We start from the raw sequence: 230686 nt of genomic DNA, 5'->3' as shown, positions 1-230686 counted from the left end.
AGAAGGACGGAGCGGAGAAGATGCAGATGACGATGTGCGGCGGCCGCCCATGCCCACCTTCGATAGTGTCGAAGATGCCGGACGGGACGATGCGGCTGATCTACGGAACGAGACCGACGGAGTAGCCGAAGAGCGCCAGCAGCTATTTGCTGACCTCAACCGCACCACCGACCCCGATCGACGTGCCGCCATCCTCCGGCGGCTGAAGGAACTCCCCACCGCTAACCGCAAGCGCCCGGAAATGAAGGGCGCGATCTCTCAGGCCGAAATGGCCGAGCGTGCACGGGCCGGCGAAACTGCCCAAGCCGTCGAGTCCGTGACGGGCTCGCGTCCGGTTGCTCCGCCTCTGCCACGGCGCTAACCGTAGAGCGGGGGGAGAGTCAAACATGTCTCCGCTTTAGCTGCGTCAAGTATACTGGTGCCAAGGCAGGCCTATGCCGACGACTAACCTGGGTGGCCTGACTTTCAGTCGGCGCTCGGCACCTATAGGAGCCGCTATCCGCGCGAGACCCGATTTGTCTTCTCGGCCTCGTCGGAGGGATCGCCTTCAGTGTCCTAGGTGACTTGCGAACCATCCATCGCAGCTGCCTTCCGCCGCTTGGCGGCAACGCGGAGGATGTTCACGATCCGCTCGGTGAGCTGCTCCTTCGTGAGGACGGGCAGCGGGTCGTTCTCGGGGGCGTCGGTGTCGTAACGCACGATTACGTCGAGGGCGGCCTTGAAATGCCTTGAATTCGAGTCCGTCGCTGCTTCCTCGAGCGCCTCGTGCACCTTGGGGTTTTGCCTGAGCTGGGAGACGAACACTCTGAATGCCGTCGTCGGGCGACCACTGCGGCCCTTCTTCCCGCCAGTGTTTCCTGGATGCGCGCCAAGAGGCAACCGGACTCCTGATCGAGGCGACGGCTCTGCGAGCTGCCTGGATGTAGCGGTTTTTTTAGCGGTTTTTCCCCGATTTCCACTCATGCGCGATCCCTCGCGAAACTTTCAGAACGTGCCTTTGGCTCGACTCCATCCGTGCAGGCGACCGACCACTCGGAAACAAAAATCCCGCCCAGGTAGACCAGTTGTAGGTCACATGGACGGGGCTCGCTTCTCCCGGACAGAGCTATGTCGTCGCATTCCTCAGGCCTGGGCGACGTAAGCGCCGGAGCCGAGTAAGCTGTTCGCTACTATTAGCGCAACAGCACTCAGCTAGTCTACGCTGAAACTCTCCGAACGTCCAACCTTTTTCCGGTTCCTTGCCCGACACGCTGCCACTTCGCGGCGGGCTTTCTTGCGGGCCTCGGGGGGAAGCGCGTTGTAGAACGACTTCTCCCCAAACTCTCTGGATCTACTGGCTCTAAGCCAATCTTGGTCCGTGATGAGCATCGGGTTCGCCCGCGCGGCGCCTTCTCTCCCCTTCCGTGCGCTTGGCCCCCGGCCGACTGGAGCCAGCGCCGCCCCTCGAAAGAGCCGCATTTCGGCTCGCAGAATGGCGAGTTCGCGACCGAAGCCTGCTTTCACGAAGCGCTCCCGACTGTTCACGGCCGCAGCGTCATTCGCAAGAAGGTTAGCGCAGAGCGGTTCCCATCGGACGATCGCGTCCCAAACCCGTAAGCTCGCGAGTCGTGCCCTGGTCGCCGGGGCTCCTAGCAGCTTCGCCTTCCGTTCGAATTCCGTCACCTCCCGTCGCTCCATTGTCGTCAAGGACAATCTGAACTGATGCCGCGGTGGCTGGGTTGTGTAGCGCTTGATTTCGCCCGCGATGTAGTCCACATAACCATCGAGGAGCTTTCGGGCAGTTGGGGAGAGGAGCGCCGCCTCCAACTTCGCCCATTCTTCTGGGAGTAGTCGTTTCCTCAGGCGCTCGGCAAAAATCCAGGACAGCGATTTTGCCTCGCCGCGGACGAGCCGACGCAGCGTGGTCAGTGACAGTCCGAAGTCCTTCGCTGCGCGATCGAGTTCCGCGCATAGCGATCTCCCGCAGAAGTCGTCGATGACGGCAAGAAATGGCCTGCCCGTCGCGCGCGCCTCCGCTCGCGCCTCCGCTTCGCGTGCCTTGGTCCTCTTCTGCCACCATACCGCCTGCAGGCGCCGTTTCTGCGGGCGGCGAGGGTTCCATTCGACGCAGTAAGGGCGCTGCTCGAGCGCTTTGCACAGGATGCGTTGAACGGCTAGCGGATCGTGAACGCGGAACGCCGTGTCAAGCCAGGTGAGTTCGCGAGTTCGAGCTGGCCGCGCCGCTGAGCCGCCCTTGTGCACAGCGTGGCCCTGGCCCTTCAGCCCTTTGGTTGCCGCCTTCTTAAGTACCCGAGCCGCGCCCTTGTGCACAGCGCGCGCCTTCTCGCGCTCATATAACTCCAGCGGGTCATCCGTCGTGCTAGTTCGTCGGCCGATGTATCCCATTTACATGTTTGCCAAGGCCTGCTGTTTTTGGATGCCGGGGCGGCAAGTAAGCGCCGCAACTTATCGTTCGCGAACGTAAAAAGAAAGAGACCCCTACTTGAAGGAGCGGGCGATGGCGACGAGCAGCGAGAAGGTGATCCCCCTGACGCAGGCGGCCCAGCGATTGGCTGTCCGCTACGGCGCGGCCTGGGATGCTGTGCTACGTGGCGAGTTGGAGGGAGAGCAACGCGACGGGCGGTGGTTCGTGACCGCCGAGAGCGTCAGCCGCCTAGAGCGCCGGCGCAAGAAGGTGGAGGGATCACCGCGGCCAGCGTAGGACGCGGGAGCGGATAAAGCAAAACCGCCACCGAGATCGGCAGCGGTTCACATACCACAGTCGGGCCCTGACCGGCCCGACAACAAGAGTGCTCGCATGGAAGAATTTACACGCAGGACAGACGATTTGCCAGCCAGAGAGGCTCAGCCGGTAACGAGCTGGGCCGGCTTTCGCACGACTGACGGAAGCAAGCTGATCTTCTCTCCACCCGGCCTGCGAACGCGTAAGCGTCCGTGCGTCACGATCGGGCGTTTCCGACGCGGGCGCGGCGACATCGCGATCCACTTCCGGATCTACCACGAGCAGGCGCCTGGAGTGCTCGCCATTTCGCGAGACGGCATCAGCTTGAGCTTGGCCGAACTAGACATCATCGAAGAGCGGGTCGCCCGGATTGTCGGCGCAGATACGACGGAGGCGAGATGAATCCCCGCGTATCGCTATACCTCTCCGCGTCAGAGAACGAACCGCGTGAGCAATCCATAACTCTGGCGCGTGAGTCCCATCGGCTCGGTGACGCCGATCGCGCAATGATCGTACACCTCGTCCGACGGCTCGAGTTGCCCGTGGTCCCGCTGTTACAGACGTGGGCCGAACTCGACGCAGCGAGGGCCGCCTGATGCCGCGAAAGATCCCGACATGGGCCGCGGAGGGCGCGGTAATCTGGAAGGAGCAGGTTCGTCGCATCGCGCTCGACCACTTCGTGAAGGCGATGAAGCCGATGGTGGAGCAGTACGGCTGGCCGAGAGCCAGGGCGGCCATGCTGACCTACTGCGAGCTCAACGCGAACCGGGTCCGCAAGATCGAGTTCTTGGCCGCTGACGCGGTGCGCTGGATAGGGCTGTCGTCCATGCCGGTGACGGCCGGCACGTCAGGGGCGCTGCGAGAAGCGATGACCGAACTGGACAAGGCCGCAGCGCAGAGGTCCGCATGACGGCGCCCGTGAAGCCCGGAACGCCGGAGGCGATCGCGCAGGTTGAACGGGTCACCATGAGCGCCCGCGATGAAACAGACCGCGCCAAGCACTTCCGTCCGCTTAGTGAAGAAGATGTGTTCGAGATCACCAAGGGGTCCGGATCATCCAGTCCGAGAGTCGGTCCGGTCGGCCGGCTCGGTCCTCGCGCGCGGCCCGCGCCGTTCATGTTGGGCGAGTTGTACGCGATGCCAGAGCTGTTAATCCCGCCAAGGGCGATCATTCCGTGGCTCGCCTACGATGCCAGCACGACGCTGATAAGCGCGAGGGAAAAGACAGGCAAAAGCACACTCTTGGGACAGGCAATCGCGGCCGGGTCCAGCGGCACGGAGTTTCTCGGCCAAGTGCTGGACCCGTTCCGGACGCTGTGGTATGCGATCGACGAACCGGTGAGCGACACGGTGAGGCGGTTTCAGAGATACGGCGCAGACCCGGGCGCGGTGACGGTGCAGCCCGAGCGTCCAACCGCGGAGGAAATGCGAGCGGAGATCGAAGCGGCCCGTGCTGACGTTTGCGTGGTTGACACGCTTTCCCGCCTCTGGCGCGGACGCATCGACTCAGCGAACAACAACGACGCGGTTGCCGATTTCCTCTGGCCGTACATCGAGGCCGTTCGAGAAACGGGCGCTGCCCTGATCCTTCAATACCACACGACCAAGGCCGGTCGTGAGTACCGCGGCGGCATCGAGCTAGGCGCTTGCGTTGACCTGCCTATCACGCTTCGCCGGCAGGGGCAGAAGCAGCCAACAGATACCGACGACGGGTTCGATGCCGACTATGACGACGACTCACGCGATGACGGGAGAAGGCTGCTGATCGGGCGGGGCCGCAACGTCGATGTGAAGTTGAGGCTCGCGTTCGACGGCGACCGGTACGCGCTTGGAGATAGCCCCATGCCGCTCCGCTCGCGCATCCTTGCCGAGCTGGAGCATGAAGCGGCGTCCGCGACCGCCCTGGCTGAATTACTGACAACCCGAAAGGATCGGGTGCTCGCGGAACTCCGCGATCTCCGCGCCCAAGGACTGGTACAGGCGCGCGGCGCCGGTTCCCGCCAACTCTACGAGCTGACGCGGAAACAGGGAGCGACCGACACCGCGAGAGCAGAGAAATGATGCTGGAACCGCTGGGAACGGGGGCGGAACCGCTCGGGAACCGATACAGCGAAGGGACCGCATCTACCGGTTCCCAGGATTGTGCGGGTGTCACATTCGCGGGAACCGAAAGGATGCAGGCGCCGTGACCGCCATACGCGACGTGATCGAGCGGTGGGAGAAGAAGCGGGGCGAGTTCGCACGAGTCCCACGCTCTTTAGTCGTGGGGTCGATGCCGAGATTCACCTATGGCGCGCACGCGGGGCGCGCGTGCGTGGTGCCGCGCGTGGTGCCAAACGGCACCGATCCGGGGGCACTATGACGCTGAGAGATGCAATCTCCGCGCTCGTAGTTGCTGCCCCGCCAACAGCCACGGTGCCGGTCGAGTGGCTAGCTGGACTCCTAGCAGCGGATGACGGCGGCAGCGAGGCGCACAGCGCCGACACGGCTACTCCCGGCGTCGATCTCACGGTGGGCCAGCTCGCCGCACGATTCGGGAAGGGGTCGTCGACCGTTCGCACATGGCTCGCTCGGGGCGAGTTGCCCGGCGCGTACAAGCTGCACGGCACTGAGTGGCGCATCCCGCCCGCCGCGATCGAGGCCATGCAGGACCGGCAGCGGGAACAGTACATCGCACCAAGGGCACGCACTACCGCCCAGGTGGCCGATCTAGGCGCATGGCGAAAGCATTCAGCGGGGGCGCGTTAGCCCGTGTGCATGACATTGGCTTGCGCGAGAACAGCTTGACAGTCATTGCCGCCGACCGCCCCCCGCGAACTGGAGCCTTCGCATGGGCTACTTCCTGCGCGTCGCTTTCGTCCGCACCACGAGGAAGCCTGGATCGACACCTAGGGCAGCGGCTAACCTCTCTAGTACGTCGAATGCCACACGGCGCGTCTTTCTCGCTTCGATCTCTGAGATAGTGGCTTGCCGCACCCCTGCCAGCCGGGCCAGCTCGCTTTGACTCAAAGACTTGGCTTCGCGCAGCTCTTGAATGCGGAGAGTTACGGGCGTCATGGCCCTAATTATACGCCTAAACGGGCGTCTTTGCCAATCCTACCCCCTGCCTACTTGCCGTCGCTATACGCCAGCCGTATAGTTAGACGCACCCTTAGCAGTGACGCACTACGGCACACACGGCCAACCAAGGCGTAAACGGAGGAACGATGCCAAAGCGCAAGAAAGCAAAGTCGCGCATCTACTGGCGCGAGCGGGGCGGAGAGCGGCGGGCATACGCGGATTTCCGGGACATGGGCGGGAAGCGGGAACCACTGGTGCCGCCCGGTGAGAAGCGAGCCACGACTGACAGCGTGATAGCCGAAGCGCTAGTCGCACGCCGCCTAGGCGAGCTGACGAGCGGGAAGCGTGACGGGATCTTCGGAAGGAGGCCAGCGGTCCCGCTCGCAGAGTACGTCGCGCATCACCTGGTCCGTAAAGCGAAGTCGGGCAAGTATTCGGTGACGTGGCTCGCAGACACCGAGCGGATGCTACGGCTCGCCGTCGAGTATTTCGGCGCGGATCGCGACTTGGCGTCAATTGAAGTGCTGGACGTCCAGAAGTGGGCCGCTGCACTCTCTGAGCGGTCCAACGGCCGCTGCGCGGGCCGATGCGGCGGGCGCTGCAAGGAGGGTTGCGGCACACTCGGGGGCGGGGCCGTGCGGCACCACCTGAGCGTGCTGTCGAACGTTTTCTCACACGCTCAGTCAGAAGGCCGGCTCCCGGTCGGCTACAACCCGTGCGCCCTGATGCGCGACAAACCGCACGGCGAGCCCGCGGAAGCGGAATGGCTCGAAGTCCATGAGGCCGCGTTGCTCCTGGAGTCGGCTCGCACGTTCGAGCCAAAGCTCCCGACTCTCTCCATGACGTTTATCTACCCGCTGGTAGCGACGTATCTGCTTACGGGCGGGCGGGAAAGCGAAGTGCTAGGGATGGAAGTCGGCGACGTGAACTTCGATCGCAAGACGGTGACGTTCCGACCGAACGAATGGCGGCGTCTCAAGACAAAGAAGTCGCACCGCACCATCCCGCTCTGGCCGCAGCTCGAAGCGATACTCCGTGACTATCTCAAATCATCGGCCCGTGTCGGCGGGTTGCTGTTCCCTTCCCCAAAGCTCGGCAGCGACGGCCGGCCCGCAATGCTTACAGACTTCCGCAAGGTGCTGGACGCTGTAGCGGAGCGGGCGGGATGGAAGCGTGGGGAGATCCGGTCCAAGAGATTCCGTCACACGTATTGCAGCGCCCGGCTCCAGACGATCGACAATGGCGCGCCCGTGTCGCACTTCACGGTAGCCAAGGAAATGGGCCACAGCAGCGTCACCCTCATTGACGAAGTCTACGGGCACATGGGCGACGTGAGGCACCGCACTGAGGCCGTGGAGTACCGCGTCGAGCAACACGGCGAGAAGCTAGCGCCGAAACTCGAATTGCTACGCAGTGCGTAGCTTTTGACACCACCAGTGACACCGACCTAATGCCTACGGTGTCAGAAGAAAGCCCCGTCAACCGTGTAAGTGGTGACGGGGCTTTCGCTTGATCGGAGTAGCAGCGGGGAGACTCGAACTCCCGACCTCACGATTATGAGTCGTGCGCTCTAGCCAGCTGAGCTACGCTGCCGTGATCGAGACCGGCGGTACAAAAACGGCCGGCCCTTTCGGACCGGCCGCTGGTTGTCGCATAGCGGGGGCGGGATTTGAACCCGCGACCTTCGGGTTATGAGCCCGACGAGCTACCAGGCTGCTCCACCCCGCGATAGATATGAAAGATGGCCTGATCGAGCATCAAGGTCAAGCTACGGTGAGTAGCTAATTGGTTGCAGCGAACGCGGCCTTCAGGGCCGATTTGCCGGGCAATACAGGTATGGGTGACAGGTGAAAGGTCGTTGGTGCTTGGTTAACGACTGGTTGCCGGTGCCCGGTGTTAGGATCCGCGCCGCCACCCATAACCGTTAACTCAAGGCCAGTTGTTAACCCATTAACTACAACCAACAACCGTCTACCCGATCCTGTAGTTCATCGCACCGCCACGCTATCCGGCTCCGCGAAGCGATACAGTAGCTCCTTGTCCCCGCGCACCATCCCGAACTCCTCCCGCGCGATCCGCTCCTGTACCGCCGGATCCGTCTCGATCGCCTCGAGCGTCTTCCCCAGCGAATCCACCAGCCGCCGCAGAGAATCCACCTCGGCCTGCATCCGCCGCTTGGCTACGAATTGCCGCACGATATCCGCGGTGCTGTACTCCCCACCCTGAATCGCGAAGTACAGCGCGCCCCCCAGAAACAGCAGCAGCGCTACCCGCGCCCACGGCGGCTTACGCATCACGCGATGCCCAGGGAGCTGTTAGCCAAAAGCCAATAGCCAATAGCTAATAGCTCAAAGTCCGTACACCGCTCCGCCCGGATACTCCGCCAGCGGCCCGAGCTGCTCCTCGATCCGCAGCAGCTGGTTGTACTTGGCGACGCGATCTGTCCTGCTTGCCGAGCCCGTCTTGATCTGCCCCGCGCCCGTCGCAACCGCGAGGTCGGCGATGAACGTGTCCTCGGTCTCGCCCGACCGGTGCGAGATGACCGACTGGTAGCCGTTGCCGCGCGCCAGCTCGATCGCTTCCAACGTCTCCGTGAGCGTGCCGATCTGATTCAGCTTGATGAGAATCGCGTTCGCGACGTCGCCCTCGATTCCCCGCGCGAGCCGCTCCGTGCTCGTGACGAACAGGTCATCGCCCACGAGCTGGCAGCGGTCGCCGAGTGCCGCCGTGAGTTTGGCCCAGCCGTCCCAATCGTCCTCGGCGAGCCCGTCCTCGATCGAGACGATAGGGTACTTGTCGAGCCAGCCAGCATACAGCTCGATCATCCCGTCCGCGTCGTAGCTCCCGCCACCGCTCTTCTTGAAGGTGTAGCTCCCGGCTTTGTGGAACTCCGATGCCGCCGGGTCGAGCGCGATCGCGATCTCGGTGCCGGGCGAGTAACCGGCCTTCTCGATCGCTTCGACGACGACGCGGAGCGCGTCCTCGTCGTTCTCCAGATTGGGCGCGAAACCGCCCTCGTCGCCGACCCCCGTGGACAGCTTCCGCTTTACAAGCACTTTCTTCAGCGAGTGGAATACTTCCGCACCCATGCGCAGCGCGTCGGCGAACGTGTCGGCGCCGATCGGCACGATCATGAACTCCTGCAGGTCCACGGTGTTCGTCGCGTGCGCGCCGCCGTTCAGGATGTTCATCATCGGCACCGGCAGCGTGCGCGCCATCGGGCCGCCGAGATATCGGTACAACGGCAGCCCCGTATCCTCCGCGGCCGCGCGCGCGACCGCGAGCGACACCGCGAGGATCGCGTTCGCCCCGAGCTTGCCCTTGTTGGGCGTGCCGTCGAGCTCGATCATCAGCCGGTCGATCGCGATCTGATCGGCCGCGGCGATGCCATTGAGCGCCGGCGCGATCCGCTCCACGATGCTCTGCACCGCCTGCTGCACTCCCTTCCCGCCGTATCTCTCGTCGTCGCCGTCGCGCAGCTCCAGCGCCTCGTGCTCGCCGGTGGAAGCGCCGCTCGGCACCGCCGCGCGCCCGAACGCGCCGCTGGCGAGCGTGACGTCGGCTTCGACGGTGGGGTTGCCGCGGCTGTCCAGGATCTCGCGGGCGCGTATGTCGACGATGGTAGGCATTGAACAGAAGTGACTGGTGATTGGTGGCTAGTGACTGGTAACTGATAACTGCAGTACGCTGCTAGCTGCTAGCTGCTAGCTGCCAGCTGCTAGCTCGCCTTCGACTCCGTATCGCTCCCGCAGCACCTCCGCCATCCGCGAGCGCACCAGCTCTACCAGCTCGCCGCGGTCATCGTAGGTGTAGCCGGTCGTCGGGATCGGCTCGAGGAAAGTTACTTCGATTGTCCCAGGAGTGATCTTCCAGCTCCCGCGGCGCATGCGCTCGATCGTGCCGTAGATGACCATCGGCACTACGGGGACGCCCGCGGTGATCGCGAGGACGAACGGCCCCTTCTTGAACGGGCGCAACGCGTACTCTTCGCCACGGGTGCCTTCCGCGAACATGACAACGGGGTTCCCCGCCCTGATCTTCGCCGCGGCCCGCTCGAGGGATTCGAACGCCGCCTTCCTGTTCTCCCGCTCGATCTCGATCATCCCGATCCAACGAATGGCCTGCCCGAACACGGGGACGCGGAGCAGCTCCGCCTTCGCTACGTACTTGCCGCGGGGGAGCACGGCCGCGGCCGCGAGCACGTCGAACCAGCTCACGTGGTTTCCCACGAAGATCCGGGGCGATTCGCCGGTGATGAATTCCGTGCCGCTCGCCCGCACGCCCACGCCGGCGACCCATAGCAGTGTCTTCGCCCACCAGCGCGGGATGCCGTCGTACACCGAGCCCGCGCGATCGGGGATGCGCAGCAGCTTGGCGATGACGAGCAGCAGCGTGAGCGCGGGCGTCGCGATCAGCGCCGCGATCGCGACGAGTATCAGTCTCACTGCGCCGTAAAGTGATCGTAGCCCGCGGGCGGTGCAACGCGGCGGCCGGCCGCGGTCAATACCACGTCCGCCTCGTCACCGCGTGTCTCGCCGATCTCCGTCAGCTCCAGGCCGAACTCCTTCCGGAACGCGGCGGCATCGAGCGGAGCGGGAGACGTCACCAACAGCTCGTACTCTTCCCCGCTCGCGAGCGCGTCGTCGGAGCTGATTCCGGCGAGCGCGGGAACGCTCTCGGCGCGCAGGTGCAGCGTGACGCCGCTGGCGACGGCGAGATGCCGCGCGTCCGCGATGAGCCCGTCCGATATGTCGATCGCCGCGCGCGCCCCCCGCTCCGCGAGCCAGCGTGCTTCGCGGAGCCGCGGCACGGGGTGCGCAAAGCGCCGGCGGTGCGCGGGGTCCGGGCTTCGCCCCTCCCGCAGCTCGCGCAGCGCGCCCAACGGTCCACCCAGGCGTCCGGTGACGTACACGCGGTCGCCCGCCTTCGCGCCGCTGCGCAGCAGCGGAGCAATCGCGGTGCCCAGGACGGTCAGCGTCAGCGAGAGCTTCCCGCCCCGCGTCACGTCGCCGCCGAGGACCAGAGTGTCGGCGGATGCGACGCACTCCCCGATTCCGTCGGCGAGCTCGTCCACCAGGGGCACGTCGGTCTCGGGGAGCGTCAGCGCGAGAAAGACACCCTCCGGCTTCGCCGCCATCGCGGCGAGATCGCTCAGCGCCGCGGCCGTGGCCCGGTAGCCGATCTCCGCGTGGGTGAGCCACTCCCTGCGAAAGTGCACGTCCTCGACACTCGTGTCCGTGCTCACCACGAGCTGGCCACTCGGCGGCAGCTGCACGATCGCGGCATCGTCTCCGATGCTTCTGGCCAAGTCGCCCCAGCGCTGGAGCATGCGGCGCACGATGTCGAACTCGCCGCCCGGGCCGAGCGGGATGTGCCCGCGATTGTCCTCGCGCCTGGTCATCGTATCGCCGGCAGCTCGGCCAGCACGCCGGGCGCGAGCGTCTCCTTCACCGGCTGCCACGCATCGGGCAGCTTACGCAGCACGTCGTCCAGCGTCGTCCCCCGCGCGTTCCGCTCCCCGGTGGCGAGCTCGGCGGCCCGGCCATGGATCCACGCCGCGACGCTGGCGCTGGCGAACGGATCGCCCGTCTGCGCCAGCAGCGTGCCGATCATCCCCGCGAGCACGTCGCCGCTTCCGCCCGTAGCCAGCGCCGGCGTGCCCGCCGCGCTCACGCGGATCTCTCCGTCCGGCGCGGCGATAACGGTCGGCGTCCCCTTGAGCAGCACCACGGAGCCGAAAAACCGCGCCGCCTCGAGCGCGACCTCGAAGCGCGCGGCATCGATGTCGCCGGCGTCGCGCTCTAGCAGCCGGCCCAGCTCGGCGGGATGCGGCGTGAGAACCGAAGGGCGGCCGTCCAGCAGCTCCACCAGCGAGCTCGCGTCGCGCGCGAAGATGTTGAGCCCGTCGGCGTCGACCACGAGCAGCTTCGCCTGCCCCCTGAAGACGTGCTCCGCGAAGCGCGCCGCGCGCGCGGTCTTGCCGAGGCCGGGCCCGATCACGACCGCGTCCGCCCAGGCCGTGTTCGAGTCGTCGAACTCCGCGTCCGGCTGCCACTCCGTGACGAGCGCGGCCGGCGCCGCGCCGTGCACCGCCGACACGCTCCCCTCGGCGACGCACAGGCGCAGCAGCCCGACTCCGCTGCGGAACGCCGCCTGCGCCGCGAGCAGGACCGCCCCCGCCATGCCCTCGCTCCCGCCGACGATCGCGACCTTCCGGCGCGTGCCCTTGTGTGCGCGCGCCGGAATCGGCGGAATCTGCGGATACACGTCGCCCGCGCCGAGCAGCTCGGGGAGCTGCGTCTCCGCGTCCGGCGGGAGCAGCCCGATGTCGAGCACAACGATCCGGCCGCAGCTCGCGCGCGAGATGAGCTGCCCGCGCTTGGCGGTGCCGAACGTCAGCGTCGCATCGGCGACGACCGCTCCCGCGTGCGCGCCGGTCGTCGCGTTGAGCCCGCTCGGCAGGTCGAGGCTGATCACGTACGCGCCGGCGGCGCGGGCTTTTGCCATCGCCTTCACCGCGGCTCCGATCGCGCCGGCCGGCGCGCCGGAAGATCCGGTGCCGAGCAGCGCGTCCACTATAGCCGCGTCGTCGCCCGGTTCTTGCGCGCGGGCGAGCGCGGGCAACGCCGCGGCCTTCGCCGCCTTCGCGTCATCCGTGCGCGCTTCCGCGATCTCGACGGCGGCCACCGGAATGCCGCGCCGCGCAAGGTCTTCCGCTACGACCCAGCCGTCGCCGCCGTTGTTGCCGCCGCCGGCGAGCACCCGCACTCCCGCGCTCGCGCGCTCGCCGAGCAGGCGCACGATCTCCGCGGAAGCCGCCATGCCCGCGCGCCGCATCAGCTCATGCGACGGCGTGCCCGCGGCTATAGTCGCGGCGTCCAGCGCCGCCGCTTCCGCCGCGCTGGTCACGAGCACCGTCATGTTAATCGTCGTCCGGCGGCCGACGCCGCCGCGACCGCGGCGAAAAAGCTATGCCGGGCTGGCGCAGCCCCAGGGGTAGTCGCGCTCGAAAGCGCCGGCGAAATCGTACACGCCGATGAAGTCACCCGGGTTATCCGTCTGAGATTTGAGGAGCAGACCTTCGCTTACGAGCGTGAACACTACTGCGCCGATGTCACTGGTGCTGCGCAGACCCCAGCCTTCAAGCACGAGCCGCGCCATCACGCCGAACCGCCTGAGAGCGAGATCACGGCAGGCGTGCGCCAGCTCGACGCCCGTAATATGGCGACGCTCGGGCAGGCGGGACTGACAGAACTCCAGGCCGGCCAGCACGAAGAGGTACGCGCCCTCCTCGAACCGCGGCTCCCGAAGCCTGATCCTGTCCATGATCCCGTCCCGAAACGCCAGCTCTACCAATGCGATCTCCTAGTCTGCCTGCGACACAAATGATGCGGGATAGAGCGGAAACCCGCCAGTCAATTCCCGCACTTCCGCCCGTACCTTTTTGCACACTGAATCGTCGTCCGGCGCGGCCAGCACTCGCTCGATGAGCCCGGCGATGCGCTCCATCTCCGGCTCCTTCATGCCGCGCGTCGTCACGGCCGGAGTGCCGATGCGGATCCCGCTCGTCACGAACGGCGACTGCGTCTCGCGCGGCACCGTGTTCTTGTTCACCGTGATACCCGCCTTGTCCAGCGATTGCTCCGCGACCTTGCCGGTGAGGTTCCGGTTGCGCAGGTCCACGAGCAGAAGATGGTTGTCGGTGCCGCCGGAGACGATGTCGTAGCCGCGCTGCATCAGCGCGCTCGCCAGCGCCTGGGCGTTGGCGATCACCTGCGCGCAGTAGACCTTGAACGACGGGTCGAGCGCTTCCTTGAAGGCGACGGCCTTCGCGGCGATGACGTGCTCCAGCGGCCCGCCCTGCGTCCCGGGGAAGATCGCCTTGTCCACCACCTTGGCGTGCTCCGCCTTGCACAGGATCAGCCCGCCGCGCGGACCGCGCAGCGTCTTGTGCGTCGTGCTCGTGACCGCGTCGGCATGGGGGATCGGCGACGGATGCAGTCCCGTCGCGACCAGACCGGCGATGTGCGCCATGTCCACCACGAACTTCGCGCCGATCTCGCGCGCGACCTCGGCGAACGCGGGGAAGTCGATAATCCGCGCGTACGCGCTCGCGCCGGCGATGATCATCTGCGGTCGCTCCGCCCGCGCGATCTCGCGCATGCGATCATAGTCGATCCGGCCGTCCTCAGGCTTCACGCCGTAATGGACGGCGTGATACAGCAGACCCGAGAAGTTCACGGGCGAGCCGTGCGTGAGATGACCGCCCTGCGACAAGTCCAGTCCCAGCACCTTGTCGCCCGGCTTGAGAAAGGCGAGATACACCGCGGCGTTCGCCTGCGCGCCGGAATGCGGCTGCACGTTGGCGTGCTCGGCCGCGAACAGCTGCTTGACCCTGTCGATCGCGATCTGCTCGACCTTGTCCACCACCTCGCAGCCGCCGTAGTAGCGCTTGGACGGCAGACCTTCGGCGTACTTGTTCGTGAGCGGCGTGCCCATGGCTTCGAGCACAGCCTCCGAGACGAAATTCTCGCTCGCGATCAGCTCGAGCCCGTACCGCTGGCGGTCGGTCTCCTCGACGATGAGCCGCGCGATGTCGGGATCGTACGCCCGCAGCGCGGCGAGCCGCGAGCCGCCGGCGGCGGCGTTTCGCTCGGTCATTTGGATGCCGCCTCCGGCGGCGGCTCGATTTTATCGACGCGCCGCTGATGGCGGCCGCCCTCGAACCCCGTCTCCAGCCACACCTTCAATGCCGCGGCCGCGTCGTCCGCCGACATGAACCTTGACGGCAGCACGAGCACGTTCGAGTCGTTGTGCCTCCGCGACAGCTCCGCGATCGCCGGCTCCCAGGCGAGCGCCGCGCGCACACCGGAGTGCCGGTTGGCCGCGATGTCCATTCCGATGCCGCTGCCGCACAGGAGCACGCCCCTGCGCGCCTCGCCGCTGGATACCAGCTTCGCGACGGCGTGCGCGAACTCGGGATAATCGCTCGCCTGCTCCGACCGCGCGCCGAGATCGACCGGCTCGTACCCGAGGGCTTCCAGCTCCCGCTTCAGCTGCTCCTTCATGGCGAATCCCGCGTGGTCGGCGGCGATGGGAATCCGCTCCCTTCCGCCGGCGCCGTCGGGGACTGCGGGCCCGGCCGTCACGAGCCGTTTCCGTTGCGCGGCGGCCACTCGCCCCAGGACGCGCGCACTTCCCTCGGGTCTCCGAGACGGCGCTCCGCGACGCGGTCGGCGGCGCGATAGGTGGGGATTCCCTCGGCCTTCGCGAGCTCGAACACTCCGAGCACCGTGTCGAAGATCTCGTCCGCCTTCTTGAACGAGCGCTCGAGGTCCCAGCCGGCGAGCTCGCTGTAGACGTTGATCACCCCGCCCGCGTTCGCCACGTAATCGGGCGCGTACAGAATGTCGCGCGCCTCGAGCGCGTCACCGTGCCGCTCTTCCAGCAGCTGGTTGTTCGCGGCGCCCGCGACGATCTCGACCTGCAGCAGCGGGATCGTCTCGTCGTTGATGATTCCGCCGAGCGCGCACGGCGCGAATATCTGCGCCTTCGCCGAATAGATGTCGTCGGGCGCGACGGCCGTCGCGCCGGTATCGGCCACGACCTGGCGAACCTTCTCGGGATCGATGTCGGTGACGATCAGCTTGGCGCCGGCGGCGTGCAGCTCCTTCGCGACATTGCGGCCTACGTGACCGCAGCCCTGCACCGACACGGTGCAGCCGTGCAGGTCGGTCGATCCCCAGCGGTACTTGGCCGCGGCCTCGATCGCGCGAAAGACGCCGTGCGCCGTCACGGGCGACGGGTCGCCCGACTTGGACGCGAGCCCGGCGACGTGCTTGGTCTCCATGTGGACGTAATCCATGTCGGACGGGCTCGTGCCGACGTCCTCGGCGGTGATGTACCTGCCGCCGAGCGTGTCAACGAAGCGGCCGTGCGCGCGGAAGATGGCTTCGCGGTTGGTCGTCTTGTTGTCGCCGAGAATGACGGACTTGCCCCCGCCGAGGTTCAGCCCCGCCACCGCGCTCTTGTACGTCATGCCGCGGGCGAGCCGCAGCGCGTCGATGATCGCCTCGTCTTCGGTGTCGTAGTTCCAGAACCTCGTGCCACCGAGCGCCGGGCCGAGTCGCGTGTCGTGGATCGCGATGATCCCGCAGTAGCCGGACGCTATATCGCTGCAGATGGCCACCTGTTCGTGGCCCATTTCGCGGATCGTCTTGAAGAGTTCCATTTAGAAGAAGTGACTAGTGACTAGTGGCTAGTGGCTAGTGGCTAGTGACTAGTGATTAGTGATTAGTGATTAGTGATTAGTGATTAGTGAACCACAAAAAACCAATGCTTCTCCTCTGTTCCGCCGTTACCAGTCACTAGTCACTAGTCACTAGTCACGATTTCCATGTTTACAGGGACCCCAACAGCTCCCGTGCGATCACCACCCGTTGAATCTCGGAAGTCCCTTCATAAATCTCGGTCACTTTCGCGTCCCTGAACAGTCGCTCGACCGGATAATCTTTCACGTACCCGTAACCGCCGAAAATCTGGATGGCCTGGGTCGTGACCCACATGGCGGTCTCGCTCGCGAACAGCTTGCTCATCGCGCCGAAGTGCTTGATCGGCTCGCCGCGGTCCTTCGCGTCGGCGGTCGCGTAGAGTAGGCTTCGTCCGGCGTCGACCCGCATGGCCATGTCGGCCAGCTTGAACTGTATCGCCTGAAACTCGCTGATGTGGTGGCCGAATTGCTTCCGCTCGGCCGCGTACGCCAGCGAGAGGTCCAGCGCTGCCCGCGCGATTCCCAGCGCCTGCGCCGCGATCCCGAGCCGGCCGTTGTCCAGCGACTGGAGCGCGTAGATGAAGCCGTGCGACGGATCGCCCAGAACGTGCGAGTCGGGAACCCGCATGTCGCTGAACGACAGCTGCACCGTGGGCGACGCGCGCAGGCCGAGCTTGTTCTCCTTCTTCCCGACGCCGAACCCGGGAAGATCCGGTGTCACGACGAAGGCGCCGATCCCGCGGGCGCCGCGCCGCATCTCGGCGGAGTCCGTCCGCGCCATCGCGACTATCACCCCCGCATGGTTGCCGGCCGTGACCCAGCTCTTGGTGCCGTTGAGGATCCAGCCGTCCCCGTCGCGGACTGCCTGGGTGGTGAGCGAGGCCGCGTCCGAGCCGGCCTCCGCCTCGGAGAGAGCGAATGCGCCGAGCAGCTCACCCCGCGCCATCGGCGGCAGAAACCGCTGCTTCTGCTCGTCCGTGCCGAAGCGCAGGATCATCTGCGTCGGTAGCGAGTTGTGCACGCTCATGAGCACCGCCGTCGACGCGTCCGCCGCGGCGATCTCCTCGAGCGCCATGAGGTAGGTCTTCGTGTCGAGCCCGAGACCGTCGTACTCCTCGGGCAGGAGCATTCCGAGCAGACCCAGCGCGCCGAGCTTTCCCACCAGGGACTCGTCGAAGATCGCATCCCGATCCCACTGCTCTGCGTGCGGCGCAATCTCGGCGGCGGCGAACTCCCGCGCGACGTTCTGGATCTCGCGCTGCTCTTCCGTCAGCGGGTGCAGCGCGGCGTGCATCAAGGCGCGGCTCTCACGAATACGTGTGGAAGCCGCGGCCCGTTTTCCTGCCCAGCCATCCGGCGGCTACGTATTTCCGCAGCAGCGGACAGGGCCGGTACTTCGGATCGCCGAGCCCGTCGTGCAGCACCTCGAGGATCGCGAGGCAGGTGTCGAGCCCGATGAGGTCCGCCAGCGCTAGCGGCCCGAGCGGGTGATTCATGCCGAGGGTCATCACCTGGTCGATCGCGTCGGCGGTACCGACCCCTTCCATGAGGCAGTAAACCGCTTCGTTGATCATCGGCAGCAGCACGCGATTCGAGACGAAGCCCGGGAAGTCGTTCACTTCGACCGGAGTCTTGCCGACGCGCTTGCTGAGCTCGATCACGCTGGCCGTGGTTTCGTCGGAGGTCGCGAGGCCGCGAATGACCTCGACCAGCTTCATCACCGGCACGGGATTCATGAAGTGCATGCCGATGACTTTCTCCGGGCGGTTCGTGCGGCGCGCGATCTCGGTGATCGAGATGGAGCTGGTGTTGGAGGCCAGGATCGCGTCGGGCGCGGCCTCGGTGTCGAGTCCCTGAAAGATCTTGTACTTGAGATCGGCGTTCTCCGTCGCGGCCTCGATCACCAGTCCCGCGTCGCCGACGGCACCCGTGTCCGTCTCCGCCTTGATCCGGCCGAGGATCTCCGCCGGCGCTTCCGCCGGGATCGTCCCCTTCTTTACCTGCCGGTCGAGATTCTTCGCGATCGTGTCGCGCGCCTTCTGCAGCGCCTCCGCCGACACGTCCACGAGCGTGACGTCGAATCCGGACTGCGCGAACACGTGCGCGATGCCGTTGCCCATCTGTCCGGCGCCGATGATGGCGATTTTTTCACTCATACTGAAAACCGGTGACTGTAAATTGTTACTAGTGACTAGTGACTAGTGACTAGTAACTGCTCTTGCTTCTGCAGTTTGCACGCAGCACGCAGCGTTGTAGTCAAGCTCCACGAGATCTCGTCGCGCTCCATGACAAGTAAATCAATCCGATACTGAGCCCCAGACCAGCGGCAAGCCCTCCCTCGGGTCCCCAGCTCCCTCCCGTCAACCAGTCCGGCCCGGTCTCGACCACCCTGTAATCCGGCGAGCCGACCACCGGTACTCCGCTGACCGGCATGTGCAGCACGGCCGCGATGAACCAGTTCCAAGCGAAATGCGCGAGCGTCGCCGCGTACAAGCTGCCGGTCACCAGCACGATCGCGCCGAGGAAGAAGCCGGCGAGCACGACCACGCTCAGGGACTGCCAGTTGGCGCCGGGATTTGCCACGTGCACCAGGCCGAACCCGATGCTGGTCGCGGCCAGCGCGATCTTCCATCCGGCGGCCTCGCGCAGCAATGCGAAAATGTAGCCGCGTGCAAACAGTTCTTCAGCGAAAGCGCTCGGTAGGAGCACGGCGGTGGCGAGCAGCGCCGCGCTCCACCATGCGCCGTCGGGAGCGTCCGCTACCGTGAGCTGACCCATGGCCAGGAGAGCTCCGGCAGGAAGCGCCGCGGCGAGCGCGCCGAGCGCGAGACCGGAGACCAGCTTCGGCGGCCGCGCGGCGTCGCGCCCCAGCCAGACGTAGCTCCAATCCTTCCGGTCGATCTTCCGCAGCATGAGGACGTGCGCCGCGAGAAATCCCAGCGGGTACACGAGCGGATGCACCACCAGCCGGATCCCGACCGACGCCGCCGCCGAGTGCAGCATGGCGACGATCACGGTCGCCGCGAACAACGCGACGATGCTGAGGGCTACGAAAAGGGTCCCGCGCCAGATGGCGCGGAGGCGGTCGTCCCGGGTGAAGAAGATTTCGCGTCGCAACGACGCGCTAGTCGGCCCGCTCTACCGAAAGCGCGACGGCGTTGCCGCCCCCAAGACACAGAGTCGCGAGGCCGGTTCTGGCGCCGCGGTCCTGCATCGCGTACAGCAGCGTCGTGAGAATGCGCGCGCCGCTCGCTCCGATGGGATGGCCGAGCGCGATCGCGCCGCCGTGCACGTTCACTCTGTCCCACGCCCAGTTGAGCCCCTGCCCGTTGGCGAGCGCCTGGGCCGCGAACGCTTCGTTGGCTTCGACGAGATCGTAATCGCCGATCGAGGTGCCCGCCTTCAGCATGAGCTTCTCCACCGCGACGATCGGTGCGAAGAAGAGATCCTTCGGCTCGCCCCCGCCCGTTGCGTACCCGGTGATCCGTCCGAGAATCGTCAGCTCCCGGTCGCGGGCGTACTGCTCGGAGGTCACTACCAGCGCGGACGCGCCGTCGTTGAGCGTGGACGCGTTCCCCGCCGTCACGCTCAACTGCTTTTTCCCTTCCTCGCCGGGAAAGGCCGGCCGCAGCTTGCCGAGCGCCTCACGAGTAGTCTCTTTGCGCGGCCCCTCGTCCGCGCTCACGATCGTCGGTCCTTTCCGGCCGGGTACTTCGACGGGGACGATCTCCTCCTCGAACTTTCCGCCCTCCATCGCCGCGAGCGCCTTCTGATGCGACCGCAGCGCGAAGTCGTCCTGCTGCTCGCGCGTGATGCCGGCCTTGCGCGCGGTGTACTCCGCATGTCCGCCCATGTGCACGTCGCAGACCGAGCACCAGAGGCCGTCCTTGATTGCGCCGTCGGCGATCGTCTGGTCGCCCAGCTTGATGCCCTGCCGCATTCCGTACAGGTAGTGTGGCGCGTTGGACATCGACTCCTGCCCGCCGGCTACGACGACCTGCTGGTCGCCGGCGCGAATGGACTGCGCGGCGAGCATGACCGCCTTGAGTCCCGAGCCGCACACCTTATTGATGGTCGTCGCCGCCACGGTTCCCGGCAGTCCCGCTTTGAGCGCCGCCTGTCGCGCGGGGGCCTGGCCGACCCCGCCCTGCACGACGTGCCCCATCAGCACTTCCTCGACGTCCTCGACGGCAATGCCGGCGCGTTTGACCGCCTCGCGGATGGCAATGGCGCCGAGCTCCGGTGCTGAGAGCGAAGAAAGCCCTCCGAGGTAGCGGCCGATGGGGGTCCGTACCGCGGAGACGATTACCGGCTGGCGAGTGAGGTCAGGCATGGTTGAAAACTATAACCGGTGACTAGTGACTAGTGACTAGTGACTGGTAACTACAGCCATCGAGGGCGCAGCACGCAGCACGCAGCGCCGTTGCAGTTACCGGTCACTAGTCACCAGTCACCAGTCACCAGTCACCAGTCACCAGTCACCAGTCACCAGTCACTGCTCCAACCCCAGCCCCTTCAGGATGAACGCATACCTGAACGCAACCTCCCTCAGCGCGTCGTAGCGTCCCGACGATCCGCCGTGGCCGGCGCCCATGTTCGTCTTGAGCAGCAGCAGGGTCTGGCCGGTCTTGGTCGCCCGGAGCTTCGCCACCCACTTGGCCGGCTCCCAGAAAGCCACCCGGGGATCGTTGAGCCCGGTCGTGACGAGCATCATCGGGTACGCCTTGGCCTCGACGTTGTCGTACGGCGAGTAGCTGCGCATGTACTCGTAGTGCTCGCGGATGGCCGGGTTGCCCCACTGCTCCCACTCCTGCGCCGTGAGCGGGATGGAGGCGTCGAGCATGGTGTTGATAACGTCCACGAACGGCACGTCCGCGACCACGACCTTGAACAGTTCGGGGCGCATGTTGACCACGGCGCCCATCAGCAGGCCGCCCGCGCTCCCGCCGCGGATCGCCAGCCGGTCGGTCGACGTGTAGCGCTCGCGCACGAGATGCTCCGCGGCCGCGATGAAGTCCGTGAACGTATTCATCTTGTTCAGCATCTTGCCTTCGTCGTACCAGGCGCGGCCCATCTCCTGTCCGCCGCGGATGTGAGCGAGCGCGTACACCACGCCGCGGTCGATCAAGCTCAGGTTGTTCGAGGAGAACGTCGGCTCGGTGCTCGAGCCGTACGAGCCGTACGAGTACAGCAGCATCGGCCGCATGCCGTCACGGACGAACGGCTTGCGATACACGAGCGAGACGGGGACCATCTTGCCGTCGGCCGCCCGTGCCCATGTGCGCTCGGTGCCGTACTGCGCCGGATCGTAGCCGCCCAGGACTTCCGTGCGCTTCTTCAGGTCGAGGGCGCGCGTGTTCATGTCGTAATCGAACACGCTCGACGGCGTGATCAGCGATTGATACGTGAAGCGCAGCACGTTCGTGTCGAACTCCGGGTTTCCGGAGGGACTGTAGGTGTAGACCGGCTCGGGAAACGTGATGTAATGGTCGGAATTCGACCCGAGATCGCGAATCCGGATCTTCCTCAGCCCGCTGGAGCGCTCGTACAGCACGAGATGGTTGCTGAAGGCGTCGATCCCGTCGATCAGCACCGTGTCGCTGTGGGCGATGTACTCGCGCCAGTTCGCGGCCGAGGGATCGGACGCCGGCGCCGTCACCACCTTGAAGTTGGTCGCGCCGTCGTTGGTCGTGATGAAGAACCGACCCTTGTGGTGGACGGGCGAATACTCGATGTCGGGCCGCCTGCGCTCGATGACGCTGAACGGCTGCAGGGGTGTGCGCGCCGGAACGTACCAGTACTCGGAGCTGGTGAAGCTCTCCGCGGCGATCATGACGTACTCGTCGTCCTTCGTCCGGAACACGCCCACGTTGAACAGCACGTTCGGCTCGTGGAAGATCACCGAGTCGCTGGCCGTGGGCGTGCCGACGATGTGCCGCAGGACCTTGTCGGACCGGTGGGCCGAGTCGGTCTTCGTGTAAAACAGCGTCTTGTTGTCCGCGGCCCAGGTGAGCGAGAAGTGCACGTCGGGGATCCGGTCGGGCAGCACTTCGCCCGTGCTCAGGTCCTTCACCAGCAGCGTGAAATGCTCGGATCCCGTTGTATCCACGGTGAAGGCGAGAAACCGGTGATCCGGACTGACCGTCGTCACGCCGAGCCTGAGGTACGTCTTTCCCTCGGCCAGCACGTTCTGATCGAGGTAGATCTCCTCGGGCGCCTCCAGGCTGCCGCGCTTGCGCGCGTAAATCGAATACTGCTTGCCCTCAACCGTCCGCGTGTAATAGAAGTACGGTCCGCGCCTCACCGGCACCGACAAATCGGTCTGCTTGATCCTGCCGAGCATTTCCTGATAGATGCGCTCCTGCAGGTCGCGGGTCCCGGCCATCATCGTGTCGGTGTACGCGTTCTCCGCCTGGAGATACGCGATGACTTCCGGATTCTCCCCGCGTCGCAGCCAGAAGTAGTTGTCGGTGACGACGTTGCCATGCAGTGTGTCGACTTTCGGCACGACGGCGGCAACGGGGGGAGATTGCGCGGAAGCGGTTGTGGCGCCGAGGCCAATGGCGAGGAGCCAGCGGAGGGAGCGGAAGAACGGCATAGTGAACAGCTCCTGGTGACTAGTGACTGGTGACTAGTGATTCGTGGTTAGTGGTTACAGAGATCACTCAACTTCCTAGATCCATCTAGGACGCAGCACGCAGCACGCAGCACGCAGCACGCAGCGCCTTTTGCAGTTCCTAGTCACTAGTCACTAGTCACTAGTCACCAGTCACCGCTCCATCCACCGCCACCGCCCGTGTCTCGATCTCATGCCTCAACCGGTCCACCAGGTCCGACAGGCGGATGACCTCCTGCTTTTTCCCCGCTCCCCGCGCCCGCAGCGCCACCGTCTGCCCTTCCGCCTCCCGCCTCCCGACGACCGCCATGTACGGCACCTTCATCATCTCGGCCTCGCGGATACGGTAGTTCAGCGTCTCGGACCGCGCGTCCGGCTCCGCCCTGATCTTCCGCGCGCGCAACTGGTCCACGACCGTCTGCGCATAGCCGGCGAGCTCTTCCGCGACCGGCAGCACGCGGATCTGCTCCGGCGCGAGCCAGAGCGGGAACGCGCCGGCATAATGCTCGATCAGCCCCCCGACGAACCGCTCCATCGATCCCACCAGAACACGATGCAGCATCACCGGCCGGTGCGTCGTGTTGTCGGCGCCGGTGAACTCGAGCTGGAACCGCTCGGGCAGGTTGAAGTCGAGCTGCACCGTCGGGCCCTGCCACTTCCGCCCGATCGCGTCGATCAGCTTGAAGTCGAGCTTCGGCCCGTAGAACGCGCCGCCGCCCTCGTCGATCGTGTACTCCAGCCCGCGCGACTCGAGGACGTCGGCCAGCATCGCCTGCGCCTGCTCCCACACGGCTTCCTCGCCCAGAGCCTTCTCGGACGGGCGGGTCGCCAGTTCTATGGTATAGGGATAGCCGAACGCGGCGAGCATCTCCTCCACCAGGTCGATCAGCCGGGAGATCTCGTCCGGCACCTGCTCCGGCGTGCAGAACACGTGCGCGTCGTCCTGCGTGAATCCCCGCACGCGCAGCATCCCGTGCAGCACGCCGCTTCGCTCGTACCGGTACACGGTGCCGAACTCGCCGTAGCGGATCGGCAGGTCGCGGTACGACCGCGGCCGCGACTGATAAATGCAGATGTGGCCCGGGCAGTTCATCGGCTTCAGCCGGTACGCGCCCCCCTCGACGTCCATCGCGCCGAACATGTTCTCCTTGAAGTTCTCGAGATGGCCCGAGATCTCGAAGATCTTCTCGCTGAGAATGTGCGGCGTGTAAACGAGGTCGTAGCCGTGTCGGATGATGAGGTCGCGCTCGAAGTTCTCGATCTCGTTTCTTATCACCGACCCGCGCGGGTGCCAGAGGATCAGTCCCGGGCCGATGCGCTGATCCGTGGAGTACAGATCGAGCTGCTGCGCCAGCACGCGGTGGTCGCGCCGCTTGGCTTCCTCCAGCCGGTGGAGATGCTCCTCGAGATCCTTCTGGCTGAAGAACGCGGTCGCGTAGATCCGCTGCAGCATCTGCCGCTTCTCGTCGCCGCGCCAGTACGCGCCGGCGGTGTGCAGCAGCTTGAAGTGCTTGAGGTACGACGTGTCGGGCACGTGCGGCCCGCGGCACAGATCGACGAACGGCCCGTCGGTGTACGTCGAGATGACCTCGTCGTCGCGCAGCTCCTCGAGGCGCTCGAGCTTGAGCGGATCGTCGGAAAATCTCTCGCGCGCCTCGCTCTTGGACAGCTCCTCGCGCACGAACGGATATTTCTCGGCGGCGACCTTGCGCATCTCCACCTCGAACGCGTCCAGGTCCTCTGGCGTGAACGGCTCGGCGACCTCGAAGTCGTAATAGAAGCCGTCCTCGATGGCGGGACCGAAGCCGATCTTCGCGCCCGGTCGCAGTCTGCGGACCGCGGTCGCCAGGACGTGTGCGCCGGAATGCCGCAGCACGCCGAGCGCCTGGGGGTCGCGCTCGGTCAGAACGCGGAACGATCCGCTCGCCCGGATCGGCGTCGCCAGGTCCTGCACGGCGCCGTCGATCTCCACCGCGATCGCGTCTTTCAGCAGGCGCGGGCCGATGGATGCGACTACGTCACGCGCCGCCGTCCCCGCGGGAACCGCGCGTTCTTTACCGTCCGGGAGCGTGAGAGTTACTGTATTCAAGTGGCCTTGTTCTTGCTTTTCCATCGTGAGACAGATTGCACTTTCTGAAGGCGTAAGCTAAGACTCACCAACACCTTCCGCTACAGGATCAGATCATGGCTCCGTTCCGTTACCACGACGAAGATTCCACGTCGCAGGGAATGCTGTATTTACTCGCCGGAGCGGTCGCGGGTTTCGCGGCCGGTGTGGTGGTCTCCCAGCGCTCGGGCGCGCTGCGCGAGCTTCCCGGAAAAATTCGCGACCTCTTCGCCGGTGACGAAGCGGAAGGGCTCCTCGGAGACGAGGAGTTCGAGGGGGACGAGGACGACGAGTTCGATCTGCAGGACCGATCGGACCGGTCCGACTTCGCCGAGACGGGAGTGGGCATCGCCTCGGCCAGCGACGACTACGACGATCTCGACGTCGACGGCTCGATGGAGCTGGAAGAGCGCGTGCTCGAAGCGTTCAGCAACGATCCCATACTGCAGGAGCGTCCGATCGACATCGGCGCGATCAGCGAGGGGATCATCGAGCTGACGGGGTGGGTGAACGCCGATTCCGAAGTCACGCACGCGGTCACTCTCGCGCGCGGAGTGCCCGGGGTGGATACGGTCGTGAATCGCGTCGCGATCCGGCCGGAAGAAGACCTGCGCGATGCCACCGCGCAGAAGTACGAGAACGGCGATCCCACGCTCACCGAGGCGCATTGGGAGGGCCAGAGCGTCGGAACCGGGAGGCGGCGCCAGGGCAACTCCTCGGAATTCGACCGCCACGCCGACCCGCGGCCGGCGCTGGAGGACCGCTGGAACAGCGAGTCGGCCGCGCTGGACGAAGCGGTCGACGACATCGCCGGGTTTGCCGAAGCCAGGAAGCCGCCCGTAAAGCGCGGCAAGAAAGGGAATAGAGCCGGCGGGTCCGCTGTTGCTCCGACCGGCGTTCCGAAAGCGGATCACGTGACCGAGCCAACGAAGGGGAACGGCCGGGCGGACTAGGTTAAAACGGAGAGCGTTGTGCGTTTACAGTTTTTCCGTTCTGCGTAGGGACGTGACTGCGGCGGGCCGTCCGTAAACGTCCCAACGCAAGACGCTGAGACGGGCAACGCACCACGCTCCAGCCGATGCCTCGCGCGAAGCTTGGAAGTAACTTGAGGAATGCCGGCTCCCCTTCCCCCGACATACGACCCTGCCTCTACCGAGCGCGATCTTTACGCGCGCTGGGAAAAAGCGGGGATTTTCACCGCCGACGCCGATAGATCCAATCGCATGGGCGGAGACCGGCAGCCGTTCACGATCGTCATCCCGCCGCCGAACGTCACCGCCGTGCTCCACATGGGCCACGGACTCGACGACACGGTGCAGGACGTGATCGTCCGCTGGCGCAGGATGGCCGGCGACGAGACGCTCTGGGTCCCCGGCACCGACCACGCCGGCATCGCCACCCAAAACGTGGTCGAACGCGAACTTGCCAAAGAAGGCAAGACCCGCTTCGACCTCGGCCGCGAAGCGTTCGTCCAGCGCACCGAGCAGTTCGTCGAAAAAACCGGCGGCACCATCCTCCAGCAGCTCCGCGCCATCGGCGCGTCCTGCGACTGGAGCCGGACCGCTTACACGCTCTCCCCCGAGCTGTCGGTCGCCGTGCGCGAAGTGTTCGTCACGCTGCACGAGCGCGGCCTCATCTACCGCGGCCACCGCGTCATCCACTGGTGCCCGCGCTGCCTCACGTCGCTCAGCGACGAGGAGGCGGAGCACGCCGACGAGGAAGGCACCCTGCACTACGTGCGCTACGCTCTCACCGATTCCTCACCCGGCAACTCCGAGTACGTCACCGTCGCGACGACGCGCCCCGAGACCATCCTCGGCGACGTCGCCGTCGCGGTGCACCCCGAGGACGAGCGCTACGCCGCGATGATCGGCAAGAGCGTGCTCAATCCCCTGCTGGGCACCCCGATCCCCGTGATCGCCGATCCGATGGTGGATCCGGAGTTCGGGACCGGCGCGCTCAAGATCACGCCGGCGCACGATCACAACGATTTCGAGATCGGGCTGCGCCAGGGACTGCCGATGCCGTCGGTGATCCTCCCCGACGGCACGATGGGGGAGGACCAGAACGCGGCGGGACGAGTCCCCGAAGCGCTGCGCGGGGTCGATCGCGTCGCCGCGCGCAAGCGGTCGGTCGAGCTGCTGCGCGACTCCGGCGCGCTGGTGAAGACGCAGAAGCACACGTACGCGATCCGGCACTGCTATCGCTGCGACACCGTCGTGGAGCCGCGGCTGTCGGATCAGTGGTTCGTGCGCATGCGTCCGCTCGCCGAGCCCGCGCTCGCGGCGGTGCACCAGCGCCGGCTCAGGATCCTGCCCGAGCGGTGGGAAGCCGTGTACGTGAACTGGCTCGAGGGCATCCGCGACTGGAACATCTCGCGCCAGCTCTGGTGGGGACACCGCATCCCTGTGTGGTACTGCGCGCGCTGCCCCGATCCGATCGTGAGCCGCACGACTCCGGCAAAGTGTCCCACGTGCGGCGGCCCGGTCACGCAGGACGAGGACGTGCTCGACACGTGGTTCTCGTCCTGGCTCTGGCCCTTCTCCACTCTCGGCTGGCCCGACAAGGACGCGAAAGACCTGCGCGCGTTCTATCCGACGGACGTGCTCGTCTCCGCGCCCGACATCCTGTTCTTCTGGATCGCGCGAATGGTAATGGCCGGCTACGAATTCATGGGTGATTCCCCTTTCCACACGATCTACCTGCACGGGCTCGCGCGCGACACGCAGCACCGCAAGATGTCCAAGTCGCTGAACAACGGCATCGATCCGCTCGACGTGGTGAACCGATTCGGCGCGGACGCGCTGCGCTACACGGTCGTGTCCGGGCTCGGCATGGGCGCCGACATCATCATGGATCCGTCCGACCTCGAGAAGACTTTTGGCGTCGGGCGCAACTTCGCCACCAAGCTCTGGAACATCGGGCGCTTCCTCCTGAGCAACATCGGCGACGAGACGGTTGCTCCGCTCTCGAGCATTGCCGAGTCCCGGCTGACGCTCGCGGACCGCTGGATACTGGGCCGGCTCGACCTCGCGATCGACGAGTGCGACGCCGCGCTGGGTCCGCCGCGTCCAAGCGGCGCGGCGTGGCCGGAAGACCAGCTGCGCGCCGGCCTGCGTCTGAGCGAGTACGCGGAGATCGCGCGACGCTTCGTGTGGAACGAGCTCGCGGATTGGTACGTGGAGACGACCAAGTCGAGACTAGCCGAGAAGGGCGAGGATCGCGACGTCGCCCGCGCCGTTCTGATGCATGTCTTCGACGACGCGTTGCGCCTGCTCCATCCGATCGTTCCGTTTATCACCGAAGCGCTGTGGCAGCGGCTTCCGGGAATCGAGTCGCGCGCCTCCGCGTTTCTCGCGTCGTCACGCTGGCCGCGCAGCGGAGGCCACCCGCCCGTGGAGGACTTCGAGCGCGTGCGCGAAGCCGTCGTCGCGCTGCGCCAGATCCGCGCGGACTACAACATCGCGCCCGCGCGAACCATCGCCGCGACGATCGTGGCGCGGGAGGACGGCAGAGTGTACGAGAGCGAGGCCGGCCTGATCGGCCGGTTGACGCACGCCGAGATATCGGTGACGAGCGCCGCGCCGGAGGGCGCGGCGGCGCACGTCGTGCTCGGCGGCGGCGCCGAGCTGGTCGCGCCGCTCGCGGGAATCGTCGACGTCGAGAAGGAGTGCCGCAAGCTGAAGGGCGAGCTGCAGCAGCTCGACAGGCAGCTGGCACAGCTCGTCGCGCGCCTGGCGAGCGAGAGCTTCACGGCGCGCGCGCCCGCGCACGTCGTGGAGGGAGAGCGCGCGAAAGAAAAGGAGTGGGTGGCGCGGCGCGAGATGCTCGCGCGCAAGGTCGAGGCGCTGTGCGTCTGATCCGGTCGTGGGTCGTCGCCGCGGCCGCGCTCGGGTGCGCGTCGCCGGGCATGCCGCCGGGCGGCCCGCCGGATGTGGAGGCGCCGCAGCTCGTCGGGATCGCGCCGGACAGCGGCCGCGTCAGCGTCACTCCGCGCGACGTGATCTTCCGCTTCGACGAAGTCGTCAGCGAGACACCTCCGGGCGCGACGACGCTCGCGAACCTGTTCGTCATCTCGCCGCAGCACGGCACACCGGTGGTGTCCTGGCAGCGCGAGGAGATCGCGGTGCGGCCGCGCCGTGGGTGGAGGCCCAACACCGTGTACAGCGTGACGATGCTTCCGGGTCTCGCCGACCTGCGCGGCAACGTGCGGCGCGAAGGTGCCGCCACTCTTTTCGCCACCGGCCCGGTGATTCCCGCTACCGCGATCAGCGGCGTGCTGTTCGATTGGGCCGCGGGAACTCCCGTCCGAGCCGGGCTGGTCCAGGCGATCACGGCCGACAGCACCATCTACATCGCGTACTCGGACAGCGCGGGCGCGTTCACGCTGCCGCATCTCCCGGCCGGCGCGTACGAGGTAAAGGGTGTCGTGGACGGCAACCGCAACCGGGCGCTGGATCCGCGCGAGCCGTGGGACACGGTCACGGTGGCGCTGACCGACACCGCGCGCGTGGAGCTGCACGCGTTCGTGCACGACTCGATCGGGCCGCGAATCGAGCAGGTGAACGCGCCTGATTCCGTCACGCTGCGCGTGACGTTCGACGTGCCCGTCGACGCGCGCATTCCGCTGGACCCCGCGTGGATCCGCGTGCTCGGACCCGACTCGGTCCCGCTGCCGGTGACGAGCGTCGCGCTGCCGGAGACCGCGCCGCTCGATACGGCCATGGCGCCGGCGCCCGGGCGGCCGTCGGCGATGACGCGAGCCCGTCCGTACAGGCAGGTCATCGTGACCCTGCCCGTTCCGCTGCAGCCGGGCGCGACCTACACCGTCGTCGCGAACGGCTTCCCCGGCCTGCTCGGCCGCGTGGCGTCGTCCAGCCGCGCGATAACGATTCCCCAACCGGCGCCGGCGCCGCCGGCCACTCCGCCCTAACGAGCGATGCCAGGAACCACGCGCGAAGCTCGCGAGCCGGACCGGCTCGACGACCGGCGGGATCTCCCCGGAGTCGGCGCCCTGCTCGAATCCGTCGAGCTGGCCCCGTTGCTCGCGCGCGCGCCGCGCGCCACCGTGACCAACGCCGTGCGCGCGGCGATCGAGAGCGTGCGGTCCGGATCGCGGCCGGCGCCGGCGAGCGCGGCGGCGTGGGGCGACCTCGTCGAAGCGCGTCTCGCGGACATCACGCGCCCATCGCTGCGGCCGGTGATCAACGCCACCGGCGTGGTGCTGCACACGAATCTCGGACGCGCGCCGCTGGCGCCGGCCGCGATCCGCGCGATGCGGGAGATCGCCGGGGGCTTCTCCAACCTGGAGTACGATCTCGAGACCGGCGAGCGCGGCTCGCGCTACACCCACTGCGTGCAGCTGCTGCGCGAGATCACCGGCTGCGAGGACGCGCTCGTCGTCAACAACTGCGCGGCGGCGCTGGTGCTGGCGGTGGATACGTTCGCGCGCGACCGGGACGTGATCATCTCGCGCGGCGAGCTGGTCGAGATCGGCGGGAGCTTCAGGATCCCCGACATTATGCGCCGCGGCGGCGCGCGACTCGTGGAGGTCGGCACCACGAACCGCACCCACCTCGCGGATTACGAGGAGGCGATCACCGGCGATACCGGCGCGATCATCAAGGTCCACCGCAGCAACTTCTCCATCTCCGGCTTCACCGCGGAGGTGCCGGTCGAGCAGCTGGCCGCCCTGGGGCGCGACAGAGGCGTGCCGGTCGTGCACGACCTCGGCAGCGGCCTCCTGCTCCACCTCGACGAGCACGGGCTGAAAGGAGAGCCGACGGCATCCGACGCGCTGCGCGCCGGCGCCGATGTCGTGACGCTGAGCGGAGACAAGCTGCTCGGCGGACCGCAGGCCGGCATCATGCTCGGCAAAGCAGACGTGATCGAGCGGCTGCGCACCAACCCGCTCGCGCGCGCGCTGCGCGTGGACAAGCTCACCATCTCGGCGCTCGGCGCGACGCTCGCGCTGTATCGCGATCCGGCGGTCGCGCTGCGCGAGATCCCGGTGCTGGCAATGCTGTCCGCCGCGCCGGCGGTGCTGGAGGAGCGCGCCCGCGCGATCGCGGAGAAGCTCCGCGCCCGCGGCGTGGGCTGCGACGTCGCGCCGTCCGAGGCTTCCGTCGGCGGCGGCGCTTTCCCCGAAGCCGTGCTTCAGTCGTTCGCGGTCGCGCTGCGGGGCGACGCGACGATTCTGGAGAAAGCTCTGCGCGGGGCGGAGCCGCCCGTGATCGGACGCGTGCGCAACGAGCGGCTGCTGCTCGACATGCGCTCGGTGCTTTCGCATGACGACGAAGCGTTGGCGGCCACGGTGATCGGCGCGCTGGCATAGTGGAGCGTCCAGCCATCGTCTTCCTCGATCGCGATGGAACCATCATCGAGGACATGCATTTCATCTCGCGGCCCGACGACGTGCGGGTTCTGCCCGGCGCCGCCGAAGCGATCGCTCGGCTCAACCGCGGCGGCATTCCGGTCGTCGTAGTGACCAACCAGTCCGGAATCGGACGCGGCTACTTCGGCCCGGAGGAGTACGAGAAGGTCAACGAGCACATCGCCGCCGAGCTGGCGAAGGCCGACGCGCGGATCGACGCCGTGTATCACTGCCCGCACGCGCCCAACGGGGACGACCCCTGTCCGTGCCGCAAGCCCGGCACCGCGCTGTTCGCCGAGGCGCTCGTGCGGTTCGGCATCCCAGGCAGCCGCGCGGCGTTCATCGGCGACAAGGTGCGCGACGTCAGCCCCGCCCTCCCCTTCGGCGGGACCGGCTACCTGCTCGTCACGCCGGTGACCACCGCGGAAGACGTCGAGTGGGCCGAGCGCGAGGCGCAGACAGTGGCGTCGCTCGCGGAGGCGGTGGACCGCATGCTCGGGGTTACTGATGCCGCCGCAGGGCGATAGAATCGCCTGATGCGATCGCGCGTGGCGGTGCTCGCTTCCGGCCGTGGCTCCAATCTCGAGGCGATCCTCACGCACTGTGAGCGGCTCGGCGAGCTGAGCGCGTGCGAGGTGGCGCTGGTCGCATCGAACAGGAAGGACGCGCCGGCGCTCGAGCGGGCGCGCGCGCGCGGCATCCCCGCCGAGGTCATCACCGATCCAACCCACGGAAAGGCACTACTCGAAATGCTCGACACCAACTCCATAGATCTCGTCGCGCTCGCCGGCTATCTCAAGCTGCTGCCCGCCGAGGTTACGCGGCTGTACAAGGATCGGATCGTCAACGTGCACCCCGCTCCCCTGCCGCGCTTCGGCGGCGCGGGGATGTACGGGCTCAGGGTGCACGACGCCGTGATCGCCGCCGGGCTCAAGGAGACCGAAGTCACCGTGCATTTTGTGGATGAGGAGTACGACAGCGGCGACGTGATCGCGCGCTGGCCCGTTCCCGTATACGAGGGCGACACCGCCGAATTGCTCGCCGAGCGCGTGCTCAAGGTGGAGCACGTACTCTTCCCGCGGGTGCTCGACATGGTCGCGTGTCTTTCGCCGGCCAGGCTCGCGGCGGGGCGGCAGTAATGCCGCGCGCGCTGCTGTCGGTCTCCGACAAGAGCGGGCTGCTCGAGTTCGCGGGCGGGCTGAGCGAGCTGGGCTGGGAGCTGATCTCCACCGGCGGAACGTCCAAGGCGCTGCGAGCCGCGGGATTGACCGTCCGCGACGTGGCGGACGTCACCGGCTTTCCGGAGATGCTCGACGGGCGCGTGAAGACGCTGCACCCGGCCGTACACGGCGGCCTGCTGGCGCGGCGCGATCTCGCCGAGCACATGCAGGCGATCGAGGGAGCGAGCATCACGCCGATCGATCTCGTCGCGGTGAACCTCTATCCGTTCGCCGAGACCATTCGCCGGGAGGGCGTGACCCCAGAGGAGTCCATCGAGCAGATCGACATCGGCGGGCCGTCCATGCTCCGCTCGGCGGCGAAGAACTTCGCCGCGGTGACCGTGATCGTGGATCCCGCGGACTACGAGCGCGTGCTGGCCGGGCTCAGGGACAGGCACGACGATCCCGAGCTGCGGCGCGACCTGGCGGAGAAGGTTTTCGCGCACACCGCGGCGTACGACGCCGCGATCGCGACATGGTTCGCCGGCAACCGGGGTGAGCTCTTCCCCGACCGGCTGCTCACCGCGCTCGAGCGCAAGCAGACGCTGCGGTACGGCGAGAACCCCGGCCAGCTCGCCGCGTTCTACGTCGAGCCGGTCGCCGAGGGACTCTCCGCGCTCGTGCAGAAAGGCGGGAAGGAGCTGTCGTTCAACAATCTGCTGGACCTCGAGGGCGCGCTGTTCGCCACCGACGCCTTCGGGGACGCCGTGTGCTGCGCGATCGTGAAGCACACCACTCCCTGCGGGCTCGCGACGGGGACGAGCGCGCTCGATGCGTACACGAAGGCGCTCGCCTGCGATCCCGTCTCGGCGTTCGGCTCGGCGATCTCGTTCACCGTCGAGGTGGACGACGAAGCCGCGAACGCCGTTGCGAGTCTGTTCGTGGAGTGCGTCGTCGCGCCGTCTTTCACGCCCGGCGCGCTCGAGACGCTGGGCCGGAAGAAGAACCTGCGCGTGCTCGAGGGAAGAGCGCGCTGGGACCGCCATGCGCTCGACTACAAGCGCGTCCGCGGCGGGATGCTGGTGCAGCAGCGCGCCGAGGGCGTCGGCGACGAGAACCAGTGGAACGTGGTGACGTCGCGCTCGCCGGACGAGGAGGAGCGGCGCAACATGCTGTTCGCCTGGCGCGCGGTGGGGTCGGTCAAGTCCAACGCGATCGTGCTCGCGCGCGACGGCGCGACGATCGGCATCGGCGCCGGGCAGATGTCGCGGGTGGACGCGGCGTTCATGGCCGTGCACAAGGCCAAGACCGTCGGCCACGAGACCGCCGGCGCGGTGCTGGGGTCGGACGCGTTCTTCCCCTTCCGTGACGGAATCGATCAGGCCGCCGAGGCGGGGGTAAAGGCGATCATCCAGCCGGGCGGGTCGGTTCGGGACGAGGAAGTGATCGCCGCGGCGAACGAACATGGGATCGCCATGGTATTTACCGGGCAGCGCCAGTTCCGCCATTGAGGCCCGCGCGGCTACCTTTGGTCCTTCCTCGGTTGTGTCCCGCGATCTGAGCACATCCTTCACACGAGCAGCATGACGGCTTCCGCCGCGCAGCTGGACTACAGACCGTCGTACAAGGCAGCGGCCATCGCGAGCACGCTGGTCTTCCTGCTGTACCTCGTCACGCTCTCGCCCTCTACGGCGATGTGGGACACCAGCGAGTACATCGCCGCCGCGTACATCCTCGGCATCCCGCACCCGCCCGGCAACCCGCTGTTCGTCCTCATCGGCCGCGTCTTCGCGATCATGCCGATCGCCCCCAACGTGGCGATGCGGATCAATATCTTCGCCGCGCTGTGCAGCGCCGTCTCCGCCGGAATGTGGTTCCTGGTAACGGAGCGGGTGCTCGTGAGCTGGCTCCCGCGCAGATGGCAGCGCATCGCCGGCGGCTCGCTCGCCGCGCTCATCGGCGCCACGGCGTTCACGGTCTGGTCGCAGTCGGTCGTCAACGAAAAGGTCTATACGCTCTCGCTCGTCGGCATGGCGATTTCCGCCTGGCTCATCGTCCGCTGGTGCGACGACCCGGACGGGCCCAAGGCCGACAAGCTGCTCATCCTCATCGCGTATATCAGCGGGCTCGGCTACGCCAACCACATGGCGGGCTTCCTCGTGCTCCCGCCGCTCGCGATCGCCGTGCTCATCCGCCGGCCGCAGACGATCCTCCGCTGGCGCCTCATCCTCGCCGGCGTCGCGGCGATCCTGCTGGGCATGACGCCGTACGCCACGCAGCCGATCCGCGCGGCGTTCTTCCCCGCGATCAACGAAGGCGAGCCCACGGCCTGCGAGTCGAAGATGGCCGCCGCATGCACCTTCGACAAAGTCACGTACCAGCGGTTCAAGTACAACTTCGACCGCGAGCAGTACGGCAAGCCCTCGCTCACCGAGCGGCAGGCGCCGTTCAGCGCCCAGGTCGGAATGTGGTGGCTGTACTTCAAGTGGCAGTGGGTGCGCGACCACATGGGAGAACGCCCCGGAATCCAGACGCTGTTCGCCACGATCTTCCTCCTGCTCGGCGGGCTCGGCGGATATGTCCATTGGCGCCGCGACCGCAACTCCTTCTGGTTCTTCGGCCCGCTCGTCTTCACGGTGACGTTCGGCCTGATCTACTACATGAACTTCAAGTACGGCTTCTCGCAGGCGCCGGAGCTCGGCGACGCGGTGCCGCGTGAAGTCCGTGACCGCGACTACTTCTACCTCTGGAGCTTCTCCACCTGGAGCGTGTGGGCCGCGCTCGGGCTGGTGTACGTGTGGGAGACGCTCGCCGCGCTCGCCGGCGCCGACGACGTCCGGCTCGGCAATGAGACCGTCACCGTCCCGAAGCAGCGGAGCTGGCTGGCGGCATCTCCCGTGCTCGCGCTCGCGCTCATACCGCTGCTCGCCAACTGGAGCTCCGCATCGCGCGCGGGACAGACCGACACGCGCGACTTCGCGGCCGACCTGCTCAACTCCGTGGAGCCGTACGGCATTCTCGTCACCGCCGGCGACAACGACACCTTCCCGCTGTGGTACGCGCAGGAAGTGGAGGGCATCCGCCGCGACGTGCTGGTGGCCAACACTTCCCTGCTCAACACCGAGTGGTACACGCGGCAGATGATCCGCCGCCCGACGTTCGAGTACGACGTCGCGCGCGGCCCTGAGATCTATCGTGGCAGGGCGTGGCCCAAGCCGCAGGATCCCCCGGTAAAGATGACGTTCAAGGAATCGGACGCGGTTCCGCTCGCCCTCGAGCTCCGCGAACCGCAGATCTTCCGCAAGGAAGGCACGGGCATCGTCGCGCGCGTCGAGCCGCGCAACATCGGCTACGGCGTGATGGGGCTCGCGCGCGCGGACATCTTCGTGCTGTATCTGATCCGCGACTCGTACCCGCAGCGCCCCTTCTACTTCAGCCGCACCACCGGGAACTACGCCGAAGAGCTGGGACTCGGCCGCATGGTCGTCGGCACGGGGCTGGCGCGCAAGCTCGTGCTGGCCGAGCCGGCGCCGTCGGACAGCCTGCTGTGGATCCCGGGCGAGGGCTGGTTCGATCTGCCGACGTCGCTCGCGATGTGGGACAGCTACGCCGCGCCGGACGAGATGATCGAGCGCGGCCACTGGATCGACAAGTCGTCGGTCAACATTCCGTACCTGTACGTGCGGGCCGGCTTCATCCTCGCACAGGCGTTGATCGAGGCGGGCAGAGGCGCCGACGCGACGCGCGTGTACTCGGAGGTCGTCGCCATCGCGCGGGCGTCGCATCTCGAGGACGCGATCCCGAGCACGCCGCCACCGCAGCTCCCGGAGCCGATTCGAGGCGACACGGGCCCGACGCCATAACGACGTGCGCGGGGCTTGCCCACGGGTCTATCTTTCAAAGTGGAGGGATAGTCCTAATTGGTAAGGCACCGGTCTTGAAAACCGGCGCGCGCAAGCGCTTGGGGGTTCGAGTCCCCCTCCCTCCGCTGATCAGTTACTAGTCACTAGTCACTAGTCACTGTTTTTTCTTCCTCGTTCCGTACTCTCCAGCGACGAGATCGTCCACGCCGCCCTGCCCCGGACGATCCACCTCCGACGCCACGATGTCCTTCGCGGAGAAGTGCTGCAGCAGCAGCGGTCCGGCGAACGTCGTCACCATGACCATCAGCGTGAGGGCGCTGAACAGCGCGACGTCGATCGCCCCTGTCGCGAGCCCCATCTGCGCGAAGATGAGCCCGACTTCGCCGCGCGGGACCATCGCCGACCCGATCAGCGCCTTGTTCCCATTGAACCACCAGGGCGCGTAGCCCGCGGCCATCTTGCCGGCGATTCCGACGACGATCAGCGCTCCGCCGATCGCGAGCGTGCCGGGATCGAGGAACGACCTGATGTCCACCGCCGCGCCGACGGCCGCGAAGAACACCGGCACGAAGAAGTGACCGATCTCGGTGGTGGCGCGCTCGATCGTTCTGCGCTGCGGCGTCGGGTTGAGCACCAGTCCCGCGGCGAACGCGCCGATGATCATGGCCGATCCGGCGTGCTCGGCGAGCCAGGCCATGATGAAGGCGAAGGCGAGGCCGAACAGCCCGAGAGTGCCGGCGATCTCGATCCGCGCGATCCAGCCGAAGAGGGTCGGCACGAGCGTACGCCCGACCACGATCGCCGCCGCGATGAAGCCGAACGCGAGCGCGGCGGTCTTGAGCACCGGCAGCGGCGCCGGAGCGACTCCCGCGGCGAGGCCCGTGACGATGGACAAAATAATGAGTCCGATCACGTCGTCGATTACGGCGGCGCCCAGCACGATTCGCCCTTCCGGGCGGTCGAGCTGGCCGAGATCCGCGAGCACGCGCGCGGAGATGCCGATCGAGGTCGCCGTGAGCGCCGCTCCGCAGACGACGGCCGGTAGGGTCTCCAGACCGAGCAGGAGCGCCGCGACGTAGCCGCCGGCAAAGGGAAGCACGATTCCCACTACTCCGACGCCCGCCGCCGTGCCTCCGACCCGCACGAGCGAGCCGAGCTCCGTGTGCAACCCGATCTCGAAAAGCAGGATCAGCACGCCCAGCTCCGCGAGAGCGAACACCACGGGACCCTGCGGATCTATGACCCCCAGCACCGACCCGCCGAGTATCACGCCCGCGATCAGCTCGCCGAGGACCGCGGGCTGTCCGACCCGCTGCGCCAGCGCGCCCAGGAGCTTGGTCGCGATGATTATCGCGATCAGAGTCGCGAGAATGTTTACGAACGCATGATCTTCAGCCATGTCTTAGGTTATGTAAGCGGGCGCAGCCGTCTTGACAACACTCAACGGACAGGGCACGGTTCGTTCCGTCGTACGGGTGCAAGCGCCAATTTTCCGTTCTTACTAGTCACTAGTCACTAGTCACCAGTCACTTTTACTGACTATGTCGCACGCAGCCGTTCCGCTGACGCGCCGCGCATTCGGCCAGACGTTGCGCCCCGATGCTTGGTGGGTCCAGCCACTGCTGATCTTCCTGGCCCTGAGCGGCTTTATCGTGTATGCCACCTGGGCCGCGCTGCAGAACGCGCACTACGAGTTCGGACCGTACCTGTCGCCGTTCTATTCGCCGGTTCTGTTCGGTGATTCACCGCACTCGGTGTTCGGACCCAAGCCTTCAGCGTGGCCGGGCTGGCTTCCCTTCTCTCCCGCGCTGCTGATCCTCCCGTTCCCCGCGCTGTTCAGATTCACCTGCTACTACTACCGGGGCGCGTACTACAAGGCTTTCTGGGCCGATCCGCCGAGCTGCTCTGTCGGCGAGCCCCGCTCGAATTACCGCGGAGAGAACTCGTTTCCGCTGATCCTCCAGAACGTCCACCGCTACTTCATGTACATCGCGCTGGTGTTCATCGTGATCCTCGGGTACGACGCGGTGAAGGCGATGTGGTTCACGGACGCGGCGACGGGCGCGAAGGAGTTCGGCATCGGCGTCGGAACGCTGGTGCTCGTCATCAACGTCGTCCTGCTCGCCGGTTACACGCTCGGCTGCCATTCGCTCCGGCACGTGGTCGGCGGCTACGTGGACCGGCTCTCCGGCGCGCCGGTTCGGCGCCTCAGCTACCAGTGCGTGAGCTGTCTCAACCGGGGCCACATGCGGTGGGCGTGGCCGAGCCTGTTCTGGGTGGCGTTCGCGGACGTGTACGTGCGGCTGTGCTCGATGGGCGTCTGGACCGACTTCCGGCTCATCTGATGGCAGAGCACGAGACGCACTCATACGACGTGATCGTGGTCGGCGCCGGCGGCGCTGGCCTGCGCGCGGCGATCGAAGCCGCTGACAGGGGCGCGAAGGTCGGCGTCATCTGCAAGTCGCTGCTCGGCAAGGCGCACACGGTGATGGCCGAGGGCGGGCTGGCGGCCGCGCTCGCGAACGTGGACGACCGGGACAACTGGCGCGTGCACTTCGCCGACACCATGCGCGGCGGGCAGTACCTCAACAACTGGCGCATGGCGGAGCTGCATGCGCGCGAGGCGCCGGACCGCGCCCGGGAGCTGGAGGCGTGGGGCGCCGTGTTCGACAGGACGGAGGACGGCCGCATCCTCCAGCGCAACTTCGGTGGGCACCGCTATCCCCGGCTCGCGCACGTCGGCGACCGTACCGGGCTCGAGATGATCCGAACTCTGCAGGACCATCTCATCCATCAGGCGGTCGACGTGCACATGGAGTGCACCGTCCTGGAGCTGCTCAAGGACGGCGGCCGCATCGCCGGCGCGGTCGCGTACGAGCGTGAGCGCGGGCGGTTCAAGGTGTTCCAGGCGCCGGCGGTCGTGCTCGCGACGGGCGGGATCGGGCGCGCGTTCAGCATCACGAGCAACTCGTGGGAATACACCGGCGACGGGCATTCCCTGGCGTACGAGGTGGGCGCCGCGCTCCAGGACATGGAGTTCGTCCAGTTCCACCCGACGGGAATGGTGTGGCCGCCCAGCGTGCGCGGCATCCTCGTGACCGAGGGCGTGCGCGGCGATGGCGGCGTGCTGCGCAACAAGGACGGCAAGCGGTTCATGTTCGACGACATCCCGGAGAACTACCGCTCGCAGACCGCGGACACCGAAGAAGAAGCCTGGCGCTACATCCAGGGCGACAAGAACGCCCGCAGGCCACCCGAGCTGCTGACGCGCGACCACGTGGCGCGCTGCATCATGCGCGAGGTCCGCGCCGGACGCGGCAGCCCGCACGGCGGAGTCTTCCTCGACATCGCCTGGGTGAAGGAGAAGATCCCGAACTCCAAGGACTACATCCGGAAGAAGCTTCCGAGCATGTACCACCAGTTCAAGCAGCTCGCGAACATCGACATCACCGAGACGCCGATGGAGGTGGGGCCGACCACGCACTACATGATGGGCGGAATCCGCGTCGACGGTGACTCGCAGATGTCCACTGTGCCCGGACTGTTCGCCGCCGGCGAGTGCGCGGCGGGGCTGCACGGCGCGAACCGTCTCGGGGGAAACTCGCTGTCGGACCTGGTGGTGTTCGGCAAGCGCGCGGGCGAGTACGCCGCGGCTTTCGCCCGCGACAACAGCGGAGTCAAGGTCGACGACGCCCAGGTCGAGCGCGCGACCACCAACGCGCTGCGGCCGCTGGACGGCGCCGGAACCGGCGGCGGCGCCGATGGACCGTACCAGATCCAGCACGAGCTGCAGGAGTTCATGCAGGAGCTGGTCGGCATCGTGCGGCGCGAGGACGAGATCAAGTCGGCGCTCGACCGGATCGCCGTGCTGAAGGGGAGAGCGCCGGGCATCACCGTTCCGGGGAATCGAGAGTACAACCCGGGCTGGCACACCGCGCTGGACCTGCGGAATCTGCTGTCCGTCGCTGAGGCGATCGCGCGCGCGGCGCTCGAGCGCAAGGAGAGCCGCGGCGGTCACTTCCGCGACGATTATCCGGACAAGGACCCGGAGTTCGCCAAGTTCAACATCCTGCTGCGCAAGGGCGGAGACGGCTCCATGCAGGTGAGCCGCGAGCTGATTCCGCCGCTCCCTCCGGAGCTCGCGCAGATCATCGAAGAGATGAAGTAGAGGACGAATGACACAAGTCACCTTCAGCATCTGGCGGGGCGACAGCGGCGGCGGCGCGCTCGTGGACTACGAGACCGAGGTCTCCGAGGGGATGGTCGTGCTCGACGCCGTGCACCAGATCCAGGCGGAGAAGGCCAACGATCTCGCCGTTCGCTGGAACTGCAAGGCGGGCAAGTGCGGCTCCTGCTCGGCGGAAGTGAACGGCATGCCGAAGCTGATGTGCATGACGCGGATCGACGAGCTCGATCTGTCGAAGCCCGTCACGATCGAGCCCATGCGCGCCTTTCCCGCGCTGCGCGACCTCGTGACCGACGTGTCCTGGAATTTTCGCGTCAAGAAGAAGATCAAGCAGTTCACGCCGCGTCCGCCCGACGCGCCCGACGGGAGCTGGCGGATGCAGCAGAGCGACGTGGACCGCGTGCAGGAGTTCCGGAAGTGCATCGAGTGCTTCCTTTGCCAGGACGTGTGCCACGTTCTCCGCGACCACCACAAGCACGAGGAGTTCATCGGCCCGCGGTTCCTGGTGTACGCGGCCGCGCTGGAGATGCACCCGCTCGACGTGGCGGACCGGGTGGACGAGCTCAAGCAGGCGCACGGGATCGGCTACTGCAACATCACCAAGTGCTGCACGACGGTTTGCCCGGAGCACATCACCATCACCGACAACGCGATCATCCCGCTGAAGGAGCGGGTCGTGGACCGGCATTACGATCCGGTCACCAAGCTCGTAGGGCTGTTCCGGCGAAAGCCGGACAGGAAACGGGCGGACATTCCGGCTGAGGATCCGGTGTTGCGTGGACCCGGACGGGCGGCCGAACCGTCGGACGAATCGAGGTAGGGCAGGAAAAAGGGGAGTGTCGTGCGTTACCCGTTTTCGCGTTGTTCCGTAGGCGCGTGAAACGGAACCGCGGTCCCGCCGTCACGTCCCAACGGACAAACGGTATGACGGTCAACGCACAGCGCTCCCCTTTTTCCCCCGCCAAATCCACCTTCGCATGTTGAGGTAGGCCTCCGGATCGACTATCTTTAAAGATTGGGAGAGATGGCCGAGAGGCTGAAGGCACCGGTTTGCTAAACCGGCATACGGGGTCAACCTGTATCGAGGGTTCGAATCCCTCTCTCTCCGTTCTTTCTCGGGTCCGCGAGCGCGGGCCTTTTTCCGTTGAAGCAGAACGCGCGCCTCAGTCGTCATGCTTTCGTCACTACCACTCATGGAGGTCGATATGACAGGATCGCAGGCACCCAATCGCCGGGAGTTCGTCGGCCGGCTCGCAACCACCGCCGTCGCCGTCGGGATCGGCGCCGTCGCGGCCCCGGCCGTGCTCGACGCGGAAGAGATCAAGGCGATGCGCACTGCCACCGGGCCCGGACCGTCGGTGAAGCCGGACAACAGCTGGCTCCAGGGGATCAAGGGGAACCACGCGCAGATCTTCGACATGCCCGCGCCCAACGGCGGCTTCCCGCTGCTGCACGTCCGCAATTACATGCAGACGTACCAGTCCGCGTTCGAGATGGCCTACCCGCACGTGCTCGCGATCGTCGGAATGTACGGCTTCACGACTCCGATGGCGTTCAACGACGCGATGTGGGCGAAATACCGCTTCGGCGCGGCGACGGGCGTCAACGACCGCGTGACGAAAGCCGCCGCCACGAGAAACGTGTTCGTCTCGGCCCCCGAGGGCGAGTTCCTCGGCGCGGAAGCGCGGTTCGACATTCCGGGCGACTCGAGCATGATCGCGCTGCAGGCGCTCGGCACCCGCTTCATTGTCTGCAACAACGCGTTCAACTTCTGGGTCGGACGGCTCGCCGAAGCTACGAACCGGCCCGCCGCCGAGATCCGCTCCGAGCTCGAGGCGAACATGGTGCCGCGGATCACGATCGTGCCCGCGATGGTAATCGCGATGAACCAGGCGCAGGCCGAAGGCGCCAGCTACATGTACCTCGCGTGAGGAAATAATCTCCGACCACCCCAACCCCCGCCTCCGCTTCGCGCCGTCCCCTACCGGCTACCTCCACGTGGGGGGCGCGCGAACCGCGCTGTTCAACTGGCTGTGGGCGCGGAAGCACGGCGGCAAGATGTTGCTGCGCATCGAGGACACCGACAAGGCGCGCAGCACCGCGGAAAGCACCCGCGCGATCTTCGAGGGCCTCGGCTGGCTCGGACTCGACTGGGACGGCGAGGTCGTGCACCAGGGCGCGAACCTCACCCGGCACCAGGACGACGTGCGCCGGCTGCTCGACGGCGGCGCCGCGTACCGCTGCTTCTGCACGCCCGCGGAGCTGGACGCGCGCCGCAAGGAAGCGGATGCCCGCAAGGAGAGCTTCAAGTACGACCGCCGCTGCGATCGCCTCGGCGCGGACGAAGTGAGCGCGCGGGTGGCCGGCGGCGAGCAGTTCGTCGTGCGCTTCCGCGTGCCGGACGGGACGACTGAATGGGACGACGTCGTCCACGGCACGATCGCCTTCCCCAACAAGGACGTGGACGACTTCGTGGTGCTGCGCTCCGACGAGACGCCGATCTACAACCTCGCCGTAGTGTCCGACGACGTGGCGATGGGCATCACGCTCGTCATGCGCGGCGACGACCACATCTCCAACACGCCGAAGCAGATCATGCTGTACCGCGCGCTGGCCGAGCCCGTCCCGCGGTTCGCGCACCTGCCGATGATCCACGGGATGGACGGCAAGAAGCTGAGCAAGCGCCACGGCGCGACGGCGGTGGGCGACTACCAGCACCTCGGCATCGTGCCCGAAGCGATGGTGAACTTTCTCGCGCTGCTCGGCTGGTCGCCGGGCGGCGACCGCGAAATCATGACGCTCGACGAGATGGTCGAGCTGTTCTCCGCGGACGGCCTCCAGAAAAAGGCCGCGGTGTTCGACACGCAGAAGCTGGAGTGGATGAACGGCCAGTATCTGTCGTCGCTGCCGCTGGAAAAGCTGGAGCCGCGCGTGACGCCGGCCCTCGTCGCCGCAGGTCTCGGCACCGCCGATCAGCTCCGCGGAGATCGGTACCTGGCGCTGCTGGAGCTGCTGCGCGTTCGCGCCCGAACCATCCACGACATCGTGCGTCAGGCCGCGCCGTACCTCTCCGACACGATTGCGTACGATCCCGACGCTGTCGCGAAATCATGGAAGGATCCCGGCGAAGCGGCCGCGCTCCTGCAAGCCGCGTACGACAAGCTGAGCGCAACCCCGGAATGGATCGCCGGGAGTCTCGAAGCGGCGCTTCGCGCGCTCGCGGACGAGCGCGGCACGACGGCCGGAAAGATATTCCAGCCCATGCGCCTGGCCCTGACAGGAATGAGCGTGAGCCCAGGCATTTTCGACGTGTTGCTCATGCTCGGCCGGGAAAAGTCCCTGGGACGGATGCGATCCGCGATAGCGCGCCTTGCGCCAAATGGTTGACCGGCGCCATCGCCATGCGCAGATTATCGGCAGTTTGCCGGCTCCGATGAGGCACGCTCGTCGCTGATGCCGCCACCGCAGGGAGACTTCATGTCCGAACCGTTGACCAGTCTCGAGACTTCCGTCTACCAGTATCTGCTGGACTTCACGGCGGAAAACACGTACCAGCCGAGCATCCGCGACATCGGAGCGCGGTTCAAGATCAAGTCCACCAAGACGGTCTCGGACCTGCTGCAATCGCTGACACGAAAGGGATACATCGAGCGCGATCCGGCGCGCTCGCGCGGCGTGCGCCTGCTTGGCTTCGCCGGCGCGGTCAACACGCAGCCCGTGCCGTTCTACGGCAAGATCAATTCGACCGAGCCGGCGCTCACGCCGGAGAATCGCGAGGGGTTCATCACGGTGGACCGCCGCTTTCTGCCGAGCAACGACACCTTCATGCTGCGGGCAAAAGGCGAAGCGATGGTCGGCCGCGGCATCAACGACGGCGATTACCTGCTCGTCAGCCCGTCGGGGAAGCCAGCGGAGCGCGACATCGTGGCGGTGCGGATGGGAAATAACGCGACGATCCGCACCTACACGCGGAAGAACGGATCAGTGGTGCTGCAGCCCGCGAACATCTCCGAGAAGGACATCGTGCTGGAGCCGGGCGCCGATTTTCACGCGCTCGGAATCGTGTGCGGTGTGTTCCGGCCGTTCTGCGACAATCCGCCGATGCCGAGGGCAACGCTCACGTCGTAACGATCAGTTCTTTTCGGGTTCGTCTCGAGCGGGGGCCTCTGGCTCCCGCTCTTTTTGTTGCGCGCGCTCGCGCTCTTTCCGCAGCCGCAGGTTGCGCACGGCGGTCTTGAACTCGTTCTCATTGACCGCGCGCTGCGCGTGGAAGGCGATGTCGCGCTGCATGTAGTTGAGCTGCCGCTCGCGCGCCATCGTTATGGGGTTCGCCTGCGCGTTGATGGGAAGCAGCGCGAGGATGGGCGTGGGGATGGACACCGGCCCGAGCCGAATGAACTCCTGATCGATCCCCCACTTCCGGCCGTTGCGCTCGACGGTCCAGTCCGTCGGGTCGCGCCGCGGTCCGAGCGCCACCACGGAGTCCGTGATCCGCCCGACGTCGGCCCGGATCGCGTCACCGATCACCTCGGCGGTGGTGCGCGGCGCGCTGAGGATCCTGCCGGGCGCGGTCCACACCTCCCGTCCGGTGTACGACGGTCGCACGCCGCGGGTCGGACCGCCGCCGCCCACGAGCGGTCCCGTCCCCGTCACGCGCGCGCCGGAGTCAGCAACTGGAGCGGCGGGAATGCCATCAGGGGCCACGTTCGGCGCTACGAGCGCCGGGGCCGGCACGGCCGCAGCCGGGCTGCCGTCACCGCCTCTCCGGCCCGCCACGGCGGGCCCGGTGCCGCGCGGAAGCGACAGAAATCCGATTCGCTCGGCCACGACCGGCGCGCGCTTTTCCCGCGTGAACAGCGTGCTCAAGCGCGTCGGCACGTGCAGCGACTGCACGATCGCTGCTCCCACCACGACGTGCACGGTGAGAGAAACGAGAACGGCAGGCGAGAACCGGCGCTTCACGCCGCTACGGCTCCGTAGCTCGCCAGCACGCGGCCGGCACGCGCCGCCGCTTCGCGAATTCTGGCCGGCGAAGTAATGAACGACACGCGAAAGAAGCCCTCCCCTCCCGGTCCGAACGCCGAGCCCGGAAGCACCACGACCCCCTCCTCTTCCATGAGCTTGGTCGCGAACTCGGCGCTCGGGATGCTCGACGGCAGCGGCAGCCAGAGATACATGGACGCCTTGGGGCTGACGCAGGGAAAGCCGGCCCCGGCGAAGCTCTCGACCGCCGCGTCGCGCCGCTCCTGGAACACCGCTGCGTTGCGCGGCGCCCAATCCTCCCAGTTGTCGAGCGCCGTTGCCGCCGCGGCCTGAATTCCCAGAAATACCCCTGTGTCGATGAACGACTTCACTTTGGCGAGCGGCCAGACGATCTCCGGATTGCCGCACGCCCAGCCGCAGCGCCATCCGGTCATGTTGTACGTCTTCGACATCGAGTGGAACTCGATCGCGACTTCCCGCGCGCCCTCGATCTCGAAGATGCTCGGCGGCACGTAGCCGTCGAACGCGAGCTCGGAGTAGGCATTGTCATACACCAGCAGGATGTCGAGTTCCTTGCAGCGGTCGACGATCCCCTTCAGGTAGGTTGGTGGCGCGATGGCACCCGTAGGGTTGCCCGGATAATTCAGGTACAGGATCTTCGCCCGCTCGAGGACGTCGGCGGGAACCTCGTCGAGATCCACCAGAAAGTCGTTGTCCGGGCGGAGCGCGTACCTGTACGCCTCGCCTTCCGCCAGGAGAGTTCCGCCGAGGTATGCGAGGTAGCCCGGCTCCGGCATGATCGACACGTCGCCCCGCTCGAGATACGCGAGCGCGAGATGCGCGATTCCTTCCTTCGATCCGATCAGCGGCACGACCTCCGTCATGGGATCGAACTTCTGGCCGAAGCGGCGCTGCATGAAGCGCACGATCGCCTCGCGGTACTCCATGAGCCCAAGGGCGAAGCCATAGCGGCTGATCTCCGGCCGCTCGACTTCTCGCTGAATCCGCTTCACGGCGACTTCGGGCGGGGCGAGGTCCGCGTCGCCGGCCCCGAGGTCGATCACGTCCACGCCCTGCGCGATGAGCTCGCGCTTGCGCGCCGGGATCTTGCCGAGCGGGTACTCCGGCAGGGCGAGCACGCGCTTCGTGTACGGCGGCATCAGCGGCTCTCCGCCACGGGATTGCTCACGCGGCTCACTCCCTCGATCTCGACTTCCACGACGTCGCCCGGCGAGAGCCGGCCCACGCCGGACGGCGTGCCGGTCGCGATCAGGTCGCCCGGCTCGAGCGTCATGATGTTGGAGATGTACGACAGCAGCATCGGGATCGAGAACACCATCTGCGAGCTGGAGCCGCGCTGTCGCTCCTCGCCGTTGACGCGCGTCACCACGGTGAGGTTGCCCAGATCGGGAATGCCGTTCGACTCGGACCCGATCGGGCAGAACGAATCGAAGCCCTTCGCGCGCGTCCACTGGCCGTCGGTCTTCTGCAGATCGCGCGCGGTCACGTCGTTGACCGCGGCGATCCCCCGGATCGCGCTCCGCGCTTCGGCCTCGCTCGCGCGCGTCAGCCGCTTGCCTACGACGACTCCGATCTCGCCCTCGAACTCGACCTGCTGCGAAGCCGATGGAAGCCGGATGGGATCGCCGTCGGCAATGACGGCGGACGGAGGCTTGAGGAAGATCAGCGGAGCCGTCGGGACCTCGTTGCCGAGCTCCTTGGCATGCTCGACGTAGTTCCGGCCGACGCAGACGATTTTGCCGGGAAGAACAGTTTTCGACATGAGGGCAAATCTAGCGTCTGCTGGATGGTCCGAGCGAGCCGGATGGTCCGAGCGAGCCGGATGGTCCGAGCGAGAATCAGGCGGAATCCAGGCCGTGAGCTTCGAGCATTCAGCTGTCAGCCGTCAGGCAACTCGATTTGGACGGGCAAGGGATTTTGCCGGCGAAATGCAACGACACGTCCGAATGTCAGTTGCCTGATAGCTGACAGCTAATCGCTCACTGCTCACGGCCTGGATTCCGTCTGGAATATTCATGGAGCTCGTTCGTGGCCCAATCTGTACGCAAGGTTCCGTGACGCCCCCATCGCGATCAACCCGGCCACGATCTCCCGCGGCGTCTTTCCCTCGTCCCGCAGCGCATCCGCGTGCTTTCGCAGCTCGTCCTCGTCTACCTGCTCTTCCGCCTTTGGGCCGAGGACGATGACGACCTCTCCCCTTGGTCCCTCATCTCCGTAGTGCTCCGCCAACCCGGCGACCGTCCCCCGCCTGAACTCCTCGAACTTCTTCGTCAGCTCCCGCGCCACCGCGCACGTCCGCTCGCCCATCCCCGCCTCGACCAGGTTCCGCAGTGTCGCCCCGACTCGACCCGGCGCCTCGTACAGCACGCACGTGTGCGGCGTCGCGGCGATCTCGGCGATGGCCTCGGCGCGCGCGCGTCCGCGCCGCTCCAGAAATCCGAAGAAAGTGAATCGCTCGGCGCCGAGACCGGCGCCCGCCAGCGCCGCCAGCAGCGCTGATGCGCCGGGGACCGGCACGACATCGAAACCCGCTTCGATCGCATCGGCCACGAGCCGCGCGCCGGGATCCGACAGCAGCGGCGTGCCCGCGTCCGAGATGAGCGCTACGTCCTGGCCCGCGGCCAGCCGCTCGAGAATCTTCGGGGTGGCCCGCGCCTCATTGTGCTCGTGGTACGCGCTGGTGGGTGTCGCTACTTCGTAATGGTCAAGCAGCCGGCGGGAGTGGCGCGTGTCCTCCGCCAGGATGACGGCGACGGACCGGAGGACCTCGACGGCGCGAAAGGAGATGTCGCCGAGGTTTCCGATCGGCGTGCTGACGAGATAGAGCCGACCCGCTATGCGGCGTGCTCCTTGAACTTCATCTCCAGCTGCTGCTTCGGCACGGCGCCGATCACCTGATCCACGACCTTGCCGTTCTTGAAGAACAGGAGCGTCGGGATGGATCTGACCTGAAACCGGCTCGCGGTCCGGACGTTGGTGTCGACGTCGAGCTTGGCGACCTTGGCCTTGCCCGCATATTCCTCCGCCAGCTGCTCCAGCACCGGCGCGATCATGCGGCACGGCGCGCACCAGGTCGCCCAGAAGTCGACCACGGTGAGGCCCGTGTCCTGCTCCACTACACTCTCGAAATCGGCGTCCGTGACTGTGACCGCGTGCGACATTATCTATTCCTCCGTGGCGCGGGTCTGCGCCTGTTGTGCACAATTAGCGAAGATCATGCCTACAGTGCGGTAATCTAATGACCCATCCAACAGGCCAGGCTACGCGAATCGCGCACGTGGGGATCGCGCTCAGCGCGATCGACGCGCAGCTCCCGTTCTACCGGGACGTGCTCGGACTCGAGAGTGTCCCGGTCAGCGACTCGGACGGCGCGCGGATCGAGGCGTTCGACGCGGGCGGATCGCTCGTGGAGCTGCTGGAGTCGAGCGACGAGGCCTCGCCGATTGGCCGCTTCGTCGCCAGGCGCGGCCCCGGGATCCATCATATCTGCTTCGCCGTCCCGGACCTGGAGGCGATGCTGGAGAAATGCAGGGCGAAGGGGGTGGAGCTGGTGGATCAGGTCCCGCGCATCGGCGCCGAAGGCAAGCGGATCGCCTTTCTCCACCCGCGATCCACCGGCGGCATTCTGGTCGAGCTCACCGAGGGCTGACTACGACGCCGCCCGCCTCAGGACGTCAATCCGAGCCCGCAAAAGTCCCGCACGGCCGCGAGGTCGACGTTCTCGACGTACCATCTTCCGCGCGGGCCCTGCACGGTGTGCAGGCTGGGCTGCCGTTTCTGGTTTCCGCGGGTGATCTCCACGCGGACCACGCGGCGTCCCGCCTCGCCCGGAACCTCGCCAAGCACCCGGTAGCTGTCGTGCTGCAGGTAGCACTGCAGGATGATGGCGCGCTTCTCCAGCTCCGTCCGTTCGATCGTCTCGCGGGCCGGACCCCGCGACGTTCCCCAGGTGGCGCCGATGGCCTGTAGGTCTTCGGTCCGCACCGCCTCGAGAAACGCGTCGACCGCCAGCCGCGGCGCCAGTGCGCCGAGCCCGTCGTTCGTCGAAGGCGCGGGACCCGGGTTCGCGATGGGCGCCGTCGCGCACGCGGCCAGGGAGAGAAGCACAGCTGTCAACAAGATCGGTTTGCGCACGTACGGCTCCATGCTGCGGGGAAAGCGAACCTAACCGCCGGGAAAAATGCCAGCAACCCGCCAACGGCTGTACATCAACGTCGATCACGTCGCGACTCTGCGTCAGGCGCGTCGCGGGAGCGAGCCCGATCCGCTCGAGGCCGCGCGCGTGTGCGAGGCCGCAGGAGCGGACGGAATCACGGCCCATCTGCGGGAGGACCGGCGTCACGTACAAGACTCAGACGTGCGGGGACTGCGAAAGGTCATTAAAACATACTTCAATCTCGAGCTGGCCTGCGTGCCCGAGATGCTCGCCATGGCGCTCGTGACGAAGCCGGAGCAGGTGACTCTCGTACCCGAGCGGCGCGAGGAAGTTACGACCGAGGGGGGACTGGACCTGGCCCACGAACCGGGGCGCATTCGCGCGGCGATCGAGGAGCTGCGCTCCGCCGGCATCCGCGCTTCGCTGTTCGTCGATCCGACCATGGACAGCGTCGAGCGGTCGCGCGATCTCGGGTGCGACGCCGTGGAGCTGCACACCGGGCGGTACTCGCACACGCCGGAGGAGCGCGCGCGACTGGACGAGCTGCGCCATGCGGCGGAGCGCGCCGCCGCGCTCGGAATCGCGGTCCACGCGGGGCACGGCCTGTCCATCGCCAACGTTCGTCCGGTCAGCGCGATCGCCGAGATCGAGGAGCTGAACATCGGCCACTCCATCGTCAGTCGAGCGCTGTTCGTCGGCCTCGGGGCCGCCGTCGCGGAGATAAAGGAGGCCATGAGCTCCGCCCGGATGTTTGACGTCGCACCTCCGCCGCCATAGAGTTGACGCCGATGGCAACTTCAGCCTCCAACGTGCCCGCGCGGCTGCTCGAGTTCTTCGTGGCCGAAGCCGTCGGCTACGCCGACGCCCTGCGCGAGATCATGTGGCTGCCGGCGGCCGAGCGCGATACTGGCAAGATGCTGAGCGCCGCCCGCGGCATTCGCGGGGCGGCCATCATGGTGCGGCTCAGCGACCTCGCCGTCGTCGCGCACCGGATGGAGCGGATCGCGCGGGCGATTCACACGCGTCGCATCCAGTGGACCGAGCCGCTGTCGTACTCTCTGCAGGCGGTGCTGTATGAGCTGCCTGAGCTCATCTCCTCCGCCGGCTCGTGGGGTCCCGGCGAGAGCGAGCGGGCGGCCGCGATCGCGGACGCGCTCCACGCTTTCACGCCGGCGGAAGAAAAGAAGAGCGGCCCCATGGTCGTGCCGATTGCGCGGCTGTTTCACGACGATCCCGGGCCGCACGTCATCCATGTCGCGGTCACGCCGCAGACGCAGTTCGAGCAGCAGCTGCGCGAGCCGCCGCCGGAGAAAGCGGACGGAGGGACCGCGCGAGCCGAGCGTCCGCGACGCGAGCCGGCCGCTCCCCCGAGCGCCGCACCCGCCTCTTTCCAGCCCGGCACAAGCGAGCAACCGGAGCCGCGGGCTCCGGCTCGAACCCCCACGCCGCCGCAGCCGCGGCCTCTCGCCGATGACGAGCGCGCGACGCCGCGCGGGCGGGATCTTCAGTCTCTTATCTCGCAGGGATTGGCGGGCCTCGAGGGGATGGAGCTGGACAGTGCGGCGGCGGCAACGGCGGCAGCCGGTGGACTCGTCCCCATCGAGTCACTGCTGTACACGGGACGCGCGGCACTGGCGCGGGCGCGCGAGATCCGCGCCGCGCAGGCAGCCGCCGCGCGCGAGCCGACTCCGGAAGAGCTCGACGAGCTCATGGATCTGATGGAACTAGCCGCGTCGGCCTGAACTTCATGAAGTCCGGTTGGCGCAGCCTCGCAGGCTTCCTCCTGAGTGGTGCGCTGCTGCTGTGGGTCCTGCGCGACGTCTCGCCCGCCACCGTGTGGGCCGAGCTGTCCCGCTCCAACCCGTGGCTCTTCTTCTGGGCGACGTTCGCCGCGACAATCATCTTTCCGATCCGCGCGCTCCGGTGGCGCGTGATTCTCGAGCCCGTGGCGCCCGGCACTCCGTTCGGCCCGCTCTGGCGCGCCACGGCCATCGGCATGATGATCAACAACGTGCTCCCCGCGCGCGCCGGAGAGCTGGCGCGCGCGTTCGCGCTGACCCGCGAGGTGCCGCGCGTCCCGTTCTCGACCTCGGTCGCCTCGCTGGTCGTGGACCGATTGTTCGACGCGGTCGTCCTGCTCGCGCTCGGGCTCGTAGCGGTCATGGATCCCGCGTTTCCCGCCAACGCGAAGATCGCAGGGCAGCCGCTCGCCGACTGGGCGCTCGGGGGGATCGCCCTGACCGGGGCGATGCTGGCGATCGTCTACCTGCTGGTGTTCTTCCCGCGCGCGCTCATCGTGACGTTCGTGATCTTTTCCCGCCGGATCTCGCCGAAGCTCGAGGAGCGCGGCCGGGTCGCGCTGCAGCGCTTCAGCGACGGGCTCAGCGTAATGCGCAGCCCGCGCAGGTTCTTCCTGGTGTTCCTCTGGACTCTGGTGCACTGGCTGATCAACGGGCTCGCAACCTGGCTCGGGTTTCTGGCAGTCGGCATAGATCTCCCGTTCTCCGCCGCTCTGTTCGTGCAGACCGTCACCGGATTCGGCGTGGCGCTGCCGTCGGCGCCCGGGTTCTTCGGGGTGTTCGAGGCGATCGCCGTGCTCACGCTCGCGGTGTACGGAGTGTCCGCCGCGCTCGCGACCAGCTGGGCGATCGGCTTCCACATCCTCACGTTCATTCCCATCACGCTGATGGGCGCGTACTACTTCGTTCACCTCGGCATGCACTTCCGCGATCTCAAAGCGGCGCCCGAGACGCGTTGAGCGCCGTTCGGGTCGCAGCGCAGGCGAAGATCAATCTTCGCCTCAAGGTCCTGGGTCTCCGGGATACCGGCTACCACTCGATCGAGACGGTATTCCAGCGACTGGAGCTGGCCGACAGGATCACCGTGTCGGTGTCCGACGGCGGCGGCGTCGAGCTCGACGTCCATGGCGACGAGTCGCTGGTGATGGCGAGCGGGCCCGCCGAGCAGAACCTCGCGCTGCTCGCGGCGAAGTCGTACATGCGGCGGGCCGACTGGCACCCCCACGTCGACATTCGTGTCGAGAAGGTGATTCCGGTCGGCGCGGGTCTCGGTGGCGGCAGCGCCGACGCCGCCGCCGTGCTGCGCGCCCTCGACGCCCTCGCGCCGGCACGGCTGCCGCCCGCGGAGCTGCTGGCGCTGGCCGCGACGATCGGCTCGGACGTTCCGTTCCTCGCGAGCGACCATGTCATCGCGGTGGGTTGGGGCCGCGGCGAGCGGCTGATGTCGCTCCCCCCTCTCCCGGCACGCCCCGTCATGCTGGCGATTCCTCCCGTGCACGTCTCCACGCGGGAGGCGTACGGCTGGCTCGACCGCTCGCGCGGCGCTGCGCCTCCGCCGCCGACGCTCTCCGGCGACGCGTTCGCGTCGTGGGAGAGCGCGGCCGCGTACGCCGAGAACGACTTTTCCGAAGCGGTCGCCGAGCGGCACCCCGTCATCCGCGTGATCCGGGAGTCCCTGCTCGCCCGCGGCGCGCGGCTCGCGCTGCTCACGGGCTCGGGCTCCGCCGTTTTCGGGATCTTCGACCGGGACGACCAGGCGCGCTCCAGCGAGACAGTCACGGAATGGCGGGAGATCCGGACGGAGACCCTCACTCACGTTGTACCGCCGGAGCCGATGGACTAGCTTTAGCGACCCACTGCCCCCTCGTCCAACGGCAGGACATCGGCCTTTGGAGCCGAGAATGGTGGTTCGAATCCACCGGGGGCAACTCGCCGCCAATCGGGCCGGTCCGATTGACTAAACTCTCTGGCACACCGTATCTTACAGGGCTGTGACAATGGACGGATTGGCCGTACCTAGTCACGGCTTCAAGCTCATGAGCGGCTCTGCCAATCGTGCGCTGGCCGAAGAGATGGCGTCGCAGCTCGGGCTGGAGCTGTGCAAGGTCACGCTGAGCCGCTTTGCCGATGGCGAGCTGTTCGTGCGGATCGACGAGAACGTGCGGGGCAACGACGTTTTCATCGTTCAGCCGACGAACCCTCCCGCGGACAACCTGATGGAGCTTCTGCTGCTGATCGACGCGGCGAAGCGCGCATCGGCGGCGCGGGTGACCTGCGTGATGCCGTACTACGGCTACTCGCGGCAGGATCGCAAGGACCAGCCGCGGGTGGCGATCGGCGCGAAGCTCGTGGCGAACATGATCATGACGGCCGGTGCGGACAGGCTGCTGGGGGTCGACTTCCACCAGCACCAGCTGCAGGGGTTCTTCGACGTTCCGGTGGACCATCTGTACGCGGCGCCGGTGTTCGTCTCGCACTTCAAGCGGAAGAATCTGCACGACGTGGTGGTGGTGGCGCCGGACGTAGGCTCGGCGAAGATGGCGCGCGGTTTCGCGAAGCGGCTGGACGGGACGTTGGCGATCATCGACAAGCGCCGCCCCCGGGCGAACGTGTCGGAGGTCGTGAACGTCGTCGGCGAAGTGGAAGGGCGCGATTGTATTCTGGCGGACGACATGATCGACACCGCGGGCACGGTCTCGGAGGCCGCGCGCGCGTTGAAGGAGCTGGGAGCGGGTGACGTGTACGTCTGTGCGACGCACGCGCTTCTGTCGGGACCGGCGAAGGAGCGGCTCAGCGGCGCTCCGATCAAGGAAGTGGTGGTCACGGACACGATCGCCATCCGGGAAGAGTCGAAGTTCGACACGCTGACAGTGCTGTCCGTGGGCGAGCTGTTGTCCAAGGCGGTGAGGTTCATTCATTCCGAGCAATCGGTGAGCTCGTTGTTCGACTGATAACTGGGCTGTTGGCTATTGGCTGTTGGCTGTTGGTAACCCCTTCGTTACCCCGCCTTTCCGCCGTGACCAAGAGCCAATAGCCAATAGCTAACAGCTTTTTTTAGAGGTTTTATCATGGCAACCGCACAACTCCACGCAACTCCGCGAACCGGCTCCGGCAAAGGTCCCGCGCGCTCGCTCCGCTCGGCGGGACGGATTCCCGGCGTGGTTTACGGCCACGCGCGCGAGCCGCAGGCGCTCACGCTGGACACGCGCGAGTTCGAGAAGCTGCTCTCGCACATCGCCGCCGAGAGCACCGTCATCGAGCTGTCGCTCGACGGCCAGACGACCAAGACGCTGATCCGCGAGATCCAGCGGCATCCCTTCAAGCGCCAGATCCTGCACGTGGATTTCCAGGAGCTGGTCGCCGGCGAGAAGGTGCAGGTCAACATCCCCATCGTCCTGCTGGGCGTGCCCGAAGGCGTGCGCGCATCCGGCGGCGTCATGGATCAGACGCTGCGCGAGCTGTCGATCCGCGTGGACCCGTCGTCCATCCCCGATCGCATCGACGTGGACGTCACCGGGGTGCAGATCGGTCACTCGATTCACGTCAGCGAGCTGCAGGTTCCCGAGGGCGTCGAGGTTCTCAACGACGCCGAGGCGCCTGTCTGCGTCGTCGCCGCGCCGCGCGCCGTGGTCGAGGAGACGGTCGTTGCCGCCGAGCCGGTCGAGGGCGAGGCCGAGGGCGAGCCGGAAGTGATCGGCCGCGGCAAGGAAGCAGAGGAAGAGACGGAAGAGGAGAAGTGACATTGGTGACTGGTGACTAGTGACTAGTGACTGGTGAACTGCCATCGAGCCCGAACCTCCTGGCCGTTCGCAGTTACTAGTCACTAGTCACGAGTCACTAGTCACCCGTTAGCCCGTGAAAGTCATCCTCGGCCTCGGCAACCCTGGACGCGAGTACGAGGCCACCCGGCACAACGTCGGCTGGTGGGTAGTGGACCACTGCGCCGACGTCTGGCGGTTCGACCGGTGGAAGCGGGACGGGGACTCGTACCTGTCCTCGGGGATGATCGGCCGGACGCACGTCCGGCTCGTGAAGCCGCGGACGTACATGAACCTGAGCGGAATCGCGCTGCGGCCGTACGCCCGCAAGGCCGGCTGGGACCATTCGAAGGACCTCCTCGCCGTCGTCGACGAAGTGGCGCTGCAGGTGGGACGCTACCGGCTGCGCGCGCACGGCAGCGCGGGCGGACATAACGGGTTGAAGAGCGTGGAGGAAGCGCTGGGCAGCCGCGAGTATGCGCGGCTGCGGATCGGTGTGGGGCCGTCTCCCGAGCGGGCCGGCATTTACCGCGATCTGGCCAGCTTCGTGCTCGCGCCGTTCGCGCGGGACGAAGGTGATATGATTGTCGAGTTGTTGCCGCGGCTCACCGACGCCGTGGAGCTGTGGGTCAGGGAGGGCGTCGACGTGGCGATGAACGTTCACAACAGGGAAAAGAAATCATGAACGAAGCGGTAATCGGGTCGAACGGGTTGGTGAACCTCGCCAACTCGGCGTGGTGGATCGGGCTGATCGGACTGGCCGCGGCCATGCTGGTCTATCGGTCGATCATCCGCCACTCGCCCGGCTCGGAGGTCATGCAGGAGATCTCCGAGCGGATCCACGAAGGGGCGATGGCGTTTCTCAGGCGCGAGTACACCGTGCTGCTCCCCTTCCTCCTGGTCGTCGCGGGACTGCTCGCGTGGGCGATCGGACCCCGGACCGCGATGGCGTACCTCGGCGGCGGCTTCTCCTCGGTGCTGGCCGGTCTGGCGGGCATGCAGGCGGCGACGCGCGCCAACGTCCGCACCAGCGAAGCCGCGCGCGAGGCAGGCCAGGCGTCGGCGCTGCAGATCGCCTTCAACGGCGGCGCGGTCATGGGTCTCAGCGTCGCGTCGCTCGGCATCCTGGGAATCGGCGCGGTGTTCGCCCTGCTGTGGGCGGACGCCAGCGGCAGCGACCCGCGGGCCTTCTCGGAGGTGATCTCCGGATTCGCCATGGGCGCCAGCTCGATCGCGCTGTTCGCGCGCGTCGGCGGCGGCATCTACACGAAGGCGGCCGACGTCGGCGCCGATCTCGTGGGCAAAGTGGAAGCGGGAATCCCCGAGGACGATCCGCGCAACCCCGCGACGATCGCGGACAACGTCGGCGACAACGTGGGCGACGTCGCCGGCATGGGCGCCGACATCTTCGAGAGCTACGTCGGCTCCATCATCGCGACGATCTCCATCGCCGTGTCGTCGGCCGCGATCGCCGGAGGGAACATCCTGCCCGCGATGGTGCTGCCGCTCGCGTACGTGATCTCCGGACTGGCGGCGTCGCTCGTCGGCGTGTTCATGGTGCGCCTCCTGGCGCGCGGAAATCCCGCGACCGCGCTGCGCACCGTGACGATCGTCTCCGCGGTGCTGTTTCTCGTCTTCGCCTACATCATCACGCTCAACATCCCGTTCACCAATGTCGCGGCTGACGGCGCCACCTTTGGAGCGCTCGGCCCCTTCTGGGCGATCGTGGCGGGAACGGTCGCCGGCCTCGCCATCGGGCTGGCGACCGAGTACTACACCGCTTCGCGCCCGGTCGGCGTCATCGCCGCGGCGTCGCAGCGCGGGCCGGCCACGAACATCATCGCCGGACTGGCGATCGGAATGCGCAGCGTCGTAATCCCCGTGCTGCTCATCTGCGGCGCGACCTACGTCGCGTTCACTGTGGCAGGCCTGTACGGCGTGGCGATCTCGGCCGTCGGGATGCTCGCGACGGTCGGCATCACCATGTCCGTGGACGCGTACGGCCCGATCGCGGATAACGCCGGCGGAATCACGCAGATGGCCCACCTCGGACCCGAGGTCCGCAAGATCACCGACGGGCTCGACGCGCTCGGCAACACCACGGCGGCGATCGGCAAGGGCTTCGCGATCGGGAGCGCCGCGATCACCGCGCTGGCGCTGTTCAGCGCCTACGCGTCGGCAGTGGGGCTCGCGGACACCGGCGTGAACCTGCTCAACCCGATGGTAGTGATCGGCCTGTTCATCGGCGGAGCGGTTCCCTTCTTCATCGGCGCTTCGACGATGACCGCGGTGGGACGCGCGGCGGAGAAGATGGTGGAAGAAGTTCGCCGCCAGTTTCACGAGATCCCCGGCCTCTTGGAGGGAACGGGCAAGCCCGACTCCGCGCGCTGCGTGGACATCTCGACGAAGGGCGCGCTCAAGGAGATGATCGTGCCCGGGGTCGTGTCCATCAGTCTTCCGGTCGTGGTCGGGAAGTTCATGGGAATCGAGGCGCTGGCCGGGTTCCTCGCCGGGGCGACGGTGACGGGCGTGATGCTGGCGCTGTTCATGGCCAACGCCGGCGGCGCGTGGGACAACGCCAAAAAGTCGATCGAGGGCGGTCTCTACGGCGGCAAGGGCTCCGACGCGCACATGGCCGCGGTCGTGGGCGACACGGTCGGCGACCCGTTCAAGGATACGTCGGGCCCGTCCATGAACATTCTCATCAAGCTGATGTCGATCGTGAGTTTGGTGCTGGCGCCGTGGTTTATTGCGTAGGAGCTATTGGCGGTTGGCTATTGGCCATTAGCTAACCACTCCTGCTTTACTGACTGACCGACTCTTCTTCAGGGATTTCTGTAGAGCCGAAATCCCGCGGCGAAGGCCTTGAAGCTCAGTGGCGAGTTGCTCGTGCACCTCGGGTGCGAGGTACCCAAGGTCCCGAGCGAGCAGCAGGTGATAGTCCGACTCGCTGGCCGACGCCGCTGCTATCTGAAGGAAATGGCCGAAGCCAGGATCTGAGCTTCGCATCGCTCCCTCCGCGATATTCGCGGGGATCGAGCAGCACGAGCGGCGTAACTGGGCCGTTAACCCGAACCGTTCCGCAGTTGGAAAGTGCTTGGTGGCTGAGTAGACCCCCAACACAAGCGCATGGGCGGCCTGCCAAACGCGGAGCTTTCGGTAGTCTTGCATGCGCCCACGTTTTCGAGCGATCGACGAATCCGCGTCATCGTTTGATTGCACTAATATTCGAGTTCTCGCGACGACCGCTGTTGGTCGTTAGCCAATAGCCAATAGCCAACAGCCAATAGCTCCCAGTGCTTCGTCTCGGCATCGTCGGTCTCCCCAACGTCGGCAAGTCGACGCTTTTCAATGCGCTGACGTCCGCTGCGGCCGACGCCGCGAACTATCCCTTCTGCACCGTCGAGCCGAACGTCGGGATGGTCGAAGTTCCTGATCCCCGCCTCTATCAGCTCGCCGAGATAGTACAGCCGAAACGAACCGTCCCCGCCGTAGTGCAGTTCGTCGACATCGCGGGACTCGTGAAGGGCGCGGCTGAAGGCGAAGGGCTCGGCAACAAGTTCCTCGCCAACATCCGCGAGACCGACGCGATCGTGCACGTCGTGCGCTGCTTCGAGGACGAGGACGTCACGCACGTGATGGGCTCGGTGGATCCCGTGCGCGACCGCGAGGTCATCGAGTTCGAGCTGGCGCTCGCCGACCTCGGCACGGTCGAGAAGCGGCTCGACCGCACGGCGCGCGCGGCGAAGTCCGGCGAGAAGGAGGCGGTGGCCGAGCTGCCGGTGCTGAAGCGCGCGTTCGAGTTCCTGAAGGATGGGCGCGGACTCTGGGAAGCGAGCCTGTCCGCGGAAGAGCGCGCCGTGCTGGCGCCGCTCACGCTGCTCACCGCCAAGCCGGTGCTGTACGCAGCCAACGTCACCGACCACGAGCTCTCTGGCGACGAGGGACCGCACCTCGAGGCCCTCCGCGAAGCGATCAGCAAGAGCGGCGAGCACGCGCAGGTGGTTCCCTTCTCCGCGCGCATCGAGGCCGAGCTGGCGCAGCTCGCGCCGGAGGACCGCGACGAGTTTCTCCACTCGCTCGGGCTCCATTCCGCCGGACTCGACCGGCTCATCCAGGCGAGCTACGAGCTGCTCGGCCTCCAGACGTACTTCACGGCCGGCGAGCAGGAAGTGCGCGCCTGGACCATCCATCGCGGGGACACGGCGCCTGAAGCAGCGGGCGTGATCCATACCGACTTCCAGCGCGGCTTCATCCGGGCCGAGACCGTGGGCCTGGACGACTTCCTCGCCAGCGGCGGGCTCAAGGAGGCGCGCGACAAGGGGCTCGTGCGCTCCGAGGGCAAGGAATACGTTGTACAGGATGGCGACGTGATGCTTTTCCGCTTCAACGTGTAACTTAGACATCTCCAGCCGAGCCGCGCGATGACCACGACAGCCCAGCCAGTGCAAGCCGACGCTCTGATCCAGATGGAAGACAAGTGGGGCGCGCACAACTACCACCCGCTCGACATCGTGATCGAGCGCGGCGAGGGCGCATGGGTGTACGACGTCGACGGAAAGAAGTATCTCGACTGCCTGAGCGCGTACTCCGCGGTGAACCAGGGTCACTGCCACCCGCGCATCCTCGAGACGATGCTGGAGCAGGCGCGCAAAGTGACGCTGACGTCGCGCGCGTTCCGCAACGACCAGCTCCCGCTCTTCTGCAAGGAGCTGGCTGAGTTCTGCGGGATGGAAGCGGTGCTGCCGATGAACACGGGCGCAGAGGCCGTCGAGACCGCGATCAAGACCGCGCGGCGCTGGGGCTATCGCACCAAGAAGATCCCGACGGACAAGGCCGAGATCATCGTGTGCGAGAACAACTTCCACGGGCGTACGACCACGATCGTCGGATTCTCGTCGGAGGAGGCGTATCGCGACGGGTTCGGGCCGTTCACGCCCGGCTTCGTGCCGATCCCGTTCGGCGACATCGCCGCGCTGGAGCAGGCGATCACGCCGAACACCTGCGCGTTTCTCGTCGAGCCGATCCAGGCCGAGGCCGGGATTCTGATTCCGCCGGCGGGCTATCTCAAGGCGGCGGCGGAGCTGTGCAGGAAGAACAACGTCCTGTTGTTGCTCGACGAGATTCAGACCGGCCTCGGCCGCACGGGTCGCAAGTTCGCGTCGGATCACGACGGCGTTCGCCCCGACGTCTACATCCTCGGCAAGGCGCTCTCGGGCGGGTTCTATCCCGTGTCCGCGGTGGTGTCGAGTCGCGAGCTGCTCGCCGTATTCGATCCCGGCAGCCACGGCAGCACGTTCGGCGGCAATCCGCTCGCGTGCGCCATCGCGCGCACGGCGTTGTGGGTGCTCGGCGACGAGCAGCTCGCGCAGCGCTCGGACGAGCTCGGCACGTGGTTCCTCGGCGAGATCGCGAAGATCGAGCACCCGGAGATCCGCGAGGTGCGCGGGCGCGGGCTGCTGATCGGCATCGAGCTCACCGTTCCCGCGCGCAAATACTGCGAAGCGCTCAAGGACCTCGGCATGCTGTGCAAGGAGACGCACGACAAGGTGATCCGCATCGCGCCGCCGCTGGTCGTGGAGCGGGACGATCTGGCGTGGGCGGTGGAGAGGCTGCGCGAGGTGTTCAGGGCCTGACCTCGATGGCGGACTATCAGCAGTAGTAGGATCCGCCGCGCTTCAGGGCGGCGCGGCCCGCAACATTAAGAAATCTTCACGAGCACTCCGGGCGTCGGGCGGCGAAATTAACGGATGAACATTCCATGCGTTCGCGGTGGCTGGAGCCGCAGCTGGCTCGCCGCTGGATTGATAGCCGCGCTATTGCCCGGCTTTTCGTCCGCCCGCATCCACGCACAGGACGCAGCCGTCCAACAGCCCGTCCGCGTCTTTCTCGACTGCCAGCACGAGTGCGACATGGAGTTCACCCGCACGGAGATCCCCTGGGTGGATCACGTGCGTGACCGCGCCGACGCCGACGTGCACGTCCTCGTCATTACGCGCTCCACCGCCGCCAACGCCCGCGAGTTCACGCTGACGTTCATCGGCCTCAAGGAATTCGCGAACTTATCCGACACGCTCGTCACCGTCTCGCCGGAGTCCGACTCGCAGGACCGGCGCCGCCGCGTCGTCACCGAAGCGCTCAAGCGCGGGCTGGTGCGCTACGTCGCGCGCCGTCCGGGAAGCGAGCGGCTGACGATCACCTACACCGCCCCCGCGGCGGCTGCCGGCGCCGGTGCCGCGCCGGCCCGGGACAAGTGGAACCTGTGGGTCTTCCGCACGCGCGCGAACAGCTACTTGAATGGCGAGGAAAGCTCCCGCTCGATAAACGTGAACGGATCCGTGTCCGCGAATCGCATCTCCGAGGCATGGAAGGCGAACCTTTCCCTCGACGGTAATTACGGCCAGAACAATTTCACCTTTCAGGACGGCTCGAAGTTCAACAGCTATTCCCACGGCTATGGCATCCGCGAGCTGATCGTGAAGAGTCTCGGCCCGCACTGGTCGGCGGGGCAGCGCTCATCGATAACGGCGTCTACGTACCAGAACACCGACCTCGCGTTCCGCTTCGCGCCGGCGGTAGAGTACAACATCTATCCCTACTCGGAATCCACCCGGCGGCAGCTCCGCCTGCAGTACGCCATAGGCGCGACGCACTACCGGTACGAGGACTCGACGATCTTCGACAAGATCCAGGAGACCCGCGGCGATCACTCAGTGCTCGCGTCGCTCGACACGCGCCAGCCGTGGGGCTCGGTCAGCATATCGCTGGAGGGCCGGGCGCTACTCGACGATCCCAAGAAGAACCGGCTGCAGTTCAACCCCGAGTTCGACGTGCGGCTGTTCCGCGGGCTGAGCCTCAATCTGTTCGGCTACATATCGCTGCTGCGCGACCAGCTGTATCTCGCGAAGGGTGGCGCGACGGACGAGGAAGTCCTCCTCCGCCGGCGGCAGCTCGCCACGTCGTACCAGTACTTCCTCGGCGCGGGGCTGTCGTACACTTTTGGCTCGATCTACAACAACGTGGTCAACCCGAGATTCGGGAACTCCGCCGGTAATTAGGCGATTTTCCCGGGAGGAGCGACGTGGCCAAGCGGATGAAAGCGTATCTCCCGAAGTGGATCCTATGGATCATCGTCCCGATGCTCCTGGTTATGTGGGGCTTCGTTACGTACTCGGCGTTCGGCACGGCGTCAGGGCGGGAGGAGCTCGGGGTGATCGGCTGGCTGCTCATGACGCTCGTGTTCGCGCTGGTCGGGACGATACTCGGGCTGATGGCCTCCGGTAAGCTGCCGGCGTACATAGTCGAGCTCGAGGACGACGACGAGCCGCCGAAGCGGTGACCGCGTACGGTCCGTGACCGACGGCCGTGCCTTCCTCGATCCGGTCGCGTAGACGGATGCGGACCGTCGCGCTTCTCGCGTCCCTCGTCATCGCGTGCGGGCGCGCGCGCACGGAGACGCCCGGGACGTCCGCCGACTCCGCGTTTGCCGCGCTTCAGGAGCGCGGCGCGACGGCCATGGGCGTGGACCAGTACACGTCGTCCCACGTCTTCGAGTCGCTGCCCGACGGCGGCCGAATCGTGCTGCAGCGCGATTCCGTCGATTCCGCCGGGACCGCGACGATTCGCGCGCACATGCGGGACATCGCGCGGCGCTTCTCCGCCGGCGATTTCTCGATCCCCGGAATGGTGCACGCAATGGAAGTTCCCGGCACCGCGATGCTGGCCGCGCGGCGCGCGAGCATCCGATACATGGCCGATACGCTGCCGCGCGGCGCGCAGGTCCGGATCCTCACGACCGATTCCGCGGCGCTGTCAGCGGTGCACTCGTTCCTCGAGTTCCAGCGCCGCGATCATCGAGCTGGAGAACACGCGCATTCGCGCGAGCTCTAGCGCATGTTAGCATCGACGTCCGCGCCGACGCCGCAGGCAAGACTCCGGCTGCCGCACCCGCTGGTCCTCCTGCTGTTCGCCGTCGGTGTCGCGGCGATCCTAACGTGGATCCTGCCGGCGGGGACGTACGAGCGACGCACCGACCCGGCGACGGGACGCGAAGTCGTCGTTGCCGGAACGTACGCTCCGACCGCGGCCGCGCCCGTGGGAATCGGGGACGCCGTGCTCGCGGTGCCACGCGGGATCGTCGCCGGGGCGGACATAATCGTCGTGATCCTCTTCGTCGGCGGCGCATTCGTTCTGCTCGACGCGACCGGGGCGCTGGGCCGGCTGGTCGGCTCGCTCGTGGGCCGCACCCGGCGACCGCGAACCGTCGTGATCGCCGTCAGTCTGGCCTTCGCGATTCTGGGCGCGCTCGAGAACATGCACGAGGAGATCATCGCCCTGATTCCGGTATTGGTCGTGTTGAGCCAGGGGCTGGGATTCGGCGCGATCACCGCCCTCGGGATGAGCGTGGGCGCGGCGGTGGTCGGCTCGGCATTCGGGCCGACGAATCCGTTCCAGACGGGAATCGCGCTCCGCTTCGCCGAGCTTCCGCCGCTCTCGCTGCCCGTACTGCGGTTCAGCCTCTTTGCCGCGGCCGTGGCGGTGTGGATCGGGTGGACGCTGGCGATGGCGGCGCGCGACGAGGTCAGCCCTGAAGTGACCGTCGCACCAACCGAACGCGCCACGATCCGCGACATCGTTCTGCTGGCGATCGTGATCGTGCCCTTCATCGCGTACGTGGTAGGTGTGGTGAGATACGACTGGGGATTCAACGAGCTGTCGGCGCTGTTTCTCGTGGCCGGCTTCGCCGTGGGACTCGTCGCCGGAATGAGCCTCTCCTCGACCGCGGCCGCCTTTCTCAAAGGGATGGAAGCGATGGTCGGGGCGGCACTGTTCGTGGGCGTGGCGCGGGCAATCAGCCTCGTGTTCACGGATGGGCGCGTGATCGACACGATCGTGCACGGGCTCGCGACACCGCTCGCCCACCTTCCAGGGCTGGCCGCGGCGCTGATGATGATTCCCGTGCAGGCGATTCTGCACGTCCCCGTCCCGTCGGTGAGCGGGCAGGCGGTTCTCACGATGCCGATCATGGCGCCGCTCTCCGACCTGCTCGGGATCAGCCGTGACGCGGCAGTGATCGCCTATCAGACCGGCGCGGGTCTGACGGACATGATCACCCCGACCAACGGTGCCCTGCTCGCGATGTTGCTCGGCGCCAGAGTCAGCTACGGGCGCTGGATCAGATTCGCCCTGCCCGGGGCGCTGCTGGTCGCCATCGTGGGCATGGTGGGGATCGCCCTGGCGGGATGAATCACATAACCTCTTGTCTCATCCCGGGGGCGGCCCCGTCCGTAGCGAGTGAACCACCGCGGCGAGGAACGCGGAAGCGCTGACCGGCCCCCGCCCCCACCGAGCGTCGAGATCGGCCAGCGGCTTCGCCGCGATTATCTCGGGGAGCGTACGGCCGTCCGTCACGAGCGGCTGCACGCGGTCGCGCACGGATTCCAGCATCTCCACGTAGTTCCGCAGGTCGCGGCCGCGCAGCGCCGGGCCGCGGGCCGGAATCACCACGTCCTCGTCCTTGAAATTTTCGGCGAACCATTGCGTCACGCCGAGCAGGCCGAGGAAGCTGCCGCCGCTGGTCGTGTCGATGGCCGGATAGCCATCGGCGGCAAACATGTTCGCCAGCATCAACACCTTGCTGGAATGGAAGTGAACGCTCGCGTCGGAATCCGAGATTCCCGGAGCCTGCGCCACGGCATGCGTCGCCACGCCCGGGATGTAGATCTGGATGACCTGGGAATACCCGACCGATGCGGGCTGCACTGTCCCCGTGTCCTTTCCGATCGCCTGCACCATGCGCGTCCGCAGCTTCTCGTGAGCGATGGTCACCGCCCCGCGCCCGCCCCAACCGCCGTCGCCGTACCGCGGGGCGCTGTCCGCCGCGAGCGCGATCACGTAAAGCCGGCGGTCGCCGCGCGAACCCATCTCCCGCAATGCGGCCCGCACCAGGGTCGGCGACTGAACTCCGGCGACCACTACCGACGCGGGCCCATTGTACATCACCAGGTTTCCTTCCGGCGCGGACAGAAGGTAAGTGTGCTCCGCGAGCACGCTGCGCTGCACGCGCGGGTCCGGGGCTGGCTCTCGAGCGCAGCTGCTCGGGGCAAGCAGCAAAGCCACACTGGCGCTCGCCGCCCGGGCGATTCGTACTCGCGTCGATGTCGTGTTCATGAAGCTCCAATGTCGGGAGCCGGAGCCGCCCGCGCCATAGGCCCTTGCGGCGCTACACGCTGCGCTGCAGCGTGTCGGGCGCAATGACGCCCGCCACCCTTCCCTCCGCCGATCGTTCTCGATGACGGCCACTCTCACCCGCGGGCGGGTGGGGCTCGCGGGGGGACCGCTGCTCTTCGCTGTCATGCTTCTGCTGGCGCCGCCCGAGGGCATGTCGCTCCTCGCCTGGCGCACAGCGGCCGTGGGCGCGCTCATGGCGACATGGTGGATCACCGAGGCGATCCCGATCCCCGCGACGGCGCTGCTGCCGATCGTGCTCTTCCCCCTGCTCGGCATCGCGACGGTCGCGGCGACAACGGCGCCGTACGCGAATCCCGTGATCTACCTCTTTCTTGGCGGCTTCCTGATCGCGATGGCGCTCGAGAGTTGCGGGCTGCACAAGCGCATGGCGTTGGGGGTGCTCGGCGTAGTCGGTACGAAGCCGGCCAATCTGATTCTCGGCTTCATGGTCGCCACCGCCTTCATCAGCATGTGGGTGAGCAATACGGCAACCGTCGTCATGATGCTGCCGATGGCCACGTCGGTCATGGCGCTCGCGCGTGACGGTGACCATGCGGCGGGCGACACGCGAATCAGCGCGTTCGGCGTGGCGCTGCTGCTCGGAATCGCGTACTCGGCCAGCATCGGCGGGCTCGGCACACTCATCGGCACGCCGCCAAACGCGCTGCTCGCTGGCTTCATGTCGGAGACGTACGGCGTTCGCATCGGCTTCGTGGAGTGGATGTTCCTCGGCGTGCCGATCGTGCTGCTGGCACTTCCCGTCGCGTGGCTGCTGCTCACCAAGTGGCTGCATCCCGTCGGCTCCGACCCGGTCGCGGGCGGAGCCGCGATGCTGCGCGAGGAGCGGCACGCGCTCGGCGTGATGACGCGGGCCGAATGGACAGTCGGGACGATAACCGCGCTGACCGCGGCGGCGTGGGTGACCCGTCCGATCATCGAGCGGTGGGTGCCCGCGATAACGGATACCGGAATCGCCATAACCGGAGCCCTGCTGATGTTCATCGTGCCGCTGTCATGGCGCTCGCCCCGCGTCGCGCTGACATGGAAGCAGGCCGAGCGCCTCCCGTGGTCGGTGCTCATCCTGTTCGGCGGCGGACTCTCGCTCGCGGCCGCGATCCAGCAGACCGGCCTCGCGGGCTGGATCGGTGGAGAGCTGGGAGCATTGGCCGGATGGCCGCTGCTGCTGGTGATCCTGGTGGTGACCGCGGTCGTGATCTTTCTGACCGAGCTGACGAGCAACACCGCGACCGCCGCGGCATTCCTTCCAGTCGTAGCTTCGCTGGCGGTCGGCATAGGAGCGGACCCCTTGATGCTCGCGATTCCGACCGCGCTCGCCGCGAGCTGCGCGTTCATGCTGCCGGTCGCCACGCCGCCGAACGCGATCGTCTATGGCACCGGCGCGCTCACGGTCCCACAGATGGCGAGAGCCGGGGTGTGGCTGAACATCTTCTTTATCGTCCTGCTTCCGCTGGTCGTTTACGTCCTCGCGGGGAGGATCTTCACTTAGTTCATGATTCCGGTCACGTTCACTTCGGATTGCGGACTGAGGACTGTGCGGCAGGACTGACCCGCTCGAGCTTCTGCGCCGCTTGACGATCGCGCCCGAGCCAGCCATCGTTTCGGTGGCGGCGATCCGCGCCCAACCTCTTGAGACTCCGCCCCAGCAGGAGTCGAATGCGAGGCAAAGGGGGGCACACTCCCGGATCAGTGTCGTCATTCTTTTGCGTCCACCATGGCGCGCTGCTGGGGAGTGGCCCGTGGTGTACCCAAAGGAGACATGACGATGCCTGCCAACAAGGATCTCAAGCGCCTCGTTCGCGCCCGCATGCGGAAGACTGGCGAAGCCTACACCACCGCGCGCGCGCAAATCACCCAAACGCCCCGGGCCAGGACCGCGCGCGCCGCCGGCGCCGCGCGTACCGCTGCCGTGCCGCCCAAGTCGAAGGACTTCGCCGCGCTCGCCGGTATGAGCGACGGCGGGATCGTAGCGGTCTGGTTCACGGCCAAGGGAAAGTCGAAGAGCTCGGTCGCGGTGCAGCACGCCAAGCTGTCCGACAAGGAGACCGCTGAGCGCATGAAGGCGTATTGGTCGGAGCGGCTGGAAGCACTGGGCGAGGTCCTGGCCGGCGCATGAGGGCTGCGACGCCGGGCGCGGCAACGAGTCGCGCCCGGCGGCGCGGGGCGCGGCGCGGCGCCGCGGATGTGATCGTCCTCGCTCTCATCCTGGCGGCCGCCGCGGGCGCAGCATGGCTTCTGCGCGATCCCGCGCCGACGATCCTGGACCGGCGCGGCTCACTCGTCGCTGCATACGAAGACACGCTCGAGCTCGCCGACTCGCACTACGTGCAGGTCGTCCGGCTCAGGAGCAGCAGCGGCCTGACGGTCAGCATGACCACCAAGCGGCATGTGGCGGATTCCGGCGCGAGGCTGCCACTGGCGCTTCTGCTAGGCGGGCGCAACACGGGGCAGGACGCCGTGCGGCTGCTGGAGAACACGCGCGGCGTCATGGCGGTGGCGCTGTCGTACCCGTACGCCGGGGACCCGAAGCCCAAGGGAGCGGGCGTGATCCGCGCGATCCCGCAGGTACGGCAGGCGTTCTTCGACACGCCCGCTGCGCTGATGCTCGCGCTCGACGATTTGCTCGCGCGGCCCGACGTGGACAGTAGCCAGGTCGAAGCGATCGGCGTGAGCTTGGGCGTGCCGTTCGTCATCATCGCGAGCGCGCTGGACTCGCGCGTGACCCGCGTGTGGGCGCTGCACGGATCCGGCGGCACGTTCACGCCGCTGGTGTACAGCCTGCGGGAGATCATCCCGTCGGCGCCGGCGCGCTTCCTCGCGGCAAGCATCGGAACGCTCGCGATGTCAGGACCGCGCATCACGCCCGAGCGATGGGTTGGGCGTATCAGCCCGCGTCCCTTCATCATGATCAACGCCGCGGACGATGAGCGGTTGCCGAAGGAAGCGGTTCTTTCGCTGTTTCGCGCCGCGAGGGAGCCGAAGGAGCTTATGTGGCTCCCCGGGGCTCACGTGGCGTCGGACGCGGACGTGGTCCGCCCGCTGGTGGACATGGTCATGGCGCGGATCACGGCACGGCGTGAGGGCCAATTCCGGTGACGTTCACTTGGGATTGAGGATCGAGTAGCCTTACGGTTTGTCTCTTGGCAGTTCACGCAAGAACGCGAGCAGCGCTTGATTGAACCGGTCGGGCTCGTCGAAATGAACGCCGTGCCCGCCACCGGGCACCAACACCCTCCTTGCGTTCGGCAGCCACCGCACGAGCGAATCAGTCACCTGCAACCAGCGGGGCGCTTCTCTTTCGCCGCTTATGTACAGGATCGGCATCCGCCATTGCCTCACTGCGTCGAGCGCCGCTGGCGAAAAGCGCCCGGATAGAGGGTGATCTTCGAGCAGATCGCGTCCTGAATATTGGCGTACGATGCTGTTCAGTCTCGCGGCCGTGGCCGCCGTCCGGTTCGGTCCGGGCTGAAACTGCGGCAAGGAGGTGACGAATTTCATCAAGGAGTCGACACCGTGCTCCCGCGCGATTGCCCTGCGAGGATCTTGCGCAAACGGACCTGCGGGAAGCGCCGGAAAGCCGCTGGGCGGCGGACCGCCGTACAGCACCAGTCCGTCCACTCGCCCCGGAAATGCCGCGGCGAAACGGTATGCCACGTCTGCGCCAGCGGAGTGCCCGACGAGCACGGCCGACCGGATTCCCAACGTATCGAGCAGAAGCGCGAGATCCCCGGGGTCCGCTGAAATGTCGGCGAAGCCGGTGGATCTTCCGAATCCGCGCCGATCATACGCGACCACTCGAAATTCCGGGGACAGCGCTCTGATCTGATCGTCCCATTCGCGTAGATGCAGCGCCCACCCGTGAATGAGTACCACGGCATGACCGTGCCCGGACGACAAATAGTTGATTCGGGCGTCACCGGCGTCGATCTCACCCGTCTGCGCGGAGACAGGCGTCGAGAGCACGATGCCGAACGCCAGTCCAACCACCGCAACTCGAATCATTGTGACCTCCCGGCTCCCGGAGCCGTGAATAGGCGCTCGTCCAGCCCGGCGCCGCGAACGATGGCTGCGAAGCGTCCGCTGCTTCGCACGAAGTCGAAGCGCGGCTCGTTGAGCGAAAAATAAGTTGGCCAGATCTCGCCGCGCCGGGTCGCCTCTTCCATAGCGGCCAGCATGCGCGTGCTGTCCCGCAGCCCGGCGTATACCCCAATCGCGTTAATCACGGTGTGTTCGGGCGCCGGTCCGGTCTCGAACGCTCGCAGCCACGCGAGCGCCCGGTCGGCCTCACCCAACTCGGCCAGCGCGGCCGCCGCGACGGGTCGCCACGCGGGTACGCCTCTCCAGAGCCGCTCCGCGTACACGCGGGAGGAGTCGCGCTGTCCCTGCAACCGGAATGCTTCAGCCATCATGACGAGTGCCGGTGGGTTGACAGGCTCGAACTCCAGCGCGCGGCGCAGCTCGATCATGCCGGCGCTGCGCCTGCCGCTCAGAAAGAGAAGATGACCGACCCAGGCTGACGCCACCGCGGAATACGGGTCGATCGCGCGCGCCCTCTCGAAGGCAGGCAGCGCGTCGCTGAGTCGTCCCGTGTACCAACGGAAGCGGCCGTACTGAATGTGCGTGTCCGGATCAGCGGGCCCCGCCGCGACGGCCCGGCGATACTCCCGCTCCGCCTCGGCCCAGCGGTACGAATGCTGATAAGCCATGGCCAGAGCGGTATGTGCCTCCGCGAGCGAGCTGTCGAGCGCCAGCGCCCGGCGAGCCACGCGCATCGCGCGGACCCCGAGTGCGCGCGCGTCCACCGGCTCGAAATACGGCAACAGCTCCAGCGCGAGCGCGAGCGCCGCGTGCGCCGCGGCGAAGTTGCTGTCGAGCGCGATCGACCGCTCGAAGTGCTCCGCCGCTTGCCGTGTGCCTGCCCCTCGTCGCCTCAGCAGGTAGCGGCCGCGGAGGTATGCGTCGTACGCCTGAGCGGAGGAGGTGCCGCGAGCCGGTACCGCGGCGGCCACGGCTTCGGGGGCAAGACGGAGGCGCCGACGCAACGCGTCCACGACGGCGTTGGCTACGTCGTTCTGCACGGCGAACGCATCGGCGCCGGCCCGGTCATAAGTCTCGCTCCAGGTCTCGCTGTTGTCCGCTGCATTGGTGAGCTGTACGGACACACGGATCCGGTCCCGTACCGGCCGTACCGATCCCTGCAGCACATAATTCGCCGACAGCGCGCGTCCCATCTCCCGCGCGTCGAGATCACGCCGCCCCTTGTAACGGTAGCCAAGACTGCGCGAAGCGATGCGGATTCCCGGCACCTTGCCGAGCGCCGTCGCCAGCTCGTCGGCCATCCCGTCGCCGAGATATTCGTGCGCCGGGTCGCCGCTGAGATTCAGGAACGGCACGACTGCCACGGACAGCGCGGCAGATTCGGCGCGCATGCTCTGTATGCGGGCGCTCACCACGAACGCCGTAGCGCCGAGCGCGACCAGCAGCAACAACCCGGAAACGGCGAGGCGCTGTCTGCGTGTGCGCGCGTGCCAGAATCGCTCGACTGGCGTCGCGTGCGTCGCCACCGTGTTCAGCGCCGTGAGGATCTCGTGCGCCGACTGGGGCCGCGCGGCCGGATCCTTCTCGAGACAGCTCATTACGAGTCGCGCGAGCGCGCGGGGACACTCCGGATGCTTCTCCGTGACTGGCGCAGGCTGCTCGGTAAGGTGCGCCGTGAATAGCGCCTGTATCGAGCGTCCGGCGAAAGGCGGCTCTCCGGCTATGAGCTCGTAGGCGACGCAGCCAAAAGAATACAGATCCGCCCTGTGATCCACCTGCGGGTCACCCGCGATCTGCTCCGGAGCCATGTAGGCCGGCGTGCCGACGGCTACCCCCGACTGTGTCACGGTGCCCGTTCCGCCAGTCGCAGGGCCGGCGGGCTCCCCGCGCGCATTCGCCAGCGCCTTGGCGATTCCGAAATCGGTCACCACCGCCGCACCGCCGGAGAGCAGCACGTTCTCCGGCTTGATGTCCCGATGTACGACGCCACGGTCGTGCGCGTATGCCAGCGCGCGGGCCAGGTCGCGCAGGATTCCGAGAGTCTCCACGAGTGACGGCCCGCCCTCCAGCGCGAGCCGCTCGCGGAGCGACGACCCTTCCACATACGGCATCGTGTAGTGCGGCACACCACCCGCTTCGCCGGCGGAGAGGACGGGAACGATATTCGCCTGCTGGAGCGAGGCCGCGAGCCTGATCTCGCGGCTGAAGCGCTTGACGGAGAGCCCCTCCGCGAGCTCGCCGGACAGCACCTTGATAACTACGCGGCGCCCGAGGCCGTGATCCGTAGCCACGAAGACGCGCGCCATGTTACCGCCACCGAGCTCGCGCTCGATGGTGTACTGGCCGCGAAAACTGGATTCGAGTTGCGCGCGGAGATCAGCCGGCATGCGGTAGCCCGCACTTTGAGAGGCAGTCGAATATAAGGCGCCTATCAGCCACTGTTCCACGCCTCGGCCGCGTCGCGGATGAAAGGAGCTGATCTGGCTGCCGGGAGCCCACGTGACTTGTCAGAGGAATCCAAGATGTGAGATACCAGAAGTCAGATGGCCAGATTGTCAGCACAGCATCACATCTGGCTTCTGGCATTCTGTCCTCTGGCCTCTCACATCTTGGATTCCCCTGCTACATCCTCGTAGCCAATTGCCCAACCTCCGCCGCCACGGCGCCTAACCCCGTTGTAATACACGCCCCTACCGTCTACCTTTCAGACTCATTCCGCCGCACTCGCGGCCAAAAACTCACCCTTCCCCCGCTCCGGCAAGCAGCGGGGGACGGATCCACGACCGAAGGGAGGTTTGCCGACATGCCCCGCGCATACGAGGCGGTGTACATCTTCGACTCCACGCTCGAAGATGCCGCCATCAATGAGAAGCTCGAGCGCTTCCATTCACTGCTGCACATCGAAGGCGACATCGCCGTCGACCACTGGGGTCGCCGCCAACTCGCCTACCCCATCGGCCATAAGGAGAACGGCTACTATGCGATCGCCCGCTTCGAGGCCGATCCCACCGTTCTGCCCGAATACGAGCGCGCGCTCAAGCTCGACGACGGGCTCGTTCGCCACCTGATCAGCCTGCACGAGCACGAGGTCGGCGCGCCCGCGCTGACGCAGGAAGAGCTGGCCGCCGCCGCGCTCCGCCGCGACGACGATGACGACGACGAGGATTGATCCATGAGACGACCACAGAAATCCTGCCCGTTCTGCGAGACCCGCGTCCGCTTCGTCGACTACAAGGACGACCGCACGCTCGGCCGCTTCATCACGGACCACGGCAAGATTTTGCCGAGCCGGCTGAGCGGAACCTGTGCCCGGCACCAGCGCCAGCTCGCGACGGCGATCAAGCGGGCCCGCTTCCTCTCGCTGATTCCTTATACGAGGGGTCACACCGCCTGAGATGACGGCCGCACCAGCACCGGAGCCCCCGAAGCAGCGCTGGCGCGGACTCATCTTCGCGCTGATCGGCTTCATCGTCGTCAGCATCGTGCCGGTGCTGGGCTTTTACGCGCCGGTGAAGGCATGGCACGTCATGCTGACGACGATCATCGCGGCCTGCGCCGTGGTAGGCTGGATTCGCGGCGCGCCCGCGATGACGGCCGTGGTGTGGCTCGCCGCCGCGCTCTGGCTGCTGTTCCGTCCCGGTGTCGACGGCGACGCGTACTACTGGCTCGAGCGCGGCTGGATCCTGCTCGTTGCGGGCATCTTCGGCCTGGCCGCCGTCCTCGGGCCGGATCGTCCGTTCTTCGGCCGCGCGCTCCTCACCGTGGTGGCGGGCTTCGTCATCGCGCTGGCCGTGCTCGGCGCGCGCGCGGGCTCGTTCGAGCGGCTCCAGGCGATCGTCTCGGGCGAGTTCGTCACCCGCAATCAGGCGACGCTCGAAGCGTTCGACGCCGGCGCGGACGAGATCGTCGGCGCGGCTGCGAGCTCGGAACGCGTGGCGCAGAACCTCGAGCGCACCAAGGAGCGGCTGCGCATCGCGCCCCAGATCTCGGGGGTGCTCGCGCCGGCGCTGCTCGCGCTCCAGACGCTGGCCGCGCTCGCCCTCGGCTGGGCAGTGTTCCAGCGGCTGAGCCGCGTGCGAATAGGCCCGCCGCTCGCCCCGCTGCGCAACTTTCGCTTCAACGATCAGCTGGTCTGGGGGCTGGCCGTGGGGCTGACCATCCTCCTGCTGCCGGCGTTCGCGGAAGCGCAGGCGGTCGGGCTGAATCTCGTCGTATTTTTCGCGATGCTCTATTTCGTCCGCGGCCTCGGCGTGCTGGCCTGGGTCACCAAGGGCGGCGTGTTCGTCGTGCTGGCCGTTCTCTTCTCGCTCTTCCCGCCGGCGCTTGGAGCGCTCGGACTTAGTGACACCTGGCTGGATTGGAGAAGCCGAGCCAAGGCTGCCTGACACTTTAATGGTGACTAGTGACGAGTGACTAGTGACTAGTAACTACGAACCACAAACTGCCTAACCCATCGTTTCCGTCTTTTCCACCTGTCACCAGTCACTAGTCACAAGTCACTAGTCACCAATAAAGTCACCAGCAACCAACTCGACCAATGGAAGTCATTCTCAGACAGGCCGTCGACAACCTCGGCCACACCGGCGACATCGTGAACGTGTCCGCGGGCTTCGCCCGGAACTACCTCCTGCCCCGCGGCTTCGCCTACGAGGCGACCGCCGGCAACAAGAAGCGGATGGAGCAGGAGCGCGAGCGGCTAGAGGCCGCCGAGGCATCGCGGCGGGAAGCCTCCGAAGAGCTGGCCAGGAAGCTGGAGCCGGTCTCGCTGACCTTTTCCGCGCGAGTCGGCGAGGAAGGCAAGCTGTTCGGCTCGGTCACCACGGCCGACATCGCCCACCAGCTCGAGGGCCAGGGTTTCAAGATCGAGAAGCGCCAGATCGAGCTGCACGAGCCCATCAAGGCGCTCGGCGTCTACCGGGTTCCGATCCGCGTCCATGCCGACGTGCGCGCGGAGATAAAGGTCTGGGTCATCAAGCAGTAAGCGCGGCCGGAAAGTGGCGTGGCAAATGCAGAATGTGAGCTGACCGGGAACATTCGGGCTGGTCGGGCAATACCTTAGCTGGCGGGAACCGTCCCGCAGAGAACCCTCGCACCATTTGAATGGCGTCAACCGACCCTAACGGCGTAGCAGCAGCGCAACGAGCGGCAGCGCTCTGCCTCGACATGAAAGCGAACGATGTGGTGGTGCTGGACCTGAGAAAAGTGACCGACATGACGGACTGCTTCGTCATAGCCAGTGGGACGTCGGATACGCACGTCCGCTCGGTCGGCGAGCACGTCATCGCGGAGCTGAAGAAGGAAGGCATCCGGCTACATCACGTCGAAGGGTTGGAGCAAGGCCGCTGGGTTCTGCTCGATTACGTCGATTTCGTGGTCCATCTCTTTCACCCAACGCTGCGCTCCTTCTACCAGCTGGAACGGCTCTGGAGCGACGCCGAAGCGATCGAGATCAGTCCCGAGGGGGCACTGCAATGAGACTGAGACTTACTCTCGCGCTCGCGACCGTCGCGCTGGCCGCCGCGGCCACGTCCCTTCCCGCGCAGCAGTACTTCGGGCAGAACCAGGTGCAGTACCGCCATTTCCGCTGGCGCGTGCTCGAGACGGAGCACTTCACGATCCATTTCTACCCCGAGGAAGAGACCGCGATCACCGACGCGGCCAGGATGGCCGAGCGGGCGTACGAGCGGTTGTCGCGGGTGCTCGGCCACCAGTTCCGCGAGAAGAAGCCGATCATCCTCTTTGCGTCGCGCTCCGACTTCGGCCAGAACAACGTCACCGGCGACCTGGGCGAGGGAGTGGGCGGAGTCACGGAGGCGGGCCGCCATCGCCTGCTCCTGCCGTTCACGGGCGACTACCGCAGCTTCGAGCACGTCCTGGCGCACGAGCTGACCCACTCGTTCCAGTACGACATCTTTGCGCGCGGCAAGGCCGGCCAGGGCATCGAGCGGCTCCAGCGGGCGGATCCCCCGCTCTGGTTCATGGAAGGAATGGCCGAGTACCTGTCGATCGGCCCGGAGCACCCGCTGACGTCGGCGTGGATCCGCGACGCCGTCGTCAACGGTACGCTGCCGACGATCGCGCAGATGACCGAGCGCCCGGACAAGTACTTCCCGTACCGCTTCGGTGAGGCGGTCTGGCAGTACATCGGCCAGCGCTTCGGCGACGAAGCCGTCGGCGAGCTGCTGCAGGCGATCACCACCATCGGCGTCGAGCGCGCGTTCCGGCGCGAGCTCGGAATCTCCACGGAGCAGCTCAGCGACGAATGGCGCGAGGCGATGCAGACCAAGTATCTGCCCACGGTCGCCACGCTCAACCGGCCGAGCGCCTTCGCCACCCCGCTGCTCACCCCGCGGAACACGCGCGGCGAGATCTTCCTCGCGCCGGCGCTCTCGCCCGACGGCAAGTACATCGCGTTTCTCGCCAACGGCGACCCGAAGCGCGGCGACTACTTCATCGATCTGTGGCTCGGTGACGGCGTCACCGGCAAGCGCATCAAGAAGCTGGTGCAGAGCACGACCAACCCGAACTTCGAGGAGCTGCGGCTGCTCTACTCGCAGAGCAGCTTCTCCAACGACGGCACCCGGCTGGCCTTCACCGGCCAGCGCCAGGGCAAGGACGTGCTGTACATCATTGACGTGCGCAATCAGCGCACGTTGAAGCGGATAGATCTGCCGATCGACGGCGCGATGAGCCCGTCCTGGTCGCCCGACGACCGCCGGCTCGTGTTCAGCGGCGCGCGCGGCGGGATCACCGACCTGTACATGGTGGACGTGGACGGCAAGAACTTCCGCCAGCTCACCAACGACAAGTACGGCGATCTGCAGCCGTCGTGGTCGCCCGACGGTACGCGCGTCGTGTTCGCGTCGGAGCGCGGCGTCCTGGATCTCGACATCCTGCGCCTTGGCGGGTGGCGGATGAGCATGCTGGACCTCGCTTCTGGCGAGGTGACGCTCCTCCCCGGACAGGCGGGACACAACCTGAACCCGCAGTGGTCGCCCGACGGCCAGTCCATCGCCTTCATATCGGACCGTACCGGAATTCCGAACGTCTTTCTGTACGAGGTGGGCAGCGCGACGCACTACCAGCTCACCAACGTCGTCTCGGGCGTCAACGCCATCACCGAGTACAGCCCCGCGATCTCCTGGGCGCGGCAGGCGGACCGGCTGGCGATGGTGTACTACGAGAACGGCGATTACAGCGTGTGGACGGTCACGAATCCGCGCTCGCTGCGCGGCGAGCCGTTCCGCGCCGTGGCGCACGCTCCGGCCGCCGCGACTCCGGTGACGCCGGTCCCGGTCGTCGAGGAGCCCGCGCGTCCGGATCAGAGCTCGGTGTATCGCGCTCCTGAGGGATCGCGGGCATCGGCGCGGCTCAGCGCCGCCGAGATCGAGGCCGAGGACAGGCCGGCCAGCATCAGCGAGCTGATCGCGCAGCCCGAAGCCGCGCTGCCCGACATCACGCGCTTCAAGGAATACAAGTACCGGCCCGCGTTCCGCGCCGACTACATAGCGCAAACCGACATCGGCTACACGCCGAACTACATGGGCTCGAGCGGGTTCGCCGGCGGGACGACGATCATCTTCAGCGACCTGCTCGGGAACCACCAGATCGCGGCGTCGGCGAACGTGAACGGCCGGCTCCAGGACGCGAGCGCGTTCCTCGCGTACACCAACATGAGCCGCCGGCTGCAGTACGCGACCGGAGGTTTCCTCCAGCCGCTGATCCTGCCGGTCGACAACGGAACCCTGTACGAGAACCCGGAGACGGGCGGCTTCACAGTTCAGCAGCTTTTTGCCCGGTACGTGCAGAAAAACGTCTTCGCCGCCTCGATGTATCCGCTGAACCGGTTCACGCGGTTCGAGCTGGGGGCGCAGTTCAACAGCATCTCCCGCGAGATCTTCGTCTTCCAGTACGACATCTTCCCGGGCGGCTTCGTGGGCTCGCCGCTCCTCGAGACCGTGGACAAGGCGCCGAGCCTCAACTACTTCTCGCCGAACGTCGCCTTCGTCACGGACAACGCGTTCTTCGGTTATACGGGACCGTTGACCGGCAAGCGCATGCGCCTCGAGCTGACGCCGAGTTTCGGTTCCGTGCAGCGGATGGACTACCTGGCAGACGCCCGCGGCTACCTCCCGATCATTCCCAACACGCTGACGTTCGCGACCCGGCTGCTGGGTGCGGTGGCGACGGGACGGGACGAAGATCTTTTCCCGAAATACATCGGGCGGCCGGACTTCGTGCGGGGATACGACCGGGCGAACTTCTACGGCGGCCTGGCGGAGTGCAACGAGTTCCTGGGCACCGGCGTGGCCGGACGCGCGAGCAGCGCCTGCAGCACGGCGGAGCTGGTCGGCAGCCGCGTGGTGGTAGCCAATGCTGAGTTCCGCTTCCCGCTGATCCGGCGGTTCGACATCGGATCCAGCTTCGGGCTCCCGCCGCTCGACGCGGTCGTGTTCTACGACGCCGGCCTGGCGTGGACCAAGGGGCAGCAGGTGTCGCTCAGCAAGCCGGACGACTACGACTACACGCTCCACCGCGTGCCGATGACGAGCTGGGGCGCCGGGCTTCGAATGAACCTGTTCGGGCTCGCGGTGCTGCGCTTCGACTACGCGATTCCGCTCACGTTGCCCGAGAGGAAGGGCAACTGGACGTTCTCGCTGGGGCCAAGCTTTTAGGCAGCGGTTAGCTATTGGCTATCGGCTGTTGGCAATGTTTGTTTCGCTGTCGGCTCATGGATCAAGCCACCAGCTAACAGCCAACAGCCAATAGCACTTTGAGAAGCCACACATCGGTCCTGGCCGTCGCGCTCCTCGTGGCGGCATGCGGCGACCGCGAGCCCCGCCCCGCGACCGAGCGCTCCAACGGGACGATGCGCGGTCCCGACCCGATCGTGCTCCGAATCCCCCGCACCGGCGGCGCCGCGCGCGGGTACGTCTATCCCGCGCTCGATTCCGTCGTGTGGCGCGGGCCGTCGGTAAGCGCGATCGACCGAACCCTCGCGTTCGATCCGGAAGCCGGGCTGCTCTCCTTCGTGACGACGAGCGGAAATCCCGCGCGGCTCGACCTCCGGCTCTCGCGCGTGTCCATCGCGTCGCGCGGCAAGCTCACGTCCATCTCTTCCGCGGACGGCAGCGCGATCTACGCCGTAGACGGCGCGCGCGTCCGCCGGTTCACTCCCGCCGGCGACTGGGATTTCACCCCTCCCGCTGCGCCGCGATCCGTGATCCCGCAGCCGGACGGCTCGCTCATCGTCACGGCGCGCGAGGGCGGGCGCACCACGGTATGGCGGATGCGCGCCCCCGACCCGACGTTGCTCGACACCGCGTACCTTCCGGCCGCCGGGACCGCCGTGCGCAACCAGATCGGCGACCGCGTTTACTTCATGACCGACACCGCGCTCATCGGCATGGCCGGCCGCGACCTCTCCGTCGCGCGCAGCGTCCGCTTTCGCTCGCCGGTGATCGCCGTCGCGCTTACGCCGAGCGGCGACCGCATCTACGTGGCCAACCGTGACGCGGAAGTGGTGAGCGTCATCGACAGGTACAACGGGAGACTGACCGAAACCATCGAGCTGCCCGCGCAGCCCCGCGAGCTGCGCATGGATCCGCTCGGGCGCTACCTCTTGGTCCGGCCCGCGTCCGGCGACTCGGCGTGGATGATCGCCGTCGGCACCAACAGGCTCATCGGCAGTGTCGAGACCGAGTGGAAGAGCGATCTTCCCACTGTCGCTCCCGACGGTGCCGTGGTGACGCTGCGAGGCGCCGACGTCGAGATCATCGAGCCCGAATCGCTGCAGTCCGTGCGGACGATCAAGGGCGGCGGTCGGGATTTCTGGTATTTCACATCCTGGAACGGCTTCCGCGCGCGCCCCGCCGGGCTCGACCGGCCGGTGGAGTTCACTCAGCCCGAGACGCTGCGCTTCGACTCGATCGGGCCCGCGGCGCCGGTGGATTCCGCCCCGGCGCCGCAGGCCCCGCGGCCAGCGCCGCAGCCTCCCCCGCCGGCACCCGTGGGCTACACGGTGTCGTTCGCCGCGATGCTCTCCGAGGACGCGGCCATCGCCGCGGCGCGCGAGATATCCTTGCGCAGCTCGTCCGTCAGAGTGGTCGCCACGCAGACCGCGGGCACGCGCGTGTACCGCGTCATCGCCGGGCCGTTCGCCCTGCGCGCGGAAGCCGAGCGCGTGGGCCGCGAGTCGGGCCGCCCCTACTGGGTTTACGAAGGGGAGCCTTGAGCGCGTTGCGCGGCCGGCGTTCCGGCCGGAGCTGGGAGGAGGCGGGAAGCGCGTTCGCCTCCGTGGTGGACGGCTTCCACGCCGTGGTCGTCTGCGGCGAGACCGATGAAGTCGCCGCCGAGGTCGCGCTCGGGCTGGCGCGTACGGCAGCCGAGCGTCGCAAGGTCACCATCGCCGACCTGAGCGGCGACGTCCGTCCGATCCACGCGCTGCTGGGAGACTGGAACCTCGACGGGGTGACGGAAGCGATCCTGTACGGCGTGTCGTTCGCTCGCCTCGAGCACCAGGTCGCCGGATCGTCCAGGCTGTTCGTCCTCCCCAGCGGTACTGACGACGTGCGCCAGGATGGCGTGTACGAGAGCACGCGCTGGCTGGCTCTCGCGCGCGAATTCCGCAAGCACGGCTCGCTGCTGCTGATCGTGGCGTCGGCCGCCGCCCCCGGGCTGCGGCGGCTGGTCGAGAGCGTCGACGGCGCGGTAGTCGTCGGCAAGGCGCTGGTGAATCCGCCGCCGCAATTCCTCGTCCTCAAGCGGATCCCCTCGCCGGACAGCCCACCGCTGCCGAAGCGGCCGCGTCCCACGCGCGAGATCCCCATGGAGGACGAACGGCTGCTGCCGGCGGGGCTGTCGCCCCGCGCGTATGCGTCGGCCGGCCTGGCAGCGCTGGTGCTCGTGCTGGCCGTGACGACGTTCCTCATCACGCAAAGAGCGCCCAGCTCGGAGAACGCCGCGCCGCGCGTGAGCGCGCCCATCGCCGTCCCGGCGCCGCCGGCACCCGACAGCGTGCTCGTGGGCAACCCCCGCGACTCCGCCGTGGCAGCGGCGTACGCGGTGGAATTTCTCGCGGCAAACACCCTCGAAGGTGCTAACTTTGAGCTGCGCGAGAAGCTGAAAGCAGTCCCGGCCGGAACGATCTCGCCGGTGCCCGTGGGGCCCGATCGAATCACCTGGTATCGTGTCGTCGGAGGCGCATACCCTGAAATCCGGAGCGCTGATTCGCTGCTCGTCGCTGTTCGCCGGTCGCGGGTGGTCGCCGAGTCCGCGGGGTTCGTGGTGCGCGTGCCGTTCGCGCTCCTCGTGGACAGCGTGGCTACCGCCGGGGGCGTCCCGGGCGCGCTGCAGAAATATCTGGCCCGCGGACTGCCGGTCTACGCGTTGCTGCAGCCGGAGGGAACCGCGCTCGTGTACGCGGGGGCGTTCGCCGCGCCGGCGGACGCGGCGGTGTTGCAGGACTCGCTGAGCTCGGCGGGGATTCGATCGCTGCTGGTATACCGGAAAGGGAGAACTCTTTAGTGCGGCTGACCAAGCTCGAGTTGCATGGATTCAAGTCGTTCGCCGACCTGACGGAGTTCAGCTTCGAGCCGGGCGTGACCGCGATCGTCGGTCCGAACGGATGCGGCAAGTCCAACGTGTCCGACGCGGTGCGCTGGGTGCTCGGCGAGCAGCGCGCGCGAGCGCTGCGCGGCGCCAAGATGGAAGAGGTGATCTTCCAGGGGTCGTCCGCGCGCCGGCCGGTCAACATCGCCGAAGTCTCGCTCCACTTCGAGAACGACGACGGCGGGCTCGACGTCCCGTTCCGCGAAGTCGTCGTGACGCGGCGGCTGAGCCGCTCGGGCGAGAGCGAGTACTTCCTCAACCGCTCGGCGTGCCGCCTCCGCGACATTCACGACATGATGCGCGGCACCGGACTCGGCGCGGACGCCGGCGTGGTGATCGAAGCGCGCATGATCGACGCGCTCCTGTCCGACAAGCCCGACGAGCGCCGCGAGCTGTTCGAGGAAGCCGCGGGCGTCAGCCTGTACCGCGACCGCAAGCGCACTGCTGAGCGGCGCCTCGAGGAGACCACGGTCGATCTCTCGCGGCTCGACGACCTGCTGAGCGAAGTGCAGTCGCAGGTGCGGTCGCTGGCGCGGCAGCGAAAGAAAGCCGAGCGCGCGGAGGAGATCTCGAAGCGGCGATTCACGGTCGAGATCGCGCTGGCCGCGCGCGAGATGGCGTCGTGGCACGGAGAGTTCGCCGACCTCGGCGCCAAAGTCGCCGGGCTGCGCGAGGCCGCGCCGCTGGCGGAAGCGGAGGTCACTCGCGCCGAAGCCGCGCGCGACGCCGCGCACGGCCTGCGCGCGGCGACCGAAGCTCAGCGCGCCGAGCTGACGCGGCTGGCCACCGAGCAGCGCGACGCGCTCGACTCGCTGCGGCGCGAGATCATGGTCGCGGAAGAGCGGCAGCGGCATGCGCTCATGCGGCGGGAGAAGGCGGAGCAGGAGCACCGCGAGGGCGGCGCGGTCGCGGAGCGCGTAGCGGCCGAGCGCGCGCGGTCGGCGGAAGAGCGCGCGCAGCTGGAGTACGAGCTGACCGAAGCGATCGACGCGGTGCAGAAGGAAGTCGGTGCCGAGGAAGAAGTCCGCGGCGCGCTTGCCGCCGCGCGCGCGTCGCTCGAGGCCGCCGAGCGGAAGGCTCGCGATCTGTCTGAGCATCTGCACCGCCTTACGCTGGACCGCGACGCGGCCGAGCGGGAGCTGGGCGAGCTGGAGCAGCGGCTCGTGGCGCTGTCGCAGGAAGAGCAACAACTGCGCGAGACCGCGGGCGGGCTGGAGCGCGAGATGAATTCCGCGCGCGACGGCCTCGAGATAGCGCGCACGGAGCTCGCCGCGGCCGAAGCCACCGCCGCCGAAGCGGAGGCGTCCGTGCGTATTGCGCGCGACTCCGAGGCGCTCGCGCGCGCGGAGATGCTGAGCGTGGGCGAAGAGCAGACTGCGATGGAAGCGCGGATGCACGCGCTGGAGGCGCTCGAGAGCGAGCGCGTCGGGCTCGCGCCCGCCGCCGCGCGTCTGCTGGAGGAGCGCGAGCAGTTCGGCGCCGGCGCGATTCTCGGACCGCTCAGCGATTTCATCACCGCGGGCACGGCCGCCGCCGGACTCGTCGAGAGGTTCCTCGGCGCGGGCGTGCACGCGGTGCTCGTGCGCGACGCGGGCGTCGCCGACGCCGTGCGCGAGTGGCACCTGCGCGCCAACCCCGGCCCCCTGCTCCTCTTGCCCGTTGACCGCGCGCCGGATGTCGCGTCGTCGCAGGAAGCGGACGAGCTGCTGCGCAGCGTCACTCCGGCCGCGCCGGCGGATCGCTGGGTGCGGGCTCTGCTCGGCGGCACGAGACCGATCGGCGAAGGAACCGCGTTCGTGGATGCGCGCGGCGCGGTGTGGCTGCCGGGCGCGCTCGCGGGCCCGGGACCATTGCGACGCAAAGCCGAGCTTGGCGAGCTGGCCGACCGGCTCACGGAGGCGCGCGCGCGGCACGCGGAATCGTCGGCGCGGTCACGCGCGGCGCGGCACTCGCTAGCGGCGTCAGAGGCCGTGCTCGAGACCGCGAACGCCGCCGTCGCCACCGCTACGCGGGACACCCGGCAGGCCGAGGACCGGTTCTCCGAGCTGCACCGGCAGCACCAGCGCACCGCGCGGGAGCTGGCGGAAGCCGCGGCCGCGCGCGCGCGAATCGACGAGCGCCGGAGCGAGTTGGGCAAGCGCATGACGGGCGTGGACACGCAGCTCCAGGCGCAGCGCGAGCACACCAGCGAGCGCGACACCGAGATCGCGGCCGCGCGCGAGCTGCTCGTCGACGCGGAGCGCAAGCAGGAAGCGGCGCGCGACCGTCGCACCGAAGCCCAGGTGGCGAAGGCGCAGGCCGAAGCGCGATTGCAGGTCGCGCAGGACCGCGAGCGGCATCTCGATGAAAAGCTGGCCTCCGCGTCCACGCGCGTGGAGTCGCTGGTGAGCGAGCTGTCCACGCTGTCGCAGTCCGACGCGCACCTCGGCGAGCAGCTCGCCAAGTCGCGGCTGGATCTCGAGGCGCTCGACGCCACGTACAAGGACGTCGAGGCCCGGATGGCCGCGGCCGAGCTGGGGGTGAAGACCGCCGACGAAGACCTTACCCGCGCGGAGCACGAGCTGGACGCGATTCGCCGCCGCGCGCACGCCACGCGGGAGGAGCTGCACACCGGGGAGCTGCGGCACAGCGAGCTGTCGGGGAAGCAGACGAACATCCGCGAGCGGCTCGAGATCGAGTGGCGGAAGCCGCTCGAAGAGCTGCTGGCGTCCGCGGAGCCGCTGGAGCTGTCGGACGACGAGCTGCGCGCCGAGGCGGCCGCGCTGCGCGAGCAGGCCGACGCGCTCGGGCCCGTGAACCCGCTGGCCATCGAGGAGCACGACGAGGAATCGAAGCGACTCGAGTTCCTCACGGCGCAGCGCGCCGATCTCGCGTCGGCCAAGGCGTCGCTGCATCAGGCGATCCGCGAGATCGACGTGACCGCGCGCGATCTGTTCCTGACGACGTTCGTCGCCGTGCGGGAGAACTTCAAGCGGATCTTCGTCACGCTGTTCGGCGGCGGCGAGTGCGATCTGCGGCTGGAGAATCCCGACACGCCGCTCGAGGGCGACATCGAGATCCACGCGTCGCCGCGCGGCAAGCGGACCCAGCGGATTCACCTGCTCTCGAGCGGTGAGCGCGCGTTGGTGGCGCTGTCGCTGCTGTTCGGGATCTTCCTCAACAAGCCCAGCCCGTTCTGCCTGCTGGACGAGGTGGACGCGCCGCTGGACGACCAGAACATCGGCCGGTTCGTGCGAATGCTGAACGAGTTCAAGAAGAAGACCCAGTTCATCGTTATCACGCACAACCCGCGGACCACTACCGAAGCGGCGGACGCGGTGTATGGTGTGACGATGCAGGAGCCGGGGGTTTCGAGTCTCGTGAGCGTCCGGCTGACCGGCGACAAGGCGGCTGAGGCCGAGGCGCGTGACGAAAGCGCTGCTTCGTTGGTCGCTTAACGGCGCTTTGTGCTGCGTACTGCGGCCTGCGCCCTAACTACATAAAGCGAACGGCATAGAATGCTGGTTGTGATGAAGCACGGCGCTACGAGCGCCGAGATAGACAGGGTCGTCGAGATCATCGAGGAGATGGGATACTCGGCGCGCCCGATGCCGGGCGCGCAGCGGACCGCGGTGGGAATCGTCGGCAACGACGGGCGGATCAATTCGTCGCGGCTGGAGGCGCTCGCGGGCGTCGCGCAGGTCATTCACGTCACCCAGCCGTACAAGCAGGTGTCGCGCGAGTGGCGGCCGGAGAACACCATCGTGACGATCGCGCCCGGCGTCTCGTTCGGCGGTGATACGGCGCCGGTCGTGGCGGGGCCGTGCTCGGTCGAAGGCGAGCGGCAGATCATCGCCGCGGCGCGCGCGGTGCGCGACGCCGGCGCGAGCGCGTTGCGCGGGGGCGCGTACAAGCCGCGCAGCTCGCCGTACTCGTTCCAGGGGCTCGGCAAGCAGGGTCTCGAGCTGCTCGCCGTGGCGAAGCGGGAGACCGGGCTGGCGATCGTGACGGAGGCGATGGACGACGAGGGCGCGCACCTGGTGGCCGAGGTCGCCGACTGCATTCAGATCGGCGCGCGGAACATGCAGAACTATTCCCTGCTCAAGACCGTGGGGCGGATCGGCAAGCCGGTGCTGCTCAAGCGCGGCATGGCGGCGACCATCCACGACCTGCTGCTGAGCGCGGAGTACATCCTGGCCGAAGGAAACACGCAGGTGATCCTGTGCGAGCGCGGCGTTCGCACCTTCGACACGGCGACGCGCAACATGCTCGATCTCACCGCCATACCGACCGTGCATCAACTGTCGCACCTGCCGATCGTGGCAGACCCGAGCCACGGCACCGGGCGGCGCGACATGGTCGGGCCCATGGCGCGGGCCGCGCTCGCCGCGGGCGCGGACGGCTTGTTGCTCGAGGTGCATCCGGAGCCCGAGCGGGCGCTCTCGGACGGAGCGCAGTCGCTGTATCCCGAGCAGTTCTCCGCGCTGATGGAAGAGCTGCGCGGAGTGGCGGCCGCCATCGGCCGCGAGATAACCCAGCCCGCCGGAACGGTACGCGTCTAGCAGGGTACCTCTCGTCATGCTCAAATCGATCGCTTTTTCCGTCGCCCTCGGTGCCGCCGCGGCCTCCGGCCTGCCAGCTCAATCGCTTGGCGATCTAGTGGATCGCGCGGCCGCGGAGCACGCCAAAATGCGCACCGCGAAGGTGCAATTCACCCAGGTCATCACCAACCCGCTGACCGGGAACCGGATCAACGCGCGCGGCCAGGTGCTGCGGAAGGCGCCGGATCTACTGGCGATCACCTTCACCGATCCAGCGGGCGACAAGATCATCGCCGACGGAAGCGCGGTGTGGGTGTACCTGCCGAGCACGACTCCCGGACAGGTGATGAAGATGAGGCCCGGTGGAAGCGAGGCCGAGCGGCTCGATCCCGCGTCGCAGCTGCTGCGGTCGCCGAGGTCGCGGTTCAATATCGCGGACGGCGGGACGGCGACGGTCGGCGGGCGGGCGACGATAGTGGTGCTGCTGACGCCGAAGGGCCGCGAGACTTTCACGAAGGCGAAGGTTTGGATAGATACGCGGAATTCGCTCGTGAGGAGATTCGAGGTGACGGAGCCGAGCGGGTTGGTGCGGAACGTGACGCTGACTTCGATTCAGGCGAATGTTGCGGTGCCGGCGTCGGCGTTCCGGTTCACGCCGCCGAGAGGGGTGAGGGTGATAGATCAGGGACAGCTCGGGCGACAGTAGGCAACCCCACGAGCGCGGCTCACTGGAATCCGGGCTGTGAGCTCGAAGCAGTCAGAAGTCAGCTGTCAGACAACTGCTTCTGAGACAGATCCCGTAACACTTTCTTGCGAAGACCGACCAGCATTCGCCGTACTTCGATCGCATCTTCTGCCAGCGATCTCCAGTTGCGGTCCGAGACGAGCCCAAAATCCCGCGCAAGCTGAAGTTGGTACTCCACCTCCCCTGTTGACTTGATACTGATGTCTAGCAAGATCTGTCCAAATCTCAGTTGTCTGACCGCTGAGAGCTGACTGCTCACGGCTCACGGCCCGGATTCTGCCAGCCCCCGGTTCGGAGCCTAAAGGCGGACGATGCCGGCTCCTACCTTGATACTGTCCTTCCCGGAACCAGCGCCCTCTCGATCTGAGCCAAAGCGACTGGATCCGTCCCCCTCTCCTTCGCCATCCTCAAAGCCGCCAAAGACAACCGCCGGTAAACTCCGAGCGCGCGATCATCCCCCGCCAGCGCCTCGAGATGCTTCCGCACCATCACTGCGTCCCCCCGGACCACCGGCCCCGTCAGCGCCTCCTCCGGCGACTTCCCCGCCGCATTCGCCAGTGCCCCTGTCATCAGCGAGTGCACCGCCGACTCCGCGCTCTTCGACCCGACCCCGATGCTCTCCATCAGCTCCGCCGCAATCGCCGCGAGCACGATCGGAAAGTTCGCCGAAAATACCGCGGCCGCGTGGTAGGTCGGCTTGCCGCCAGCGGGAATGTCGATCGTGCGCGCGCCCACGTGCCCGGCGAGCCGCCGCGACGTGGACCGCGCATCCGAGTGCCCGTCGATTCCCACCCACGCTCCGCGCAGCAGCTCGGGCGCGCGGTCGGGATCGAGAAATGGCACGAGCGGATGGAACGTCCCGCCGTACAGCCCGCGGTCGTCGATCACTTCGAAGCCGGCCGGCTCCGCCGTCCCGCTGGTATGCAGGATCACCGTCCCGCTCGTGAGCGCCTCCGACGAGCTGTACACCGCTCCACCGAGCACCTGGTCCAGCGCGGCCTCGATCTGATCGTCGCGCACCGCGAGGATCACGGTGTTCGCGCGCGCGATGTCCGCGGGCAGCGCTCCGTGCGACGTCGCGCCCGCCGCGGCGCGCTTGCCGTGCACGCCCACGATCTCGACGCCGGCGCTGCGAAAAGCGCGGGCGAGTCCCTGTCCGACCCGGCCCGCGCCGACGATGAATACCCGTTCGCTCATTCCCGCAGCGCTTGCTTCTCTGCGTCCGCGCCCATCGCCTCCACCCGCTGCACCAGGTCGCGCGCGTCGCGCGCGCCGTTGATCGCGCTCAGCGCGGCCATGATCACCGCGTCGTCCGCCGCGCGCCGGTGAAACTCGGCTTCGGGTCCGAGCACGTACCGCGCTATCTCGTAGCCGAGCACGCGGCTGACGTACTGCGCGGCGTCGTCGTAGATGACCTTCGGCACGTCGATGCCCCGCTGCCGCATCCGGTTCCACAGGTCATCGAGCATCGGCTGCGTGACCACGAAGCCCGGAGCGATTCCGTTGCCCGCGCGCTTCGCTCCCAGTGCGTAATCGGTGATGGCGTCCCTGAACCGGCGCACGTTCGGTCCGAGCTGGCGCAACAGCTCGGCCGCCTGCGGCGCTTCGGCGGTGTCGCCCGCCAGCGCATCGGGGACGATCCCGCCGCCGCCGAGGATCGTCCGCCCACCCATGCTTCTGAAGCGGGTGCGCTTCTTCTCGGACTCTTCGAGCAGCGGCGAGGCGCGCTCGGACGGTTGCGCGATCGTGCGGCCGAGCGGCGTGTACCACCTCGCGGTCGTCAGCTTGACGGCGCCGGTGTGCTCGGCGGCCATCGGAAAGACCGTCTGCGCGCTGCCCTTCCCGTACGTCGGCTGGCCGATGATCGCGGCGCGGTCGAGATCCTGCAGCGCACCCGCGACGATCTCCGACGCGCTCGCGCTGCGCCGATCCACGAGTACCACCAGCGGAAGCTGCGGCCACGACTGCGCCGCGCTGTCCACGAAGTCGCGGTTCGCGTCCGGCGTGCGCCCGCGGATCCGCACGATCGGATCGCCCTGGTCGAGGAAGAGATCGGCGACCTTGACGCCCTGGTGCAGTAACCCGCCCGGGTTCACGCGCAGATCGAGGATGAGCGTCTTCATCCCCGCGCCCATCAGCTCGCGGACCGCGCGCTCGACCTCGTCGGCAGTGGAATCGGTGAAGATCTTGAGATCTATGTAGCCGACGCCCGGCGCCACCATCGCGGAGCGGCGCACAGCGTTCTGGTGCACACGGCCGCGGGTGAAGCGGAGCATCAGCGGCTGCTCGAAGTTCACGCGGTCAACAACCACGGACACCGGGCTCCCTTCCGGCCCGCGCAGCGCGCGCGACGCCTCCTCGGACGTCCAGTTGAACGTGGACTTGCCGTTGATCTCCAGGATCCGGTCGCCGGTCTGCAAGCCCGCGCGCTCGGCGGGGCTCCCCGGCAGCGGAGCGATGACGATGATCCAGCCGTCGCGAATGTCCACCTGCATCCCGACGCCGACGTAGTTCCCGCTCGTGGACTCCGACAGCCGCAAGGCGCGCTCGCTCGAGAGGAAGCGCGAGTACGGATCGCCGAGCTCGTACAGCAGGCCGTCCACCGACATCCTGTAGAGCTGCTCCTCGCCGATGGAATCCACGTAGTCGCGCGCGATATGCGCCTTGACGTTGTCGTACAGGCGCGCGGCTTCGTACGCCGTGGGCGGGCCGCCGCGCGCGCCGCGATGCACGAGCGCGCCGCCGGCGACGATCGCGATCAGGAATACGACCGCGACGAGGCCGGTGCGATACGCCTGATCGCCGCGAAGCCGCCTAAGAAAGTCCACTGTGCTCCGGTTGCCGTAACATCCAGAATCTGTCGGGAAGATTGTCCGCCAGCGCGTCGGCGACGCGAGCGGCCACCTCCTCCGCGCTGCCGCGGGCGTCCACGCTCACGATCCGGCCGCACTCCGGGTGCTCCGCCGACCACTCGTCGGTCGCGAACGTCGCGAAAGCCCGGCCGATCCGCTCGTGAAATTCAGCGTCGAGCTGCTCCATCCGGTCACTACTCCCGCGACCGCTCGCGCGTTCCAATCCGCTCCGTACGGGATAGTCCAGGATGACCGTGAGATCGGGCACCAGACCGCCGGTCGCGAGCTTGTTGGCCCCGCGCACATCCTCTTCGGGCAATCCGCGTCCCGCGATCTGATACGCGTAAGTCGAGAGGAAGAACCGGTCGAGCACGACGATTTTCCCGGCCGCGACCGCCGGCGCAATCTCGCGCTCGCACAGCTCCGCGCGCGAAGCCATGAACAACAGCGCCTCTGTGGCCGGCGAAATCACGTTACCCGGGCGGAGCAGTATCTCACGGATCCGGTCGCCGACGGCGGTGCCCCCGGGCTCGCGGAACGAGACGGCTGCGATGCCGGCGTCCTGGAGGCGGCGCAGCAGCAAATCCACCTGCGTGGACTTACCGACTCCCTCCGCGCCTTCGAAGACGACGAGCGCGCCGGCGGACACCGATCAACCGAGCGTGATGATGGGACTGGCGGCGCCCTTCTTCATGCCGTCGAGAATCCAGCCGTTCACTTGCGCCATCAGCTTGTCGAAGTTCTCCTGGGCCACGATCGCGCTCTGATACACGGGATTCACCTGGATGCGGCCGAGTAGGTCGTCGAGCTGCTGCTCCATCTCGGGCGTGGGCTGCTCGCCGCGCTCCATCATCCGCTGCGCGTCGGTGCGGATCTTCTCCATCTCCTTGAGCAGCGCGACGGCGGTGGCGTCACCGTTGAGCGCCTCGCCGGAGCGCTTCACCAGCTTGTATTCCTCGGTCTGGCCGATCTGCCGGCCGAGATCTTTTGCTTTTTCCTCGAGCATCACGTCTCCAGAACGAAATTCGTCAGCTATCGCAGCCGCGCGACGAGCACACGGTCGCGGCCGGTGAGGTCGGAGTGAACGGCTATGTCCGTATAGCGGCCCTCCGCGTGGACCAGCGCTTCCGCGGCCCGCGCGCGCGTCGAATCGGTCTCCAGCACCAGCCATCCACCCTGCGCCAGCACCCGATGCGCTCCCTCAATGATAGTCGCGGTCGCGGCCATTCCGTCCTCCCCTGACAGCAGCGCTAGCGGCGGCTCCCAGCCGCGCACGTTGGCAGGAAGAGCGCGCATCTCCCCCGCGGCGATGTACGGCGGGTTGGAGATCAGGAGCCGCGCGCCTACCCCCAGCACGGGCGCCAAAAACGAGCCCAGCCTGAGCTCGACGGGCGTCCGCAGAGTCGGCCTCAATCGCGCGAGGTTGGCCGCGGCGGCCTCGATGGCGTCCGCCGAGACGTCGGTCGCTATCACGCGGTCGAACGACCCCTCCAGCGCCAGCGAAAGCGCGATCGCCCCGCTGCCCGTGCCGATATCGACGGCGATCCCGCCACCAGCACCGGCAAGACGCAACGCCCAATCCACGACGACCTCGGTCTCCGGCCGCGGAATCAGCACTCTCTCGTCGACCTGAAGCTCGAGATGCCGGAAATGCGCCGTTCCTTCAGCGTATTGAAGTGGCCGCTCGCTATTGGCTGTTGGCTGTTGGCTATTGGCTTGAAGCCCCTTGCTGCTAGCTGCTAGCTGCTGGCTGCCAGCCGTCATCCCAGTCTCTCCTCCACCTCGGCCTCCACCAGCGCTTCCACTAGCGGCTCGATCCCGCCGTTCAGCACGCGATCCAGCTCGTGCAGCGTGAAGTTGATCCGGTGGTCGGTCACGCGGTTCTGCGGGAAGTTGTACGTGCGGATCTTGGCCGAGCGGTCGCCGGTCCCAACCTGCGTCTTCCGCATCTTCGATCGCTCGGCTTCCTGCTCCGACACGCGCAGATCGAGCAGCCGCGCGCGCAGCACTTCCATCCCCTTGAGCTTGTTCTGGAGCTGCGACTTCTGGTCCTGCTGGCTGACGACGATACCCGTCGGGATGTGCGTGATGCGCACCGCGGAGTCCGTGGTGTTTACCGACTGCCCGCCCGGACCCGACGAGCGAAACACGTCTATCCGCAGGTCTTTCTCCTCGATCTTCACGTCCACTTCAGCGGCTTCGGGGAGTACGGCGACTGTTGCAGCCGACGTGTGGATTCGCCCCTGGCTCTCGGTCACGGGGACGCGCTGCACGCGGTGCACGCCGGACTCCCAGCGCATCACGCCGAACGCGCCGTTCCCGACGATCTTGAAGATCGCTTCCTTCACGCCGTCGTGCGTGCCCGCGGAGTGCGACAGCATCTCGATCTTCCATCCGCGCCCTTCGGCGAAGCGCGTGTACATGCGGAAGAGATCGCCGGCGAAGATCGCCGCCTCATCGCCGCCGGTGCCGGCGCGGATCTCGACGATCGCGGGGCGGTCGTCGAGCGGATCGGGCGGGATGAGCACGGGCTTGAGCTTGCGCTCGAGATCCTCGAGCTGTTCTTCGAGCTTGCGCACTTCCGCGCGCGCCTCGGCGGCCATCTCGGGGTCGTCAACGGAAACGAGCTCGCGCGCCTGCTCGAGCTCGTTCGTAAGCTTGTCGATTCGACCGCCCAGCTCGACTACGGCGCCGAGCCGCTGGTGTTCCCTGCCGAGTGAAGCGAACCGCTGCGGGTCCCTGGTCGTCTTTGGATCGGACAGCTCCCGTTCGACCTCGGCCGCGCGCTGTAGCGCTTCCGCGAGCCGATCGCGGAGACTCAGGCTTCCTTCTTCCGGTACTTCTGGCGGAAGCGCTCGACGCGGCCTGCGGTATCGATGAGCTTCTGCTTGCCGGTGAAGAACGGATGGCACTGCGCGCAGATGTCGGTGTGGATCTCCGCCTGCGTGGAGCGTGTCTCGAACGTATTCCCGCACGCGCACTTCACGTGAGCGGTGGCGTAAACGGGATGGATGTCGGCCTTCATGTGAACCTCTTCAGCGGAGGCCGCAGTCTTGGACGCGCGGCCAGCCCGGGACGGTGATGTTTCTGGGACAGCTTATAAATATAAGCCAAATCCTTGCCCCAAAACAAGTTGCCTGCCGTCCTCGCCGTTGTCTGACGACTTGACCGCGGCCGAGTGATGATCACAGTTTCAGCAGCACGCGCAGGATCTGCTCTACCCGCTCAACGCGCGGAGAGGTGAGGTCTCCGAGATAGGCGATAAGCCTTTCTTTGGAAATCGCGCGAACGTCCTCGACCTTGACGTAACTGTCGAGCGTCAGCCCGGCTTCGCCTTTCGGGACGAAAACATGGGAAGGAATTTTTTTGTTCCGGCTGGTGACTGGAATGACGATCACCATATCGGCTGGACCGTGATTGAACCGGTCTTCCGAGATTATCACCGCCGGGCGTGGCCCGTCCTGCTCCCGCCCTCGCGCCGGCCGAAGGTCCACTTGCCAAACCTCGCCGCGACTCGGGTCCCTGTGCGGCAGGGTGGCTTTGGCCACTAGTAGATCCCGTCGCCTACCGCCGAATCCCAGGTCCTCCGCTCGTCGAGCTCGTGCTGCCATTCCTTCGGGTTCGCCTTGAGACGAGCATAGGCAGCATTTATCTCATCGAGCATCCGCTGGCGCTCATAAGCATCCAGAGCTTCGTGGATGATCTCCTGGTGCTGCTTTCCGGTTTTTTCCGCCAACCCCTGTAAGAGCTGGTGGTCCGACTCACGAATCCGCGTAGTGGGCATCCTGTCTCCCTGTTACGAAACAGTCTACCAATTGGTAGACCATCTTGTCAACAGAAGGGGGCCCTGAATCGCTAGTCAGGCATCAACAGCTGTGAAGCCTCTTTACGGCGCCACCACCCCCGGCGTCCGCGTAGTCCTTTGGAAGTCGTTCGCGCTCGTGCGCGTGGATTGCAGCACGTGACGGCCATCAGGCAAGGTCCTGAGAACCCGTCGGCTGAAGGAGACTAGGTGCGCGTCCGGTTCCTCAACCATGAAGAACCCGTACTTGCGATCCATCGAAGCGTGCACCAGCTCCGGACAAACCGTCCTCGGAGGCTGCTGCAGCGAATACCACGTCGAAAGGGTCGAGAACACGTCGAGCATACGTTCACGAGGCAGACGCACATGCTCGGTAGCGTTGGGCGGAATGTTGGTTCTTACGAAAGAAGCAGGGTCGGTCGGCAACGCAACTGCAGCAACCCAACCCTGTTGTGCCCTAATCCTTCAACTTTCTCGTGAGATACGTATACTCGAGCGCGACCCGCTTCGCCGACTCCCGCAGGTTCGCCGCCGCCGAGTGCCCACCGTCGGTGTTCTCGTAGAACAGCACCGGATATCCAAGCTCTTCCAGCCGCGCGACTGCCTTTCGCGCATGCCCGGGATGCACCCGATCGTCCTTGGTCGAGGTATGTATGAACGGCTCGGGGTACCGCTGTCCCGCGCGCAGCGCCTGGTACGGCGAGTACCCCTCGATCCACGCGCGTTGCTCCGGGATGTCCGGGTTGCCGTATTCCGCAATCCACGACGCGCCCGCGAGCAGCTTGTGGTAGCGCAGCATGTCGAACAGCGGAACTTGGATGACCACTGCGTTGAACAGCTCGGGGTGCTGCGTCATCGCGACGCCCACGAACAGTCCGCCCTGCGACCCGCCCATGATGCCCAGCCTGCGCGGCGACGTGATACGGCGCGCGATCAGGTCCTGCGCGACCGCGGCGAAATCCTCGTGCGCCCGCTGCCGGTTGACACCGATCGCAGCCTGGTGCCACGCGGGACCGAACTCGCCGCCGCCGCGGGTGTTGGCCCTCACGTACACGCCGCCGTCCTCCAGCCACAGCTTCCCGACCGTTCCCGAATACCCCGGCAACAGGCTCGACTGGAATCCCCCGTAACCGTACAGGAGAGTCGGGTTGTTGCCGTCGAGCGCCATGTCCTTCGGGTGCGAAACGAAGTACGGGATCCTGGTCCCGTCCGCCGACGTCGCCTCGTACTGCGTGACGGTGTGCCGCGAAGCATCGAACCGCGGCGTGATCGCCTTCACCTTCTCCACGCGCCCGGTGGCCGCGTCCGCGAGCCAGAGACTGTTCGGCTCCAGATAATTGGAAGTGCTGAAGAAGATCTCGTCCGTGAGGCTGGACGAGGATCCGATCCCTACCGACGCGTTCTCCGGCAGCGCCAGCCGCCGGCGCGTCCAGCCGTCCGGACCGCGATCGTACACGTACGCCGCGCCCTTCACGTTCTCGTACAGCGCGACGATGAGCTTGTTGCGCGTGCTCGACACGCCCTCAATGGATTCGCGCGGGCCGGGGCGAAGGATCAGGTGCGGCTTCGCGTTCGCCGGATCGGCCTTCAGCTCCGCGAGATCGTACGCGAACAGGTCGCCGAGCTTCATTCCGTTCCAATCCACGTCGGTCGTCATGACGAGCTGGCCGTCCACCAGCGCGTTGATGCCGCCCTTGGCCGGGAACGGCAGCTTCACCGGCGGACCCGAGTCCCGCAGCAGCCACTGCTCCCGCTCCCAGAACGTGAGCCCGCGACTCGCCAGCAGCGCCTGCACGCGGCCGTCCGAATCGCGCAGCGCGTACGCGCTGGCGGACACGTCGTCGGCAGTACCGCGGAACACTTCCGGCGCGTCTTCGATCCGTTGCCCGCGGCTGAGCCGCCGCACGATGAACGGATAGCCCGACTTGGTGAGCGTGCCGGGCCCGAGGTCGCGCGAAATAAAGATCGCGTTCGCGTCTATCCAGGACGCGCCGCCCTTGGACTCGGGCAGCACGAACCCGCCGGCCACGAACGACTTGGTCTGCGTGTCGAACTCACGAATCTCGACCGCGTCCTTGCCGCCGTTCGACAGCGAGATGAGACAGAACCTGTGCTCCGGCGGGAGACAGTTCGCGCCGCGATACACCCAGTTGGCGCTCTCGCTTGCCGACAGCGCGTCCACGTCGAGCACTGTCTCCCACTCGGGATTCTCCGAGCGATAAGATTCCAGCGTCGTCCGCCGCAAAATCCCGCGCACGTGACTGGAGTCCTGCCAGAAGTTGTAGATCGTACGGCCGCGGAATCCAGGCGACGCGATCCGGTCGGTCGCTTCGAGGATTCGCAGCGCGTCGTCGTAGAACCGCTGATACCTCGAATCACCCTGGAGCACCGCCAGCGAGCGCGCGCTGCGCTCCCTGACCCATGCAAGCGCCCGCTCGCCCTCCACCTCCTCCAACCAGAGATGCGGATCCTCGGTGTGTACGACAACCTCGGCCCGAGCGACACCGACCTGCGCTTCGGCGAGCTGCACCGACGCACCGAGAAGAAGAATCGCGAGTAACCCGCAACGTGAATTCAGCCGCATATGCCCAACCTCGTTTGAGTCCGTAATGCAACGCGGTCTGGCGCCGGCACACGCGCCAACGCCAGACCGTTTACCGATAACCAATCAGTTAACCACAACCAACACCTACCACCGTTCACCCATCCCTGTTGTTTGGTGACCGAAAACCAGAAACCCAGGTCAGCTTCTCGCGAGCCGCCTGACCTCAGCCGCCATCGCCCGCACCCGGGCCGCATCGCTCGATCTCCGCGTGTCACGATCCAGCGCCGACGCCAGCCGGTTGAGCGCACTGCGCCGCGCGCCCGCGCTCATCCCTTCCGCCCGGCTCAGGTCCGCCGCCACCGCCGCTGCCCGCGCGCTCGCCAGCCCGTTGTTCCGCCCGAGCTGATCCAGATACGACCGCACCACCGCAAAGCTCGCCGGCCACTGGATCTTCTCCTGCAGCTGCGGATTGAACCGGCGCACCCGCACCGACTTCGCCGCATCTATCTCGTTCTGCGACAGGAACTCGCTCGGCTTGAGCGCGAAGATGTCGAGCCCGCGGCCGATCTCCGAGCCCACGATCATGCCGTTGTACCAGTACGCGGACCAGAAGCCCGCCAACGCCAGCGTTTCGCGATCGATCGGCCCGCGATCGAAGAACGCGATCTCGAACGGACGCGCGGGATCGGTGAAGTCGAACACCGAGATTCCACCCTGATACCACGCCTGCACCATGATGTCGCGGCCCGGCACGGGAATGAGCGAGCCGTTGTGGGCGACGCAATTTTCCTGCGCGGTCTGCGGGGCGGGCAGCTTGTAGTAACCGGCGAGGCTGAGCCTGCCGCCGATCAGATTGAACAGCGCGTTGGCGCCCCACTCCTTCCGGTCAGCCGCCTGGCAGCGCGGCGCTCCACCACCGCCCCACTCGTCCGTGAAGATCACCTTGCGACCGTCGTTGCTGAACGTGGCCGAGTGCCAGTAGGCGAAGTTCGGATCGACCACTTCGTGCGTCCGCCTGGGATTGGCCGGATCGCGGATGTCGAGGATGATGCCGTTACCCGAGCACGCGCCGGCGGCGAGACCGATCGCCGGATACACCGTGATGTCGTGGCACATGTTCGTCTGCTCCGTGGCCTGCGTTCCCTCGCCATGCCTGCCGCCGGGCCACAGGCCCGCGATCCGGCCGGTCGCCGGGTCCGCGAAGATGCGCGGCATGTTCACGATCCGCGCCTCCTGCGGCGCGTTCAATGGCACGCGAATGATCTCGATCCGGAACAGCGCCGTGGCCGTGTCGTCCGGGGAGCGGACGCAGCCGGCCAGCTCCGATGCCGGACGCACGCCGCCGGTGCCCTGCACGTACACGTAGACGACGCCGGCGTCTTTCGGATCCGGCACGAGGGTGTGCGTGTGCGAGCCGCGGCACGTCTGCACCGTCGCCACCTGCTTCGGCTCGGCCAGGTTCGTGATGTCGAAGATGCGCACCCCGCGGAACCGCTCGTTGCTCACCGTGTCGCGCACGCCCTGCGTGCCGCAGTCGAGCCGGCCGCGCGTCTCTTCCACCGAGACGAACATCAGGTTGTTGTACACGGAGACGTCAGCCTGCCCGCCCGGGCAAACAATACCGGCCGCCAGCGTCGGCGTGGCTGGATTCGAGATGTCCCAGATCTGAATGCCGCTGTAGTTCCCCAGGAACACGCGATTGCCGTCGAAGGCCAGATCGGTGTTGGCGAAGCCGAAGTCGTTCGGGTTCGACGGGTTGAAGAAGCGCGCCGGACGAGTCGTGAAGGAGACGCGCTCGAGGTTGCGAATCGCCTCGTCCGCGGGGACCCAGTGGCCGCCGGCGAGGCCGACGCGCGGGTCGGCCGCCTGGGCAGCGGCATCGCCCGCGACGGCGAATACGGAAGCCGCGAGCAGCAGCGCCCGCAGTGCGAGAGAGATGGATCGCGCGAATATCGGGGACATCGTGGAGCTCATGTCGGATCTCGTTTTGGAGTGATCGGAATGGTCCTTAAAGCTGAGCAACGGTACCGCCTGCGGCTACCGGGGCGGACGTGGTCCCATCGCGCGCAACATGGACTGCATCCGGGCTATCTCGGCCCGCTGATCGGCGTCTATGTCGGAGACCAGGGCGAACAGCTCGGAGTCCTGCGCCGCTCCCTGACTCCCGAGCAGCTCGGACACCATGGCCAGAGCGCCCTCGTGATGCTTGATCATCAGCTCCAGAAACAGGCGCTCGAACTCGCTACCGGTCGCGGCGCGAAGGCGCGCCATCTCGGCATCCGTGAGCATCCCCGGCATCGCCATGGGCATCATGTGATCGCCCGGCGGCGGCGGCGGCGGCAGCGGCTTCCCCCGCCGCTCCAGCCAGCGCCGCATGAGCGCGATCTCGTCCTTCTGCGAGACGTCGATTCGCTCGGCGAGCAATCCCAGCCCCGGGCTCGCGTTCCTGCCCGGCACGAGACTCGTCATCTCCAGCGCCTGCGCGTGATGCATCGTCATGTGGTGCATGAAGCGCGTGTCCGGGTCCATCTGGTGCATCATGGCGGTGTCCATCACCATCCCCGGCGTATGCTGATGCTCGGGGGCTGCGGTAACGGCTGCGGGAGACTGCGCCACGTCGGCCTGCGTCGTTGCCTGGCAGGCCGCGGCGAGAATGAAGCAAGCAGGCGCCATGGCGCGCGTTACGCGAATTATCCGGCGATTCATGGTCATTGATTCCTCGTTCTTACCCTGCGTGACGGCGCATGTTCACGTCTGCGCCTTTACCGCCGCGACGAAAGCGTCCACCGCCGGCGGTCCTGACCCTACTCCCTCGTCGTGCTTGAAGTACACGTACGCGTCGGTCCACGGCTGGCCGGCGACGCATTTCACCCACTCCGCCAGAGCCGCCGCGCCATAGTCGAACCGGTGCAGCCGCAAGTACCCCCACGACGCGGTGGGCACTATGGGACACTTGAACTCTTCCTGCTCGGCAACGCACATGGCGACGTCACGCGCGCGCAGCGCGTCGTACACGTCCTCCTCGAACCAGCTGTCGTGGCGGAACTCGATCACGAACTTCCTCTCCGCGGGAAGCAGATCGAGGAAACCGCGCAGCCGGTCGAAGTCCTTCTTCATGTTCGGCGGCAGCTGAAAGAGGATGGGGCCGAGATGGTCCTCCAGCACCGCCGTGTTCTTCAGGAGGAAGCCGAGCAGGTCCGCCGCGAATTCGGGCTTGAGCCGCGCGTGGTGCGTGATCCGCTGGCTGGCCTTGATCGCGAAGGTGAAGCCGTCCGGCACCTGCGCCGCCCAGTCCAGCAGCACGTTCTCGCGCGGCATCCGGTAAAACGTGTTGTTGATCTCTACGGTCGGAAACCTGGTCGCGTAGAACGCGAGCATTCCGTCCGGCTTGATGTCGGCCGGGTAGAACGAGCCCTTCCACTCCTTGAACGAGTAGCCGCTGGTTCCGGCGATGATCTTCACAAGAGGAATCTGACACCCTCAATAGCGCCGCGCGACCGTCACGTGATACACGGGCTGGAGCCGCTCGAGGGTGACCATGATCTTCCCCTCCCCCTGCATTTCCAGCAGGACGTTGCCGAGGATCGCCATCAGCTCCCGCGACCGGCGCGCGGCGACCGTTTCGGCCAGCGTCCCAGCCACCCAGACGAGGTGCGGCTCGAGCCAGAGCGCTTCCGGGAGCGAAGGTGTGACAAGGGGCTCGGCCGGGGGCGCGAACGCGCTGTAGGCCACGTCGAAAGTTGTCCCGTACTGGTGCGTGCTCTCGCCCGCGGCCGCGTTCACGTTGCCGGCCCGCAGCACCGCCTGATCCTCCGCGCTGCGCAGTGCCGAGGTCACCTCGAGCCGGTACGCGGGCAGTCCCCTCCGCGCGAGCGCTTGCTGAAAGCGCTGCGCGATCTCGCGCAGCGCGGCCGCCCCATCGGGCGTGAGATAGGGAGACGAGTGGTCGAGCTTCCGCACCATCCAGTGGTCCGTGCTGTCCGCGAGTCGAGCCATGCGCCCGTCGGCGACCATGCGCTCAACCGCCTGACGCGGTGTGTTCGCGGGAATGCCGAGCCGCCTGGCCGCGACGAGCTGCGCGTCGTTGTCGAAGCGGCGGAGGGCCGACTCCTGCTGCGGCCGGAGCAGCGGCAGTGGTTGGAAGATCGCGTCGATCGAATCCGCCCTCGCCTGGATCCGCGTGAGCTCCCTCGTGAACGCGCTCTCCGCCGCATTGCCCTCGCGTTGCGCCGCGGCGCGCTCTTCGGGGCCGCCCTCTACCGGGGCCGCGTCGCCTTCCCGTCCGCTGCAAGCAGCGAACAGGAAGGCAACGACGAGCCATCTACTCCCCGACTGCAAACCCTTCCGGGTCACAGCCGAGCTGCCCTAGATGTCCCAGGGCCTGAGTGCCACCACCATTCGATCACTGCGCAGGTCACGATCGACGTCCACGATCTCCGCTACCGGATAGCGACCTGAGTTGACCAGCAGCACCCGCGGCCCGGCCGGGTCCACGCGCCAGGTCCCCACCAGCGGATCCACCAGGCCCAGCGTGATGGCGTGCAGCGCCAGGCGATCGACCGTGCGCTGGCCAAGCACCGCCTCGAGCGCCGCGCGGGTCAGCGTCGCCGACGTCGGCTCGCGCGCGAACACGACGTCGTTCACGTCGAGGTTCCGTCCCCAGCGGACGTTGTTGATGCTGTTGTCCACGCCGATGCCGAAGCCCTTGTCGATGCACCACTGGCGGCCCCAGTTCGGGTGACCTTCGCCCGACCTGCAGAAGCTAGGCGAGCCTTCGCCGATGCGGTCGTCGATCGGCTTGACTTTCCACCCGCCGAGGTTGCGCGCCCGGTCGTCGTCCAGCGCGACGAGGACGTCGCCGTTCCGGTTGCGCACGAGCATGTTTCGGCCCGAAGACGCGATGACGAATGCGTTATCGCTGACGTTGCGCGCGAACGCGTGCGCCAGCGCGCCGGCCGCGACTCTCTCCGCCCAGCGATCGCTCGCTATGCGGCGACGCAGATCGGGCCGGATGTCGCTGGTGGTCCACGTTCTCTTGAAGCGCGCGTTACTGCTCGCCCGCTCGATTGCTCTCGGGCTCGGATTCGGCGCGGCGTCGCTGCGTCCGCGATTCCCCTGCGCTTCATTGCGCGGCTGCTGCGGCCTGGCCTTGTCGGCGCCGCGCGCGGTCGCCGGCTGCTCGGCACGTCCCTGATTTCCTTTGGCCTTGTCGGCGGCCTGTCCCTGCCCCCGTCCCTGCGCGTCGGCGACCGTGACGATCGCGCACAGCGCGAGCGGCAGCATCGAGAATCGAATCAGCTTTTGGTGATACATCGTCAGCTCCCAGATGAGGGGCGGCAGCCCCGTTATTGGGGAGCTAACTGAGCAAGGAACCGGCCATCCCGACCCCGGAAACCCGGCCGTCAGACGGAACTTTTCAGGTGCCGGCCGCTCTCCGCCGCTCGGCCCGCGTCCGGGCCAATCCAAGCGCCAGAACCGCGATCACGACGGCCGCGCTCAACCAGCTGAGCCAATCCCCGAGCCGGCTGTAGAGCGTCGTAACCCCGGCACGCTCGACCGTGTGCGTCCAGGCCCCTTCCACCTGGAGCGGCGTGGCTCCGTGCACCCGGCCCAGTGGATCGATATAGGCCGAGATGCCGGTGTTGGCCGAGCGGGCGATGGGGAGCCGGTTCTCGATCGCGCGGATCGGGAGATGCGCGAAGTGCTGGTACGGCGCCGTGCTGCGCCCGAACCACGCGTCGTTCGTCACGTTGACCAGCAGCGAGACGCCGTCCGTGAGGTACTTGCGCGAGAGCTGCGGGAAGATGGACTCGTAGCAGATGAGCACGCCGACGGTCCCGAACGGCAGCGTGAAGGGGACGGGGTCCACGCCGCGGCCGAACGAGCCAAAATAGTTGAAGCGCGCGAACCAGGCCGGATTCACGAACGGTACGCGCTCCACGATCGGCACGAGAAACGCTTTTCGATACGGCGGTTGGCGGGAGAGATTTCCCAGCCCGTCGGTCAGCGCCGCCGCGTTGTAATACTCGAAGCCGTGCGGCCCCGGCATCGTCGAGTCCAGAAAGCCGAACAGAATCGGCACGCCACTGGTACCAACCGTCGCGCGCAGCGAATCGGCCCAGTGCGGGTTGCGCCAGAGAAAGTCCGGCACCGCGGTCTCCGGCCAGACGACGAGGTCGGTGCGCGTGCGGGCCAGCTCCTCGCGCGTGATGCGCCCTGCGATCCCCAGGTACTTGTCCTTGTCTTCCGCGCGGAGCTTGTCCTCCTCCGGGATGTTGGGCTGAACGACGGTTACGCGCGCGAGCGGTGTCAGCTCGATGGTGCGCATTCGCCAGACGCCGTAGCCGATAACCGCCAGCGCGAGCACGAGCGCGATCGCGGCGCGCTGCGCGATCGGACGCACGCGCTCCGCGGCCGGCAGGGTACGCGCCGCGTGCCAGGCGTCCACGATCAAGCCGTTCGTCGCCGCGATCCAGAAGCTGAGGCCGCGCACCCCACTCAGGTCCGCCGCCTGCGCGAGCACCGGCCACCCGGACAGCGAGAGCCCGAGCGGCAGCCACGGGAACGAGAGGTCGCTCAGATAGTTGAGCACGAGCTCGAACGAGACCCAGGTCAGCGGGAGCAGCAGCGCCATCGGCCAGCCGGTGTGCCGGCGCGCGGTGAACAGCACCGCGACCGTGAGCGCGCCGAACGGCGCCAGCCAGACGAGGGCCGCCGCGTATCCCAGGAACGCGAGATTGGTGAACAGCGACAGCGCGACGGCGATCCAGTAGATGTTGCAGCCGTAGCCGAGCAGCGTGAACCAGAGCCCGGCGCGCGCCGCCTCCCGGCCGGTGCCGTCGCGGTCGGCCAGCCGGGCGACGTGCACGCCCAACGGAACGAGACAAACGAACGCGGGGAGCAGCAGCTCGAACGGCGGGAACGCGATCGCGAATAGCCCCGCGGAAACGGCGACTGCGATCGCTTCGCTCCGCGTGGGAACCCAGGCGCGCAGCTTCACAGCCGAATCAATGGTGGCGGCGGGGCGCGGCGGAGCCGAGGGTCAAAATCTGATCTCCGCTCCCTCGCCGGCTGAGCGGTAGATCGCCTCGATGATCCTGTGGAGCTTGAGCTGATCGGTGGGCGGTTCGTACTCGGCCGCGCCGGTCAACAGCGCGACGAAATGCGCCAGCTCCGCGCGGTATGACTGGAGAAACACGCTCTCACGGGCGGCCGCGCCCGTCGGCGACACGTCGGTCGGCTTGCCGTTCAGGTCCTTCACGACGCGCAGCGGCGCGAGGCGCGCGCTGCCGCGGTTGCCGAGGACCTCGAACCACCAGCGCTCGTCCTGGCCGATGTAGCACCAGTTGATGTCGAACGTGAAGTCGACCTTCGCCGCGCACTCGAGATGCACGAGCATTGAATCCTCGACGCCGCCAGGCGAGGACTGCCGGTCCGAGTACGCGGTTACCCGCACGGGCTCGGGGAATCCAGCCAGCCACATGGCGAGGTCGAGCAGCGGGAAGCCGTGCTCGAAGAACGCGCCCCCGCCCGCCTCCGCGCGCCGGAAGCGCCACCCTTCGCGCGACGTGCGGAACCGGTATTCACCGGCGCGCATGCCGGTCACGCGCCCCAGCTCGCCGCCGTACAGGAAGCGGCTCAGCTGCTGCACGTCGTTGCGGAACCGGTGGTTGTTGCCGACGACCACCTTCCGGCCCGTTCGCTCCGCCGCCTCGAGGATTCGCTCGACCCCGAGCGCGTTCATCGCCAGCGGGCGCTCGCACAGCACGTCCACCTTCGCCCTGAGCGCGCTCAAAACGTGCGGCTCGTGCAGGTGGTTGGGAGTCGCGATGATCACAGCGTCCAGCTCGTCCAGCTCGAGCATGTCCTGGAGATCGGTGAACACGTGCGGCACGTCGAACCGCTCGGCGAGCGCGCCCGCCTTCGGGCCGTCGTTGTCGCACAGCGCCACGAGCTGGCCGCCGCGCAGCTTCGACAGCGCGGGCAGGTGCGCAAGCTGCGCTATGGCGCCCGCGCCAACGAGACCGAGGCGAATGGGTTGAGTCATGCGGGGAGCTTTTGGCTCTTGGCTGTTGGCTCTTGGCTAACAGCCCCCTTGGTTCCCGCCGCTCCGCAGTGGCCAATAGCCAACAGCCAATAGCCAATAGCCATCAGTACAATGCCTCCAGTCTCGTCCCCGGATAATAAGTCTGCAGAATGCTCTCCCAGCTCTGGCCGGCGCGCGCACGGCCGATGGCGCCCCACTGGCACATGCCTACGCCGTGGCCGTTGCCCCGCCCCGTGAAGGTCACGCGGATGAGATCGCCGTTCGCGGCCCGAACCGACTGAGCGGAAAAATAGGTACTGGGCAGAATCTCGCCATCCGCCGGTCGAACGACAAAGCGCGCGCTGTTGCCCCGCAGGTAGTGCGAGCCGCGGTCGGTGCGGATCCGCAGCGCCTCGAGGCGGCCCGACCGCGTGCGCCCGGCTTCGTCTATCGCTATCGCGCGGCCGGGACCGCCGCGCAGCCCCGCGATGTACTCGCGCAGGTACTTCTCCAGCGAAGCGTTCACCTGCGCGGCCTCGATGGTGCGCGTCCACTCCTTGCGCGGATAGATGTCGCAGTAATGGCTGTCGCTTCCGGGGATCCTGTCGCTCACCGCCCGCAGGTACGGGCGATCCCCACCCGGGAATAGCTCTCCCCCGGCCGCCGTGCTTCCGCCGCAGCTGGCGAAGTACGGAGCATCGACGGGCTGGCGACCGTAGTGCAGGACGAGCCCGCGCGTGTACGCGATCGCGCTGTCGGTCAGCGCCGTCTCCGCGTCCGCGCCGCCGTACACCTGGTTGGTGACCGTGCCGACGAGATCAAAGGGACGCGCGGCGGAGGTCCGGATGCGCGTGTGCGCATAGCTGCGCGCTACGACGGCCTGCGCTTTGATCGCCGCCAGCTCGGACCGCGCGCGGCGCCCGATCTCCAGGGGCACAACGCCGCGTAGATAGCTCTCCAACCCCAGCCGGTTGACAACCAGCAGCGCCGTTCCCGCGGGCGCGATGACGATCTCGCCCCGGTAGCGCCTGCGATTGAGCAGCAGGAACGCGGTGGGATCCACGGGACGGAGGACTACGCCACCGCTGCGCGCCGGCATGGAGAAGCCGCTCTGCGATGCGCCGCGCACGCGGCCGCCGGCGGGCTCGAAGCGCCAGCTGTCCCGCGCCGAGGGACGATACAGGAGGGTTCGCCCGTCCGCCGCATACACGCGCCATGCGCCCGTCGCGCCGATCGTCGCGGTGGGCGCGGACAGAGACAGCGCGACTCGAATCGGGGGACCATCTTGCTCCGCCTGCGCGCGCCGGTCCGGATCCGGCAGCGCCGTCGCCCCGCAGGCGACGAGCGCGGCCAGCGCGCCGATCGCGGCGCGCGCTCTAGCCACGCGCCTCGCGCATCGCTTCGTGCAGCCGCTGGATCGTCCAGCTCACGTCGGCTTCGGTGTGCGCGGCCGACATGAACGCCGCCTCGAACGCGGACGGCGCGAGATAGACCCCGCGCGCGAGCGCCGCGTGGAAGAATCGGGCGTACATCGCCGTATCGCACCGCTTGGCATCGTCGAAGTCGTACACCGGACCCGGCGAAAAGAAGAAGCCCCACATGGATCCGGCCTGGCTCGACGTGAAGCTCACGCCAAGCCGGGTCGCGCTTTGCCGGAGCCCGTCGAGCAGCATCGTGGTGCGCGCCTCGATCTGCCGGTGCACTTCGGGCGTCAGCGCGCGCAGGGTCGCGAGGCCGGCGGCCATCGCGAGCGGATTGCCCGACAGCGTGCCCGCCTGGTAGACCGGGCCGGCCGGCGCGACGCGCTCCATGATGTCGCGCCGCCCGCCGTACGCCGCGACCGGAAGCCCGCCGCCGATCACTTTCCCGAGCGCGGTGAGATCGGGGCGAACGTCGTACAACGCGGCCGCTCCGCCCGGAGCGACGCGGAACCCCGTCATCACCTCGTCGAATACGAGCAGCGCGCCGGTCTCGTCCGCTATTTCCCGAAGCGCCTGGAGAAAACCCGGCTTCGGCAGGATCATTCCCGCATTGCCCACTACGGGCTCGACTATGATCGCCGCGATCGGCTCCACGGAGTCGCGCGCGAGCGCGCGGACGGCGTCGGCGTCGTTGAACGGCGCGACGAGGGTCAGCGCGGCGAGCCGCTCCGGGACGCCCGGCGAGTTCGGCAGTCCGAGCGTCGCGACGCCGGAGCCCGCCCGCACGAGAAACGAGTCCGCGTGGCCGTGGTAGCAGCCGTCGAACTTGACGAACGCGCTTCGCCCGGTGTATGCGCGAGCGAGCCGCACCGCCGACATCATCGCTTCCGTTCCGCTCGACACGAACCGCAGCATCTCGACGTGCGGCATTCGCGCGGTCACCAGCTCGCCCAGCTCGACCTCCAGCTCGGTCGGCGCGCCGAAGCTCGTTCCGCGGCTCGCCGCCCCGGCGATCGCCGCGACGACGTTCGGGTGCGCGTGCCCGAGCACCAGCGGCCCCCACGACAGCACGTAATCCACGTACTCGTTGCCGTCCACGTCTGTGATGCGCGCGCCCTTCCCGCTCGCCATCACCACCGGCGTGCCGCCGACGCCGCCGAACGCCCGCACGGGCGAGTTGACGCCGCCGGGGAAGATCGCGCGGCCGCGGTCCATCAGCGCGGTCGAGCGGTCGCTACCGGCCAAAGCTGTGCGCTCCTGCCGGAGCGAGCGGGAGCGAACGGCTCGGCTGCACGGTGCGAGCCGGGGCGGAAGTGTCGGGCAGCTCCCGAACAGCCGTAGCGAGATAATCGAAATCGTCGCGCACCTCGGTGATCGCGACCTCCACGAACGATCCAGCGCGCTGCACCGAATCGATCCAGGTCACTCCGTCGATGTCGTCGGCCTGCCATTGCAGCCGCGCACGCGACGTGCCGGTCGCGTGATCCGGCAGATCCACCAGCGCGACGGCGCGTCTCCCGACCCGATCCTCGTTCTGCTCCGCGCTGATCGCGCGCTGCAGCTCCGTGAGGCGCTCTAGCCGCTCGCGCTTCAACGCCTCCGGTACGTCGTCGGGCAGCTCGGCGGCGCGCGTGCCTTCCTGCGCGGAGTACGTGAACGCGCCGACTCTGTTGAAGCGGACGTCCTCCAGGAAATCCAGCAGGTGCTCGAAGTCCGCGTCCGTCTCGCCGGGAAATCCGACGATGCACGTCGTGCGGATGGCCACGTCCGGGATGGCGTCGCGGAAGCGCGCGACCTTTTCGCGGATCGTCCGGTCCCGCTCCGGCCGGCGCATGCGGGCGAGCACGGCGTCGGACGCGTGCTGTATCGGCGTGTCGAGATAGCGCACGATGCGCGGCTCGCGCGCGATCACGTCCAGCAAGGGCGGCGTGATCCCCGCGGAGTACAGGTACAACATTCTGATCCAGGGAATCGTGGTCTCGCGCGCGAGCGCTTCCAGCAGAAGAGCGAGATTGGCCCCGTCGCGGAGGTCACGGCCGTAGTGCGCCAGGTCCTGCGCCACGAGGTTGATCTCGCGCGCGCCGGCCAGCTCCAGCAGCTGCGCTTCGCGCACGACTTCATCCAGGGGAAACGAGCGATGCCGTCCGCGCATCAGCGGGATGGCGCAGAACGCGCAGCCGTGGTCGCACCCTTCGCTCACCTTGAGGTAGCGCACGTGCGGCAGGTCGCCCATGTACTGCCGCACTCCGGGATGCGCCAGCATCTCGCCGCCGAGCACGCCGCGCGCAACCAGCTCCGGAACCAGCCGGTCGGAGTCGGAAGTGCCGAGGAAGAGATCGACCTCGGGCAGCTCCGACTCCAGCTCCGCGCGGTGCCGCTCGATCATGCAGCCGATCGCCACGAGCGCGCGGCACGCGCCGCCGGTCTTGTATCGCGCGGCGTCCACGATCGCGTCGATCGACTCGGCCTTGGCCGCGTCGATGAAGCCGCACGTATTGACAACGATGAGCTCGGCTTCGTCCAGGCTATCCGCCTGCACCGCGCCGTAGGCTCCGAGTCTCGCCAGATACCGCTCGCTGTCCACCGTGTTCTTGTCGCACCCGAGGGTGACGACGCCGACTTTCATCTGTAATTCCCGAACTTCAGCTCCACCCCGAAGTCTTTCTGCCGGAGCATCGCCATCGCCGCCTGCAGATCGTCGCGCGACGGGGACGTGACACGGACCGTGTCGCCCTGGATGCTGGCCTGCACTTTCTTGAGCTTCGCCTCCTTCACCGCGGCCGCGACCTTCTTGGCGGTGTCGCCGTCGAGCGCGGTCTTGAGCTTGACGTCACGCGTGACCGTGTCCCCGCCGGCGGTCCTGTTCTCACCGAGATCGAGGTTCTTGACCGAGATCCCGCGGCGGATGAGCCGCGTCTGCAGCACGTCCACCAGCGCCGTCATCTTGAAGTCGTCGTCGGCGACGAGCGTGATGAGAGCGTCGGTTTTCTTGAAGTCGATCGACGCCTTGGAGTCCTTGAAGTCGTACCGCTGCGCGATTTCCTTCTGCGCCTGGTTGACGGCGTTGTCCACTTCCTGAAGGTCGACGCCGGTGGTGACGTCAAAAGAGTTTTGTTGGGCCATAGTCATCAAAGTTATTCAGATGTCCGGCTCCTGGAATATTCCAAGGGGAATCCCGTCAGCCTTCACTCGGGAGATCCAGCGCAGTTGTAAGCCAGACACTCGCACCGACCAATAGTCCAGCCATAAGGTACGCCACGCCGGCGCCAAGCCGGTCCATCGCCAACCCCACCGCTATCGGAAACGCGACCCGCGACACTCCGCCGAAGCTCGCCTGCACGCCGAGGTACAGGCCGCGCTCCCGCCTGCGGATCGCGCGCGTGAGCAGCGACGTCACGCACGGAAACGTGAACGCGGTCCCGAGCGGCATCAGCGTGAGCGACACGAACAGCACCGGATACGTGAACGTCACCCATAGCAGCGCCAGTCCCGTCGCCAGGAGCGCGAGGCCGAGCCTGCACAGGCGGATTTCGCCGAGACGCTCCACCATCGGCCCGAGGATTGTCGAGCGGATGACGAGCCCCATTCCGCCCAGGTACATGAACAAGTACCCGATGGTCGTCTCGGTCACCGCGAGCCGGTCGGCGAGCAGCAGAGGGAGCACCGGCACCGTTCCGTAGAACGCGCCGATCGCGATCGCGTAGATCCAGATGAGCCGCGACGCGGGCTCGAGCGGACTGCGGAGGACGCGCGTGATCGCGCCGCCGCTGGTTGCCGGGTGCGTTGCCGGGTGTGTGTCGGAATCGGTCAGCGACTCGCGCGCTTCGCCGAGGTACTTCCAGGCGAAGATCGCGACCGCCACGCACAGTCCCGCGGCGGCGAGCCCGGGCGCGCTGCGACCGTAGAAGCGCACGAGCAACGAGCCGAGCGCGGGCCCGACTACCGCGCCGAGGCTGGTGGCGGCCGATAGCCAGCCCAAAGCCTTCGCGCGATCGTGCGGCTCGCTCGCGTCGGCGACGTAGGCCTGCACGACGCCGATCGTCCCGCCGCCGAAACCCTGCACGAGCCGCGACAGCAGCAGCAACAGGAGCGATCCCGCGTACGCGAAGATGACGTACGCGACCGCGGAGACGAGCAGCCCGGTGAGAATCGCGGGCCGCCGGCCGCGGATGTCCGACAACCTGCCCCAGAACGGCGCGCTCAGCAGCTGCGCGATGGAGAATGCGGAGACCAGCAGGCCCACCATCAGCGCGTCCGCGCCGAATTCCGTGGCGTAGAACGGGAGGAGGGGGAGGACCATCACCAGGCCGACCATGTCCACAAAAGCTGTGAACATGAGCACGACTAGCTTCCGCATCGTTACGGTGGGTCCAGGAATTTGGATGGGGAATCCAGGCCGTGAGCTTTGAGCATTCAGCTCTTAGCCGTCAGCAACTGCGATTCGGACGTGCAGCGGATTTTGCCGGCCAAATCCATGGAACGTCCGATATGTCGGTTACTGACCGCTGACGGCCAACGGCTCAGAGCTAACTGCCTGGATTCCGCCGGGCCGCTCTCGGAGCCGGTCACGCGGCCTAGCCTAGAAACGACTCCAGCGCCCGCTTCCTCGAAGCATGCCGCAGCCGCGACAGCGCCTTCTCCTTGATCTGCCTTACCCGCTCACGAGTGATCCCGAGCACCGCCCCTATCTCCTCCAGTGTCATCGGCTCGGACTCCCCCAAGCCAAAGTACAGCCGGAGGATCTTCGCCTCGCGCTCCTTGAGCTGCGACAGCGACTCCTGCACCGCGTCGGTCAGCGCCTTCTCCAGCGTTTGCTCGTCGGGTGTGGGGTTGAGCGTGTCGGGAAGGTAGTCGAGCAGCTTGTTGTCCTCGCCCGGCGTCATCGGCGCGTCGAGCGAGAGGTGCGTCTGCGAGATCGACATCGTCTTGGCGACTTCCTCCTCGGTGATGTCCATCCCTTCGGCGATCTCCTCGTGCGTCGGCTCGCGGCCGAGCTCCTGCAGCAGGGAGCTGGCACGCTTGCCGATGCGGTGCAGCGTGCCGGCGCGGTTCAGCGGGACGCGCACGATGCGCGACTGCTCGGCCAGTGCCTGCAGGATCGCCTGGCGGATCCACCACACCGCGTACGAGATGAACTTGATCCCCTTCGTCTCGTCGAACTTGTGCGCCGCGCGGATGAGGCCGAGGTTGCCTTCGTTGATCAGGTCGGGGAGCGACACGCCCTGGTTCTGGTACTTCTTCGCGACCGAGACGACGAAGCGGAGGTTCGAGCGCACGAGCGTGTCGAGGGCCTCCTGATCGGTCTTGCGGATCCGCTTGGCGAGCTCCACCTCCTGCTCGCGCGTGATGAGCGGATACACGCTGATGTCGCGGAGGTACTGGTCCAGCGACCCTTCGTCGGACGAGGGCTTGCGGTGCGGCCGCATCGCGCTCATGCGGTGTGGCGGTGAGTGGCCGGCGTGCGGACTGGAGTCGGCATCGCCACGCCCCTCAGTGTACGCGTGAGCCTACCCGTGCCCAGCGCACGCGGGAGCCGTTCTGCTCGCGCGCCGGACTTTCCGAGTCGTAGCTGTAATACACGAACACCGGCTGGCCGCGCACCAGCGTGTCCGGGACGAATCCCCAGTAGCGGCTGTCCTGCGAGTTGTCGCGATTGTCGCCGAGCACGAAGTAGTTCTTCGACTTGACGACGAGCGGACCCCAGTCGTCGCGCGTCGCCGCGTAGTCGCGCGAGGCTCCGCCCACCAGATGCGCGAGCTGCCACTCGAACTCGTGCCGCGCCGCGCGGACGCGGCGGTGCGTGTGCACCGCGTACGGCTCGTGCACGTACGACCCGTTGCGGTACAGCCGCCCGTCCCGCATCGCGAGGGTGTCGCCGGGCGTGCCGACGACGCGCTTGACGAAGCTCTGCCGCGGGTCCTGCGGCGCCTGGAAGATGATCACGTCGCCGCGCTCGGGCTCGCGGAAGCCGGGGATCCGCGCGTTGACGAACGGCAGCTCCGCGCCGTAGACGAGCTTGTTCACGATGAGGAAGTCGCCCGCGAACAGCGTCCCCTCCATGCTCCCGCTGGCGATCTTGTACGCCTCCACCAGGGTGGAGCGCAGCACGAGGAACAGCGCCATCGCGATGACGACCGACTTCAGCCACTCGCGGAAGAACCGGGCGCGCGGGCGCGAAGAGCGGTGATTCAGACTGCGGAGCGCGTCGTTCCGGCGGCGGTCGTCGATTACTGGTTGCATCTCGCTTGAATTAATCGGAACTGGGAAATAGAAGCAAGCGCTGGGAGCTGTTGGCTATTGGCTATTGGCTATTGGCTATTGGCTATTGGCTACTGATAACTACTAACTACCCCATGGACTTGCAGTTCCCGTTCTCCGCAACAGGCTAAGAGCCAACAGCCAATAGCCAATAGCTGTTGGTCAGGTCGGACTCCCCGCATAGTTGTCGATCTGCGCGCGCTGCAGCGTGCCCGAAAAGTCCACGTAGCCCACCTTCGTCTCCGAATAGAACTCGTACACTTCCCAGCCGCCCTCGCGGTGCCCGTTGCCGGTCTGCTTTACCCCGCCGAACGGCAGATGTGCCTCGGCCCCGATCGTCGGCGCGTTCACGTAGGTGATGCCGTTGTCCAGCTCGTTCAGCGCGCGGAACGCCACGTTGACGCTGTTAGTGTACACCGACGAAGACAGCCCGTACTTCACCCCGTTGTTCACCGTGAACGCCTCGTCCACCGTGCGCACGCGGATCACGGACAGCACCGGGCCGAAGATCTCCTCCTGCGCGATCCGGTGCTCGGGCTCCACGCGGGCGAAGATGGTAGGCTGGAAGAACCAGCCGTCGCCCGCGTCCTCGGCGCGCCGCCCGCCGCAGAGCATGTCGGCGCCGTCCTCCACGCCGACGTCCACGTACCGCTCGACCTTCTCGCGCGCCGCTTCGTTGATCAGCGGGCCGACGTCGGTCCCTTCCCTGCGGCCGTCGCCCAGCTTGAGCGAGCGGGCGCGGGCGAGGAGCATCCCCACGAACTCGTCGTGGATCCCGCTCTGCAGGATCAGCCGGCTGGTCGCGGTGCACCGCTGCCCCGTCGTGCCGAACGCGCCCCACAGCGCGCCCTCGAGCGCGAGGTCGAGGTTGGCGTCGTCCAGCACGATCTGCGCGTTCTTCCCGCCCATCTCCAGCGACAGGCGCTTGTGCATCCGGCCGCACGTCTCGCCGACGATGCGCCCGGTCTCGGTCGAGCCGGTGAACGAGATCAGCGGGATCTCCGGATGCTCGACGATCGCCGCGCCCGCGGTCTCGCCCATGCCGTGCACCAACTGGATGGCCTCGGGCGGCAGTCCCGCCTCCAGCATGATCTCCACCAGCAGGGTGCCGGTGTGCGGGACGTCTTCCGCGGGCTTGAAGATGCACGCGTTCCCGCACACCAGCGCGGGGAACATCTTCCACGTCGGGATCGCGAGCGGGAAGTTGAACGGGCAGATGATCCCGGCCACGCCGATCGGGCGGCGGAAGCTCATCGCCCACTTGTTGCGCAGCTCGCTCGGCACGGTGTGCCCGAACAGCCGGCGCCCTTCGCTCGAGGCGTAGTACGCGGTGTCGATCCCTTCCTGCACGTCGCCGCGCGTCTCGACCAGCGGCTTCCCCATCTCGCGCGTCATCGCGTCGGCGATCTCTTCCTTGCGCGACGTCATGCTGTCGCCCACGCGCTTGAGCACGTCCCCGCGCGCCGGCGCCGGCCACCTGCGCCAGGCGTCGAAGCCGCGCCTTGCGCTCTCCACCGCGCGCGCGACTTCCGCGCGCCCGGAGAGCGGAAACTCGCCTATGACGTCGGCCGGGTCGGCAGGGTTGCGGTTCTCGAAATACTCGCCGCCGTCGGGAGCCGACCAGCGGCCCGCTATGAAGTTGTTGAACTGTTTCATGTGAGTCTTCGCCGTGTGAGTTCTAGCCTTCTTCGCGCGAGAGCCCGTAACGCTCGATCTTCTTGTACAGGTTCGACCGTGGCATGTCGATCACGCGCGCGGTCTCCGACACGTTCCAGTCGAACTGGCGCAGCTTCGAGAGCAGGTACGCGCGCTCCGCCGCGTCCCTGAACGACTCGAACGTGTCCGCCTGGAGCAGTGCGCTGCCGCTCTTGTCATCGGCGGTCGTGCGTGAGGTGACGAGCCTGTCCACGTCCGCGCCCGTGATCGCCGGGCCCGGCGCCAGGATCAAAAGACGCTCCACCGTGTTGCGCAGCTCGCGCACGTTCCCCGGCCAGTCCAGCGCCTTGAGCTTGGCTACCGCTTCCTCGGTGAACTCGCGCGCCGGCGCGTTCTCCCGCATGGCGATGCCCGCAACGAAGTACCGGATGAGCAGCGGAATGTCTTCCTTGCGCTCGCGCAGGGGCGGGACGTGAATCGGGACGACGTTGACTCGGTAGTACAGGTCCTCGCGGAACCGCCCTGCCGAGATCTCCGCTTCGACGTTCTTGTTCGTCGCGGCGATCACGCGAACGTCGACGGAGATCGGCTTGGACCCGCCGATGCGCGTCAGCACGCCGTCCTGCAGCACGCGCAGCACCTTCGCCTGCGCCGCGAGGCTCATGTCGCCGATCTCGTCGAGGAAGAGCGTACCGCGGTTCGCCTGCTCGAACTTGCCGGTCCGGTCGGTGAGCGCTCCGGTGAAGGAGCCTTTGACGTGGCCGAACAGCTCGCTCTCGATCAGCTCGCTCGGAATCGCCGCGCAGTTGACCTCGACGAACGGGGCCGAAGCGCGCGGCGAGCGCTTGTGCAGTGCACGCGCGACCAGCTCCTTCCCCGTCCCGTTCTCGCCGGTGATCAGGACCCGCGCGGGCGTCGGCGCAACCTTCTCGATCTTCTCGAGCAGCGCGCGGATCGCGGCCGATTCGCCGACGATCTCGTAGCTGGAGCCGATCGCCTCCTTCAGGCGGGTGTTCTCCTCCTTCAGTTCGAGGTGCGCCAGCGCGTTCCGCAGCGTGACGAGAATCCGGTCCGTGTCGAGCGGCTTCTCCATGATGTCGTACGCGCCGAGCTGCGTCGCCTCGACGGCGGTCTGGATGGTGGCGTGCCCGCTGATCATCACGATCGGAACGGTGTCGTCCTGCGCCCGCATCCGCTTGAGCGCCTCGAGTCCGTCGACCCCGGCCATCTTCACGTCGAGAAACACGAGATGCGGCCTCCACTGCGTGAACGCGGTCAGCCCGTCGGTGGCATTCGACTCCGCGCGCACCTTGTAGCCATCGTACTCGAGCAGCTGGCCGAGCGCCGCGCGAATTCCCTGCTCGTCGTCCACGATCAGAACTCTGCGCGCGGCCGGCCCGTCCGCCGCGCCCCGGGATTCGCCATCCCGCGCGCGCGCGGCGCTCACTGCGACTGTCTGTACAGCGTCACGACTCCGCCCCCGACGCGCACGTCCGCGACGCCGGGCGGCAGCGGCACCGAGATGGCGCTGGGCGCCATCGGGCCGCGGTCCTCGGTCTTGTCGATCTGGCGGACGATGCGCGGGATGATCCCGGACGGGGCGCGAAAGCTGCCGAACCGCAGCTCCCGGACGATGAACTGCCCTTCGCCGGTTGCGAGCACGTTCATCGTTCCGCTGAGCAGGAGCGTGTCTCGGTCGCTGAGAATCCGCGCCAGCGGCCCGAGGATCTTCGCTCCGCCGATGTCGGCGAGCGACACGAGCCCGCGCACGGCGAGGCGATCGCCTATCACCGCGGCCTCCAGATCCTCCGCGCTCTTCGGGAGTCCGTTGGCCATCTCGAGGAAGATGTACGACGCCACCTGCCCGGCCGAGAGCGCGGCGTAGGCCTGGCCCGCGCCGAGCGCGTCGACGGCGGCCCTGCCCTGCGCGCCGAGCGCGGGACTGAGCGGCTCCCAGACGACTGCCCGGACGCCGGGCGCGGCGGCCTCGTCGTCGGGCCCGCGCGCCCACCAGAAGTACGCGGCCGCGAGGGCGACGGCGAGGATCACTAGGCAGCCAAGCTTGCGAACGCAGCCGAGCATGTCGGTTTCCTGGTGCAGGGAGAGAAGCCGTGTGAAAGATATTCCCCCGTCCGGCCGTGCGGCGCCTAGACGCGTGGGGGCTCAGTCACGCCATGTGGGTTTTGCCTCGGACTGAGGACTCAGGACTTTGCGGCCTCAGTCCGCAATCGCAGGTGAAGGTCTAGCCAGTCAGCTGCCGAGTTGCGGGCGCGCGGTACCGCAGGGCCTCGGCGACGTGCGGCGCCTGGACGGCCGCGTCGCCGTCGAGGTCGGCGATCGTCCGCGCGACCTTGATGACGCGATGATAGCCGCGCGCGGAGAGCGGGAGTCTCTCGGACGCCGTTTCCAGCAGCGCGCGGGCGTCCGGCGAGATCTTCGTGTTTGCACTCATCCATCGACCCGGCACGTGCGCGTTGGCGCGATCGCCGAAAATCTTCCCGTATCTCCGCCGCTGTCTGGCGTGCGCCGCCGCGACCCGGTGGCGCATCGCGGCGGACGATTCTCCCGCCCCGCCGTTCCCCAGCTCGCGCACCGGCACGGCGCCCACGGTGACGTGCATGTCCACCCGGTCCAGCAACGGTCCGGACAGCCGCGACCTATAGCGCGCGACGTCAGCCGGCGTACAGGTGCACGCGCCCGCGGGATCTCCCGCGTGCCCGCACGGGCAGGGGTTCATCGCCCCAACGAGCGTGAACCGCGCCGGGTAGCTTACCGAGCTCGACGCCCGGGCGATGACGACGCGCGCGTCCTCCAGCGGCTGGCGCAGCGACTCCAGCACGTGCCGCGGAAACTCCAGCAGCTCGTCCAGGAACAGCACGCCGTGGTGCGCGAGACTCACTTCGCCCGGCCGCGGCGAGCTGCCGCCGCCTATCAACCCGGCGCCGGAGATGGAGTGGTGCGGCGCCCTGAACGGCCGCTGTGGAGTCACCGCCGCCTCAGCGCTGAGCGCGCCGGCGACTGAATGGATCGCGACCACCTCGAGCGCTTCCTCTTCGGTTAGCTCCGGCAAAACCGTGGGCAGCCGGCGCGCCAGCATCGTCTTTCCGGTGCCCGGCGGTCCCACCATCAGCACGTTGTGCCTCCCCGCCGCGGCGACCTCGAGCGCGCGCTTGGCCGATTCCTGCCCGACCACGTCGCTGAAGTCGCACACGTCACGCGGCGCCACGTTCGCCACCGGCCGCTCGGGCGCGACGAGCTCACCGGCGCGCAGCTCGCTCACCAGCCGTCCCAGCGTAGCCGGCGCCGCGAGCGCGAGCCTGCTGACTCGCGCCGCCTCGGCGACGTTCGCCGGAGGAAGCACGAGCGTACACTTGGGTGCGCACCGCGCGACGTACCGCGCGATCGGCAGCGCGCCGCGCACCGGCCTCACCGATGCGTCCAGACCCAGCTCGCCCACGACGACGACGTTCTCCACCGCCGCGGCGGGCAGCTGGCCCGTGGCAACGAGAATTCCCATCGCGATCGGCAGGTCGAACGCGGTGCCTTCCTTGCGACGATCGGCCGGCGCGAGATTGACAGTGATCCGCTTGTGCGGTACGACGAAGCCCGAGTTAACGAGCGCCGCCGCCACGCGCTCGCGGCTTTCCTTCACTCCGCCCACCGCGAGCCCCACGATCGTCCACACCGGCAGCCCCTGCGCGGCGTCCACCTCGACGGTCACACCGTACGCGTCGATCCCCTGCACCGCCGCAGACTGCACCGAAGCAAGCATCGCGTGAGCGTAGCGCACACCCGTCGTGCAGTGCGAACCAAAACGCGTGAGCTCGCACCAAACCAACGCGGATGTTCGCGCTGTTCGCTCGGGAGTGCACTAGGAGCTTGCTGGATGCCGCGGGCCCAGCCGGGTCGGCCCAAGGCGGCGTCTTAGCTCGCACCAACGGAGTCCAGCCTCCCGGCCGTCCCCTCGCGAGCGTAGCCGCCGAGGCCGACACCGGCCGGGCCCGCGGCATCCGGCACGGCACAAAAAAACGGGGCGCCCAAGGTTCTGGACGCCCCGCTGTGCTTCCTGGTGCTTGCTGCTTACGGCGTGCGAATCCTGCCGTCGCCACCAACGGTGACGATCCGGAAGTCATCGCGACGGTTGAGCTGGTGACACGCGTCCGTCATCGGGGTCTCGCTGCAAACCGGGCGCTCTTCGCCATAGCTGACGAGGTCGAACCGGCCGGCATCGATCCCACGATCTGCCAGATACTGTCTCGCGGAAGCCGCACGGCGCTGTCCGAGAGCCAGGTTGTACTCATCCGAGCCGCGGTTGTCCGCGTTGCCTTCGATCCGGATGCGCATGCCTGGATTGGCCTGCAGCCACGGGATCTTGCGGTCAAGCGTTGCCGCTGCATCCGGCCTGATGTCCGACTTGTCGAAGTCGAAGTAGATCGGAGCAGTGATCGCGCTCGTATCGATCGCCACAGGTGCGCGGCAATTCGGATCCGTCGCGAGGATGGTGTTGTCGTACACGCAGCGCGCAGGCGGCGGCGGCGGCGGCGGCGGAGCCGGCGCGCGGCAGTTCGGATCCGACTGCAGAATGCTGCTGTTCCACGGGCAGACCGCCGGCGGAGGAGCCGGCTCGGCGCGCGAGGCGCCACCGAGCAGCAGGCTCAGACCGGCACGCGCCGCATAGTTCAGCGACGCTTCCGGCTCCGAGTTGGGCATGTAGTCCACCACACCGTCGATACGCAGCGCTACGCGCGGCGCAAAGCCGATGCGGACACCAGCGATTCCCGACGCGCCGTAGTTGTACGTCGCAGGACGGGGATTGGAATCTTCGCCGGCACCGTAGTTGGTGCGCACAACACCGCCACCGACGAGGAACGAGCTGTTCGATCCGAGGAAGCCGGCGAACGGGAAGTTGTAGTTCAGGCGCAGCGCGAACGTCGAATAGTCGATCTCATCCGACGTGGGCGGATCGCCAGGCGTGGTAATCGTGTTGTCCAGCGGCGACCACTGGCCGTCACCTTCGATCTGCCAGTTCGGCGTCAGGAAGACACCCGCGCGCCCGCCGTAGCCGAGGCCGTCGTCCGGACGGTTGTTCCCGCTGTAACCGGCGTTGTCATCCATGAACGAGTACTGCACGAACCCGCCGAGCTCGAGCGTGCCCGGCAGCGGCTGCGGCGTGTCGTCCCACCATACGACGGGACCCGACGCCGTCGGGTTCATCCCCATCCACTGGCTGGCCGGGTCGGGCCAGAAATCCAGACCGGCCTGGAAGCGGAAGTTCATCGTCGCGTCGGGCTCGGACGTCGGCATGTAGTCGACGAGAGCCTGCAGACGCAGCGCGGTGAACCCGCCGAAGGCAGCCGTGAAGCCGAGCGCGCCTTCCGCTCCGTAGTTGTAGGAGTAGCCCGTGTTGCCCGTACGGTAGCTGCTCAGAACCGCGCCACCGCCGACCTGGAAGCCGGCGTTGATGCCGGGCATCGCGGAGAACGGGAACGCGAACATGAGGCGCGCCGAGATCGGGCCGTATTTGGCATCACGGTCAGGTCCGGGCCCAACGTAGTCGGGCGCGGTGTACGAGCCCTCAGCCTCGAGGAAGATGTTCGGGCTGATGAACGCTCCGACTCTGCCGCCATAACCGAACGCGTCTTCGAAGCCCACGTTGTCGTCGAAGAGCGTGTATTGTCCGAAGCCGCCAAGAATCAACGTGCCGGGCTGTTGTGCTACAGCCGGGGCAGCGAGAAGCAGGGCGGCCATCGAACAGATGATCCAACTCCTTCTTAACATGCGCACATCCTCTTTCAAAAGGGTGGTAAAAAAAGAACCCAACCGTGCTACGCTCCGACCAGCGGCAGGCAGGATATGTGCCGATCAAACTCTACCATCATCGACTAAATACCTATCCGGCTATGCCTTACGCCCTGCAAACTTACTTCGGACCGCAAAAAAAACCAGACTCCAGCCACAACACGTAAACATCTGTCGCGCTTACATTTGCATTGCGTGGTGCACCTTGGGCATACAGGGTTGCAGCCGTGCAATTTCAGCGCCACAGTCACGGGCGTACAACGGCTTTCCCACCGCCTCGGCAAAGATCGCCGTGACTCACCGCTGAATCGGTGCCGCCAGCAGCACGATCGTCACCGTCGTGCCCGCCGCCGCCGCGCTCTCGACGTCGATTGACCCACCCCATGCCTCCACCAGCCGGCGGCTGATCGCCAGCCCCAGCCCGCTCCCCGTCGTTCGCGTCGAGAAGTGCGGCTCGAATACGCGTGGGAGAGCCGAAGCCGCGATCCCCGAGCCGTCGTCCTCGACCGATATCGTCACCCGCGCCTCGTCCCGCGTGACCTCGACCGACACGTTGCGCGCGCCCGCGTGGCGCGCGTTCTCCAGCACGTTGAGCAGCACCTCGCGCAGCTCCGCGCGGCGCGCCATGGCGGTGGTCTCCGCCTCCGCGCCGGCCACGCTCCACTGCACGTCCGGTCCGGCTATCCGCTCGAGCTCGATCACGTCGTGCAGTATCTCGGACACGTCCACGATCTCCGCCGGCGGCAGCTCGGGTTGCGCGGTGCCGTACCTGCTGAACGCGCGCGCGATGTTGTCCAGTCGGTCGATCTCCTCGAGCATGCGGCGCATGTTGGCATCGAACACCTTGTCGAAATCCACGCGCGGGTCGTGCCGCGCGCGCTGGAGATGCTGCACACCGAGGCGCATCGGCGTGAGCGGGTTCTTGATCTCGTGCGCGACCTGCCGCGCCATCTCGCCCCACGCCAGCACCCGCTCCGCGCGCGCCAGCTCCCTGCGGCTGGCGTCGAGATCGTCCGCCATTCTGCGGACGGCGGTGAACGCCTGGGAGAATTCCGTCGGCGGCTTCACCGGAAGCGGCAGCTGATCCTCGCCGCGGGCGATCGCGCGGACGGAGCGCCGGAGCGCATCGATCGGCGCCGCGAACTGCCGGGCGGCGATTCCGCTCAGCCAAAGAGCCGCGATGGCGCCGAGCGCGGTCGAGAACAGCAGCAGCACGCCGAGGTCGTTGCGCCTCCGCGCCAGCGCCTCGTCGTCGCCGCGCGCGGGCGCCGCGATCACGAACCGCTCGCCGGAGAACCCGACCGACGCGCGGTAGCCGAACAGCACGCCGACTCCGCCGATGCTCATGTCACCGCTCGCGGAGATCTCGTCGCCGAGGTCGAGCGTTCGGTACACGCTCGGGTGCAACGCCCGGCCCACGGGCGACAGCGCCCAGTACAGCGAGTCGTTCGTCTCGGACAGCTCGCCGGCGCGATACAGAAACAAAGGCAGGCCGAACCGCGCGCCGACGAGCTCGATGTTCCGCTCCGCCCCGGCGGCGATGACCGCGTTGAGGGTCTCGCGCACCAGCAGCTGCCGCGTCTGCCTGAAATCGCTCCGCAGGCGGCGGTACGACCAGAACGAGAACGCCACCGCCGGGGCCAGGAAGAAGACGAACAGCGCGAGTATGAGCCGCGCCCGGTAGCTGCGCCCCCAGTGGCGGATCCGCACGCTCGCCCTCGTCGCCGCGCCGCCTTCGGCGCTCAGCGCGAGAATCCAGACCACCCACGCGATCAGCCCGTTCAGCAGCAACACCAGCACCAGCCGCTGCAGGAGCGCCCACGGCGACCGCGTGTCCACCTCGAGGTGCACGCGCGCGGGCCCGGCCACTGTCTGGATCACGTCGTCGGCGTGCAGCTCGTCGTCGATCCGTCTCCAGGCAACTCCGTCCGTCTCGGCCGACGATCCCGGCGCGGGACGATCCGCGAGATACATCACGTACGGCGCGCGCTCGGGGACCGCCGGCGGGAGGCCAAGCAGCGGGCCGTATGGATCCGGCGCGATGAGCCGCGTGCGCGGCAGCACGGCGACGGACGTCGCCCCGCTGTCGTGCGGCAGCACCAGCAGCTCCTGCGCGCCGGCTCCCGACAATACGCGCCGCCGTAACGGCTGGCCGGTGGCGATCGCCTCGATGACCGCGGCCGCGATCGCGGCTGTGTCCTGCGCCACGCGCGCGGCGTCGAAGCTGGCGAGCGGAGCACCCCCGGCGCTCCACGAGCGGAGCGAGAGCGGGTAGCCGGCGATCGCCAGCTCGCTCTCGACGTACCGCTGGAGCAGGTCGGCCCTGGAGACGGGTGGCCGCCCGACCGCCAGCTGCTCGCGCAGGCGCTCGAGGAGCGCGGCGGCGTACTCGTCACCCGCCTTCAGCGAGGCGACGTCGGTCTCCGCCAGCGTCATGCGCTGTTGCGTGGTCGTCCGCCACACGATTCCCGCGGACAGGACCCCGGCAATTACCGCCGCCGCGACCGTGGTGTACGCGCGCAGCTTCCGCCGGCGCGGCCACATCCCCGACGCGAGCCACGCCGCCAGCTCGAGAAAAGCGAAGCACACCAGGAAGAGCGGAACCTGCCACATCAACCAGAGCGTCACCGAGCTGCCGCGGGGCGGCTGGCCTATGCCCTCCGCCAGGACCACGACCGAGTAGATCCCGAGCGCCGCTGCGGCGGCCGCCGCGAGCGCGGCGAGCGCGGGCCGCCCGAGTCTGACTCTCGCCCGCACCAGCGTGTACACGCCCAGGAGCAGCAGCAGCGCCGTGAACGTCAGCGCCGCCGCGCTCGCGGTCCAGCGGCCGCCCGCGGCGGAGTAGTAGTACGACGGATTGAACCAGCGCGCCACGTTCGAGAACGAGTTGAGCGGCACGATCGCGACGCACGCGGCGCACACGGCGAGAGCCATCGCCCGGTGCGCGACCTTGCGACTCCGCCCCGCGATCCAGAGCAGCGCCAGCAACACGAGAGCGAGCAGCGCCGCTATCCGGGTGCGCGCGAGCGACGTGGCCGCGAGCCGGATCTCGCCCGGTGAGAGCGCGGCCGCCCGCACGCCGACCAGCGCGCGTCCGGCCGAGTCCCGCAGCAGCGCTTCCCCGCGGGCCGCCGAATCGCCGAACAGGTAGGTGAAGCCCGCGATCGGGTGCCGCGCGACCACCTGCTCGTCCAGCGCCGTCGACAGCCTGTCGCCGGGCGGCTCGGCGTGCAGCACGAACGACGCGACGGCCAACCGGTCGCCGCGCGCCGCCGTCGCGTTGATCGTCGTATAGAACCGGTCCGACGTCACGCTGAGCGGCGCGGTGACGTCCTCCGCCGCGATCCTGAGCCGGCCGCTCCAGGCGAGCCGTCTTCCGCCCTGGAAAAGCATCACGCCCCAGGCGGGATCGCCGGTCCGGCGCGCGGGCACCGCGTCGAAAGCGTCCTCCTGGGAGCGCGGCGCGTCGAGCGCCGCGGCGGCCGCAGCCTGGACGCGCGTGATCTCGCGCACCAGCGTTTCGCGCAGATCGGCGACCGCCCGCTGCTGAATCGCGGCCGCCGACGCAAAGTGTTCGCCCTCGCCGGCGGAAAACGCTAACTTGGGCCCTGTCGGAAACCTGCTCCAAGCGGCCAGGGCAAGCCCCCCGACGCCCAGCACCACCAGCCAGAGCCGCGTGCGCGGGCCGTTCGCCGCGGGGCGGGCTCGAACTCCGGAGCTACCTGTGTCGTCCGTGCCCATTCAGACGTTCCACACCGCAGTGCATTCGGTGGGCGGCCCCAAGCCGCTCCGCATCAAGGAGATGCTGCCGTCGCAGATTGCCGCCGTCCTGCGCGAGGATCCCCGCCTCATCATTCCGATCGGGACGTGCGAGCAGCACGGCGCCCACCTCCCGATCGGCGTCGCCACCCTGATCATCGAGCACCTCTGCGACGACCTGTCATCGGAATACGGAGTCCTGCGGGCTCCAACGGTCGAGTACGGGGTAAACGTAGATACTGAGAGAGGGCTCGCCGGCAACGGCTCGCTCCGGCGCAAGACGCTGCATCGGATGCTCAACGATCTGCTCGATTCGTGGGAGGCCTCCGGCGTGCGTGAGTTCATCCTGCTGACCGCTCACGGGCACGACCCGCACCAGGAAGCGCTCGCCACGGTGGTGACCGCCGAAGCGCGCGTAAGGGTCGTGGACGCGTTCGGGGTCAACGTCTCCGATCTCCTCGAGGGACAGATCGAGCCGATGCACGGCGATGAAGTGGACACGTCGATTCTCCTGTATCTGGCGCCCGAGCTCGTAAACATGAATCTCGTGCGCGACAATATGATGGACCGCGAGCGGCTGCGACGTTACCGGCGCGGCAACCTGAAGCTGCCGGCGGGCAGCGGGGCCTCGATCGGCCGGCCCTCCCTGGCCACCGCCGAGAAGGGCCGGCTGCTGTACGAGCGGATCCGCGCGCGAATCAGCGACAGGATATTCCTCGCGCCGTCGCTTGAGAGCTGAGCGTAAACGCCTTGCCGGCGCGCGGCGACGAAACTTCATGCGATTACGTTCGTAGGTACGACAACTTCACTCACGCCCCATCCATGCGATTGACGCTACTGCTCGCGCTCCAGCTCGTCGCCGTACCCCTGCTTGCGCAGGGCCCGAGCCTATCCGACTCCGTCGACCGGGGCCTGACGCTGTCCGAGGCGCTCACGCTGGCCACGCGCTTCAATCCGACGCTCAGGCAGGTAAGCAACGACATTCGGAGCGCGAACGCGGCGGTCCGCGCCGCGTACGGCGCGTTCCTGCCGTCGGCGGACGCGTCGCTCAGCTCGGAGTTCCAGCAGGGCGGCCGCCAGATATTCAGCGGCGCCAGCCTCGGCGCCAGCTCCGACGCCATGCAGTCGTCCTATCGCATCGGGGTGAACTACCGGCTCAGCGCGGCGACGTTCATCAATCCTTCCCTGCAGAAGGCCAGCCGCGAGGGCGTCGAAGCCGACATCACCGGCGTCGAATCCGTCGTGCGCTCCAACGTCACGCAGCAGTACCTGAACGTGCTCGCGGCTAAGGCGCGCGCGGACCTGCAGGACACGCTGCTGATCGCGGCCGAGGCGGAGGTGGTTCTCGCCAGGGCGCGGGAGATCGTGGGAGCGGGCACGGAGCTCGACGTGCGCCGCGCCGAAGTCGCGCGCGGCGAGATCCAGGTGCAACAGCTGCGCGAGCGGAACCAGGTGGACATCGAGGAGCTGCGACTCTTCCAGGAGATGGGCGTGGAGCCGCGCACCGACGTGGTGCTGACCACGACGTTCGCGGTCGAGCCGTTCGAGCGTCCGCTCGGCGAGCTGCTCGCCCTGGCCCGGGAGCAAAATCCCGTGTTGCTGGCTACCCGGCAGCGCGAGCGCGTGGCCGAGCTCGGCGTCAGGCGGCAGCGCGGGGAATACATGCCGACGCTGACGATGAGCACGGGTCTGGCCGGATACACCTTCGAGTACACCAACCCCAACTTCCTCGTGCAGCAGGCGCAGGGGCAGATCACGGGGCAGCAGGCGGCGTGCGTGGAACGCGAGCAGCGGTTCGCCGCGGCCGGCCTTTCCCACCAGCTCGCCGGCTGCTCGTCGATCACGTTCACGCCGGCGCAGGCGGCGGCGCTCAGACAGCAGAACAACCAGTTCCCGTTCGGCTTCAACAGCAGCCCGCGCTCGATCTCGGCCACCTTGTCGCTGCCGCTGTTCGACGGCTTCGCGCGCGCCCTCCGCCGGCAGGAAGCGGTGGCGGCGAGCGACGACGCGCGCCACGCGGTACGTGCCCGCGAGCTGGCCGTGACGACCGACGTCACCGCCGCGTACCTCACGCTGCAGACTGCGCTGCGCACCGTGACGCTGCAGGAGCGCAACGCCGCGATGGCGCGGGACGAGATGAAGCTGTCGCGGGACCGTTATCGCCTCGGCATGGCGGGCTTCATCGATCTCACGCAGGCGCGCGATGCGTTCGAGCGCGCCGAGAGCGCGCGCATCACCGCGATCTACGATTATCACAAAGCCTTCGCCGCGCTGGAAAGCGCGGTCGGCCGGCCTCTTCGCTGACGGAGCGATAAATGTCCAAAAGGAAAAAATGGTCGATCCTCGCCGGAGCCGGTGTCCTGGTGGTCGCGATCGGTGGCATTGCGGCCGTCAAGGGTGGTGACAAGGCCACCGAAGTCCGCATCGAGCCCGTCGAGCGCCGCGATCTCGTGGCCTCGGTGACGGCGAGCGGGCAGGTGCAGCCGCGCAAGAAAGTGGACGTGAGCGCCGACATCACCGGCCGCATCGTGCGGCTGGCTGTGCGCGAAGGAGACCGTGTCACCAAGGGTCAGTTCCTTCTCGAGATCGATCCTTCCAACTACATCGCGGAAAGCGAGCGCTCGGCGGCGGCCGTGGCCAGCAGTCAGGCCAACCTGCGGCAGGCGCGCACCAGCCTGGCGCAAGCCCGGCGCAACTACGAGCGGATGGCCGAGCTCAAGCGCGCCAACCCGACGCTCATCTCCGAGGAGCAGGTGGAGCAGCTGCGGACGCAGGTGGAGGTCTCCGAGGCCTCGGCGCAGGCTTCGTCGCACGCGGTGGCGCAGGCCGCGGCCGCGCTCCGCGACGCGCGCAGCCGGCTCGCCAAGACAACCATCGTCGCGCCGATGACAGGCCAGGTCACCCGGCTGGTGGTCGAAGAAGGAGAGACTGCGATCCAGGGCACGCTGAGCAGGGACGCGGCGACGCTGCTGACGATCGCGGATATGAGCGTGCTCGAGGTGAAGGTGAAGGTGGACGAGACCGACGTGTCCACGATCTCCATCGGCGACTCGGCGGTGATCCAGATCGACGCGTTCGTGGACACGACGTTCCGCGGGCGGGTGGTCGAGATCTCGAACAGCTCGCTGCGCGCGCCGGGCGGCGCCACCGCCGCCTCCGCCGACCAGGCGATCGACTACGAGGTCACCGTCGAGCTGCTGAACGCTCCGCCGACGACGCGGCCCGATTTCTCGGCCACCGCAAAGATCATCACTGAGACCAGGATCAAGGCGCTCTCGATTCCGATCATCGCGCTCACCGTGCGCGAGGACACCACCGACCGCACCGCGGACACGGTGACGACGCTCGGCCGGCCCCAGCCCAAGGTGCAGGTCGGGAAGCGCGACGTGGAAGGCGTGTTCGTCGTTGGCTCCGACAACAAGGTGACGTTCCGCGCCGTGCGGGTCGGCATCGCCGGCGAGCGGTACTTCGAGGTGCTGTCGGGGCTGCGCGAGAACGAGAAGATCGTGGGCGGCACGTACCAGGCGATCCGCGATCTGAAGGATGGCCGCACGGTCAAGGAAGAAGAGAAGAAGGACGAGAAGAAGGCGTGATGCCGGGAATCACCGACGTGCCATCGGCGGGCGAGCCAGGCCTCAGCACCACCGCCGAGCGGAAGATCGTCACCGCCAGCGCGGGAGAGGCGCCCGGGAAGGACTGGGTGATCGTCGCGCGCGGGCTCACGCGCGAGTACGACATGGGCGGCGAGGTCGTGCGCGCGCTGCGCGGCGTGGACATCGCGATTCGCCGCAACGAGTACGTCGCGATCATGGGGCCGTCCGGCTCCGGCAAGTCCACCCTCATGAACCTCATCGGCTGCCTCGACACGCCGACGGCGGGCGAGTACTGGCTGAATGGCATGCTCGTGTCCGACATGAACGACGACGAGCTGGCGCGGATCCGGAACCGCGAGATCGGCTTCGTCTTCCAGACGTTCAACCTGCTTCCGCGCGCGAGCGCGCTGCACAACGTGGAGCTGCCACTGGTGTACGGCGGCGTCCCCGCCGCGGAGCGCAGGAAGCGCGCGGAAGAGGCGCTCGACAGCGTGGGATTGTCCGACCGGATGCACCACCGGCCCAACGAGCTGTCCGGCGGGCAGCGGCAGCGCGTGGCGATCGCGCGCGCGCTCGTCAACCGCCCGTCCATCCTCCTGGCCGACGAGCCAACGGGAAACCTGGATTCGACGACGTCGGCCGAGATCATGAACGTGTTCGAGCAGCTGGCCGAGTCGGGCCAGATCGTGATCATGGTGACGCACGAGGCCGAGATCGCCGCGCACGCGAAGCGCGTGGTAGTGCTGCGCGACGGGATGGTGGAGAGCGACGACCGCCGCGAGAAGTTCGCGGCGCGAATCAGCGGGTAGCTACGTGCGGCTGCTCGACGCCGTCCGGCTCGCGTTTCAGACTCTCCGCGTGCAGAAGCTGAAGAGCTTCTTCACGCTGGCGGGCGTCACGATCGGAGTCATGTTCCTGATCGCCGTCGTCTCGATCGTCGAGGGGATGGGCAGCTACATGGAGAATGACTTCGTCGCGAAGCTGATCGGCACCAACACCTTTCAGCTGCGCCGCTTCCCTTCCATCAGCGACGCGAGCGCATCGGAGTGGCGCGAGTGGGTGCGCCGGCCGCGGATAACCTTCGACGACGCGAAGGAGGTGGCCGCCGCGCTCCCTCCCGGCGCGATGTGGTCGGTCGAGAGCTCGGACAATATCGCGATCGAGTCCCGGTTCTCGCGCCCGCGCGAGCTGGAAGCGTCGGCCGTGGACGGCGACTACTTCCGCATCCGGAACATGGAGGTCGCGCAGGGACGTCTCATCAGCCCGCAGGAGCTGGCGATGGGCACCCGCGTGGTGGTGATCGGGCAGGAGATAGCGACGCGCTTTTTCCCCCGCCTCAACCCCGTCGGCCGGACTCTCAAGGTCGGCGGCACGAGCTACGAGGTGATCGGCGTCGCGGCCAAGCAGGGATCCATTTTCGGAATCTCGCTGGACCGGTTCGTGATCGCGCCGGCCACCAGTCCGCTGCAGCGCCTGGTGAACCCGCACGGTCTGATCGACGGCATGAAGGTAAAGATGCCGACGACCGAGGGGATGTTCGACGTGCGTGAAACCGTGCGCCAGGTCATGCGGGCCAGGCACAAGCTCCGCCCGTCGCAGCCGGACAACTTCGTCATGGAGACGTCGGAGTCGGCGCTCGAGTTCTGGAAGAAGATCGAGGGCAATCTCGTCATCGCCGGCGTCATCCTGCCGGCGATCGCGCTAATCGTGGGCGCGCTGGTGATCATGAACATCATGCTCGTGGCCGTGAGCGAGCGCACGCGCGAGATCGGCATCCGCAAGGCGATCGGCGCGAAGTACCGCGACATCCTGGCTCAATTCCTCGTGGAGGCCACCACGCTCAGCATCATCGGCGCGGCGATCGGCGTGGCGCTGGGCATCATCCTGTCGCAGGCGATCGCCGCGCTGTCGCCCCTGCCCGCGTCCGTCGCGCCGTGGTCGATCGTCACGGGAATTCTCGTCGGCGCCGGCGTGGGAGTCGTCGCGGGCGTGTACCCCGCGAGTCGCGCGGCGCGGCTGGATCCGATAGTCGCGCTGAGGGCCGAGTAGATGCGATTCTCGTCCGCGCTGTTCAACATCGTCGAAGGCGTCGGCATCGCGTTCGACGCGATCCGCTCCAACAAGGTGCGCGCGGCGCTGACGATGATGGGCGTGGCAGTCGGCGTGTTCGTCGTCGTCGCGCTGTCGGCTGCGGTGCACGGCATCAACCAGAGCGTGGCCCGCGACCTCGAGTCCGCCGGCCCGACCAGCTTCATGATCTTCCGCCGTCCCGTGAGCCTCGGCAACATCTGCGACGGAACCGACGACACCTGCCCGTGGCGGCGCAATCCGCCGCTCACGCTGGCGGAAGCGCGCGGGATCGGAGAGCTGCCCTCGATCGCCGCAGTGACGTCGCATATCAGCGACTGGGGAAGCTACCGGTATAAGGACAAGGCGCTCAACGCCGGCCGCGACGCGTTCTCGCACGGCTGGATCGAGGTGGACGGCGGTGACGTCGTCGCGGGCCGCGACTTCACTTACGCCGAGGCGCTGACCGGCGCGCGCGTGATCGTGGTCAACAAGGAGCTGGCGAAACGGCTGCTCGGTGAATCCGATCCCATCGGCAAGCAGATCCTGGTGGCCGGCATTCCGTTCACGATCATCGGCGTGCATCACAACGTCGGCAGCTTTCTCGGCAAGCCCAACTCGTCGGCCTCGGGCAGCGACCCGCGGGGCATCGTGCCGCTCGAGTCGGCGCGGCGCCATCTGGACAGCTCGCCGCGCCGGCTCGACCTCACCGTCAAGCCCGTGGCTGGTGTCACGCAGGCCGAAGCGATCGACGACGTGACGGCATATCTGCGCGGCAATCGCGGGCTCCGGCCGGCCGAGCCGAGCGATTTCGCGATCGTGACGTCGGAGCAGTTGATGGAGATCTATAACGGCTTCTTCGGCGTGTTCTTCGTGATCATGCTCGCGCTGTCCGCGGTGGGGCTGCTCGTCGGCGGAGTCGGCGTGATCGCGATCATGATGATCAGCGTCACCGAGCGCACCCGCGAGATCGGCGTTCGCAAGGCGCTCGGCGCCACCCGGCTCACGATCCTGTGGCAGTTCCTGGTGGAAGCGGCGACGCTGACGAGCATAGGAGCGGGGATCGGTCTGTTCGCGGGGACGTTCTCCGCGATGCTCGTGAGCGAGCTGACGCCGATCCCGGCGCAGACGCCGCCCGGTGCGATCGTGGCGGCGCTGGCGGTCAGCGCGTTGACGGGGATGGTGTTCGGCCTGTGGCCAGCGATGAAAGCGTCCCGCCTCGACCCCGTCGAAGCGCTCCGCTTCGAGTAGGGGTCACCGCGTCGCGAAAACTTCCAGCGTTGTCGTGAAAGTCATGCCGAGGGGAATGCTGAAAGTGAAGACGGTCCCCTCGCCCTGGACGCTGGTGACGTCGATGCGGCCGCCGTGCGCTTCCACGATTCCCTTCGCTATCGTGAGGCCGAGCCCGCTGCCGAGGGAGGCCGTTTTCTTCGCCTGCCAGTAGCGGTCGAACACCCGCGGCACGTCGGCCGGCGGAATGCCGGGGCCCGTATCCACCACATCGAACGCGACGGCGTCGCCTACGTGCCGCGCGCGAATCAGCACCCGGCCACCCTCGGGCGTGAACTTGATCGCGTTGCCGCCGAGATTCGAGAACACCTGAAAGAGGCGGTCGCGGTCCGCGTGCAGTACCGGCAGCCCGGGCGGCGCCTCCGTGGTCAGCTCGATCTGCTTCGCCGCGGCGAGCGGCCGGAGCGTCTCGACGACCTCGTCGACGAGCGGTGCGATCTCCTGGGCGGAGCGGTGAACGTGCAGCTTCCCCGCCTCGATCGCGCTGACGTCCAGCAGATCGTGGATCAGCCGGTGCATCCGGGCCGCCTCGCGCTTGACCGCACTGAGCTGCCGCCGCTCCATCGCGTGGGGCTCGTCGTCCGGCACGATGTCCTCCAGGAGGAAGCTCACGGCCATCTGGATGGTGCTGAGCGGATTTTTCAGGTCGTGCGAGACGAGGGCGATCATCTTCTCGCGATCGCGTCCCATCTCCTCCGCCGCGCGGTACAGCACCGCGTGGTCGACGGCCAGCGCCGCCCTGCGGCCGATCTCGGCGGCGAACATTACGTCGCTATCCGTGTACCGGCGGCCGGATTCCGCCGTCGCGACGAAAATCAGCAGGCCGAGAACGTGGCCGCGCGCCACGAGCGGCACCCCGAGATAGGCGGTCGGCGCCAGCTCGCGCAGCAGCGCGAGGTGCGTCTCGTCGACCGCGAGAATCCGGAGAAAGCTCTCATCCACGGTGTTGACCAGCTGGGTCTCGCCGCTGAGAATGGCCGTGGCACCGGGATGATCCATCCCGCCGATATTCGGCGAATACGTCCGCAACTTCGCCGCGAGCAGCGCCTTGTCCGGGTTGCGATGCGCGGACGAGCCCCACACCACCACACCGCGGTCGTCCAGCAGCCCGATGGCGCAATAGTCGGCAACGGTCGGAACGGACAGCTCGACCACGCTCGTCAGAGTCTCTTCGTAGTCGAGCGAGGCTTCCATGAGCGCGCCGGCTTCCGCCAGAAACTCCCAGCGGCTGCCTAGAATCGCGTGGCGCCTGCGCTCCGCCGTCTCGCCGAGCCGCGCGAACCGCGCGCGCCAGCTGTTGGTCTCAGCCATGCTGCAAACTAGACGCGGAGGCAGACACCCGGCAATTGTAGCGTTCAAGCGCGAATTGCGGACCGAGGCCGCAAAGTCGTCAATCCGCGGTCGGAGTCGCGCAACACGCTTGTGTCTCTCCGCGGGAGCCGATTTGTTTGGCGCATGAGCACCCAGAATCAGGATCGACTGACAGGCGGCTGAGTGCGTCCCGTCCTTCGCGCTCTCGCGCTGGCAATTTTTGTCTCGCCGCCGGCGGCACTCGCGCAAGACAGCACGGCGGCGCCGCGCGACTCGGCGCGTACGACCGTTCTGCCGGCTGTCGAGATAGCGGTGACGCGCGACCCGCGGGCCGCGATTCTCACCGCTCCGTACGCGGTCTCCGTGAGCCGTCGCAACGCGCTCGACGCGCGCGGGCAAATGCAGGACGTGCTCGCCGGGATACCGGGGCTGTTCGTCGCCAACCGCAACAACCCGACGCAGGATCCCAGGATCGTGATCCGCGGCGTCGGCGCGCGCACGGCGTTCGGTGTGCGGGGCGTGCGCGTCCTGCACGACGGCATTCCGCTGACGGTGGCCGACGGGCAGACTCCGCTCGACTATCTCGACACCGAGTCCGTCGGCAGGATCGAAGTCATCCGCGGCAGCGCGTCGTCGCTGTACGGCAACGCGTCGGGCGGAGTGGTCGCGTTCTCTTCGCCCCCCCTCGACAGTTTGGGCGTCGAGGGCGAGGCGCTGGCGGGATCGTACGGAATGCGCCGCTCGGGCGCGCGCGTCACGGGCGGCAGCGCGATGTTGCAGTACTCGGCCGGTGTGAGCCACGCTTCCGAAGCCGGCTTTCGCGAGCACGCGCGCCAGCGGGTGACGCGCGGCAGCGCGCGAATGCGGCGCGCCTTCGGCGGATCCAGCGTCAGTGCGCAGCTGCTCGCGTTCGACATGCCATTGGCGGAAAATCCGGGCGCCCTCACCGCCGCGCAGCTGGCGATCGACCGGCGGATGGCGGAGCCGCTCGCGGTCACGCGCGAAGCGGGCAAGCAGGTTCGCCAGGTGCAGGCCGGCGTCACGTACGGCCGCGATCTGGCCGGCGGCGATCTGTCGGCCGTGGTCTTCGCCGGCCGGCGCGATCTGGACAACCCGCTCACCTTCGCCGAGATCGAGCTCGACAGGAAGAGCGGCGGGCTGCTGCTGCGGGCGTCGCGGCGCGGTGCGCGATCGTCGCGCTTCACCGTCGGGCTCGACGTGCAGAGCCAGCACGACGACCGGCGCGAGTTCGAGAACTGCCGCGACGCCGCCGCGTCGTCGGCCCGCTGTCCGATCGTGCCGGCGGAGCAGGGCGCCTTGCGGCGATCGCAGCGGGAGCTGGTGTCGAGCGTCGGTCCGTACGTCAGCGGCGAGATCGTGCTCGCGCGATCGTATCGCGTCTCCGCCGGCGTCCGCGCGGACGCGATAACGTTCGATGTGCGTGATCGGCTGGTCACGCCCACGGATCCCGACGAATCCGGCAGTCGAACAATGCGCGCGTTCAGTCCGCACGCCGGCGTTCTCGTGCCGATCGGGCCGCGCGCCTCGATTTACGCGAACGTTGCTTCGGCGTTCGAGACTCCGACCGCGACGGAGCTGGGAAACAAGCCCGACGGGTCAGCCGGAATCAACACCACGCTGGAGCCCCAGCGATCGCGCACGCTGGAGGCGGGAGCGAAAGGGAGATTCGCGGGCTTGGCGTACGACCTCGCGGGGTTCAGCACCGCGGTGCGCGACGAGCTGGTCCCGTTCGAGATCGCGGGCGGCGCGGGCCGGAGATTCTTCAGAAACGCGGGCCGCACGCGCAGGCGCGGCGCCGAGCTGTCGCTCGCGACGCAAGCGGGGCCCTTTGAGCTCCGGTCGGCCGCGACATATTCCGACTTCGAGTTCGTGGAGTTCGAGACCGCTGCCGCGAATTTCGCCGGCAAGACGATTCCCGGAGTTCCCGCGCGATTCGCCGAGATGTCCGCCACCTGGACCGGTCTGCCCGTGGAGATCGCCCTGTCTGGGAGATTCGCGTCGTCCATCTTCGTGGACGATGCGAACACGGCGCGCGCGCCGGGCTACGAGATTCTCAACCTCCGCGCTCGCGGATCCATCGCGGCCGGCCGCGCGTCGCTGGCCCCCGGCCTGGGCATCGACAACCTGTTTGGACGGGAGTACGTGGGCGCCGTCAGCGTCAACGCCGCCGGCGGCAGGTACTTCGAGCCCGCGCCCCGGCGCACCGTCATCGCTTCGTTGGCGGTCCTCTTTTAAGGTATCCGGCAAACGCGTGGCGGCTCGCAGCAAAAAAAATCGAAAAAAAACCGGGGCGGATGTCGATTCGGGCCCGACTCGTTCGATGCACTGGTAGAGCCGGCTGATCGGGCGAACGTCCGCGGATGCGGCTCCAACCTGAAAATGAGTGGTTGTAGGTCGTGCGCGGCGGGAATGGCTGAAGCCCGACGCCGGTGGTGCCGTTGCTGGTCGGGTACGGGATGGGGTCCGGCCTAGGCCGCGTCTTAGCGAGCCGCAGGCTCGCGTAGCGGCCGAGCCGGACCCCACCCCGTACCCGACCCCGAAGGACATATTGTGCAGCAATGAGCTTCGCCGACATCGTCCTCACGGCGCTCGGGCAGATACGAGCCAACAAGCTGCGCTCGTTCTTCACCACGCTCGGGATAATCGTGTCGGTCACGTTCCTCGTCGCCGTCATCGCGATCATCCAGGGGATGAACGCGTACGTGACGGAGAACATCTCCAACGCGCTCATCGGCCAGAACTCGTTCCAGGTGCGCCGCACCCCGATCCAGGTCGGACTGTTCGATGACGAGCAGATGCGGCGGCTGCAGCGGCGGCCGCGCATCACCGAGGCCGACGCCGCTGCCGTAGCGGCCGCGCTACCCGAAGCCGCCGCCGTCAGCCGGCAGTCCGGCTGGCCGACGCCCATCAGCGACGTCATCTGGCGGAATCGCAAGATCGGGGACGTGACGGTCTTCGGCGTCACCGCGCCTTACCAGATCGTGCAGGATTACCGCTTCGCCGGCGGCCGGCCGCTCAGCGATCTCGACGTCAGGGACAAGCGCCGCGTGGCGGTGATCGGGGCCGACGTCGCGGAGAAGCTGTTCGAGAGCGTGAGCGCGGTCGGGCAGGAGATCCGCGTGCAGAACCAGCGCTTCGAGGTAGTCGGCGTCGTCGCGAAAAAGGGCCGCGTGCTCGGCCAGTCGTTTGACGGATTCGTGCTCCTGCCGCTGCCCGTGTTCGAGATGATATACGGCCGCCGGCTGACGACGACGATATCGGTAAAGATGCCGACGCCCGACCTGGTTCGGCCGGGAATGCGGCGGGCGGAAGCGGCGATGCGGGTCGCGCACCGGCTGCGGCCGGGGACCGGGAACGACTTCAACGTCGAGACCACGGACGCGCTCGTCTCCTTCTGGCAGAACCTGACGCGCGTGCTGTTCGCTGTGGTGCCGGCGCTGGTCACCATCGGCGTGGTGGTCGGCGGCATCGTCATCATGAACATCATGCTCGTGGCGGTGAACGAGCGCACGCGCGAGATCGGCATCCGGAAATCTTCCGGCGCGCGCGCGCGCGACATTCGGCGGCAGTTTCTGGCCGAGTCGATCATGCTGTCGACGCTCGGCGGCGCGGGCGGGATCTTCACCGGCTGGGTGCTGGCGGCGACGATCAGCGCGCTCTCTCCCCTGCCGGCGCGCGTAACGCTCTGGTCCATCATCGCGTCGCTCTCGCTGGGCGCCGGCGTCGGAATAATCTTCGGCGTTTATCCCGCGGCCAGGGCGGCCAAGCTCGACCCGATCGCCGCCCTGCGCGCCGAATGACGCAGCCGCGGAAGGAGCCGGTCCAGGGCTGGTTCGCCGATCTGGTGGTGGACAACGTCGCGATCGCGTTCGATACGCTGCGCGCCAACAAGCTGCGGTCGAGCCTCACGATCCTCGGCGTCGTCATCGGAGTGGGCACCGTGATGGCGATGGCCACGATCGTCAAAGGGATCGGCGACCAGATCGTGCGCACCATCGAGATCGCCGGGCCGTCCACCTTCTACGTGGTCAAGGTCTTCTCGCAGACGCCGGTCAACCCCGACCGGCTGCCGGCGTGGATCCGGATCCGGCCGGACCTCTCCGAGCGCGAGGCCACGCGCATCAAGCAGATACCGGGCGTGCAGTACGCGTCGATCTGGGGGCAGGCTTTCGGCCGGATCGAGTATCAGGGAGTGCGCACGCAGCCGGGCGTGATCACCGGCGCGGACGACGGGTTCACCGAGATCCAGGGGGGCGAGCTGACGGCGGGCCGCTGGTTCGCGCGCAGCGAGCTCACGCGCGGCTCGGCCGTGGTGGTGCTGCACGAGGATTACGCGGCGAAGGTCTTCGGCCAGATCGATCCGCTCGGACGAACGGTGCGGCTGAGCAGCCGGCCGGCGGAAGTGATCGGCATCTACCATCCGCCGGGCAACATCTTCGCCCCGCCCGGCTCGGAGAACGTGGCGATCATCCCCTTCCGGATGCTCGATCGCCAGTTCACCTACGACAAGACCAACGCGCTGTTCATCCCGGTGAAGCCACGCGACGACGCCGACGTCGCGATCGTGCAGGAAGAGGTGATAGTGACGATGCGCGAGCTGCGCGCGCTGCGGCCGGGCACGCCGAACTCGTTCGACGTCATCACACAGGAGCAGGTGCTCGACGTCTTCAATAAGCTCACCGGCGCGTTCTTTCTCGTGATGATCGTGCTGTCGAGCGTCGCGCTGCTGGTCGGCGGTATCGGAGTGATGGCGATCATGATGGTCTCCGTGACCAACCGCACGCGCGAGATCGGAGTGCGCAAGGCCATCGGCGCGACGCGGCGCGAGATCATGCTGCAGTTCCTGATCGAGGCGGCCACGCTCACGGGCGTCGGCGGCGCGATAGGGATCCTCATGGGACTGGGACTCGCGCAGCTGGTGACGGCGATACTCAAGGTCGAGTCGAACGTGCCGCTCGGGATTACCATGATCGCGGTGGCGGTATCGGTCGGAATCGGAATCGTATTTGGCCTGCTGCCCGCGCGCCGGGCGGCGCGGCTGGACCCGATCGAGGCGCTGCGCTACGAGTGAGTTGTGGTGGCTACGAAAATGCTGAAAGGGAATCCAGGCCGTGAGCAACGAGCCATGAGCACTGAGCCGTCAGGCAACTGCGATTCGGACGTAACGTCCCATATCGCCGTTGCTGAAAGCTCAACGCTAACAGCTCGCTGCTCACGGCCTGGATTCCCCTTCAGCATTCCGGTAGCCAGATTCCCCCCGTGACTCCCGTCGACATTCTCGCAATTGCCGCCCACAGGGACGATGTCGAGCTTTCCTGCGCCGGCGCCCTCATCAAGGCCCGATCCTTCGGCCGCACCACCGCGGTGATCGACCTCACCGCGGGCGAGCTCGGCACCCGCGGCTCCGCCGAGACGCGCGCGCGCGAAGCCGACAAGGCCGCGGAAGTCATGGCGCTGTCGGCGCGCGAGAACCTTGGCCTCCCCGACGCGGGGGTCGTGAACACTCCCGAGACGCGCACGCGGCTCGCGGTGCTCATCCGCCGGTTCCGGCCGACGATCGTGATCGCGCCCGCCCTCGGCGGCCGGCACCCGGATCACCACGTCAGCGCGCAGCTCATCCGCGACGCGTGCTTCGTCGCCGGGCTCGCCAAAGTCGAGCCGGGCACGCCCGTGCATCGTCCGCGCAAGGTCGTCCATGCCGTCACGCACCGGGAAGATTTTTCGAAGCCGACCTTCGTCGTGGACATAACGGAAGAATTCGAGCGGAAGCTCGACGCGATCCGCTGCTACTCCTCCCAGTTCGAAGGCGTGACGCAGGCGGGCGAGGTGTATCCCAACGGCGATCCCCTGCTCGACGTCGTGCGGCATCACGCGGCCCATTACGGGTCCATGATCCGCTGCCGGTACGGCGAAGCGTATTACACCACGGAGACCATGCGCGCCGACGACATCGGCGCGCTCGAAGTGCCGACGTTTTGAGCGAGCCGCACTTCATCGCCGCCCTGGAAGCGCACGGTCCGATCCCACCGCAGGTGCAGAGGTACCTCGACCAGCCGACGCTGCAGGATCTGCTGGGAGCCTGATCGAGCACGAAGGCACCGACGTGAAGCAGCTGTACGTGGGGCCGGGCCCGACCACGCTGTTCTTTCTCGCCGAGGCTTTCCTCGAGTACGAGCAGGGGTTCGCCGAGTGGCGGTTCAAGCACGTACAGCTGGTCGAGCGGGTGATCGGGCCGGGAACGGGCGGCACCGGCGGAACCCTGGGCGCGCGCTATCTCGCGAAGACCGTGAGCCAGCGGTTCTTCCCGAAGCTGTGGGAAGCGCGCGGTGAGATGTTCGTTAGCGGATAAGAAAGGAGCGCCCGCCGAAGCGGGTCCGCAGGGGTGGGAATCGCCCAAATATGGTAAGTTTTACCGATGTCCGTGAACGGCCTCGAGCCCATTTACCTCGACCACGCCGCCACCACTCCCGTCCGCGAGGAGGTCCGCGAAGCGATGGGCCCCTTCCTCGGCGCGAGCTTCGGCAACCCGTCGAGCACGCACCGCTGGGGCCGCGAGGCGCGCGCCGCGCTCGACGAGGCGCGCGAGCGCGTGGCCCGCACGCTCGGCGCCAGGACCGACGAGATCTGCTTCACCTCCGGCGGGACCGAGGCCGATAACATGGCCGTGCTCGGCATCTGGCGCGCGATGCGGAAGAAGAGTCGGCCCGCGTGCGTCAGCACGCCGATCGAGCACAAGGCCGTGCTCGGCGCCGTCCACCAGGTCGAGGCAGAGGGCGGCGACGTGCGGATGCTCGAAGTCTCAGGCGACGGACGCGTTCAGACGGAATCCGCGCACGACAAACTGCGCGACGACGTCGGCGTGTGCTCGGTGATATGGGTGAACAACGAGACCGGCGTGATCCAGCCGGTTCCCGAGATCGCCGCGCTGGCGAAAGCGGCCGGCGCGATCTTTCACACCGACGCGGTGCAGGCGTTCGGCAAGGTGGACATCGACGCGTCGAAGCAGCAGTTCGACGTGCTCTCCATCTCCGGCCACAAGATCTGCGCGCCCAAGGGAATCGGCGCGCTTTTCATTCGCCGTGGCACTCCGCTCGAACCGATCATGCACGGCGGCACGCAGGACCGCGGGCGGCGTCCCGGCACGGAGAACGTCGCCGCTGCCGTCGGGCTCGCCTGCGCGGCGGAGCTGGTCGTGGCGGAGCGCGATCAGGAAGACGCGCGGCTGCGCAAGCTGCGGGACGAGCTCGAGCGCGCGATCGTCGCGCGAGTGCCCGACGCCGTCGTTCACGGCCGCGGCGCGGCGCGCGCGCCGCACATTCTCAGCATCTCGGTGCCTGGGACCGACAGCGAGTCGCTGTTGATGGCGCTCGATCTGAACGGCGTCGCCGCGTCAGGCGGCTCGGCGTGTCAGAGCGGCAGCGTGTCGGGCTCGCACGTGCTCAAGGCGATGGGTGTGCGTCCCGAGCTGGCCTCCGCCGCGATCCGGATGAGTCTCGGCTGTCTCACCACGGACGATTGCGTGCGGCGGGTCGCGGAAGTGTTCCCCGCCCTCGTTGCCAAGGCGCGCTCAATGGCGGATTCCGCCGCGAGCTAGCGCACCCGGCGGCGTATCAGGATCGCGCCGTGCTCGTGGCCGGTCCCGAACCGCTGCGTCGCGTTCATCGAGTCAAGCCGCTCGATCGACTCGACGTCGTCGGTGGACATCGACCGAAGTATTTCATGCGTTCCCTGCCGCACGTTGTCGACGTACACGATTATCACCGGCTCGATCCCGACGGTTACGGGCGTCCCGCCGAGCGGGTCGGCCGCGGCGCGGGTCCGGAGCGTGGCCGAGCCCCGGGTGGAAAGCCAGTTCGACCGTCGCGATCTGATCAGGTCGTATACGCTGCCCACGGGCCGCGCGCGGATCTCTTCCGAAGTCAGCTGATTGCGGTCCGACTTGCGACTGTCCTGCGCTTCCGCGGTTGCCTGAAGGCCCGCGAGCGCAAGGAAAACCGCGACGACGGTGCGAGTGAACGAGTGCATGAGTGTGCCTCCGACCCTGAAATGATATGTTCTTCAAGATGGAGGAGAGCGATGCCGAACTGCAAGCTGGATTGACGTAATGCCGGGTATGCCCGACCGCGGGCTACGGTGGGCCGAGGTTTCCACCAATCGACCACGATGGAATCGAGGACGCGTTCGAGGGGAAGGCGTCGGCCATTCTCTATTTCTACAAGGGTGAATGGCTCACGCTGACCGGGGCGAACTAGACATTGTGGCGGGATTTGTGCAGCAGCCTAACCTGATTGGCGATCGGTCGATCTGACTCCCCCAACGACGGAGACGCATCATGACGGACGTGAACATTCAACAGCAGCCTGACAGTGGCGGCGGCGCGACATGGGCGTGGGTGATCGTAGTGGTGCTGCTGATCGGCGTCATCGCCTGGTTCCTGTTCGCGCGGGGTGGTGACGACGCTGATCTCAACATCGAGGTCACGACACCTGCTCCGGCAACGGCTCCCGCAACGACAGCGCCCGCGCCGAACCCGTAAGACAGCAGACTGTGCGCGGCGCCGGCGACAAACGCCGGTGCCGCGTTTTTGCGGGCATGGCCGGACGGCTCTCGCGTACGCTCGTTCGGGACGGCCGGACGCGATAGATTTCAGCATGTCCCCCACGCGTCCGATCCCGGGAACGAGAGTCCTCTGCGCCATGTCCGGCGGAGTGGACTCCTCCGTGGCCGCGGCCATGCTCGTCGAGCAGGGCTACGACGTAGTCGGCGCGACGATGAAGCTGTTCTGCCACGGCACGGACGTGCCCGACCGTCCGTGCTGCTCGCTCGATTCGGTGAACGACGCGCGGCGCGTGTGCGAGCGGCTCGGGATCCCGCACTACGTGATCAATCTCGAGGATCAGTTCGGGTCCGACGTCATCGACAACTTCGTGGACGAGTACTCGCGCGGGCGTACGCCCATCCCGTGCGTGCGGTGCAACACGTTCACCAAGTTCCGCGATCTCGTGAAGAAGGCCGACGCGATCGACGCGCGGTACGTCGCCACGGGCCATTATGCGCGGATGGTTAACGGCGAGCTGCACCGCGGCGTGGACGAGAACAAGGACCAGACCTACTTCCTGTGGGGGATCGACCGCGCCGTGCTGTCGCGGATGCTGCTGCCCGTCGGAGAGATGACCAAGGCCGAGACGCGCGCGCTGGCGCACGAGCTCGGGCTCGAGGTGGTCGCGGACAAGCCGGAGAGCCAGGAGATCTGCTTCGTGCCGGACGGCGACTACATGAAGATCCTGCGCGAGCGGCTGCCCGTGGACGCGCCGGCGCTGTCGAAGGGTCCGATCGTGACGAGCGACGGCCGCGTGATCGGCGAGCACGACGGATACGCGCGGTACACGATCGGCCAGCGGCGGGGTTTGCCGGGCGGGTTCGCGGAGCCGATCTACGTCGTCGCGATCCGGCCGCGCGATCGAGCGGTTGTGGTAGGCCCGCGTGAGGAGCTGCTCGGTCGCGGCGTGATCGCGCGCGAGGTGAACTGGCTCACGGACCCGCCGGCAGTTGGTACGAGCGTGCAGGTGCGCGTGCGCCACCGGGCTTCGCTGGCGGCGGGTGAACTATTGCGCGTGGATGGCGACGAGATCGAGATCGCGCTGGATGAGCCGGTGGCGGCCATCACCGCCGGCCAGAGCCTGGCTGTGTACGACGACGCCGGTAGGCTCCTCGGCGGGGGATTCATTGAAGGCGTGCCTCACTCGACTCGCGCTCTTCGGACGATCGCTGCATGATTCAGGGCCGATTGGCCTGACCTCAACCAACAGTCGCAATGAACCGCGCCGCGCTTCTCGCCTTCGCCGTGCTGGCCTGCTCCTCCACCGATGACACGGTGACGGACGCCACCAAACAGCGGCCGCTTCCGCACGACCCGCACTCCTACGCGCAGCCCGACAGCGCTCGCGTCACGCACGTGTCGCTCGATCTGACACCCGACTTCACCGCCAAGCGTCTTCGCGGCACGGCTCGCCTCGCCGTCGTTCGCACCGGCAACGCGGACAGCGTGATCCTGGACATGCGCGACCTCACCATCAAGCGAGTGGCGACCGCCGGCGGCGACTCCCTCGGCTTCAGCATCGGCGCCTCCAAGGAATTCCTCGGCGCTCCGCTCGCCGTCGCCCTCCCCGCACGCGACACATCCGCGCAGGCGCGGGCCGACACGATCGTCATCGAGTACGAGACCGCGCCCACGGCCGCGGCGGTGCAGTGGCTGTCGCCGGAGCAGACCGCGGGCAAGAAGCTTCCGTTCCTCTTCACCCAGGGTCAGGCGATCCTCACCCGCACGTGGGTGCCCACGCAGGACAGCCCCGGCATCCGCCAGACGTACGACGCCACGATCCACGTGCCTACCGGGATGCGCGCGGTCATGAGCGCCGAGAACATCGGCGCCGCCAGCGAGACCGACTCCGCCGGACTTTCCGTCTACCGCTTCCACCTGAAGCAACCGGTCCCGCCGTACCTGTTCGCGCTCGCGGTGGGCGACATCGCGTTCCGCGCGATCGGGACCAACACGGGCGTGTACGCGGAGCCGTCCGTCGTCGAGCAGGCGGCGTCGGAATTCTCCGAGGTGGACGCGATGGTCGCCGCCGCCGAGAAGCTGTACGGCCCGTATCGCTGGGGCCGGTACGACATTCTGGTGCTGCCGCCCTCCTTCCCCTTCGGCGGAATGGAGAACCCGATGCTCACGTTCGCGACGCCGACCATCCTTGCCGGCGACCGCTCGCTCGTGAGCCTCGTCGCGCACGAGCTGGCACACTCATGGTCCGGCAACCTCGTCACCAACGCGACGTGGGACGACTTCTGGATCAACGAAGGGTTCACTTCATATATAGAAGCGCGCATCATGGAAGAGCTGCGCGGCCGGCCGTACGCCGACATGCTGCGCGTGCTCGGCAGGCAGGATCTCGAGAACGCGATGGCCGATCTCGACAGCGCCGACACGCGGCTGCACCTGGATCTCGCGGGCCGCGACCCCGACGAGGGATTCAGCGACGTCGCGTACGAGAAGGGCTCGACGTTTCTCCAAACCATCGAGTCGGTGGTCGGCCGCCAGCGGCTCGATCAATGGCTGCGCGGCTACTTCGACCGCAACGCGTTCCAGCCGATGACGTCCGAGTGGCTCGTCGAGGATCTGCGAAGGAACCTGCTGACTCCCGGTGAAGCCGCGCGCGTCGACCTCGAAGCCTGGATCAATCGTCCCGGCATTCCCGCGAGCGCGGTGGCGGTCAGATCGGACGCTCTCGCCGCGGTGGACAGCCAGGTGGCGCGCTGGAATGGCGGCGCGGCCGCGTCCGCGCTGCAGACGGCGCAGTGGTCCACGCACGAGTGGCTGCACTTCCTGCGCGCGCTCCCCGACACCATCCCGACCGCCCGCCTCGCCGAGCTCGACGCGCGGTTCCGCCTGTCGTCCAGCGGCAACGCGGAGATACTCGGCCAGTGGCTGCTGCTCGCGATCAAGAACCGGTATGAGCCCGCGTTCCCCGCGCTCGCGCGCTTCCTGACTTCACAGGGAAGGCGGAAATTCCTGACGCCGCTGTACACCGAGATGATGAAGACGCCGTGGGGCGCGACGATGGCGCGCGACATCTATCGCCGTGCGCGGCCGACGTACCACGCGGTGTCGACCGGGACTATCGACAGGATCGTGCTCGCTCCGCGACCCTGACCTGGCGGAGAGTCACCGGTATCATCTCCTTCCAACCGCCGCGCGGGCGTCCAAGACACGAATCCACCGTGTGCGGCATCCTTCTCGAAACCACCTCGAGGAGGAAGGATGATTCCAGCGCATCGTTCGTGGCCGTTGCTTGCGGCATTCGTCGCCATCGCGGCCTGCGGAGGCGGAGGGAGCGGGGAACCGACCAGCCCGACCAGCCCCAACAATCCAGGCGCCCCCGCTTCGACCGCTTCCGTGGCGATGAGCACCACGTCCGATATCTATGGCGAGAGCAACACGTTCTCGCCGACGTCCGTGACGATCGCCCGGAGCGGCACGGTCACCTGGACCAACACGACCGGCACCGCTCACAACGTCAGCTTTGCCGGGAGCGGCGCGCCGGCGAACATCGCCAACCACAGCTCGGGCTCTACCGCGCGAACGTTCGCCAACGCGGGCACCTTCAGCTATCAGTGCACGAATCATTCGGGGATGACCGGTTCCGTCACCGTCCAGTGACCCCGTTCATTGGTCGAGGGTGATCAACGGAAGGAGCGGCCTCAGCGAGCGGGGGCACTGCCGAAAGCGCAGCGCCTGACCGCCGGCGGAACCCAAAACAACAGGTGGTAACGCCAGCGCAAAGAGCCTTAACCCCACCGAGTCCTACCCTCGGCGTCTTGACACGCGCAACAGCGACCCGCATTATCTGCCCGTCGCATCACGCCCCTCCCAAAGGCGTGATGCGATCGCGTTTGCGGTCCCACCACATCCCTGGAGAACCCATGGGCACTCGCACGTTGTTGCGAACGAGCCTGGCAGCAATGCTCTTGCTGCTGGTAGTCCCGACGTTTCTCGCTGCACAGGAACGGCAGATATCGGGTCGCGTGACCCGCTCCGGCTCGATCGATCCCGTCCCGGACGTTCAGATCTCGGTGCTCAACGTCGCCGAAGGCCGGACGACGCGCACCAACGCCGACGGACGTTACTCGATTACCGCGCCGGCGGGCGACGTGCGGCTGCAGGTCCGCGCCATCGGTTACACGCGCCGGGAGATTCTGGTACCGGCCGGCACGTCCACGCTCGACATCGTGCTCGTCCAGGACTTCTTCCGACTCAGCGAAGTGGTCGTCACCGGACAGGCGACGACTGTCGAGCGGCGGAGCGCGACGACCGCGATCGCGTACGTCAGCGGCGAAGAGCTCTCCCGGGTGACCGCGCCGACGTTCGAGAACGCGCTCACTGGTAAAGTCAGCGGAGTCAACCTCCAGTCGAATTCCGGCGCCCCCGGCGGCGGAATCCAGATGCAGATCCGCGGCAACAACACCATCCTCGGCGCGTACGACCCGCTGTACGTGATTGACGGCGTCATCTACTCGAACGCGCGGATCGCCAGCGGACGAGGCGTCGTCACTAACGCGGCTTTCGCGACGGCCGAAGACGACGCGGTCAACCGCGTCGCCGACATCAACCCGTCCGATATCGCCAGCATCGAGATCCTGAAAGGCGCGGCCGCGTCTTCCATTTACGGATCCAAGGCCGCGAACGGCGTGGTCATCATCACGACCCGACGCGGGCAGCAGGGACGCCCGCGCGTCCGTCTCACTCAGCGGCTCGGCCAGTTCACGCCGCTCAAGACGCTCGAGAGCCGCCGGTTCACGCAGGCGGAGGCGGTCGATAAGTACGGCACGAGCGTGGCCCAGTGGTTCACTCCCGATCCGAACCCGTACTTCAACCACTACGACAAGGTGTTCACGGGCCGCGAGGTTTCCTGGGAGACCGCCGCTGACGTCAGCGGAGGAACGGAGAACACCCGCTACCTGGTGGGAGCCACGTTCAAGCGCGACGGCGGCATCGAGCCCAACACGGGCTTCCGACGCCAGGGATTGCGCGTAAACCTCGACCAGATCGTGAATTCGCGGTTCGACGTCAAGCTGTCGACTGTGTTCAACCGCGCCGAGCACGACCGCGGCTGGAACAACAACTGTAACAACTACGCGTGTCACGGCTACGCTTTTCCGTACACGCCCAGCTTCGTCGACCTTTCGCGTCGCGACGCGAACGGGAACTTCGTAACCCCCGATTGGGGAATCCAGTCGAACACCATTCAGCTCGCCAACCTCGCGGTCAACCACGAGGAGACCAACCGGTTCACCGGCGGCGCGACGCTGAACTACAACGCGATCGCCGGCGACCGGCAGTCGCTTCGCTTCGTCCTCGGTGGCGGGCTCGACGCGTTCCAGCAGAGCAACGACGTCTGGACGCCCAACGAGCTGTTCTCGGAGATACCGCAGTCGCTGCCCGGTGAGGCGATCGAGCAGGCAGGCCGGAGCCAGTCCTTCAACTGGAACGCCAACCTGATCCACGCGCTAAGCCCCGGCGGGTTCTGGTCCGCGACGACGTCGGCCGGTATTCAGTACGAGGACCGCCAGCTCAACACGAGCAGAATCAGATCGCAGGACCTCGTGCCCGGCCAGCGAAACGTCGGCCAGGGAACGATCACGACCGGAACGGAGAACCTGAGCCAGGAGAGGACCTTCGCCTGGTACGCGCAGGAAGAGCTGCGCATGTTCGCTGACCGGCTGCTCGTTCAGGGCGGACTCCGCGCCGAGAAGAGCAGCGTGAACGGCGATATCGACAAGTACTTCATCTTTCCCAAGCTGTCGGCTTCCTTCCGGTTCCTGAACCTGCTGGGAATGGGCAGCGAGGTCAAGCCGCGCTTCGCCTACGGCGAGACGGGCAACCAGCCGCTGTTCGGCCAGAAGTTCACTCTGCTGGGAACGCCGCTGCTCGGCGGGCAGCAGGGATTCACGATTGCCGGTGCATCCGGCTTCCCGGGAGTCGAGCCGGAGCGCGTCAAGGAGATCGAGCTCGGGCTCGATGGGTTCGCGATGAACGGAAGGCTCACATGGGAGCTCACGACATTCAACCGGAACACCACCAACCTCCTGCTGCTGCGTGTGCCCGCGCCGTCCACCGGCTTCACCAGCCGCGTGTTCAACGGCGGCAAGATCAAGAACACGGGAGTCGAGATCGGGCTCGGGTTCACGCCGATCCAGCGGGAGAACATGCAGTGGGTTTCCCGCGGCACGTTCACGAAGTACGACAGTGAAGTTCTCGACCTCGCGGGGCTGCCGCCCTTCCGCCCGAACCTCTCCGGCTTCGGCGGACTCGGCGTCACGTTCATCCGAGTCGGCGACCCGCTGACGCAGCTGATCGGCCGGGCCTTCAACCCGGACGGCACGCGCACGACGGCGACGGACATCACGATAGGAAACACCGCGCCGGACTTCCGCATGGGCTTCGTCAACGACTTCTCGTTCGGCCGCTGGAGCCTCAACGCAGTGCTCGACTACCAGAAGGGCGGCGACATCATCAACCTCACGCAGTTCCTGTACGACGACGCGGGCACTCCCGCGGATTTCGGAAGTGAGGCGCACGCCGAGCGCATGAACGGCTACAACAACGGCGTGATCGTCCCGTACATCGAGGACGCGACGTTCGTGAAGCTGCGCGAGCTGAGCCTCGGGGTCGACATTCCGCCTTCGATGTTCCGCGGGATGAGATGGGGCGTGGACGACGCGCGCGTCAGTCTCACGGGTCGCAACCTGTTCACCTGGTCGGACTACAGCGGGCTCGATCCGGAGGTCGCAAACCTCGGATCCGCGGCGATCCGCAACAATCTCGACGTCGCGCCATACCCGCCCAGCCGGGCCATTTTCCTCAACATCACCTTGGGGTTCTGATGACTTCCATACTTCGACGGATACAGGGCGCGCGCGTGGGTATGCGCGCCCGCAGCGCAGGCGTCGTGCTGGTGGGAGCCATCTCGCTCGCCTCCTGCCGTGACTTCAACGTACAGGACACGAACGCGCCCACGCAGGACGCGTTGACCGCGGCGCCGACGCGCGCGGTGCTGGCGCGGAACGCGACCGGCGTTCAGATCCAGGCCTTCAACGACCTCCCCACGGAGCTCGAGTTCTATTCGATCTACGGACGCGAGGGCTACAATCTCCTGGGCAACGACCCCCGCGAGACGGGCGAGCAGATCCGCGGCCCGCAGGACGCGGGCGGCCGATCAGGCGGCGCCTGGCTCGGCAAGTACCAGGCGATCCGAACGATCAACACGTACCTCGCGGCTCTCGCCAATTCGACCGGTCTGAGCGCCGCCGAGCTGAGCGCCTCATCCGGCTTCGCCAAGACGTATAAGGCGTACCACCTCTTCCGGCTGGCCGTGCGCAGCGGCGCCACGGGGATTCCGATCGACGTGGACCGGGCCATCTCGGACGATCCCGCACCGTTCGTCCCGTTCGCCGACGCGATGGCGGCAGCCACCACGCTGCTGAATGAGGCCGCGGCGGAGCTCCAGGCCAGCGGAGCTGCATTCCCGTTCACCTTCGTGCCCGGTTACACCGGGTTCACGACGCCCGCCACGTTCCTGCAGTTCAACCGTGCGCTGGCGGCGGACGTACTCGTTCATCGGGCGACGTTCAACAGCTGCTCGGCATGCTGGGCCGAGGCCAACACCGCGATCGGAGCATCGTTCGTGACGACGGCCGGGCTCCCGGGCTCGCTCGCGAACGGAGTGTACTTCGGTTACACCGGCTCGGCGGGAGAACTGTCCAACCCCGTCACGGCCGCGCTCAGCTCGAACACGTACTGGATCCATCCATCCGTCGTGACCGGAGCGCAGCTCCGTAGCGACGGCCCGCCCGACCTGCGCCTCACCACGAAGACGATGGACGCGGGGCGGTCGCGCACGTTGAACGAGCTGACCGGCACACACAAGCCGGTCATGTACAACAGCACGTCGGATCCAGCGGCGGCCAACACCGGCGCCGACATTCCCTGGATCACCAACGAGGAGCTGCTGCTGCTCCGCGCTGAGATCCGGTGGAACACCGCCAACAAGCTCGGCGCAATCGACGACATAAACCTCGTCCGGCAGCACGCCGGCGGGTTGCCAGCGTCGAGCCTCACCATCGTCAGTAGCGATGCGGCGTTCGTGACGGAGCTGCTCTACAACCGGCTGTACTCGCTGCTGTGGCAGCAGGGCACGCGCTGGATCGACGCCCGACGGTACGGCCGAACGGCCACGTTGCCGCTGGACAGGGCGGGCGACGTCATCCATCCGAACATGTTGGTCCCGGCATCGGAGTGCGATGCGCGCGGACTGTCGGTTCCGTGCGCGCCGTAGCTAGCGAGCTTCGGAAATGACAAAGGCCGGCAAGACGAAAGTCTTGCCGGCCTTTTTTTCTGGAAACAACCGCGTCAGCCCACCCGGCGATTCGCGGCGAGCCGGTACTGCGCCGGAGTCACCCCGAAGCGCCGCTTGAAAAGATTCGTGAAATGACTCTGGTCGTAGAACCCGGCGCGCAGCGCAACCGAGGACAGCGGCTCTTCGCTCTCCAGCAGGTCGCGCACGGCGCGCTCGATCCGCAGCTGCCGGATGCGCTCCCCTACCGTGATCCGGAAAGCCGACCGGTAGCTTCTCGCTAGCGTCGCCGGTGCCACACCGACTGCCCGTGCCACTCCGCTGAGCGCGATCTTGGACGGGTAGAGCTCGCGAATCATCTCGTCCGCCTCGTGCAGCCAGCGCGGCATGTCCGCCGGGCTCACGGGCATGGGTTCCCGCGCGAGCGTCGCGAGTAGCTCGAGCAGCAGCCCCTCGATCGCGATCGCCGCGGACTCGTCGCCGGCATCGAGCTCGGCGAGCAGCCGGTTGACGATGCTGCCGGCGTGCGCGCCGGATACGTGAATGCGCTCGTCGAGCAGCTGGTGAATGGGACGGGAGTCAACGAAGCGGCGGCGGTCCACGTCGATTCGAAGCCCGTGCGTTTCGCTCGCGCCGAACCGGTTCCAGTGGGTCTCGCCGGCGGGCGTCACCTTGAGCGAGTCCGACAGGCAGTCCACCGCCTGCCCGCCCACGTATTCCGTGAAGCGGCCGCGCAGCACGTAACACAACGTGGGGTCGTCGTGCATGTGCCTGGGCAGCTCCGTCCCCTGCGGATGGACGCCCCGGTACAGCGAGAAGCCGGGCACGCTCATCATCCGCGAGCGGTAGCGCGCAGCGCGATCCAGGTCCGAGCCGTTGGTGCTCACGTCTGCAACATCGCAGCATCGCTCGTGCCCGCGCAACAGCCGAATTGGCCGAGGGTCACGCGCGTCCAACGTCCGGCGTGTCCTACAAGACCGCCGCGGGCCTGCGGCGGTATTCTGCTCCGGTAAACCACACAGGAGGAACATCCATGATGTCAGCACTTCGTCCGTGGTCGTTGAGAGCAATGGTCTTCAGCGCGGTTCTTGCGTGCGGCGGTGGAGGGGGCGGCGACATAACTCCCCCACCCCCTCCACCTCCTCCACCACCGCCACCGCCGTCCGGATCGACGTTTACCATGGGCGCGGCTTCCTTCGCCCCGGCCAGCGTGACGATCGCGGTCAACGGCACGGTCACATGGAACAACACCAGTGGGATCACGCACAACGTCACCTTCGCGGCGACTACGGGCGCGCCGGCCAACATCGGCGATCACAGCTCCGGAAGCAACCAGCGCACGTTCGGCACGGCCGGCACGTTCAACTTCAGCTGCACGCTGCACGGGGGAATGAACGGATCAGTCGTAGTCCAATGACGGAAATCCACTCAGGCGGACGCCGCGCAGCGCGCGGCGTCCGCGTCGCCGCGCTGGCACTGCTGGCCGCGGCGCCGGCGTCGCTCGCCGGCCAGCGACTCATTGATTACACCCCCAATACGCGCCCGGCCTGGACCCTGGACAGGTGGCAGCCGGCCCTGATCCTGTCGCACCGCTTCGAGCTGGTCGAAGGGGGCGACGAGCTGATCAGCATTCCGACGATGACCTTCGGCACCGCGCTCGGCAGCCGGCTCGCGCTCGGGCTCGACTACACGTCGAACAGCGAGGTGAGCGCCGAAAGCATCGGCGGCAACGAGACGCAATGGTGGGCAGCGTATCGCGGGCCGTCGGGCAACCGCGGCGCGATCAGCGCTCTATTCGCCTACAATACCGCGGCCAACAGCTTCGACGGCGCGATCACCACGCGGGCGCGCGCGGGGTTCGTCTCGCTCGTGGGCGAGGCGCGCGCGTTCTCCGACGCGTTCGGTACCGGCGACGGCGGATTCGCCGGCGCCGCCGGCGCCGTCTTCCATCTCACCGAATATCTCGCGCTCGCCGGCGACGTCGGCCGCGCTTTCACTCCGGACACGATGGGAACCGTGTGGAGCGGCGCGATCGCGTTCGCGTTTCCCGGCACCCGCCACCACTTCTCGTTCCACGCCACGAACGGAGGAGCGGTGACCCTCCAGGGAACGTCGCGGAAGAAGGCGTACGGACCGGAGCCGGTCCGGTACGGCTTCGCCTTCGTCGCGCCCCTCGGCACCGCTTCCCAGTGGTCGCGGATATTCCGCAGAAGCGCGCCCACACCCCAGCCGGCCGCGGAGCTGGCCGAAGGTGCGACAGTGCGGGTGAACATCAAGGACCTCGCGTTCTCGCCGGCTACGCTGCGCATCAAGGTCGGGCAGACGGTCGAATGGGTGAACGGCGATCCGCTGGCGCACACGGTGACCGCGGACGACAAGAGCTGGGGGAGCGGGTTCGTCAATCAGGGCGGGAGGTTCACGTACCGGTTCACCCAGGCTGGGTCGTTTCCCTACCATTGCGAGCCGCACCCGCAGATGAAAGCAACCGTTGTCGTCGAGCCCTGATAAAAACGGGTCCGGGCAACAGGTTCTTGGTTCCAGGTGTCCGGTTAACTAATTGGTGGACGGTTCACGGTTAGCGGTTGAAGGTTTGAGGTTCATGCGTGCCGCGTGGGGGGAAAGGAGGACTTTGTTTCTCAAGGCGAAGAGCATGCGCCGCGCGCTGCCGATTTGCTGCGAGAGATCTTCCCAGGCCGGCGCGCTCAACACGCCATAGTCCTTGGCGAGCTCGCACTCAGCTTCAAGCTCAAAAGTGGACTTGATGCCGATGCCAAGGAAGCGCGCAAATTCCCGCTGGGACCCCGCGCCGCAACCTTCGGCGATGTTGAACACGATCGATTCCGCAGCCCGCACCGTCTGCGACTGAAGCGACCCGTATCCGGTCGAAGGAAAACTTTTCGTAGCTGCGCGCACCACGAGTGCAAGCTCGTGGGCGTGTTTCCAGACGCGCAGCTTACGGTGATCCTGCATTCCGAAAAGTCTCGGAACGCACCGCTCCGTATCTAACCAATCAATCCTGCACACAACCGGAGCATTCCGACCGACACCATGAACCCTTGACCGGGTCACCTTGCAACCGGTCAGTTAACCGAAAACCCAGAACCAGAAACCTGTTGCCCGAACCCTGCTTTTCGGAATCTCGCGCTAGTACTTCAACCCTCCCGCCGCCGCGAAATCCTCCATCGCCTTCTTCTGCTCCGCTGACAGCTCCTCCGGCACCGACACGCTCACCTCGACCATCAGATCCCCGCGCGCGGTGTCCTTCTGCACTCCCAGTCCCCGCACCCGGAACCGCTTGCCGGCCGGCGTGCCGGCGGGGATCCGCAGACTCACCTTCTTTCCGTCGATCGACTTCACGTTGATCTTCGAGCCCAGCGTCGCCTGCGCGATGTTGATCGGCACCTTGGCCACGAGATCGAGCCCTTCGCGCGTGTAGAACCTGTCGGGCTTCACCTTGAACACGATGACGAGGTCGCCGGCCGGACCGCCGTTCCGTCCGCGCCCGCCCTGCCCTTTCATCCGGATCTTCGAGCCGGTGTCGGTTCCCGGCGGAACGGTGATGAGCACCTTCTTCCGGCTGCTGATCTCGCCGCGGCCCGCGCACGTCCTGCACGGCTCCGACGGGACCTGTCCCTTGCCGAGACACACTGGGCAGGGCCGGTTCACCGCGAACCCGCCCTGCGCGAACGACAACACCCCGCGTCCATTGCACTCGGCGCAAACCTTCGCGGAGCTGCCCGGCGCGCCGCCCGTGCCGCCGCAGGTCGCGCACTGCTCGCTCACCTCCATCTCCACCGGCACCTTGCCGCCGAGTACGGCTGTCCGGAACGGGACGTCGAGCATCGTCTCCACCGACTGCCCCTGCTCGGGGGCGCGCGACCGCTGCTTCGCCCCGCCGCCGAACATCGAGCCGAACAGGTCACCGAGCCCGCCCAGACCGCCGATGTCGAAGTCCTCGAAGTTGATCGACGAGCCGCCGCGCGGCTGCGACGCGCCGCGCCGCCCGCGGGTGAAGCCGTCGAATGCGCCGAGACTGCGCATCTCGTCGTACTTCTTCCGCTTCTCCGGATCGCCGAGGACGTTGTGCGCCTCCGAGATCTCCTTGAACCGCTCGGCGGCCTTCGGATCGCTGCTGTTCGCGTCCGGGTGGTACTGCTTAGCGAGCTTGCGGTACGCCTTCTTGATCTCGTCGGCGGTCGCCTTCGAGGTCAGTCCCAGGACCGCGTAGAAATCCTTCTGCGCCATGTCAGGGAGCTGGTTGCGTCAGCCGTTCCACTGCCGCACGACCACGCGCGCGGGACGCAGGAGCTGGCCGTTGAACACGTAGCCCGGCTGATACACGCGCGCTACCGTGTGATCGTCCTCCTCCGCCACCGCCGGCTCGGTCGACACCGCCTCGTGCCGCGCGGGATCGAACTGCTCGTCCACGGGGTTCACGATCTCGAGCCCGGCGGCGTTGAGCGTCTTCATCACCTTTCGCTCCACCATCTGCACGCCCTCGACGATCGTGGTGGGATCGGTGACGGCGGGGTCCACGTGCGCGAAGCGGGCGAGATCGTCCAGCGCTTCGATGAGCTGCTTGACCAGGTCGCGCTGTCCCCGCGACTCGGCCTCCTCGCGCTCCTTGAGGCTGCGCTTCCTGTAGTTGTCGTACTCGGCCGCGAGGCGCAGGTACTTCTCGCGGTGCTCGTCGACGGGAGCGGGCCGGCTGGCCGCGCCCGGCGGCTCCACGTCCACGGCGCCGCCGCCCGACCGCCATTCGTTCGGCGCCGCTTCGTCGTCCGGGGCCGGTGACGCCGAAGGAGGCGGCGCTTCGCCGAACGGCTCCTGCTCCAGCATCTCGGCTTCCGCTTCTTCCTGCTTCCTGCGAGAGTGTTTCCGTGTCATGGCGTCAAGTTAACCAGCGAAATAACGTCGTACCAAGTCGAGCGCGGCCTGCGCCGCGCGCCGGCGAACTTCGTCCCGATCCCCGAGCAGTCGCAGCTGCTTCGCGACCATTTCGTCCGGCGTGGCGAGCGCGATCCACACCGTTCCGACCGGCTTCTCCACGGAGCTACCGCCCGGCCCGGCGACGCCCGTGATCCCCACCCCGAGATCGACGCCGAACCGGCGGCGCGCGGCCGACGCCATCGCGGTCACGATCTCTTCACTAACCGCGCCATGCCGCTCGATCGCCTCCCGCTCCACGCCGAGCAGCTCGATCTTGACCTCGTTGTCGTAGGCGATCACACCACCCGCGAACACGTCGCTGGATCCCGCGATCGCCGTGAGTCGCTGGCCGAGCATGCCGCCGGTGCAGCTCTCCGCTACGGCGAGCCGCCGCCCCGCGCTCCGGCAGCCCGCGAGCACGACCTCCGCGAGATCGGTCGTGCCCTCCGCGTATGCATACGGCGCGAGACGCGTGGAAAGTTTCCGCGCCGCCCCGCGGAGCTTCTCGTCAGCCTCGGCGGCGGGCAGTCCGCGCGCCGTGAGCCTGAGGTCGACGCCCTCGACGCCCGGGAGGTACGCCAGCGACAAGCCGTCCACGCCCTCCGCGTAATCGCCGAGCAGCGCGGGCAGCCGCGATTCCGGAACGCCGGTCGTCCGCACGGCGAGCGATAAAACCACACTGTCGCCCGGCGCGGCCGCGCGGACCAGATCGCGCACGCTGCCGTTGAACATCTCGCGCATCTCGCGGGGCACGCCCGGCAGCACGGCGACCCAACGCTTGTCGGCGCGCTCGACGAACACGCCGGGCGCGGTTCCGTGATTGTTCGGCAACACCCGCGCGCCGCGCGGCAGCATGGCCTGCGAGAGATTGGCGGGCGGCAACGGCTCCGATCTTCCGCGGGAGCGCCAGATCTCCTCCAGCCGCGCGACGACGGCGGCATTGCGCTCGAGCTCGACTCCGAGAGCGGCGGCCACGGCGCCCATCGTGACGTCGTCGCTGGTGGGACCGAGTCCGCCGGTGGTGATCACGCCATCGGCGCGAGCCAGCGCGTCCCGCACCGCCGCGGCGATGGCGTCGCGGTCGTCTCCGACCGTTGCGCGTCGCGCTACCTCCACGCCCAGCGCTGCCAGCTCGCCGCCCAGAAACGCGGAGTTGGTGTCGATCGTGAAGCCAAGCAGGAGCTCGTCACCGATGGTGATCAGCTCTACCCGCATGTCACCGCGTCGTCGTGGTCTGCCGGGCGAACACGTAGGAGTAGCGGCGCATGTACAGCGCGAGCGAGTACATGGTGAGAATGACGGCGCCCGTCATCGAGCCGAGCCCGACCATGCCGTTGAACAGCGCGAACGCGTGCCACACAGAGCCGCCCCACTGGGCTTCCGCCGCCAGCGTCGCCGCGAACAGCCAGAAGTAAGCCGCGCCGATCCACGTCGCCTGAAAGCCGGTTTTTAGCTTGGCCGGTCCGATGGCCGAGATGATGACGCCGCGGCGCGCGGCGGCCGCGCGGAACAGCGTCATGAACAGCTCCCGCCCGAGCACCGCCGCGAGTATCCACCAGGGCAGTCCGACGGGACCGAAAAAAGTCTCGAAGGGGTACGCGCGCGGATCCGCTTCGACGCCGAGGAAGCGAGCCAGCCAGTGGTAGCGCGGCTGCATCATCAGGTAGATCGGGACCAGCGTGGCGACGAGCAGGATCTTGTCGGCCAGCGGATCCAGCATGCGACCCAGGTCCGTCTCGAGCTTGCGGGTCCGCGCGAGCCTGCCGTCCCAGTAATCCGTCACCGCCGCGCCGATGTACAGCGCGAAGCCGGTCAATCGCATCGCGACGGACGGGATGAAGGGGAGTATGAGGAGGAACGGCGCCGTGGCGATGCGCGCGGCGGACAGGGAGTTCGGCAGGTTCATCGCGCGGCCTCGCTCACGCCAGCGCCTTGAGGACCAGCTTGCTGACCGCCTTCAGGGTCTCGAACACGCCGTCGCCCCGGATGGCGATCCCCTCGAAGTGCGGCGCGCGCTCGATCCACTGTCCGTCGGGCGTCTGGTCCACGAGGTTCTGGCCCGCGTGATACGGATCCGGCGCGACGCGCTGCCGGCCGGGATCGGTGACCTCCCAGCCCGGGTTGAGCGACGCCTGCATCTCCTCCACGGTCGAGATGTTGGGCAGGTCCCGTTTGTTGTACTGCACGACGAACGGCATCTTGGTGATGTCGTAGCCGTACTCGGCCATGTTGTCGTACAGGTTCTGCATCGATTCCTGGTTGGCCTCGAGGCGCTCCCGCTGCGAGTCGGCGACGAACACGATGCCGTCCACGTTCTTGAGGATCAGCTTGCGGCTCGCGTTGTAGTAGACCTGTCCGGGGACGGTGTACAGGTGGAAGCGCGTCTTGAAGCCGCGGATGGTGCCGAGGTCCACCGGCAGGAAGTCGAAGAAGAGCGTGCGCTCGGTCTCGGTGGCGAGCGAGATCAGCTTCCCGCGCGTCTCCGGCTTCACCTTGCCGTACACGTGCTCGAGGTTCGTGGTCTTGCCGCCGAGTCCGGGACCGTAGTACACGATCTTGCAGTTGATCTCGCGCGAGGCGTAGTTGATCATCGACATCGCGCGCTCCTAACTCGGTATTCCGGCGATCACGCCACCCGCCCTTCGACGCCGCGCAGGATCCGCTGCGCGCGCTTCCGCAGGACCGCGTTGCTCTCCCAGCCCACATATTCGCGCAGCAGCCGCGCGGTCTCGACGTCGCCGCGCGTCCGCAGGTACGACAGCGCCATGTAGCGCCGGAACGGCCGGCCGCTGAACAGCTCGCGCCTGCAGTTGTGCTGGATCATGCTCCAGAGAAACGTGCCGAGCGCCGCGCCGCCGAGGAATCCCGCGGCGGTCATCCTTGCGCGCTTCGTCACAGCATCGCCCGCCGCGCGGTGAGCGCCTGCGCGATCGTCACGCCGTCGGCGTACTCGAGGTCGCCGCCCACGGGCAGGCCGCGCGCTATGCGCGACACCGTCAGCGGGTAGCCGGCCAGCCGCCGCTGCACGTACAGCGCCGTGGCTTCGCCTTCCATGCTCGGGTTGGTGGCGATGATCACTTCGCGCACCACGCCGCCCGACACGCGCTGTTCCAGCTGCGGAATGGTGAGGTCGTCGGGGCCGATGCCGTCGAGCGGGGAGAGCCGCCCGCCGAGCACGTGGTACGTTCCGCGATACTCGCCGGCGCGCTCGATGGCGCCGATGTCGGAGGCTTCCTCGACGGCGCATATGATCGCGGCGTCACGGCGCGCGTCCGCGCAGATGGTGCAGATGGCGTCTTCGGTAAGATTGAAGCAGCGGTCGCACCGGCGAACCTTCTCCGCCAGCGTCGTGAGCGCGCTCGCAAGCTTCCGGCTCTGGTCGGGCGGCTGCTTGAGCAGGTGGTACGTCAGTCGCTGCGCAGTCTTCCGACCTATGCCGGGCAGCCTGGCCAGCTCGGTCGTGAGATCGTCGATGACCGACATCAGCCCGGGAAGCCGAACGGCAGGTTGAGCCCGCCCGCAAGCTTGCCCATCTCTTCCTTGGCCATCTCCGCGGCCTTGGTCTGGGCCTCGCTTACCGCGACGGTGATGAGATCCTCGAGCATCTCGACCTCTTTGGCGTCGACGATGGAGGGATCGATCTTGACGCGGGTGATCTGGCCTTTGCCGTCGGCGTCGACGGTAACCATGCCTCCGCCCGAGCTCGCGGACACGGTCCGCAGAGCCAGCTCCTCCTGGATCTGCTGCAGCTTGCCCTGCATCTGCTGGGCCTGCTGCATGATCTTCATGAAATCCGCCATTTCCGACCCTGGTTGAGTGCGGGTTAATCTACCGGCGTCGCGCCGAAGACGCACCCGCGCGAGCGCGAAAAATCAATCGATCAGCTCGAGGTCGAGCGCGTCGATGGTCGCGCCGAGCACCGGATCCTTCTGCCGCAGCGAGGCGAGCCGCTGCTGTGTTACGGATTCGTTGGTCATGCGTCCCTTCGCCGCCTCGAGAAAGCCGGCTTCCACCGCGGGATTGATCGCGGCGCTCCGTTCCACCGCGATCGTGGGCGCGGCAGGGGCGGGCGTCGCCTGCCGCGGAGCCGGCGACTTCGCCGCATTGGTCCGCGGGGCCGGTCCGCGCGGCGGCGCTTGCGGCGCGCCGCCGCCGCGAATCTCGTCGAGCAGCTCCTCGATCCGCACCGACCGATCGATGAGCGCGAATCTCACCAGCAGCATCTCCACCAGGAGCTGCTGCTGTCCGCTTTTCCTGAAGCGCGGCTCCATCTCGCTGAGCGCGCCGAGCATCCGCAGGAGATCGCCGGGCGCGAACGTGCGCGCGTGTTTCGCCAGCGCGTCCCTGGTGCGCGCGGCGACGCCGGGCGCCTCACCGCCGAGCGCGACGGCCAGCTGCGCACGGAGCACGTCGGCGAGCCCGGCGAGGAAGACCCCGAAGTCGATCCCGGCGTCGGCCAGCCGCTGCACCGTCGGAAATACGTCCGCGGCGCGCTTCTCGGCGACGAGGTCGAGGACCGCGATGTACTCGTCTTCCGCCACCAGGCCGAGCGCCTCGCGCACGGAATCGGCCGTGATTCCCGCGTCGCTGGTGGCGACGACCTGATCGGCGAAGCTGAGCGCGTCGCGCATGGAGCCGTCCGCGGCGCGCGCGATCATCGCGATCGCGTCGGGAGTGCCCTCGATTCCCTCGCTCGCCAGCACGTGGCGGAGGCGCTCGGAGATCTCGCCCTGGCCGATTCGCTTGAGATCGAACCGCTGCAGCCGGCTCAGCACGGGCGCGGCGGACTGCGCGATCTTCTGCGGCTCGGTAGTGGCGAACACGAACACGACGCGGGGCGGCGGCTCTTCGAGGATCTTGAGTAGCGCGTTCCAGGCCTCGCGGGTGAGCATGTGCGCCTCGTCCACGATGTACACCTTGTAGCTCTCATCCCCGCTCGGCGCGTACATCGCGCGCTCGCGCAGCTCGCGGGCGTCGTCCACGCCGCGGTTCGACGCCGCGTCGATCTCGACCACGTCCAGGCAGGACGACCCGCTCCAGATCCTGGTGCAGGAGAGACATTCGCCGCACGGCTCGCCGTCGGGCGAGCGCGCCTCGCAGTTGAGCGCCATCGCGAGCACCCGGGCGAGGGTCGTCTTGCCCACGCCGCGGGGGCCGCACAACAGGTAGCCGTGCGCCACTCTGCCTCTCGCGATCGCGCCGCGCAGCGTGTTCGACACGTGCGACTGGACGGCGACTTCGGCGAACTTTCGCGGGCGGTACTTGCGGGCGAGTGCGAGAGCCATCGGCGTGTCCGGAGCGGCGGAAAAAAGAAGGGGGGCCGGGCGATGAACCGGATCCGGGCTGCGCGAGCGCCCGACCCAACCGTCCACCTTCACCATGCCCCCCAGTAGTGGCACTCCAGGCCTGACGGAGCAACGTCGAACACCGCATGCCGCTGCTACCTTCGGGGTCCTGACGGAGTTAGCGGGCCTACGCCCTCCGGGACCTGGAGCACCACCCGAAATATACCGCTTTTTCCGCCCTCGAAGAACCCGGACAGGAGCCCAAAAAAAGGCCGCTCCGGAAACCGGAGCGGCCTTTTCTTCGACCGGCTGCGACTAGTTGTTGCCGGGCGGATTGATGGTCGGAACGCGGATCTGCTGCGTGTCGGTCCCAATGGTCGGGACTGTAACCGTAGCGGTATCCATTCCGATGGATGGCGTGTTGATCGTGTCGGTCACCGTGCCAATGACCGGCCGCTCGACCTCGAACTCGCCTTCGCCCGTCTTCTTGCATCCAGCAACCGTCGCGACCGCCAATAGGGCCGCAGCTAATACCACCTTGCGCACGGAAATCCTCCCGGAGTGTGTGTGTGCTCTCGTCGGAGGTTAGTGGCAAGCTTCGTTCCAAACGGACGGCTTCCGGCAAACTGTTGGCTCGGCCTTCTGCGCAGCCTACTGGGATACTGAAGGGGAATCCAGGCCGTGGAGGAGACGGTCTCCTGGAATACTCCAGGCGGAATCCAGGCCGTGAGCATCCCAGTAGCCAAAATCAGTCCTCGAAAACCTCCCGTTGCAGCTTCCGCACACGCCTGAGCTCGAATACCTGCCCCACTTCGCCACCCAGGATGAAGATCAAAGCTCCGTAGTAGACCCAGATCACCGTGATCACCGCGGCCGCGACGGTCCCCGTGTACATGGTCTGCGCCGAGAACGAGACGATCATGAATCCGAACACGCCCTTCGCGAGCTCGAACATCACGCTGCTGAACGTCGCCGCGACCAGCGCCATCTGCCAGCGGATCTTCCGCTTCGGGAGGAATTTGTACAGCGAGAAGAAGAGAATCGCGATCGAGATAAAAGCGATGATCCGGCCAATCGTATACTCGACGTTACCCATCACGTCGCGGCGCAGCCCCAGCTCCACCAGCAGCGTGGACCCCTGCGTGGTGGCCAGCGCGAGGTACGCGCTGAGCACTATGTAACCGACCAGCAGGACCGTCGCGACGATCGTGACCTTGATGTCGAAGATCTTGCCGGCGATGATCCCGCGGTCGGACTCGATGTCGAAGATCGAAGCGAGCACGCTTCGCACCGAGCCGAACAGCCGGGTGGAGAACCACACGAAGCCGATCGCGCTCACGAGCTGAACCGTGCCGCGACTCTCGAGAATCTCCATCAGCAGCCGGACGACGGGCTGGCTCGCGTCGGTGGATTCCATCGGGAGCAAGGTCGCCACGAGCGTGGCGATCTCGCGGGCGCGCACCTCCGGCGTGTGCTCGAGGAAGTAGCCGAGCCCGCCGGCGAGCAGCAGGACGAAGGGGACGATCGCCAGCAGCAGGTTGAAGGCGATCCCGCCGGCGAGGAAGAAGATGTTGTCCTCGGCGCTGTTGTCCCACACGCGCCTGGAGTAATCGCGGAGCATCCACCCGAGGCGGAGGGGGAAAGCACGCTTCCTCCGCGACATCGGGCCCTGCGCCGGAACTACGCCCGGTTGCTCGATCCGCTCCTCGCCCGCGCGCTCTGCGACTTGGTGTCCGCGATGCGCTGCTCGAGATCCTCACGCGCCTGGCGCGCGGCCTCCCTCCCCGCGTCGATCGCCTGCGTCACCTGCGAGCGCTTCACCTCGACGGCGCCGCGCGCGGACTCTACCTGCCGCTCGACGGCGGTGCGCGCGCTCTCGAGCGTCTCGCCGAGCGATTCCGCGACGTCGTCCACCATGTCGCGCGCGCTCTCCTGCGCGCGGCGGGCGGCCCGCGTCAGCTCGGCCCGCGTGTCCACGCCGGTCCTGGGCGCGAACAGCAGCGCCACCGCGGCGCCGGCGAGCGCGCCGAGCAGGAACGTGCCGATCCCGGACTCGGTCTTCTCGATCACTACGTACGGCTCGTCTTCGAATTCATACCGTGACATATGGGACTCCTAACGTCGCTTCGTGGATTTCGCTTTTGCCTTGGGCTTCGCCTGACTCTTTCCACTTCTGCCCGCGGCAGCGGAGGTCTCACTGTTCACGCCGGCCGCGGCACGCGACTGGTCGGCGCCGTTCCCGCCGGCGAGCATGGCCCCGAGCTCGGAGCGCACTTCCTCGGGGGGCAGTCCAACGATCTTCGCCGTGCGCAGGTGATCGCCGCCGGTGGACGCGAACGTGCGCAGCACCAGCTGCCGCCGCGCGTCCGCCACCGTGGCACCGGCCGGCAGCGAGACCATGGACGATTCCGACGAGACCCGCAGATGCCGCGGCATGATGTCCGTCGCCGAGACGATGTCGCCGCGCGCCATGATCACGGCCCGCTCCACCGCGTTCTTGAGCTCGCGGACGTTGCCCGGCCAGTTGTACGACACGATCCAGTCCCACGCCTCGTCCGAGAAGCCCTTGATCTTCTTCCCGTTCTGCTGCGCGAACCGCAGCAGGAACTCGTCCGCCAGCAGCTTGATGTCGCCCATCCGCTCGCGTAGCGGCGGGAGAAACAGCTCCACGACGGCGAGCCGGTAGTACAGGTCGTCGCGTAGGTCACCCTCGTCCAGGGCCTTCTGCAGGTCGCGGTTGGTCGCGGCGAGAATGCGGATGTCGACCTCGATCTCCTTCTTGCCGCCGAGCCGCCGGATCGTGCGCGTCTCGAGCGCGCGCAGAATCTTGACCTGGATGTCGGTCGGCATCTCCGCCACTTCGTCGAGAAAGAGCGTGCCGCCGTCCGCCATCTCAAACGCGCCCGCCTTCTCGTTCGTGGAGCCGGTGAACGCGCCCTTCTCGTGGCCGAACAGCTCGTTCTCGAGGATGTCCTTCGGCAGCGCGGCGCAACTCAGCGCCAGGAACGGGCCCTTCGCCCGCTCGCTCTTCGTGTGCAGCGCCCGCGCCACCAGCTCCTTGCCGGTGCCCGATTCGCCGAGGATCAGCACGTTCGCGGTCGACGGCGCCACGGCGTGTATCACCTGGTACACGGCGCGCATCTCCTCCGACTTCCCGGTGAGCTCGCCGAAATGCGTGAGTCCCTGCAGCTGCGAGGTCAGCTCGCGGTTCTGCTCCTGCACCGAGTACTTCTCGAGCGCCTTGGGGATGAGCGCCTTGAGCCGGTTCAGCTTCTCCGCGTTCAGCGGCTTCTCGATGTAGTCGTATGCGCCCTCGCGCATGGCCTGCACCGCCGAAGCGACCGACGCCTGGCCGGTGATGATGATGCACTCCGTCGGAATGCCGCTCTCCTGGAGCTGCTTCATCAGCGCGAGACCGTCCAGCTTGGGCATCATCAGGTCGGCCAGGACTACGCCGAACCCGTCGGCCTGGAGCTTCTGGAACGCCTGCTGGCCATCGGCCGCGACGGCCACGTCGTAGCCCTCGTCGGTCAGGATGGCGCTGAGACCATCGGTGATCGATCGCTCGTCGTCGGCGATCAGAATGCGCGGCTTTTTCGTGGCCAAGTTATTCGCTGCTGGGGGTGGTACGCGGGACGGTTAATATAACGCCGTCGGGGCTGTTCCTCATGCTGATCTGCGCGGAGCCCCCTCTCTCGGCGCTCAACGCGCGCGGTATGACGGTTCCCTCGAACACAATCTCGAACGCGCCGCCCGAAGGCGACAGCCGGCAGCTGCAGCTCTTCTGCTCGAGACAGTCGATCGTGAGCTGCAGCAGAGCCCGCAGGATCTCGTGCAGCGCGGTCAAGGACTCGAACTGCTCCGACGCCCTCTCCGCGAACGGGCCCGCTTGGTGCGCGCCCTCCAGCCCCGCCGTACGGGTCCGCACGACCTCGAGGTTCACAGCGACACCGTTCGCCGCGTTGTTCACCTCGTGCATGAGCCGGCGATGCACGTCGCGCAGCAGCGCCGCGCAGGAAGTCGCTCCGGAAGTGCTAGTCACTGAGGTCGGCGTCATCGGGTGCCGCCTCGATGACCGGCATCCCTTCGTGCGGAGCCGGACGATGGCGCTCGACCATCGTGACGTGACGCTGCACGATCCCCCGGGTGCCCGCGACGCCGAGCTGCCGGAACAGAAACTCGAACTTCTCGTCGTACGCCCGCGCGAGCGCCTGCCCGGTGTCCGCGGAGAGGTCCCACAGTCTGCGCTTGAACGGCCCCAGGGCCTTTTTCCGCGTCTTGTAGAAGAACTGCTCGTCGGAATCCGACGGCTTGCGCTCTTCCTTCGCGTTGGCCGACAGCCAGGCGTAGACCTCCTGCCGCAGCTCCACCGGGAGCTGGTCGTACAGCATGTTCTGGAAGTTCGTCGCGAGATGGATCTCCGCGGTCTCGGTCCTGGGGAAATTGTTGAACGCGCCGTCGGGCAGCGTCGAGGCTCCGTGCTGCACCGCGCCCGAGAGCCCGTACTCCTCGCGCGCGACTTTCGACAGCCGCGCGAGCGTGTCGAGATCGATCTTCACGTCGGCAATCGAGCCGTCCGCCAGCACCACCCCGCCGTGCGTGGTTCCCGACTGCACGCTGATCTTGGACAACCCCTGCGCTCCCGGCGCGCGCTCGCGCAGCAGCCGGTTGAAGCCGTCCATGAACGCGCGCAGCTCCGGCTCCGTGCTGTTCTCCGTGCCAACCTCGCCGATCTCCCCGCCGACGGAGATCGTGATCCCCTCCGGCTCCCTCTCGCGCACGTAGCGCGTGAGCTCCACCGCCTGCTCGTAGTTGACGCGCTGCTGCGCGTCGAGATCCGGCTTGGACAGATCCACCAGCGTCGAGGTGTCGACGTCGATGTTGTAGAAACCGGCGTCCACCGCTTCGGTGATGAGCTGCTTCACCGCGGCGACCTCGGTCACCGGGTCCACGGCGAACTTCTTGGCGTTCACCTGGAAGTGGTCGCCCTGAATGAACAGCGGCCCGCGGAATCCCTCGCGCAGCGCGGCGGCGAGCATCACCGCCACGTACTCCGCCGGCCGCTGATCGGTGTACGCGATCTCCGACCTGGCTATCTCGCAGATGAACGCGCCCGCGTCGAGCTTGACCGCGGTGCGGAAGATGGACCGCGCTGTGTCGTACACCCGCCCGCGCACGTTCATCGCGGGAACGGTGAAGCCGGAGACCTCTCCCCGTCCGCGGGCGATGTACAGCTCGTGGATCGACGAGCAGCGTATGCCCAGCTGCTGCCCGATCTCCCAGATGAGCCAGCGCGCGTCGTCCCTCGCCTGCCCTTCGCCGAAGACCGCCGCGCGCGCGAGCTGGTCGAAGCGCTCGGACGCAATCGCCTTTTCGTCGCGTACGACGACGGAGCCTTTGACGATCTCCACCGCGCCGCCGAGAATCCCGGATTGTTTCACGTTTTGAGTCATTGAATCAGCTATTGGCTATTGGCTGTTGGCTATTGGCTTATTGTTGGCAGTTGGAGTGACCAACAGCCAAGAGCCAACAGCCAAGAGCGCCGTTCCTGTTAAACCTGCCATCTCTCATCCGGCTTCGGCAGCGTTTCCCACTCCTTGATCGCCGCCTCGGAGCCGGGCCGCCCGAGCATTGCGTAAGCAAACTGCTTGCCCAACTCCACGCCGGGCTGGTCGAAGGCGTCGACCCCGTACAGTTGTCCTCCGTACGCGGTGGCGAGCTCCAGCAGCAGCATCAGCCCGCCGAGGTGCCACGCGTCCACCCGCTCCAGCTCGATCGTGAGGTTCCGCCTCCCGCGTTTGGCCAGAGCGCCCGCCGTCGCCCGCAGCTCCACGCCCATCAGCTCGGCCAGCGAGTGGCCCGCGAGATACGCCACCCCGGTCACGTCCGGGAAGGCGCCGGACATAGCCAGATCCACGTCGCGCTCCCGCACGCCGACGAACGTCACCGTCTTGTTCTCCGGACCTTCCATGAACAGCTGCACCTGGCTGTGCTGGTCCGTCGCGCCGAGCGCGGCGAGCGGCGTCTGGCCGACGAACGAGCCGTCGCGCCGCGCCTTGCCGAGACTCTCCGCCCAGAGCTGCACGAACCAGTCCGCCAGGTCACGCAGCTGGTCAGAGTACGGCATGAAGACGTTGATCGCCTTGCCGTGCGCCGTGTCGCTCAGCCACTGCAACACGGCGTACACTCCCGCCGGATTCCGGCGCAGATCCGCCGTCTCGCAGCGGCGCGCCATGTCGGCCGCTCCGGCGAGCAGCGCGCGCACGTCTATCCCCGCGAGCGCCGCGGGGAGGATGCCGACCGGCGTCATGACGCTGAAGCGCCCGCCGACGTTCGGTGGAATGTCCAGCGCGTGCACGCCGAGCGTCCGCGCCAGCGGCCGGAGCGCGCCCTGCTCCGGGTCGGTCACGAACGCGAAATTGCCGGCCGGCGCCAGGCCGGCCGCGCCGTACCGCGCGTGCACGATCAGGAACTGCGACATCGTCTCCGCGGTGCCGCCCGATTTCGAGATCACGATCCACAGCGTCCGCGCGAGATCGAGCCGGTCCAGCAGCGCCGCGATGGTCACCGGATCGACGTTGTCGAGCACGTGCAGGCGAGGCCGCCCGCCCCGCTCCGCCGCCCCCAGCGCGTTCCAGCCGGGCTTGAGCAGCGCCGTCCGGAGCGCGATCGTCCCGAGCGCGGAGCCCCCGATCCCGAGAACCACGACGTCGTCGAACTTGCCCCGGGCCGATTCGGCGAACGCCAGCGACTGCCCCAGTAGCTTCTCGTCGGTGGCGACGTCCACGAACCCGACCACCCCGCTCGCCGCCAGCTCGCGAAAGCGCGCGTGCGCCGCTTCGAACGCGGCGGCCGACGCCGCCCACTCGCTCGCGGATATTCCGCCCGTCACGGCGGTCGCCATCATGTTGGTGTAGTCGATCGTGAGCGCCATCAGTCGATCCTGACCGTGAGGCCGTCGAAGGCCGGGCTGATTCCCCGCGGCAGCTCGGCCTCGAGGTCCGCGTGCAAGTTGTCGTGCGTGAGGTGCGTGAGGTACGTCCGCTCGGCGCCGATCGCGCGCGCGGCGCGCACGGCTTCGGGCAGGCTCAGGTGCGTGGGGTGCTCCGTCCTGAACAGCGCGTTGAGCACGAGCACCTTCACGCCGCGAAATATCTCCAGTGCCGACTCCGGCACGACCTGCGCGTCGGTGATGTAGCCGAGGTTGCCGACGCGATAACCGAACACGGTGACGGGCCCGTGCGGCAGCGCGACCGCGCGAACTTCCACGTCACCGATCGTGGCGGTCTCGCCGTCGGCCAGCGGCCGCAGCACGCCCTCCGGCTTCGACGTCCCCGGCAGCGCCCGCACGCCGGCGTCGAAGATGTACGCGAATCTGCGCGACAGCCGCTCGAGCGAGTCAGCGGGACCGTACATCGTGATCGGCCCGTCCCGTCGCACGGTGATGGCGCGGACGTCGTCCAGCCCGTGCGTATGATCCGCGTGGTCGTGGGTGAACAGCACCGCGTCCACGCGGTCGATCGCGGCCGCGATGAGCTGCATGCGCAGCTCGGGCGGCGTGTCCACGAGCAATCGCGTCCCGCCGTCGGTCTCGATCACGGCGCCCACCCTGGTCCGCTTGTCGCGCGGATCGGTGGAGCGGCACACCGCGCAGTGGCAGCCGACCTGCGGCACGCCGAAGCTGGTGCCGGTGCCGAGAAAGGTGAGCTTCACACGCGCTCCACCTTGAGCAGGTTGGTGGTGCCGGGAACGTCGAACGGCACGCCCGCGGTGACCACCAGGCGGTCGCCTTCCGCGGCGAGCTGCCGGCGGATCACCACGTCGCGCGCGAGCTTCATCATGTCCTCGTACGTATCGCAGTGCGGAACGAGCTCCGGAATGACGCCCCAGACCAGCGCCAGCTGGCGGTACGTCCGCGGCTGATCGGTCAGCGCGAGTATCGGCACGCCGGGACGGTAGGCCGCGACGACCCGCGCGGAGAACCCGCTCTTGGTGAAGACGACCACGAGCGGAGTCGCGAGCAGCTGCACAGCGACGACGGTGGACGCGGCGATGGCGAGCTCGGTGGGCACCACGCCCTCGAGTCCGAGCGGACCTTCTCTGGCGGCCCTCTCCTGCGGATGCTGCTCCGTCTCGGTGATGATGCGCCGCATCGCCTCGGCGGCGAGCCTCGGGTACGCGCCGGCCGCGGTCTCCGCGGAGAGCATCACCGCGTCGGTGCCGTCGAGGATCGCGTTGGCGACGTCGCTCGCCTCGGCGCGGGTCGGACGCGGATGCTCGATCATCGATTCCAGCATCTGCGTCGCGGTAATCACGGGCCGGCCGATGCGGTTGGCCAGCGCGATGATCCGCTTCTGCGCCATCGGGACCTCCTCGTACGGCAGCTCCACGCCGAGGTCGCCGCGCGCGACCATCACCGCGTCCGCCGCGCGGATGATGCTGTCGATGTTCTCGAGCGCTACTTCCTTCTCGATCTTCGCTACGATGAGCACGTGCCGCGGCAGTCGCACCCGCAGCGACTCGATGTCCTCCGCGCGCCGCACGAAGCTGAGGGCCAGGTAGTCGAGATCGTGCTCCACGGCGAAGTCGATGTCGATCGCGTCCTTCGCGGTGATCGACGGCGCGGACACGTGAATCCCGGGGAGGTTCAGCCCCTTGTGGCTCCGCAGCTCGCCGCCGTGGATCACCCGCGCGCGCACGCGGATCCCTTCGATGTCGAGGACGACCAGCTCGATCAACCCGTCGTCCACCAGGATCCGGTCGCCGACGTGCACGTCGGTCGCGAGGTGCTCGTACGTGACGGGAAACTCGTCCGGCGCCTCTTCTCCCTCGTGCACGAGCACGATGTCGTCACCCTGGTTCAGCACGACGGTCTGGCGCAGGTCGCCGATCCGGATGCGCGGGCCCTGCAGGTCGCCGAGAATCGCGACGGGCTGTCCCAGCGCCGCCGCCGCGGCCCGGATGAACCCGATCGTATCTATATGCTCGGCGGCCGTCCCGTGGGAGAAGTTGATGCGGGCCACGTTCATCCCCGCCTGAATCAGGCCCCGAATGGCGTCAGGAGTCGCCGTCGCGGGGCCCAGCGTGCAGACGATTTTCGTGCGGAGAGTGTGTTTCGTTGTCACGTAGCGTGGACGAGCAGGCTCATCTTCTTCGCGAGTCCCGCCGTCAGCTGATCGAAGGATTTCTGGAAGCTCGCGAGCCCGTCGACGAGCAGCTTGTCGGTCACCTCTTCCATCGAGACGCCCGCCGCCTCCAGCTCCGCGAGACACAGCTGCGCCTGATCCAGCCCCTCGGTCAGGCACTGCTTCACCACGCCATGATCGCGGAACGCCTCGAGCGTGGCCGGCGGGAGCGTGTTGACCGTGTTGGGACCGATCAGCTCCTCGACGTACAGCGTGTCTCTGTACGCCGGGTTCTTGGTGCTGGTGCTGGCCCAGAGCGGGCGCTGCAGCCGCGCGCCCTTCGCCGCGAGGCGCTCCCAGCGCTCGCCCGAGAACTTCGCCTCGAACAGCCGGTACGCGAGCTTCGCGTTCACGATCGCGGCCTTCCCACGCAGACGCAGAATGTGCTCCTTCTCGGTCTCCGGCTTCGTGGCCGCGATCTGCTCGAGACGCTTGTCGACCTCGCTGTCCACGCGGCTAACGAAGAAGCTCGCCACCGAGGCGACCCCGTCGATCGTATTGCCCGCGCGCAAGCGGTCCTCGAGCCCCGCGATATACGCGTCGATGACGCGCGCGTGCGCGTTGATCGCGAAGAGCAGGGTGATGTTGACGTTGATTCCCTCGCTAATGAGCTGCCGCACCGCGGTCGTGCCCTCGGCGGTCCCCGGCACTTTCACCATGAGGTTGGGACGGTCGACCGCGCGCCACAGTCGCCGGGCCTCGCGGACCGTCGCCTCGGCATCGTTGGCCGCGGCGGGCGAGACCTCTATCGAGACGTAGCCGTCGCCCCCGCTGGTCCGCGCGTACACGTCGGTGAATATGTCGCACGCCGTGCGCACGTCCTCCGTCTCGACCAGCTCGAACAGCTGGGCGGGCGTGAGCTCGCGCGGCGCTGCGGTGAGCTGGTCGTCGTACTCGTGTCCTTCGGCCAGCGCTTTCTCGAAGATCGTCGGATTGGTGGTCTCGCCCGTCACGAAGTCCTCTTCGATCATGCGGCGCAGGCGGCCGCTCGAGAGGAGCTCGCGATCGATGAAGTCGAGCCAGATGGACACGCCGGCGTCGTGGAGTTGCTGCAGGCGGTTGGTAGTCATGTCGGTTGCCTCTTGTGCGTCGTCGTGCGGGATACCCTCAAAGGTAACTTCGTGCTTGGTCTCGCGGCTCGGTGGCTCCAGGAATGCGGACGGGGAATCCGGGCTGTGAGCAGTCAGCCATCAGCGCTGAGCTTTGAGAATAGGGATATTTGGACGACCCTGGAGGTTGACCATCATGCGGAACTTCTTGTTTATCTGTGTTCTGCTGGGCGGCGCGGTTCCACCGGCCGAGGCCCAGGACCGCCCACGCGCGCGCGACATTGGCCTTCGCGTAGGGATCTTCCCGCCGGGCGCGCACAATGCGATCACCGACGTGCCGGGCGTGCTCGTCGGAAGTTTGACGCTGCGCGAGGGAGACACCGTGGCTACGGGGCTCACTGCGATTCTTCCGCACGCGGGGAATCTCTATCGCGATCGCGTGCCGGCCGCCGTTCACGTGCTCAACGGATTCGGCAAGATGCTCGGCATCGCGCAGGTGCGGGAGCTGGGCGAGCTGGAGACGCCGATCCTGCTGACGTGCACGCTGTGCGTGTGGCGCGCCGCCGACGGGCTCGTCGAGCACCTGCTGGCGCAGCCGGGGATGGAGACCGTGCGATCGATAAATCCGCTGGTGGGCGAGACGAACGACGGCCGACTGAACGATATCCGTTCGCGCCCGATCCGGCCGGAGCACGTCCGCGAGGTGCTCGCGAACGCGCGGGCGGGCGCAGTCGAGGAAGGGAGCGTCGGCGCGGGAACCGGCACCGTCGCGTTCGGCTGGAAAGGCGGAATCGGCACCAGCTCGCGCCGCATCCCCGCGGCGCTGCGGATCGGCGAATACACCGTGGGTGTGCTCGTGCAATCCAACTTCGGCGGCATTCTCACGATGAACGGCGCGCCGGTCGGGCGCGAGCTCGGCAGGTATTCCTTCGCCGACAGACTCGAGCGTGGCTCAGGTGACGCCGACGGCCGCGGCTCGATCATCATCGTGATCGCGACTGACGCGCCGCTGGACGCGTTCGCGCTCGAGTCGCTCGCGCAGCGCGCCTCGCTGGGTCTCGCGCGGACGGGATCCTTCTCGTCCTTCGGCTCGGGCGACTTCAGCATCGCCTTCTCGACGGCGGAGTCGGTTCGCCGGAGCAATGCGATACCGACCGACGGCCGCGAGCCCTCGCCGGTCGCGACGACGACACAGCTCCGGCAGGACCGGATGTCGCCCCTGTACGAAGCCGTGGTCGAGGCGACCGAAGAGGCGATCTACAATTCGCTGCTGCGCGCGACGACGGTTCGCTATCGCGGCACGACCGTGGAGCCGCTGCCGATCGATCGTACGCTGGAAGTTCTTCGCAAATACAACGCGCTCAACCCCTCAAGTGAGTGAGCAGCCAGTGAGACCGTAAGCCAGAAGGCCAGTGTTCTCTGGCAAACTGGCTTACTGGCTTGCTGGATACTCACCAACTTTGCCGCATGAAAACGCACACCACCTACCACACGTTCACCACCAAGAAGCGACAGCAAATCATCGACATCACCGATCTCGTGGAAGGATGTCGCGCGAAGGCCGGGATCACCGAGGGAATGGTGCTGGTGTCCGCCATGCACATATCCGCCTCCGTCTTCGTGAACGATCACGAGTCGGGCCTCTGGCAGGACATCCTCAAGTGGCTCGAGGAGCGTATCGCGCCGTGGGACCCGGATGCCTACAGGCACAACACCGGCACCGGCGAGGACAACGCCGCCGCGCACCTGCGCTCATTGACTGTCGGCCACGAAGTGATCGTGCCGGTGACGAAGGGCGAGCTCGACTTCGGGCCCTGGCAGAGGGTTTTCTACGGCGAGTGGGACGGGCAGAGGCCGAAGCGGGTGGTTATCAAGGCGATGGGGGAATAGTAGTGACTAGTGATTAGTGACTAGTGACTAGTGACTGCACCGAGACGCTTCGCTAGCCGGCGGTTACTAGTCACTAGTCACTAATCACTAGTCACTTCCGGTAAGTGATCCTCCAAACCCGCCCGCTGACGTCATCCGTCACGAACAGCGCGCCGTCCGGTCCCTGCGCCACGCCGCTCGGCCTGTGCCGCGCGGTGCTCGGCTGCACGTCGGCCGGGACGAAGCCGGTGGCGAAAACTTCCCAGGCGCCGTTGCTGGTGTTGTTGGTGAACGGGACGAGCACGACGTTGTAGCCGCCCTGCGGGAGCGGCGCGCGGTTCCACGAGCCGTGGAACGCGATGAACGCGCCCCCGCGATACTTCGCCGGGAACATCGAGCCCGTGTAGAAAGTCAGCGCGTTCGGCGCCCAGTGCGCCGGCATCGCGGCCACGTTCCCCCTCTTCGTCGCGCACAAGCCGACCTGGCTGCCGTCGCCGCCGTATTCCGGAGCCAGCACGCGCACTCTCTTCTGGCCGTCCCAGTAGCAGTACGGCCAGCCGAAATCGTCCCCGCGCGTCACGCGCAGCAGCTCTTCCGCGGGCAGCTCCGCGTTCTGCTGCTCCGTGAAGTGCTCAGGCCAGTTGGAGGAGAGATTGTCGCGGCCGTGACTCGCCGCATACAGCGTGCCGTCGCCGGGGTTGATCGCCAGGCCGGTCGCGTTGCGGATCCCCGTCGCGAACCTCGCGCCGGGGCTGAACTCCTGGCCGAGCCTGTTCGCGGCGAACCGCCAGATCCCCGCGCGCCGCTCGAGCTCCGCGCACGGGCTCACTCCCGGCGACCCGCGCTGCCGATCCTGCACCTGGCACGCGTTCGTCGGCGAGCCGATGTTCACGTACAGCGACCCGTCGCTCGCGATCACGAAGTTTCGCGCGCGGTGTCCCGGCGTGTACGGCATCCCCTTCACCACCGTGTCCGGCGCTCCGGTCGGCGTCAGCGCGCCGGCGGGCTTGGGGTAGCGGACGATGGCGGTGCCGACGTCGGCGTACAGAAAGTCGCCGTGCAGCGCGATTCCGGTGTTCCCGGCCGATCCGAACCTTTGCCTGACGTCGGCGACGCCATCCCCGTTCGTGTCGCGCAGCGCCATGACCCCGGGCGGGATGCCCTCGACCGCCGAGTTCCGCCGCGCCTGCTGCAGCGCCACGAACACGTCGCCGTTCGGCGCGACCACGAGGTGCCGCGCCGCGCCGATGGAGTCGGCGAAGATCGTCGCGCAGAACCCGGCGGGCAACGTGAGCCCCGCGGTGCCGCACGCCGGCCCGAGCTGCATCGCCGCGCCCGATTGATCGGCGGCCGGGTTCTGCGCGGCGCAGCCGGCGGACGCGAGAATCGCCACGATGGCGGACACCCGGAATTCACTTCGCATGCAACACATGATGTATGAACCTCGATCTCGGTGTAGTTTCGGGACGAATGCGCGACATGAACCTTCGCTGGCCCATGCGCAATTCACCACCCCTGACCGCAAGGCGGACGCCATGAAACGCTTGTGTCGAAAGATAGCGCCCGTAATGGTGGTGATTGCCGCGACCGTGCCCGCTGCCGCGTGCGGCGCGGCGCGGCAGCAGATTCCGCCCGGGACGGACCGCGGCGCCCTGATAGTGCGCCTCGGCCCCGACACGCTGTTCGTCGAGCGATTCGAGCTCACTCCGGGCAGAATGTACGTGGAATCGGTCGTGCGCGCCCCGGCCGCCGCGTTCCGGACGATCGACGCCAAGCTGAACCCGGACGGGACGCTGTCGTCCATCGCCGTCGCGACCTTCGACCCGGCCAGCCCGCGCGCCGGCATCGCGCGGGACAGCGCCACCGTCACCTTCTCCGCCGACTCCACGATCTACAGCCTCGGCCTCGGCGCCGCCAAGCAATTCCTCAGGTTGCCTGATCGCGCGGACGTGGTGATCTCGCTGCCGGGGAACTTGTGGTTTCCTAACTACGTTCTGCTGGCCCTGCGGGCGCCACGCGTCGTGGGTGATTCAATCGTCGGCACGATGTCCATGCGGCTCGGCGCATATCCGCTGGTGGTGAAGCGGGTCGCGCGGGATACAGTCACGCTGTGGAGCCAGATCTCGGGGGTGATGCGCGTCATCCTCGGCCCGGACGGACGGCTTGCCGCACTCGACGGGACCGGCTCGTCGCTCGGCTACGTCGGAACCCGCATCGATTGGATCGACATCGACTCGGTGTCACGCGCGTTCGCCGCGCGGGAGCGCGCGGCGGGAGTGGTGGGCAGCCTGTCGGGGCGCGACACCGTGCTCGCCGAGCTGGCCGGCGCGCGGCTGACTATCGATTACGGACGTCCGACGAAGCGCGGTCGCACGATCTTCGGGAACGTCGTGCCCTGGAACACTGTCTGGCGCACCGGCGCCAATCTCGCCACCCATTTCACGACGAGCCGCGACCTTCAGTTCGGCGCGGCGGTCGTTCCGGCCGGCACGTACACGCTGCATACCATTCCGTCGCCGGACAGCTGGACGCTGCTCGTGAGCCGGCAAACCGGCCAGTGGGGAAGCAGCGCCGTCGACCCGGCAATGGTAATCGCGCGGATCCCGATGCGCGTGCGCGAATCGAGCGAAGTCGTGGAGACCTTCACCATCGCCCTCGTGCCTGAGGGAGGCGGAGGGCGCATCCGGCTGGCATGGGACAGGACTCTCGCGGAAGCGGGCTTCACGATTCGCTAAAAAAAAACGGCGCCACCGAGGCGCCGTTCTTTTCGCGGCAACCGGCGGGACGTCAGAACGACAGTCCGATGCCGAGCCGGCCGGTGATGGCCGCGACCTGCGCGTTCGGATACTTGTCCTTGCTCACGAACAGCCGCTTGGCGCCGAGGCCCGTGGCGATCGCCAGCCGCTCGCTCTTGCCGAGTAGCCAGTTGTAGCCGCCGATGAAGCCGATGGCGATGCCTTTCCCCTCCGACGGCTCGCCGACGACGTCCCGGTCGCGGCCCTGGTCGAGATAGCCGAGGCTGGCTCCGACAGAGAAGCCTCTGGGATTGATCTCGCCGGGATAGTAGCGGAAGGTGAAGTCGACGGACTTGTAATCGATGTCGTCATCCGTGAAGTAGGTCGCGCTGATGGCGCCCGTGGTACCGGTGCCGACGTTGATCTCGACGTCTCCGTTGAATCCGCCGAAGATGATCGCGAACGGATTGATCGTGGCGATGCCGGTGACGAGTCTCGCGCCGGCGGGCTGCTCGAAGCTGAGGCGCACGGGTGCGGGCTGTGTGTCCTGAGCGAGCAGCGCCGGGGCGGCGGCTGCGCTCGCCAGTAGGATCGCGAGCGGACGAAAAAAAGCTGTCATGTAGGTTCCTTGCGAGAGTGGAATTCGATGCGCCCAGTCCCAATACACCGGGGCACGAGGGTTGCTCCGCGCGGGCTAGAACTCGCGCTTCCGCATCTCCTTGAAGAATCGCTCGTGCTCCTGCCGCTCCTTGAGCGTCGCCTGGTCCGTGGGCTCGTCCTTGAGGTTCGGATCGTACTTCTTGCCGAATCCTTTCCGGCCCGACGTATTCGCCGCCTTGGCGGCGTTTTTTCTGGCGAGCGCTTCGATGGCTTTTTTATCCATGCGCTTAATACCGCCCGTAGGCAGGGAATGTGTCAACCGGAATATTGGGCATCGCGCTCGAAGCCTTCCCTCTCCATGACGCGCCCGTGAGGGCAATCGCGCGCTGTTTACTGCTTGCCGCGCCGTGGAGCACGGCTGGTCGGGTTCAGATCAGCCGCACTCGCTGAACCCGCACACGTGGCACTTCGCGCAACCCTCGGCGTACTCCAGCGACGAGCCACAGTCCGGGCACGTCCCGAACGACGCCTGATCGTGCGCCAGCTCGTCGAAAGCGTATTGCGACTGCGCGCCTTCCGACGATGCCAGCGGTGCCGTCACCGTTATCGGCGTGCCGAGCGGCGGCGTCATTCCCGAGGCGAGCAGATCCTGCTGCACCCCCTGCTTCTCGCGCAGCCACTCCTCGAGCGCGATGCCGATCGCGTCCGGAACCGACAGCACCTTGTTCGCGCCGATTCCGACCGCGCGATCCGAGCTGATCCCGCGGAGCTGGCGGTGCACCTCGCGCAGCGGAATCCCGGACCGGAGCGCGAGCGAGATCAATCTGCCCATCGCTTCCACGTCGGCCATCGCGGCGCCGCCCGCCTTCCCGAGGTTGATGAACACCTCGAACGGCTGGCCGCGGTCGTCCTCGGTGATGTGCACGAACATCGTGCCGAGCGGCGTCTCCTTGCGGATGGACGTGCCGCGCAGCTTGTCGGGGCGCGACCGCTTGGTGCGACGCTGGAGGTTCTCGGCCTCCGATTCGAACAGCGCAACCTTGAGCCGCTCGACCTCGGCGCTCAGCTCCGCGATCGTGCCGTGCAGGTCGCCCGTCGCGGCGCGGCTCGACTTGCCCGCCTCGCGCTCGGCCTTGGCCTTCTCCGTCGCGCCGGTGGACAGCACCTGGTTGTCGCGCGAGCCGTCCCGGTACACCGTGACGCCCTTGCACTTGAGCTCGTACGCCAGCTCGTAGATCGCGCGCACGTCGGCGGGAGTCGCGACGTGCGGGAAGTTCGTCGTCTTGGAGATGGCCGAGTCGCAGTGCTCCTGGAAGGCCGCCTGCATGCGCACGTGCCACTCCGGCGTGATGTCGTGCGCCGTGACGAACACGCTCTGCCACTTCTCCGGCACCTCATCGAAGTGGATGTGCCCTTCCCTGGCGATCTTCTCCATCAGCACGTCAGAATGCCAGCCCTCGCGCTTCGCGATGGCGAGGAAGTCCTCGTTCACGTCGGGCATCATCGCGCCGGCCTGGTTGCGCATGAACGCCACGGCGAACAGCGGCTCGATTCCCGACGAGCAGCCGGCGATGATGGAGATCGTTCCCGTCGGCGCGATCGTGTTGACGTTGCAATTGCGCAGGAGCTGCATCGGGCGGATGCGGGCGCCGCGCTCGTCGCGCTCGCTCGTCTCGTCCGGTCCCCAGATCGACCGCGCCCATTCGGGGAACGGACCGCGGTCGTTGGCCAGCCGCTCGCTCTCCCGCTTGGACTCGACGTCCACGAAATGCTGCAGCTTGCGGCCGAACTCGATCCCTTCCTCGGTGTTGTACGCGATGCCGAGTCGCACGAGCGCGTCCGCGAAGCCCATCACGCCGAAGCCGATGCGGCGGATGCGCTTGGACAGCGCGTCTATCTCCGGCAGCGGATACTTGTTGACGTCGATGATGTTGTCGAGGAAGTGCACGGAGAGGTGGATGTCCGAGCGCATCGCGTCCCAGTCCGTCTTCCCGTCGCGCACGTAGTAACCGACGTTGATCGAGCCCAGGTTGCACACGTCGTACGGCAGCAGCGGCTGCTCGCCGCACGGATTCGTCGCCTCGTACGGGCCGACGTGCGGCACCGGGTTGTACCGGTTCGCTTCGTCGATGAAGAAGCAGCCGGGCTCGCCCGTCCGCCAAGCGCCCTCGATCATCTTGTCCCACACCATGCGCGCGTCGAGCCGGTTGACGACGTCGCCGCTCGCCGGATCCACCAGATCGTATTCCGTTCCGGCCTTAACCGCGTCCATGAACTTGTCGGTGACCGCGACGGAGATGTTGAAGTTGGTGATCTGCGTCAGGTCTTCCTTGCAGTCGATGAACTGCAGAATGTCGGGATGATCGACGCGCAGAATTCCCATGTTCGCGCCACGCCGCGTGCCGCCCTGCTTCACCGCGTCCGTGGACGCGTCGTACAGCTTCATGAACGAGACGGGGCCGGAGGCAACGCCCGTCGTCGAGCGCACCATCGACCCGCTGCCGCGCAGCTTCGAGAAGGAGAAACCGGTTCCGCCGCCCGACTGGTGAATCAGCGCCATCGAGCGGAGCGTGTCGTAGATGCCGTTCTGCCCGTTGGACAGCGCGTCCTCGACGGGGAGCACGAAGCACGCGGAGAGTTGGCCCAGCGGCCGGCCCGCGTTCATCAGCGTCGGCGAGTTCGGCACGAACCGCCGGCGCGTCATGAGCCCGTAAAACTCCTCGGCCAGCGCGGTCATCGCCCCCTCACTGGCGCCGTAGCGCCTGTCGGCCTCGGCTACCGTAGTCGATACGCGCCAGAACATGTCCTCGGGCCGCTCGGTGGGCTTACCCGCGACGTCCTTGATGAGGTAGCGCTTTTCGATCACGGTCCGCGCGTTCTGATTCAGCTCCGCGGGCGCCGTAGGAGGGGTGAGTGCGACGGCCATCTTCTGAATTCTCCGCTCTCGGTAAGCTTACAACGCACCTTGCCGGGTCGCTCGGTACGAAAAGGACTCAAAGCCTTGTGCTGCAATCTTTTCGCGCCTGAAATCGACCACTTTTGCGCGGGGGGTCAACGTATCCGAGTACGTGTATCCGCGCCAGTTGAATTTAACCTGTTATGCCACAAAAGGTTACCCGCCGGGCATCACGAATGTCCGCGCGGGGTCAGGTTTTCAACGGTGGAGAGAGACTTCTCCGCACTGCCCTGCCTGCTCCGCGTCGCTCACCCCGGCTCGGCGGCGTAACACTAAATCTTTCAAAGCGTTACAGATCTTGGAGCGCCGGCTCCCCGCCCCATCGTCGGCGCGAGGCGGGGCGACGACGGCCGGCGGCGGCTCAGAAGACTTGCTCGGAAGCACGGTAGCGGATTGTGATGCTCCGAGCTCGCGGAAGAACTGCTCCAAACCCTCCACAATGCTGCGCGCGTGCGCGTCCTGATACTCCGCCGTCTTCATCGCGTGCTCCTGGTCCGGCAGCATCATGAACGCCGCCTCCGTCAGGACAGCCGGGAACCACGTCGGCCTCACCACCGCGAAGTTCGCGCGGCGCGTGCCGAGATCCCCGAGATGCATGTTCCGGATCATGGCCTCGTGCACGAGCTGCGACAGCCGCGCCGAGTGCGCGTGGAAGGAGTAAGTGCTCGTGCCGTTGTTCACGAACGGATTCACACCGTCGGGGAACGCGTTGTAGTGGATGGACACCAGCGCGTGCACGTTCGCGCGTCTCGCCATCGTCGGACGGAGATTCAGATCCACGGCCTGCTCCGGCTCCGTCTTGGTCAGCAGCACCTCCGCGCCACGCTCGATCAGCAGATCCCGCGCGCGCAGCGCGACCGGGACGACGGCCTCGCGCTCCGGCAGTCCGGTCGGGCCGGTCGCGCCGCCGGCTTGTCCTTCCAGCCCTGGATGTCCGGGGTCGATCGCGATCCGCAGGCCGCGCAGCGGCGCCGACGGGTCGATCACCGGCGGCCGTCTCACCTTGAGAACGAAGTTGCCATTCTCGAACAGGGGCTGATACGCGAACACGGGGCCCGACAGATCGAGGATGTATTCGGTCCGCCCCTGACCATGCGCGATGCTGATGCTTCGCAACAGCGGATCCTGGATGACCCGGCTTCCCTCCGTGCGCGGCGCGAACGGCGTCACGCCGAACAACGTGACGGTCAGCCGCGAGCTGTCGACCCGCACGTAGTAAGCGGGAGGCGCCAGCGCGGGCACTATCAGATCCACCGACTCGGCGTATGGGATTATCGTGTCGCGGCCGATCGCCTGCGGCGGCTCGTACCCGGCCGGCTGCTCCTGGATCTGGCTGTTGGCGACGCGGAACCTCACTGACGATTCCAGCTCCACCACGGTCTCGTTGCCGACCGTCCCTTGCGTGCGCACGACCGTCCCGGGGAACAGGAAGTAGCGCACGATGTTGGGATCCGGCGACGGCTGGCCGGTGACCACGCGGTCGGTATCGTTCGACACGGTCGTCGGCCCCACCAAAATGCCGTACCGCACGGCCGTATCGACTGGCTGCGGTTGAGCGGGCGTCACCGGAGTCGTCGTGTCCGGCGGAGGAAGCAGCCGGATGGGATGCGACAGTCGCGAGGTATCGCGGCCGAGCACCGCGACGATGTCGTACCGCGACATGTCGCGGGAAGGCACGGGGAGGAACGCCAGGTACGCTCCGTTGGGCCAAACAGGCACGGGCTCGCCGTTGATGAAGAGCGCCGCGTTGCCGTTACCGATCGAGCCGAAGATGAAGTTCGAGTCGCGGGATGCGACGACGGAGTTCGGCGTCGGATAAACCACCTTGATCTCCATGGGCCCGGTCACGAGGGGGATCGGAGGAAGGCTCGGGTTTACGGGCGCCGGAGGGCGGCCGGGCATGGGACCAGGAACCGGAACGCGGGAGGCGGGCGCGCATGCCGCCGCAAGTGCGAGCAGCGGCAGAACTCTCAGTCTGAGCATAGCTTGCCTTGGAACGGAATGGTCGGCCTGGTTTAGCTCAGACTGGGGTAAGCAAATATCCGGCCTCTGGAGGGGTCAAATGGAGCGCGCCATGCTTGGGCAGACGAAACGACTTTTTATCGCGGCCGCGGCTGCCGCGCTCGCGGGCTGTACGGGCTCTGGAAGCCCGGAGAACGATTTACCCGACTCCGCGGCGCTCACTGTGCCGGGAGAGCCCGCTGCGGCTTCTCAGCCCGTCCCGGCGGAGTCCGTGACTGCGGCCGGCTCGACGCCGCCAGCTCGGCAGACGCCTGCTCAGTCCGAGCCGGTGCTCAAGCAGCCCCCTCCGCCCCGGGATACGCGGCCGTCGATTCCGTGGCCGCCGGACTCTATCCAGTTGCGGCGGGACACGACTTAACTACGCAGCACGCTGCGCAGTTGCCGCACGCAGCACGCAGCGCCGTTCCCTATCTCGCCACCGAGCTCGCGCCCGACCGCCGGAGCCAGAGCAGCCCCACCACCGTCATCACCAGCATCGCCACCAGCGTCGTCCAGCGGTACAGCAGGAGCGCGCCCGTGGCGAACATCAAACCGAACAGGATCATTACGCCGGCGCCAACGCGCTGGATGTCGGCGGCCAGGTTCTGCACCGGTGCCTCGCCCGTGCGCTCGCGCTGCCGCTTCCAGCCCGGTCCGCCGGGACGCACACGGCGGTAAAACGCGTCCAGCTTCTCGTCGCTCTCCGGTTTCGTGGCGAGCATGATCGGCACCCACACCAGCAGCGTGACGCCGGCCGTCACGAACAGGCGCATGCCGAAATCCGCGATCTTCAGCGTGTAAATCGGGTTGTCCACCGACGTGAGGAACCCGACGATGAATCCCGCCAGCATCGCCGACAGCTCGGCCCAGGCGTTGATGCGCCACCAGTACCAGCGGAGAATGAGCACGAGCCCGGGGCCCGTGCCCACGGCGAGAATCAGGCGATACACGGTCGCGATGCTGTCCGCCTGAAACGCGGCGAATCCGGCGATCGCCGTCACGATCGCGGACGACACGCGGGCGGCGAACACGAGCTCCTTCTGCGTCGCCTCGGGACGGATGAACCGGCCGTACAGATCGTTCGTCATGTACGACGCGCTCCAGTTGATCAGCGTCGACATCGTGCTCATGAACGCCGCGAGCAGCGAGGCGACCACGAGCCCGAGCAATCCCGCCGGCAGGAAGTCGAGCATCAGCCGCGGGTAGCCGAGCTCACGGTCTTCCAGGTCCGGGTACACGACCAGCGCGACGAGCGCGACGATGATCCACGGCCACGTGCGTACCACGTAGTGCATGATGTTGAAGAACCACGCGGCCTTCTCCGCGTCGCGCTCATTGGGAACGGAGGACAGCCGCTGGATGAACTCCCCACCGCCGTCCGACCGGCGGAACGCCCACCACAGCACGGTCACGTACGCGAAGAAGGTGCTCGCCGTGATCCCCGCCGTCTTGGAGAAGCTGATCAACCCGTCCCGGCTGAACTCGAATGGCGTGAACGCGAGCGCGTCGAACTCGGTGATCCGCTGGGCTTCCGAGACCATCTCGCCGAGCCCGCCGACGTGGTTCACGGCGGCGACCGCGACGATGATCGCGCCGATTAGCGCGAGGAAGAACTGGAAGAAGTCCGTCGCCACGACGCCCCACAGCCCGGCCGCGCTGGCGTAGAACAGCACGATCACGCTGATCCCGATTATCGACCACAGCTTGGTGGCGTCGCCCGCATCGATCCCGAGCCCTGGGAAGATCTGCAGCGCGTCTACGACCTTGACCATCGCCAGCATCGCGTAGCCCGCTCCGATCGAGCCGATCACGACGGCGAACAAAAAACCCTTCACGGCCCGCAACGTCGCGGCGGGACGGCCGCCGTACCGCAGCTCCGTCAGCTCGTTGTCGGTCACGATCTCCGCGCGTCGCCAGAGACGCGCGAACATGTAGATCATGATGACGTGCGCGAGCCCGTACGACCACCATTCCCAGTTGCCGGCGATGCCGCGCGTCCCGACCACGCCGGCCACGTACAGCGGGGTGTCGATGGAGAAAGTCGTGGCAGCCATCGACGTCCCGGCGAGCCACCACTTTACGTTCCGCCCGCCGACGAAGAAGTCGGCCATGCTGCCCGACGCTTTCCGCGCGAGGACCACGCCGAGCGCGAGCGTCAGCACCATGTAGCCGATCACTATGAGCCAGTCAACGCCGCGCACAGTCCTCCTCCGTCAGTTCATTTCCGGCTTCTGGTCAGCCAGCGCGCAGCCGCGCGCTGCATGGCGGACTCTCCGCCCCATGCGCAGACGACGGGCACGGCGGCTTCGATGGACGCCGCGAGTCTGGGATGACTGAACTGCACGATCACGATTTCCTGCTCGCGGTCGCGGGCGCGGGCGACGGCGGCGCGAACGGCGTCGAGCGATGCCGCGGAATAACCCGGCCGGCCCTTCCACGACCGGATGTCGCCGAACAGCGCGATGACCGCCGTGGCGTCGTCGCCGGTGCTTCCTTCCGCTTCGCGCACCGCGGCGCCGCGCGCCTTAAGCTCCGACGAGAACGGCTCGCGGGAGGGCGGCGGATACGGCCCCCCGACGTCGTCGTCCACCACGGTCAGCTCCACGGCGGTCAGCGGGCCCGGCAGCGCGCCGCGCACCCCGTGGATCACCCGCTGCGCCAGCTCCTCGGCCCACGCGCGGTCCTCGCCCAGTTTCGAGACGTCGGACGGCCCCTGCCACGCGTCGCGCGCGTGTGCCGTCCTGCGCTCCGCCGATGCGCGTATCCGCCCGACCTCCAGCTCGCCGTCGTCGAGCGCGCGCTGCACCGCCTCGGCCACCGCGTCGAGGTCGGTTGGGTACAGCAGCAAATCGCACCCGGCGCGGAGCGCGCGAACTGCGGCTATCGCTTCACCCTCTCCGAGCACGCCCTCCATGATCATCGCGTCGGTGACGACGAGACCCTCGTAGCCGAGCTCGCCGCGAAGGATGTCGCCGAGTATTCGCGGCGACAGAGTGGCCGGAGCGCCTGAAGGATCCAGCGCGGGATACGAGATATGGGCCGACATCACGCTCGCCACTCCCGCCGCGATCGCGGAGCGGAACGGCGCGAGGTCGGTGGCGCGCAGCTCCTCCGCGTCCAGGGTCACGGTAGGCAGCGTCGCGTGCGAGTCGGCGGTGGTGCGGCCGTGTCCGGGAAAGTGCTTGGCGCACGCCAGCACGCCCTCCTTCTGACACGACTCGATCCACACTGCCACGTCCCGCGCGACTCTCCGCACGTCGCCGCCGAACGCGCGCGTTCCGATGATCGGATTGTCGGGCTCGAGGTCGACGTCGGCGACGGGGGCGTAGATCCAGTTGACCCCCAGCGCGCGCGCTTCCCGCGCGCTGATGGCGGCTGCGCGGCGAATGGCGTCCACGTCGTCGAGAGAGCCGATGGCCGCGAGCGGCGGCAATCCCGTAGCGCCCTGGAACTGCTGCCCGGCGCCGCGCTCGAGATCCGAGCCGATGAGCAGCGGAATTCTCGACCGCTCCCGCAGCTCGCTGGTCAGCTTGGCGACTTCCTCGGCCTCGCCGCCGAACAGCGCGAATCCCCCGACGGCCAGCTCCAGCGCGTGCTCGATCACCGCCCGCTCCCTGTCGTACCCGGCGTCGGCGTCCCACCGGATAGCCGGGAGCAGCAGCTCGCGCGCGTCGCTCATGCGGGCGTGAGCTTGCCCAGGATGCGCCGGCCTCGGGCTCCTGTGGCGGTCGGAACGTTCGCCGGGATCCGCATGAGGTGGAGATACCCAAGCAACGCGAATGCCACGGCCTCCTTTGCTTCCCCGTCGAAGTACGCCTTGTTGAAATCGGTCACACGCAGCGGCGCCACGGCGGACGTTATCGCGGCCACCAGCGTCGGGTTCTTCGCCCCCCCGCCCGAGACGAGCACCTCCTCGACCGGCTCGGGCATGAACCGGCGATACGAATCGGCCACGCTGCGCGCGGTCAGCGCCACCGCGGTCGCGACGACGTCCTCGTCACTCGCGCCCGCCGCGCGGCAATCCTCGATCAGCTGCTCGATGTACGGAATGCTGAACAGCTCGCGCCCGGTGGATTTCGGGGGCGGGGCGCTGAAATACGGGTCCTGGAGCAGGCGGGTCACGATCGAGTCCACCGGCTTGCCCCGCGCGGCGATCGCGCCATCGCGATCGAACGGCAGCTCCGGGAACAGCTTGCGCACGACGCCGTCTATCACCGCGCAGCCCGGCCCCGTGTCGAATGCGCGCACGCCGGTCAGCTCACCGCCGGGAGGAACGACCGTGACGTTGCCGATTCCGCCCAGGTTCTGCAGCGCGCGCCAGCCGGTGTCGGAGGAGAACAGCAGCGCGTCGGCTATCGGCACCAGCGGCGCGCCCTGCCCCGCCGCCGCGACGTCGCGCACCCGGAAGTCGCTGATCACGTCCAGGCCCGTCCGCTCCGCGATCACCGACGATTCGCCGAACTGCCACGTGGAATGTCCGGGCTCGTGCCACACGGTCTGGCCATGCGACGCGATGCCCGCGATGTCCGCGCGCGCGATGCCGGCCTCCGCTATCGCCGTCACGGCCGCCGCGGCCAGCCACTCGCCCAGCTCGAAGTTCAGCCTGCAGTACTCCGCGGGATTCGTCCCGTGCAGAGCGGCGCCGAGCCGTTGCCGCTGCTCGGGCGAATACGGGGTGGAAGTGAAGGCCAGCAGATCCGACTCGATTCGCGAGGCGGGCCCTTCCGAGAACCGCACGACGGCCGCCGAGATCCCGTCCAGCGACGTGCCGGACATGAGGCCGACGAGCACGAGCGGACGGCGTTCCGGCATCAGCCGACCGGTGGCGGCGGACCGGGCACCACTTTTCGGATGACCCCGCCGACCTGCTCCAGCGCCCGCTCCGCGTCCGGGCGCGATACGCCGAGCTTGTGCATGACGATCGCCAGCTTCACGCTGCCGCCCGCCGCGTTCAGGATCTCGCGCGCGGCCTCGCGCGTGACGACGCACACTTCCATCACGATCCGCTCGCTCCGGTCGCGCAGCTTGTCGTTGGTCGCGCGCAGATCCACCATGAGGTTTCCGAAAGTCTTGCCGAGCCGGATCATCGCGCCGGTGGTGATCGTGTTCAGCACCAGCTTGGTCGCCGTCCCCGCCTTCATGCGCGTCGACCCGGTCACCACCTCCGGTCCGACGATCGGCAGGATCACCACATCCACCGCCTCGGTGAAATCGCCAGGAATGTTGGAGCACGACAGAATGCCGGTCTTCGCGCCGCGCTCGCGCGCGCGCACCAGCGCGGCCCGCACGTACGGCGTGGTCCCCGACGCCGCGATGCCGAGCACGAAGTCGTTCGGCCCCACCGCGCGCGCATCTATCTCCTTCGCTCCGTTCCCGACGACGTCCTCGGCGCCTTCCTGCGATCTCGTCAAGGCGGGCGGGCCGCCCGCGATGATGCCCTGGACCAGCTCGGGTGGCGCGCCGAAAGTGGGCGGGATCTCGCTGGCGTCGAGCACGCCGAGGCGGCCGGAGGTGCCCGCGCCCACGTAGATGAGGCGGCCGCCCGCGCGGAAGGACTGCTCGGCGATCTCGATGGCCCGCGCGATCGCTTCCCGCTGGCCGGCGACGGCGTCGGGAACGGATCGGTCTTCGGCGTTTATTAGATCGACGATCTCCAACGGACCGGCGAGATCTATCTCCGCGGTACGCGGATTACGCCGCTCGGTTTCGCGCGGATCAAGGCTCACTATGCGGTGAGCGTCAGCCGTCGCGCAATGATGCAGTGCGCTGCACGGGAGTAACTTACCGGGCGCGATTCCACGCCTGCAAGAATAACGGGAGTGTTCATGAATAGGGTCATTGCACTTGGTTTGGTTGCGCTGGTCGGCCTCGCCGGCAGCGCCGATGCGCAAATCCGTCGCCAGCAGCCCGCGCCGGGGCCGCCGGCCAACTGGATCTCGGTCGGGATCGGCGCTTTCTCCGCGAACAGCGTGAGCGACGGCGACTCCCAGACCACCTGGGATTTCGGCAACGCCACGTCGCCGCTGTACCGCGCGTCGCTGGAGAAGGCTTTCTCCAACGGCATGGCCGTGGGTCTTGCAGGGACATACGTCAGAGCGCCCATCATATACTTCGCCAACTTTACGGTTGATCCCAATCCCGAAAATCCCGCGCCGTTTTGCGGACGTTGCGACGCGGAGGTCGACGTGTACTCTCTCGGCGTGAACTTCGAGGCCGGCAGCGGGATGGGCCTTCATCAGGTGTACGGCGGCAGCATCGGCGTCACGCGGTACGCCAACTTCGAGCGCACGAGCGACGGCGTCGAGCTTCGCCCGACGGACGCGGTCAATGCGCTCTCGGGAACTTTCAGCTACGGCTTCGGCTACGCCTTCTCGCCGCGCACCTCGGTCGTCGGCGTATACGACATCGGCCTCGTGTACCACAGCCGCGACGGGCTCTCCAGCGATCAGCGGAACACGCTCGTGCCGCGGACTTTCCGCATCAGCCTGCGGCAGGGATTCGGCACGCGCTCGCGCACCGGCGTGAGACGCAGGCGCTGACGCCACGGGCCTGCTTCCGGGTGCCATGCTGAGGCAGAGGGTTGTAGGTGGTATGCGCGGGGCGCGACGGATGCTCGTCGCTTCCTGCGTTTTTTTTGCGGTCGGATGCCACGGACTTCCCCGCGGGAGCGCCGCGGGCAGCGGAGACTTCGAGCCCGGCTGGAATCTCGGCGCGAGTGCCACCGCGGCATTCGGCCAACACGGCATGGTCGCGAGCAACGACTCGCTGGCTACCGCCGTCGGAGTGGAGATCCTGCGGCGCGGCGGGAACGCCGTGGACGCCGCGGTCGCGGTCGCCTCCGCACTGGCGGTGACACACCCCGAGGCCGGCAACATCGGCGGCGGCGGGTTCATGCTCGTCCGGCTGGCGGACGGCAGCACGGCTGCGCTCGATTTTCGCGAGCGCGCGCCGGCGGCGGCCACGCGCGCCATGTTCTCCCAGCCGGGAGTGCCCCCGGGCGCGAGCACCCGCAGTCATCTCGCTTCAGGTGTTCCGAGTGCCGTCGCGGGAATGCTCGCGGCGCTGGAGCGGTTCGGGTCGGTGAGCCGGGAGCAAGCGATCGCGCCGGCGATAGCGCTCGCGCGTAACGGCTTCATCGTGGACACCACGTTCAGCCGTACGATCGCCGGGCAGCGCGCGCGGATCGCGCCGCACGCCGGCGCCGCGGCGTTTTACCGGGGACCGATCGCGGAGCTGATCGTCGCGGAGATGCGCCGGGGAGGCGGGCTCATCACGGCCGAAAATCTTGCGACCTACCGTGAGCGCTGGCGCGCACCGCTGGAGACTACCTACCGCGGACATACCGTGATCGGCATGCCGCCGCCGGCCTCGGGTGGAATCGCGGTCGCGGCGTCGCTCAACATCCTCGAGGCGTTCGGCGACCTGCCGCCCTTCGGGACGGCGCAGCGCGCGCACCTGCTGCTCGCGGCATTTCAGCGGGCCTTCATCGACCGGAACGAGCTGATCGGCGACCCGGACGCCGCGCCGATCCCCACCGAGCTGCTGACCAGCAAGGCATACGCCCGGCGGCTCGCGCGCACGATTGATCCTGCCCGGGCAACGACCACGCGCGCGGCCCGTGCCGCGGTGCGCGAGGGCAACGAGACTACACACATCGCGGTCGCCGACAGCTTCGGCAACGTCGTCTCGCTGACGACGACGATCAACGACATCTACGGCTCCGGCGTGTTCGTCGAGGGCGCGGGCTTCTTTCTCAACGACGAGATGGACGACTTCGCTGCCCGCCCCGGCGCCGTGAACGCGGACGGGATCATGGCCGCGGAAGCCAACGCGATAGCGCCCGGGAAGGTGATGATGAGCTCGATGGCTCCCACCATCGTGCTCGACCCCGACGGCCGCGTGCTGCTGGTAATCGGATCGCGCGGGGGCCCGCGCATCATCACCAGCGTGGTGCAGCTCATCGTGAACGTGGTGGATCACCGGATGAGGCTGCTCGACGCCATGCGCGCGCCGCGCGTGCATCACGTCGTGAGTCCCGACTCCGTCTGGTTCGAGCGGGGGTTCGCGCCGGCCGTGCTCGACTCACTCGGCGCCATGGGCTACAAGCTGAAGCCGATTCGCACCGACACGCTGCCCTACATCGGCCGTGTGATCGCCGTGGCGCGCCGTGGCAACGGCTGGGAAGGAGTGGTGGACCCGCGCTATTCAGGGAGCGCGGCGGGACACTGAAAAGCGGTGACTGGTGACTAGTGGCTAGTGACTAGTTACTGCAACAAACAGAAAGCAGTTACTAGTCACTAGTCACTAATCACTAGTCACGTTGTTACGTATGCACTTGCACCGAGTTGTTCAGCGAGACCGTGATCGCGCCGCCGGTGGGAATGCACCCTTCATAGTTCGCCGTCGCGACCGCCGCACCGGCGCCCACCGCGGCACCGGCCGCCGCGCCGGTCACCGTCCCCCGCGTGTCGCGGCCCAGTATCTGGCCCGCGATCGCGCCGATGGCGGCGCCCGTCGCGACCTTCTTCACGTCGTCACGGGTGGTGCTGCTGCGAACCCGGTCGACCTGCGCGGAGCTCGTCGTGCCGCTGACCGCGTACGTCCGCCCACCGAAGCTGATCGAGCGGATCGCCACGCCTACCACTATCGGATCATTCACGTTGTCGCTGCGGTGGAGCGAGGTGATCTCGACCGTCGCTGTCGCCCCGGCGGGGATTACGGCCCCGTTGCTCCCAGTCACGCTCTGCCGGACCGTGGCGGTGAATCTGTCGCCAACCTTGTGCGTATTGGTGCAGACCCGCGTGCTCGAGCTGAGGCTCACGGTGGAGCCCGCGGCGATGGTTCCCATCGACCGCTCGGCGGTGCCCGTTCCGGCCGTGGAGACGTTGCCGCTGCTGGTGGTCCGGGGAGCCGTGCTGGTCGTCGTGGGCCTCGGAGTCGTGCGAGTCGTCGTGCGCGGCTGTGTCGTCGTGGTTCGCGGCGCGGGTGCGGCAGGGGCCGGCTCGGCCGCGGACGGGACGTCCGTCAACGCCGGCTGCACGCCCGTGTCTACGTTCGCAAGCTCGAGGTCACGATTGAGAGTCGTGTCTGTCGCCAGCGTGTCGTCCCTGCTGTCGTCGCCGCATGCGGCGACCACGAAGGTCAGGGAAAGCGCCGCAAACAGGCGGGTATATTTCAACATCTGTCTCCTCCGAGACTGGGATTGCCGTCATGATCGGCTTGGGTGCTTCCAATGTAAATCGGGGCAATTCATGTGCCTTATCTGAAACACCTTAGACGGTTAGTTCCATATTACGCCCCCTACCGCAAGGAAGTTCTCTGGGGCCTCGCTCTGGTGGTCCTTTCGTCGGCCGTTTGGAGCGTAATCCCCTGGCTGCTGAGACAGGCGCTGGACGCCATGGGCGCGGGTGAGCCGGCCCGAGTCGCATGGCGATACGCGGGCACGATTGCCGTAGTCGCGGTCGTGGGCGGCGCGCTGCGCTACGGGATGCGCGAGCTGCTCAACGGCGCGAGCCGGCGCATCGAGTTCGACCTCCGGAACGACCTGTTCGCGCGGCTGACGACGCTCGACACCTCGTATTTCGGCGCGACGAGGACGGGCGACATCATGGCGCGGCTGACCAACGACCTTGGCGCCGTGCGGATGGCCGTCGGTCCCGCCGTGATGTACCTCACCAACACCATCTTCGGCGGCGTGTTCGCCATCGCCTTCATGCTGCGGATCAACGCGCTCCTCACCGCGCTCGCGCTGCTGCCGATGGTGCTGCTCCCGGTGATCGGAATCCGGATGGGCAAGGCGCTGCACGACAGGTTCGAGGCGGTGCAGGAGCACTTCTCCACGCTTACAACGCGGGCGCAGGAAAACCTCGCGGGCGCTCGCATCGTCCGGGCATACCGGCAGGAGGACGCGGAGATCGAGCGCTTCGCGCGGCTGAACGACGAGTACCTCGTCCGGAACATGTCGCTGGTGCGGCTCTGGGGCATTCTGCACCCGGTGTTCGGGCTCCTGGCGGGGATCGCGACCGCAATCGTCCTCGGAATCGGCGGGCTCCTCGCGATGCGCGGGGTATTCAGCATCGGCTCGTTCGTCGCGTTCAGCCTGTACCTCGCGATGCTGATGTGGCCGCTGATCGCACTGGGGTGGGTGATCAACTTGTTCCAGCGCGGCGAAGCGTCGATGGGACGGCTGCACGAGATCCTGGACTCCCGCTCCGCGCTGGCAGGGCATGCCACCGGGCCGGTGCCGCTCGCGGCCGGCGGCCGCCGAATCGAGTTCCGCGGCGTCGGCTTCCACTATCCCGCGCCCGAGGGAGAGCAGCCGCGCTGGGTCCTCCGCGACGTCTCGTTCATCTGCGAGCCGGGCCAAACCGTCGGGATCGCCGGCGCGACGGGCAGCGGAAAGAGCGCGCTCATGGATCTCATCCCCCGGCTGTACGACCCGCAGGAAGGGGAGATTCTCCTGGACGGAGTTCCGCTGCGCGAGCTCGATCTGGAGGCGCTGCGCGCGGAGATCGGTTACGTGACGCAGGAGAGCCTGGTATTCAGCGACACGATCGCGGCCAACCTGGGGTACGGCGCGCGCAGCGAGCGCGACTGGATGGAAGCCGCCCGCCTGGCTCAGCTGGCCGAGACCGTCTCGGAGTTTCCGGCGCGGTACGAGACCATGCTGGGGGAGCGCGGGATCAACCTCTCCGGCGGCCAGAAGCAACGGGTGACGCTGGCCCGCGCTCTCGCGCGCCGGCCCGCCGTGCTGCTGCTGGACGACGCCCTGTCGGCGGTGGATACGCGGACGGAGGCGGACATCCTCGGCGCCCTCCAGTCGGTGCGAGACACGCGGTCGGCGATCATCGCCTCCCATCGCGTGAGCGCGTTGCGCGGCGCCGATCACATCGTCGTGCTCGATGGGGGGCGCGCGGTGGAGCACGGGCGGCACGCCGAGCTGCTGGCACGCGGAGGCCGGTACTGGTCGCTGCTCCGGCGGCAACAGCTCGTCGATTCGATCGAGGAGGTCGGGGAGCAACATCTGGCGGCTTCGGTGGCGAGCCCTACTATTGATTGACGATGAAAGCCCCCCGATGAGCGTGACGCAGCTCGAGAAAACTTCCCCCTGGGAACTGCATCTTACCGCCCTCGAGAATCAGAGCCTCGAGGCGATGCGGCTGATCAACGAGCTGCGGGTCCGCGACTCGCTCAAGACGCAGTTCCTGTCCAACATCTCGCACGACCTGCGCACGCCGCTCACCGCCATCGTGACGCACGCCGAGATCCTCCGTGACGGCATGATCGGCGAGGTCAACGAGCAGCAGCGCCGGAGCATAGACGGCATCATCGCGGGCGGCCGGCAGGTGCTCAACATGGTAAACGAGATCCTGACCTACGCCAAAGGCTCGGCCAATCAGCTCGACCTGGTGATCAGCGAGTTCTCGCTGGAGGATCTCATCGAGCAGATACGCATCCTCAACACGTCGCTGCTCGCGCGCAAGAATCTGGAGTTCAGCTCTTCGGTCGAGGGCGAAGTTCCGCTGCTCCGCGCCGACAGGCAGAAGATCGCGCACATCCTCGGGAATCTTCTCGGCAATGCCATCGCGTTCACTCCGGCCGGCGGCCGGATCTGGGTGAACGGCCGCATGGTTGTCCACGAGGAGAGGCCGGAGCTGGTGATCGAGGTCGGCGACACGGGGGTCGGCATCGCCCCCGAGCATCACGATCTGATCTTTCGCGAATTCGCGCAGGTGGACGCTTCCCCGTCGCGCGCGCATCACGGCACCGGGCTCGGCCTCACGATCGCGCGGCAGCTCGTCGAGGTGCACGGCGGCCGGATCTGGCTCGAGAGCGAGCTCGGCCGCGGCAGTCGCTTTTTCTTTTCCGTCCCCAGCTCCTATCTCGCTGTCTGACGATAGCGCGGGCTCGCGGCCGCACCTGCTGCTGGTCGAGGACAACACCGACGTGACCGACGCGCTGCGCATTTTCTTCGAGCACAGCGGCTACAGGGTCAGCGCGGCGGCCAACGTGGCGGAAGCGGTGCAGGTCGGCGTGCACGACACGCCCCGGGTCGTGCTGCTCGACGTCTCGCTCGGAGACGGCGAGGACGGGATGGAGATCCTGCACCGCTGGCGCGAGTGCGGCGTCGCGCAGCCGCGCGTCATCGCGCTGACCGGTCACGCGGACGAGGCTACCCGGGAACGTTGCGCCGCGGCGGGATGCGAGGCGGTCCTGCTCAAGCCCACGACGACGGCCGATCTGCTGGCGGCCGTCAAAGCAGCTACGTAAGTCCTCTCCTGCACTCGGCGCACGTCCCGTAGATCACCAGACGGTGTCCCTGTCTGGAGAATCGGTGCTGCTCCGCGATCAACGTCGTCATCCGCTCCAGCCGCTCGTCCCTGAACTCCGTGACCCTGCCGCATACGGAGCACAGCAGGTGCTCGTGGTGGGGCATGTCCCGCGCCGGCTCGTACCGCTTGAACCCTTCTCCAAAGTCCCGCTCGACGACCAGCCCGCTGTGGAGCAGCACCTCGATCGTCCTGTACACCGTGGCCAGCCCCGCGGCGGCACCCCTGCTCTTCAGCTCCCGGGCCACGTCGTCAGCCGAGAGGTGGCTCGCGGAGCCGAGCACCACATCGGCGATAGCGAGCCGCTGCGGCGTGACCGGCAGGTTGTGGTCCCGCAGGTACGAGGCGAAGCTCTCGAGCGCGGAGTTCACTGCACCGGATTCGCCAGGATGCTCCGGAACGCGTGCGCTGATATGCGCTCGGGCTCGAACGACTCCCCAGCGCGCCGCATCACCCCGTCGACCACGGCGTCGACCGTCGGCAGCGGCGCGTCGGCGTCGGCGCGAATCTCGAACTCCCACTTGCCCCGATCGGCGCCTTTGACCGCGAGCCGGTACCGGGCGGTGTAGACGGTGTGGCGGTCGGGGGTGATCTCCGCGTTCGCGTCGGGGTGCGCGGCCACCACGGCCACTCCGGTCTCAACGGGACCCTGCCGGATCGCCGGAAAGAGGCGCACCTCCGAGATGGTCTCCGGAGCAACGTTCTCGGCGATCTCGCGCAGGAAGCGTTCGGTGGTGTCGTTCAAGGCGGTGACTAGTGATTAGTGACTAGTGACTAGTGACTAGTGACTAGTGACTAGTGACTAGTGACTAGTGAACTGCAACTTCGAAGCTATGCACTTTGCGGCCATGAGTCACTATCGGCTGGAAAAGATCTGTTACTAGTCACCAGTCACTAGTCACTAGTCACGTCTTACAAGAGCGACACCGGATCCCTGTCAATCGTGATCCTCCGCTGCGCCGTCGCCGTCGCCGGCTCAAAGCGCTCCGCGAAGAACCGCAGAGCGCGCGTGAGCGTTCCCGGCTGCGACGACTTCAGCAGGAGGTGCCACCGCCACCGGTTCTTGATCCGCTCGATCGGGCACGGCGCCGGCCCCACGAGGGTGATCCCCTCCACCTGCCCCGCGACCAGGAGTTGCGACATCCACTCGGCCGCCGAGGTCGCGAGCTCCATGGCGGCGCTCTCCTCGACGGCGCTGAACACGATGTTGGCGAGCCGCACGAACGGCGGGTACGCGGGCTCGCGGCGGCCTTCGATCTCCGCGGCGACGAACGCGTCGTAGTCGTGCGTCAGCGCGTGGACCACGGCGTGGTGCTCCGGAACCCTCGTCTGAATGATCACGCTCCCGCCTTTCGGTCCCCGGCCGGCGCGGCCCGCGACCTGGCTCAGCAGCTGAAAGCAGCGCTCCGAGGCGCGAAAGTCCGGCAGGTTGATCCCGACGTCCGCGTCCACGACTCCGACTAGCGTGACGTTCGCGAAATCGAGTCCCTTGGCGATCATCTGCGTGCCCAGCAGGATGTCGACTTCGCCCGACGCCACCCGGTCGAGTATCTCGACGTGCGCCCACTTGCCGCTCGTCGTGTCCACGTCCATGCGCGCGATCCCGGCCGCGGGAAACCGCTCCCCCAGCAGCCGCTCCACGCGCTGCGTGCCGATGCCGCGCTGGCGCAGCGTCGTCCCGCCGCACCTGGCGCAATTCGCCGCGGGATCTTCCTGGTGCAGGCAGTAGTGGCAGACAAGGCGCTCGGGCGTGCGGTGATGGGTGAGCGTGATGGAGCAGTTGGGACACACGGCGACGTAGCCGCACTCGTCGCACTGAATAAACGAGGCGTACCCGCGCCGGTTGAGCAGCAGGATGCTCTGCTGCTTGAGCGCGAGCCGCGCGTGCAGCGCCTCGTCCAGCTCGGGGCTGATCGCGCGCTCGTAATCGGTGGCGGGCGCGGGGCCGGTCCCGTTGCCGCCGGAGAACCGCCGGCGGAGGTTGACGATCTCGACCCGCGGGAGCTTCCCTCCCGCCACCCTGTCCGGCAGCCGCAGCAGCCGGTACTTCCCCGCTTCCGCGTTCACCCAGCTCTCGAGCGACGGCGTCGCGCTTCCGAGCACCACGACTGCGCCAGCCTCGTGCGCCCGCATGATCGCGACTTCGCGCGCGTGATAGCGCGGCGCCTCGCCCTGCTTGTAGCTCGCCTCGTGCTCCTCGTCCACGATGATCGCGCCGAGATCGCTCACCGGCGCGAACACCGCCGACCGCGCGCCGACCGCGATCCGCTTCTCGCCCCGCTTGAGCGCGAGCCACGCGTCGTACCGCTCGCCGTCGCTCAAGGCGGAATGCAGCACCGCGACGGCGTCGCCGAACGCGCCGCGGAAACGGTCCACCGTCTGGGGCGTGAGCGCGATCTCGGGCACCAGCACGATCGCCGACTTCCCGCGGCCGAGGACGGCGCGCAGCAGCTCGATGTACACCAGCGTCTTCCCGCTCCCGGTCACTCCGTGCAGCAGGAACGTCTCGGCGCCGGACGCGGCCGACAGCGCCTCGATCGCGCTCCGCTGCGCGCTGGTCGGCTCCAACGGCGGGGCCGGCACGATCGCGCGCGACAGGAACGGGTCGCGCGCGACTACTTCTTCCTCCACCGTTACGAGCCCGCGCTTCTCCAGCCCCGCGATGACCGCGGGCGTGAACCCCAGCTGGTCGCGAAGGTGCTCCGCGCTGCTGGATCCGCCCAGGGATTCGATCGCCTCGAACAGCGCGCGCTGCTGCTTCGCCCGGCCGAAGATCGCCTCCCGCTCGATGAGCGATGGCGGCTCGCCGGTGATTCGGAGGATGCGGCGCGTGCGCGGCTTCGGCCGCGGCGCGTCGGCGCCGGTCAGCAGCACCGGCAGCGCCAGCCGGAGCGCCGCGCCGGGCGGCGCCACGTAGTACTCCGCGATCCAGTTGCAGAGGAAGACGAGATCGTCCGCGACGACAGGTTCGGGATCGGGCGCGTCCAGGACCTTCTTGATGCGTGTCCCCGGTCTTCGCTCGGCCCCCAGCCGCACGCAGACTCCTATCTGCCGCCGCTGCCGGAACGGCACCACGACGCGGGATCCCACCGTCACGGGATTGGCCAGCGAGTCGTCTACGAGATACGTGAACGTCTGGAAGAGCGGCAGCGGCAGCGCGACTTCGATCAGCGTCCCGGGATCGGCTCGCGTCACGTCGCGTCCCTTCTCCTCACGCCGATTCCCGGAACTTCCGGAAAGGTGATGCGCCCTTCCGGAATGGACACGCCGGTGAACGGATCGTCGGCCAGCAGCGCCGCGCCGTCGAGATCCGCGTAGTCCAGCAGGGGCGCGATCTGAGCGATGCCGGATATCCCGACGCTCGACTCGATCATGCAGCCCGCCATGACGCTCATGCCGCGGTCGCGCGCCGCGCTGATCATGCGGCGCGCTTCGGTGAGCCCCCCGCACTTGGCAAGCTTGATGTTGATTCCATGGACCGCGCCCGCGAGCCGCTCGACGTCGTGCGCGATGCGACAGGATTCGTCGGCGATGATCGGAATCGAGGTGCGGGATTGCAGCTCGCGGAGCCCGTCGACGTCGTTCGCGGCCAGCGGCTGCTCCAGCAACTCGACGTCGTGCTCGGCGAGCACCGGGAGCATCTCCATTGCGCGCGCGCGCGACCACGCCGCGTTGGCGTCCACGCGGAGAGCCTTGCGCGGCGCGGCGCCGCGCACGATCTCCAGAATGCGCCGCTCGTCTCCGGCGCCGAGCTTGATCTTGAGAATGGGATACTCCGCGGCGCGGAGCACTCTCTCCTCCAGCACCGACGGATCTCCGATCGGGATCGTGAAGCTCGACCGCGGTGCGTCGCCCGGATCCAGCCCCCACATCCGGTACACCGGCACCGACAGGCGCCTGGCGGCCAGATCGTACAGCGCTATGCTCAGCGCCGCGGTGACCGAGCGCGCGTCCGGCAGCGCGGCGCGAAGCTCGTCCTCCGCGGCCGCGACGTCGTCGCCGCGGAGCCGCGCGAGCAGCGGAGCCGCGCGCTCCAGCGCTTCCACGGCGGTCTGCCGGCTCTCTCCGTAGTACGCGTTCGGGGCCGCCTCGCCCAGCCCGAATTCGCCGTCCTCGGCCGTCAGCCGAACGAGCACATTCACGTGCTCCGCGTACGCGCCTCGCGCGATTACGAAAGGGTTACGGGTGTGGAGCGTGAGGATCTCATGCTCCACGCGCACTAGAAGACGCCGGCGGGAGTCGGCCTCCGGGCGATTCGGGCGGCGCGGATCGCGGCCGCTGACTCACCGGTGGGGAGCCAGCTCAGCAGTGCGTCCGCCAACTCGTGCCCGCGCGCGTACCGGTCGGCCGGAGACTTGGCCAGACACCGCATGATGATCGCCGCGAGCGCGGCGGGAATCCGCGAGTCCACCACTTCCGGCGACACCGCGGTCTCGTGCACGTGCTTGTAGCTGATCGAATAGACGTCCGCCCCGTCGAACGGCGGGAACCCGAGCAGCGCCTCGTACATCACGACGCCCACGGTGTACAGATCGCTGCGGCCGTCGAGTATCCGGCCGCGCACCTGCTCCGGAGACATGTAGTGCGGCGTGCCCATCACGTTGCCCGTGCCCGTCACCCGGCTGCGGAAGTGGGCGGTGGCGATTCCGAAGTCCGTCACCATCGCATGCTCGTCTTCGTCGAACATGATGTTGTCGGGCTTGATGTCGCGGTGCACTATCCCGTGGCGGTGGGCGTAGTCCAGCGCGCACGCTACCTGGGCCGCGACCGCCGCGACCGTATCCGGTGTGAGCGCGCGGTGCTCCGAGATACGGTCGCCCAGCGTGCCTCTCGCGAGGTACGGCATCACCAGATAAACCATCTCCGACGCCGAGCCGTAGTCAATGATCGGGCACACGTGCGGATGCACCAGCTGCGAAGCGGACTCCGCTTCGCGGCGAAACCGCTCGCGCATCTCCGGGTCCCGCGCCAGATGCGGGTGCAGCATCTTGACCACCACTGGCCGGTCGAGCGCGAGATGAATCCCGTAGTACACGTTCGCCATGCCGCCGCCGCCCAGGCGGTGCGTGATGGCGTACCGCCCGCCGGTCACCCGCCTGAGGGTGGAGATCTCCGGATCCGGCGGCGCGTCGGCGCGGCGCGGGACAGGGGGAAGCAGCTCGCTGCACTGCGTGCAGCGAGCGGCCTCGCTCCGGTTCCAGTGCCCGCAGGATGGACAGAACATCAGCTGGTGAACTGCATCTTCACGAAGTCGTATGGCGGCCAGGGTCCGGTCATGCCGAGCTCCAGGCTGGGATGGCGCTTGCCTTCGGCCGCGACGCCCGCCTCGAACGCGGACCAGCGATCCCGCTCGATCAGGAATGACGCGAGGCCGATCACTCTCTGGTTGCCCTGTGTCGAGTCCAGGATGGACAGCGCCGAGGCATGGCCGCGGAGCGTACGCATTATCTCGGTCGCCACCAGGTGCCACTCCCGGACCGTCTCGTCGTTCTCAAGCTCGTCCCGCAGCCGCACCGTCACGCGCGCCGCGCTGCTCCCGTCCAAGAGGGCGAGCGCGTCGCTCAGGGTCACGTAATGCAGCTCGAGCCAGCGCCCGAGCGCCGAACGCGAGCGGAAGATCGTTCCGGGCGGAGCGGGTAGTATGGCCGCGTACCGGAAGGCTTCCTCGACCGTCTGGGCGTATGCCTGGATTCGCTCGTCGCTCAGGGTCGGGCGCTGGTAAGCCGCGGGCGCCACGACCGCCGCGATCGCGCGAAACGGCACGAGCGAGGTGTCGGGCGCCGGCGAGCGGGCGCCGGGATCGGCGGCGATTATGCCGAAGAGCTGCAGCGCGCCTACAGGATTCTGCGCCATCTCAATCCGAGCAGAAGCAGCGCACCGAGCGCGAGCTGGACCCCGAGCAGCGTCCAGAACCCGTGCGCCTCGTTCGCGAACGGAACGATCACGTTCATCCCCCACATGCCGCTCACCACGACGAACGGTACGCTGATCGTCGCGACGATGCTCAGCGTCTTCGTGATGTTCCCGAGACGATTGGAGATCTGCATCAGGTAACTCTCGAGTGTGTTGCTCAGGAGCTCGCGGTACGTCTCAAGCCCGTCGTTGATCCGGAGCACCTTGTCGTAGCTGTCGCGGAAGTACCGCTGGGCGTCGGTGGTGAGAAAGGCGTTCGGCCGGTTGGCGAGGGTGGTGAACACGTCGCGCTCGGGAGCCAGATGCCGGCGGAGGGTGAGCACCAGCCGCTTGATGCTGAAGATGTCGCGCAGAGTCGCCTGGTCGTACTGGGCGAACACGCGCTCCTCGAGATCGTCGAGAAACTCCTCGATGCGGTCGAGTATCGGGAAAAACTCGTCGACCGCCTCATTGAGGACAAGATGGAGCAGTCGCGCGGGGCCGGCGGCGAGCAGGTGCGGCTTCGCGGCGGCCGTGGCGAGCAGCTCGTCGAGCGCGGAGGTGTTCCCGCCCCGCGCCGTGACCAGAAAGTTCCTGCCAAGGAAGCAGGCGAGGTTCACGGTCGCGAGGTCGTAGGGGTCATCCTCGGTCCGCTCCTGAAAGCCCACCGTGCGGACGATCACGAACAGGTAGTCGTCGAACTCCTCGACCTTGACCCGGGTCTCGGGATTCCTCGCCTCTTCTATCGAGACCGGGTGAAAGTTGAACGGGTCGGAGAGCAGCGCCGTCTCGTCTGGATCGGTCGCGTCCAGGTCCACCCACATCGAGCGCGTGCCGGACGCGAGCGCCGCGCGAATCTCGTCCGCGGTGCGGAGTTGGGCGGGCCTGCCCGAGGCATCCAGGTAGACGGTGCGGGGCGCCGACGCCGGCGCCGCGGCGGCGGTCTCGCGCGTTACTTCCGGCTCCGGTCTGGTGGCTGTCTCCATGGAGAGCTAAGTGTACTGCTTCGTGTCGGCGCGCGGCCAGTACGACGTGGGCCAGCTCACGCGGCGAGCACCTTGAGATGCTCGACCGCGGCGGCTGCCACGCGATCGGGCGCGTAACCCCCTTCCAGCGCGCTCACCACCCGGCCGCCGCACCAGTCCTCCGCGCGCGCCACGATCCACGTCGTAAGATCGGCGATGTGCTCCGACTCGAGTGTAAAGCCGCCGAGCGGATCGCCGGCGAGGCAATCGAACCCCGCCGACACCAGGACCAGGTCGGGCGTGAAGCCGCGGGTGGCCGCGTCGGTCGCGGACCGCAACGCGTCCACGTACGCCTCGGCCGCCAGCCCTCCGGCCATTGGCACGTTCCACACGTTGCCGTGCGGACCGCGATCGCTCGCGGGGCCGGTGCCTGGATACCACGGCCACTGATGCATGGAGACGAAGTGAATTCCGGCATCGCTCTCCACGAGAGCCTGCGTCCCGTTGCCGTGATGCACGTCCCAATCGACGATCAGCACGCGGTCGAGCCCGTGCCTCGTGCGCGCGTACCTGGCGGCGACCGCGACTGATCCGAAGATGCAGAACCCCATCGCGCGGTCCGCGACCGCATGGTGTCCCGGCGGCCGCACCGCGCAAAACGCGCGGGGTGTCGCGCCCGCGAGCGCGAGATCGACGCCCGTGAGGACCGAGCCGGTCGCCGCGCGGGCGGCGTCCCACGAGCCTTCGCTGACCAGCGTGTCGGCGTCGAACCGCCCGCCACCCGCCGCGCTCATGCGCTCGACGCTGTCGATGTACGCGGCGGTGTGCGCCAGAGCGAGCTCGTCGCGCGCGGCATGCCGGCCTTCGACGTGCTCGACTCCGTGGAACAGCTCCGGCTCGGAGCGGAGCGCTCGTGTGATCGCGCGCAGCCGGCCGGTGTGCTCGGGGTGGCTCCACCCGGTGTCGTGCCGCCCGCAGTCGGAGTGCGAGACGAAGGCGGCCCCGGCCGGCGTCAGCTGCGTACCGGTCGTCGTCTCCGGTGGGTCAGGAGGAACGTCGAGCCGTCGCGCGCGCCGGCGTCGGCGAGCGACGCACTCTCGTCGAAGATCTCGATGCCTCGAAGCTTGATGACGAAATCGTCGTGCGACCCGGCCCTCGGGTAGAGGGCCGCCAGGGCGTGCACCTTCGCCGCGAGCACCGGCTCGTCCGGTGAGGCGTCGATGCGCGCGACGTCCCACACCTCCGGCATCTCCACGCGCAGGTGGAGCGTTTCCTGTTCGCTCTCATCGGCGGACGCTGGCAGCACGCTCACGCCCGGCCGGCTCCGGAGCTGCACTACGAATGGAGCCGTCATGGATGAGCCACCTCTACCGCCACGTCCGCACCGGCCGGCTCCTGCGCCGCGGCCGGGGGCAGCGTCGCGAAAAATCGCGCGACCTGCTGATCGAACAGATACGACGAGCCGGTCACGCGCGTGCCCGACGCGTCCCCCGCGACGCCGATCACGATCTCCTCGCCGCCCTGGCCCCGCAGCGTGACGTGCCGCTCGCTCTCCTGCTCGAGAAACGCCGAGTAGATGCTGTTGCGGCGGGAGAAGAAAGTCTTCGCGGCAGCGAGCGTGGCCGCGGGCGCGAGCGAGGTCCGGTACTCCTGAATCGATCTATCGCGTTGTCGGGAAGGCATCATCGAGGGGATCTGGGAGTTCAATCAATCCGACCGGAATTTAACACGTGACAAGGCACCGTCAGGCGGCCCCCCTCAACCGACGGGACACGGTCTCGCCGAGCAGCGCGGCGAGCAGAACGCCGAACAGGAGCCAGGCGGGCGGCAGTCGCGAGCCGGGCGCCGCCGACCCCCGCGGACGGTCCGACGGCGGCCCGAGCACAGCGGTCAGCGCCGCGACCGGAGCCGGATCGCCGACGCCGGGCGAATCCCCCGCCGTGAGCGGCGGAGCGTACGCGACCGCGCTCACGAGCGCCGTCCACCACTCGCGGTGCGCCGCCGGCGCATCGTCGGCGCGCTGCATTCGCCACTTCCAGGTCTCGTCGTACCCGCTCGCGATCACGCGCCCCGTCCCCGACCGGCGGGCGGCGATGAGCGGCAGATCAGCGCGCGACTCCAATACGACCGCGTCACCCTTCACGCCGCCGAGCACAAGGCCGGATCGCGGCTCCGCGACGCGCCGCGCGCTGGCACTCGCGGGAGTGATTCGTGAGAGCGCGGGCAGCCGCGTCGCGGTTCCGGCCAACACCGCCCCCCCGCCCGCGGCCACGTACCGCGCGATCGCGCCCGCGCTCGGCGCGGCCGCGCCGTCGAGCGCGACGACGGCCGAGTAGCGCGCGGTGTCCAATGACATGTCCGCGCCCTGCCTGGTCTCTACTCCCGGCGCGACACGGATGCGCGCGTCGACCGTCCAACCCGCCTCCTCCAGCGCGGCGATCGCGAACTTGGATTCCCATCCCGCCGAGCCGAGCAGCAGCAGGCGGCGCACTCGAACCGGAGTGACGGCCGGCGCGGCGGCGCGCACGCCTGGAGCCGCGGCAGACAAAGTTCCGCTGGCGGTCCGCAACAGCCTGGCCGCGGGCGCGTCGGCGGCTCCGATCGTATCGATGGCGCCGAGCGCGTCCGACAGCACGACGCCGACGGTGTCCAGGCCGCCGAGCACCACCCTGATGCGACCTTCCGGCTCGGGCACCATCGCGGCGGCGATGGCGACGGATGTGAGCTCGCGCGCGTTCCATGTGACGCTCGTGCCCGCCGCGCGGATCGCTCCCAGCCAATCGCGGTGCACGCGATCGGGCACGCTGTCGAAGTCGAGCGCAAGCGCCGCCAGGGGCTCGCGCGTCGCGTTGACGAGCGCCCGATCCAGAGCGCCGCGCGCCATGACCACTGCTTCCGGGGGCTCCGGAGGCCGCGCCGTCCTCCAGAGCAGGAGGACCAGCGCCGCCAGCACGACGGCGCGCAGCGCCCACTCAACTCGTGAGCGCATACACGATGATGTTGACACCGAACCTGGTGTTGTTCACGGAGCTGAACCGCTTGTTGTCCGGATGGTAGCTCCACTCCGAGCTGTAGTCCTTGTTGCTGTACAGCACCACGATCCGCCCGTCGCGCACGACCGCGCTCAGGTTCGGATGCACGAGATTGTCGCCCCAGCCGTTCAGCTCGTGGCTGGTCGTGGGCGGGCCGTCGTCGAACTCGAAGAACGCGGAGTACAGCCCGTGCGTGTTGGGCAGCTGCCGCAGCGGCGACCATGTCCGCGCGATCTCCTCGGTGGCCGTCCTGTGGAAGATCCCGCCGACGTCGTGGTTGTGATCGTCCATGAAGATCATTCCGCCACGATCGGTGAACGCGCGAACGTTCGCGCGCTCCGCCTCCGTCAGGCGAAACGGCAAGTGGCCGGTGAGGTACACGAGCGGATGCTCGAACAGCCGCGGCGAGTCGAGCGGCACGGTCACTCCCGTGGACGCGACGTCGATGGACGTGTATCGCGCGACCGAATCGATCAGGTTGGGCGCGACGAGCGGCGCGCTCTCCCAGTCGCCCGATGCGTACTCGCCGGTGCAGAACACGAACTGGCTCACCACCGGCTCCAGCTCGCGCCGTCCCGCGCGGCGGCCTCGGCCCGGTCCAGCTCGCTTCTGGCGGCGGCCAGAGCGGCGCGCGGATCCCGGCCGCGGCGAAGCGCGTCGATCACCGGCTCGAGCGCCGCCGCGAGCTCGGGCAGCTCGGCCAGCGCACGCACGCGAACGAGCGACAGCTCATTGGCGGACGCGACCGGATCGCGAATGGCGGCTGCCCGCGTGAAGTCGCGGGCGATTTCCTGCCGAGCCCTCTCTGCGGCGCGCGGGCTCCGTGCGGTCGACGCGCCCGTCTCCTTCCCCTGCAGCCGCACGCGAGGAACGTCCACCACCACGCGCGCCGTGCCGCTACGCAGGTAATACCGGTTCGCGAGGCGGGCTCTGTCCAGCGCCGCCGCCGCCGCACGCATGAACGGGAGCGCGGTGGCGGCGTCCGCGATCTGCAGCTCCCGCGACGCGCTCCACATCTCCTCGTACGCGGTCTTGAGGTGGGGATTCACCGGCGCCCCGGCCTCCTCGGTGTCCTCCGGCTCGCCTTCCGCCTCAACCTCTCCTTCCGCGTGCGTGTGCGCCGGATAGATGATGTCGTGCACGCGCTCGCGCAGCCGGATCTGGTCCGTGGCGATGCCGCGCACGCGCGTGAGAACGGAATCGCGCGCCAGCGACGGCTGCTCGCGCAGGAGCGCTTCGGCGCGGAGTATCAGCATGCGCTGGCTGACGACCGTGCTCTCCGGGATGATCGGCGCGCCGGCTTCCACCGCGAGCGAGTCGTACTCGTCGCGCCGGGCGACGCGGTAGGTGCGCGTGTCGGACACGCCGATTCCCGGCCCGGAAACGGTATTCGCGTCGCGCGCCACCGCGCGGATGGAGAGGAGATCGCCCGGACCCAGCTTCAACGAGGAGAGATCCATCGTCGTCGAGAGATCGCCACGGGCGGCGCCGCGGAACTCCCGCCTGCCGACGACCACCGTGCGCGCCGTGAACGTCTCCTCCGCGCCCGAGCTGAGCATGTACTCGATGTGCCCGCTCGCGATCCCGATGTCCTCTTCGATGGTCGCGGCCACGCGCACGACGCCGCCGGCCCGCTGCATGATCGTGTCGCGCGCGGGCGACGTGAGCCGCACCCTGGGTGCCGCGTCCGCCCTCGGCTCGAGCACGATCACCCGGCGCCGCTCCCCGTGCCGCAGCGTGAGCGCCACCGGCCGCGCCGGCATCGTCAGCGCGACGGCCCATCGGCGTCCGTCCCTGACAGTCAACCCCGCGTCGCCGAGAAACGCGGCGACTCCGGAGCCGCGCCCGGTCACGGTGACACGGCTCCCGCGGAGCGCGGCGATCGACGACGGATCGTCCACACCGGTCGCGCGCAGCCGCGAGTACGCGGGCGGAGTGATCGTCGCGCGCAGGCCCGCCAGCGGATCTTCGGGCGCGGCTGCCGCGCGCAGCGAGCTGGTGGACGCGCGCCCCGCGAGCATGTCGCGAGCTCCTTCCGTACCCGCGAGCGCCCACGCCGCGGCGCCGCTGAAGACCACTGCCGCGCCGGCGACGAGCAGCATCGTCGTCACCGGACGGCGCACGACCTTCACCGGATCGAACTCGGCGGCGCGCTCGAGCGCGGACGATTCCGCCACCGTCGGGTCGCTCGCGGTCACCAGAGCGAACGCCAGCGACGGCTGGCGCTCCTCGACCCACAGCGCCACGCGCTCCAACGAGCGCCCCGGCCACGCGCGATACACGATCGCGCCCGCCGCAACCAGCGCCGCCACGCCCGGCAGGAGCGAGAAGGCACCGGGCAGCTCGCTTCCCGTCACGCGCGCGGCGAGCACGAGTGCCGCACCCACTGCCAGCGCCGCTGCGACGGCCCACGCGGCGGCCGCGATCGCCACCGCCGTCGCCAGATACGCTCGCGTGCGTGAGACGCGCTGTCGCGCTGTCACCGGTGGCCTTCCCTCAAGCGACCTTCCTCGCCGCCGCAACGGCTGCGCCGCGTGGATCGGCCATCACTCCGACCGCGCGACCCCGACGGAACATCAGCTCGAGCAACGCGCACGCGAGCGAAGCCAGCAGCAGCCATTTTGCCGCCGGCGACGTCTCGGCCGGCGGCTTCGCGAACGAGCTCGACGGCGAGAGCCCGCCGGTGCCGGCGAGCATGGCCATAATACTCGCGGGAATCGGCTCGTACGCCGGCGCGCCGCCGCAGGGCTGCGCGAGATCGCGCAGCAGCGCGTGAAAGTCCGGCCGCAGCACGAAGTCGCCGGCCGCGCTCACGGGGATCGCGACCGACCGCACGCAACCGCCGCCGAGCACGGCTTCCGCCGCGGCCACGTCGCCGTCGATCCACCAGGCGACGGGCTTTCTGCCGAGCGCGGGAACGAACTGCCAGCGACGTTGGAACGGCGCGATGACGGCCGGCCCACGCGCGACCACGCCTCCGGCGGGAGCGCTCTCCCCGCGCGCGATGAATCCCTCGGGCGCGGCGCTCACCGGCCAGTGCAGCAGCACCCGACCAGGCTGCCCGGTCGTCCACTGCGAATCAGCCGCGCCGGCCGCGCTACGGACGATGCGCACGTCGGCGCGCGCCAACGGCTTTGCGATCGCGAGCGCGACTGCTAGCGGGTCGGCAGGATCGCCGGCGATCGTGGGACGGCGCAAGCTGTCCGGCGTCGGCGCCGCGACACGCACGAGCCGCGCGCGTCCCGCCCACTCGCGCCGTACCCGCGCCGACGCGGCGTCGATCTCCTCTGCCGCGAACGACGAGACGATCACGAGCTCCACCGAGTCGGCGCCGCCGCGGAGCCGCGACGCCGCGCGCGTGGCCGCGACGAGTCCCGCGGAGAGCGAGCCGCGCTCGGCGGCGGCACCATAGCCGAGCACGACGTCACCGTCCGCGCGGATGGCGGCGACGCTGTCGCGCGCTTCGGTGGAGTCCGCGACCGCCCGGGATCGGTCCAGCAGAAGCACCTTCGCGGTCCCGCCGGCGCGCTGCCGGAGAAATGGTCCGGCGAGCGCGAGACCCGCGAGCAGGACGCACAGCACGCGCAGCGCGAGAGGCGCGAGATCGGAAGGCCGGCGCGCCCACCCGGTCGTCAGCACGGGGGCATCGGGCACGAACCGCGCGGTGGGCAGCAGCATCGCCCGCGGCTGCCGGCGAACGATGAAGTGCGCCGCCACCAGCGCGGCCGCGGCCGCCAGCGCGGCGAGCAAATACCACGGCGCGAAGAAGCTCAGCATGCGGCGATCACCCCGGCCGCGCTACGATCCGGCGGAGATCGGGCAGCAGCGCGCTCCCCGTCACCGATTCGTGATAGGACACGCCCGCCGCGCGCCAGCCCGCCGCGACGGCCGCGCGCCATTCCGCGAACCGGCCGGCATACTCCGCGTGCGACGAAACGGAGAGCGTGCGCCGAAGCGCCGCGTCCTCGGGATCTTCCACGAGAGCGAGCCGCGGCGGATCCAGCTCGTCCGCGCCGACCACGTGCACGGCGTACAGCTCGCGCGCGCGCGCCCGCTCCGCGCGCGCGACCTCGAGAGTCTCCTCGAGGTCGCCCAGCATGTCCGATATCACGACCACGCGTTGCGCCAGGCGCGCCGCCGCGGCGAGCGCGTCGGCGATCCTCACGGTGCCGGCGGGCTCCGTCGACGCGAGCGTGCGCGCTATCTCCGGAATGACCCCCGAGCGGCTCCGCGGCGGGAACGTCCGCATGCCGGCTCCCGCGACCACCACCACTCCGACAGGGTCACCGCTGTTGTAGGCGATGGACGCGAGGCCCGTCGCCAACCGGCACGCGCGCGCGTACTTGTCGTTGGTCCCGGCGGGGAACGCCATCGACGCGCTCGCGTCCACGACGAAAGCGGTCGGCAGCACCGCGTGGTCGTGCGACAGCCTGATGTAGGCCCGGTCCGTCCGCGCGAACACCTTCCAGTCGATCCTCTGCGGCGGATCGCCCTGCCGGTAGGGGCGGTACTCTGTGAACTCGGCCGATGTGCCGTGGCGGTGCGACAGATGCCGGCCCGGCAGCACCGCCGACACCGCGGTCCGCGCGGGCCAGCGCAGCGGACGCACCTGATCCAGAATCTCGCCGTAGGAAAAAACCTCGGCTGCCGGCACGGCTATATCCGGATGTCGCTCTTCGGCGGCTCGACGGTGCGCAGCAGGTCGTCGATGATGCTCTCGGCGCTCACGCCCTCGGCTTCGGCCGCGAAGTTCGTGAGTATCCGGTGGCGGAGGACGGGATGAGCCACTCGCCGCACGTCCGGGGGAGATACCGCGACGCGTCCCGCCAGCAGCGCGTGCGCCTTCGCGCCGAGCACGAGCGCCTGGCCCGCGCGCGGTCCCGCCCCCCAGCGCACGTACTTCCCGACGAGGGAATCGGCGGCCGCGTTGCCCGGACGCGTCGAGCGCGCCAGCGCCGCGGCGTACCGGAGCAGCGGCTCGCTCGCCGGGACGTCGCGCACCAGCCGCTGCAGCTCGACCAGCTCGTCGCCCGTCAGCACGGCCGCCGGCGCCTCGCCCAGAGCCCCGGTCGTCGCCTTGAGAATCGACAGCTCCACCGCTTCGTCCGGGTAGCCGACGCGGATGTCGAAGAGGAAGCGATCGAGCTGCGCCTCGGGAAGGGGATACGTGCCTTCCTGCTCGATCGGGTTCTGCGTGGCGAGCACGAAGAACGGCTCCGGCAGGGGCATGGTCACTCCGCCGGCGGTCACATGATGCTCCTGCATGGCCTCGAGCAGCGCGGCCTGCGTGCGCGGCGGGGCGCGGTTGATCTCGTCGGCGAGCACGATGTTCGCGAACACGGGCCCGCGCGCGAAGCGGAACGCGCGCGCGTGCGTCGCCGGATCCTCTTCCATCAGCTCGGTGCCGGTAATGTCCGACGGAACGAGATCCGGCGTGAACTGGATGCGCCTGAAATCGAGATGCATCGCGCGCGCGATGGACCGGATCATCAGCGTCTTCGCGAGACCGGGAACGCCGACCAGCAGCGCGTGCCCGCCCGCCAGCACCGCCACGAGGATCTCGTCGAGCACTTCCTCCTGCCCCACGATGCTCTTGGCGACTTCAGCGCGGAGCGCGGCGATCCCGCGCAGGAGCTTCTCCCGGCGCGTGTCGTTGGCCGTCCGAGCTGGCGCGGATGTCGTCATGGCTCGACGGGCGTGGGCGCGGCCGCGGGCTGCGCCAGCCGCTCGCGATCGGCTTCGGCGTCAGCGAGCGCGGCCTCGGCGCGTCGCAGCGCCTCCGACAGAAGAGTCTTCTCGGCGGCGGCCGCTATCTGATCCGCGGCGATGTTCATCAGGTCGAGCGCCTCCTCGGCGATCCGGGACCGGTCGTCGAAGTAAAACGTAAGCACGCCGAGCACGTTCGTGTTGGCGACGAGCGGGAGCGCGACGATCGCGCGAAAGCCCAGCTCGGTCGCGACCTCCTGCCAATCCTCGAGATCCGGATCGGCGAAGACGTCTTCGACGCGCACCACGCGGCGCTCGCTCGCGGCCTGTCCGCTCGGCCCGAACGGCATCCTGACGCGAACGTCGCCGAGCACCGGCCGGAAGCGCTCAGGCCAGTTGTACGCGGCGGCGAGCCGCATGACCTCGGACGCCCCATCCACCAGGTAGATCGAGGCGAAGCTCGCGTCCACGGCCGGGCTCACGCGCTCGAGCGCGAACTGGAACAGCTCGCCTGAATCAGTCGCGTTGAGCGACGCGTGCAGGATGTCGCGAACGATCACGAGGCTCTTTTGCGCGCGCCCGCCGACACCCATTGTCACCCCGTCAGCCCCCGCTCGATCGCTCGCACGAGCGGATCGAACGACAGCGCCTCCCCCGACGCGCGCAGCGCGAGCTCCGGCGCGGTCTCGCGCTGGCCCTCGGCGAAAAGATTCTCGACCATCCAGGGGCCGGCGGCTGGATTGCGGAACCAGTCTTCGTCGAACCTCTTCACGAGATACCGGGCGAGAACCGACTGCAGCTGCCATGCGCGCAGGTAGCGGGACGAATAGAAGCGGGGGTCGAGGTCGATGAATGCGTCGGCGCTCCGGTATCTGAAACCCGTGGCCGCGGAAAGGGTTTCCACGTACACATCCGGAAGAACGTCCCAGGACGTCTTTCCGCTGTATACCTCGAGCTCGTACAGGAGCTTGGCGCAGTACCGCCGGAGAAAGTGCAGCTCCTCGAACGCCGCCATCCGGAGAAACTCGCCGGCGTCGCTCTTTCCCAGCCCGGTGTACCGCAGCAGCCAGCCGCGATCCCGCATGAGGTGGTCGAACAGCATCGCGTAGCCTTCGGTCACGGAGTTGTCGCCCAGCCACCGGTACTCGAACGGATAGTGCGGGTCCGCGTAACCGAAGTGCAGCGCGTGCCCCAGCTCGTGCAGGAGCGTCGTGTAGTCGGCGACGCCGCCGTGCGGACGGAGCACCAGATAAACCTCTTCCGGCACGCGCACGGGGGCGCAGAACGCGCGCGAGTCCTTCCCCTCGCGCTCGGCCAGATCGAACGTGATCCTGCCGCCGGCGAACGGATCGATCGCGAGCTCCGCCGCGTGCCGCCGGATGGACGGTTCCAGATCCGACGCGGGAAACGCGCCGTCGAACTCCCTGCCGCGAAACAGCGCCAGCGCGTCCGCGCGCGTCGCTTCGCCGGGAGTGATCGCGAGATTCCGCCGGAGAAAGAAAGGCAGCGTGTCGTCCCACATCGCCCGGGTGTCGGCGATGAATGCGGCGCATTGCGATCCGAGATCGCGCAGGGAGAATCCGGTGAGCGTCTCGAACGTCGGGATGTACCCGTCGGCCAGCTCCAGCTCCTCGATGTACGCCTTCTCGCGCTGAATGCGCTCCAGCCGGAGCGGCCCGTGCTCCGCGGCCGCCGCCAGCGCGCGCGCGTCGTCGATCGCGAGACGCTCGGTCCGTTGCTTCGCGTTCGCGATCTCGATCGCCGCGCGCTGGTACGGGATGCGGCGCGCTCCGGCCACGTCGATCATGGCGGAGCTCTCCCACGCCACTTCCCGCTCGTCCAGCTCCACGACCGCGCGCGCCGCCTGGGACTCGATCTGCCACTCCAGCAGATAGCCCGCGGACCGGCGCTCTTCGGAAGACTCCGGCGAGGAGCGAAACAGGTCGAGCGTGAGCTCCAGCGCGTCGCGGCCGAGCACGGCGGCGTGCCGGTCGTAGATCGGCTGGAGCTCCGCCGTCGGCTTGTGTCCCGCGTGCGCGAGATACCCTTCCCTGGAAATCTCTTCGGTGAACGCCTGACCCTCCCGGCGTAGCCGCTCGAGGGTGAGCGCGGTCACCTCGCGATCTTTTCGCTGATGTACTCGCCCACCCGCTCGGCGGGGAGCCGGATCTGCCCGAGTGTGTCGCGGTCGCGGATCGTCACCGTTCCCTCCGCGAGCGAGTCGCCGTCAATCGTTACACAGAACGGCGTGCCGACCTCGTCCTGCCGCCTGTACCGCCGGCCGATCGCGCCGCTGTCGTCGTAGAACACCGGGAACGAGGCGCGCAGCTCGGCGGCCAGCTTCTGCGCCATCTCCGGCATCCCGTCCTTCTTCACCAGCGGAAATACGCCCGCCTTGATCGGCGCCACGAGCGGAGAGAGCGCGAGCAGGGTCCGCCCTTCATCCTCACCCGCCACGCTTTCCTCGCGGTACGCGTTGGTGAGGACCGCGAGAGCCGTCCTGTCCGCGCCGACGGACGTCTCGATGACCCATGGCACGAACCGGCGGTTGTTGGGCTGGTCGAAGTACTCGAGCTTCTTGCCGGAGAAGGTCTGATGCTGCGTCAGGTCGAAATCCCCGCGATTGTGGATTCCCTCGATCTCCTGCGGGCCGAGCGTCCCGGAGAAATCGAACTGGATGTCGAAGGCGGCCTTGGCGTAGTGCGCCAGCTCGGCCCCGGTATGCTCGTGGAAGCTGAGGCGCTTCTCGTCCAGACCGAGTGACGCGTGCCAGCTCATGCGCTCGGCCTTCCAGTAGTCGAACCACTTCGGCGCGTCGTCCGGCTCCACGAAGAACTGCATCTCCATCTGCTCGAACTCGCGCGTGCGGAAGATGAAGTTCCCCGGCGTGATCTCGTTGCGGAACGCCTTGCCTATTTGCGCGATCCCGAACGGCACCTTCTGCCGCGTGGACTGCTGCACGTTGAGGAAGTTGACGTAGATCCCCTGCGCCGTCTCCGGGCGCAGGTACGCCACCGACGCGCTGTCCTCGACCGGCCCCATGAACGTCTTGAACATGAGGTTGAACTGGCGCGGCTCGCTCAGCGTCCCCTTCATTCCGCACGCCGGGCATTGCGCGTCGGGCGCGCCGGGAGTGCCCTTGATCCTGGGATCGTCGGCACGGAAGCGCTTCTTGCAGTTCTTGCAGTCGACCAGCGGATCCACGAAGCCCGCGACGTGGCCGCTCGCCTCCCATACGCGCGGGTGCATCAGGATCGCGGCGTCGAGACCCTCGATGTCGTCGCGCGCGCGGACCATCGCGTTCCACCACAGCTCCTTGATGTTGCGCTTGAGCTCGACGCCGAGCGGGCCGTAGTCCCACACGGAGCCCGCCCCGCCGTAGATCTCCGACGACTGAAAGATGAATCCCCGTCTCTTGCACAGTGAGACGAGCTTCTCCATGACGTCAGTCCCCGATTTCGCCGCGCTGGTCATGCGTCTTCCAGTCCTATGATTTGGTCGCGCCGGGTCCCGACGCTCACGTAGGTGATCGGCGCCGTGACGAGCTCCTCGATCCTGTCGAGGTATCGGCGCGCCTGCCCGGGCAGATCCTCGAGCGAGCGCGAGTCCGACGTCGCCGTCCGCCACCCTTCGAGCCACTCATACTGGGGCTCGACCGACTCGAGCGCGGTGAGATCGCCGGGAAATTCAGTGTGCAGCTCTCCGTCCACGACGTAGCCGGTGCACACCGCCAGCTTGTCGAGCGTGTCGAGCACGTCGAGCTTGGTGACCGCGAGATCGGTGAGACCGTTGATTCTCACGGCATAGCGCACGACGACCGAATCGAACCAGCCGCACCGCCGCGGCCGCCCGGTGGTGGCGCCGAACTCGTTGCCGAGCTGGCGCACGCGGTCGCCCAGCTCCCCCGCCAGCTCCGTCGGGAGCGGGCCGTTGCCGACGCGCGTGGTGTACGCCTTGACGACGCCGAGCGCGGCGTCGAGCGCCATGGGCGAGATGCCCGCTCCGATCGCGGCACCGCCCGAAGTCGTGCTGCTCGACGTAACGAACGGGTATGTGCCGTGGTCGATGTCCAGCAGCGACCCCTGCGCGCCCTCGAGCAGCACCGCGGCGCCGCCCATGATCGCCTCGTGCGCGGCGAGGCCGACGTCGGCCGCAAGCGGGAGGAGCCGCACGGCGAGTCCGTCGAGCAGCTCCAGCGTGGAATCGACGTCCGCGCGCGCCGACGAGCCGAACGCGGCGAGCCGAGCGTTGGCGTGCGCCACTCCCTGCTCGACCAGCGCGCGGAGCTTCCTGCCGTGGCGAAGATCGAGCACCCGCACTCCGCGGCGCCCGACCTTGTCCTCGTACGCGGGCCCGATCCCGCGCCCGGTGGTGCCGATCTCGCGGTTCGCCGCGCTCTGCGAGTCCACGAGCTTGTGGTACGGCAGCACCATGTGCGCGCGGTCGCTGACGTGCAGGCGACCTTCGACTTCGATCCCCTTCGCGATCAGCTCGTCGATCTCGGTGAACAGCGTCTCCGGATCGAGCACCACTCCGTTCCCGACCGCGCACTGCACGCGCGGGTGCAGGATTCCGCTCGGGATCTGGTGCAGGACGAAAGTCGTGTCGCCGATGTGCACCGTGTGGCCGGCGTTGGCGCCACCCTGGTAACGGATGACCCAATCGGCCCGCTCCGCCAGGACGTCCACGAGCTTGCCCTTGCCTTCGTCACCCCACTGCGCGCCGACGACGACGACGGTGCGCCGAACAGAATCGAACATTTCTTAATGCCGTTGAGATGGCCGCAGCCCGTATTCTAGCACCCGGCAGCGGCGTGGTGGCGCTCGGGGCGCCTCAGGACTCGTCGATCGGTCGGGTCGGTCCTTCCGCGGTGCCCACGAAAACAACCGATTCACCGGTCGTGAGGAGGGATTCCTCATCCGTGGCGGTCTCTGACTCCCGCGGAAGCGTGATCGTAAAGGTCGAGCCCTCGCCGAGCGTGCTGCGCAGGTCGACATGACCGCCCAGCGCCTCCACGAGCTTCCTGGTGATGCTGAGCCCGAGACCGGTCCCGCCGAACTCCCTCGTGCTCGACTGATCCACCTGCCGGAAATCCTCCCAGATCCCCGCGAGATGCTCCTCGGCGATCCCGATGCCGGTATCGACGACCGAGATGCTCACGATGCCGTTCTGCGCTACGGCGGTCACGCCGACGCTGCCGCGGTGGGTGAACTTCACCGCGTTCGACAGGAGATTGAGCATGATCTGCTTGACCTTCGTCCTGTCCGTGCGCATCGGCACGGTCCCGGGATCCATTTTCCAGGAGAAGACGAGTCCCTTTTTGCGGAAGAGCGGCTCCATCTGCGACGTCACTTCCAGCAGGATGTGCCGCAGGTCCACGTTCTCGAGATGCAGCGGCATGCGGCCGGCCTCGATCCTGGCGAGGTCGAGGATGTCGTTGATCAGGACGAGCAGGTGCTGCGCCGAAGCGTGGATGCGCTGAAGCGCCTCGACCTGGCGGTCGTTCACGTCGCCGTAGATCTTGTCGAGGATCAGCGCCGTGTACCCGATCAGCGCGTTGATCGGCGTGCGCAGCTCGTGCGACATGCTGGCGAGGAACTCCGACTTCAAGCGGTAAGCCTTCTCCAGCTCCTGCGACTGCCACTGCAGCCGGGCGTTCTGGGCGGCCAGATCGGACGTGGCCGCGCGGATGCGGTCCTCGAGCTGGCTGCTGAACGTCTTGAGCTCGCGGTACAGGCGCTCGTTCTCCGCCTGCTCCGTGAGGTCGTGCAGCACGGATACGATCGCCATCGGCTCGCCGCGGGCGTTGAAGATCTTGCCCGACACCACTTCCACGGGCAGCTCGACGCCGCTGTCGGGCACGCTGAGGCTCATCTCCTCGCGCCGCGACGCCTCGGGGTGGATCGTGAAATCGGAGATGAACGTGGTGAATTTCGTGTCGTTGGCGCGGACCGACTGCGCGCGCTCGCGCCGCATTCCGGCGGATGACTTGTCGTCGGTGGCGTCCAGCGAGAAGAGCGCCTCGGCCTGCCGGTTCATCAGGATGATGTTCGAGCGATCGTCGGTGACGAGAATGGGGTCCGCCACGTTCTCGAGGATCAGGTCCAGGCGGTCGCGCTCGCGGGTGACGTCCTTCTCGGCCACGAGCGCGCGCTGCACCTGCCGCTCCAGCTCCCTCGCCGCACGGCGAAGGTCGGTGACGTCGCGCAGGACGGATACGACGGAGCCCGGCTCGATGCCCGTGTCCGGCTCGAGCCGGTGCGTGAGCACCTCGAACAGCAGGTCGGCCCCCTCGTCCGGGTCCACCATGTTGAGCTCGCGCGCCCCGGCTTCGGCCGGCGCGCCCATGGCGGTCTTCGCCAAGTGCGACGTGAACAGGAGGTTGTTGATCTCGACCGCGCGGCGGCGACCCTCGGAGTCACGCTCCTTCATCGAGAGCAGGTGCTCGGCGCGCTTGTTCTGCACCACGATGTCGGCCGTCGAGCTGGTGATGATGATCGGATCGAGCAGCGAGTTGATGAGCGCGCTCAGGAGGTCGCGCTGCTGGTCGAGCCGCTCCGCGGACCGGCGGTATTCCTCCACCGCGAACATCCGCGACAGCACCGGTCCCGCCAGCGACGCCGCGTGAAACAGCTGCGTCACCATCTCTTCGTCCGGCTGCGCCTCGAGAATGACGATGCCGCACGGCGCGTGGCCGGCGCGGCGACGGCGCTCGCGCGGATCGGCCATGTGCACCGAGCACGACTTGAGCTCGAGCGACTCGACCTTGTCGTCGGGAATGAAATCGACCGCGCCCTTGAACTGGGGCTGCGGGAATGGGATCGCGATCCAGCTACCGAACGGAATCCCGGACGCGGTCGTATCGGAGCTCGCGCACGACACGGGCCGGAGGGAGAGCGTTGCCGCCACCAGGGGGTGGCGATCGTCGGCGAGCGGGATGGAGATGGCCGGCTTCTCGCCGGGAGCGAAACCGACCGCCGCCACGGACTCGAGCTGCTGCTGCTGCGGATCGATCGTGAGCACGCACCCCCGCGTGGCGCTCGCGACGTCGGCGAACTGCGCGACCAGGAAGGCCGCGGCAGTGGAGAACTCGTTGGCTTCCGAGATGACTGAGAGAAGCTCGGCTAGCCGCTCTCCGCTGAGCTGCTGGCTCGGCGCGACGGCTAAGCCGTCACGCGTTACGCTGCTCAAGCCGGCGTCTCAGCTCGACATTCTCCGCCTGAACTCTCGTCGTGCCGGATGATGCAGTACACGTACTTGCCGCCCGCCTCGGTCGCCTCGACGCTGCCGGTGTCGGTGTCGGTGTCGGTGTCGGTGTCGAACGGAACCGGCTGCTCGGTCATGCCTGAACGGTTTCCATGTTGGTCAGCTCCATGCCGCAAAGAAGATCCAAACCGCAATCCCTAGACCGATGGCCACCTTCATGGCCGCTGCGACCGCCCTTCCCACCAGCGCTCCGAGCGCGGCGCGCGACGCATCCCTCTTCTCGGCGCCCGCGCCGAGCTCCGCGATGAGCGCGCCGGCGAACGATCCGGCGAACGCTCCGACCAGCGATCCTATAATAGGTATTGGTACACCCATTATCGCGCCAATCGTTCCGCCGATTATGGCACCCCACGCGCCCCTGCGAGACCCTCCGTAGATACGGACGTACCTCGCCGAGAGCACGTATTCGATCACCTCGGCGATGCCCGCGAGCAGAGCGACCAGCACAAGAGTAGCCGTGCTGATCGCCGCTCCGCCACCCGAGTAGGCGTAAATGAGCGCCGCGCCGAGCATTACCCACAGCCCGGGGAGCCCGAAGGGGATCATGATGAGCGATGCGATGAGCACGATCGCAAGAAGTAGCAGCGCCACTCAGCCCTCTCTTTCCATGAAGTTCGTGACCACCTCGACCGCTTCCGCGACACCCGTGCCCGTGAGTCGATCAGGGCTGTCTCCCGGCGTGTGAATGCGAGCGAGCGTCGAAAAATTACCCTTGCTGATCGTCACGGCATCCCAGTCGGACCGGCTCAGCGCGGACGAATCGACCATGATTCCCGGCAGAACCTTCCTCACCCTCAGATCGGCCCCGGTCTCGGAAGCTGCGAGCCGCAGCTGGCCTGCAAGAGGGTTGTCCGGATCGGACATGCAAGTAAGTGCCCCTACGTCGTCGAGGGCGTCAAAGTTTATCGCATATTTCGTATGCCGGGTCGCGTGTCGCTCGGCTTGGTCCTGAACCCAGGCCCACGCCCCGGCCAGGCCCACCTCTTCCGCGCTGGTCAACAGGACGCCGACCGGGGTTCCGGTCGGCGTATTGGCGGCGGTGAGCATGGCGGCCGCAACGCCGCTTGCGTTGTCCAGGGCGCCCCGCGACCGGTTCCCGACAGTCGAGAGCAGCACGGCCAACGACCCGGCGGTGCCCGCGATCGTGACCGGCACCCAGAACGCGTTGCCGAGGTCGTACACTCGCGGAATGAAAGAGGCGACGATTGTCAGCAGCATCGCCGACGACGCGAGCAGGATCCCGCCGATGCGCACGAGCATCGGGACCGGCTGTGACTTGGAATCGAGATGCGCCATCAGCCAGACCCGTGGAGCGCCGCCGCGAACGGCGATGAGATTGCGCGCGCGTCGCAACATGAACCGCGGGCGACGCATCATATTCCTGGCCGCGAGGAACAGGATCGGCAGCAACGGCAGAAAAACCATGGCCGCGCGAACGGTCTGCTCGGGCACGGTGTGGTCCAGTGCCGCGCCCAGCACGGCGAACCAGGTCAGCGAGAGGAGGCCGAACAGCGGTACGGCCCACGTGCCCGGCAGCGCGGAATAGCTGAACTCTTCCTCCGTCACGGCGAAGCCGGCGCGCATCAGATAGTCCGCGCAGAACTTTCTCGCCCGGGCCTCGCCCTCCGTGCCGGCGGCGCGCGGCGTTTCGGCGATCCGGTCTATGAGGCGCTTGGCCTCTCGCGCCGGACTCCTATGGGGCAAACCCCATCCGCTCCTTCACCTCGCGCATCGTCTCCTTCGCCACCGCGTGCGCTTTCTCCGCGCCTTCGCGAAGCGTCGTGTCGACCGTGGCCGGATTCGACCTGATCTCCGCCGCCCGCTCGCGAATCGGATCCAGCTCCTTCTTCATGGATTCGAACAGCACCTTCTTGCAGTCGATGCACCCCCAGCCAGCGGTGCTGCACTGCAGCGCGACGTGCTTCACCGTGTCCGGCGGGCTGAACGCCTTGTGCAGGTGGTAGATGTTGCACACCTCCGGCGTGCCGGGATCCGTGCGGCGCACGCGCGCGGGATCCGTCACCGCCGGCTTCAGCTTTTCCCAGATTGCCGCCGGCTCCTCGAGCAGCCCCACGGAGTTGCCGAGCGACTTCGACATCTTCGCGTTTCCGTCCAGCCCCATGACGCGCGCCGTCGGCGTGACCTCCTCTCTCGGCTCCGGGAAGAAGGGCTTCTCCGGCGAGAAGCGCAGATTCCACTTCCGCGCCACCTCGCGCGAGAGCTCGAGATGCTGCAGCTGGTCCTCGCCCACGGGGACCAGATCGGCCTTGTACAGCAGGATGTCGGCGGCCTGCAGCACCGGATACGTAAGCAGGCCGACCGGGATGCTTTCCTGCCGGCTGGACTTGTCCTTGAACTGGGTCTGCCGCTCGAGCTCGCCGAGCGGTGTGATCGTGTTGAAGATCCACGCGAGTTCCGTGTGCTCCGGCACCGCCGACTGCAGGAACAGCACGGCACGCTCGGGATCCACGCCCGACGCCAGAATCGAGATCGCCATGTCGCGCGTCCGCTCGCGCAGCAGCGCGGGGTCGTACTCGACGGTGATGGCGTGGTAATCCACGATGCAGTAGAACGAATCGAACCGCTGCTGCAGCGCGACCCAGTTCTTCACGGCGCCCAGGTAGTTGCCGATGTGCAGCTCGCCGGACGGTTGAATCCCGCTGAAGATCCGTGACATTGGGGAGAGAATTTAGGCGTTAGCTTGCTTGTACGCTGCCCATGATTGGGTGGCAAGGGAATCCAAGCTGTTAGCCGTGAGTTGATTAGTGGACAGCAGGAAGTACGCTTCGGGACTGCCAAGTTCTGAGCCGTGCCAGTACTTATGGCTCAACACTGGTGCTCCGCTTGTCTTACTTCCCGCTCTCAACTGATTGTTCGACTCACCGCCAACAGCTCGGATCCCTCCTCCGAATTCGTGGAGGTCGCCTTTACGCAGAGTCCAGCCTGAACGACAAAACAGACGGATCCCGTGAGCCTCGACGCCGCTGAGCTGTCCCGCCTCGCGCGCACCGTGCAGGCGGCCGCACTGGGCGCCGGCGAAATCATCCGGAGCGCCGCGCCGACTTCGTCCTCGCTCGTGTGGGAGCACAAGGGCGCGGCCGACTTTGTCAGCGAAGTGGACAGGAACGCAGAGCAACACATCCTGTCGGTGCTCGGCAAAGAGTTCGCCGGCGCGATCATCATCGGCGAGGAGTTCTCCCCCGAGGCAGTCTCGGGCGCCGGGCTGTCGTTCATCATCGATCCGCTCGACGGCACCACGAACTTCCTGCACGGCTTCCCGCACTACGCCGTGTCCATCGGCGCCGCTTACGGAGACGACCTGCTCGCCGGCGCGATTCTCAACGTGCAAACGCGCGAGCTGTTCGCCGCGTCCGCGGGCTGCGGCGCGACGCTGAACGGCGAGCCGATCCGCGTATCGAACGAGACCGCGCCCGAGCGCGCGCTGATCGGCACCGGGTTCCCCTTCAAGCAGCTCGAGCATCTGCCGCAATTTCTCCGGCAGTTCGCGCTGGTCACTCGCCGCACCGCCGGCGTCCGCCGCGCGGGCTCGGCGGCGCTCGATCTCGCCGACACCGCGTGCGGCCGGTTCGATGCCTTCTGGGAGCTCGGCCTCGCGCCGTGGGACGTGGCCGCTGGGGTTCTGCTGATCCGCGAAGCCGGCGGCCTCGTCACCGACCTCCAGGGCACGGATGCGATTCCCGGCTTCGGCGCGTACGTTGCCGGCGGACGCGAAATGCACGCGTGGCTCCTACGCACGTTGGACGAGGCCGTGGAGCAGTGACTAGTCACTAGTCACTAGTCACTAGTCACTAGTCACTTATCTTACGCCCCATGAAACTCGTCGAATGCGTCCCCAATTTCTCCGAGGGACGGCGCCCCGAAGTAATCGAAGCCATCCGCTCGGCCATCGCGTCGGTCGAGGGGGTCGCCATGCTCGACGTGTCGTCCGACGACTCACACAATCGCTCGGTCATCACGTTCGTCGCCCCGCTGGACGCGGCTGTCAATGCGGCGTTCGCCGGGATTCGGGAAGCGCGTGACCGGATCGACCTGACCAAGCACACCGGCGAGCACCCGCGGATGGGCGCGACCGACGTAGTGCCCTTCATCCCGCTCGAAGGCACGACGATGGAAGACTGCGTCGCGCTCGCGCGCGCGCTCGGCGAGCGCGTGGGGCGCGAGCTGGAGATTCCGGTCTACCTGTACGAGCGCGCGGCCACCCGCCCGACTCGCGAGAACCTCGCCGACGTGCGGCGGGGCCAGTTCGAGGGCCTGCTTGCCGAGATCGGCACCAATCCGGAGCGCGAGCCCGACTTCGGCCCCAACCGCTGTCATCCCACTTTCGGCGCCGTCGCCATCGGCGCGCGGCCGTTCCTCGTTGCGTACAACGTCTATCTCGGCGCGGCGTCGAACCTCCCCGTGGCGAAGAAGATCGCGAAGGCGGTGCGCGGCTCGTCCGGCGGCTTCCGCTACGTGAAGGGGCTCGGTCTCGAGGTGGACGGCCAGGCGCAGGTCTCGATGAACCTGGTGGACACAACACAGACGCCGGTGCATCGCGTCTTCGACTTCATCCGGATGGAAGCGCAGGCGCACGGCGTCCCGGTGACGTGGAGCGAGATCGTCGGACTCGTGCCGGAGAGCGCGCTGTTCGAGACCGCCGCGCACCATCTTCAGCTGGCGCAGTTCACGACCGAGCAGGTGCTCGAGGCGCGCGTGCGCGAGCACGCGGCGGGCGGCGAGAGCGTCAGCGGCTTCCTCGGCGCGCTGGCTTCGTCCGCGCCGGCGCCCGGCGGCGGCAGCGTCGCCGCGCACGCGGGCGCTCTGGGCGCGGCGCTGGCGCAAATGGTAGCCGGTCTTACCATCGGCAAGAAGAAGTACGCGTCCGCCGAAGCGGAGATGCAGGAGCTCGCGATCCGCGCCGCGGCGCTCGGCAACACATTGTCAGCGCTGGTCAAGCGCGACGCGGACGCCTACACCGAAGTCTCCACCGCGTACGCGCTGCCCAGGGAGACAGACGCCGACCAGGCGGCGCGCGAGGCAGCCATCCAGGCTTCCCTCACGAAGGCGGCGGACGTGCCCCTGGAGACCGCGCGCGCCTGCGCCGAAGTCGCCGAGCTGGCGCTGGCCGCGGCCGAGCGTGGAAACACGAACGCCGTATCGGATGCGGGGGTGGCGGCGCTGCTCGCGGAGGCCGGCTGCAAAGCCGCGTCGTACAACGTGCGCATCAACGCCACGTCCATCACCGACAAAGCCGTGGCGAAGCGATTGAACGATCAGGCGGCGGAGATCGTGAGCCGCGTGTCGGCGATCGCGGAGAAGGTCGCGGCTAGGGTCGAGGCGACGCTGACGCAGTAAGCACTCGCGGGCCGTTCTCGGTGATCGCGACGGTGTGCTCGAAGTGCGCCGAGCGCGAGCCGTCCACCGTGACGATCGTCCACTTGTCCGGCATCGTGCGCGTGTCCGCCCGGCCCGCGTTCACCATCGGCTCGATCGCGATCGTGAGTCCCGGCACCAGCCGCGTGCCGCGCTGCGGCTTGCCGAAGTTCGGCACCTGCGGCTCCTCGTGGAAGCTCTCGCCGATGCCGTGTCCCACGAGGTCCTTCGCGACTGAGAAACCTTCGCTCTCGACGACGCTCTGCACAGCCGCGCCGATGTCGCCGATGTGATTGCCGAAGCGGGCCGCGGCGACGCCGGCCGCCAGCGCGCGCCGCGTCGCGTCGAGCAGTCGCGCCGACTCCGCCGGTATCTCTCCCACCGCGACCGTCGTGGCCGAGTCGGTGTGGAATCCCTCGAACAGCACGCCGATGTCTATGGACACGATGTCGCCCTCGCGCAGCACGCGCTTCTTCGACGGGATCCCGTGCACGATCTCGTTGTTGATCGAGGTGCAGATGCTGCCGGGAAACCCGTACAGCCCCTTGAACGACGGCTTCGCGCCGGGGTTGGAGCGGATGAAATCCTCCGCGATCCGGTCGAGCTCGAGTGTGCTGATTCCCGGCTTGACGGCTTTCTCGAGAACGTCCCGCGCGGCGGCGAGAATCGCCCCGCCCTGCGCCATCCGGTCGATCTCGCGGACCGACTTGAGCTGGATCACTCTTGCTTCAGGGCCTCGAGCGCGCGTTGCAGCACTTCTTCCAGGCTGCCGTCCGCGTCGATCTTGAGCAGCGCCTCCTTCCGATCCTCGTACCACTTGATCACCGGCGCTGTCTGCTCCTTGTACACGCGCAGCCGGTTGCGCACCGCTTCCGGCTCGTCGTCCTTGCGGCGCACGAGCGTGCCGCCGCACTTGTCGCACTTCGTGCCTGGCTCGCGGTCCTTGTACGGGTGCTGGCACTTGTCGCACACCGTGCGGGAGCTGAGCCGCGCGACGAGCTTGTCGTCGTCTATGTTGAACAGCAGCACCTTGTCCACTCCCCGGCCCAGCTCGGCCAGCATTACGCCGAGCCCGTGCGCCTGCGGCACCGTCCGCACGACGCCGTCGAGGATCGCACCGTCCTTCGTCTCATCGCCCGCGAACTTCTCCCGCATGATGCCGAGTATGACTTCATCGGGGACGAGGTCCCCTCGGTCCATGTAGCTCTTGGCTTCCTTGCCGAGCTTCGTCCCGTCGCGCACGGCCGCGCGCAGCACGTCGCCCGTCGCGATCTTCGGGATGCCAAGCTCTTTGGCGAGCAGCTCGCCCTGGGTGCCTTTGCCTGCGCCCGGTGGGCCGAGGAGGAGGAGAATCACTGAGAACGCTCTTGGCTGTTGGCTGTTAGCTGTTGGCCGTTCGCCCGCACAAGGTTGGAGCGGAAGCGCTCCGGCGGCGCGTTACAGCATCGGCTCCGATGCCCGGGTCGGCGGCGGTGTCCGGGTCCCCGCCAGCGGCGTCTGAGCAACCGAGGAGACTCGCTCCGCGAGGCTCCGACCGAGCGAAGCTAGCCGCCGGAGCGGGACCCGGAACCGCAGCCGACGCGCGCATACAAACGCAGAATCCTAGAACGCGCCGCCGGGAGCGCGCCCGCGGAACCGCACGCGTCCTTTCTTCATGAACCCATCATACTTGCGCAGCAGCAGGTGCTGCTGCATCTGCGCTAGCGTATCGAGCGCCACACCGACGACGATCAGCAGCGACGTTCCGCCGAACTGGAACGGCACGTTGATCATGTCGGCCAGGAACACCGGCAGCAGCGCGATGAACGCCAGGAACAGCGCGCCCGGGAAGGTGATCCGCGACATCACGTGATCGATGTAGTCCGCCGTCTTGGACCCCGGCTTCACGCCCGGAATGAACCCTCCCTGCTTCTTCAGGTTCTCCGACAGGTCCACCGGATTGAAGATGATGGCCGTGTAGAAGTAGGTGAACGTGACGATCAGCACGACCGACAGGATGTAATACAGCCACGTCCCCGGGCTCAACATCTCGGAGATCCGCTGTGCCGTGGGGTTCGAGCTGAACTGCGCGAACGCGCCCGGCACCACGATCACCGACTGCGCGAAGATGATCGGCATCACGCCCGACGCATTGACGCGCAGCGGGATGAAGTTCTTGGTCGCCTCGCGCATCCTGCCGCGCGCCATCGTCCGCTGCGGGATCTGGATCATCACGCGCCGCGCCGCCATCGTCACCGCGACCGTGCCCGCCACGACCGCGAGCATGATCAGGCCGAGGACGATCAGGGAGAACGGCCCCACCACGCCCGTGCTCACGAACCGCAGCGTGGAGAAGATGCCCGGCCAGAACCGCTCCACGATCGAGAAGAAGATCAGGAGGCTGGCGCCGTTGCCCAGCCCGCGCTCGGTGATCTGCTCGCCGAGCCACATGACGAACACGGCACCGGTCGTGAGGAAGAGCACCATCTGCACGGTGAAGGCGAAGCCCGGATTCGCTACCGCGCCCTCCAGCGACTGCGTGAACAGCGCGAAGCCGTACCCCTGGACCATCGCGAGTCCGACGGTCATGTAGCGCGTCCACTGATTGACCTTCTTCCGGCCCTCTTCGTCCTTGTTCAGCTTCTCGACCGTCGGCACCACGGCCGCGGCGATCTGCATGAAGATGCTGGCCGAGATGTACGGCATGATGCCGAGGGCGAACACCGTCGCCCGGGAGAGACCGCCGCCGACGAACAGGTCGTACAGGCCCAGCAGTCCCGCCCCGCCGCGGTTGGCGAAGAAGTCCGTGAGCGCGATCACGTCGATGCCGGGCGCGGTGATGTGCGCGCCCACACGGTAGAGCAGCAGACACAGAAAGGTGAAGCTGATCTTCTGCCACAGCTCCGGTGTCCGGTAGATGTTCGCTACCGCTGCCGCCGCGTTCGGTTGTGCCATGTCAGTCCTCGACGCGGCCCCCGGCCGCCAGGATTTTCTCGCGCGCGCCGTCGCTCATCTTCACGCCGCGCACCGTCAGTGCCTGCGTCACTTCGCCGTTCGCCAGCAGCTTCGCGGGACCTTTGCCCGCGCGGATCAGCCCGGCTTCCGCGAGCGACTCCGCCGTGACTTCCTTGCCGCCCACGTGCTCCAGGTCGCTCAGCCGCACGACCTGGTGCTCGACGCGGAACGGATTCTTGAAGCCGCGCTTGGGCAGCCGGCGCGTCATGGGCATCTGACCGCCCTCGAAGCGCGGCTTGCCGCCGCCCGGACCGTGGTGGCCCGCGCGCGCCTTGATGCCCTTGTGACCCTTGCCGGACGTCTTGCCCGTGCCCGAGCCCGGCCCGCGGCCGATGCGCTTGCGGTTACGGTGCGAGCCCGGCGCCGGAACCAGATTGTGCAGCCCGATCTTGTCGCTCATTTCTCTTCCTCTTTCACCGGCGTGACCTTGATCAGGTGACGCACGTGCTTCAGCTGCCCGCGCAGCGAAGGCGAATCCTTGTGTACCACCACGTCCTGGTGGTGCTTGAGTCCGAGCGCTTCGAGCGTGCGCCGCATGCGCCAGGAATGGCCGATGCCGCTCCGGACCTGCTCGATGCGAACCATGCCGGACGTGAGCGTGTTGGGCTCGGTCCGCTTGGGTCCGCGCGTCGGGTGCCATACGTGAGTCCGTGCCATCAGGCAGTCTCCTTCACTTTCGCCCGTGAGCGGTACGGCAGCGAGCTGACCTCGACGCCGCGCTCGCGCGCGATCTGCTCGACCGTCGTGAGCTGCTGCAGCCCGTCGAGCGCCGCCAGCACCATGTTGTGCGGGTTCGTCGAGCCGAGGCTCTTGGTGAGAATGTCGGTGATGCCCGCGCATTCCATGACGGCGCGCACCGCGCCGCCGGCGATCACGCCCGCGCCCGGCGCGGCGGGACGCATCAGCACCTTGCCGGCGCCGTGCTCGCCCACCACCTCGTGCGGGATCGTTCCACCCGTGCGCGCGACCGGCGCCATCCGCTTGCGCGCGGAATCCACCGCCTTGCGCACCGCTTCCGACACCTCGTTGGCCTTGCCCGTGGCGAAGCCGACCTTGCCCTGCCCGTCGCCGACCGCGACCAGCGCGTTGAACGAGAAGCGCCGTCCGCCCTTCACGACCTTGGCCACGCGATTGATAGCGATGACGTTCTCCACCAGATCGCTGCCGCCGTCGCGCGAGTCCTTGTCGCCGCGCTTGCCGCCCGGGCCGCCACGACCGCCGCCGGGGCCGCCCCGGCCGCCGCCCGGGCCGCCGCGACCGCCGCCGCCTTGACCGCCGCGGCCCCTACCCGCTCCGCCGCCGCCGCCGCGCGCGCTGCCGCCGCGCACCGGACGCTCGACCACCGCTTCCGCTCCGCTGTCCGTGGACTCGGGCGAAGGCGCGCTCGAATCGGGCGTCGTGTTGTCGGACCGGACCACCGGCTCCGCGCTCTGCTCTTCCTTCTCAGACATCTCTAAAACTCCAGGCCCGCTTCGCGGGCGCCGTCGGCCACGGCTTTGACGCGGCCATGGTATTTGTAGCCGGAGCGATCGAAGACCACCTTCGTAAAACCGGCTTCCTTTGCTTTTCTGGCGATCAGCTTGCCGACCTCGACCGACCGCTCGCTCTTCTTCCCGTCGAGCGCCTGATCGGACACGGTCGCGAGCGTGCGCTGCGCGGTGTCGTCCACGAGCTGCGCGTATATGTGCTTCAACGAGCGGTGCACCACGAGGCGCGGACGCTCGGCGGTGCCGCTCACCTTCTTCCGCACGCGCTGGTGCCGGCGGAGCCGGCGGCCTTCACGCGAGCGCAAACCACGAATTCTGGCCATTACTTTGCCCCTGCCTTACCGGCTTTGCGGCGCACCTGCTCGCCGGCGTATTTGATTCCCTTGCCCTTGTACGGCTCGGGCGGACGCAGACCGCGAATCTCCGCGGCGACCTGGCCGACCACTTCCTTGTTCGCGCCGTCGACGACTACCTGGGTCGGCTGTGGCGCGCTGAGCTTGATGCCCGGCGGAGCCTTGTACTCGATCGGGTGCGAGTAGCCGAGCGCGAGCTGCAGCCCGTACGGGCGCGCCTCCGCGCGGTAGCCGACGCCGACGATGTCGAGCGTCTTCTGGAAGCCCTTGGTGACGCCCTCCACCATGTTCGCGACCAGCGTGCGGCTCAGGCCGTGCAGCGCCTTGTGCCCGGACTCGTCGGACGGCCGGCTCACGACGACCGCGTCGTCCTTCAGCTCGACGCTGAGCTCCGGGTGGATCGTGCGCGAGAGCTCGCCCCGCGGCCCTTTCACCTTCACCGTATTGCCTTCGACGGTGACGGTGACGCCCTTCGGGATCTCGATCGGATGCTTGCCAATGCGTGACATGGACTATTCCTCTACCAGACCACGGCGAGCAGCTCGCCACCGGTGTTCGATTTTCTCGCCTGCTGGTCGGACATGACGCCCTGCGACGTGCTCAGGATCGCCATGCCGAGGCCGTTGCGGACGCGCGGGATCTCGCCGCAGCCGACGTACTTCCGCAGCCCGGGGGACGAGACGCGCTTGAGCTCGCGAATGACCGGCTGTCCGCCGTGCGCGTACTTCAGCACCACGCGCAGCGTCGGCTTGCCCTTCTCGTCCTCGAGCATGCGGTAGTCCTGAATGAAGTTGTTCTCCTTCAGGATCCGCGCGATCTCCACTTTTACCTTCGAGGCCGGCATGTCCACGCGGCGATGCTTCGATCCGCAGGCGTTGCGGATCCGCGTCAACATGTCGGCGATCGGGTCGGTCATGCTCATCTGGTCTGTCCCTGTGTGATTTACGTCGCTGTTAGCTGTTGGCTGTTGGCTGTTGGCTAGCTAAGAGCCAATAGCCAATAGCCAATAGCTTCGTTGCTACCAGCTGGCCTTGCGCACGCCGGGGATGAACCCGGCCAGCGCCATTTCCCTGAAGCAGATCCGGCAGATGCCGAACCGGCGCAGCGGAGCACGCGCTCTGCCGCAGCGGTTGCAGCGTCTGCGAAGCCGCACTTTGAACTTCGGCTTCAGTTTCGTCTTCTCTACCAGTGATTTCGGTGCCATATGGTCTCTGTTGTTCGTTGCTAGCTGCTAGCTGCTAGCTGTTTGTTTGTTCGCCGCTGCCCTGTCGTCGCCCCGGAACGGCATCCCCAGATGCCGCAGCAGCGCGATCGCGACGTCGTCGCGGTTCGTCGTCGTGACGAACGTGATGTCCATGCCGTGGACCTTGTCCACCATGTCGTAGTTGATCTCCGGGAAGATCATTTGCTCCTTCACGCCGAGCGTGTAGTTGCCGCGCCCGTCGAAGCCGCGCGTCGGCAGGCCGCGGAAATCGCGCACCCGCGGGATCGCGACCGTGATCAGGCGGTCGAGGAACTCCCACATGCGCGCGCCGCGGAGCGTCACCGACGCGCCGATCTCCTGGCCCTCGCGCAGCCCGAAGTTCGAGATCGACTTCCTGGCCTTGCGGCGAACCGGGCGCTGGCCGGTGATGATCGCGAGCTCCGACACGATCGTGTCGAGCACCTTCGCGTTCTTCGTCGCCTCCCCCACGCCGCAATTGACGACGATCTTCGAGACCGTCGGCGCCTGGTGCACGTTCTTGAAGCCGAACTGCGACATCAGCCGCTCGCGGATCTGAGTCTGGTAGTGGAGCTTGAGCCGCGCAGGCGGCACGGGCAGTCCCGCGCCGGCGTGCTCGGCCTGGACCTGGACGCCGTCCTTCTGCGCCTTGCCCGCGCCGCCCTTGCCCTTGCCGCTCTTGCCCGCGGCCTTGTCGGCGCCGGCCTTCTTCTCTTTGGTCTCAGCCATTCTCTATCGCTCCGTGCAGGTCAGCGCGTGCGCGGGATGGAGTCCCCGCTCTTCACGCTCAGACGCTCCTTCGTTCCGTCGGCGTCCACCCGCGCGCGCGTGCGCGTCGGGCTGCCGGTCTTCGGGTCGAGCAGCATCAGGTTGGACGCGTGCACCGGCGCGGGCATCTCGATGATCTCGCTCTGCTCTTCCGGCTTGGTCGCCCGCCTGTGCTTCTTGACCATGTTCACGCCTTCGACGATCACGCGCCCCGTCTTCAGGAACACGCGCGCGACCTTGCCTTCCTTCCCCTTCTCCTCGCCGCGCATGACGCGCACCGTGTCGCCCTTGGACACGTGGATCTTGAAGCGCTCCGCGTTCCGCTCGTGGCGGATGCGGTTCTTGTCCTTCAGGGTCCGGCGATGCTTGAGCACTCTCATTTACAGAACCTCTGGCGCCAGCGAGACGATCTTCATGTACTTCTTCTCGCGCAGCTCGCGGGCGACCGGCCCGAAGATGCGCGTGGCTCTCGGCTCGCCGGTCTCGTTGATGATCACGACGGCGTTCTCGTCGAACCGGATGTACGAGCCGTCCTTCCGGCGCGTCTCCTTGGCGGTGCGCACGACGACCGCGCGCGCCACCTCCGACTTCTTCACCGTCCCGTTCGGCAGCGCGTTCTTGATGGTCACGATCACGGTGTCGCCCAGGCCGGCGTAGCGCCGTCTGGTTCCGCCGAGCACGCGGATCACCAGCGCGTCCTTCGCGCCCGAGTTGTCCGCCACTTTGACCATTGATTCCTGCTGGATCATTTCACTGTCTCGTTGTTCCGACGTTGTAGTGACTAGTCACTAGTCACCAGTCACTACCTGGCCCGCTCGACGATCTCCACCAGCCGCCAGCGCTTGTCCTTCGACAGGGGGCGCGTCTCCATGATGCGCACCGTGTCGCCGGTCTTCGCCTCGTTCTGCTCGTCGTGCGCCTTAAGCCGGCGGGTGCGAGTCACCATCTTGCCGTACACCGGATGCGGAACGCGGCGCTCGATCGCTACGACCACCGTCTTCTGCATCTTGTCGCTCACGACCAGCCCGATGCGCGTCTTCCGCGCGTTCCGGACTTCCGTGCGAGTGCCCGTCATCTCTGCCATTCTCTCTCCAGCCCTTTGCTAGCGGCGCGCGCGCTTCGCCGGTCTCTTCGACCGTGAAGCCGGCGCACCGGAACCTTGTTTCGGCGCCGCGAGCTGCTTCTCGCGGAGCACCGTGTTGAGCCGCGCAATGTCTTTGCGAATGACGCGCAGCTTGAGCGGCGACTCGAGCGTCTCGGTCGCGGAGCGGAACTTGAGGCGGAACAGCTCCTCCTCCAGCTCGGCGATGCGCGCGCGGACGTCCGCCTCGCTCAGCTCGCGAATGTCACTTGCCTGCATCTGCGTGCGCCTCCTCGCGTACCACGAACTTCGTCTTCACGCTCAGCTTGGCGGCCGCCAGAGCCATCGCCTTCTGGGCGATCTCCGGCGTCACACCCTCGAGCTCGAACATCACCCGCCCGGGCTTCACCACCGCCACCCAGCCCTCGGGCGAGCCCTTGCCCTTACCCATTCTCGTCTCGGCCGGCTTCTTGGTGATCGGCTTGTCCGGGAAGATCCGGATCCAGACCTTGCCGCCACGCTTGATGTGGCGCGTGAGCGCGACGCGCGCCGCCTCGATCTGCCGGTTCGAGACCCAGCCGGGCTCGAGCGCCTGCAGGCCGAACTGGCCGAACGACACCTTGGAGCCGCGCGTCGCGTGACCGCGCGTGCGGCCCTTGAACATCTTGCGGAACTTGACCCGCTTGGGACTCAGCATTTCGCTCTACCCCTACACGCCGGTTGAATACGTCTTGCCGCGACGGTCTTCCACGATCTCGCCCTTGTACAGCCACACCTTCACGCCGATGGTGCCGAACGTCGTCTTCGCCGTGGACGTGGCGTAGTCGATGTCCGCGCGCAGCGTGTGGAGCGGCACCCGGCCCTCGTGGTAGCCCTCGACGCGCGCGATCTCGGCGCCGCCCAGGCGGCCGCCGCACTTGATCTTGATCCCGCCGGCGCCCATCCGCATCGCACTCTGCACCGCGCGCTTCATCGCGCGGCGGAACGAGACGCGCTGCGCGAGCTGGTTGGCGATGTTGTCCGCCACCAGCTGCGCGCTCAGCTCGGGGCGCTTGATCTCCTCGACGTTGACGCCGACTTCCTTGCCGGTGAGCTGCGCGAGCTCGTCGCGCAGCTTGTCCACCTCGGTCCCCTTCTTTCCGATGACGACGCCCGGGCGGCCCGTGTGGATCGTCACCACGACCTTGCCCGGCTTGCGGTCTATCTGAATGTCGGCGATCGCGGCGTGGCCGAGTCGCGTCTTCAGATACGTGCGCAGCAGCTCGTCTTCCTTGAGGAGAGCCGGGAAATCCTTCTTCGCGAACCAGCGCGAGCGCCAGTCCTTGGAGATCCCGAGACGGAATCCGGTAGGATGTACTTTCTGTCCCATTACTTGTTGCCTCGCTGCTTCGCTTCCTTGGCGGCCACGACGATCTCGACGTGGCTCGTGCGCTTCTCGATCGGCGTGGCGCGACCCTGCGCCGCCGGCATGAACCGCTTGAGCTTCGGCCCTTCGTTCACGATCGCGTGCTTGACGTACAGCGTGTCCACGTCGAGCGACTCGTTGTCCTCGCGCGCCTTGTACTCCGCGTTGGCTACCGCCGAGCTCAGCACCTTCTCGATCTGCTTGGCCGCGTGCTTCTTGGAGAACTTGAGGATCGCGAGCGCTTCGTTCACGTTCTTGCCCCGGATCTGATCAATCACGAGACGCATCTTGTACGGCGACTGGCGCGTGGTGCGCTGGATGGCTCTCGTCTCCATCATCTCGGCGCTCCCGGCCCGCCGCTCGGGCCGCCTCTCGCGGCCGGAACGCCACCCGCCTTCTTGTCCACCGCCTTGTTCGCGCCCGTGTGGCCGCGGAACAGCCGCGTCGGCGCGAACTCGCCGAGCTTGTGGCCGACCATGTTCTCGGTCACGTACACGGGAATGAACTTGTTGCCGTTGTGCACGGCGAACGTGTGCCCCACGAAATCAGGGATGATCGTGCTCGCGCGCGACCACGTCTTGATCACCTTTTTCTCGTTGCGCTCGTTCATCGCGTCGACTTTCGCGACGAGCGACTCGACGACATATGGACCCTTTTTTACGCTGCGTGCCATAAAATCTGCTCTTGGCTGTTGGCTGTTGGCTTTTAGCTCTGCGTCGCTTTGCCGCGCTTCCGCCCACGCACGATCAATCGCTGCGAAGGCTTCTTCTTGTTCCGCGTCTTCACGCCTTCCTTCTTGCCCCACGGGCTCACCACGTTGCGGCCGCCTCGCGTGCGTCCGCCGTGCGGATGATCCACGGGATTCATCACTTCGCCGCGCACCTTCGGGCGGCGACCCTTCCAGCGCGAGTGACCCGCCTTGCCGTGCGACAGCAGCTCGTGCTCCGCGTTGCCGACCGTGCCGATGGTGCCCAGGCAGTTGCCGTGCACCAGCCGCATCTCGGTCGACGCCATGCGCAGCGTCACGTACTCGCCTTCCTTCGCCACCACCTGCAGCGACGTGCCCGCCGAGCGCGCCATCTGTCCGCCGCGGCCGGGGAGCAGCTCGACGTTGTGCACGTCCGTGCCGAGCGGGACCTCGCGCAGCGGCAACGCGTTCCCGATGCGGATGTCGGAGCCGGGGCCGGACACGATCTTGTCGCCGACCGCCAGTCCGCGCGGGTGGATGATGTAGCGCTTCTCGCCGTCCTCGTACGAGACGAGCGCGATCCGCGCCGAACGGTTCGGGTCGTACTCGATGTGCTCGACGGTCGCGGGCATGCCGAAGCGGTTCCGCTTGAAGTCGATCTTGCGGTACATCCGCTTGTGCCCGCCGCCGCGGCGGCGCATCGAGATGTGCCCGTGATTGTCGCGGCCGCCGCTCTTCTTGAGCGGCTCGAGCAGCGACTTCTCGGGCTCCGTGCGCGTGATCTCCTTGAAGTCGGGGACCGAGCGGAAGCGCGAGCTCTTGGTAACGGGCTTGAACTGACGAACGGGCATCGCTTAACCCTCGAAGATTTCGATCGTGTCACCCTCTTGGAGCGTCACGATTGCTTTTTTCCAGTGCGGGCGGCGGCCCGTCGTCGTTCCGACGCGCCGCGCCTTGCCGCGGCGGTTCGACGTCCAGACGCCGGTGACCTTCACGCCGAAGAGCGACTCGATCGCGGTCTTGATCGCGTTCTTGTTCGTGCCCGAAGCCACCTCGAACGTGTACTCGCCGCGCGACTGGTAGGCGGCCGAGCTCTTCTCGGTAACGACCGGCCGCACGATCGTGCGGTGAACTGTCGACATCGCTTATCTCCCCTTCTTCTTCTTCGGTGCGGACTTCTTCTTGGCGGCCGACTTCTTCGGCGCCGTCTTCTTGGCGGTCTTCCCACCGGCTGCCGAGGCCGTCGCCCGCTTGGCCGGGGACCGCGCGGCCTTGGCCGCCTTGGAGCCGCTGCTCTTCTCCGCGCTCTTGCGCGCGGCGGGAGCTTTCTTCGTGGCGGCCTTCCGCGGCGCCTTGTCGGCCGGCTTCGCCTTCGCGGCAGGCTTCTTCACCGCGCGCCGGACCGGCGCGCTCTGATCCTCCGAGCGTTCCAGCTCGCCGCCGAGGGCCGACGACTCGATCACCACCACGTCCGACCAGAGGATGTGATAAGTCGAGACGTCGCTGTACGGCAGCACGTGCGCCCACGGGATGTTGCGGCCACTGAGGTACACGTTCGGCTTCGCGCCGTCGGTCAGCAGTAGAACCTTGCTGCCGTCCACTCCGAGCAAGACCAGCAGGTCGCGCATGCGGTTCGTCTTCGGCGCGTCGAAGTCGAGCGGCTCGATGACGATGATCGCGTTCTCCCGGGCGCGCGCGTTGAGCGCGCTCTTCCGGGCGAGCGCACGCACCTGCCGCGGCACGTACTCGGCGTAGCTGCGGGGCGAGGGTCCGAACACCGTGCCGCCGCCGACGAACGTCGGGGGGGCGCGCGCCCCCGCGGCTGAGATTATTCGCTAGGCCGCAGGGGACGCGCCTTTGCTGCTCCGTCCGTCAGGTTGCATGGCGCAATCAGAACCGCGCGGATGTGCCGCGTAAGGAAAGGAAGTGGGTATGGCTAAGCTCGTGTTCGGAATGAACCAGTCCCTGGACGGC

The 230686-nt window shown here is 67.5% G+C and carries 216 protein-coding genes, 5 tRNA genes, 1 other RNA gene and 1 pseudogene (1 of these 223 cut by a window edge); 83 read left to right on the top strand and 140 right to left on the bottom strand.

Going from position 1 to position 230686, the window contains the following annotated elements; translation table 11 throughout:
• On the top strand, positions 1-125 hold the 3' portion of the coding sequence (locus WEA80_13070) for a hypothetical protein (GenBank protein MEX1187511.1). Its footprint begins 61 nt before the window's first position; the window shows 125 of its 186 coding nt (coding positions 62-186); its start codon lies beyond the left edge, outside the window; the stop codon is at positions 123-125.
• Positions 126-555: 430 nt separating this feature from the next.
• Here WEA80_13070 and WEA80_13065 read toward each other — a convergent pair whose 3' ends face one another.
• Positions 556-804 (bottom strand): hypothetical protein, encoded by a 249-nt coding sequence (locus tag WEA80_13065; GenBank protein ID MEX1187510.1) that lies wholly within the window; start codon positions 802-804, stop codon positions 556-558.
• 387 nt (positions 805-1191) lie between these two features.
• A complete protein-coding gene (locus WEA80_13060) occupies positions 1192-2385 on the bottom strand; it encodes a hypothetical protein (GenBank protein ID MEX1187509.1) in 1194 nt (397 codons plus the stop codon).
• Between the two features lie 412 nt (positions 2386-2797).
• On the opposite strand from WEA80_13060, the gene WEA80_13055 reads away from it, so the two are divergent.
• From WEA80_13055 to WEA80_13030, 6 genes are all read left to right on the top strand, one after another.
• Positions 2798-3124: a hypothetical protein gene (locus tag WEA80_13055; protein ID MEX1187508.1), complete on the top strand. Its 327-nt coding sequence runs from the start codon at positions 2798-2800 to the stop codon at positions 3122-3124.
• A 193-nt stretch (positions 3125-3317) separates the two neighbouring features.
• Positions 3318-3632 (top strand): hypothetical protein, encoded by a 315-nt coding sequence (locus WEA80_13050; protein ID MEX1187507.1) that lies wholly within the window; start codon positions 3318-3320, stop codon positions 3630-3632.
• Complete coding sequence (locus tag WEA80_13045; GenBank protein ID MEX1187506.1) at positions 3629-4783, top strand: AAA family ATPase; 1155 nt, start codon at positions 3629-3631, stop codon at positions 4781-4783. Before WEA80_13050 ends, WEA80_13045 begins: the two co-directional genes overlap by 4 nt.
• Positions 4784-4907: 124 nt before the next feature.
• Entirely contained in the window at positions 4908-5084 is a 177-nt protein-coding gene (locus WEA80_13040) for a hypothetical protein (protein ID MEX1187505.1), read from the top strand.
• Positions 5081-5470: a helix-turn-helix domain-containing protein gene (locus WEA80_13035; GenBank protein ID MEX1187504.1), complete on the top strand. Its 390-nt coding sequence runs from the start codon at positions 5081-5083 to the stop codon at positions 5468-5470. The genes WEA80_13040 and WEA80_13035 overlap by 4 nt, the downstream gene beginning before the upstream one ends.
• 458 nt (positions 5471-5928) lie before the next feature.
• Complete coding sequence (locus WEA80_13030; GenBank protein ID MEX1187503.1) at positions 5929-7203, top strand: tyrosine-type recombinase/integrase; 1275 nt, start codon at positions 5929-5931, stop codon at positions 7201-7203.
• A gap of 98 nt (positions 7204-7301) precedes the next feature.
• Here WEA80_13030 and WEA80_13025 read toward each other — a convergent pair.
• From WEA80_13025 to thrS, 17 genes are all read right to left on the bottom strand, one after another.
• Positions 7302-7375 (bottom strand) — tRNA-Met (locus WEA80_13025).
• A gap of 61 nt (positions 7376-7436) precedes the next feature.
• A tRNA-Met gene (locus WEA80_13020) sits at positions 7437-7510 on the bottom strand.
• 260 nt (positions 7511-7770) lie between these two features.
• Positions 7771-8076, bottom strand: coding sequence for a hypothetical protein (locus WEA80_13015; protein ID MEX1187502.1), 306 nt, complete (start codon positions 8074-8076; stop codon positions 7771-7773).
• A gap of 54 nt (positions 8077-8130) precedes the next feature.
• Complete coding sequence (eno, locus tag WEA80_13010; protein MEX1187501.1) at positions 8131-9411, bottom strand: phosphopyruvate hydratase; 1281 nt, start codon at positions 9409-9411, stop codon at positions 8131-8133.
• A 75-nt stretch (positions 9412-9486) separates the two neighbouring features.
• Positions 9487-10227, bottom strand: coding sequence for a lysophospholipid acyltransferase family protein (locus tag WEA80_13005; GenBank protein ID MEX1187500.1), 741 nt, complete (start codon positions 10225-10227; stop codon positions 9487-9489).
• Complete coding sequence (gene thiL, locus WEA80_13000) at positions 10224-11183, bottom strand: thiamine-phosphate kinase (GenBank protein MEX1187499.1); 960 nt, start codon at positions 11181-11183, stop codon at positions 10224-10226. Before thiL ends, WEA80_13005 begins: the two co-directional genes overlap by 4 nt.
• On the bottom strand, positions 11180-12703 hold the full coding sequence (locus WEA80_12995; GenBank protein ID MEX1187498.1) for an NAD(P)H-hydrate dehydratase: 1524 nt from the start codon (positions 12701-12703) through the stop codon (positions 11180-11182). The genes thiL and WEA80_12995 overlap by 4 nt, the downstream gene beginning before the upstream one ends.
• A 48-nt stretch (positions 12704-12751) precedes the next feature.
• Complete coding sequence (locus WEA80_12990; protein MEX1187497.1) at positions 12752-13138, bottom strand: Minf_1886 family protein; 387 nt, start codon at positions 13136-13138, stop codon at positions 12752-12754.
• Positions 13139-13147: 9 nt separating this feature from the next.
• Complete coding sequence (gene glyA, locus WEA80_12985) at positions 13148-14443, bottom strand: serine hydroxymethyltransferase (protein ID MEX1187496.1); 1296 nt, start codon at positions 14441-14443, stop codon at positions 13148-13150.
• Entirely contained in the window at positions 14440-14931 is a 492-nt protein-coding gene (gene rpiB, locus WEA80_12980; GenBank protein MEX1187495.1) for a ribose 5-phosphate isomerase B, read from the bottom strand. The genes glyA and rpiB overlap by 4 nt, the downstream gene beginning before the upstream one ends.
• A complete protein-coding gene (locus tag WEA80_12975; GenBank protein MEX1187494.1) occupies positions 14928-16013 on the bottom strand; it encodes a Glu/Leu/Phe/Val dehydrogenase in 1086 nt (361 codons plus the stop codon). Before WEA80_12975 ends, rpiB begins: the two co-directional genes overlap by 4 nt.
• A 169-nt stretch (positions 16014-16182) precedes the next feature.
• A complete protein-coding gene (locus tag WEA80_12970) occupies positions 16183-17346 on the bottom strand; it encodes an acyl-CoA dehydrogenase family protein (protein ID MEX1187493.1) in 1164 nt (387 codons plus the stop codon).
• 13 nt (positions 17347-17359) lie between these two features.
• Positions 17360-18208, bottom strand: a complete 849-nt coding sequence (locus tag WEA80_12965) for a 3-hydroxybutyryl-CoA dehydrogenase (GenBank protein MEX1187492.1) — start codon at positions 18206-18208, stop codon at positions 17360-17362.
• Positions 18209-18308: 100 nt separating this feature from the next.
• The gene (locus WEA80_12960; GenBank protein MEX1187491.1) at positions 18309-19169 is read right to left on the bottom strand and encodes a CPBP family intramembrane glutamic endopeptidase; all 861 of its coding nucleotides are present in this window, start codon (positions 19167-19169) and stop codon (positions 18309-18311) included.
• Positions 19170-19176: 7 nt separating this feature from the next.
• A complete protein-coding gene (locus WEA80_12955; protein MEX1187490.1) occupies positions 19177-20385 on the bottom strand; it encodes an acetyl-CoA C-acetyltransferase in 1209 nt (402 codons plus the stop codon).
• Between the two features lie 159 nt (positions 20386-20544).
• A complete protein-coding gene (locus tag WEA80_12950) occupies positions 20545-22650 on the bottom strand; it encodes a S9 family peptidase (protein ID MEX1187489.1) in 2106 nt (701 codons plus the stop codon).
• Positions 22651-22810: 160 nt separating this feature from the next.
• Positions 22811-24757, bottom strand: coding sequence for a threonine--tRNA ligase (thrS, locus tag WEA80_12945; GenBank protein MEX1187488.1), 1947 nt, complete (start codon positions 24755-24757; stop codon positions 22811-22813).
• Between the two features lie 95 nt (positions 24758-24852).
• On the opposite strand from thrS, the gene WEA80_12940 reads away from it, so the two are divergent.
• The 9 genes from WEA80_12940 (at position 24853) to WEA80_12900 (ending at position 36296) form a co-directional block, all read left to right on the top strand.
• The gene (locus tag WEA80_12940) at positions 24853-25728 is read left to right on the top strand and encodes a BON domain-containing protein (GenBank protein ID MEX1187487.1); all 876 of its coding nucleotides are present in this window, start codon (positions 24853-24855) and stop codon (positions 25726-25728) included.
• Between the two features lie 159 nt (positions 25729-25887).
• Positions 25888-28635 (top strand): valine--tRNA ligase, encoded by a 2748-nt coding sequence (locus WEA80_12935; protein MEX1187486.1) that lies wholly within the window; start codon positions 25888-25890, stop codon positions 28633-28635.
• Positions 28626-29708: an Ig-like domain-containing protein gene (locus tag WEA80_12930; GenBank protein MEX1187485.1), complete on the top strand. Its 1083-nt coding sequence runs from the start codon at positions 28626-28628 to the stop codon at positions 29706-29708. Before WEA80_12935 ends, WEA80_12930 begins: the two co-directional genes overlap by 10 nt.
• A gap of 6 nt (positions 29709-29714) precedes the next feature.
• A complete protein-coding gene (selA, locus tag WEA80_12925; GenBank protein ID MEX1187484.1) occupies positions 29715-31109 on the top strand; it encodes an L-seryl-tRNA(Sec) selenium transferase in 1395 nt (464 codons plus the stop codon).
• On the top strand, positions 31109-31675 hold the full coding sequence (locus WEA80_12920) for an HAD family hydrolase (GenBank protein ID MEX1187483.1): 567 nt from the start codon (positions 31109-31111) through the stop codon (positions 31673-31675). Before selA ends, WEA80_12920 begins: the two co-directional genes overlap by 1 nt.
• A 9-nt stretch (positions 31676-31684) precedes the next feature.
• The gene (locus WEA80_12915; protein MEX1187482.1) at positions 31685-32287 is read left to right on the top strand and encodes a phosphoribosylglycinamide formyltransferase; all 603 of its coding nucleotides are present in this window, start codon (positions 31685-31687) and stop codon (positions 32285-32287) included.
• A complete protein-coding gene (purH, locus tag WEA80_12910; protein ID MEX1187481.1) occupies positions 32287-33819 on the top strand; it encodes a bifunctional phosphoribosylaminoimidazolecarboxamide formyltransferase/IMP cyclohydrolase in 1533 nt (510 codons plus the stop codon). The genes WEA80_12915 and purH overlap by 1 nt, the downstream gene beginning before the upstream one ends.
• 72 nt (positions 33820-33891) lie before the next feature.
• Positions 33892-36171 (top strand): DUF2723 domain-containing protein, encoded by a 2280-nt coding sequence (locus WEA80_12905; GenBank protein MEX1187480.1) that lies wholly within the window; start codon positions 33892-33894, stop codon positions 36169-36171.
• 41 nt (positions 36172-36212) lie between these two features.
• Positions 36213-36296: transfer RNA gene (locus tag WEA80_12900), tRNA-Ser, on the top strand.
• A gap of 29 nt (positions 36297-36325) precedes the next feature.
• Here the strand turns inward: WEA80_12900 and WEA80_12895 are convergent.
• Positions 36326-37570 carry a cation:proton antiporter gene (locus WEA80_12895; GenBank protein MEX1187479.1) on the bottom strand — a complete coding sequence of 415 codons (1245 nt, stop codon included), beginning with the start codon at positions 37568-37570 and terminating at the stop codon, positions 36326-36328.
• A gap of 142 nt (positions 37571-37712) precedes the next feature.
• Between WEA80_12895 and WEA80_12890 the strand changes: the two genes are divergently transcribed.
• The 7 genes from WEA80_12890 to lexA all read left to right on the top strand — a co-directional run bounded on the left by WEA80_12890 (position 37713) and on the right by lexA (position 44485).
• On the top strand, positions 37713-38516 hold the full coding sequence (locus WEA80_12890) for a hypothetical protein (GenBank protein MEX1187478.1): 804 nt from the start codon (positions 37713-37715) through the stop codon (positions 38514-38516).
• Positions 38516-40339 carry a fumarate reductase/succinate dehydrogenase flavoprotein subunit gene (locus WEA80_12885; GenBank protein ID MEX1187477.1) on the top strand — a complete coding sequence of 608 codons (1824 nt, stop codon included), beginning with the start codon at positions 38516-38518 and terminating at the stop codon, positions 40337-40339. Before WEA80_12890 ends, WEA80_12885 begins: the two co-directional genes overlap by 1 nt.
• A gap of 7 nt (positions 40340-40346) precedes the next feature.
• The gene (locus tag WEA80_12880; GenBank protein ID MEX1187476.1) at positions 40347-41177 is read left to right on the top strand and encodes a succinate dehydrogenase/fumarate reductase iron-sulfur subunit; all 831 of its coding nucleotides are present in this window, start codon (positions 40347-40349) and stop codon (positions 41175-41177) included.
• Between the two features lie 198 nt (positions 41178-41375).
• Positions 41376-41465, top strand: a tRNA-Ser gene (locus tag WEA80_12875).
• A 97-nt stretch (positions 41466-41562) separates the two neighbouring features.
• On the top strand, positions 41563-42288 hold the full coding sequence (locus WEA80_12870; GenBank protein ID MEX1187475.1) for a twin-arginine translocation signal domain-containing protein: 726 nt from the start codon (positions 41563-41565) through the stop codon (positions 42286-42288).
• A 4-nt stretch (positions 42289-42292) separates the two neighbouring features.
• Positions 42293-43744 (top strand): glutamate--tRNA ligase, encoded by a 1452-nt coding sequence (gene gltX, locus WEA80_12865; protein ID MEX1187474.1) that lies wholly within the window; start codon positions 42293-42295, stop codon positions 43742-43744.
• Between the two features lie 90 nt (positions 43745-43834).
• Complete coding sequence (gene lexA, locus WEA80_12860; protein ID MEX1187473.1) at positions 43835-44485, top strand: transcriptional repressor LexA; 651 nt, start codon at positions 43835-43837, stop codon at positions 44483-44485.
• Between the two features lie 3 nt (positions 44486-44488).
• Here the strand turns inward: lexA and WEA80_12855 are convergent, their stop codons facing one another.
• From WEA80_12855 to trxA, 5 genes are all read right to left on the bottom strand, one after another.
• Complete coding sequence (locus tag WEA80_12855; protein ID MEX1187472.1) at positions 44489-45319, bottom strand: hypothetical protein; 831 nt, start codon at positions 45317-45319, stop codon at positions 44489-44491.
• The gene (locus WEA80_12850) at positions 45316-46500 is read right to left on the bottom strand and encodes an aminotransferase class I/II-fold pyridoxal phosphate-dependent enzyme (GenBank protein ID MEX1187471.1); all 1185 of its coding nucleotides are present in this window, start codon (positions 46498-46500) and stop codon (positions 45316-45318) included. Before WEA80_12850 ends, WEA80_12855 begins: the two co-directional genes overlap by 4 nt.
• A complete protein-coding gene (locus tag WEA80_12845; protein MEX1187470.1) occupies positions 46500-47123 on the bottom strand; it encodes a fumarylacetoacetate hydrolase family protein in 624 nt (207 codons plus the stop codon). Before WEA80_12845 ends, WEA80_12850 begins: the two co-directional genes overlap by 1 nt.
• 251 nt (positions 47124-47374) lie before the next feature.
• Positions 47375-48199, bottom strand: coding sequence for a 16S rRNA (cytidine(1402)-2'-O)-methyltransferase (gene rsmI, locus WEA80_12840; GenBank protein ID MEX1187469.1), 825 nt, complete (start codon positions 48197-48199; stop codon positions 47375-47377).
• Entirely contained in the window at positions 48196-48522 is a 327-nt protein-coding gene (gene trxA, locus WEA80_12835) for a thioredoxin (GenBank protein MEX1187468.1), read from the bottom strand. Before trxA ends, rsmI begins: the two co-directional genes overlap by 4 nt.
• A gap of 77 nt (positions 48523-48599) precedes the next feature.
• On the opposite strand from trxA, the gene mce reads away from it, so the two are divergent.
• A complete protein-coding gene (mce, locus tag WEA80_12830) occupies positions 48600-49010 on the top strand; it encodes a methylmalonyl-CoA epimerase (protein MEX1187467.1) in 411 nt (136 codons plus the stop codon).
• A 17-nt stretch (positions 49011-49027) separates the two neighbouring features.
• Here the strand turns inward: mce and WEA80_12825 are convergent, their stop codons facing one another.
• The gene (locus WEA80_12825; GenBank protein MEX1187466.1) at positions 49028-49495 is read right to left on the bottom strand and encodes a hypothetical protein; all 468 of its coding nucleotides are present in this window, start codon (positions 49493-49495) and stop codon (positions 49028-49030) included.
• A 46-nt stretch (positions 49496-49541) separates the two neighbouring features.
• Between WEA80_12825 and WEA80_12820 the strand changes: the two genes are divergently transcribed.
• The 15 genes from WEA80_12820 (at position 49542) to WEA80_12750 (ending at position 64320) form a co-directional block, all read left to right on the top strand.
• The gene (locus tag WEA80_12820; protein MEX1187465.1) at positions 49542-50294 is read left to right on the top strand and encodes a pyridoxine 5'-phosphate synthase; all 753 of its coding nucleotides are present in this window, start codon (positions 49542-49544) and stop codon (positions 50292-50294) included.
• 11 nt (positions 50295-50305) lie between these two features.
• Positions 50306-51259 (top strand): hypothetical protein, encoded by a 954-nt coding sequence (locus WEA80_12815; protein MEX1187464.1) that lies wholly within the window; start codon positions 50306-50308, stop codon positions 51257-51259.
• Between the two features lie 5 nt (positions 51260-51264).
• On the top strand, positions 51265-52275 hold the full coding sequence (locus tag WEA80_12810; protein ID MEX1187463.1) for a lysylphosphatidylglycerol synthase transmembrane domain-containing protein: 1011 nt from the start codon (positions 51265-51267) through the stop codon (positions 52273-52275).
• Positions 52272-53159, top strand: a complete 888-nt coding sequence (gene ispE / locus WEA80_12805; GenBank protein ID MEX1187462.1) for a 4-(cytidine 5'-diphospho)-2-C-methyl-D-erythritol kinase — start codon at positions 52272-52274, stop codon at positions 53157-53159. The genes WEA80_12810 and ispE overlap by 4 nt, the downstream gene beginning before the upstream one ends.
• A 14-nt stretch (positions 53160-53173) precedes the next feature.
• Positions 53174-53244, top strand: a tRNA-Gln gene (locus WEA80_12800).
• A 108-nt stretch (positions 53245-53352) separates the two neighbouring features.
• Positions 53353-54267 (top strand): ribose-phosphate pyrophosphokinase, encoded by a 915-nt coding sequence (locus WEA80_12795; GenBank protein MEX1187461.1) that lies wholly within the window; start codon positions 53353-53355, stop codon positions 54265-54267.
• A gap of 117 nt (positions 54268-54384) precedes the next feature.
• Positions 54385-55056 carry a 50S ribosomal protein L25 gene (locus WEA80_12790; GenBank protein MEX1187460.1) on the top strand — a complete coding sequence of 224 codons (672 nt, stop codon included), beginning with the start codon at positions 54385-54387 and terminating at the stop codon, positions 55054-55056.
• Positions 55057-55171: 115 nt separating this feature from the next.
• Positions 55172-55759: an aminoacyl-tRNA hydrolase gene (gene pth / locus WEA80_12785; protein ID MEX1187459.1), complete on the top strand. Its 588-nt coding sequence runs from the start codon at positions 55172-55174 to the stop codon at positions 55757-55759.
• Positions 55756-57831: a sodium-translocating pyrophosphatase gene (locus WEA80_12780; protein ID MEX1187458.1), complete on the top strand. Its 2076-nt coding sequence runs from the start codon at positions 55756-55758 to the stop codon at positions 57829-57831. The genes pth and WEA80_12780 overlap by 4 nt, the downstream gene beginning before the upstream one ends.
• Before the next feature lie 539 nt (positions 57832-58370).
• The gene (gene ychF / locus WEA80_12775; protein MEX1187457.1) at positions 58371-59471 is read left to right on the top strand and encodes a redox-regulated ATPase YchF; all 1101 of its coding nucleotides are present in this window, start codon (positions 58371-58373) and stop codon (positions 59469-59471) included.
• Positions 59472-59498: 27 nt separating this feature from the next.
• Complete coding sequence (gene rocD / locus WEA80_12770) at positions 59499-60710, top strand: ornithine--oxo-acid transaminase (GenBank protein ID MEX1187456.1); 1212 nt, start codon at positions 59499-59501, stop codon at positions 60708-60710.
• Between the two features lie 114 nt (positions 60711-60824).
• A complete protein-coding gene (locus WEA80_12765) occupies positions 60825-62132 on the top strand; it encodes a hypothetical protein (GenBank protein ID MEX1187455.1) in 1308 nt (435 codons plus the stop codon).
• Between the two features lie 23 nt (positions 62133-62155).
• Positions 62156-62413: a hypothetical protein gene (locus WEA80_12760; protein MEX1187454.1), complete on the top strand. Its 258-nt coding sequence runs from the start codon at positions 62156-62158 to the stop codon at positions 62411-62413.
• A gap of 56 nt (positions 62414-62469) precedes the next feature.
• Positions 62470-62964, top strand: a complete 495-nt coding sequence (locus WEA80_12755; protein ID MEX1187453.1) for a hypothetical protein — start codon at positions 62470-62472, stop codon at positions 62962-62964.
• 3 nt (positions 62965-62967) lie between these two features.
• On the top strand, positions 62968-64320 hold the full coding sequence (locus tag WEA80_12750) for a Na+/H+ antiporter NhaC family protein (protein ID MEX1187452.1): 1353 nt from the start codon (positions 62968-62970) through the stop codon (positions 64318-64320).
• Positions 64321-64338: 18 nt separating this feature from the next.
• On the opposite strand, the gene WEA80_12745 is transcribed toward WEA80_12750, so the two are convergent.
• The gene (locus tag WEA80_12745; GenBank protein ID MEX1187451.1) at positions 64339-65136 is read right to left on the bottom strand and encodes a hypothetical protein; all 798 of its coding nucleotides are present in this window, start codon (positions 65134-65136) and stop codon (positions 64339-64341) included.
• A gap of 229 nt (positions 65137-65365) precedes the next feature.
• Here WEA80_12745 and WEA80_12740 point away from each other — a divergent pair, with 229 nt between their 5' ends.
• The 3 genes from WEA80_12740 (at position 65366) to WEA80_12730 (ending at position 68418) form a co-directional block, all read left to right on the top strand.
• Positions 65366-66811: a DASS family sodium-coupled anion symporter gene (locus WEA80_12740; GenBank protein ID MEX1187450.1), complete on the top strand. Its 1446-nt coding sequence runs from the start codon at positions 65366-65368 to the stop codon at positions 66809-66811.
• A gap of 270 nt (positions 66812-67081) precedes the next feature.
• Entirely contained in the window at positions 67082-67438 is a 357-nt protein-coding gene (locus tag WEA80_12735; GenBank protein MEX1187449.1) for a hypothetical protein, read from the top strand.
• Positions 67435-68418, top strand: coding sequence for a hypothetical protein (locus WEA80_12730; GenBank protein MEX1187448.1), 984 nt, complete (start codon positions 67435-67437; stop codon positions 68416-68418). The genes WEA80_12735 and WEA80_12730 overlap by 4 nt, the downstream gene beginning before the upstream one ends.
• Positions 68419-68448: 30 nt before the next feature.
• Here WEA80_12730 and WEA80_12725 read toward each other — a convergent pair whose 3' ends face one another.
• Together WEA80_12725 and WEA80_12720 are read right to left on the bottom strand one after the other, a co-directional pair.
• Positions 68449-69324 (bottom strand): alpha/beta hydrolase, encoded by an 876-nt coding sequence (locus tag WEA80_12725; GenBank protein MEX1187447.1) that lies wholly within the window; start codon positions 69322-69324, stop codon positions 68449-68451.
• Positions 69321-71747 carry a protein kinase gene (locus WEA80_12720; protein ID MEX1187446.1) on the bottom strand — a complete coding sequence of 809 codons (2427 nt, stop codon included), beginning with the start codon at positions 71745-71747 and terminating at the stop codon, positions 69321-69323. Before WEA80_12720 ends, WEA80_12725 begins: the two co-directional genes overlap by 4 nt.
• A gap of 416 nt (positions 71748-72163) precedes the next feature.
• On the opposite strand from WEA80_12720, the gene rpsF reads away from it, so the two are divergent.
• The 11 genes from rpsF to WEA80_12665 all read left to right on the top strand — a co-directional run bounded on the left by rpsF (position 72164) and on the right by WEA80_12665 (position 86196).
• On the top strand, positions 72164-72529 hold the full coding sequence (rpsF, locus tag WEA80_12715; GenBank protein ID MEX1187445.1) for a 30S ribosomal protein S6: 366 nt from the start codon (positions 72164-72166) through the stop codon (positions 72527-72529).
• Positions 72530-72532: 3 nt separating this feature from the next.
• On the top strand, positions 72533-72754 hold the full coding sequence (gene rpsR / locus WEA80_12710; GenBank protein ID MEX1187444.1) for a 30S ribosomal protein S18: 222 nt from the start codon (positions 72533-72535) through the stop codon (positions 72752-72754).
• Between the two features lies 1 nt (position 72755).
• Complete coding sequence (locus WEA80_12705; protein MEX1187443.1) at positions 72756-73745, top strand: DUF2232 domain-containing protein; 990 nt, start codon at positions 72756-72758, stop codon at positions 73743-73745.
• Positions 73746-73897: 152 nt separating this feature from the next.
• Entirely contained in the window at positions 73898-74341 is a 444-nt protein-coding gene (rplI, locus tag WEA80_12700; GenBank protein ID MEX1187442.1) for a 50S ribosomal protein L9, read from the top strand.
• Positions 74342-74460: 119 nt separating this feature from the next.
• A complete protein-coding gene (gene rsfS, locus WEA80_12695; protein ID MEX1187441.1) occupies positions 74461-74835 on the top strand; it encodes a ribosome silencing factor in 375 nt (124 codons plus the stop codon).
• The gene (locus tag WEA80_12690; GenBank protein MEX1187440.1) at positions 74832-78035 is read left to right on the top strand and encodes a BamA/TamA family outer membrane protein; all 3204 of its coding nucleotides are present in this window, start codon (positions 74832-74834) and stop codon (positions 78033-78035) included. The genes rsfS and WEA80_12690 overlap by 4 nt, the downstream gene beginning before the upstream one ends.
• Positions 78036-78133: 98 nt before the next feature.
• Positions 78134-79594 carry an SPOR domain-containing protein gene (locus tag WEA80_12685; protein ID MEX1187439.1) on the top strand — a complete coding sequence of 487 codons (1461 nt, stop codon included), beginning with the start codon at positions 78134-78136 and terminating at the stop codon, positions 79592-79594.
• Positions 79591-80886, top strand: a complete 1296-nt coding sequence (locus WEA80_12680; GenBank protein ID MEX1187438.1) for a hypothetical protein — start codon at positions 79591-79593, stop codon at positions 80884-80886. Before WEA80_12685 ends, WEA80_12680 begins: the two co-directional genes overlap by 4 nt.
• Positions 80886-84407, top strand: coding sequence for a chromosome segregation protein SMC (smc, locus tag WEA80_12675; protein ID MEX1187437.1), 3522 nt, complete (start codon positions 80886-80888; stop codon positions 84405-84407). Before WEA80_12680 ends, smc begins: the two co-directional genes overlap by 1 nt.
• A gap of 72 nt (positions 84408-84479) precedes the next feature.
• Positions 84480-85511: a 3-deoxy-7-phosphoheptulonate synthase gene (gene aroF, locus WEA80_12670; GenBank protein MEX1187436.1), complete on the top strand. Its 1032-nt coding sequence runs from the start codon at positions 84480-84482 to the stop codon at positions 85509-85511.
• Between the two features lie 16 nt (positions 85512-85527).
• Complete coding sequence (locus WEA80_12665) at positions 85528-86196, top strand: outer membrane lipoprotein carrier protein LolA (GenBank protein ID MEX1187435.1); 669 nt, start codon at positions 85528-85530, stop codon at positions 86194-86196.
• A 360-nt stretch (positions 86197-86556) separates the two neighbouring features.
• Here WEA80_12665 and WEA80_12660 read toward each other — a convergent pair whose 3' ends face one another.
• From WEA80_12660 to WEA80_12515, 30 genes are all read right to left on the bottom strand, one after another.
• Positions 86557-87432 carry a Rossmann-like and DUF2520 domain-containing protein gene (locus tag WEA80_12660; GenBank protein ID MEX1187434.1) on the bottom strand — a complete coding sequence of 292 codons (876 nt, stop codon included), beginning with the start codon at positions 87430-87432 and terminating at the stop codon, positions 86557-86559.
• Entirely contained in the window at positions 87429-89063 is a 1635-nt protein-coding gene (locus WEA80_12655) for a S41 family peptidase (GenBank protein ID MEX1187433.1), read from the bottom strand. The genes WEA80_12660 and WEA80_12655 overlap by 4 nt, the downstream gene beginning before the upstream one ends.
• Entirely contained in the window at positions 89050-89736 is a 687-nt protein-coding gene (tmk, locus tag WEA80_12650; GenBank protein MEX1187432.1) for a dTMP kinase, read from the bottom strand. Before tmk ends, WEA80_12655 begins: the two co-directional genes overlap by 14 nt.
• A 3-nt stretch (positions 89737-89739) precedes the next feature.
• Positions 89740-90093 carry a YlbF family regulator gene (locus tag WEA80_12645; protein MEX1187431.1) on the bottom strand — a complete coding sequence of 118 codons (354 nt, stop codon included), beginning with the start codon at positions 90091-90093 and terminating at the stop codon, positions 89740-89742.
• Between the two features lie 26 nt (positions 90094-90119).
• Positions 90120-90851 carry a HemK/PrmC family methyltransferase gene (locus WEA80_12640; GenBank protein ID MEX1187430.1) on the bottom strand — a complete coding sequence of 244 codons (732 nt, stop codon included), beginning with the start codon at positions 90849-90851 and terminating at the stop codon, positions 90120-90122.
• Positions 90848-91999: a peptide chain release factor 1 gene (gene prfA / locus WEA80_12635; protein MEX1187429.1), complete on the bottom strand. Its 1152-nt coding sequence runs from the start codon at positions 91997-91999 to the stop codon at positions 90848-90850. The genes WEA80_12640 and prfA overlap by 4 nt, the downstream gene beginning before the upstream one ends.
• The gene (gene rpmE / locus WEA80_12630; GenBank protein MEX1187428.1) at positions 91906-92112 is read right to left on the bottom strand and encodes a 50S ribosomal protein L31; all 207 of its coding nucleotides are present in this window, start codon (positions 92110-92112) and stop codon (positions 91906-91908) included. Before rpmE ends, prfA begins: the two co-directional genes overlap by 94 nt.
• A gap of 160 nt (positions 92113-92272) precedes the next feature.
• Complete coding sequence (locus WEA80_12625) at positions 92273-92635, bottom strand: type II toxin-antitoxin system PemK/MazF family toxin (GenBank protein MEX1187427.1); 363 nt, start codon at positions 92633-92635, stop codon at positions 92273-92275.
• The gene (locus WEA80_12620; GenBank protein ID MEX1187426.1) at positions 92635-92871 is read right to left on the bottom strand and encodes a hypothetical protein; all 237 of its coding nucleotides are present in this window, start codon (positions 92869-92871) and stop codon (positions 92635-92637) included. Before WEA80_12620 ends, WEA80_12625 begins: the two co-directional genes overlap by 1 nt.
• Before the next feature lie 475 nt (positions 92872-93346).
• Positions 93347-95473, bottom strand: coding sequence for a prolyl oligopeptidase family serine peptidase (locus WEA80_12615; GenBank protein MEX1187425.1), 2127 nt, complete (start codon positions 95471-95473; stop codon positions 93347-93349).
• 159 nt (positions 95474-95632) lie between these two features.
• Positions 95633-97408 (bottom strand): hypothetical protein, encoded by a 1776-nt coding sequence (locus tag WEA80_12610; protein MEX1187424.1) that lies wholly within the window; start codon positions 97406-97408, stop codon positions 95633-95635.
• Positions 97409-97471: 63 nt separating this feature from the next.
• Complete coding sequence (locus WEA80_12605; GenBank protein ID MEX1187423.1) at positions 97472-98140, bottom strand: DUF305 domain-containing protein; 669 nt, start codon at positions 98138-98140, stop codon at positions 97472-97474.
• A 42-nt stretch (positions 98141-98182) separates the two neighbouring features.
• Positions 98183-98896, bottom strand: coding sequence for a DUF72 domain-containing protein (locus WEA80_12600; protein ID MEX1187422.1), 714 nt, complete (start codon positions 98894-98896; stop codon positions 98183-98185).
• A gap of 18 nt (positions 98897-98914) precedes the next feature.
• A complete protein-coding gene (locus WEA80_12595; protein MEX1187421.1) occupies positions 98915-99787 on the bottom strand; it encodes a DUF5715 family protein in 873 nt (290 codons plus the stop codon).
• Positions 99788-99799: 12 nt separating this feature from the next.
• Complete coding sequence (locus WEA80_12590; protein MEX1187420.1) at positions 99800-100747, bottom strand: hypothetical protein; 948 nt, start codon at positions 100745-100747, stop codon at positions 99800-99802.
• Between the two features lie 103 nt (positions 100748-100850).
• On the bottom strand, positions 100851-102434 hold the full coding sequence (gene lnt / locus WEA80_12585) for an apolipoprotein N-acyltransferase (protein MEX1187419.1): 1584 nt from the start codon (positions 102432-102434) through the stop codon (positions 100851-100853).
• Between the two features lie 42 nt (positions 102435-102476).
• Entirely contained in the window at positions 102477-103481 is a 1005-nt protein-coding gene (locus tag WEA80_12580) for a Gfo/Idh/MocA family oxidoreductase (GenBank protein ID MEX1187418.1), read from the bottom strand.
• A 103-nt stretch (positions 103482-103584) separates the two neighbouring features.
• Entirely contained in the window at positions 103585-104844 is a 1260-nt protein-coding gene (locus WEA80_12575; protein ID MEX1187417.1) for a SpoIID/LytB domain-containing protein, read from the bottom strand.
• Positions 104837-106126: a glutamate-1-semialdehyde 2,1-aminomutase gene (hemL, locus tag WEA80_12570; GenBank protein MEX1187416.1), complete on the bottom strand. Its 1290-nt coding sequence runs from the start codon at positions 106124-106126 to the stop codon at positions 104837-104839. Before hemL ends, WEA80_12575 begins: the two co-directional genes overlap by 8 nt.
• Positions 106116-107507 (bottom strand): 30S ribosomal protein S12 methylthiotransferase RimO, encoded by a 1392-nt coding sequence (gene rimO / locus WEA80_12565; protein MEX1187415.1) that lies wholly within the window; start codon positions 107505-107507, stop codon positions 106116-106118. The genes hemL and rimO overlap by 11 nt, the downstream gene beginning before the upstream one ends.
• A complete protein-coding gene (locus WEA80_12560; GenBank protein ID MEX1187414.1) occupies positions 107504-108004 on the bottom strand; it encodes a YajQ family cyclic di-GMP-binding protein in 501 nt (166 codons plus the stop codon). Before WEA80_12560 ends, rimO begins: the two co-directional genes overlap by 4 nt.
• 55 nt (positions 108005-108059) lie before the next feature.
• Positions 108060-109238 (bottom strand): MFS transporter, encoded by a 1179-nt coding sequence (locus tag WEA80_12555; GenBank protein ID MEX1187413.1) that lies wholly within the window; start codon positions 109236-109238, stop codon positions 108060-108062.
• Between the two features lie 217 nt (positions 109239-109455).
• Positions 109456-110316 carry a sigma-70 family RNA polymerase sigma factor gene (locus WEA80_12550; protein ID MEX1187412.1) on the bottom strand — a complete coding sequence of 287 codons (861 nt, stop codon included), beginning with the start codon at positions 110314-110316 and terminating at the stop codon, positions 109456-109458.
• A gap of 55 nt (positions 110317-110371) precedes the next feature.
• Positions 110372-111121: a signal peptidase I gene (lepB, locus tag WEA80_12545; GenBank protein MEX1187411.1), complete on the bottom strand. Its 750-nt coding sequence runs from the start codon at positions 111119-111121 to the stop codon at positions 110372-110374.
• 180 nt (positions 111122-111301) lie between these two features.
• Entirely contained in the window at positions 111302-112795 is a 1494-nt protein-coding gene (locus WEA80_12540; protein ID MEX1187410.1) for an aldehyde dehydrogenase family protein, read from the bottom strand.
• A gap of 22 nt (positions 112796-112817) precedes the next feature.
• Entirely contained in the window at positions 112818-114242 is a 1425-nt protein-coding gene (locus tag WEA80_12535; GenBank protein MEX1187409.1) for a sigma-54 dependent transcriptional regulator, read from the bottom strand.
• Positions 114239-114877 (bottom strand): hypothetical protein, encoded by a 639-nt coding sequence (locus WEA80_12530; protein MEX1187408.1) that lies wholly within the window; start codon positions 114875-114877, stop codon positions 114239-114241. The genes WEA80_12535 and WEA80_12530 overlap by 4 nt, the downstream gene beginning before the upstream one ends.
• 160 nt (positions 114878-115037) lie before the next feature.
• Positions 115038-116555: a YifB family Mg chelatase-like AAA ATPase gene (locus WEA80_12525; protein MEX1187407.1), complete on the bottom strand. Its 1518-nt coding sequence runs from the start codon at positions 116553-116555 to the stop codon at positions 115038-115040.
• A 320-nt stretch (positions 116556-116875) separates the two neighbouring features.
• Positions 116876-118543: an OmpA family protein gene (locus tag WEA80_12520; GenBank protein MEX1187406.1), complete on the bottom strand. Its 1668-nt coding sequence runs from the start codon at positions 118541-118543 to the stop codon at positions 116876-116878.
• Between the two features lie 348 nt (positions 118544-118891).
• Entirely contained in the window at positions 118892-122335 is a 3444-nt protein-coding gene (locus tag WEA80_12515) for a HAMP domain-containing sensor histidine kinase (GenBank protein MEX1187405.1), read from the bottom strand.
• Here WEA80_12515 and WEA80_12510 point away from each other — a divergent pair.
• The 6 genes from WEA80_12510 to WEA80_12485 all read left to right on the top strand — a co-directional run bounded on the left by WEA80_12510 (position 122319) and on the right by WEA80_12485 (position 129264).
• On the top strand, positions 122319-123092 hold the full coding sequence (locus WEA80_12510) for a creatininase family protein (protein ID MEX1187404.1): 774 nt from the start codon (positions 122319-122321) through the stop codon (positions 123090-123092). The genes WEA80_12515 and WEA80_12510 overlap by 17 nt on opposite strands.
• 83 nt (positions 123093-123175) lie before the next feature.
• Entirely contained in the window at positions 123176-124657 is a 1482-nt protein-coding gene (locus WEA80_12505; protein MEX1187403.1) for a TolC family protein, read from the top strand.
• 11 nt (positions 124658-124668) lie between these two features.
• Positions 124669-125946 (top strand): efflux RND transporter periplasmic adaptor subunit, encoded by a 1278-nt coding sequence (locus tag WEA80_12500; protein MEX1187402.1) that lies wholly within the window; start codon positions 124669-124671, stop codon positions 125944-125946.
• Positions 125946-126755, top strand: a complete 810-nt coding sequence (locus tag WEA80_12495; protein ID MEX1187401.1) for an ABC transporter ATP-binding protein — start codon at positions 125946-125948, stop codon at positions 126753-126755. Before WEA80_12500 ends, WEA80_12495 begins: the two co-directional genes overlap by 1 nt.
• Before the next feature lie 4 nt (positions 126756-126759).
• On the top strand, positions 126760-127995 hold the full coding sequence (locus WEA80_12490; protein MEX1187400.1) for an ABC transporter permease: 1236 nt from the start codon (positions 126760-126762) through the stop codon (positions 127993-127995).
• Positions 127996-129264, top strand: coding sequence for an ABC transporter permease (locus WEA80_12485; GenBank protein ID MEX1187399.1), 1269 nt, complete (start codon positions 127996-127998; stop codon positions 129262-129264).
• Between the two features lie 3 nt (positions 129265-129267).
• Here the strand turns inward: WEA80_12485 and WEA80_12480 are convergent, their stop codons facing one another.
• Positions 129268-130614: a GAF domain-containing sensor histidine kinase gene (locus tag WEA80_12480; GenBank protein MEX1187398.1), complete on the bottom strand. Its 1347-nt coding sequence runs from the start codon at positions 130612-130614 to the stop codon at positions 129268-129270.
• Between the two features lie 183 nt (positions 130615-130797).
• On the opposite strand from WEA80_12480, the gene WEA80_12475 reads away from it, so the two are divergent.
• From WEA80_12475 to WEA80_12450, 6 genes are all read left to right on the top strand, one after another.
• Entirely contained in the window at positions 130798-132870 is a 2073-nt protein-coding gene (locus WEA80_12475) for a TonB-dependent receptor (GenBank protein ID MEX1187397.1), read from the top strand.
• A gap of 323 nt (positions 132871-133193) precedes the next feature.
• Positions 133194-134435, top strand: a complete 1242-nt coding sequence (locus WEA80_12470; GenBank protein MEX1187396.1) for an ABC transporter permease — start codon at positions 133194-133196, stop codon at positions 134433-134435.
• Positions 134432-135706 carry an ABC transporter permease gene (locus tag WEA80_12465; protein ID MEX1187395.1) on the top strand — a complete coding sequence of 425 codons (1275 nt, stop codon included), beginning with the start codon at positions 134432-134434 and terminating at the stop codon, positions 135704-135706. Before WEA80_12470 ends, WEA80_12465 begins: the two co-directional genes overlap by 4 nt.
• Before the next feature lie 188 nt (positions 135707-135894).
• The gene (gene bshB1, locus WEA80_12460) at positions 135895-136614 is read left to right on the top strand and encodes a bacillithiol biosynthesis deacetylase BshB1 (GenBank protein MEX1187394.1); all 720 of its coding nucleotides are present in this window, start codon (positions 135895-135897) and stop codon (positions 136612-136614) included.
• A 124-nt stretch (positions 136615-136738) separates the two neighbouring features.
• The gene (locus WEA80_12455; GenBank protein ID MEX1187393.1) at positions 136739-136984 is read left to right on the top strand and encodes a tryptophan 2,3-dioxygenase family protein; all 246 of its coding nucleotides are present in this window, start codon (positions 136739-136741) and stop codon (positions 136982-136984) included.
• Between the two features lie 66 nt (positions 136985-137050).
• Positions 137051-138229 carry a cysteine desulfurase family protein gene (locus tag WEA80_12450; protein MEX1187392.1) on the top strand — a complete coding sequence of 393 codons (1179 nt, stop codon included), beginning with the start codon at positions 137051-137053 and terminating at the stop codon, positions 138227-138229.
• Here WEA80_12450 and WEA80_12445 read toward each other — a convergent pair.
• A complete protein-coding gene (locus tag WEA80_12445) occupies positions 138226-138660 on the bottom strand; it encodes a hypothetical protein (protein ID MEX1187391.1) in 435 nt (144 codons plus the stop codon). The two genes, WEA80_12450 and WEA80_12445, sit on opposite strands and share 4 nt — an antisense overlap.
• Before the next feature lie 307 nt (positions 138661-138967).
• Between WEA80_12445 and WEA80_12440 the strand changes: the two genes are divergently transcribed.
• The 6 genes from WEA80_12440 to WEA80_12415 all read left to right on the top strand — a co-directional run bounded on the left by WEA80_12440 (position 138968) and on the right by WEA80_12415 (position 147524).
• Positions 138968-139171: a hypothetical protein gene (locus WEA80_12440; GenBank protein MEX1187390.1), complete on the top strand. Its 204-nt coding sequence runs from the start codon at positions 138968-138970 to the stop codon at positions 139169-139171.
• A gap of 115 nt (positions 139172-139286) precedes the next feature.
• Positions 139287-140411, top strand: a complete 1125-nt coding sequence (gene mnmA / locus WEA80_12435) for a tRNA 2-thiouridine(34) synthase MnmA (protein MEX1187389.1) — start codon at positions 139287-139289, stop codon at positions 140409-140411.
• Positions 140412-140449: 38 nt separating this feature from the next.
• Complete coding sequence (locus WEA80_12430; protein ID MEX1187388.1) at positions 140450-142342, top strand: M1 family metallopeptidase; 1893 nt, start codon at positions 140450-140452, stop codon at positions 142340-142342.
• A 108-nt stretch (positions 142343-142450) separates the two neighbouring features.
• Positions 142451-142849, top strand: coding sequence for a plastocyanin/azurin family copper-binding protein (locus WEA80_12425; protein ID MEX1187387.1), 399 nt, complete (start codon positions 142451-142453; stop codon positions 142847-142849).
• 302 nt (positions 142850-143151) lie between these two features.
• Positions 143152-146073: a SusC/RagA family TonB-linked outer membrane protein gene (locus WEA80_12420; protein ID MEX1187386.1), complete on the top strand. Its 2922-nt coding sequence runs from the start codon at positions 143152-143154 to the stop codon at positions 146071-146073.
• Positions 146073-147524 (top strand): RagB/SusD family nutrient uptake outer membrane protein, encoded by a 1452-nt coding sequence (locus WEA80_12415; protein MEX1187385.1) that lies wholly within the window; start codon positions 146073-146075, stop codon positions 147522-147524. The genes WEA80_12420 and WEA80_12415 overlap by 1 nt, the downstream gene beginning before the upstream one ends.
• Before the next feature lie 74 nt (positions 147525-147598).
• On the opposite strand, the gene WEA80_12410 is transcribed toward WEA80_12415, so the two are convergent.
• Positions 147599-148429 (bottom strand): helix-turn-helix domain-containing protein, encoded by an 831-nt coding sequence (locus WEA80_12410; GenBank protein ID MEX1187384.1) that lies wholly within the window; start codon positions 148427-148429, stop codon positions 147599-147601.
• Positions 148430-148722: 293 nt separating this feature from the next.
• On the opposite strand from WEA80_12410, the gene WEA80_12405 reads away from it, so the two are divergent.
• Positions 148723-148959: a plastocyanin/azurin family copper-binding protein gene (locus tag WEA80_12405; GenBank protein MEX1187383.1), complete on the top strand. Its 237-nt coding sequence runs from the start codon at positions 148723-148725 to the stop codon at positions 148957-148959.
• A complete protein-coding gene (locus WEA80_12400; protein ID MEX1187382.1) occupies positions 148956-150047 on the top strand; it encodes a cupredoxin family copper-binding protein in 1092 nt (363 codons plus the stop codon). The genes WEA80_12405 and WEA80_12400 overlap by 4 nt, the downstream gene beginning before the upstream one ends.
• A 48-nt stretch (positions 150048-150095) precedes the next feature.
• Here WEA80_12400 and WEA80_12395 read toward each other — a convergent pair whose 3' ends face one another.
• The 21 genes from WEA80_12395 to tal all read right to left on the bottom strand — a co-directional run bounded on the left by WEA80_12395 (position 150096) and on the right by tal (position 168011).
• A complete protein-coding gene (locus tag WEA80_12395) occupies positions 150096-150512 on the bottom strand; it encodes a four helix bundle protein (GenBank protein MEX1187381.1) in 417 nt (138 codons plus the stop codon).
• Positions 150513-150686: 174 nt separating this feature from the next.
• Positions 150687-151787 (bottom strand): J domain-containing protein, encoded by a 1101-nt coding sequence (locus WEA80_12390; protein MEX1187380.1) that lies wholly within the window; start codon positions 151785-151787, stop codon positions 150687-150689.
• Positions 151788-151805: 18 nt separating this feature from the next.
• Positions 151806-152429: a nucleotide exchange factor GrpE gene (locus WEA80_12385; protein ID MEX1187379.1), complete on the bottom strand. Its 624-nt coding sequence runs from the start codon at positions 152427-152429 to the stop codon at positions 151806-151808.
• 9 nt (positions 152430-152438) lie between these two features.
• The gene (locus WEA80_12380; GenBank protein ID MEX1187378.1) at positions 152439-153686 is read right to left on the bottom strand and encodes a competence/damage-inducible protein A; all 1248 of its coding nucleotides are present in this window, start codon (positions 153684-153686) and stop codon (positions 152439-152441) included.
• Between the two features lies 1 nt (position 153687).
• A complete protein-coding gene (locus WEA80_12375; protein ID MEX1187377.1) occupies positions 153688-154377 on the bottom strand; it encodes a CDP-alcohol phosphatidyltransferase family protein in 690 nt (229 codons plus the stop codon).
• Positions 154378-154390: 13 nt separating this feature from the next.
• A complete protein-coding gene (locus tag WEA80_12370) occupies positions 154391-155068 on the bottom strand; it encodes a GTPase domain-containing protein (GenBank protein ID MEX1187376.1) in 678 nt (225 codons plus the stop codon).
• Positions 155069-155097: 29 nt separating this feature from the next.
• A complete protein-coding gene (locus tag WEA80_12365; protein MEX1187375.1) occupies positions 155098-155367 on the bottom strand; it encodes a hypothetical protein in 270 nt (89 codons plus the stop codon).
• Positions 155364-155954, bottom strand: a complete 591-nt coding sequence (gene recR / locus WEA80_12360) for a recombination mediator RecR (protein MEX1187374.1) — start codon at positions 155952-155954, stop codon at positions 155364-155366. The genes WEA80_12365 and recR overlap by 4 nt, the downstream gene beginning before the upstream one ends.
• Positions 155954-156271 carry a YbaB/EbfC family nucleoid-associated protein gene (locus tag WEA80_12355; GenBank protein MEX1187373.1) on the bottom strand — a complete coding sequence of 106 codons (318 nt, stop codon included), beginning with the start codon at positions 156269-156271 and terminating at the stop codon, positions 155954-155956. Before WEA80_12355 ends, recR begins: the two co-directional genes overlap by 1 nt.
• Positions 156272-156343: 72 nt before the next feature.
• Positions 156344-157756, bottom strand: coding sequence for a DNA polymerase III subunit gamma/tau (gene dnaX, locus WEA80_12350; protein MEX1187372.1), 1413 nt, complete (start codon positions 157754-157756; stop codon positions 156344-156346).
• 111 nt (positions 157757-157867) lie between these two features.
• Positions 157868-157964, bottom strand: an RNA gene (ffs, locus tag WEA80_12345) — signal recognition particle sRNA small type.
• Positions 157965-158071: 107 nt separating this feature from the next.
• Complete coding sequence (locus tag WEA80_12340) at positions 158072-158302, bottom strand: hypothetical protein (GenBank protein MEX1187371.1); 231 nt, start codon at positions 158300-158302, stop codon at positions 158072-158074.
• Positions 158303-158504: 202 nt separating this feature from the next.
• Positions 158505-159419, bottom strand: a complete 915-nt coding sequence (locus tag WEA80_12335) for a YihY/virulence factor BrkB family protein (protein ID MEX1187370.1) — start codon at positions 159417-159419, stop codon at positions 158505-158507.
• A gap of 17 nt (positions 159420-159436) precedes the next feature.
• Entirely contained in the window at positions 159437-159862 is a 426-nt protein-coding gene (locus WEA80_12330) for a YtxH domain-containing protein (GenBank protein MEX1187369.1), read from the bottom strand.
• A 9-nt stretch (positions 159863-159871) separates the two neighbouring features.
• Complete coding sequence (locus WEA80_12325; GenBank protein ID MEX1187368.1) at positions 159872-161362, bottom strand: sigma-54 dependent transcriptional regulator; 1491 nt, start codon at positions 161360-161362, stop codon at positions 159872-159874.
• A 1-nt stretch (position 161363) separates the two neighbouring features.
• Positions 161364-161798 (bottom strand): hypothetical protein, encoded by a 435-nt coding sequence (locus WEA80_12320; protein ID MEX1187367.1) that lies wholly within the window; start codon positions 161796-161798, stop codon positions 161364-161366.
• Positions 161791-163209, bottom strand: coding sequence for a class II fructose-bisphosphate aldolase (locus WEA80_12315; GenBank protein ID MEX1187366.1), 1419 nt, complete (start codon positions 163207-163209; stop codon positions 161791-161793). The genes WEA80_12320 and WEA80_12315 overlap by 8 nt, the downstream gene beginning before the upstream one ends.
• A 98-nt stretch (positions 163210-163307) precedes the next feature.
• Positions 163308-164690, bottom strand: a complete 1383-nt coding sequence (locus WEA80_12310; GenBank protein ID MEX1187365.1) for a glucose-6-phosphate isomerase — start codon at positions 164688-164690, stop codon at positions 163308-163310.
• On the bottom strand, positions 164690-165469 hold the full coding sequence (locus WEA80_12305; protein ID MEX1187364.1) for an MBL fold metallo-hydrolase: 780 nt from the start codon (positions 165467-165469) through the stop codon (positions 164690-164692). The genes WEA80_12310 and WEA80_12305 overlap by 1 nt, the downstream gene beginning before the upstream one ends.
• Positions 165466-166881 (bottom strand): pyruvate kinase, encoded by a 1416-nt coding sequence (pyk, locus tag WEA80_12300; protein ID MEX1187363.1) that lies wholly within the window; start codon positions 166879-166881, stop codon positions 165466-165468. Before pyk ends, WEA80_12305 begins: the two co-directional genes overlap by 4 nt.
• Complete coding sequence (gene tal, locus WEA80_12295; protein ID MEX1187362.1) at positions 166878-168011, bottom strand: transaldolase; 1134 nt, start codon at positions 168009-168011, stop codon at positions 166878-166880. Before tal ends, pyk begins: the two co-directional genes overlap by 4 nt.
• Before the next feature lie 175 nt (positions 168012-168186).
• Here tal and WEA80_12290 point away from each other — a divergent pair, with 175 nt between their 5' ends.
• Both WEA80_12290 and WEA80_12285 read left to right on the top strand, forming a co-directional pair.
• Entirely contained in the window at positions 168187-169371 is a 1185-nt protein-coding gene (locus WEA80_12290; protein MEX1187361.1) for a P1 family peptidase, read from the top strand.
• Positions 169372-169457: 86 nt separating this feature from the next.
• Positions 169458-169880, top strand: a complete 423-nt coding sequence (locus WEA80_12285; protein ID MEX1187360.1) for a secondary thiamine-phosphate synthase enzyme YjbQ — start codon at positions 169458-169460, stop codon at positions 169878-169880.
• A gap of 91 nt (positions 169881-169971) precedes the next feature.
• On the opposite strand, the gene WEA80_12280 is transcribed toward WEA80_12285, so the two are convergent.
• On the bottom strand, positions 169972-171282 hold the full coding sequence (locus tag WEA80_12280) for a PQQ-dependent sugar dehydrogenase (GenBank protein ID MEX1187359.1): 1311 nt from the start codon (positions 171280-171282) through the stop codon (positions 169972-169974).
• Between the two features lie 112 nt (positions 171283-171394).
• Between WEA80_12280 and WEA80_12275 the strand changes: the two genes are divergently transcribed.
• Complete coding sequence (locus tag WEA80_12275; GenBank protein ID MEX1187358.1) at positions 171395-172594, top strand: DUF2911 domain-containing protein; 1200 nt, start codon at positions 171395-171397, stop codon at positions 172592-172594.
• A gap of 52 nt (positions 172595-172646) precedes the next feature.
• On the opposite strand, the gene WEA80_12270 is transcribed toward WEA80_12275, so the two are convergent.
• From WEA80_12270 to murQ, 8 genes are all read right to left on the bottom strand, one after another.
• Positions 172647-173213, bottom strand: a complete 567-nt coding sequence (locus tag WEA80_12270; GenBank protein ID MEX1187357.1) for a DUF3575 domain-containing protein — start codon at positions 173211-173213, stop codon at positions 172647-172649.
• A gap of 75 nt (positions 173214-173288) precedes the next feature.
• On the bottom strand, positions 173289-173477 hold the full coding sequence (locus tag WEA80_12265) for a hypothetical protein (GenBank protein ID MEX1187356.1): 189 nt from the start codon (positions 173475-173477) through the stop codon (positions 173289-173291).
• Between the two features lie 150 nt (positions 173478-173627).
• Positions 173628-176120: a vitamin B12-dependent ribonucleotide reductase gene (locus WEA80_12260; protein ID MEX1187355.1), complete on the bottom strand. Its 2493-nt coding sequence runs from the start codon at positions 176118-176120 to the stop codon at positions 173628-173630.
• A gap of 228 nt (positions 176121-176348) precedes the next feature.
• On the bottom strand, positions 176349-178133 hold the full coding sequence (locus WEA80_12255) for an N-acetylmuramoyl-L-alanine amidase (GenBank protein ID MEX1187354.1): 1785 nt from the start codon (positions 178131-178133) through the stop codon (positions 176349-176351).
• 446 nt (positions 178134-178579) lie between these two features.
• A complete protein-coding gene (locus WEA80_12250; protein ID MEX1187353.1) occupies positions 178580-180352 on the bottom strand; it encodes a sodium:solute symporter family protein in 1773 nt (590 codons plus the stop codon).
• Between the two features lie 17 nt (positions 180353-180369).
• Positions 180370-181830, bottom strand: a complete 1461-nt coding sequence (locus tag WEA80_12245; protein ID MEX1187352.1) for a glycoside hydrolase family 3 N-terminal domain-containing protein — start codon at positions 181828-181830, stop codon at positions 180370-180372.
• Positions 181827-182963, bottom strand: a complete 1137-nt coding sequence (locus WEA80_12240) for an anhydro-N-acetylmuramic acid kinase (GenBank protein ID MEX1187351.1) — start codon at positions 182961-182963, stop codon at positions 181827-181829. The genes WEA80_12245 and WEA80_12240 overlap by 4 nt, the downstream gene beginning before the upstream one ends.
• Complete coding sequence (gene murQ / locus WEA80_12235) at positions 182963-183877, bottom strand: N-acetylmuramic acid 6-phosphate etherase (protein ID MEX1187350.1); 915 nt, start codon at positions 183875-183877, stop codon at positions 182963-182965. Before murQ ends, WEA80_12240 begins: the two co-directional genes overlap by 1 nt.
• Positions 183878-183976: 99 nt before the next feature.
• Here murQ and WEA80_12230 point away from each other — a divergent pair, with 99 nt between their 5' ends.
• Positions 183977-184690, top strand: coding sequence for a hypothetical protein (locus WEA80_12230; GenBank protein MEX1187349.1), 714 nt, complete (start codon positions 183977-183979; stop codon positions 184688-184690).
• 70 nt (positions 184691-184760) lie between these two features.
• Positions 184761-186380: a gamma-glutamyltransferase family protein gene (locus tag WEA80_12225; protein ID MEX1187348.1), complete on the top strand. Its 1620-nt coding sequence runs from the start codon at positions 184761-184763 to the stop codon at positions 186378-186380.
• Between the two features lie 94 nt (positions 186381-186474).
• Here the strand turns inward: WEA80_12225 and WEA80_12220 are convergent, their stop codons facing one another.
• Positions 186475-187329 (bottom strand): hypothetical protein, encoded by an 855-nt coding sequence (locus WEA80_12220; protein ID MEX1187347.1) that lies wholly within the window; start codon positions 187327-187329, stop codon positions 186475-186477.
• Between the two features lie 156 nt (positions 187330-187485).
• On the opposite strand from WEA80_12220, the gene WEA80_12215 reads away from it, so the two are divergent.
• The 3 genes from WEA80_12215 to WEA80_12205 are packed head-to-tail and all read left to right on the top strand — an operon-like array spanning position 187486 to position 190421.
• Complete coding sequence (locus WEA80_12215) at positions 187486-189210, top strand: ABC transporter ATP-binding protein (protein MEX1187346.1); 1725 nt, start codon at positions 187486-187488, stop codon at positions 189208-189210.
• A gap of 16 nt (positions 189211-189226) precedes the next feature.
• Entirely contained in the window at positions 189227-190045 is an 819-nt protein-coding gene (locus WEA80_12210) for a HAMP domain-containing sensor histidine kinase (protein MEX1187345.1), read from the top strand.
• Positions 190032-190421, top strand: a complete 390-nt coding sequence (locus WEA80_12205; GenBank protein ID MEX1187344.1) for a response regulator — start codon at positions 190032-190034, stop codon at positions 190419-190421. Before WEA80_12210 ends, WEA80_12205 begins: the two co-directional genes overlap by 14 nt.
• Here WEA80_12205 and WEA80_12200 read toward each other — a convergent pair.
• From WEA80_12200 to trpS, 25 genes are all read right to left on the bottom strand, one after another.
• Entirely contained in the window at positions 190414-190851 is a 438-nt protein-coding gene (locus WEA80_12200; GenBank protein MEX1187343.1) for a Fur family transcriptional regulator, read from the bottom strand. The two genes, WEA80_12205 and WEA80_12200, sit on opposite strands and share 8 nt — an antisense overlap.
• Entirely contained in the window at positions 190848-191225 is a 378-nt protein-coding gene (locus tag WEA80_12195) for a hypothetical protein (GenBank protein ID MEX1187342.1), read from the bottom strand. Before WEA80_12195 ends, WEA80_12200 begins: the two co-directional genes overlap by 4 nt.
• Positions 191226-191392: 167 nt before the next feature.
• Positions 191393-193675 (bottom strand): primosomal protein N', encoded by a 2283-nt coding sequence (gene priA / locus WEA80_12190; protein MEX1187341.1) that lies wholly within the window; start codon positions 193673-193675, stop codon positions 191393-191395.
• Positions 193672-194700 (bottom strand): dipeptide epimerase, encoded by a 1029-nt coding sequence (locus WEA80_12185; protein MEX1187340.1) that lies wholly within the window; start codon positions 194698-194700, stop codon positions 193672-193674. The genes priA and WEA80_12185 overlap by 4 nt, the downstream gene beginning before the upstream one ends.
• Complete coding sequence (locus tag WEA80_12180; GenBank protein MEX1187339.1) at positions 194700-195704, bottom strand: serine/threonine-protein kinase; 1005 nt, start codon at positions 195702-195704, stop codon at positions 194700-194702. Before WEA80_12180 ends, WEA80_12185 begins: the two co-directional genes overlap by 1 nt.
• On the bottom strand, positions 195704-196333 hold the full coding sequence (locus tag WEA80_12175; protein MEX1187338.1) for a GvpL/GvpF family gas vesicle protein: 630 nt from the start codon (positions 196331-196333) through the stop codon (positions 195704-195706). Before WEA80_12175 ends, WEA80_12180 begins: the two co-directional genes overlap by 1 nt.
• Positions 196315-197358: a magnesium transporter CorA family protein gene (locus WEA80_12170; GenBank protein ID MEX1187337.1), complete on the bottom strand. Its 1044-nt coding sequence runs from the start codon at positions 197356-197358 to the stop codon at positions 196315-196317. Before WEA80_12170 ends, WEA80_12175 begins: the two co-directional genes overlap by 19 nt.
• Before the next feature lie 56 nt (positions 197359-197414).
• Positions 197415-198353 (bottom strand): histone deacetylase, encoded by a 939-nt coding sequence (locus WEA80_12165; protein ID MEX1187336.1) that lies wholly within the window; start codon positions 198351-198353, stop codon positions 197415-197417.
• The gene (locus WEA80_12160) at positions 198350-198691 is read right to left on the bottom strand and encodes a hypothetical protein (GenBank protein ID MEX1187335.1); all 342 of its coding nucleotides are present in this window, start codon (positions 198689-198691) and stop codon (positions 198350-198352) included. The genes WEA80_12165 and WEA80_12160 overlap by 4 nt, the downstream gene beginning before the upstream one ends.
• Positions 198688-199020 (bottom strand): hypothetical protein, encoded by a 333-nt coding sequence (locus tag WEA80_12155; GenBank protein ID MEX1187334.1) that lies wholly within the window; start codon positions 199018-199020, stop codon positions 198688-198690. The genes WEA80_12160 and WEA80_12155 overlap by 4 nt, the downstream gene beginning before the upstream one ends.
• 61 nt (positions 199021-199081) lie before the next feature.
• The gene (locus WEA80_12150; protein ID MEX1187333.1) at positions 199082-200326 is read right to left on the bottom strand and encodes a hypothetical protein; all 1245 of its coding nucleotides are present in this window, start codon (positions 200324-200326) and stop codon (positions 199082-199084) included.
• The gene (locus tag WEA80_12145) at positions 200310-200921 is read right to left on the bottom strand and encodes a DUF4159 domain-containing protein (protein MEX1187332.1); all 612 of its coding nucleotides are present in this window, start codon (positions 200919-200921) and stop codon (positions 200310-200312) included. Before WEA80_12145 ends, WEA80_12150 begins: the two co-directional genes overlap by 17 nt.
• Positions 200918-202852, bottom strand: coding sequence for a hypothetical protein (locus WEA80_12140; GenBank protein ID MEX1187331.1), 1935 nt, complete (start codon positions 202850-202852; stop codon positions 200918-200920). The genes WEA80_12145 and WEA80_12140 overlap by 4 nt, the downstream gene beginning before the upstream one ends.
• A gap of 13 nt (positions 202853-202865) precedes the next feature.
• Positions 202866-204146, bottom strand: coding sequence for a BatA domain-containing protein (locus WEA80_12135; protein ID MEX1187330.1), 1281 nt, complete (start codon positions 204144-204146; stop codon positions 202866-202868).
• Positions 204147-204153: 7 nt separating this feature from the next.
• On the bottom strand, positions 204154-205023 hold the full coding sequence (locus tag WEA80_12130) for a DUF58 domain-containing protein (protein ID MEX1187329.1): 870 nt from the start codon (positions 205021-205023) through the stop codon (positions 204154-204156).
• A gap of 2 nt (positions 205024-205025) precedes the next feature.
• Entirely contained in the window at positions 205026-206054 is a 1029-nt protein-coding gene (locus tag WEA80_12125) for a MoxR family ATPase (protein MEX1187328.1), read from the bottom strand.
• Positions 206051-206668 carry a GAF domain-containing protein gene (locus tag WEA80_12120; protein ID MEX1187327.1) on the bottom strand — a complete coding sequence of 206 codons (618 nt, stop codon included), beginning with the start codon at positions 206666-206668 and terminating at the stop codon, positions 206051-206053. Before WEA80_12120 ends, WEA80_12125 begins: the two co-directional genes overlap by 4 nt.
• Positions 206669-206670: 2 nt before the next feature.
• Positions 206671-208191: a hypothetical protein gene (locus WEA80_12115; protein MEX1187326.1), complete on the bottom strand. Its 1521-nt coding sequence runs from the start codon at positions 208189-208191 to the stop codon at positions 206671-206673.
• A complete protein-coding gene (locus WEA80_12110) occupies positions 208188-209549 on the bottom strand; it encodes a glycine--tRNA ligase (protein ID MEX1187325.1) in 1362 nt (453 codons plus the stop codon). Before WEA80_12110 ends, WEA80_12115 begins: the two co-directional genes overlap by 4 nt.
• Positions 209546-210835, bottom strand: coding sequence for an adenylosuccinate synthase (locus WEA80_12105; GenBank protein MEX1187324.1), 1290 nt, complete (start codon positions 210833-210835; stop codon positions 209546-209548). Before WEA80_12105 ends, WEA80_12110 begins: the two co-directional genes overlap by 4 nt.
• Positions 210836-210908: 73 nt before the next feature.
• Entirely contained in the window at positions 210909-213266 is a 2358-nt protein-coding gene (locus WEA80_12100; GenBank protein ID MEX1187323.1) for an ATP-binding protein, read from the bottom strand.
• On the bottom strand, positions 213263-213418 hold the full coding sequence (locus tag WEA80_12095) for a hypothetical protein (protein ID MEX1187322.1): 156 nt from the start codon (positions 213416-213418) through the stop codon (positions 213263-213265). The genes WEA80_12100 and WEA80_12095 overlap by 4 nt, the downstream gene beginning before the upstream one ends.
• Before the next feature lie 22 nt (positions 213419-213440).
• The gene (locus WEA80_12090) at positions 213441-213932 is read right to left on the bottom strand and encodes a DUF456 domain-containing protein (GenBank protein MEX1187321.1); all 492 of its coding nucleotides are present in this window, start codon (positions 213930-213932) and stop codon (positions 213441-213443) included.
• Positions 213933-215045, bottom strand: a complete 1113-nt coding sequence (locus WEA80_12085; GenBank protein MEX1187320.1) for a M28 family peptidase — start codon at positions 215043-215045, stop codon at positions 213933-213935.
• Positions 215035-216018, bottom strand: coding sequence for a tryptophan--tRNA ligase (gene trpS / locus WEA80_12080; GenBank protein ID MEX1187319.1), 984 nt, complete (start codon positions 216016-216018; stop codon positions 215035-215037). The genes WEA80_12085 and trpS overlap by 11 nt, the downstream gene beginning before the upstream one ends.
• Positions 216019-216309: 291 nt before the next feature.
• On the opposite strand from trpS, the gene WEA80_12075 reads away from it, so the two are divergent.
• Entirely contained in the window at positions 216310-217122 is an 813-nt protein-coding gene (locus WEA80_12075; protein ID MEX1187318.1) for an inositol monophosphatase family protein, read from the top strand.
• 50 nt (positions 217123-217172) lie between these two features.
• Entirely contained in the window at positions 217173-218696 is a 1524-nt protein-coding gene (gene ftcD, locus WEA80_12070; GenBank protein MEX1187317.1) for a glutamate formimidoyltransferase, read from the top strand.
• Here ftcD and map read toward each other — a convergent pair.
• From map to rplD, 22 genes and pseudogenes are all read right to left on the bottom strand, one after another.
• Positions 218668-219435 carry a type I methionyl aminopeptidase gene (gene map, locus WEA80_12065; GenBank protein MEX1187316.1) on the bottom strand — a complete coding sequence of 256 codons (768 nt, stop codon included), beginning with the start codon at positions 219433-219435 and terminating at the stop codon, positions 218668-218670. The two genes, ftcD and map, sit on opposite strands and share 29 nt — an antisense overlap.
• Entirely contained in the window at positions 219432-220070 is a 639-nt protein-coding gene (locus WEA80_12060) for an adenylate kinase (protein MEX1187315.1), read from the bottom strand. Before WEA80_12060 ends, map begins: the two co-directional genes overlap by 4 nt.
• A gap of 246 nt (positions 220071-220316) precedes the next feature.
• Entirely contained in the window at positions 220317-221648 is a 1332-nt protein-coding gene (secY, locus tag WEA80_12055; protein ID MEX1187314.1) for a preprotein translocase subunit SecY, read from the bottom strand.
• A gap of 1 nt (position 221649) precedes the next feature.
• Positions 221650-222108 (bottom strand): 50S ribosomal protein L15, encoded by a 459-nt coding sequence (gene rplO / locus WEA80_12050; GenBank protein ID MEX1187313.1) that lies wholly within the window; start codon positions 222106-222108, stop codon positions 221650-221652.
• Positions 222105-222293, bottom strand: a complete 189-nt coding sequence (gene rpmD / locus WEA80_12045) for a 50S ribosomal protein L30 (protein MEX1187312.1) — start codon at positions 222291-222293, stop codon at positions 222105-222107. The genes rplO and rpmD overlap by 4 nt, the downstream gene beginning before the upstream one ends.
• Positions 222294-222364: 71 nt before the next feature.
• Entirely contained in the window at positions 222365-222865 is a 501-nt protein-coding gene (rpsE, locus tag WEA80_12040; protein MEX1187311.1) for a 30S ribosomal protein S5, read from the bottom strand.
• A 296-nt stretch (positions 222866-223161) separates the two neighbouring features.
• Positions 223162-223518 carry a 50S ribosomal protein L18 gene (rplR, locus tag WEA80_12035; protein ID MEX1187310.1) on the bottom strand — a complete coding sequence of 119 codons (357 nt, stop codon included), beginning with the start codon at positions 223516-223518 and terminating at the stop codon, positions 223162-223164.
• Positions 223518-224057 (bottom strand): 50S ribosomal protein L6, encoded by a 540-nt coding sequence (rplF, locus tag WEA80_12030; protein ID MEX1187309.1) that lies wholly within the window; start codon positions 224055-224057, stop codon positions 223518-223520. Before rplF ends, rplR begins: the two co-directional genes overlap by 1 nt.
• 11 nt (positions 224058-224068) lie before the next feature.
• Positions 224069-224470 (bottom strand): 30S ribosomal protein S8, encoded by a 402-nt coding sequence (gene rpsH, locus WEA80_12025; protein MEX1187308.1) that lies wholly within the window; start codon positions 224468-224470, stop codon positions 224069-224071.
• 96 nt (positions 224471-224566) lie between these two features.
• Positions 224567-224752 (bottom strand): type Z 30S ribosomal protein S14, encoded by a 186-nt coding sequence (locus WEA80_12020; GenBank protein ID MEX1187307.1) that lies wholly within the window; start codon positions 224750-224752, stop codon positions 224567-224569.
• A 27-nt stretch (positions 224753-224779) separates the two neighbouring features.
• A complete protein-coding gene (rplE, locus tag WEA80_12015; GenBank protein ID MEX1187306.1) occupies positions 224780-225364 on the bottom strand; it encodes a 50S ribosomal protein L5 in 585 nt (194 codons plus the stop codon).
• Positions 225365-225519: 155 nt separating this feature from the next.
• A complete protein-coding gene (rplX, locus tag WEA80_12010) occupies positions 225520-225918 on the bottom strand; it encodes a 50S ribosomal protein L24 (GenBank protein ID MEX1187305.1) in 399 nt (132 codons plus the stop codon).
• Entirely contained in the window at positions 225919-226287 is a 369-nt protein-coding gene (gene rplN, locus WEA80_12005) for a 50S ribosomal protein L14 (protein ID MEX1187304.1), read from the bottom strand.
• Between the two features lie 53 nt (positions 226288-226340).
• Positions 226341-226613, bottom strand: a complete 273-nt coding sequence (rpsQ, locus tag WEA80_12000; GenBank protein ID MEX1187303.1) for a 30S ribosomal protein S17 — start codon at positions 226611-226613, stop codon at positions 226341-226343.
• Between the two features lie 27 nt (positions 226614-226640).
• On the bottom strand, positions 226641-226898 hold the full coding sequence (gene rpmC, locus WEA80_11995) for a 50S ribosomal protein L29 (GenBank protein MEX1187302.1): 258 nt from the start codon (positions 226896-226898) through the stop codon (positions 226641-226643).
• A complete protein-coding gene (gene rplP, locus WEA80_11990; protein ID MEX1187301.1) occupies positions 226885-227316 on the bottom strand; it encodes a 50S ribosomal protein L16 in 432 nt (143 codons plus the stop codon). The genes rpmC and rplP overlap by 14 nt, the downstream gene beginning before the upstream one ends.
• A gap of 6 nt (positions 227317-227322) precedes the next feature.
• Positions 227323-227988 (bottom strand): annotated as a pseudogene (gene rpsC, locus WEA80_11985) (30S ribosomal protein S3).
• Positions 227988-228359, bottom strand: a complete 372-nt coding sequence (gene rplV, locus WEA80_11980; protein ID MEX1187300.1) for a 50S ribosomal protein L22 — start codon at positions 228357-228359, stop codon at positions 227988-227990. Before rplV ends, rpsC begins: the two are co-directional and overlap by 1 nt.
• Positions 228359-228697 (bottom strand): 30S ribosomal protein S19, encoded by a 339-nt coding sequence (gene rpsS / locus WEA80_11975; protein ID MEX1187299.1) that lies wholly within the window; start codon positions 228695-228697, stop codon positions 228359-228361. The genes rplV and rpsS overlap by 1 nt, the downstream gene beginning before the upstream one ends.
• 32 nt (positions 228698-228729) lie before the next feature.
• Positions 228730-229563, bottom strand: a complete 834-nt coding sequence (gene rplB / locus WEA80_11970; GenBank protein MEX1187298.1) for a 50S ribosomal protein L2 — start codon at positions 229561-229563, stop codon at positions 228730-228732.
• Positions 229564-229566: 3 nt separating this feature from the next.
• Complete coding sequence (rplW, locus tag WEA80_11965; protein MEX1187297.1) at positions 229567-229854, bottom strand: 50S ribosomal protein L23; 288 nt, start codon at positions 229852-229854, stop codon at positions 229567-229569.
• 3 nt (positions 229855-229857) lie between these two features.
• Positions 229858-230541 carry a 50S ribosomal protein L4 gene (gene rplD / locus WEA80_11960; protein MEX1187296.1) on the bottom strand — a complete coding sequence of 228 codons (684 nt, stop codon included), beginning with the start codon at positions 230539-230541 and terminating at the stop codon, positions 229858-229860.
• Positions 230542-230686 lie beyond the last annotated feature (145 nt).

The sequence above is a fragment of the Gemmatimonadaceae bacterium genome, from assembly GCA_040882285.1.
Classification (GTDB): Bacteria; Gemmatimonadota; Gemmatimonadetes; order Gemmatimonadales; family Gemmatimonadaceae; genus JACDCY01.
This window is presented reverse-complemented; position numbering and strand designations above follow the sequence as displayed.

Coding starts and splice junctions, on each gene's coding strand:
- WEA80_12255 (MEX1187354.1), bottom strand. CDS start 178,133: ATGCTCAGACTGAGAGTTCTGCCGCTGCTCGCACTTGCGGCGGCATGC.
- lexA (MEX1187473.1), top strand. CDS start 43,835: ATGTCCGAACCGTTGACCAGTCTCGAGACTTCCGTCTACCAGTATCTG.
- WEA80_12645 (MEX1187431.1), bottom strand. CDS start 90,093: ATGCTCGAGGAAAAAGCAAAAGATCTCGGCCGGCAGATCGGCCAGACC.
- rplV (MEX1187300.1), bottom strand. CDS start 228,359: ATGGAGACGAGAGCCATCCAGCGCACCACGCGCCAGTCGCCGTACAAG.
- eno (MEX1187501.1), bottom strand. CDS start 9,411: ATGCCTACCATCGTCGACATACGCGCCCGCGAGATCCTGGACAGCCGC.
- WEA80_12470 (MEX1187396.1), top strand. CDS start 133,194: ATGAGCTTCGCCGACATCGTCCTCACGGCGCTCGGGCAGATACGAGCC.
- WEA80_12530 (MEX1187408.1), bottom strand. CDS start 114,877: ATGCTCGGCTGCGTTCGCAAGCTTGGCTGCCTAGTGATCCTCGCCGTC.
- WEA80_12665 (MEX1187435.1), top strand. CDS start 85,528: ATGCTCAAATCGATCGCTTTTTCCGTCGCCCTCGGTGCCGCCGCGGCC.
- ftcD (MEX1187317.1), top strand. CDS start 217,173: ATGAAACTCGTCGAATGCGTCCCCAATTTCTCCGAGGGACGGCGCCCC.
- WEA80_12520 (MEX1187406.1), bottom strand. CDS start 118,543: ATGGCCGCCCTGCTTCTCGCTGCCCCGGCTGTAGCACAACAGCCCGGC.
- WEA80_12310 (MEX1187365.1), bottom strand. CDS start 164,690: ATGGCGCTCACGATCGACTACACCAACATGATGGCGACCGCCGTGACG.
- WEA80_12415 (MEX1187385.1), top strand. CDS start 146,073: ATGACTTCCATACTTCGACGGATACAGGGCGCGCGCGTGGGTATGCGC.
- rplI (MEX1187442.1), top strand. CDS start 73,898: ATGGAAGTCATTCTCAGACAGGCCGTCGACAACCTCGGCCACACCGGC.
- rpmC (MEX1187302.1), bottom strand. CDS start 226,898: ATGCAGGCAAGTGACATTCGCGAGCTGAGCGAGGCGGACGTCCGCGCG.
- rplX (MEX1187305.1), bottom strand. CDS start 225,918: ATGAGAGTGCTCAAGCATCGCCGGACCCTGAAGGACAAGAACCGCATC.
- WEA80_12915 (MEX1187482.1), top strand. CDS start 31,685: ATGCGATCGCGCGTGGCGGTGCTCGCTTCCGGCCGTGGCTCCAATCTC.
- rplO (MEX1187313.1), bottom strand. CDS start 222,108: ATGAGCGACAAGATCGGGCTGCACAATCTGGTTCCGGCGCCGGGCTCG.
- WEA80_12430 (MEX1187388.1), top strand. CDS start 140,450: ATGAACCGCGCCGCGCTTCTCGCCTTCGCCGTGCTGGCCTGCTCCTCC.
- rplB (MEX1187298.1), bottom strand. CDS start 229,563: ATGCCCGTTCGTCAGTTCAAGCCCGTTACCAAGAGCTCGCGCTTCCGC.
- WEA80_12230 (MEX1187349.1), top strand. CDS start 183,977: ATGAATAGGGTCATTGCACTTGGTTTGGTTGCGCTGGTCGGCCTCGCC.
- tal (MEX1187362.1), bottom strand. CDS start 168,011: ATGACTACCAACCGCCTGCAGCAACTCCACGACGCCGGCGTGTCCATC.
- WEA80_12485 (MEX1187399.1), top strand. CDS start 127,996: ATGCGATTCTCGTCCGCGCTGTTCAACATCGTCGAAGGCGTCGGCATC.
- rimO (MEX1187415.1), bottom strand. CDS start 107,507: ATGAAAGTCGGCGTCGTCACCCTCGGGTGCGACAAGAACACGGTGGAC.
- WEA80_12735 (MEX1187449.1), top strand. CDS start 67,082: ATGACGATGCCTGCCAACAAGGATCTCAAGCGCCTCGTTCGCGCCCGC.
- rplR (MEX1187310.1), bottom strand. CDS start 223,518: ATGGCCAGAATTCGTGGTTTGCGCTCGCGTGAAGGCCGCCGGCTCCGC.
- WEA80_12400 (MEX1187382.1), top strand. CDS start 148,956: ATGACGGAAATCCACTCAGGCGGACGCCGCGCAGCGCGCGGCGTCCGC.
- WEA80_12540 (MEX1187410.1), bottom strand. CDS start 112,795: ATGAAACAGTTCAACAACTTCATAGCGGGCCGCTGGTCGGCTCCCGAC.
- WEA80_12950 (MEX1187489.1), bottom strand. CDS start 22,650: ATGCCGTTCTTCCGCTCCCTCCGCTGGCTCCTCGCCATTGGCCTCGGC.
- WEA80_12125 (MEX1187328.1), bottom strand. CDS start 206,054: ATGACGACATCCGCGCCAGCTCGGACGGCCAACGACACGCGCCGGGAG.
- WEA80_12375 (MEX1187377.1), bottom strand. CDS start 154,377: ATGAACCTGCCGAACTCCCTGTCCGCCGCGCGCATCGCCACGGCGCCG.
- WEA80_12330 (MEX1187369.1), bottom strand. CDS start 159,862: ATGTCACGGTATGAATTCGAAGACGAGCCGTACGTAGTGATCGAGAAG.
- WEA80_12725 (MEX1187447.1), bottom strand. CDS start 69,324: ATGATTCGAGTTGCGGTGGTTGGACTGGCGTTCGGCATCGTGCTCTCG.
- WEA80_12120 (MEX1187327.1), bottom strand. CDS start 206,668: ATGGGTGTCGGCGGGCGCGCGCAAAAGAGCCTCGTGATCGTTCGCGAC.
- trpS (MEX1187319.1), bottom strand. CDS start 216,018: ATGTCACGGATCTTCAGCGGGATTCAACCGTCCGGCGAGCTGCACATC.
- WEA80_12465 (MEX1187395.1), top strand. CDS start 134,432: ATGACGCAGCCGCGGAAGGAGCCGGTCCAGGGCTGGTTCGCCGATCTG.
- rplN (MEX1187304.1), bottom strand. CDS start 226,287: ATGATCCAGCAGGAATCAATGGTCAAAGTGGCGGACAACTCGGGCGCG.
- WEA80_12385 (MEX1187379.1), bottom strand. CDS start 152,429: ATGACACGGAAACACTCTCGCAGGAAGCAGGAAGAAGCGGAAGCCGAG.
- WEA80_12370 (MEX1187376.1), bottom strand. CDS start 155,068: ATGTCGATGATCAACTACGCCTCGCGCGAGATCAACTGCAAGATCGTG.
- WEA80_12420 (MEX1187386.1), top strand. CDS start 143,152: ATGCTCTTGCTGCTGGTAGTCCCGACGTTTCTCGCTGCACAGGAACGG.
- WEA80_12440 (MEX1187390.1), top strand. CDS start 138,968: ATGACGGACGTGAACATTCAACAGCAGCCTGACAGTGGCGGCGGCGCG.
- WEA80_12265 (MEX1187356.1), bottom strand. CDS start 173,477: ATGGATAAAAAAGCCATCGAAGCGCTCGCCAGAAAAAACGCCGCCAAG.
- WEA80_12730 (MEX1187448.1), top strand. CDS start 67,435: ATGAGGGCTGCGACGCCGGGCGCGGCAACGAGTCGCGCCCGGCGGCGC.
- WEA80_12280 (MEX1187359.1), bottom strand. CDS start 171,282: ATGCGAAGTGAATTCCGGGTGTCCGCCATCGTGGCGATTCTCGCGTCC.
- WEA80_12425 (MEX1187387.1), top strand. CDS start 142,451: ATGATTCCAGCGCATCGTTCGTGGCCGTTGCTTGCGGCATTCGTCGCC.
- WEA80_12955 (MEX1187490.1), bottom strand. CDS start 20,385: ATGCCTGACCTCACTCGCCAGCCGGTAATCGTCTCCGCGGTACGGACC.
- WEA80_12405 (MEX1187383.1), top strand. CDS start 148,723: ATGGGCGCGGCTTCCTTCGCCCCGGCCAGCGTGACGATCGCGGTCAAC.
- WEA80_12275 (MEX1187358.1), top strand. CDS start 171,395: ATGAAACGCTTGTGTCGAAAGATAGCGCCCGTAATGGTGGTGATTGCC.
- WEA80_12905 (MEX1187480.1), top strand. CDS start 33,892: ATGACGGCTTCCGCCGCGCAGCTGGACTACAGACCGTCGTACAAGGCA.
- WEA80_12615 (MEX1187425.1), bottom strand. CDS start 95,473: ATGCGGCTGAATTCACGTTGCGGGTTACTCGCGATTCTTCTTCTCGGT.
- WEA80_12315 (MEX1187366.1), bottom strand. CDS start 163,209: ATGACTCAAAACGTGAAACAATCCGGGATTCTCGGCGGCGCGGTGGAG.
- WEA80_12610 (MEX1187424.1), bottom strand. CDS start 97,408: ATGAGCTCCACGATGTCCCCGATATTCGCGCGATCCATCTCTCTCGCA.
- WEA80_13060 (MEX1187509.1), bottom strand. CDS start 2,385: ATGGGATACATCGGCCGACGAACTAGCACGACGGATGACCCGCTGGAG.
- mce (MEX1187467.1), top strand. CDS start 48,600: ATGACCCATCCAACAGGCCAGGCTACGCGAATCGCGCACGTGGGGATC.
- rpsS (MEX1187299.1), bottom strand. CDS start 228,697: ATGGCACGCAGCGTAAAAAAGGGTCCATATGTCGTCGAGTCGCTCGTC.
- WEA80_12640 (MEX1187430.1), bottom strand. CDS start 90,851: ATGACGGCTGGCAGCCAGCAGCTAGCAGCTAGCAGCAAGGGGCTTCAA.
- WEA80_12155 (MEX1187334.1), bottom strand. CDS start 199,020: ATGCCTTCCCGACAACGCGATAGATCGATTCAGGAGTACCGGACCTCG.
- WEA80_12095 (MEX1187322.1), bottom strand. CDS start 213,418: ATGACCGAGCAGCCGGTTCCGTTCGACACCGACACCGACACCGACACC.
- mnmA (MEX1187389.1), top strand. CDS start 139,287: ATGTCCCCCACGCGTCCGATCCCGGGAACGAGAGTCCTCTGCGCCATG.
- WEA80_12870 (MEX1187475.1), top strand. CDS start 41,563: ATGACAGGATCGCAGGCACCCAATCGCCGGGAGTTCGTCGGCCGGCTC.
- WEA80_12175 (MEX1187338.1), bottom strand. CDS start 196,333: ATGGCGCAGAATCCTGTAGGCGCGCTGCAGCTCTTCGGCATAATCGCC.
- rpsR (MEX1187444.1), top strand. CDS start 72,533: ATGAGACGACCACAGAAATCCTGCCCGTTCTGCGAGACCCGCGTCCGC.
- WEA80_12750 (MEX1187452.1), top strand. CDS start 62,968: ATGTTAGCATCGACGTCCGCGCCGACGCCGCAGGCAAGACTCCGGCTG.
- WEA80_12705 (MEX1187443.1), top strand. CDS start 72,756: ATGACGGCCGCACCAGCACCGGAGCCCCCGAAGCAGCGCTGGCGCGGA.
- WEA80_12290 (MEX1187361.1), top strand. CDS start 168,187: ATGCGGAACTTCTTGTTTATCTGTGTTCTGCTGGGCGGCGCGGTTCCA.
- WEA80_12660 (MEX1187434.1), bottom strand. CDS start 87,432: ATGAGCGAACGGGTATTCATCGTCGGCGCGGGCCGGGTCGGACAGGGA.
- WEA80_12970 (MEX1187493.1), bottom strand. CDS start 17,346: ATGCACGCCGCGCTGCACCCGCTGACGGAAGAGCAGCGCGAGATCCAG.
- WEA80_12335 (MEX1187370.1), bottom strand. CDS start 159,419: ATGTCGCGGAGGAAGCGTGCTTTCCCCCTCCGCCTCGGGTGGATGCTC.
- glyA (MEX1187496.1), bottom strand. CDS start 14,443: ATGACCGAGCGAAACGCCGCCGCCGGCGGCTCGCGGCTCGCCGCGCTG.
- WEA80_13015 (MEX1187502.1), bottom strand. CDS start 8,076: ATGCGTAAGCCGCCGTGGGCGCGGGTAGCGCTGCTGCTGTTTCTGGGG.
- WEA80_12105 (MEX1187324.1), bottom strand. CDS start 210,835: ATGTTCGATTCTGTTCGGCGCACCGTCGTCGTCGTCGGCGCGCAGTGG.
- WEA80_12480 (MEX1187398.1), bottom strand. CDS start 130,614: ATGGCTGAGACCAACAGCTGGCGCGCGCGGTTCGCGCGGCTCGGCGAG.
- WEA80_12285 (MEX1187360.1), top strand. CDS start 169,458: ATGAAAACGCACACCACCTACCACACGTTCACCACCAAGAAGCGACAG.
- selA (MEX1187484.1), top strand. CDS start 29,715: ATGCCAGGAACCACGCGCGAAGCTCGCGAGCCGGACCGGCTCGACGAC.
- rpmD (MEX1187312.1), bottom strand. CDS start 222,293: ATGGTTCGCATCGAGCAGGTCCGGAGCGGCATCGGCCATTCCTGGCGC.
- WEA80_12270 (MEX1187357.1), bottom strand. CDS start 173,213: ATGACAGCTTTTTTTCGTCCGCTCGCGATCCTACTGGCGAGCGCAGCC.
- WEA80_12380 (MEX1187378.1), bottom strand. CDS start 153,686: ATGCGGGTAGAGCTGATCACCATCGGTGACGAGCTCCTGCTTGGCTTC.
- WEA80_12210 (MEX1187345.1), top strand. CDS start 189,227: ATGAGCGTGACGCAGCTCGAGAAAACTTCCCCCTGGGAACTGCATCTT.
- WEA80_12995 (MEX1187498.1), bottom strand. CDS start 12,703: ATGACGGTGCTCGTGACCAGCGCGGCGGAAGCGGCGGCGCTGGACGCC.
- rplF (MEX1187309.1), bottom strand. CDS start 224,057: ATGTCACGCATTGGCAAGCATCCGATCGAGATCCCGAAGGGCGTCACC.
- WEA80_12160 (MEX1187335.1), bottom strand. CDS start 198,691: ATGACGGCTCCATTCGTAGTGCAGCTCCGGAGCCGGCCGGGCGTGAGC.
- WEA80_12720 (MEX1187446.1), bottom strand. CDS start 71,747: ATGCCGGCTGATCTCCGCGCGCAACTCGAATCCAGTTTTCGCGGCCAG.
- WEA80_12135 (MEX1187330.1), bottom strand. CDS start 204,146: ATGCTGAGCTTCTTCGCGCCGTGGTATTTGCTCGCCGCGCTGGCGGCC.
- WEA80_12110 (MEX1187325.1), bottom strand. CDS start 209,549: ATGACCAGCGCGGCGAAATCGGGGACTGACGTCATGGAGAAGCTCGTC.
- rsfS (MEX1187441.1), top strand. CDS start 74,461: ATGGCGTCAACCGACCCTAACGGCGTAGCAGCAGCGCAACGAGCGGCA.
- WEA80_12965 (MEX1187492.1), bottom strand. CDS start 18,208: ATGAGTGAAAAAATCGCCATCATCGGCGCCGGACAGATGGGCAACGGC.
- WEA80_12180 (MEX1187339.1), bottom strand. CDS start 195,704: ATGTTCTGTCCATCCTGCGGGCACTGGAACCGGAGCGAGGCCGCTCGC.
- WEA80_12935 (MEX1187486.1), top strand. CDS start 25,888: ATGCCGGCTCCCCTTCCCCCGACATACGACCCTGCCTCTACCGAGCGC.
- WEA80_13035 (MEX1187504.1), top strand. CDS start 5,081: ATGACGCTGAGAGATGCAATCTCCGCGCTCGTAGTTGCTGCCCCGCCA.
- WEA80_12170 (MEX1187337.1), bottom strand. CDS start 197,358: ATGGAGACAGCCACCAGACCGGAGCCGGAAGTAACGCGCGAGACCGCC.
- WEA80_12880 (MEX1187476.1), top strand. CDS start 40,347: ATGACACAAGTCACCTTCAGCATCTGGCGGGGCGACAGCGGCGGCGGC.
- WEA80_12590 (MEX1187420.1), bottom strand. CDS start 100,747: ATGTATCACCAAAAGCTGATTCGATTCTCGATGCTGCCGCTCGCGCTG.
- WEA80_12690 (MEX1187440.1), top strand. CDS start 74,832: ATGAGACTGAGACTTACTCTCGCGCTCGCGACCGTCGCGCTGGCCGCC.
- WEA80_12620 (MEX1187426.1), bottom strand. CDS start 92,871: ATGCCCACTACGCGGATTCGTGAGTCGGACCACCAGCTCTTACAGGGG.
- WEA80_12515 (MEX1187405.1), bottom strand. CDS start 122,335: ATGGGCACGGACGACACAGGTAGCTCCGGAGTTCGAGCCCGCCCCGCG.
- WEA80_12890 (MEX1187478.1), top strand. CDS start 37,713: ATGTCGCACGCAGCCGTTCCGCTGACGCGCCGCGCATTCGGCCAGACG.
- WEA80_12225 (MEX1187348.1), top strand. CDS start 184,761: ATGCTCGTCGCTTCCTGCGTTTTTTTTGCGGTCGGATGCCACGGACTT.
- WEA80_12815 (MEX1187464.1), top strand. CDS start 50,306: ATGGCAACTTCAGCCTCCAACGTGCCCGCGCGGCTGCTCGAGTTCTTC.
- WEA80_12260 (MEX1187355.1), bottom strand. CDS start 176,120: ATGGCCGTCGCACTCACCCCTCCTACGGCGCCCGCGGAGCTGAATCAG.
- WEA80_12820 (MEX1187465.1), top strand. CDS start 49,542: ATGCCAGCAACCCGCCAACGGCTGTACATCAACGTCGATCACGTCGCG.
- WEA80_13050 (MEX1187507.1), top strand. CDS start 3,318: ATGCCGCGAAAGATCCCGACATGGGCCGCGGAGGGCGCGGTAATCTGG.
- WEA80_12780 (MEX1187458.1), top strand. CDS start 55,756: ATGAACGAAGCGGTAATCGGGTCGAACGGGTTGGTGAACCTCGCCAAC.
- WEA80_12580 (MEX1187418.1), bottom strand. CDS start 103,481: ATGACTCAACCCATTCGCCTCGGTCTCGTTGGCGCGGGCGCCATAGCG.
- WEA80_12450 (MEX1187392.1), top strand. CDS start 137,051: ATGTCCGTGAACGGCCTCGAGCCCATTTACCTCGACCACGCCGCCACC.
- WEA80_12355 (MEX1187373.1), bottom strand. CDS start 156,271: ATGGCGGATTTCATGAAGATCATGCAGCAGGCCCAGCAGATGCAGGGC.
- WEA80_12790 (MEX1187460.1), top strand. CDS start 54,385: ATGGCAACCGCACAACTCCACGCAACTCCGCGAACCGGCTCCGGCAAA.
- WEA80_12550 (MEX1187412.1), bottom strand. CDS start 110,316: ATGAGCGCGATGCGGCCGCACCGCAAGCCCTCGTCCGACGAAGGGTCG.
- aroF (MEX1187436.1), top strand. CDS start 84,480: ATGAAGCACGGCGCTACGAGCGCCGAGATAGACAGGGTCGTCGAGATC.
- rpsF (MEX1187445.1), top strand. CDS start 72,164: ATGCCCCGCGCATACGAGGCGGTGTACATCTTCGACTCCACGCTCGAA.
- secY (MEX1187314.1), bottom strand. CDS start 221,648: ATGGCACAACCGAACGCGGCGGCAGCGGTAGCGAACATCTACCGGACA.
- WEA80_12795 (MEX1187461.1), top strand. CDS start 53,353: ATGAGCGGCTCTGCCAATCGTGCGCTGGCCGAAGAGATGGCGTCGCAG.
- WEA80_12755 (MEX1187453.1), top strand. CDS start 62,470: ATGCGGACCGTCGCGCTTCTCGCGTCCCTCGTCATCGCGTGCGGGCGC.
- rplW (MEX1187297.1), bottom strand. CDS start 229,854: ATGTCGACAGTTCACCGCACGATCGTGCGGCCGGTCGTTACCGAGAAG.
- WEA80_12395 (MEX1187381.1), bottom strand. CDS start 150,512: ATGCAGGATCACCGTAAGCTGCGCGTCTGGAAACACGCCCACGAGCTT.
- WEA80_12150 (MEX1187333.1), bottom strand. CDS start 200,326: ATGCGCTCACGAGTTGAGTGGGCGCTGCGCGCCGTCGTGCTGGCGGCG.
- WEA80_12240 (MEX1187351.1), bottom strand. CDS start 182,963: ATGCCGGAACGCCGTCCGCTCGTGCTCGTCGGCCTCATGTCCGGCACG.
- rocD (MEX1187456.1), top strand. CDS start 59,499: ATGACCACGACAGCCCAGCCAGTGCAAGCCGACGCTCTGATCCAGATG.
- WEA80_12810 (MEX1187463.1), top strand. CDS start 51,265: ATGAAGTCCGGTTGGCGCAGCCTCGCAGGCTTCCTCCTGAGTGGTGCG.
- WEA80_12765 (MEX1187455.1), top strand. CDS start 60,825: ATGAACATTCCATGCGTTCGCGGTGGCTGGAGCCGCAGCTGGCTCGCC.
- recR (MEX1187374.1), bottom strand. CDS start 155,954: ATGTCGGTCATCGACGATCTCACGACCGAGCTGGCCAGGCTGCCCGGC.
- WEA80_12850 (MEX1187471.1), bottom strand. CDS start 46,500: ATGCCGCCGTACACGAAGCGCGTGCTCGCCCTGCCGGAGTACCCGCTC.
- rpmE (MEX1187428.1), bottom strand. CDS start 92,112: ATGAAGGCCGACATCCATCCCGTTTACGCCACCGCTCACGTGAAGTGC.
- trxA (MEX1187468.1), bottom strand. CDS start 48,522: ATGTCGCACGCGGTCACAGTCACGGACGCCGATTTCGAGAGTGTAGTG.
- purH (MEX1187481.1), top strand. CDS start 32,287: ATGCCGCGCGCGCTGCTGTCGGTCTCCGACAAGAGCGGGCTGCTCGAG.
- WEA80_12740 (MEX1187450.1), top strand. CDS start 65,366: ATGACGGCCACTCTCACCCGCGGGCGGGTGGGGCTCGCGGGGGGACCG.
- WEA80_13045 (MEX1187506.1), top strand. CDS start 3,629: ATGACGGCGCCCGTGAAGCCCGGAACGCCGGAGGCGATCGCGCAGGTT.
- WEA80_12560 (MEX1187414.1), bottom strand. CDS start 108,004: ATGGCCCAACAAAACTCTTTTGACGTCACCACCGGCGTCGACCTTCAG.
- WEA80_12895 (MEX1187479.1), bottom strand. CDS start 37,570: ATGGCTGAAGATCATGCGTTCGTAAACATTCTCGCGACTCTGATCGCG.
- rpsH (MEX1187308.1), bottom strand. CDS start 224,470: ATGAGCATGACCGACCCGATCGCCGACATGTTGACGCGGATCCGCAAC.
- WEA80_12445 (MEX1187391.1), bottom strand. CDS start 138,660: ATGCACTCGTTCACTCGCACCGTCGTCGCGGTTTTCCTTGCGCTCGCG.
- WEA80_12555 (MEX1187413.1), bottom strand. CDS start 109,238: ATGCGGAAGCTAGTCGTGCTCATGTTCACAGCTTTTGTGGACATGGTC.
- WEA80_12020 (MEX1187307.1), bottom strand. CDS start 224,752: ATGGCACCGAAATCACTGGTAGAGAAGACGAAACTGAAGCCGAAGTTC.
- lepB (MEX1187411.1), bottom strand. CDS start 111,121: ATGCAACCAGTAATCGACGACCGCCGCCGGAACGACGCGCTCCGCAGT.
- WEA80_12885 (MEX1187477.1), top strand. CDS start 38,516: ATGGCAGAGCACGAGACGCACTCATACGACGTGATCGTGGTCGGCGCC.
- dnaX (MEX1187372.1), bottom strand. CDS start 157,756: ATGGCTCTCGCACTCGCCCGCAAGTACCGCCCGCGAAAGTTCGCCGAA.
- WEA80_12390 (MEX1187380.1), bottom strand. CDS start 151,787: ATGGCGCAGAAGGATTTCTACGCGGTCCTGGGACTGACCTCGAAGGCG.
- rpsQ (MEX1187303.1), bottom strand. CDS start 226,613: ATGACGGGCACTCGCACGGAAGTCCGGAACGCGCGGAAGACGCGCATC.
- WEA80_12605 (MEX1187423.1), bottom strand. CDS start 98,140: ATGAATCGCCGGATAATTCGCGTAACGCGCGCCATGGCGCCTGCTTGC.
- WEA80_12245 (MEX1187352.1), bottom strand. CDS start 181,830: ATGAGCGACGCGCGCGAGCTGCTGCTCCCGGCTATCCGGTGGGACGCC.
- rplP (MEX1187301.1), bottom strand. CDS start 227,316: ATGCTGAGTCCCAAGCGGGTCAAGTTCCGCAAGATGTTCAAGGGCCGC.
- WEA80_13030 (MEX1187503.1), top strand. CDS start 5,929: ATGCCAAAGCGCAAGAAAGCAAAGTCGCGCATCTACTGGCGCGAGCGG.
- thiL (MEX1187499.1), bottom strand. CDS start 11,183: ATGACCAGGCGCGAGGACAATCGCGGGCACATCCCGCTCGGCCCGGGC.
- WEA80_13055 (MEX1187508.1), top strand. CDS start 2,798: ATGGAAGAATTTACACGCAGGACAGACGATTTGCCAGCCAGAGAGGCT.
- WEA80_12975 (MEX1187494.1), bottom strand. CDS start 16,013: ATGGAACTCTTCAAGACGATCCGCGAAATGGGCCACGAACAGGTGGCC.
- WEA80_12505 (MEX1187403.1), top strand. CDS start 123,176: ATGCGATTGACGCTACTGCTCGCGCTCCAGCTCGTCGCCGTACCCCTG.
- WEA80_12845 (MEX1187470.1), bottom strand. CDS start 47,123: ATGTCGAAAACTGTTCTTCCCGGCAAAATCGTCTGCGTCGGCCGGAAC.
- WEA80_12500 (MEX1187402.1), top strand. CDS start 124,669: ATGTCCAAAAGGAAAAAATGGTCGATCCTCGCCGGAGCCGGTGTCCTG.
- WEA80_12495 (MEX1187401.1), top strand. CDS start 125,946: ATGCCGGGAATCACCGACGTGCCATCGGCGGGCGAGCCAGGCCTCAGC.
- WEA80_12940 (MEX1187487.1), top strand. CDS start 24,853: ATGGCTCCGTTCCGTTACCACGACGAAGATTCCACGTCGCAGGGAATG.